Source organism: Streptomyces sp. NPDC098789, from assembly GCF_044759975.1.
GTDB lineage: Bacteria > Actinomycetota > Actinomycetes > Streptomycetales > Streptomycetaceae > Streptomyces.
This window is the reverse complement of the sequence record NZ_JBIWAJ010000003.1, coordinates 174,665-405,184: the sequence shown is the minus strand read 5'-3', so window position 1 is coordinate 405,184 and position 230,520 is coordinate 174,665. Positions and strand designations below refer to the sequence as shown.

Below are 230,520 nucleotides of genomic sequence, written 5' to 3'. Positions count from 1 at the left end.
CCGGGCCCCGCCCCCCCCCGGCGGGCGCCCGGCCGCGGCGGGGGCCGCCCGGGGGGGGGGGGGCGCCCCTGACTAACGGGCGAGGGCTGCGGCGGGCAGCGCGTCGCACAGGGCCGCGAAGGCCTCCTCGGCGGCGCCGTCGGCGAGGACCGTGCGGTCCCACACCATGCGGAGGTGGAGTTCGGGTCCCTGGGTGGCGGACACCGCGAACGGGGCGCGGACCTGCCGGCCGCCGATGTGCACCTCGCGGCCGGTGGCGCTGCCGAGCCGGAGCGGGGTCCGGTTGCGGGCGTCGTCCACGGTGAGCAGGCCGTCCAGCCGGCCGGACCAGGCGGAGCCGGCGGCGCGGGCCGCGCGCACCACCTCGTCGAAGGGGGTGTCGGCCCGGTCCAGGTCGTCCCACCAGTCGGTGGCGGTGACCTCCGGCGAGGCGCCGCCGCGGGTGTCGGCCGGGAAGACCACGGTGTTGAGGAAGCAGCCGATGACCTCGGCCGCGCCGGCCGGGCGGCCGCCCCACGGGTAGCCGAGGGGCGGGACCGGCCCCGTGCCGTACAGCGCGGTGGCCGCGGCCCGGCAGGCGTCGAGCAGGGCCGGGAAGGGCATCCCGCCGGCCGGGGAGGCGAGCCTGCGCTCGGCGGAGCCGCTGGGGAGCCCGGCGGACACGGGGCGGGTGCCGGGCAGCGGGGCCCGCTCGTGCGCCGTGCGCAGCCGTTCGCCCCAGTACGCCAGGGCGCGGGGGGAGGCGGCGCGGTCCTCGGCGTCGAGCTGGCGCAGGACGGCGTCCTTGTACCGCGCCAGCGCGTCGGCGGCCTCGGCGGGCGGTACGTCGGCGGCGCCGCGACGGTCGCGGTAGGCGTCGGAGAGCTCCTCGACGATGCGGGCGAGGGACTGACCGTCGCAGGCGGTGTGGTCCAGGACGACGGCGAGGACCTCCTCGGCCGCGCCCTCGTGGTCAGTGGCGCGGCCAGCGGCGCGGTCGGCGGTGTGGGCGAGGAACAGTCGTAGCGGTGGGCCCTGCGGGTCCCAGCCCGCCAGTGTCCGCCGCAGCGCGTCCTCGGCGCTCTCGCCGGGCGCGACGTCCACGTGGTCCAGCGGTACGCCGGCCGGCTCCGGCCGCAGTACGGGCGTCGCGCGCACGACGCACGGCCGGGAGCGCAGGACGGGGTGGCGGGCGGCCAGGTGGTCGGCGGCGGCGCGCAGCCGCGCCGGATCGACGGTGCCGCGCGGGAAGGCGAAGAACATCGGCACGATGTCCGCGCGGCCGGCGGGATCCAGGGAGCGGAAGAGCAGGAAGCGTCGCTGGGCCCCGGTGGCGGGCAGGAACGCTGCCGCCGGGTCACCCGCGCCGAGGCGCTGGTAACGGGCCAGATACTGGGCCGTGATGCTGGGGAGCACGTGATCCTCTCTCGGGAAGAAGCGGGTCAGCGGACGGGGGTGGTCGCGTCGTGGCCGGGCGCCGCGTCCTGCCGCTCGTCGTCATCGGGGTGGGCGACCTCGGGGAGTTCGCGCATCCGCCGCAGCGGGGAGAGCAGCAGCGGAACGGGCACGAGGAGGAAGCCGACGGCGCAGATCCACAGCGCGGCGCGGGCCCCGGACGCCTCGGCGACGGCGCCGCCCACGAGCGCACCGAGCGGCAGCGTGCCCCACATGAGGAAGCGCAGCGTGGCGTTCATCCGGCCCAACAGGCGCGGGGGACACAACGTTTGACGGAAACTCACCTGTGCGACGTTGTAGACCACGGCGCCGAAGAAGACCGCACCGGAGGCGACCGCGAAGAGCGCGGCGGCCGCGCCCTTGCCGGACAGCGGCCAGAGCAGCGCGAACGGCCCGGTGACCAGGCAGGACAGCCAGATGATGCGGGCCTGGCCGAAGCGGCGGGCGAGGCGGCCCGCGCACAGGGCGCCGGCGAGTCCGCCGACGGCCGAGGCCGAGAGCATCCCGCCGATCGCGGCGGGCGCCAGATCGAGCACCCGTACCAGGAAGACGGTCTGAGTCGCCATCAGCATGGCCGTGAAGAAGTTCCCGAGGCCGGTCGCCACCGCGATGATGCGCAGCAAGGGGTGGCCGAGAACGAAGCGCAGTCCTTCGCCCACCTCCTTGCGCAGCGATGCGCCGGGGACCGGTTCGGGCTTGCTCTCGGGGCGCCGGATGGCCAGAAGGAACAGGGCGGAGACGGCGTAGCCGATGGCGTCGGCCACGATGGCCAGGTGCGCCCCGACGAGCTGGACGAGCCCGCCGCCGAGCCCGGGCCCGGCCACCTGTGCCGAGGAACGCACCGTCTCCAGGGCCCCGTTGCCCGCCACCAGGTGCTCCCGCGGCAGCAGCTCGGGCAGGTAGCTCTGGTGGGCCACGTCGAAGAAGACGGTGGCGACGCCCACGACCAGGGCGACGACGTACAGCTGGGCCATGGTCAAGGCGTCCGCCACCGCGGCGAGCGGCACGCTGGCCATGGCCAGGGCGCGCACGACATCGGCGCGGATCATCAAGGAGAGCTTGCGCATCCGGTCGACCCAGGCCCCCGCGGGCAGCCCGATCAGGAGGAACGCGGCGGTCTCGGCCGCGGTGAGCAGTCCCACTTGTAAGGCGGGTGCCTTGAGTTCGAGCACGGCCACCAAGGGCAGGGCGACCAGCGTGACCTGGGCACCGACCTGCCCGGCCGCGGCTCCGGCTAACAGGAAGCGGAAATCGCGCATACGGAACAGACCGCCGGAAGCGGCCTGGGGCGAGGGGGACATATGCCAGACCATGACCGCAGGGCGATCAGGAGTCAAAACAAACAGGACACTTTCGGTCGTTCTTGTGCCATCACGGGAGCGGATCAAGAGAATCAGCGGCCAAGTGAGGGCAACGACCTCATGAATTGCAGGTCGAGAAGCCTGCTGGTGGAGGATTTGCGGCGGCGTGTGGGGGGTGTGTGGGGGTGTACCCGGGGGTCGCGGGTTCCTGGAGCCCCATGGATGCACTTATGTCCGATACTCACCGTCCCCACATGTTTAGAAGCAACCCCGAGCGCGCTGGGGCGTCGAGGGGCCGGCCCCCTCGCGCCACCGGCGGCCGGCGGTCAGCGTCCCAGTCGGGTGAGCTGGCCGTTCAGCTCCGCCATGAACCGCACCACGACGTGCAGTTCCTCGCTGCTGAAGGGGCTCCGGGCGGCGTCGGTGGCCCGGGCCAGCGGGCGGAAATACGCGCGCGCGGCGTCCCGGCCCGATTCGGCGTAGTGGAGGTGGACCACGCGCCGGTCGTCGGCCGCCCGGACCCGGCGGAGGTGGCCCGCCTTCTCCAGCCGGTCGAGGCAGGCCGTCACCGCTCCCGTGGTCAGGTCCATCCGCTGGGCGAGGCGGCCGGGGGTCATGGGGCCGCCGTCCTCGTCGTACTCCGCGTCGAGTACGGCGACGAGCGCCTGCACGTCGGTCAGGTGCAGGCCCTGCCTACGGGCGAACTCCTGGGCGAGTCGGTTGAGCTCCGCGTTCATCGTGCGCAGCAACACGGCGAAGGACTGCAACCCGATCGGGTCGTCGGGCGGAAGTACGGGTGGGGTGCTGTCGGCGCTACGCATGGCACCAGCATATGATCTCTCAACAATTGAGATACTTTATCGTTGAGTGACTGTTCAACAAGGGGAGAGAACACGATGACGCGCACACCGCGCTGGGCCCGCTGGCTGGTGCCCGTGGTGCTGCTGGTGATCTGGTTGGGCATCGGCGGGACGCTGGGTCCGTACGCCGGCAAGCTCGGCGAGGTCGCCACCAACGACCAGGCCGCCTTCCTGCCGCGGAACGCCGAGTCCACCAAGGTCATCGAGGCCCGCAAGGCCTTCGAGCGCTCGGGGTCGGTGCCCGCGATCGTCGTCTGGCAGCCGTCCGCGCCGGGCCCGGTCAGCGACGTCCAGCAGCAGGAGGCGACCCGGGCCGTCGCCGCCCTGGCCGGCCGGGAGGGCATCACCGCGGCGCCGTCACCGGCCCTGCGCTCCGAGGACGGCCGGGCCCTCCAGGCCGTCGTGCCCCTGGCCACCGACCTCGGCGACGCGCTGCCGGCTGCCTTGGACCGGATCCGTACGGCGGCCGCGGCGGTGCCGGGGCTCACCGTGCAGATCGCGGGGCCGGCGGCCACCCAGGCGGACCTCAAGGACGCCTTCGCCGGCATCGACGGGATCCTGCTGGGCGTGGCGCTCGGCGCGGTCCTGTTGATCCTGCTGCTGGTCTACCGCAGCCTCCTGCTGCCCCTCGTGATCATCAGCAGCGCCGTCTTCGCCCTCGGGCTGGCCTGCGCGATCGTCTACGCCCTGGCGGACCGGGGCGTCGTGCGGGTCGACGGGCAGGTCCAGGGCATCCTATCCATCCTGGTCATCGGCGCCGCGACCGACTACGCGCTGCTGCTGGCCGCCCGGTTCAGGGAGGAGCTCGCCGCCCGCGGCGACCGTACGGCCGCGGCCCTCGCCGCCGTACGCCGCTCCGCCGGCGCCATCACCGCCAGCGCCGCGACCGTGGCCCTCGCCCTGCTCGCGCTGCTGGCCAGCGACCTGACCAACAACAGGGCCCTGGGCCCCGTCGGTGCCGTCGGCATCGTCTGCTCCGTCCTGGCCACCCTGACGTTCCTGCCCGCGGTCCTGGCCCTCCTGGGGCGCACCGCCTTCTGGCCCGCCACGCCCCGGGCGGCCGACGCCACGGAGGAGGGCCACCGCATCTGGCGCCGCGTCGCGGCCGTCATCGACCGGGCGCCGCGCCGCATCTGGGTGTCCACGACCCTGCTCCTGCTGGTCCTCGCCGCCTTCGCGCCGACCCTGTCCTCGCACGGAGTGCCGCTGAACGAGACCTTCGTCAAGGAGGCCCCGTCCGTCTCCGCCCAGGAGTCCCTCGCTCGACACTTCCCCGGCGGCTCCGGCCAGCCCGCGGTGATCATCGCCGACGCCGCCGCGGCCGCGCGGGTGCAAGCGGTCGCCCGGGCGACCGAGGGCGTCGCGTCCGCCGCCCCCGTCACCGCCTCCGGGCGCCCCGGAGCGGAACCCACGGTGGTCGACGGCCGGATCCGCATCGACGCCACCCTGGCCGCGCCCGCGGACAGCGACGACGCGAAGCGGACGGTCGCCGCGCTGCGCACCCGCCTGCACGCCGTCCCCGGCGCCGACGCGCTCGTCGGCGGCTACACCGCCCAGCAGTACGACACCGAGCGGACCGCGGCCCGCGACCGCACCCTCATCGTCCCCGTCGTGCTCGCCGTCATCCTGCTGATCCTGATCCTGCTCCTGCGCTCCGTCCTGGTCCCCGTCCTGCTGGTGGCCACGGTGGCCCTGAACTTCCTGGCCACCCTCGGCGTGTCCGCGCTCGTCTTCCAGCACGTGCTCGGCTTCAGCGGTACGGACGCCTCCGTCCCGCTCTACGGATTCGTGTTCCTCGTCGCCCTCGGCGTCGACTACAACATCTTCCTGATGTCCCGCGTCCGCGAGGAGACCCTCACCCACGGTGTCCGCCAGGGCGTCCTGCGCGGCCTGACCACCACCGGCGGTGTCATCACCTCGGCGGGCGTCGTCCTCGCCGCCACCTTCGCCGCCCTGATGGTCATCCCCCTGGCCTTCCTCGTGCAGATCGCCTTCATCGTCGCCTTCGGGGTCCTCCTCGACACCCTGGTCGTCCGCTCCCTCCTCGTCCCCGCCCTCGTGCTCGACATCGGCCCCCGCAGCTGGTGGCCGAGCCGCCTGGCCCACGACGAAGCGAAGTAGCCGAACCCGTCCCGCCGGGCCCGCGCCGTCCTCTAGGCTCCGAGCACGGAGGGCGTCCCGCGAGGGCGCCGGAGGAGGGCGACATGCTGGATTGGGTGGCCGCGCTGGCCCTCGTAGGGGGCACGACCTTCACGCAGGCCATGGCCGGACAGGCGTGGCAGAGCACCAGGGACGCGCTGGCCCGGATCCTGGGGCGGGGAGACGCGGACCGCGAGGGGCGCGCGCGGGAACGCCTCGACGGGACCGCTGCCGAGGTCGTGCGGGCCGCCGAGGCGGGAGCTTCGGACGGGCCCGACGAGGCGGCCGTGCTCGCCCGGGTCGCCGGCCAGTGGGAGACCCGGCTGCAGGACTTCCTGGACGAGTACCCGGAAGCCCGCGGCGAGGTGGAGGCGCTGATCGCGCAGGTCCGGACCGAACTGCCGCAGGAGCGGGCCGCACACGTGACCCAGACCGTCTCCCGGAACAAGATCAAGGGCGACGCGTTCATCATCGGTTCGGCCGGCCGTGACATCTCCATCGGCCGCAGGCCCTGAGGAGGAGGGTGCGGATCCGCTTCCTGAGCGGGCCGCACCCGCCTTCCCGACCGGGCCGACCGCCGCGGCCCTTCCCGGGATCCACCAGGTCACTTCGGGCAACGTGGTCTCCGGAGACCTGATCGCGGTCGGCAACGTCGGACGGGACTTCGTCCTGCGGGTGCCGGAGCGAACCGTCCCCGCCCTGGACGGAATCCCGGCCCCCGCCCGGCTGTTCAGCGGACGCGGCGAGCAGCTCGAATCCCTCGCCGCGGCGTTGGACCCCGGGCTGGCGGGTGACCGTCCCGTCCACGTGATCACCGGCATGCCGGGCGTCGGCAAGACCGAACTCGCCCTTCAGGCCGCCCAGGACGCCCTGCGCCGCGAAGGCTGGTTCCCCGGCGGGGTGCTCTTCGTGGACCTCTTCGGCTACGACCCCGACCGCCGGATGACGCCCGAGCAGGCGCTGGCAGGTTTCCTGCGCGCTCTCGGCGTACCGGCCGAGCAGGTGCCCGCCGACGTGCAGGAACGCGCGCGCCTCTACGCGACGATGTTGCACGCCTACGCCGACGCCGGTCGTCGACTGCTGGTGGTCCTGGACAACGCGGACGCCGCCGAGGACGTACGCCTCCTGCGACCGTCCGACGGTGCGACCGCCGTGCTGATCACCTCCCGGCAGGCCCTGGCCGTCCCCGGCGCGCGCATCCACCGGCTGACGGAACTCCGACCGGAGGAGGGCGTCGCACTGATCGAGGACGGTCTGCGGGCCGCGAACGGCGCATCCGACACCCGGGTCGCGCAGGACCCGGAGTCCGCGGCGGACATCGTCCGTTCGTGCGGTGCGCTGCCGCTCGCCCTGCAGATCGTCACGGCGCTCCTCGCCGATCAGCCGGACCGTCCCCTGGAGACGATGGCGGGCGACCTCGCGGAAGCGCACGAGGGGCTGTTGGACGAGCTGGAGCGGGAGGAAGCGGCGGTCCGGGCGGCCTTCGACCTCTCCTACCGGCGTCTCCAGGACCAACAAGCCCTCCTTTTCCGGCTGCTCTCGATCAACCCCGGCCCCGACATCGCGACGGAGACCGCCGCGGCACTGCTCGACGTACGCGTGCCGGTGGCCCGCCGGACCCTGGAGGCGCTGCACCGGGCGCACCTGATCGAACAAGGCGCGGCGTACGGGAGATGGAGGATGCACGATCTGCTGCGGATCTACGCGTACGAGCGGAGCAGGGAGAGCGGGGCGGCGGACGGGCGCGCACTGGCGGGCGGTCGGTTGATCGCCTTCTACGCCGACCACGTCCGGGAAGCCGACGCCCGCATCGCCAGAGATGAACAGGGAGAAGGGCTCTTCCCCGACCGCGCCCGGGCCATCGCATGGCTGGAGGCCGAGCTGTCCAACACGGTGGCCCTCACCCTCGTGGCCACGCGAGACGAAGTGTGGGAGTTCGTCCTACCCGTGGCACTGAGGCTGTCGGGGTTCTTCGAGCTGCGCCGTCACTTCGACGAATGGATCCTGACCGCGCGGGCCGGACTGCTCGCGGCGAAGGGGCTCCCCGATGGCCGGGGCCTGCCCCCTGCGACGCTCAACCTGGGGCAGGCGTACACCGCTGCGCGCCGCCATGACGAGGCGCTGCCGGTGCTGCGGCTCGCGGCCGAACTGAACAGGGCGGCGGGCAACGAGGTGGGTGAGGCCAACGCCGCCAACGCCAGCGGCCTGATCATGATCGAGGAGAGGCGGCTGGACGAGGCGTACGAGCAGTTCTCGGTGGCGGCCGCCCTCTTCGGCCACCGCCACGAGATCAGTTCCGTGGCCGCGGTCGACGTCAACCGAGCGACATGTCTGGCGCGGATGGGGCGTGCGGCAGAGGGCCGGGAGATGCTCCACCGGGCGGTGGCGGTGTTCCGCGACGAGGGGAACGTGAGGATGGAGGCGGCGGCACTGATCAACCTGGCCGCCACCTCCATCGGCCAGGAGGAACAGGACGACGTGCCCGGGGCGAGCGGGGACGAGGTCGGCAGCTGTCGACGTGCCATCACGGTGTTCGAGGAGGCGGGAGACCTCCACAGCGCCGCGATCGCGACCGCGCACCTCGGGAGGTCGCTCAGGCGGGCCGGCGAGCACAAGGCCGCGGCCGAAGCGATGAGGAGCGCGGCTGAAGTCTTCCTCCGCTCCGGCGAACGAGTGCTGGCCGCGGAGGCGTTCGGTGAGATGGGCCTGTGCTTCGACGCCGCGAAGAAGTACCGCCGGGCGATGGAGGCCTACCGGCGGGCCGAGACCCTGTTCGCCGAGGCCGAAGCCCCCGACGGCCGCGGGCGGATGCTGACCCGGATCGGCCTCGCCTACGGCGAGATGCGTCGGCCCGAGGACGCCGTGCAGACGTTCCACGAGGCGGTCCGGGCGCACGCGGAGGCCGGGAACGCCCGGCGGGGAGCCGTCGCGTGGCTGGCGTTGGCGGAACAGCTGAGCAGCACGGGACGGCTCAGGGAGTCGGTTCGGGCCACCCACCAGGTGGCGACGCTCCTTCCCGCGGACGAAGGGGAGCTCGCGGGCACCGCGGCGAGCAGGTTCGCCGCGACGCTGCAGAAGGCCCGCGCGGCCCTCGACGGCCCTTCGCTCCACGCGGAGGCACTCGCGCTGTTCACGACGGGAGGAGCCGACGGCCTCCCGGAACCGACGGCCGTCCCCGCCGGACCCGGCGCGCAGCCCGATTTCACCGCCTACCGGGCCCGTACGCTGCTCAGCCTCGGCATGTTGCGACAGATGCGGGGCCAGCCGGCACCGGCCGAGGCGCACTACGAGGAGGCGGAGACGCTCTTCGACGCGCGGGGAGAGGATCACTTCGCCGCCGTGGCCGCGAACGACCTGGGCGTTTGCCTGGTCGGTCAGGGCCAGCACGAACGGGCGCTGATCGCCTGCGAGAGGGCCCTGCGCCGCTTCCGGGGGATCGCCGAACCGGAGGGTGAGGCGCAGGCGTTGGTGCACCTCGCCGCGGCCCTCGACGGGACCGGACGCCCCGCGGAGGCGGAGGCCGCGTTGAAAGAGTCGATCGGGATCTTCGAAGCCCTCCACGACGAGCGGGGCTTCTTCGCCATGAACAACCTGGGCGTCCTGTACGAGGAGCAGGGACGGGCGCGGGACGCCGAGCTCTGGTACGGCCGCTCCGCGCGCGGGAAGTGTGCGGCGGGAGCGGCGAACCTGCGACGCGTCACGAGGCCGGGGTGAGGCTCCACAGGCGGTGGTCCCAGCCGATGTCGCGGCAGGTGCGTACGGTGAGGCCCGCGCGGGCGGCGAGTTCCGCGTAGTCGGCCTCGCCGCGCACGCCCGAGCCGAAGGCCGCCTTGAGGCGCAGGTGGTGCAGCGCGGCCTCGGTGTCGGCCTCGATCCCCTCCGGCCCCTCCACCTGCTCCACCAGCAGCAGGGTGCCGCCCTGCGCGAGCGCCGCCGCGTTCTCGCGCAGGGCCAGCACCGCGTCGTCGTCGGGCAGTTGTTCCAGCAGGCGGCAGAGCAGCACGGTGCGGTCTCCGTCCGGGACCGCCCCGCCGCAGGGGACCAGCTCCACGCGCGGCAGGACGTCCGTCTCCAGGACCCGGTCCGCGACGGTGCGCAGCACCGACGGCAGTGCGGCGATCCGTACCCGCAGCTCGGGGAACGCCTTCACCAGCGCGTTCGCCACCGCGCCCGCGCCGCTGCCGGTCGCGGTCACCGAACCGGCGGCCGCCCAGTCCCAGCCCGTCCGGACCCCGGGTGCGATCCACGCCGCCTCGTCCTCCACGGCCTCACGCGCCGCCCCGCCCAGTCGCTCGTCGGCGGCGAGCGCCACCGCCAAGGGTGCGCCGGACGGGGTGCGGTACCCGGCCCGGCCGGTGCGCAGCGTCTCGTGCAGCCCGGACAGCGACAGGTCCAGGGCGGCCTGTGCGCCGCGCAGGTCGTACTCCTCCAAGGAGTGGTCGTCCTCGACGAGTTCCTCGCCGACCGGGGTCAACCGGTAGCCGTCCGGCCCCTCGGCCAGCACCTCCAGCTCCGTGAGGTAGGCCAGCAGCGCGGTCAGCGTCCGCAGGTCACTGCCCGTCCGCGAGGCCAACTCCCGTGCTACCCGCACCCCTTGCCAGACCAGGTCGACCAGGCCGATCGTCACCGCCGCGCGGATCGCCAGGCCGGGGGCCAGGTCGGTGAGCTCGTGCAGCCGATCGTGCGGGTCGGCCCCTTCCACGGCCGCTGCCACGGAGGCCGGCGCGGCGGCCGCGGGCAGGGCCGGCTCCGTACGCCGCCAGTAGCCGGTGACGTGGGTGTGCTCGCGCGGCACCCGGCGGTCCACGGCCAGGTGCCGGCGGATGCCCTTCAGAGTCAGCGCCTCGCCCGCCACCCAGGCGAAGACGTTGCCCGGCAGCCACTCCATGTCCCGCACCGCCCGCTCCAACAGGTCGGTGGTGCCCGCCGGGGCGCCGTCGCGCACCAGCCAGGTGATCTCCGCGTCCGCACGGGTCGCCAGCTCCTGGCGGTGGCTCTCCTCGCCCACCTCGACGAACACCCGGGCCCGGGTCCCGGCCGGCATCTCCGCCAGCCACCGGCCGATGGCGGGCAGGGCGGTCTCGTCGCCGATGACGAGCAGCCAGTCGGCCCCCTCGGGGTGGCGGTGCGACATCTTCGGCCCGGCGATCCACGTCACGTCGCCCGGTCGGGCGGACAGCGCCCACGAGGAGGCGACGCCGCCTTCGTGGTTGACGAAGTCGAAGTCGATCTCGCCGCGTTCGGGATCGTGGCGGACCGGTGTGTAGTCCTTCGTCAGCGGCCGGGCATCGGCGGGCCAGTCCAGGCTGGAGACGTTCTGCCCGGGCAGCACCGGCGCGGCCGCGCCCTCCTCGGCGAAGAAGAACTTCACGTGGTCGTCGAAGCCCTCGCTGCTCAGCGCGGGCAGTTCCAGGCCGTCCTTGCGGAAGGCGCCGAGCTGCGGCCCGCCGAGGGTGATCCGCCGCATGCCCGGTGTCACGTCGGCGACGCGCAGCACCGTGAGCTCGCGCAGCACGATCGGGAAGGTGACGACGGAACGGGGATTGCGGGTGGCCATGCGGGGCTCCTCGTACTGCGGGACGCGCGCGGTGCCGGGGCGGCCCGCGGAACGGAAGGGACGAATTGTCGGGGCGGTCGGGGCGGTCGGCGGTCGGCGGCCGGCCGGGCGCGCGAGGCGCCGGGCCCGCCACCGACTGTCGCGGCCGCTACTGGCCGGCGACGGCCTTCGCCAGCAGCGGAGTGAGCTGCTCGGTCGCCCAGGCCGCGTTCAGGGCATCCGGGTAGGCGATGGCGGAGGCCAGGTTGTTGGCGGAGGGCACGACCGCGAAGTGCTTGCCCTTGACCGCGTTCAGCGACTGGAAGAGCTTGTTGCCCTCCAGCTCCGCCGGACTGATCACACCGCGGTCGCCGAAGGGGTACGTGAGCAGGAGGACGTCCGCGTCGAGCTGGTCGAGGTTCTCCATGCTCACGCCGTTCTTGTCGGGCGCGTAGTTCTTCGCCCTGTCGGTCTTGACGAAGCCCAGCTTCTCGAACACGCCCGGGTCCTGCGCCGCGTAGGACATGAAGCTGATCTGCTCGGGGTGGACGACCGCGTACGTGTACCGCTTGCCCTTGAACTCGGGGTGCGCGGCGGCGGCGTCCGCGACGGCCTTGTCGTTGGCCGCGATGACCTCCTCGGCCTTGGCCTCCAGGCCCAGCGCCTGGGCGGCCCGGCGCAGCCGCTCCTGCCAGGTGAGCGTGTTGGCCTGGGCCTTGTCCGTGTAGGTGACGACGGGGGCGATCGGCGCGAGCTTCGCGTAGTCCTTGTCCATCTCCCAGGTGTTCATGCCGAGGATGACGTCGGGTGCCTCGGCGGCGATCGCCTCGTAGGCGGTGCCGTCGGTGTCGTCGTAGGTCTTGAGCTTGCCGGCGCGCAGGGCGTCGACGGCGCGCTGCTTGAACTGGGGGACGGGGGAGCCGTCCTCGACGTCCGGGGTGATGACGGGGACGATGCCGAGCGCGAGCGCGATCGAGGTGTCGCCGTCCGAGACGGTGGCGACCTTCATCGGCTTCTTCTTGACCTCGGCCGTGCCCCAGGCGTTCTTCTGGGTGACGGCCTTGAAGGAGGCGCCCGCTCCGGCGGCCCCGGCCTTGTCCGCGCCCTGGCCGTCGGAGCCTTCGCCGCAGGCGGCGAGCAGGGTCAGCGACAGCGCGGCGGCCGTGGCCGCGGCGGTGCGGCCGAGGCGGCGGGCGGTGGTGGAGCGCGTTCTGGCGTACGTGGACAAGGGGGTCTCTCCTATGCGGGGTTGCGGTGCCGACGGCCGAGCGGGAAGATCTGCGGCCGGTCGGATCGGGGATGGGGGACGACGAGGCAGTCCAGGCCGAACACGTCGGCGACGGTGCGCTCGGTGAGGACCTCGTGCGGGCTGCCCTGCCGCACGATCCGGCCGTCGCGCATGGCGACGATGGTCGAGGCGTACAGGGCGGCCTGGTTGAGGTCGTGGGAGACGAGGACGATGGTGCGTCCGGTGCGCTCGTTCAGGTCGGCGAGCAGGTCCATCACCTCGATCTGGTGCGCGATGTCGAGGTAGGTCGTGGGCTCGTCCAGCAGCAGCGTGGGGGTTTCCTGGGCGAGTGCCAGGGCGATCCACACGCGCTGTCGCTGGCCGCCCGAGAGCTGGTCCACCGGACGACCGATCAACTCGGCGGTGCCGGTGGCCTCCAGCGCCCCGGCGACGACGAGGTCTTCGGCAGGGTGGGCGCGCGCTCCGAACCGCTGGTGGGGGTGGCGTCCGCGGCGGACCAGGTCCCCCACGGTGATGCCCTCGGGTGCGAGGGGGGTCTGCGGCAGGATGCCGAGCCGGCGGGCCACCTCGCGGGTGGGCAGGGCGTGGATGTCGTGCCCGTCGAGCAGCACCGAGCCGGCCGACACCGGGAGCAGTCGGGCCAGCGACTTGAGCAGTGTCGACTTGCCGCAGGCGTTCGGGCCGACCAGCGCCGTGATCCGGCCCGGCTCGATCTCCAGCGACAGGCCGTCGACGACGGTCCGTCCCGCGTAGCCGGCGGTCACCGCGCGTGCGGCGAGGGCCGGTCGGAGCCCGTCGGCGGGCTCCGGACCGTCGGCGGGCGGACCGCCGGGTACCGGACGGTCCTGGACGGGATGGTTCACGAGGAGGCTCCTTGGCCACGGCGCAGGATCAGGACGACGAAGTAGGGGGCGCCGATCAGCGCCGTGACGGCGCCGGTGGGCACCGGGGAGATCAGCGGCCCGTACTGGGCCAGGACGTCGGCGCCGAGCACGATCGCCGAGCCGACCGCGGGGGCCAGGACGAGGGCCCGCTCGGTGCCGACGAGCCGGGCCGCGACGGGGCCGCTGACCAGCGAGACGAAGCCGATCGGGCCGGTGACGCTGGTGGCGAGCGCCGCGGCCGCGGCCCCGAGCAGCAGGGCCGCCGTACGGGTCGCCCCGACCCGGGTGCCGAGACCGGCGGCGAGCTCGTCGCCGAGGGACATCGACGCGAGGGCCCGGTGCACGGGTACGGCGCACAGTCCGCAGACGGCCAGGGCCGCGGCGAGGGTGCTCACGCCGTCCCAGGTGGCGCCGCTGACGCCGCCGACGAGCCAGCGCACGACCTGCCCGAGGCCCTGCTCGCCGGCCATGGTGAACAGGTAGTTGGTGTAGGCGGTGCACACGGCGGCCAGGCCGATGCCGATCACGACGAGGCGGTAGGTGTCCACCGTGCCGCCCTGCCGGCTCAGCGCGATCACGGCGCCGACCATCACGAACGCGCCGGCCAGCGCCGCCGCTTCGACCCCGAAGGGGACCGTGGGCGCCAGCAGCAGCACGGTCACGGCGCCGGCGCCGGCGCCCGCCGAGATGCCGACCACGTCCGGGGTGGCCAGGGGGTTGCGGACCAGCCGCTGGTAGAGCGCTCCGGCCAGGCCGAACAGGGCGCCGGCGAGCAGGGCCGTCAGGGCCCTGGGCAGCCGGATGCGGTGGATCACGTAGTCGGCGATGCCCGTCCGCAGACCGAAGGCGGCGGGCAGCACGTCCGCGGACGCGATGGAGCGCAGCCCGCCGAGCAGTACGGACGCCACCAGCAGGCCCACCACCAGCAGGGCGAGCACCGCCCAGGCGGTGGCGAGCCGCCGGGCGGCGGCCTTGCGGGCCGCGGCCAGCAGCGCGGCCGTGGCCGTGGCCGCCGTGGGGAGCGCCGACGTGGCGGCGGGCGGCGGGCCGGCCCGGGTCGGGGTCTGGGTCGGGGTCGGGGGGTTCTCGGGCACGTCGCTCACATCCGGACCAGGTCGCGGCGGCGGGCCAGCCACACGAAGAAGGGGGTACCGACGATGCCGGTCATCACGGAGACCTGGACCTCGCCGTGGTCGAGCGCCACGCGGCCCGCCGTGTCGGCGACGATCAGCAGGATCGCCCCGCAGGCCATCGACAGCGGGACCGACCAGCGGTGGTCGGATCCGACGAGCATCCGCGCGACGTGCGCGGCGACGAGCCCGACGAAGGCCACCGGCCCGACGGCGGCCGTGGCCGCGGCGCACAGCAGCACCGCGACCGCGGCGCCCGCCAGTTGGGCCCGTTCCACCCGGACGCCGAGCCCGCGCGCGGTGTCCTCGCCCAGCGCCAACACGTTCAGGGTGCGGCCGAGGGGCAGGGCGAGCAGCAGCCCGACGAGGGCGAAGGGGGCTATCTCGTCCAGGACCCCGGCGCGCCCGGCGAGCTGTCCCACCGACCAGAAGCGCAGCGAGGAGTAGACGACCTCGTCGCGCACGACCAGCAGGGTGACCACGGAGGAGAGCAGGGCCGCCACCGCCACCCCCGCCAGGACCAGGCCGAGCGTGCTGCTGCCGGCCCGGGTGCGGGTGCCGATCAGATAGACGGCCCCGGAGGTGAGGACGGACCCGGTGAGCGCGAGCCAGAAGAAACCGCCCGCGTCCTTCACGTCGAGGAACAGGATGCCGAGCACGACGCAGAGGGATGCGCCCTGTTCCACCCCCAGGATGCCCGGGTCGGACAGCGGATTGACCGTCAGCGCCTGCATCAGCAGCCCCGAGGCGCCGAGCGAGGCGCCCACGATCAGCCCGAGCAGGGTGCGCGGGATGCGCTCGGTCCACAGCACGTCGTGGTCGTAGCCGGAACCCCACGGATCGAAGAGGATCCGTACGACGGACGACGGCGGGATGTCGCGGGCGCCGATGCCGATGCCGGCGATCACGACCACCGTCAGGATCAGGCAGGCGAGCAGCACGGCCGGCGCGCCGCGCGTCGCACGGGTGCGTGCGAGGACGGCCGGAGGTGGTGCTTCCGCCGGCAGGACGGATGGATTCATGGGGGTCGGGGGGCTCCTCGCCTGGTCTCACTGGGTAGAACTTAGGTTAGCCTTACCAAAGTCGAGATCGTCCAATGGGGGAGTCAGGTCGATCGCACTGAGGGGTCAGATTTCGGCGCTGCCACGAACGGGAGGGATCGCATGACCACCATGACCTTGCGCACGGCCAACACCTCGGGGCGGACGACCGCGCCCCGGCTCCACACGCTCGCGGGCGCGGGCCGACGGACGGAACGCACCGCGCCCGAACCGGCGTTGGCGGGTGACGACGGCTTCACGGCCGTGGGGGGACATCCGCCGCACGTCCACGACTTCCACCAGTTCCTGTACGTGCCGCTCGGCCGGATCACCGTGTCCGCGCTCGGCCAGGAGTACGAACTGACCCCTTCGGTCGCCCTGTGGTTGCCGGCCGGCGTCGTGCACGGCGCGCGCTTCGATCCCGAATCGATCGTCGTCTCCGAGACGTTCGGCGCCGCCCTCTTCGACCCGCCCTACGAGGGCCCCACGCCGATCAACGTCACGGAAGCCCAACGCGCCCTGCTGCTGGGGCGGATGCGCAGCAGCGCCGCCGAGGAGGACGACCCGCAGGTCTTCGCCGCACTGTCCGCGGCCCACCCCGACAGCCTGCCGCTCCCGCAGCCGGTCACGCCCGCAGCCCGCACCGTGGCCGGCGGCCTGGCCCGTACGCCCGGCGACGCGCGCACGGCCACCGAATGGGCCGCCGCGCTGTACACCAGCTCCACCAGCCTGCGTCGGGCGTTCCGCGCGGAGACCGGCATGGCCTTCACCGAATGGCGCACCCGGCTCCGCCTGAACCACGCCCTGTACCTACTGGACCAGGGCCAGTCGGTCGGCGCCGTCGCCGCGCAGGTCGGCTTCGCCAGCACCAACGGCTTCATACTCGCCTTCCGCCGCCACTTCGGTCGGACCCCGGGCTCCTACGTCCGCCGCGAGGCGCCGCAGATCACCTGAGGCGCGTGCCCGCACGCACCGAGCGGGGCCCGGCCCCTCCCGTCGAGGGAGGGACCGGGCCCCGCCGCGTACCGGGTCCGGGTCAGGCGTGCCGGGTCCGGGTCCGGGTCGGTCGTCCGGGTCCGGGTCAGGCGGCCGCGGTCCGGCGCCGGCGCGCGGGGCTCATGATCCGGTCCACGGCCAGGGCGCCCGGACCGGTGAACACCATCAGCAGGAACGCCCAGCTGAACATCGCCGCCGATTCGCCGTTGTTCTGGAGGGGCCACAGGGCCGTGCCCTGGTGCACCGAGAAGTACGCGTACGCCATCGAACCCGAAGCGACGAACGCCGCGCTGCGGGTGCCGGCGCCCAGGCACACCAGGGTGCCGCACACCAGCTGGATCAGCGCCGCGTACCACCCCGGCCACGCGCCGATGGGCACGGTGGCGCCGCCGTGTCCGCCGCCCAGCACGCCGAAGAGGGAGGCGGCGCCGTGGCAGGCGAACAGCAGGCCGGTGACGATCCGGAACAGGCCCAGGGCGTAGGGCTGGAGGGACGAGATGCGATCGGTCATGGGGATCTCCTCGTAGGGGGACGGGAAGGAGCCGTCGGGCGGGGCCGCGCTCACCAGGCGGCGGCGACCTCGTCGACGGTGGTGACACGGGCGCACCGGCCGGCCGCGTACTCCAGGGCCATCCGGTGCTCGCGGGCGGAGAAGTCGGCGACCGCGTCGGCGACGACGAACGCCTGTATGTCCCGCATCCACGCGTCGGCGGCGGTCAGCAGCACGCCGATGTGGGCGTAGACGCCGACGACGACCAACTGGTCGCGGCCGAGCGCCGCCATGCGTTCCGCCAGGTCGGTGCGGACGAAGGCGCTGTACTTCCACTTGGTGAACACGCTGTCCGCGGACCGCGGTGCCACCGCGTCGGCGATGGCCTCCGCCACCGGGTCGGCGGGCAGCCCCGGCCCCCAGAAGTCCTGCTGCAGGCCGCGCTCGGCGGGGCTCTGGCCGCCGCGCTGCGCGCTCCACAGCACGGGCACCCCGGCCCGGTCCGCCTCGGCGCGCAGCCGGGCGACCGACCCCAGCAGCGCCGCGACGGTCGGGGAACCGTCGCCGTACGCGGACAGGAAGTGGTTCTGGAGGTCGTGGACGAGCAGCACCGACCGGGCCGGATCGGGCAGCCAGTCGACCCGGCCCGGCGGCAGGGAGTCCGCGGTCGGCAGCGGGTAGGGCTCGATGCGGGGCAGGCTCATGCGGTGCGGTCCGTTTCGCTGGGGGCGGTGCGCCCGGGTGTGGGGAAGGGCGTGGGTGTGGGGAGGGGGACGGACGAGGCCGGGGCGTCGGCGGCCGTCGCGCGCAGGTCCTTCTTGGAGACCTTGCCGACGCCCGTGGTGGGGAAGGCGGTGACGAACTCGACCCGGTCCGGGATCTTGTAGCCCGCCAGCCCCCGGCCGCGCAGGAAGGACTTCACGGCGGCCGGCCGCAGCGGGCCCGCGCCCTCGCGCAGGACCACGTACGCACAGGTCCGCTCACCGAGGTAGGCGTCCGGCTCGGCGACCACGTTCGCGTCGTGGACGGCCGGGTGGGCCAGGAGGTGGTTCTCCACCTCCTCGGCGGCGATCTTCTCGCCGCCGCGGTTGATCTGGTCCTTGGCCCGACCCTCCACCACCAGGTGCCCGCTCGGCAGTGCCCGCACGACGTCCCCCGTGCGGTAGAAGCCGTCCGCGGTGAACGACCGGGCGTCGTGCTCAGGGGCCCGCCAGTAGCCGCGGATCGTGTACGGACCCCGCGTGAGCAGGTGGCCCGTGGCGCCCGGGGCCACCTCACGGTCCTCGTCGTCGACGATGCGGATCTCGTCGTCGGGGGAGATCGGGCGGCCCTGGGTGCCGTTCACCCACTCCTCGGGATCGTCGAGGCGGGTGTAGTTGACCAGGCCCTCCGCCATGCCGAACACCTGCTGGAGGCGGCAGCCGAGCGCCGGACCGACCCGGCGCGCGGCCTCCGCGGAGAACTTGGCGCCGCCGACCAGCAGGACGTCCAGACTGCTCAGATCGTGCTCCGTCGACGCGGCCGCCTCGGTCCACAGCAGGGCCAGCGGCGGGACCAGCCCGGTGATCGTCACCCCTTCCCGCTCGATCAGCGCGAAGGCCGTCTCCGGCGCCGGCCGCGGGCACAGCACCACCCGGCCGCCCGCGTACAGGGCGCCGAGCGAGCCGGGGGAGGACAGCGGGAAGTTGTGGGCGGCGGGCAGCGCCACCAGGTACACGGAGTCCTCGCCCACCCCGCAGATCGGATTGGATGCCCGCACCGAGTAAACGTAGTCGTCGTGGGTGCGCGGAATCAGCTTGGGCACGCCCGTACTGCCCCCGGACAGCTGAAGGAACGCGACGTCCCCGGGGGACGGACCGGTTCCGCACCCCGCCGCCGGTCCGTCGGCCCCCGGATCCACGGCCCCCGGATCCACGGGCACGTCCGCGAGCGCGGTGAACGGTCCCGGGTCCGGGTCCGCGACGAACACGTGCCGCAGCCCGGGTGCCCCGGCGCGTACCGCGGCCGCCAGCTCCCGGTGGTCGAAGCCGGCCAGCAGGCCGGGCCCGACGTAGGCGACGGCGCCGGTGAAGGAGCAGAAGTAGCCGATCTCCGCCTGCCGGTGCGCGGGCAGCGCGAACACCGGCAGCGCCCCGATCCGGAAGAGGGCGAAGACCACCTCGAAGAACTCGGCGGTGTTGGGGAGCTGGACCACGACCTTGTCCCCGGGGGCGATCCCGCGGGCGGCGAACCCGGCGGCCATCCGGTCGGCCCGGGCGTCCAGCTCGCCGTACGTCCAGACCCGGCGGGCCCCGTCCGGGCCGTCCCCGGGGTCGACCAGGGCCACCCGGTCCGGATGGGCGGCGGCCCGCTCGCGCAGCATCCCGCCGAGGGTCTCACCGCGCCAGTGCCCGGCGGCCCGGTACCGCTCGGCGAACTCCCGCGGCCACGTGGGTGCGTCGACGGCGCTCACAGCGAAGCCCCCACGGCGCGCAGGAACGTACGGAACTTCGCGGCCGTCTCCGCGGTCTCCGCCGCCGCGTCCGAGGCGGCCACCACCCCGGCGCCCGCGTAGAGCCGCAGCCGGTCCTCGAAGGCCTCCGCGCAGCGCAGGGTGACCACCCACTCCCCGTCGCCGTCGGCGTCCTGCCAACCGACGACTCCGGTGAAGAACCCCCGGTCGAAGGGTTCCAGCGCGGCGATGGCGCGGCGCGCCTCGGCGGCCGGCGTGCCGCACACGGCGGGCGTCGGATGCAGGGCGCAGGCCACGTCCAGTGCCGTGGTCCGTGGGTCGACGAGCCGGCCGGTCACCGTGGTCGACAGGTGCCACATCGCGGCGGTGCGCACCAGCGTCGGCCGCTCCGGCACGTCCAACCCGGAACAGTACGGAGCCATCGCCGCGCGGACCCCGTCCACGACCACCGCGTGCTCGTACAGGTCCTTGGCCGACTCCAGCAGACCCGCCGCCCGGCGCACGTCCTCGGCCAGATCCGCGCTGCGCGGCACCGATCCGGCGAGCGGATTGGCGACCAACGCACCGCCGCGGCGGGAGACCAGCAGCTCCGGGCTGGCCCCCAGCAGGGTGCGGCCGGGGCCCGTCGGCAGCGCGAAGGCGTAGCCGGAGGGGTCGTGCCGCGCGAGCCGGCCCAGCAGCGCGGCCAGCTCGGGCTCCCGGCCGGCCCCGGCCAGCTCCAGGGTCCGCGCGAGGACGACCTTCTCCAGCTCCCCGGCGCCCATCCGGGCCACCGCCGCGGCGACGGCTCTCCCGTACGCCTCGGCGGAGGGCTCCTCGGTCACCGTCCAGCCCCCGCCGTCGGGTTCGCCCGGTGGGAGCCCCACCAAGGGGTCGCTGACGAGCGGCGGCCCGCTGCGCACGGTCCGCGGCACGACGAGCGCGGCGGGGCGGTCCGCATCGAAGGGGATCGCACCGATCACCAGGCGCCGCGCCCCGTCCTGCCGGGCCGCGGCGAGCACGGAGTCGACCCGTGCGGGCAACGGGCCCGCGCCGTGCGGGACGTCGAGGAGGACGCCTTCGGCGAGCAGGGTACGGGTGGGTGTGGACAGGAAGCGGTCCCCCGGCCGGTAGGCGTCGAGCAGCGCGGTGGCGGCGCCGACGGCGGGGTGCGGGACGGCTCCGCCGGGCGCGGCAGGGGCGACGGAGGCGGCGGGGACCGCCGGGTCGGGGGACAGCGGGGACAGGGGGGACGCGTGGGGCGCGGCGACCGGATGGACCGTCGGCACGGTGACTCCTCTGGACGGGGGCGGGACGGGGGGTGTTCGGGTCGGGTGGGGGTGTTTCGGGCGGGGGTGTTTCGGGCGGGAGGGGCCGATCAGCGCAGGGACGCACCACCGTCCACGTACAGCTGCTGCATCGTGATGTGCCGGGCCTCGTCCGAGACCAGGAAGCAGACGGCTTCGGCGACATCGGCCGGGTCGGCGATCCGGCCCAGCGGGATCGCGTGCCGGTAGCGCGCCGGATCCCCCTCCAACAGCTGGAGCGGCACCTCGTCGCCCTCCCACAGCGAGCGTTGCATCGCGGTGTCGGTGGCCCCGGGGGCGACCACGTTGCAGCGGACCCCGCTGCGCGCGTACTCCAGTCCCAGGCACTTGGTGAACATCACGGCGGCCGCCTTCGAAGCGGCGTAGGCGGCCATGCCGACGCGCGGTACGCCCGCCGCGTCGGAGGCGACGGTGACGATGCTGCCGCGCCCGCGCCCGGCCATCGACGGCGCGAGCTCCCGGGCGGTGTGGAACACCCCGGCGGCGTTCACCGCGAACAGCCGTGCCCAGGCGCCGTCTTCGGTCGTGGCCACCGGTCCGGTGTGCAGCACACCGGCCACGTTCACCAGGACGTCCACGGGCCCGAGGGCGGTGGTGGCCTCGGCCGCGGCGGCGCGCACCGCGTCCGGGTCGGCCACGTCCAGGGCCAGCGGCAGGAAGCGGTCGGTCCTCCCGGTGCGGCCGGTCAGCGACGCGGCGAGGTCGGCGACGGCCGCGCCGCGCAGGTCGGTGGCGGCCACCGAGGCCCCCCGGGCGTACAGGGCGCGGGCGACGGCCGCGCCGATGCCGCTGCCGGCGCCGGTCACGAACGCGATCCGGCCCGCGAGCCGCGGCTGCCCGTGGGCTGCGGCTTCAGGCATCTGGTCCTCCAAGTCACTTCGACATCAGGTGTGCGGGTGAGTACGGGGCTCCGGCCCCGGGCCCCCGGCGCGGGGACCCGGGGCGGGGACCCGGGGCGGGCCGATCAGCCGGCCGCCGGAGCGCGCCGGGCGCTTGCGCCCGTCCGCGCCGCCGCGTCGGACAACGCCCGGGCCACGAGCGGCCCGGTCACCGCCAGGGCGGCCGGGGACATCAGCTCGTCGTGACCGAGGTCCAGGACGTGCTCGTCCAGGCGTCCGTCCACGTAGGGCGGCCACACCAGGGCCGGTGCCTGGTCCTCGGGCGTGGTCCGGGCGGCGGTGAAGAACAGCACGTCGCCGCGGTAGCGCCGGCTCCGGCTGCGCGACAGCAGGCGTACGCAGTGCACGTTCACGGAGACGATCGCGTCGAGGAGGCGTTCGTCGAAGCCGGCGAGCAGCCCGCGGCTGTCGCGCACCGCGGCGATCCGCTCCTCCCGGTCCACGGGCGCGCCGTCCCCGCCCGCGTCCAGGCCGGCCACCGACAGCAGGAACCCGGACTCCTCCCGCTCCAACCGCTCCCGCCAGTCGGGGGCGTCCGCGTAGGACCAGTCCTCGACCTCCGGCGGACAGGCGTCCAGCAGACCCAGGAAGGCCACCTCCTCGCCGCGTTCCTGGAGTGCGGCGGCCAGGGTGTGGGCGACGGTCCCGCCGAAGGAATAGCCCAGGAAGTGGTACGGGCCCTGCGGCTGCACCGTGCGGATCCGCGCGAGGTACAGCTCGGCGAGCGCGGCCACGTCCGCGACGTCCGGCAGCTCTCCGGCCAGACCGGGCGACTGGAGCCCGTACACCGGCCGGTCCGCGTCCAGGTGGCGCAGCAGGCCCGCGTACTGCCAGGCGAAGCCCGACGCCGGGTGGAAGCAGAACAGCGGCGCCCCCGTGCCCCGTTCGCGTAGCGGCAGCAGCACCCGCAGCGCGTCGTCGCGCGAGTCCCCGGCGATCCGGGCCGCGAGGTCGGCGACGGTCGGCGCGGCCATCACCGCCCCCACCTGGACGCGTATGCCCAGCTCCGCATGGATCCGGCCGACCAGGCGCATCGCGAGCAGCGAATGCCCGCCCAGCGCGAAGAAGTTGTCCTCCACGCCGACCCGCTCCAGGCCCAGCAGTTCGGCGAACAGACCCGCCAGCAGCTCCTCGCGGGCGTCACCGGGCGCCCGGCCGCCGCCGTCGCCGAAGTCGGGCTCGGGCAGGGCCGCCCGGTCCGTCTTGCCGTTGACCGTCAACGGCAGCGCGGCCAGCTCGACGAAGGCCGCCGGGACCATGTGCTCGGGCAGCGCCCGCGCCAGCCGGGCCCGCAGCGCGGCCCGGTCGCCGCCGGCGGCCGTACCGGTGGCGGGCACCGTGTAGGCGACCAGGCGCTCGACGCCCGTCGCGCCGGTGTGCACGACCACCGCCGCGGCGGCCACCTCGTCCAGCCCGGTCACCACCGACTCGATCTCGCCCAGCTCGATGCGGAAGCCCCGGATCTTGACCTGGTCGTCGGCGCGCCCCAGGTAGTCCAGGCCGCCGTCGGCCCGCCACCGCACCAGGTCGCCCGTGCGGTACATCAGCGTGCCGGGCGCGCCGAACGGATCGGCGACGAACCGCTCCGCCGTCAGCGCGGGCCGGCCCAGGTAGCCGCGGGCCAGGCCCGCGCCGGCCAGGTACAGCTCGCCCGGCACGCCCTGCGGCACCGGTCTGAGGGCGCCGTCCGCCACGTAGGCGCGGGTGTTGTGGATGGGCCGGCCCACGCAGGACCGGGCGCTGTCCGCGACGTCGGCGCCCAGGGCGTTGATGGTGTACTCGGTCGGCCCGTACAGGTTGTAGGCCATGGTGCCCTCGGTGTCCGCCAGGAGCGTCCACAGGGAGTCCGGGACGGCCTCGCCGCCGAGCAGGAACAGCGCGGGCCGGTGGCGTCCGGTGTCCAGCAGCCCGGCGTCCACGAGCTGCTGACCGTAGGACGGGGTGACGTTGACGACGTCGATGCCGACGCGGTCGTAGTGCGCGGTCAGCGCCGCAGGGTCCAGCCGCAGTTCCTCGCCGATGACGTGCACCTCGTGCCCGTCGACCAGCCAGAAGAACTCCTCCCACGACATGTCGAAGGCGAAGGACACGGTGTGCGCCACCCGCATGCGGCGCCCACCGGCCAGCTTCACGGCCGGCTCGAAGATCCGCTCCCGGTGGTTGGCGAGCATGTTCGTCAGCCCCGAGTACGGCACCACCACGCCCTTGGGGCGGCCGGTGGACCCCGAGGTGTAGATCACGTACGCCGGGTGGCGGCCGTCGCGCCGCCCGGTCAGCTCCTCCTCGGCGAGCGGGGTGGCGGGTAGCGCCGCCAACTCGGCGACGACGGAGGCCGCGTCCAGTGCCAGCAGTGGCACCCCGGCCACCTCCGGGACCCGCCCGGCCACCGCGCCCGAGGTCACCAGGCACAGCGGCCCGGCGTCCTCGACCATCGCCGCCAGCCGGTCCACCGGGTGGTCCATGTCCAGCGGCAGGTACGCGGCCCCCGTCTTGAGCACGGCGAACAGCGCGACGACGAAGTCCGCCGAGCGGGGCAGCCCCAGGGCCACCACCCGCTCCGGCCCGGCGCCGCGGGCCCGCAGCGCCCGCGCCAACCGGTCGGCCCGGGCGTCGAGTTCGGCGTAGCTCAGCCGCTCGTCCTCGAAGACCAGCGCCGTCTCCCCGGGGGTCCGGGCGGCCTGTTCGGCGAACAGGTCGGCCACCGACACGTCGGGGAAGCGGTGCCCGGTGTCGTCGCCCAGCTCCAACAGGCCGAGCCGCTCGGGCTCCGAGAGGGTGTGCAGGCGGCCCGCCGGGGTCGAAGGGTCCGCGACGATCCCGCGCACCAGGAGGGCGAGCCGGTCCGCGAGGGCACGGGCCGTCGCGGCGTCGTACAGGTCCGGCCGGTAGGCGAGGGTCAGTTCCAGGGCCCGGCCCGGGGTGACCGCGAGGGTCAGCGGGTAGTGGGTTCCGTCGACGCTGTGCGTCCAGCCGATCTGGTGCTCGGAGACGGCCGCCTCGCGGGCGGAGTCGTCGAGCGGCGTGTTGCGGAACACGTACAGGGTGTCGAAGAGCTGCCCGATGCCGGAGGCCCGCTGGATGGGCCCCAACCCCGTGTAGTGGTGGGGCAGCAGATCGGCGTGTTCGGCCTGCACCCGCACCAGGAGGTCGCGCACCGGCTCCGCGGCGCGCAGCGTGACCCGGAACGGCAGCGTGTTCATGAACATGCCGATCATCCGGTCCACGCCCGGCAACCCCGCCGGACGCCCCGAGACCGTGGCCCCGAACACCACGTCGTCCCGGCCGGTCATCGAGGCCAACGCCATCGTCCAGGCCGTCGACAACACCGTGTTGAGGGTGATCCCGGCGCCCCGCGCGAACGCTCGCAGCCGGTCGCTGGCCGCCTCGTCCAACGACAGGTCGACCACCTCGGCCGTCACCGGGGGACGGGCCGGGTCGGCCTCCGCCACCAGCGTGCCGCCGTCCAGGCCTGCCAGATGGCCCCTCCAGGCGCGCAGCGCCTCGTCGGAGTCGACCGCGGCCAGCCAGCGCAGGTAGTCCCGGTAGGGAGCCGGGGGCCGCGGGCCGGTGCCGGACCCGCGGGCCGCCCCGTACAGCGCGAACAGCTCCTCGAAGAACAGCGACTCCGACCAGCCGTCGGTCAGGACGTGGTGCTGGGTCACGCACAGCACCGACCGGTCCGCGGCCATCCGCACCAGCGCCACCCGCACCAACGGCGGGGCCGCCAGGTCGAACCGGGTCGCCGCGTCCGCCAGCGAGAACTCCCGCAGCGCCGCTTCCTGCCCGGCCCGGTCCAGGTGCGACCAGTCCAGCTCCCGCCACGGCAGTTCCCACGCGGCCGGCACCACCTGCACCGGGTGCGCGAGCCCCTCGTGCCAGAATCCGGCACGCAGGTGCGGGTGGCGGTCCAGCAGCGCCTCGAAGGCCTCCCGCAGGGCGGACGCGTCCACCTCGTGCAGCAGCTCCACGAAGTTCTGCATCAGGTACACGTCCAGTGCCCGGTCGTCGTACTGGGCGTGGAAGTACAGGCCCTCCTGCAGCGGAGCCAGCGGCAGCACCTCCTCGACGGACGGGAACTCGGAGTCCAGCACGGCCCGTTCGGCGTCCGTGAGCTCCACCAGCGGGCCCGTGCCCGCCAGGAATCCGGCGCCGGACTCCGCCCCGGCCCCGGAACCGGCCGCGCCCGCGCGGACCGCCAGCCGGGCCGGGGTCCGCAGCTCGAACACGTCGCGCGGGGAGAGCAGCAGCCCCTCCTTGCGGGCCCGTGCCACCAGCCGGATCGAGACGATGCTGTCCCCGCCGAGCGCGAAGAAGTCGTCGTCCGCGCCGACCCGCTCCACCCCGAGCACCTCGGTGAAGACCGTGCACAGGGCCTCCTCGCGGGGCCCGTGCGGCGGGCGCGACGCGGCCCGGCCGGTGAGCACCGGCGCCGGCAGCGCCGCCCGGTCCAGCTTCCCGTTCACGGTCACCGGAAGGGCCGCCAGCGCCACGACGGCGGAGGGCACCAGGTACTCCGGCAGCCGCTCCGCCAGCAGTTCGCGGGCCAGGTCCGGATCGACACCGCCGGTCACGTAGCCCACCAGCCGCCGTACGCCCGGGGCGTCCTCGCGGACCACCACGGCCGCCGACGCCACTCCCTCCAGCGCGGCCAGCGCCGCCTCCGCCTCCGCGGGCTCCACGCGGTGCCCGCGGATCTTGACCTGGTCATCGGCGCGCCCGAGGAACTCCAACTCCCCGTCCGGACGCAGCCGCACCAGGTCGCCGGTGCGGTACATCCGGCCGCCGTCGTCGGCGGCGAACGGGTCGGCGACGAAGCGCTCCGCCGTCGTCGCGGGACGGCGCAGGTATCCGCGCGCCTCGCCGGCCCCCGCCAGGTACAGCTCGCCCGGCGTCCCCTCGGGCACCGGGCGCAGCGCGCCGTCCAGCACGTACGCCGCCGTGTTCCCGATCGGGCGCCCCACGATCGGCGTCGGCGACGCGGACAGGTCGGCCGCCAGCGCGTCCACCGTGTACTCGGTGGGCCCGTACAGGTTCACCGACATCACGCCCGGCGCGTCCCGCACCTGCCGCCACAGGGCGTCCGGGACGCCCTCGCCGCCGAGCAGCAGCAGCCCCGGCCGGTGCGCGTCCCGGTCCAGCAGGCCGCACTCCACCAGCGCCTGCGCGTGCGTCGGGGTCACGTCCAGCGCGTCGATCCGCTGCTCGCGCACGTAGCGCACCGTGAACTCGGCGTCGCGGCGCTCCGACTCGTCCAGGACGTGCAGCTCGTGCCCGAGCACCAGCCAGAACAACTGCTCCCACGAGGTGTCGAAGGAGAAGGAGGCCGTGTGCAGCGCCCGCAGCCGGCGCCCGCCGGCCGCGGCCGCCGCCGGCCCGAACACCTCCCGCGCGTGGTGGGCGTACAGCGCCGACAGGCCGCCGTGGGTCACCACGACCCCCTTCGGCACGCCCGTCGACCCCGACGTGTAGATCACGTAGGCCGGGTGGCCGGGCCGCGCCGGGCCCACCACCGGCCGGGCCCCGGCCCGGTCCGTGCCCGCCGGGTCCGCGGTGTCCGCGGTCTCCGCCGCGTCGAGCAGCACCCGCTCCGCGCCGGAGCCCTCGGCGGCCGGCAGCAGCGCCAGCCCCGCCGTGGTGGTCAGCACGCACACCGGACGGGCGTGTTCCAGCATCACCGCGAGGCGCTCCGCCGGGTGGTCCAGGTCGAGCGGCAGGTACGCGGCCCCCACCCGCAGCACCGCCAGGAGGGCCGCGACGGCGTCGACCGACCGGGGCACCGCCAGCGCCACCACGTCCTCGGGCCCGACCCCGCGCACCGCGAGCAGCGCCGCCAGCGCGTCCACGCGGGCGTCCAGCTCGCCGAAGGTCAGCCGCTCGGCCCCCGCGACGACCGCGCACGCCCGCGGCGTCGCGGCGGCCCGCTCCGCGAACCGGTCCGCCAGCGTCCCGGGCTCCGCCGGGCACTGCGGTCCGCGCAGCCCGGCCCGCACCGCCGCGGGCTCGTCCGCCGTGAGCAGGCAGAGCGCGCCCACCGGCAGCTCCGGGTCCCCGGCCAGCTGCTCCAGCACCGTGGCCAGCCGCCGCGCGAGCAGGGCCGCGGTCCGCGCGTCGAACAGGTCCGGCCGGTACTCGACGGCCAGCTCGGCCCGCTCGTCCAGGTTCACCGCCAACGTCAGCGGGTAGTGCGTGCCGTCGCGGGCCTCCACCCCGGCCACCCGCACCCCGTCGGACAGCGCCGGCCGGGCCGACGGGTCCACCGGGTAGTTCTCCACGACGACCAGCGTGTCGAACAGCTCGCCGCCGCCCGCCTGCTTCTGGATCAGCCGCAACCCCAGGTGGTGGTGGGCCAGCAGGGCGTTCTGCTCGTCCCGGAAACGCCGTACGAGCGCGCCCACGCCCTCCCACGGGCGGGCCGCGAGCCGCACGGGCACCGTGGTGATGAACAGCCCCACCATCGACTCGACCCCGGGCAGCTCCTCCGGCCGCCCCGACACCGTCAGCCCGAACACCACGTCGTCCCGCCCGGTCAGCGAGCCCAGCAGCAGCCCCCAGCCCACCTGCACCAGGGTGCTCGGCGTGGTGCCCAGCCGGCGCGCGGCCGCCGTCAGCCGGGCGGTCGCGTCGGCGGTCAGCTCCAGCCGGTGCACGCCGGGCCGCACCGCCGTGCGCCCCGCGTCCGCCGCGGCGACCAGCGTCGGCCCGTCCAGTGCGGTCAGCGCGCCGCGCCAGGCGCGCTCGGCGGCCGGCGCGTCCTGGGTCTTCAACCAGCGCAAGTAGTCGCGGTACGGCCGCACTTCGGCCAGCCCGGCCGGACCGCCCGGCCCGCCGTCGGCCTCGTACAGCGCCAGCAGGTCCCCGACGAGCAGCGGCATCGACCAGCCGTCCACCAGGATGTGGTGCACCGTCACCACCAACAGGTGGTCCTTCGGCCCGCGCCGGGCCAGCAACAACCGCAACAGCGGCGGCCGGTGCAGCTCGAACCGGCGGTTCAGCTCGGCGTGTTCCACCCGACGCACCGCCGAGGCGGACGGGTCGTCGGCCAGGTCCACCCGGTCCAGCGCGAAGGACACCCCGGCCGGTACGAACTGCACCGGTTGCGGCACCCCCTCGTGCCAGAATCCGGACCGCAGGTTGGGGTGGCGCTCCAGCAGGGCGGCGCCCGCCCGCTCCAGCCGCTCCGCGTCCACCGGACCGGTCAGCGAGACGGACACCTGCACCGTGTACACGTCCGGGGCGGCCCCGTCGTACAGCGAGTGGAACAGCATGCCCTGCTGCAAGGGGGACAGCGGGAGCACGTCCGCTATTCGAGCCTGGGTCACTGCTGGGCCCTCCACATGTCTTCGAGCATCGTGATCTGGTCCTGGTCGAGGTCGACCAGGTCGAGGTCCGAGGGGGTGTGCCCCCCGGTGGTGCCGTGCGCCGCCCAGGCGGCCAGCGCGTCGACGGCGGACAGGAACCCGTCCGCCAGTTCCTCCACGGCGTCCCGGGCCACGGCGTCGCCGGCCCAGGTGAACGTCGCGGTCAGCTCCGGCCCGTCGGGGCCGTCACCGATCCCGGTGGTGATCTCCACCGGGTGCGAGAGCGGGAGCAGCGGGTCCGGCCGGGCCGCGAGGGCGTCGCCCTCGGCCGCGGGGCCCCAGTCGGAGCCCGCCGTACCGGTCTGCCGCCCGAGGTAGTTCCACAGCACCTCGGGCGCCGCCGCCTCCCGGTCGAACAACCGGGCCGTCGCCGGGTTCGCGTACCGCAACAGGCCCGCGCCGATCCCGCCGTCCGGGACCTGCCGCAGCAGCTCCTTGACCTCCTTCAACGCGGCGCCCGGGTCGTCCCGCCCGGCGAGCACGCCCGCCGGGTCGTACGAGCGGGCCGTCACCCGGAGCGGGTGGATGGCCGTGAGCCAGCCCACCGTCCGGGTCAGGTCCGCGCCCGGCAGCAGTTCCTGCTCCCGGCCGTGGCCCTCCAGGTCCACCGTGAAGCCGTCACCGCCGGGCAGCCCGCGCCGGGCCGCCAGATCTCCGACGGCCAGTGCCAGCGCGGTCAACAGGGCGTCGCCGACGGTGCCGTGGAAGGCCGCCGGCACCTCGCGCAGCAGCGGAGCGGTGCGCTCGGCCGACGCCGTCACCGTGAGCGAGTCGGCCGTCGAGACCGTGTCGGTACGCGGGTCCAGCGCGCGGTCCGCCAGCAGTGGTCGGGCCGCTCGGGACGCGGCCAGCCAGTGCTCCAACTCGGTGGTCCGTCGCGGGTGTTGCGCTTCGGCCAACAGATGGGTCGTCCAGGTCCGCAGTGAGGTCGCCACCGGCTCCAGGGCCGGGGCCCGGCCCGCCTCCACCGACTCGTACGCGGCCCGCAGGTCCGGCAGCAGGATCTGCCAGGACACCTCGTCCACGACCAAGTGGTGTGCGGCCAACAGCAGTCGGCCCGTGGCGTGCGGACCGCGATCGAAGTGGACCGCCCGCAGGACCGCCCCGGACTCGGGATCGAGCATCCCCGACACCCGGCCCGATTCCGCCGCCAGCAGCTCCCGCAGCCGCGCTTCGTCGAGCCCGGTCGCGTCGACCGTCTCCAGCACCGTCGCGGCGCGCACCGCGCCGACCGGCCGGACCTCGGCGCTCCACACCCCGGGCCGGGACACCGTCAACGTCTGGCGCAGCCCGTCGTGGTGGTCCAGTACGGCCTGGAGCGCGGCCCGGAGCACCTCGCGGTCGGCGCCGGTCGGCAGCCGTACCAGCCGGGCCTGTGCGAACGAGGCGAACGATCCCCCGCGCCGCGCCAGCCACTGGGCCACCGGCGGCAGCGGCAGCGGGCCGGGCCCGCCGTCCGTGGTCCTCACCGTCCGGGCCGGGGCCGTGTCCCGTCGGGTGGCGACCGAGGCCAGCGCGGCCGGGGTGGGCTGCTGGAACACCTGCCGGGCCGAGATGGTCAGCCCGGCCTTGCGGGCCAGGCCCACCAGGCGGATGGAGACGATGCTGTCGCCCCCCAGCTCGAAGAAGTCGTCGTCCGGGCCGACCGCGGGCAGCCCCAACACCTCAGCGATCAGCGCCCGCAGCACGTCCACGGGCGATTCCGCCGGGCTCGCGGCCGGCGCATCCGCGTCCGGGACCGAGGTCGCCGCGAGGGCCGCGGGCGGCGGCGGGGGCGCGGGCAGGGCGGCGCGGTCGAGCTTCCCGTTGGGCGACAGCGGCAGTTCCTCCAGCGTCACGAACACCGCCGGGACCATGTACTCGGGCAGCCGGGCGGCAGCCAGGGCCCGCAGCTCCGCGGCGTCCACGGTGCGGCCCTCGGCGGGCACCACGTAGGCGACCAGACGACGGATCCCCGGGGTGTCTTCGCGGAGTTGGACGGTGGTGTGGGTGAGGTGGGGGTGGGTGGTGAGGGTGGTTTCGATTTCTGCGGGTTCGATGCGCAGGCCGCGGAGTTTGATCTGGTGGTCGGTGCGTCCGAGGTAGTGGAGGGTGCCGTCGGGTGTTTGGCGGACGAGGTCTCCGGTGCGGTACATGCGGGTGCCGGTGGGTCCGTGGGGGTCGGCGGTGAAGCGTTCGGCGGTGAGGTGGGGGCGGGTGTGGTAGCCGCGGGCGAGTTGGGTGCCGGCGAGGTAGAGCTCGCCGGGGGTGTTGGGGGGTACGAGGCCCAGATGGTGGTCCAGGACGTAGGTGCGGGTGTTCCACACCGGCGTCCCGATGGGTGCCGTGGGATGCGGCGCGCCGGGGCCGGTGGTCATGGCGGTGACGTCGACGGCCGCTTCGGTGGGCCCGTAGAGGTTGGCGAGCACCGCGCCCTGCGTGTTGTGCGCGTGGAAGCGGTCCACCAGGTCGGTGGTGAGGGCTTCGCCGCTGCATACGACGAGTCGGAGGGTGGGGGTGTTTTCGATGTGGTGGTCGGTGAGGTAGGCGTTGAGCATGGAGGGGACGAAGTGGCAGATGGTGATGGCTTGTTGGTGGATGAGGGTGGCGAGGTAGTCGGGTTCTTTGTGGCCGTCGGGTCGGGCGATGACGAGGGGGGTGCCTTGGGTGAGGGGCCAGAAGAGTTCCCAGACGGAGACGTCGAAGCCGGTGGGTGTTTTGTGCAGGACGCGGTCGTCGGGGGTGAGGGTGTAGGTGTGTTGCATCCATTGGATGCGGTTGACGATGGCTTCGTGTTCGATGAGGACGCCCTTGGGTCGTCCGGTGGAGCCGCTGGTGAAGATGAGGTAGGCGGGGTGGCGGGGGAGTAGGGGCGCGGTCCGCTCCGCGTCCACCACCGGGTCCCCGCTGAGTCCGTCCAGCTCCTGTGCCACCGCGGCCGAGTCCAGGACCACCGCCGCGACGTCCGGCCCGTCCGGCCCCTGCGGCAGCAGCCGCGCGCCGACCCCATCGGTCAGGGTGAGCACCGGACTTCCGGTGTCCAGGAGGTACGCGAGTCGGTCGGTGGGGAGGGTGAGGTCGAGGGGGAGGTAGGCGGCGCCGGCGCGGATGACGGCGTGCAGGGCGATGAGGAGTCGGGGGGAGCGGGGGAGGGCGATGGCGACGGTGGTTTCGGGGCCGATGCCCCGGCCGATGAGGAGGCGTGCGAGGCGGTTGACGGCCGCTTCGAAGGCGGGGCGGGTGGTTTCGGCGCCTTCGAAGACCAGGGCGGGGCCGTGGGCGTCGTGGGCTCCGGCTTCGACCAGGTCGGCGAGGGTCGTGGGGCCGTCGAGGGCGACGGTGGTGTCGTTGAAGCCGTGCAGGATCCGCTCGCGTTCGGCCCCGTCCAGGACCGGGATCGCCGACAGCCGCACCGAAGGATCCGCCGCCACCGCGCCCAGCAGCCGCACCAGCCGCCCGGCCAGCGTCACCACCGTGGACGCGTCGAAGAGGTCCGAGGCGAAGCGGATCCCGCCCGCGATGCCGGAGCCGGGCCGGAGCGTGCCGAAGGCCAGCTCCAGGTCCACCTTGGCCCCGCCGGTCTCCACCGGGAACTCCTGCGCGGGCACGCCGAAGAGCTCCGCGGCGGGCTCCTGCGGCGCCGAGTGGTACGTCACCATCGTCTGGAACAGCGGGTTCCGCGCACGCGACCGCTCCGGGCCCACCGCCTCGACCACGGCCTCCAGCGGGAGGTCGGCGTGGGCGAAGGCGGCCAGGGCGACGTCGCGGACCCGGGCGACGAGGTCGCCGAAGCCGGGGTCGCCGGACAGGTCCGCGCGCAGGACCAGCGTGTTCAGGAAGAACCCGACCAGGGCGTCGAGCTCCGCCCCGGACCGCCCGGACACCGGGCTGCCGAGCGGTACGTCCTCGCCCGCGCCCAACCGGTGCAACAGGGCGGCCACCGCCGCGTGCAGCACCATGAAGGGGGTGGCGCCGGCCGCCCGGGCCAGCCGCAGGAGTCCGTCCACCGTCTCGGCCGGCACCTCGAAGGCGACCACGTCACCCCGGTACGTCGGCACGGCCGGCCTCGGCCGGTCCGTCGGCAGGGCCACCTCGGCCGGCAGCCCCGCCAGGGCCCGCCGCCAGTACGCGGCCTGCGCCGCCGCCACCGACGCCGGGTCGGTGACGTCGCCCAGCAGTTCGCGCTGCCACAGCGCGTAGTCGGCGTACTGCACGGGCAGCTCCGCGAACCGCGGCGCCCCGCCCGCGGAGCGGGCCGCGTAGGCCCCCGCGAGATCGGCCAGCAGCGGGCCCGCCGACGCCTCGTCGGTGGCGATGTGGTGAAGCAGCACCAACAGCACGGCGTCGTCCGGCGCGGTGCGCAGCAGGGTGACCCGCAGCGGAACCTCCCGCTGGAGGTCGAAGACGTGCCCGCCGGCCGCGAGGGCCGCCGCGGCCACCCGGTCGGCGGTGACCTCCCGTACCTCCACCGGCGCCACGGCCGTACCGGCCGGCAGCACGCGCTGGTACGGCTCGCCCTCGTGCTCGGCGATCACCGTGCGCAGCGCCTCGTGCCGGTCCGTCAGGTCCGCGACCGCCGCCCGCAGCGCAACGGGGTCCACCGGGCCGCGCAACCGCACCGCCAGCGGCACGTTGTAGACCGTGCCTGCGCCGCGCACCGCGTCCCACAGCCACAGCCGGTGCTGCGCGTACGACAGCGGCGGCCGTGGCGCGCGCCGTGCGGGGGCCGTGGCCAGCTCCGGGCGCGGCACCCCGCCACCCGCCCCGGCGAGGTGGGCGGCGAGCCGGGCCGGGCTGCGCAGCTCGAAGACGTCGCGCACGGCGCAGTCGCCGCCCAGGGCCCGTGCCAGTCGGGCGGCCAGTCGGGCCGCCAGCAGCGAGTGTCCGCCGAGCGCGAAGAAGTCGTCGTCGGGGCCCACCGCCCCCCGCCCCAGGACGTCGGCGAAGACGCCGGCGGCGATCTCCTCGCGGGCATCGCGCGGGGCCCGCGCGGCGCCGGGCGCGGGCACGTCCGGCGCGGGCAGGGCGCCCCGGTCGAGCTTTCCGTTGGGCGACAGCGGCAGCTCGGCCAGGGTCACGAAGAAGCTCGGGACCATGTACTCGGGCAGCCGGTCCGCCGCCCAGGCCCGCAGCTCCGCCGGCTCCGGCGCCGCCCCGCCGGCGGCCGGCACCACGTACGCCACCAGGTGCTGTACTCCCGGGGTGTCTTCGCGGAGTTGGACGGTGGTGTGGGTGAGGTGGGGGTGGGTGGTGAGGGTGGTTTCGATTTCTGCGGGTTCGATGCGCAGGCCGCGGAGTTTGATCTGGTGGTCGGTGCGTCCGAGGTAGTGGAGGGTGCCGTCGGGTGTTTGGCGGACGAGGTCTCCGGTGCGGTACATGCGGGTGCCGGTGGGTCCGTGGGGGTCGGCGGTGAAGCGTTCGGCGGTGAGGTGGGGGCGGGTGTGGTAGCCGCGGGCGAGTTGGGTGCCGGCGAGGTAGAGCTCGCCGGGGGTGTTGGGGGGTACGAGGCCCAGGTGGTGGTCCAGGACGTAGGTGCGGGTGTTCCACACCGGCGTCCCGATGGGTGCCGTGGGATGCGGCGCGCCGGGGCCGGTGGTCATGGCGGTGACGTCGACGGCCGCTTCGGTGGGCCCGTAGAGGTTGGCGAGCACCGCGCCCTGCGTGTTGTGCGTGTGGAAGCGGTCCACCAGGTCGGTGGTGAGGGCTTCGCCGCTGCATACGACGAGTCGGAGGGTGGGGGTGTTTTCGATGTGGTGGTCGGTGAGGTAGGCGTTGAGCATGGAGGGGACGAAGTGGCAGATGGTGATGGCTTGTTGGTGGATGAGGGTGGCGAGGTAGTCGGGTTCTTTGTGGCCGTCGGGTCGGGCGATGACGAGGGGGGTGCCTTGGGTGAGGGGCCAGAAGAGTTCCCAGACGGAGACGTCGAAGCCGGTGGGTGTTTTGTGCAGGACGCGGTCGTCGGGGGTGAGGGTGTAGGTGTGTTGCATCCATTGGAGGCGGTTGACGATGGCTTCGTGTTCGATGAGGACGCCCTTGGGTCGTCCGGTGGAGCCGCTGGTGAAGATGAGGTAGGCGGGGTGGCGGGGGAGTAGGGGCGTGGTCCGCTCCGCGTCCGCGACCGGCCCGGCCGACAGCTCGGCCAGCTCGGCCGTGGTCCGCCCGTCGTCCAGCAGGAGGACGCTCATCGCCCCGGCCGCGGGGACGGCTGCCGCGGACACCCCGTCGGTCAGCACGCACACCGCCCCGGCGGTCCGCGTCATGTACGCGAGTCGGTCGGTGGGGAGGGTGAGGTCGAGGGGGAGGTAGGCGGCGCCGGCGCGGATGACGGCGTGCAGGGCGATGAGGAGTCGGGGGGAGCGGGGGAGGGCGATGGCGACGGTGGTTTCGGGGCCGATGCCGTGGTTGATGAGGAGGCGGGCGAGGCGGTTGACGGCCGCTTCGAAGGCGGGGCGGGTGGTTTCGGCGCCTTCGAAGACCAGGGCGGGGCCGTGGGCGTCGTGGGCTCCGGCTTCGACCAGGTCGGCGAGGGTCGTGGGGCCGTCGAGGGCGACGGTGGTGTCGTTGAAGCCGTGCAGGACCCGCTCGCGCTCGGCCTCCTGCATCAGGGGGATCGCCGACAGCCGCACGGAGGGGTCCGCGGCCACCGCGTCGAGGAGCTGGACCAGCCGTCCCGCGAGCGCCATCACCGTGGACTCGTCGAACAGGTCCACCGCGTAGCGGATCCCGCAGGTCATGCCGACCGGCCTGCGCCGGAAGAGCACCTCCAGGTCGAACTTGGCCGCGCCCGCGCCGACCTGCCGTTCGACGGCCGTGACCGCCGGGCCGAACAGGTCGGTCGCCGGCTCGGCCCCGCCCTCGTAGGCCACCATCGTCTGGAACACCGGGTGCCGCGACAGCGAGCGCTCCGGGGCCACCGCCTCGACCACCGCGTCGAAGGGCAGGTCGCCGTGGTCCAACGCCCCGGTCACCGCCCGCGAGGTCCGCGCCAGCAACTCCGTGAAGGCCGGGTCCCCGGACAGGTCGGCCCGCAGCACCAGGGTGTTCACGAAGAACCCGACCAGCGGCTCCAGCACCTGCGCCGAACGCCCCGACGCCGGGAAGCCCAGCGGTACGTCCTCGCCCGCGCCCAGCCGGTGCAGCAGCGCGGCCACCGCGGCGGACACGACGGCGAACGGGGTCGTTCCCGCCCCGGCCGCCAACGCCTCCAGCCCGGCCACGAGGTGCTCGGGCAGGCCCACCGTCACCGTCCGCCCGGCGTGCGACGGCACGGCCGGACGGGCCCGGTCCACGGGCAGCGCCGGCTCGGTCGGGGTCCCGGCGAGCGTCCGGCGCCAGTGCTCCGTCTGGAGCGCGGCCACCGACGCCGGGTCGGCGCCGTCCCCGAGCAGCTCGCGCTGCCACAGCGCGTAGTCGGCGTACTGGAGCGGCAGCGGGGCGAACTCCGGCGCCCGGCCCGCCGAGCGGGCCGCGTAGGCCAGCGCCAGATCGGTCAGGAACGGTCCCGTCGACCACTCGTCCGACGCGATGTGGTGGAACAGCACCAGCAGCGCGTGCCGCGACACCGACTCGGACAGCAGGGTCAGCCGGACCGGAAGCTCTCGCTCCAAGTCGAAGACGTAGCCGACCGCCGCGTCGAGGGCCTCCCCGGCCCGGCCCGGCTCCACCGGCTCCACCGAGAACGGCACCCGCACCGCGTCCGGCTCCAGCACCCGCTGGTACGGACCCCGCGCGTCCTCGCCGAACACGGTGCGCAGCGCCTCGTGCCGGGCCACCACGTCGGCGACCGCCGCCCGCAGGGCCGTCACGTCCACGGGCCCGTCCAGATCCAGGGCGAGCGGCACGTTGTAGGTGGCCGAGGGGCCCTCCAGCCGGTCCAGGAACCACAGCCGGGCCTGCGCGAGCGCCATCGGCAGCCGCTCCGGCCGGACGCCGGCCACCGGTTCGGGGCGCTCCGGTGCGGACCGCCCGGCCAGTCGCCGGGCCAGCCCGGCGACCGTGCGCGCCTCGAAGACGTCCCGCACCGAGCAGGACGTACCGGTCGACCGCAGTCGCGCGACGAGCCGGGTCGCCAGCAGCGAGTGCCCGCCGAGCCGGAAGAAGTCGTCCTCGGCGCCGACCGCGGCCAGCCCCAGCAGCTCCGCGAACACCGAAGCCACCCGCTCCTCGGCAGCGCCGCGCGGCGCCCGTGAGTCACCCGCCGCCCGGAGCCCCGGCGCCGGCAGCGCGGCCCGGTCCAGCTTCCCGTTGACGTTGACCGGCAGGGCCGCCAGCACCACCACGGCCGCGGGCACCAGGTGCTCGGGCAACCGCGCCGCCAGCTGCCGGCGCAGCTCCTCCGGCCCGGCCGACGCCGAGGCCGCGTAACCGACCAGCTCGGGCGTGCCCGGGGACCCCGGCAGGTCCTCGCGGACCAGCACCGCGGCCGCGGACACGCCGTCCAGGGCCGCGAGCGCGGCCTCCACCTCGCCGGGCTCCACCCGGAAGCCGCGGACCTTCACCTGGTCGTCGGTCCGGCCGAGGAACTCCAGCAGGCCGTCCGCCCGCCGGCGCGCCAGGTCGCCCGTCCGGTACATCCTGGTACCGGGAGCACCCAGCGGGTCGGCGACGAACCGCTGCGAGGTCAGCGCGGACCGGCCCAGGTAGCCGCGCGCGTTCTGCTCGCCGGCCAGGTACAGCTCCCCGGGAACGCCCGGCGGCACCGGTCGCAGCCCGCCGTCCAGGACGTACGCCCGCGCGTTGTCCAGCGGACGGCCCACCACCGGGGACGGGCAGTCGCCGACGCGGGCGACCAGCGCGTCCACCGTGAACTCCGTCGGCCCGTAGTAGTTGACGCTCTCCACGCCCGGCACCCGGCGCAGCTCCGCCCACAGGCCCGGGGGCACCGCCTCCCCGCCCAGCAGGAAGAGCGGCGGCCGCCAGTCGCCGGCCAACAGGCCGGCGTCCACCAGCCGGCGCCCGTACGAGGGAGTGACGTCCAGGGCGTCGATCCGGTGCTCGCGGACGTACGCCACGACCGCCTCGGCGTCCCGGCGGCCGTATTCGTCGAGCACGTGCAGCTCGTGCCCGGCGATCAGCCAGAGCAGCTGTTCCCAGGAGGAGTCGAAGGAGAACGACGCCGTGTGCAGCGCCCGCACCCGGCGCCCGAGCCGCTCCGCGACGGGCCCGTACAGCTCCCGTTCGTGGTCGCGGAAGAGCCGGGTCAGCCCGGCGTGCCGCAGGACCACGCCCTTGGGAACACCGGTGGAGCCGGAGGTGTAGATGACGTAGGCCGCGTGCTCCGGATGCACCGGCACCTGCGCCAGCGGCTCCACCGAAGCCAACCGCGCCACGATGTCCGCGTCGTCCAGCACCAGTGCCGGTACGCCCGGCAGGCGCCCGGCGGCGGCCCGCGTGGTCACCGCGCACACCGGAGCGGAGTCCTCCAGCATGAAGGCGATCCGCTCGGCGGGGTGGTCCAGGTCGAGCGGCAGGTACGCCGCGCCCGCCTTCAGTACGGCGAGCAGCGCGACCACGGAGTCCGCGCAGCGGGGCACGGCCAGCGCCACCACCGTGTCGGGTCCCGCGCCCGCCGCCGCGAGCAGCGCGGCCAACCGGCCCGCCCGCTCGTCGAGTTCGGCGAAGGACAGCCGCTCCTCGCCCGCCACCACGGCGCTCGCCCCCGGCGCGGCCCCGACGGAAGCGGCGAACACGGCCGTCACCGGCTGCGGGTCCACCGGCCGGTCCGTGGCGTTCCAGCGCTCCAGCGCGGCCCGCTCCTCCTCGTCCAGCAGCTCCCAGGCGGAGACCGGGCGCGAGGGGTCCGCGACGGCCTGGGCCAGGACGCGCAGCAGCCGGTCGGTGAAGGCGTCGGCGGTCCGGGCGTCGAACAGCGCCGTCGCGTAGAACACCTCCAGCTCCAGGCCGGCGCCGTGCGCCGTGTCGGAGAAGGTGATGTCGAGGTCGAACTTGGCGGCGCCGGGGTCGATCCGGTCCACGCGGGCGGGCAGCCCGAACAGGGTCCGCAGGTCCTGGGTGACCGTGCTGTGCGACACCATCGTCTGGAACAGCGGGTGGCGCACCGGCGAGCGCTCCGGGGCCACGGCCTCCACCACCGCGTCGAAGGGCAGGTCGGCGTGGTCCAGCGCGGTCAGGTCGGCGGCCCGCACCCGCTCCAGCAGCTCCGTGAACGCCGGATCGCCGGACAGGTCGGTGCGCAGCGCGAGGGTGTTGACGAAGAAGCCGACCAGCGGGTCCAGCGCGGCGTCGGAGCGGCCGGCGACGGGGGTCCCGAGGACCAGGTCGGTACCGGCGCCGAGCCGGTGGAGCAGCGCGGCCACCGCCGCGTGCACCACCATGAACACGCTCGTCCCGCTCTCCCGGGCCAGCGCGCGCACCGCCCCGGCCAGGGCGTCGGGGACCGGCCGGTACACCAGGGCGCCGGCGGCGGCCTCCGCGGCGGTGGCCGGGCGGCCCCGGTCCGCGGGCAGCGCCGGCTCCGGCGGGGCGCCGGCCAGCACCCGGCGCCAGTGGGCCGCCTGCACCCCGGCGGCCGACGCGGGCTCGCCGGGGTCGCCGAGGAACGCGCGCTGCCACAGCGCGTAGTCCGCGTACTGGAGCGGCAGCGCGGCGAACTCCGGTGCCCGGCCCGCGGCCCGGGCCGCGTACGCCCGCGCGAGGTCGCCGAGGAACGGCCCCATCGACCACTCGTCGGAGGCGATGTGGTGCAGCAGCACGACCAGGGCGTCCCCGCCCGCGGCGGACCGGACCAGGGTCACCCGCACCGGGGCGGCCGTCGTCAGGTCGAAGGCGTGCCCGAGCGCGTCCGTGACGGCGTCCGAGGCGCCCGCCGCGTCCGCGACGTCCACCGTCCGCAGCCGGACCCCGGCCTCCACGGCCGGGAGGACCCGCTGGGCGGGCACCCCGTCGTGCTCCTCGAACACGGTGCGCAGGGCCTCGTGCCGGGTCACCGTGTCGGCGAGCGCCGCGTCCAGGGCCCCGGCGTCGAGCCGGTCCTCGAAGCGCACGCAGAAGGGGATGTTGTAGGTGGTGGTCGGCCCGTCCAGCTGGTGCAGGAACCACAGCCGCTGCTGCGCGTACGACAGCGGCAGCACGGCCGGTCGTTCCAGCGCGGCGAAACCCGTGACAGGCACGACCGGGGCGACAGCGGCGCCGGTGCCGCCGGCGGAGCCCCGGTCGGCGCCGAGCCGGTCGGCCAGGGCCCGGGCGGTCCGGGCCTCGAAGACGTCGCGGATCGCGCAGTCCGTGCCCAGGGCCGCCCGCAGCCGTGCGGCCGCCCTGGAGGCGGGCAGCGAGTGGCCGCCGAAGGCGAAGAAGTCGTCCTCGGGGGAGAGGGCCGGGACCCCGAGCACCTCGGCCAGGACACCGGTGACGATCTCCTCGCGGGCACCGCGCGGAGCGCTCCCGCCACCGCTCGCACCGCCCGCGGCCGGGCCCGCGGCGGGAGCCGGCAGCGCCTTGCGGTCCACCTTGCCGTTCGGGGTCAGCGGGAAGGAGTCCAGGACGACCACCGCCGCCGGGACCATGTAGGCCGGCAGCTCCGCCGCCACGGCTCGCCGGAGCTCGGCCGGGTCGGGTGCGCCGCCGTCGACGGCGCGGCTCACGTAGCCGACCAGTGTCTGTCGGCCCGGCTCGTCCTCCCGGACCAGCACGACGGCCCGGCCGGTGCAGGCGGCCGCGGCGAGCGCCGCCTCCACCTCGCCCGGCTCGATCCGGTGCCCGCGCAGCTTCACCTGGTCGTCGCAGCGCCCGACGAACGTGAGGCGGCCCGCCGCGTCCCGGCGCACGAGGTCGCCCGTACGGTACATCCGGGTCCCCGCCGGCCCGAACGGGTCGGCGGTGAAGCGCTGCGAGGTCAGCGCGGGTCGTCCCAGGTACCCGCGGGCCAGCTGCCCGCCCGACAGGTACAGCTCACCGGTCCGGCCGGCCGGGACCGGCCGCAGCGCCGCGTCCAGCACCTGCGCCCGGGTGTTCCAGAAGGGGAGCCCGATGCCGGGGACACCGCGGTGATCGGCGTCCAGCTCGGCGGCGGTGGCCCACACGGTGGTCTCGGTGGGCCCGTAGACGTTGGTGACGGCGCGGGCGGTGCGCGCCAGCCGCTCGGCGAGCGCCGCGGGCAGCGCCTCGCCGCCTACCAGTACCCGGGTGCCGGCCAGGGCGGTGGGGCGGCCGTCCTCCAGGAGGGCGTGCCACAGCGAGGGCGTGGCCTGCATGACGGCGGGCCGGTGGGCGTCCACGAGAGCGGCCAGCGCGGCCGGTTCGCGGACGGTGTCCCGGTCGGCGAGGACGATCGTGGCCCCGGTCAGGAGCGGGATGTGGATCTCCAGCACGTGGATGTCGAAGGAGATCGTGGTCACCGCGACGAGCCGGTCGGCGGGTCGCAGTCCGAGCACCTCGCGCTGCATGCCCAGGAAGTTGGCGAGCGCCGCGTGCGGCACGACCACGCCCTTGGGGCGGCCGGTCGAGCCCGAGGTGTGGATGACGTAGGCGGGGTGCGAGCCGGTCAGCGCGGCGGTGCGGTCGGCGTCGGTGACCGCGGAGGCCGGCAGCGCGGCGAGTTCCGCGAGGGTGTCGGGGGCGTCGAGCACGACGGGACCCGGGCCGGGGCCGTCCGGTGCCCAGGGCGCCCGGGCGGCGCCGTCCAGGGTGGTCAGGACGCACACCGGGCGGGCGTCCTCGACCATGAACCGGAGCCGCTCCGGCGGGTATTCGAGGTCCAGCGGCAGGTAGCCGCCACCCGCCTTGAGCACGGCGAGGAGCGCCACCACGAGGTCGGCGGTGCGCGGCAGCGCGAGCCCGACGAAGGTCTCGGGACCGACGCCGCGGGAGATCAGCAGCCGGGCCAACCGGTCGGCGCGCGCGTGCAGTTCCCCATGGCTGAGGACGGTGGCCCCGGCGATCACGGCCGGGACGTCCGGGTGCCGGCGGGCGGCCTCCTCGAAGGCGGCCACGACCGGCCCGGCGGGCACCGGGCGTCCGGTGTCGTTGCCGGCGCCGACCACCCTCGCGAGCGCGGTCGGGTCCAGCAGGTCGGGGCGGCCCACCGGGACGTCCGCGCCCGCTTGCGCGCACGCGGTCAGGAAGCCGGCGAACTCGGCGGCGAGCGCGTCGACGGTCGCCCGGTCGTAGGCGCGGGGATGGGCGTCCAACTCCAGCCGGATGACGCCCCGCGCCTCGTCGTGGGTGACGCCGAGGGTCAGGTCGTCGACCGGCCCGGCGGCCACGTTGTGCACGGTGGCGGGCGCTCCGGCGAAGTCCGTTCCGTGGTCGAAGGCCTTGACGTTGAGCATCGGGCCGAAGGCGCCCGCCCCCTCGGGGCGGCCGGGCCCCAGCTCGCGCCGGACCTCCTCGCCGCGGTGGTGCTGGTGGCGGCGCAGCTCGCGCACCCCGGCGGCCACGTCGGCCACCAGCCGCCCGTACGGCAGGTCGGGCCGTACGGCCACGCGCAGCGGCAGCACGTTGACGACCATGGCGGGCACGCGCAGCGCCGCCGAGCCGAGCCGGGCCATCGCGGGCAGTGCCAGTACGACGTCACGGGAGCCGCCCGCCCGGTGCAGCCAGGCGGCGAAGGCGGCGGTCACCGCGTCGGCCCAGGTGCCGCGCGCCGAGCGGGCGACGGCCAGCAGCGCGGCGGTGGCCGGCGGTGCCAGCTCGACCGTCGCGCGCAGGAAGCCGGCGGTGGCCGGGTGGTTCGCGCCGGAGAGCGGGGCCGGGTCGGGCAGGTCGACCAGCCGTTCCCGCCAGTACGCCCGGTCGGCGGCGTGCCGCTCCGACGCGCGGTAGGCGGCCTCCTCCTCCAGTACGGACGCCAGGGCGGGGAAGGGGGCGGAGCCGGGCTCGCGGCCCTCGACCAGAGCGGTGTACACCTCGGCCGTGCGCCGGGTGACGAGCGAGAACCCGTAGGCGTCCAGGGCGAGGTGGTGGACGCGCTGGTACCAGAGCGTCCGGTCGGGGGCGACCCGGTGCAGGCTGAAGCAGTACAGCAGGTCGCGGGTCGGGTCGATCGCGGTGGCCATGTCCCGGTGCATCAGGGACAGCGCGGTGCCGTACGGGTCGTCCTGCCCGACGTGGTCGAGCACGGGCACGACGGGGCCGCCGGCCGGTCCGGGCCAGGTCTCCTGGTACGGCTCGCCGTCGGCGTCCTCGCCGAAGCGGGCGGTCAGCGCCTCGCACTCGGCGAGGGTCCGCCGCAGGGCGGCGGTGAACAGGCCCGGGTCCAGCGGGCCTTCGATCTCGACGTACTGGCCGACGTTGTAGACCGGGGACTGCGGGTCGAGCCGCTGGCCGTACCAGACGCCGGTCTGGGCCCCGGTGAGGGGCAGGCGCCGGGGGATGCGGTCGCTCATGGGTGGTGCTCCAGGGGTCGTCGTCGGCGGGACCGGGACGGCGGTCGGCCGGGGGTACGGGGCTGCGGGAGGGGGGTTCGGCCGCGGAGTCCGGCGGCGGAGTTCAGCCGCGGGGGGCGACCGGGGCGGGCGGCGCGGGCTCGATGGGGTCGGAGCCCGGCGGGGCGTCCTCGCGGGGCGCGGGCAGGGTGGCCCGGCGCAGTCCGGGCACGGCGACGGCTACGGCGACGGCGGCCACGGCACAGATCGCCCCGTTGACGACGGCGGCCCCGGCCGGGCTGAACCAGCGTGCGATCGCCGCCACTTCGGCGTCACCGACGATGTCGCCGCTGGTGCCCTGGGCCGTGATCACGCTGACGATCCGGCCGCGCATGTGGTCCGGGGTGTGGTGCTGGACCAGGGCGTATTCGAGGATCTCGTACACGGTGCCGGCGGCTCCGCCGACGGCCAACAGGGCGAAGGCGAGCACCGGATCGCTGCTCAGGCCGAAGCCGAGGGTCGCCAGGCCACCGGTGAACGCGGCGGTCAGCAGCCAGCGCCCGGGGCGTGCGGCGCGGCCGAGCCAGCCACTGGTCGCCGAGACGAGGACGGCGCCGACGGCGGGGGCGGTGTAGAGCAGGCCGAGCATCACCTCGGCGCCGCCGAAGCGGCGTTCGACCATTTCGGGGAAGAGCACGACGGGCACGTTGAACACGGCGGTCACCCCGCCCAGCAGCACGAGGCCGCCGACGACGCGGTCCCGCAGGGCGAAACGGAAGGCGGACAAGGTCGAGCGGGAGTCCTTGCGCCGGTGGGCGTTCCCGTCGCCGTCGCCGTCGCCGTCGTCATGGCCGTCGCCGTCCGGGTGGACGGCGGGCGGCAGCGGTCGCAGCCGCGTGACGAGCAGTGTGGTGACGCCGGTGGTGACGGCGGTGAACGCGAACACCGGTGCGGGTCCCCACAGGGCCAGCAGCACGCCGCCGAGGAACGGCGCGCAGATGGATCCGATCTCCCCGGTGAGGGAGATCAGGGCGCCCGCGGCGGGCAGCTGGTCCTCCCGGACCAGGGTGGGCGCGGCCGCCATCAGCGCGGTGATGCTGACGCCGGAGGCGAGGCCGTCCCAGGCGACGCAGAGGTGGATGGCCCACAGGGAGGGTTCCGGCAGGAAGGCGTTGACGGCCAGGCCCGCGAAGGCGAGCGCCGCCGCGCCGCGTGCCCGGATGATGAGCGTGCGGCGGTCGCTGCGGTCGGCCATCACCCCGCCCCACAGCGACCCCAGCAGCACGCTCACGCTCATGACCATGCTGACCACGGCCACCTGGAAGGTGGACCGGCTCATGCCCCACACCTGGGCGGACAGGGCGACGGTGGCCATGCCCAGGCCGAAGAGCGAGACCACGCGGGCGATGAAGACCGCACGGAAGTCGCGCGAGGCGCGCAGTGGTTCGATGTCGATGACGAGGTCGCGCAAGGGCACTGCGGGCTCCGTGGAGGTGCGGGGACGGATGGGTCGGACCGTTACGAGGGGCGGGACGGGGCGCGGTGGCGCCGGCCGGCCGGCCGGCGGGCCGGCGCCGGCGGGTGCGGTGCCCGCGCCGGCGCCGGGTCAGGCGGCCGAGGGGGCGAGCAAGTGCGCCCACTCGCGCAGGGTGGGCCGCTCGGCCAGGTCCACGAAGGCGATCTGCGCCCCCTCCGTGCGCCAGCGGGAGACGAGGGACATGAGCCGGATCGAGTCCAGCCCCTGGTCGAGCAGGCTTTCGTCGGGGTCGACCTCGTCGGGTTCGGTGCAGAGCATGTCCGCGACGTCGTGGACCAGCCGGTCGAGGCCGAACGGGCTGTCGGTGAAGGACGTGTCGGTCGGGGAGACGGTCATGGCAGGTGACTTCCTCTGTGGAGATCGAAGTGCCTCACCTGCTACCGAGGTAAGGCTAACCTAAGTTCGTGATTCAAGTTGCAGTCGAGCTCCCCGCGGTACCGGTCCGTCCGGCACGCCCGGGAGACGCACACGTGCTCTTCGCCCTGTCCCGGGGCTTCATGGCCTCCGGAGAGCTGCGCCCCAGGCCCGTCGGCCACTACCTCGCCCGCGCGGGCGAGTTCCTCCTCGCGCCGGACACGCCGGACGGTGGGGTCCCGGCCGGCTGCGTGGCCGTGCGGGACGAGGCCGAGGGCGCCGCCGTGCTCCACAACTTCTGCGTGGCGCGCGGCAGCCAGGGTCGGGGAGTCGGGTCGGCGCTGCTGCGGGCCGCGCTCGCGCGGGCCCGCAGGCTGGACGCCGACCGGGTGTTCACGGCGACCACGGGGCCCGCCGTGCTGTTCCTGCGCCACGGGTTCACCCCGACGGAGCCGGAACGGGCACCCGCGTCCTGGGCCGCGGCGCTGGACCCGGCCCGCGGTTCACGGGTCTACGTACGCATGCTGTGACGCTGCCCGGTGCGGTCCGGCGGACGCCCGCCGGACCGGACCGCGCGGGTCGGTACGGGGCTCAGCGCGCGGCCGCGTCGGCCGCGATCAGGCTCGCGGGGCGCATGTCCGTCCAGTGCTCCTCGGTGTAGTCGGCGCAGCCCTGCCGGCTGTCCTCGCCGTGCACGACGCGCCAGCCGTCCGGCACGGCCGCGAAGGCGGGCCACAGGGAGTGCTGGTTCTCGTCGTTGACGAGCACGAAGTAGCGGGCGTCGTCGTCCTCGAAGGGATTGGTGGCCATCGGGGTCTCCTTGGTGGGTCGGTCGGGATGGATCGGTGTCGGACGGCTCTGGGCACGACCGGCCGACGGCGGGGGCCGCGGGGCGGTCGTGCGGGTCTCGGGGGTCCGGCGCGCCGCGGAGCGTGCGCCGCGGCCCGTGCGGGGGCCGCGGCGCACGCTCCGCGCCGGCCCGTACGGGTTCCGCGCCGTCAGTGGGGCTGCCGGGCGAAGCGGGCGGCCAGCGCCGTCGCCGTCTCGGACAGGGCGAGCGCCTCGGCCGCGTCGAACAACGCGGCCGACCAGCGCCAGTCCACGTCCACGCGGTACCCGCCGTCCGGCGCCGCCCTGACCGTGGCCGTCACGTCCACGGGCCCGGTCAGCGGCGGCTCGTCGCCCAGGGCCCCGGGCGCGGGCCACTCCTCGGCCGGGGCCGGGCCCCAGCCGGGCTCCGCCTCGGGGTCGCTCAGGGCCGCGCGCCGGCGGTAGCCGACGCCGCGGCCGCGCGGGCCGGCCGCCAGCGCCGACGTCTGCGGGTTGAGGTGGCGCAGCTGCTCCTGACCCCGCCCGCCGTCGGGTACGGCGGCCAGGGCCCGGCGCACCGCCCCGGGGTCGTCGGGGTCCAGCGGCAGCCGTACGCCGTGCACCGTCGACAGCCGCCCGACCGTGGCCGGAGCCCCCTCGGGCCGGGGCAGCTCGAGCTCCACCGGCAACCGCGTCCCGTCGTGCAGCCGGGGCCGCCCCGCGGCGACCCGGGCCAGCGCGGTGAGCAGCGCCGTGTCCACGGGGTGCGGGCCGGCGGCCCCGGCGGCGGGCGCGGGGACGTCGAACCGGGTGCGCGTGCGGTGGCCGCCCTCGGCCGCGGGCCAGGCCCGGGGGGCGGGGGCACGGGACAGCTCCGTCCAGTACGGCAGCTCCGCCACCCGGTCCGGCGACTGCGCCCGGGCGGCCAGGGCGGCCGCCCAGTTCGTGAGGCCGCCCGGCGGGCCGAGGGCTTCGGGCCGGGCGCCGTCACCGGCGAACCACGCGTACAGCACGGGGAGTTCCGCGGTCAGCAGCTGCCAGGACACGTCGTCCACACAGAGCGCGTGGGCCGCGAGCAGCAGGCGGCCCGGTCCGTCGGCCCCGGCGTCCAACCAGACCGCCCGGAACACCGCACCCGTCGCGGGGTCCAGCGCCGCTCCGGCGGCCCGGGCGGCCCGGGCGAGCAGCTCCGTACGGGCGGCGGGCGCCAGCCCCGCGACCGGGTGGCGGCGCAGCACCGTCGCACCGGTGACTGCGGGCGCCGCGGCGGCGGGCCGCACCTGCTGGCTCCACACCCCGTGCGCCTGGTGCAGGGCCAGCCGCAGCGCCGGATGGCGGCGTCCCAGCGTGGCCAGCGCCCGCCGCAGCGGAGCCGTCCGCAGCCCCGCCGGGGTCCGCAGCAGTACGTGCTCCCGCGCCCGTTCGACCGGCCAGGGAGCCGAGCGCAGCCGGTGCGCGGCGGGCAGCAGGGTCAGTGGCCCCTGCTCCCGGTCCGCGGGCGGCGGCGGGGTCCGGGCGGGGTCCGAGGGCCACGGCCCGGTGCCGGCGGCGGGCGCACCGGGCGCCGTCGCCGAGCGGATCGGGTCGAGTTCGGGATCGGGATCGGGGCGCGCCGGGGCCGCGCGGACCTGCCCCGCGGGGGTCCCGGGCCGCCGGGCGAGTCCGGCCAGCAGTGCGGCGAACGCGGTGGCCTCGCACTCCAGTTCGGTCGGTCGGTACAGTGCGGGGTTGGCATCGAAGTCGAGGCGCAGCAGCCCCTCCGGGGAGCGGGAGGCGGCCACCGCGAGGTCGTCCACCGGCCCGGACGCCAGGCTGACGACCCGTCCGGGTACCCCCGCGAAGTCCAGCTCCGTCTCGAAGGGCCGCAAGTTCACCAGGGGGCCCGGCACCCGTCCGCCGGGGTGGTCCGGCCAGACCTCCCGGGCCACCTCGGAGCCGCGCACGCGCTGGTGGCGGCGGAGGAAAGAGGTCTCGACCGCGGCCCGGGCGAGGAGCGAGCGGAAGGTGTCGGCCGGACCGGCCGGGATCCGCACCGGCAGGATGTTCACGGCCGCCGCGGGCACCCGCAGGGTCCCGGGGGCCGTCCGGGCGGCCGCGTACACCGCGAGGACGGCCTCGGCCGCGCCCGTTCGCGAGGTGGTGTGCAGCGCGGTCACGGCGAGCACGGCCTCGCCCCAGGTGGCCCCCGCCTCCCGGGCCGCGGCCTCCACGGCCGCGGTGTCGGCCGGCCCGAGGAGCACGGTGCGGCGGACCGCCGTGTCGGCGGGCGGTGCGCTGCGCCCGCGCAGCGGCGGGGGCGGCTCGACCCCCGCCAGGTGCCGGGTCCAGGCGGCCAGGTCGGCGCGGCGCTCGGGCGAGGCCGCGTACGCGCTCTCGGCCGCGACGAGCGCGGTGACCGGGGCGAAGGGGGAGGGGCCGGCGGGCCGGCCGTGCACGGCCGCGGTGTAGTGCTCGGCGATGCGGTGGCCCAGCAGGGCCAGGCCGTGCCCGTCCACCGCGAGCTGGTGGAAGAACTGCACGAGCAGGTGGTGTTCGGGACCGGCCGCGACCAGCACGCTCCCGGCCAGGTCGGGGACGTCCCCGGGGGTCGGGGGGTCGGCCAGCAGGTCCAGCCGCGGCGGGCAGGCCAGTCGACCCCGGACCAGGTCGAGGGCGGCGGCCACCGGGTCGGCGGCTCCCGAGGTGTCGAGCAGGGCGGGGCGCCGGGGACCGCCCGGTTCCCGTACGGGCGACTGGCGCGGGCCGTCGTCGCCGCGGGTCAGCCGGAAGCGCAGCCAGGGCGCCTCGTCGAAGGACGCGGCCACGGCGTCGCGCAGGGCCTCGGTGTCGATCGGGCCGAACAGCTCCACGTACTGGCCGACGTGGTGGCCGGCGTACCCGGGCGCGGCGCTCTGCGCGGCCAGGAACTCCGACTGCGCGGCCGTCAGCGGTACGCCCTCGGTGAGGGCGGGGACGGTGGAGGTCGAGGCGCACGGTGCGGGGACGGAGGGTGCGGGGAGGGGGGAGGCGGTGGCGGACACGGGTCAGCTCCGAAGTCCCGAGGGGAGGGGGGCGTTGCCGGCGGAGGCCGGGGCCAGGAGGTCGCGCCGGGCCCGGACCGCGCGTTCGGTCCCGCTCGGCAGCAGGGAGGAGGTCGGTCCGTGCGTGTGCTCGGTGGCGGCTGTCGCGGCTGTCGCGAGCGCCGGGTCGGCAGGGCCGAAGCCGATGCCCACCAGATCCCGGACGGCGGGGGAGTCCTCCCCGGAGCCGGTGTACGTGTGTCGTGCGGACATGCCCATCCTTCCTCGGACCTACCTGAATGATTAGGTAAGGCTGGCCTAACGTCACTGATCATTGAGAGGGTGTCAAGTTGCCGCCGGACGGCCGTCGAGGGCGGGAATTCGCGCCACATCCGTCGCGGCGCGGGGCTCCCCGACGGCGTGCCGGATTCGGCGGCCATGGCCGCCCCGCGGCTGTCCGGAGGCTGCCCGGTGCGCCCGCGGCGGCTCCCGAGCGGCGGAAATCAGCCGCCGCGGCGCGGCGCGGGCTGCGCCCCGGGTCTGCGCGGTCGCGCGCGGGCGGACGGGGGCCCGGGTTCGGGCGGGCGGCCGAGCGGGTGGGTGAGCGGGTGGGAGTGGCCGGTACGCGTATGGCCGGAACGTTTTTTCAGGGCGTCCCGTTGGATGGGGTCGACCTCTTGCTTGGACGCCGCCGGGCGGGCGGGGCGCCCCGGACCACCCACGTGGCACACCAGCGCGTGACGCGCCGCCGCCACACGACGGCCGTGCGGCCGCTCACCGCGGCGCTCCGGACCGCGGGCCGCCGCTGTGCACCACGACCGGTCGCGGGCCCGTCCGGCGCGGTGACACCACGTCGGCGACGAAGGCGCGTTCGCGGGCGGTGGGCGAGGCGGGCGAGGGGGGCGAGGGGGGACGGCTCGTCATCGGCGTTCCGTTTCCTGGAGAAGGGATCAGGTGGTGCGGACCACGCCGCACCGGTGGCGGCCCGGCGCCGGGCGAGGCGGTGCTGTCACGGGCCGGCGTCGGTCAAGGCGTCCGCCGCGACGAACCTCTCGGAGTCATGCTCCCGGGTGTCGGCGGCGGGGGGAGGGGTTCCCCCGGACGTACGGGCGGCCAGCATCGCTCAAGTCGAGAGGTAAGGCTAACCTAAGTGTTGTGTCCCCGGGTGGGAGAGGAGCGGATCGTCCAGCGCCACGAGCCGGTAGCGGCCCCCGCCCGCCGGATCGGCCCCCGCCGCCGGATCCGGCGGCCCGGCCCGGCCGGCGCGCGCCTGCCGTACGGTCCGGGCACGTCGCTGCTGCGCCGCGACCAGGAGCGACTCCACGCCCGGGGCCGTGCGCCGCAGCCGGTTGAAGCGCCGGACGGACGAGCCGGCCAACCGGGCGGCCGCCGGCCACGACGCCCCGCGCCCGACGACGTCCAGCACCACCCGCAGGGCCGCGGGCGTCGCCTCACCGCCCGCGCCGTGCGCGGCAGCCAGCGCCCGGGCAGCCCCCCATGCCGCCGCGAAGGCGGGATCCTGCTCGGCCCACGCCCGCAGCATCCGCTCCGGAACGCCCGCGGCCATCGCCACCGCCGGCCCCGGTAGCCCCTGCGCGGCGGCCCGCAGGGCCTCCGCCATCCTGGCCACGGTGTCGTCCCGCTGGCTCGGCCGCAGGCCCCAGTGCCTCGCGCAGCTCGCGCTCCACGCCGTCCCGGTCGGCCAGCCGCTCCACGAGCTGCGCCGCCCGCTCGGCCCGTGCGGCCCGCCCGACGGGCCCTGCCGTCCCGGCCGGCGCACCGCGCTCGGCCACGTGCTCGTACACGGATGTCCCCGTTCGGTCAGATGTACCTGACATCGAAGAATCCGCCGCCGACGGCGCCCCTGTCCGCTCCCGGCGCCGCCGATCGACGACCCCGATCGGGTGGTTGTAGGAAATCGACCCCTCGGTTGTCCACCACGCCCCGCTTCGACCCGGTCGGGCCGGTCCCGTACGCCCGCACGCGCGGCCACCGTGCGGGCCGGGGCGGGCGTCCGTGTCCGCCGGCCGGGGTCGCCGGGAGGCGGTGGCCGACAGGTCCGGCTTTCATGGTGTCGAATCGACCACCGCCTCGACCACCGCCTCGACCATCGATCCCCGGAGGACCCGTGTCCCGCAGACGCCGTTGGACGGCCGGTGCCTGCACCGCAGCGATCACCGTCGGCCTGCTCGTCACCGGTGGCGCCCTCGCCCCGGCACGGCACGACGCCTCCGCGCGCGGAGGCGAGAACGAGATCGCGGTGGGCGCCTACCTCCACTACGGAACGCCCGGCGTCGACAGGATGCGGGCGCTCTCGCGCTGGCTCGGGGGGACCGAGCTGCGCGCCGGGCACACCTACCTGCCGGGCGACACCTGGGCCAACATCGAAGGGGCGCCCGATTCGCTGGAGAGCTGGGCGCGCTGGCGCCGGGAGAGGCCCGACCGACTGTTCGTCCTGAACGTGCCCATGCTCCAGAACAACGAGGGCGGGGTCCCGGACCGCCGGGTCGCCGAGCTGCTCCGCTCCGGCGCGCGGGGCGCGTACGACCAGCACTTCCGGCGGCTCGCCCAGCGGCTGGTCGGCCTCGGGGTGCCGGACACCGTGATCGTGCTCGGCTGGGAGATGAACGGCTTCAACTACACCCACCGGTGCCGCCCCGAACCGGCGAGCTGGAAGCAGTACTGGCGGCGCATCGTGGCCGCCATGCGTTCCGTGGAGGGCGAGCGGTTCCAATTCGACTTCGCCCCCAACCGCGGCATCGACGCCATCGCCTGGACCACGTGCTACCCGGGTGACGACGTGGTCGACATCATCGGCATGGACTCGTACGACCAGCCCCCCGGCAACACCTTCGAGGAACAGGTCACCCAGCCCTACGGACTCCAGCACCAGGTCGACTTCGCGCGGCAGCACGGCAAACCGATCTCGTACCCCGAGTGGGGGCTGTTCCGCCGCGGTGACAACCCGGCGTACATGCGGAACATGCTGGGCTGGATCGCCGACCACGAGCCGCTCTACCAGAGCATCACCGACTACTGCCCGCACGGCGTGTGGCAGTGCACCAAGAACCCGCGCTCCGCCCGGGTGTTCCAGGAGTTCCTGTCGACCCACCGGGGCCGGTCGCAGCGTTAGGTCGCAGCGTTAGGGGGTGTCCGACGGATGTGCGTGGCGTCGCGGCGGACATCCGTCAGGCGCCCCCCAGCGCAACGTCCTTGCCCGCCACCGCAGTTCGCGGACGGCGGAACGCACGGCGTCCCGCACGCTATCCTGGGCCGCGTCCGCCGGCCCCGCCGCCTCACCCGCCGCGAGGGCCGCGATGATCAGTGGCACCGGTTCCACGGCACCACCTTCTGCCATGCCCTGTGTGGTGAACGCAACCCTCCGCCCGCGCCCGCGGAGGCGCTTGAGTGCCACGTCAACGGGGAACGCGATGCGGTGCGGCGCCGTGCGACGCCGAAGGAGCACCGGGTGACCGGGGAGGGAGAAGTCGAGTGGAGAGCCTTCATTTCAGCAGCGGGGACCTGGAAGCCACGCAGGAGTTCCTGTCCTCGGCCTACACCCCCATGCGGATCGGTGGCCGCCCCGCGGACACCCGGGCGCGGATCTCCCGCACGGCCGCGGGTGGCCTGAGCGTGGACCGGCTGGCCTTCGGCTACACGATGGCCTACGACGCGGGTTGCCTGGGCAAGGTGTGCCTGGTGACGATGCACTCCGGGACGATCGCGGACACCACCGGTGGCCGCCACGAGGTGTTCGGACCGGGCGAGACCTTCCTGCTGGCCCCCCACGACCGGCCGTACGCGGGCCGGGTCCACGAAGCCCGGTACACGATCACGATGTTCGACCCCGCGCTGTTGGGCCGGGTCTCCTCCCTGCCCGGGGGCGACGAGGTGCGGATCACCGGCGCCCGGCCGGTCGACGCGGCCGCGAACCGCAGGCTGGGCGCCGCCGTCGCCTACCTGCGCGACCACGTCCTGGACGAGGTGTCCGCGTCCCCCGAAGGCGACCGGCTCCTCGTCTCCACCGCTGCCCAACACCTGGCGGCGACGGTCCTGGCGACGCTGCCGCACACCGCCTACGGCGCGGAGGAGAGACCGCGGGACACCCGCGACGCCGGGGGCGACACCCTGCGCCGCGCCGTCGAGTTCATCGAGGCCCACGCCCACCGCGACATCACCCTCGCGGACATCGCGGCGTCGATCCCCGTCACCCCGCGCGCGGTCCAGTACGCCTTCCGCGCTCACGCGGGCACGACGCCGCTCGGCCACCTGCGCCGCGTCCGGCTGGCCCGTGCGCACGCCGAACTGCTCGCCGCGGACCCCGCGGACGGCACGACCGTCTCCGGCGTCGCCGCCCGTTGGGGCTTCGCCCACCAGGGCCGGTTCGCCGCCGCCCATCGACGGGCGTACGGCGTGGCGCCGTCCGTGGCCCTCGGCACCCGGCGGGCCTGAACGGGTGCGTCAGGCCGACGGCGCGGACGGCTCCGCGCCGTCGGCCGCCGGCTCGCCGGGCTCGGCGACCTCGAAGAGGGTGTCGGCGCCCGTGATGCTCAACAGGCGCGACATCTGCGGGCCAGGACGGGACAGGGCCAGCGTCCGCCCGCTGGCGACGCACATCAGCCGTGCCTGGAGCAGGGCGTTGAGGCCGGTGGAGTCGCAGAAGGAGAGCCGGGCGAGGTCGATCACCACGCGTGCGGGCGCCCCGGCGCCGGTACAGACCTGAGGCAGGACCGCGCGCAGCGCGTCGACGTGGTCGAGGTCCAAATCACCGGTGACCGTGACGACCGTGACGTCGTGACGGGTGACGACGGTGACGCTCTGCGGAGCCGGGACGTCCATCGGGGTCACGCGACTCCTCGGGTCGGATGCGGGCAGCGACGACAGGCGGCCGTGGTCCCGATCGGCCCGGCTCCGCTCGCTGCCTGGGACCGACGGTAGGGCGCGGAAGGGCGATCCGTCAGCTCGGCAAACGAAGGCTCGGAGGGACCGGTGGCGGCCCCGTTCGTTTGGTGGACGGTCGACCGGCCGGGTTTCCGATCGGCCGCAGCGGGCAGCCGAGCGGCAATGGGGCGCGCGTCCCGGGTGAGGGAGTTGCAGTTCGTGAACACACACGTGTGGGCGTACCGGCAGAGCTCGGGCTACCGGCCGGGCATGGACCTGACCGGCTACGAGGTGGCGGCGACCGAGGGGCCCATCGGCGAGGTCGACGGGCACTCCGAGGCGATCGGATCCGCCTACCTGCTGGTCGACACCGGCCCGTGGACCCGCGCGAAGGACGTGCTGCTCCCGGTCCGCGCGATCACGAGGGTCGACGAGCAGACCCGACGCATCCTCGTCGACCTCACCAGGGCCGAGATCGAGGAAGCCCCCGACTTCGACCGGGACAAGCACTTCGGGAGCGCGGACTTCCGCTCCGAACTCAGCACGTACTACGGCTTCGGCGCGTCCCGCACGGGTCGCTCCGCCTGATCTCCGCCGCCCCCGCCCGCCCCGCCCGATCCGGCCGAGTGGATGCCCCCGGGACCGGCGGTCCCTCCCGCGCTGCTGCGAAGTCCGGCTGGATGGGGGAGGCTTGGGGCATGGGACGAGACCTCGCGAAGCCCGTGCACCGCGTGTTGGCGGCCTTGGTGACCGCCGTGCTGGCGTCGGGGGTATGGGCCGCCTGGCTGGGCTGGGACCAGCACCGCGACGTACACCCCGACGGCACGACGACCGGACCGTACGCGGCCTGGCAGGTCGTCGGGCTCGTACTGACCCTGCTGGCACCGGCGTACGCGATCGTCGCCCGCTACGGCGGCGCGGTCTACGTGCTCGGCACCACGGCGGGTCTGGGCGCTGCCGCGGGGTACGACTGGTCGGACGATTCCAGCGGTCTGTTCGTGATCGGCGTCGGGCTCGTCGTGGCGGGGAGCCTGGCCGGGACCGCCCTCGTGAGCACCGTGATCACCCCCATGACCCGGCGCGGGAGCCGGCGTCGGACGTGACCGTCAGGAGGGGCGAGAGGGCCGGGAAGCGGTGTCCCGGCGGGTCGCCGCCGCGTCCGTGACGTCCAGGAACACCTGGTCCAGCTCGGGCCAACGGCCGCTCACCTCGCGCCGGATCCGCACCATGGCGTTCTCCACGGTCTCGCTGTCGTAGCCCGGTGTCAGATCCACGCGCGCGGCCACCATGACCGAGCCGGGCGCCAGGCGCATCGTCAGCAGCGCGGGGACCGTGTCGATCTCCGGCTGCCGGTCCAGGAACGCGCGGACCTCCCGCTGGACCTCGGGGGTGGCCGCCTCGCCGATCAGCTGGACGCGGGCCGCCCGGCCGAGCACGTAGGCGACGTAACCGAGCAGCACGCCGATGAGGACGGAGGCGGTCGCCTCGTAGGCGATCTCACCGGTCACCATGTGGAGGGAGATGCCCGCGATCGCCAGGAGCACACCGGCACAGGCGGTGCCGTCCTCGGCCAGCACGGTCCGCAGGGCCGGATCGTGGCCCGCCCGGATCTCCGCCACCATGCCGCGCCCACCGGCCCGCGCCGCGCGCCGCACCTGGAACAGGGCCCGGCCGAGCGAGGCCCCCTCGGCGGCCAGGGCGAGGGCGAGCACGGCCAGCCCGATGACGTACCCCTCGCGCGGTGCGGAACCGCCCGAACGGAACGCCTCGACGCCCTGGAAGACCGAGAAGCAGCCGCCGGTGACGAAGATCCCGACGGCTGCGAGCAGCGACCAGAAGAACCGTTCCATGCCGTAGCCGAAGGGGTGGCGCGCGTCCGCGGGGCGGCGACTGCGCTTGAGGGAGGCCAGGAGGAACACCTCGTTGAGGCTGTCCGCGATCGAATGGGCCGCTTCCGACAGCAGTGCGGGGGAGCCGGTCACGACTCCCCCGACGGCCTTGGCGACGCAGATGACGAGGTTGGCGGCGAGCGCGACCCACACGGTCCTGCGCGTCTGTGCGTCCTGGCCGCCGCGGTCCCGCGCCGCCGGCGCCGTCATCCCCGTACGATCGCGCGCACGTTCTCGATGCTGCCGCAGTCGGCCGCGAGCTGCCGTTCGCGCTCGCGCAGGAACGCCTTCCCGAGCTCGGCCCGCCGCTCGGCGGGGACGTTCTCCCGGGCACCGTTGAGGATCGTGCGTTCCTCCTCGTCCAGGTGGTGCGAGACCGCCTTGGACAGGTCCTCCAGGCGCGCGTCCCAGGTGTCGGAGCCCTCCTCTTCCGAGACCTCCAGCAGCGCGAGGAGCGCCTCGTTGCCCTCGGCGTGCTCCTCGGCGCCGTGCTCCACCTCTTCGTCGTCGACGTTCTTGAACCGCTTCAGGGCGCCGTACACCTGCGCCTCCTCGGCCTCGCCGTGCGCGATGAGGAGCGCGGAGAAGGTGGCCAGGGCGCCCGCCCGATCCGCCTCGACGCTGCGCATCCGCCGGAAGAGGTCCTCCATCCTCCGGTGGTCCTTGAGGATCATGGCGACGACGTCCTGGTTCTCCTGCTCGTCCGCGGTCATGCCCGGATACCTCCTGCTCGCCGGAATTCGCTTCGTCCGGCGCCTGCTCGATGCCAGCCGGTCCAAACCCCGTGGCGGGCGACCGGATCGGTTTCGGTTTGTTCCCGGGCGACCGGGGCAGCCGCGTCGGAGACGGAAGAGAGCCCCCGGAACGGAGGCCAGAGATGTCGACCAATTCACTGATAGCCGTCATCGTCGTGGCAGCGGTCGTCGTGATCGCGCTCACGGCACTGTTGTGGACGTTGGCGAGACGACGCCACCTGAGGGAGAGGTTCGGGCCGGAGTACGAGCGCACCGTCACGGAACGGGGCGACAAGCGGTCCGCCGAGCGCGATCTGCGCGCCCGTGAGGAACGGCACGACCGACTGGACATCAAGGAGCTGTCGGACGGCCGCCGACACCAGTACGCGGACGAATGGAGCGGCGTGCAGCAGGAGTTCGTGGACCGGCCCGAAGGTTCCGTGGAGCGGGCCGACGAACTCGTGACCCGACTGATGGGCGAGCGCGGGTACCCCACCGAGGGGTTCGACGATCAGCTGCGGGACCTGTCGGTGGAGCACGGCCGCACGGTGGAGGAGTACCGGGCGGCCCACGCCGTCAAGGTGCGCAGCGGTGCGGGAAAGGCGACGACCGAGGAACTGCGCGGGGCGATGGTGCACTACCGCGCGCTGTTCGAGGAGCTGTTGTCCGACCAGAGGAGCCGGTGACGATGACGATGGACCATGAAGAACGACGGTCGGGGCGGACCTCCGGGCCCGTCCCGACGACGGAGGACCTCGCACGCGCGGCGCAGCAGCCCGCGGACCGGGACGCGGCCGTCTTCCCGGGCGAGGCCACGACCGCTCCGGGCCGGGCCGCGGCCCCGCCGGGCGGGGACACGGGCGGGCGGCGCGACCGCGACCAAGCGGGGCGGCCGCCGGCGGACCGGCCCGTCGGGGCCGTGTCCGAGGACGTCGGGTCCGCACCCGGGGCAGAGCGGCGCGAGAGCGTCGCCGGCGGCACGGAACCGCTGCTGGGCGTGACGGACGCGGAGCGCTACCGGACCAGGTGGACGGAGATCCAGGGCCGCTTCGTGGACGAGCCCCGGGAGGCGGTCAGGTCCGCCGACACCCTGGCGGCGGAGGTCATGCAGGCCTTCGCGGGCACGCTCGCCGATCACCGCGGCGGCCTGGAGAAGCAGTGGGACCGCGGTGAGGAGGTGGCCACGGAGGACCTGCGACAGGCGATGCGGGCCTACCGTTCGCTGGTCGACCGGCTGCTCGCCACCTGAGCCGCCGGACCGGGAGCGACACGACGGGGGACGGGCGTTCGCGCCCGTCCCCCGTCGTGTCGCGGCGTCCGGGCCCCGCGGCCCCGGGCTAGCGTGGGGCGATCGAGGGGCGGGGCGGACTGCAGGGTTGGAGCGAGCCGTGGCGGATCTGGACGCGTTCACCGACGCACTCGACTACCCGGTGTACGTGGTGACCGCGGCGGCCGGGGAGCGGACGGCCGGTTGCCTGGTGGGCTTCGCCTCCCAGTGCTCGATCGACCCGCCCCGCTTCATGGTGTGGCTCTCCAAGGCCAACCGCACGTACCGGATCGCCCGGCAGGCCTCCCACCTGGCGGTGCACACGCTGCGGGACGACCAGAAGCGGACCGCGGAACTCTTCGGGGGCCGGACGGGCGACGACATCGACAAGTTCGCGCACGTCGACTGGCACCGGCTGACCACGGACGGCGCGGACGCGCCGGTCCTCGACGACGTCCGGGCCTGGTTCCTCGGCCGGGTCGAAGCGCGGGTCGACGGCGGCGACCACGTCGGATTCCGCCTCGCGCCCGTCGCGGAGGGTCCCCCCGGCCCGGTGCGCCCGCCACTGCTGCTCTTCAGCGACGTAGCCGACCTCACCCCGGGACATCCGGCCTAGGGCGTGTTTCGAAAGTCCCTCCCCCAGCTACCGCTGGGAGGTGCCCCCGGGCTCGCGACGCCTGGCACCGCACCTCGCGGCGTTGTCGGAACGCCCGATTACGTCCAGTAGGCGGGCATTCCTCCGCCTTGCGCTGCACCGCACCGGACGCCGCGACCCAGCAAACCTTTCCGGCCACAGCACTAGGGGGTGGCCGAGAGCGGGGTGGCGATGTCCTCCAGGGAGCGGCCTTCGGCCGCGACCGCGTAGCGGACGGCCACCAGTCCCGCGGCCACCATGAGCCCCGCGCCGACGCAGAAGGCGAGCACCGCGTCGGACACGACCCCGCTGGCGGTCAGGCCGGCGAAGAGGAGCGGGCCCGAAATGCCGCCGGCCGCCGTGCCGATGGCGTAGAAGAAGGCGATGGCCATCGCCCGGGTTTCCATCGGGAAGATCTCGCTGACCGTCAGGTAGGCCGAACTGGCCCCGGCCGAGGCGAAGAAGAGCACGACGCACCAGCATGCGGTCATGGTCACGGCGGTGAGGCGGCCCGCGCCGAAGAGCCAGGCGGTGCCGAAGAGCAGCACCCCGGACAGGATGTACGTGCCGGCGATCATCGGCCGTCGCCCGACCGTGTCGAACATGCGCCCCAGCAGGAGCGGGCCGAGGAAGTTCAAGCACGCCACCACGGCGAAGTAGAAGCCGGTCACCCCACTGGAGACGTGGAAGAAGGTGACCAGGATGGAACCGAAGCCGAAGGTGATCGCGTTGTACAGGAAGGCCTGGCCCACGAAGAGGGACAGCCCGAGCACGGCGCGGCGCGGATACGAGCGGAAGACCGTCTTCGCGATCTCGCCGAAGCCGATGCTGTGGCGCTGCGTCATCGTGATGGCCCGCTCCGGCGCGGGCAGCTCGCGCCCCTGCTCCGCCTCCACCCGCCGTTCCACGTCCGCAACCAGCGCTTCCGCCTCCTCGGCCCGCCCGTGGATGATCATCCACCGCGGGCTCTCGGGCACGTGGCGCCGGACGAGCAGGATGACCAGGCCGAGCACCACCCCGAGCGCGAACGTCAGCCGCCAGCCCAGCCACTTCGGGAAGATCCCGGTGTCCAGGGCGAGGACCGAGAGCAGGGCGCCGGCGACCGCGCCGATCCAGAAGCTGCCGTTGATGATCAGGTCCACCCGGCCGCGGAACCTACTGGGGATGAGCTCGTCGATGGCCGAATTGATGGCCGCGTACTCGCCGCCGATGCCGAAGCCGGTGAGGAACCTGAAGAGGAAGAACCACCAGGCGGAGAAGGACACCGCCGTCAGCGCGGTCGCCGCCAGGTAGACACCGAGGGTGACCAGGAACAACCGCTTGCGCCCGTAGAGGTCGGTCAGACGGCCGAAGACCAGCGCGCCGGCGCAGGCTCCCGCGACGTAGAGGGCGGCTGCCATCCCGGTGACCTGGGCGTCCGTGATCGACAGTCCACTGCCGTCCTCCGAGATCCGGCTCGCGATGCTCCCCACGACGGTGACTTCTAGACCGTCCAGGATCCATACGGTGCCCAGCCCGATCACGATCATCCAGTGCCAGCGGGACCACGGCAGGCGGTCCAACCGGGCCGGTACTTCGGTGGTGACGGACACCGTCTTCGACTCGGTTCGCTCCGACATGTTCCCGCGTCTGCCCGGGCCGTCCCGGTGCAAACCGCCCGGCCGGGCGGGGCGGACCGGCGGACGTGCCTCGTCCGGTCGGCGGCAGCGGTGCCGGCGGTGGTGCCAGCAGCGGTGCCGCCGGCGGTGACGGCACCATCGCCCAGGGTGGGAGGATCGTCCAAAGCGGACGCGGTGGTGGGGGCGAAGGTGAACTCCGGGCCATCGGCTGATGGCCTGAAGGGGTCGTTGCGGAGCGCGCGGCTCCGCAACGACCCCCGATCGGCGACCTGTGCGATCTCCCCTAGTGCGGAACGACCGTGACGGTCTGTCGGGCTTTCACCGCGGGGCGCGGGGCCGGCACACGGGCCAAACTGGCGCTGATCATCGCCGCCGCACGACCCACGGCCCCGCCGAGCGGGGCGATCCGCTTGCCGTCCAGGGAGCTGGCGGCCACGGCCGCGACCACCTGGCCCGACGCCGAGAGGATCGGCGCGGCCACGCACGACAGCGGGCCCACGCACTGCCCGTACTGGAAGGCGAGACCCTCCTCGCGGGCCCGTGCGACCTCGCGCACCCACGTGGCCCGCGTCCACCCCTCGGGGTACCGCGTCACGGGAGTGGAGGCGGCCAGGACCAGCTCGGCCGCGCTCCCGGGCGGCAGCACGACGCCGGAGCGGAGCGGAAAGACATCGTCCACTTCGCCGCGTATGCTGCCGACGACGATGGTGTGGCCCGCCTCGGGCACCGACACGCTGAAGCTCAAACCACTTGCTGTGGAGGCGAGTTCACGCAGCGGTCGAGCCGCTGCCGCGCTGAGCGTGCGCGCGGGGTGCCATGCCTGCCCCAGTCGGAACGTCCTCGGGCCCAGACAGTACCGCCCTTCGCGGCTCTGTACCGCGCCGAGTGCGACCAACTGCCCGAGCAGGCGGTGGGCGGTGGCCTTCGGCAGTGCCGCGTCTGCCGCCAACCGGGTCAATCCCACCTCGTCGTCATGGGCGAGTACCTCCATCAATGCGAACGCGCCTTCGAGCACGCCACGGCCTTCTGTACTGGATCTAGCCATGAGAGGTTCCCCCGTCTCACGCTGGTCCCATCGATCGGATGGTTCCAGAATTCCCCGTTCGTCCCAGCTCAGGGGGTAGAGCGGTGTGTCCCTCCCCCGTCCGCCGGTCCGTTGAATGGACTAGATCATTGCCCGTGGTTCGAAATCGCGCCACTGTGTCATCAGCCAAGTGACGGACGTTACGACGCCCTCCGGGTGCCTTGACAACCGTCACGCCGGATCGAAACAAGGAGGATTCCTATGAGCGCCATCAAGACCAGCGCGAAGCAGTTCAAGTACGTCATGGGTGCCATGACGTCGGTGTTCTTCTCGTACTGCTCCGTCAGCTAACACACGGCACGCATGGGGGGTGGGGGCGGATTCCGCTCCCACCCCCTCGCTACATCCAAGGGAGCAAAGAGTGCTGGAGACCGGTGTCCGGCAGGTACGCGTGGCGCTGTCCATGGTGTTCGGCCGGCGGTTGAGCGTACGGGCCGTGGAGCGGCTGGTCGCCGACGCCCTCGCCACGCTCGAAGAGTTCGGCTCGTTGGGCGACGACGTGGACGAACTGGCCGACGGCCCGTTCGCCGACCCGGACGAGCGCAGGGACCTGCAGAACCGCGCGCTCCGGCGGACCGTGCGCAAACTCGCCAAGCGCTCGCCCTTCTACCGCGAGCGGCTCGCGGGAGTGGACCTCGACGCGCTGACCGTCGAGACGCTCACCAGCATCCCGGTGACCCGCAAGGCCGATCTGATCGAGCGCCCCGACGAATTCCTGTGCAGCCCGCCGTACTTGGCGACGCAGACGACCGGCACCACCGGCCGCCCCGTCCAGATCTGGCTGTCCCGCTACGAGATGGAACTCTGGCCCGCGCTGATCGCGCTGTCCCTCGTCCTGCGCGGCGAACTCGGCCCCGGCGACCGGATGCAGATCAACCTCAGCTCCCGCGCCACGGCCGCCGTGCAGGAGGACGTCGCGGTGTGCCGGCTCGCCAACGCCTCGTGCCACGTCGTGGGGCAGATACCGCCGGACGAGTCCGTCGAGCACCTGCTCGGCCAAGGCGGCGTCCAGCCCACCATCCTCACCGGCGCCCCGAGTTACCTGGGCCAGCTGGTGACCTCCGCACGCCGCAGCGGCTACGGCCCCGACGACTTCGGGCTGCGGGCGATCTACGGCGGCGGGGAAATGCTGTCGCGCAACCTGATGGACGCCCTGCGGGAGACCTTCGGGGCCAAGGTCGTCGGCGACGCCTTCGGCATGACCGAGCTGCTGCCCGTGGGCGGTCGCACCTGTAGCAAGCGCCACCTGCACATCGACCCCAACATGGGGTACGCGGAGGTGCTCGACCTGGACACGGGCGAGCCCGCCGCGCCCGGCCGGCTCGGCGCGCTGACCGTCACGCCGTACTACCCCTACCGGGAGTGCATGCCCGTCCTGCGCTACAACACCGGTGACGTGGTCCGCACCCTGGAGGGCGAGCCGGACTGCGAACTGTCGGTGGTCCCCGCGGTCTCCTACATCCTCGGCAAGGCCGGCCTGTTGCACCGCACCGACGACGGCATCGTGACCCCGCGCGACATCGTGGAGGCGCTCGACGGCACCCCCGGGCTGCCGTTCCCGCTGCGCCACCGGGCGAGCGTCGGGGACGACGGCCGGCTCCACGTGGAGGTCGCCGCCAAGGAGGTCACCGCCGTCGAAGTCGCCGAGCGGCTGCGGGAGCAGCACATCGACGCTGACGTCACGGTCCTGCCCTTGAGCGACGAAGAGGCCGCGCGGCGCTTCCCCCTCCGCTGCGACCTGACGGAGCACACCTTCACCCGGAGCCATGCATGAGCGTCTTCTTCCAGCTCGCGGTCACCTGCTTCCTGGCGCTCGCCGTGTGCGCCGGAGCGGTCTCCTACTTCCGCACCGTCCGCGCGGCGCGCCCGCCGGTCGGCGTCTTCAACGGCCGCGACATCTTCGTGATCATGGGCTTCGTCCTGGCCCTGCCGTACGTCTACCTGGCGCTGCCCGGCGGGGTCCTCCCGGTCGTGCTCGCCCTCGTCTTCGCGGGCGGACTGTCCGTCGGCTACCAACCCCTCATCGGCAACGGCCGCCTGCGCTGGGCACTGATCGCCGCCCTGATCGCGAGCGTGTACGTCTCCCACACGGCCTTCGGCGAGGCCGCGCCGCCCTACTGGGTGGCGAACAGCTGCGTCGTCGTCCTGGTCGTCGTATCCGCCACGAACCTCAACGTGCAGGGCGGCATGCGGCTGTCCAACGTCGCGTGGTTCCTCCTCGCCCTCACCGTGTACGACGCCTTCTTCGCCTGGGTCGTGCCGCTGACCGAGGAACTGGCCGACGCCGTCCAGGGCTATCCGTACGCCCCGGCCGCCGGTCTGCGCATCGGGGACGACCTGGGCGCCGTGGTGGGCATGGGCGACCTGCTCGCGTACGCCCTCTTCACCACCTGCGCCTACAAGGCGTACGGGAAGGTCGGGCTGCGCGTCGGGCTCGTGCTGGTCACCGTCTTCGGCGCCGTCGCGCCCGTGGTCGTGCTGAAGGTCATCACCGAGCTGCTCGGACACGAACCGGCGCTCATCCCGGCCCAGGTCGTCTTCGGGCCGGCGGCCTTCCTCGGCTACCGGTACCTGCGCCGCCGCGGCCCCGAGCGCCGCATGGCCGACGTGGTCCTGCCGCGCGATCGCGCGGCGGCCTCCCTGGCCACCGCGGGCTGACGGCGCGCTCCTCCCGCGGCGCCGTCAGTCGGCGGAGCCCGCGCGCAGCGCCGCGTCGACCGCGGCCTCGGCGTGCAGCCGGGCCGTGGGGAAGAGCGGTACGGGGCTGTCCGCGGGGCCGAGCAGGAGCTCGATCTCGGTGCACCCGAGGATCACCCCCTCGGCGCCCCGGGCGACCAGCTCGCCGACGACCCGCCGGTAGGCCGCCCGCGAGGCCTCGCGGACGACGCCCAGGCAGAGCTCCTCGTAGATCACCCGGTGTACGAGCGCACGCCCCCGCGGGTCGGGGACGAGGACGTCGAGCCCGCTCGCCGCGAGGCGGCCCCGGTAGAAGTCCTGCTCCATGGTGAAGGCGGTGCCCAGGAGCCCCACCCGGCTCAGCCCCGCGGCGCGGACGGCGTCCGCGGTGGCGTCCGCGATGTGGAGCAGCGGCACCGGGGTCGCGGCCGCGACGACGTCCGCGACCTTGTGCATGGTGTTGGTGCAGATGAGCAGCAGATCGGCGCCGGCCGCCGCCAGCGACCGGGCGGCGGCGGCGAGCGCCTCGCCGGCCTCGGCCCACCGTCCCTCGGCCTGGAAGCGTTCGATCTCCGCGAAGTCCACGGAGTGGAGCACGCAGCGCGCCGAGTGCAGGCCGCCGAGCCGCTCGCGCGTGCGCTCGTTGAGGATCCGGTAGTACTCGGCGGTCGACTCCCAGCTCATGCCCCCGATCAGCCCGATCGTCCTCATGCCCATGTCTGTGCCCATGCCCGTCCCCGTGCTCCTCGTGTGGCCACTGATGACACGAAGAGCATAAGTCAGGGTGTTGCTGTACCGGAAACCCATAAGGATCACTTTGATGATGGGTGGCCGGCTCGGCCCTGGAGGAGCGCCTCGACTTCGGTGGGTCCTGGCATCAGCCGCCGCTGCCCCGCCAGATGTTGTCGAAGGCCGCCTCCTCGACGGAGCGGCGCTGGCGTACGGCCGCCAGCTCCACCAACGCGTCGCTGACGGTGGCCAGTACGGTCGCCACGGCGTCGTCGTCCACCTCGGTCACGTCATCCACGTCGGTCACGTCGGTCAGGTCCGGCGCGTCCGCGGCCCGGACCCCGCGGGGCAGGACCCCGAGGGCTTGCGCGAGGGTCGCCAGGACGGGCTCGTCCGATGCCCAGCGCTCCGCGGCCCCGCTGCGCGCGGCCGAGTCGACCAGCTCCGCCTCGCCCGCCCGGAAGGAGAGCCCGCGGCGGCGCGGGCGGACGAGCTGCCCGTCCGCCTCCAACCGGGCCCGGTAGACCGCGGACAGGTCGCGCCCCCTGCGCCACAGCCAGTCGGCCACCGACTCGTGGGGCGCCTCGCGGACGATTGCTCCGGCGGCCTCGGTCAACAGCCGGTCGTTCGGCGCGGGTCGGTCGCCCGGCACGATGTGGTCACCGTCCAGCAGGACGGTCCCGGCGGCGAGGAGGTCGATCACCTCGGCCCCGGCGAGCGCGAGCGAGAGCTCGCCCTGTTCGAGCGGCCGGCCCGCCTCCATGTCCGTGGCGACGATCAGCAGGTCCCGAGGTGTCGTCATGAAGAGCCCCTTCCGGTGGTGGGCGGTCCTGCGTCGATTATGGATCGGCCGGGCCCCCGATCGCCGCCCGACAGCGCTGCGGTCGTGCTCCGTCCGCGATTCGTAAGGACTGTCACAGGGGCGTGCGATCGTGGGCGCCGTGAACGAACGGGTGGAGCGGGTGGACGAGCGGGATCGGATCCTGGCGGTCGTGGACCGCGAGGAGGCCGTGCGCCGGGGATGGCTGCACCGCATCGCGACGACGATCTGCCGCGATCGGCAGGGGCGGGTGCTGGTCCACCGGCGGCCCGAGGGCACGGCCCGGTTCCCCGGTCTCCACGACGTGATGTTCGGCGGGGCCGTGGCGGTCGGCGAGTCCTACGAGCAGGCGGCGACCCGGGAGTTGGCCGAGGAGCTGGGCATCCACGTGGCCGTGCGCCCCGTGTGCAGGTTCCTGTGCCGAGGGGCCATCAGCCCGTACTGGCTCGGTGTGCACGAAGCCGTGATCACGGGCGGGGTGACGCCCGATCCGGGCGAGGTCGCCTGGCACGCCTGGCTGACGGAGCCGGAGTTGCGCGAGGCGGTGCGGCAGTGGAGCTTCGTGCCGGACGGGCAGGAGGCGTACGGTCGTTACCTCGCGCAGCGGGGCCAGGGCCCGGCCCCCGGCGGGCCGGGGGCCGGTCAGTGATGGCCGTGGACGACGGCGTGGCCCTTGCCGCGGGCGATCATCCACTTGTTGACCGGCGTCGTGAGCAGGAAGGCGATGACGAAGCCGCCGAGCAGTGAGGTCCAGAACAGGGCCTCGTCCAGGTGGGCGTCCATGGCACCCGGGACCAGGGCGATGATCCCGTTGTCGACGAGTTCCATCACGACGATCGAGACGGTGTCGGCGGCCAGCGCGACCTTGAGCGCGCTCCGGACGCCCAGGCCGGCCCCGCGGATCGCGAACAGCGTGAGGGAGTAGCCGAAGACGAAGGCGAGGACGATCGCGAGCACCATGGTCGCCGCGTTGCCCCACCCGAGGGCGGTCCCGACGGCCATGCCGAGGATCTCGCCGATGGCGCACCCGGTGAGGCAGTGCAGCGTCGCCTTCGCGGCGGCTCCCCAGGTGACCTCGCCCGTACGGTGACCCGCGTGACCCGCGTGACCCGCGTGTGTGCCCTGCTCGTGTGTGCCTTGCTCGTGCGTGCCGTGGTCGTGAGTGCCGTGGTCCATGTCCGTCATCCCCGTCCGTTCGCGTCCCCTGTGGGGCCGCGCTCCCGCGGACCCACAGAGGGAACCGTATACCCCCCTGGGGTATTTCGCGAGGTGTTCGGCGGCCCGCCGCCGGCGTCCCCTCAGCCGAGGGTCGTCGCCAGCAGGGCCGCCGTTTCGGCGATCAGGGCGTCGTCGGCCGTGGCATCGGGCGCGTGCTTCGTCGTCAGCACGGTCATGACGACGGGCGGCCGGCCCGGGGGCCAGGCGATGCCCGCGTCGTTGTTGGTGCCGTACCTGCCGCCCCCGGTCTTCTCCGCGACGAGCCAGTCGGCGGGCAGGCCGGCCCGGAGCTTCGCGCCGCCCGTGGTGTTGGCCAGCAGCCAATCGGTGAGCCGCGTGCGGTCCGCCGGTGTGAGCGCCGTGCCGAGGGCGAGGCGCGCGTAGGTCCGCCCGAGGGCGAGGGGCGTGGAGGTGTCCGTCGTGCGCCACGGCTCGGCCGAGTTCAGGTCCGGCTCCCAGCGGTCGAGGCGGGTCGTCCGGTCTCCGACGGACCGGCAGAAGCGGGTGATCGCGTCCGGCCCGCCCAACGCGCGCAGGAGGAGGTTGGCGGCGGCGTTGTCGCTGTAGCGGATCGCGGCGGCACACAGTTCCTCGACGGTCAGGCCGCCGGCGAGGTTCTCGGGCCGGCCGGTGACCGGCGCGTACCCCGACGCGGTGACGTCCGCCTCCGTGTACCGGATGCGGTGGGCCAGGTACTCCCCGTCCCGGTCGAGGTCGCGCAGCACGGCCGCGACCGCCAGCGTCTTGAAGGTAGAGCAGAGCGGGAAGGCCTCGGTCGAGCGGTACCGGACGCTCCGCCCCGTCGCCGTGTCGTGGGCGAACACCCCCAGCCGGGCGGAGTACCGCCGTTCGAGGGCGGCCAGCCGCAGGTCGAGCGCGCCCTCGCCGTCGGGGGCGGCGGGGGCGGCGTACGCGCTGCCGCCCGCGACCGGGCCGACCGCCAGCGCGGCCCCGACGCCGGCGCCCCAGGTGAGGGCCGTCCGTCGGGAGGGGGCCGTGCCCGATGCGTTCGCCTTTTCCGTGGTGCTGGAGGTGCTGGAGGTGCTGGAGGTGCTCAAGGGTGTCCCATCCCGTGCGTCGGGGTCACTGGTACAAAGCGGTTGCTCTGGGAGCGCGCCCGGAGTGGCTCCGTGTGCCGCGTGGTGTCCGCCCCCTTGACTGGGGGCTTCCCGTACGCCGACGTTCCCCTACGAAAGGCATTTTCATGCGCTCCGTAGCCTCCGCACTGACCGCCCTCGCCGCCTTCGCCGTCGTCCTCGGCGGTGCCTCCGCCGCCAGCGCCGATGTGAACGTGATCGTCCCCGAGGGCAACTCGTACACGCTGGTCTTCGGCAACTGGACCCAGTTCGCGGCCGACGACGTCTTCAACGCCGGTCACAACAACACGGTCGGCTCCAACAACTGACCTGGCCTGATCCGGCCTGATCCAGCCGGATCAGACCCGGCCGCGGCCCGCGGGCTCGCCGTTCGACGGCGGGAACGCGGGCCGCGCCGGTTCCTGTGCCTGCGTCGAAGGCCGTACGGGCGGCGCGGGCAGCGGCGGGAGGGTCGGCTGGTACAGCCAGGCGGCGAGCAGGTGCTCCACCGGCTCGGTCGCGTAGCGGGCCGCATGGGCGGTGAATCCCGCGGTCGTGACCACGCCGTGACGGTGCGCGGTGGCCCAGTCGCGCAGCATCCGGAAGAACGGGCCGTCGCCCAGGGCGCAGCGGACGGCGTGCACGGCGAGGCCGCCGCGCTGGTAGAGACGGTCGTCGAACATCAGCTTGCGCCCGGGGTCGGCCAGCGTGAGGTCCTGCGGCTGCGCGGCCAGCAGCCGGTGCGCGGAAGCCGCCAGGTCGTGCGCGGTGCGGCCGCCGGAGCGCTCCGACCAGAGCCACTCCGCGTACTTCGCGAAGCCCTCGTTCAGCCAGATGTGCCGCCAGTCGGCGATGCTCACGCTGTTGCCGAACCACTGGTGCGCCAGCTCGTGGGCGACCAGGCGTTCCGAGCCGCGGGCGCCGTCCACGTGGTTGGCGCCGAAGAGGGAGAGCCCCTGGGCCTCCACCGGAACGTCCAGCTCCTCGTCGGCGACGACCACCACGTACTCGCCGAAGGGGTAGGGGCCGAAGAGCTCCTCGAACAGCCGCATCATCTCGGGCTGTCGGGCGAAGTCGCGGGAGAACCGGGTCAGCAGGTGCGCCGGCACGTGGGCGCTCTGCGGAACACCGCCGAGCCCCGGGTCCCCGAGCAGCACGGTCTGGTAGGTGCCGATCGCCAGCCCGACCAGATAGCTGGAGGTCGGCGCGGGCTGCTCGTACACCCAGGTCGTGGTGGAGGCCTTCGTCGTCCGGGTGAGCAGCCGCCCCACGGCCACCACGGTGTAGGGGGAGGGCACGTTGATCGAGATCTGGTAGGAGGCCTTGTCGGCGGGCCGGTCGTTGCAGGGGTACCAGGACGGCGCCCCGACCGGCTGGCTGGCCACCAGCGCGCCATCGGTCAGCTCCTCCCAGCCGATCCCGCCCCACGGGCTGCGGACCGGCTTGGGGTTGCCCACCCAGTGCACGTCCACGGTGAAGGCGGTGCCGGCGGGCAGCGGCTTGACGGGCCGCACCAGGAGTTTTCCGGCCCGGTGCACGGAGTGCGTCGGGCGGCCGTCGACCAGGACCCGCCCTATTTTGAACTCGGCCAGGTTCAGGTGGAACTCGGTGAGCGGAGCCCGGCCCGCGATCGCACTGATCCGGGCCGTCCCGGCGAGCCGGTTGGGGCGGGGGCGGTATTCCAGAGCCAGTTCGTACCGGTGCACGCGGTAACGGGGGTCTCCGTTGGCCGGAAAGTACGGGTCGGATGCCGTGGTCGTCTGGCCGCTCATTGACGTTTCCCGTTCCCTGCGCTGTGCCCGGGCCCTCTCAGGTCCGCCACGCCTCGATCGGATTGCCCAGCCAACGGGTGCCGGCGGGTACGGATTCACCGGCCATCACGAGCGAGGCGGGACCCAGTGTGCTGTGGGCGCCGATCGTGCTCCCGGGCAGGACGATGCCGCCCGGGCCCAGGGTGGCGCCCTCGTGGAGGACCACAGTATCCGTCCTCAAGATCCGGTCGTGGAAGAGGTGCGTCTGCAACACGCAGCCCCGGTTCACGCTGACCGCGTCGCCCAGCGCCACCAGGTCCGTCTCGGGCAGCCAGTAGCTCTCGCACCACACGCCCCGACCGATCCGCGCCCCGAGTCCGCGCAGCCACAGGGACAGCAGCGGCGTACCGGGCACCGACCCGGCCAGCCAGGGCACGGCGAGCACCTCGACGAAGGTGTCGGCCAGTTCGTTGCGCCACACGAAACCGCTCCACAGCGGGTGCTCGCCGGCCCGGTGGCGGCCCACCAGCAGCCACTTCGCCGCCACGCTCACCGTGCCCGCGGCCGCGCCCGCGGCGAGCAGCACCGCCCCGGACAGCAGCGCGGTGAGCCCGGTGCCCAGCGCGCCCGGGGCGCTCAGCGCGCACAACGCCGCCACGGTCAGCACGGCCAGCGCCGTCGAGCAGAAGACCGGCAGGAGGCGGCACAGCTCGACCAGGCCGCGCGCCCACAGCAACCGGGCGGGCGGTTCGTAGGTCCGGCTCTGGTCGGCGTCCGCGGTGGACCGCGGCAACCGGACCGGCGGCAGGCCCAGGTAGGAACTGCCCTTCTTGGCCTTCTTCGGGGTCGCCGACAGGACGCCGACCAGCCCGCCGTCCGGCACGGTGCGGCCGGGTGCGGTCATGCCGGAGTTCCCGAGGAACGCCCGGCGGCCGATCGCCGAGTGCCCGATCCTGATCCAGCCGCCGCCCAGTTCGTACGGGGCGGTCAGGGTGTCGTCGGCGAGGAACGCGCCTTCGCCCACGGTGGTCAGGCTCGGCAGCGCGAGCACGGTGGAGACCTCCGCGCCCCGGCCGATCTTCATGCCGAGCAGCCGCAGCCAGACCGGCGTGATGAGCCCCGCGTACAGAGGGAAGAGCGTCTCCCGGGACAGGTCCATCAGCTGGGTGATCGTCCAGGCCTGCCAGCCGACCCGGCTGTGCGTGGGGTGGACGCCCGTGCGCAGCCCCAGGCTGAGCAGCCGTACGGAGACCAGGAGCAGCAGTGCGTAGGCGCACCCGAAGGCCAGCGCCCCGGGGACCACGGCGAGCAGGGCCCCGCGCAGGGCCGCGGCGGCGCCCGCGTCGGCGGGCACGAACCGGCTCGCCACGAGCAGCGCGGGCAGGGCCGCCAGCACCGGCAGGGCCGTCAGGCAGAACCCGGACGCCCCGTAGGCGGCGCCCCAGCGGAGCGGGCGCGGCGGCCGGTTCCCGGGCCAGTTGTGCTTCGCCTTGCCGAGCTTGACGGCGGGCGCCCCGGCCCACCGCTGGCCGGTGGGGACCTGGCCGGCCACCGCGGAACCGGGGGCCACCTCGGCCCGCTTGCCGACCCGCGCGCCGGGGAAGAGGAGGCTGCGGGTGCCGACGACGGCGCCGGCGCCGACCTTCACCGGGCCGATTTCGAGCCGGTCCCCGTCCAGCCAGTGGCCGGCGAGGTCCACCTCGGCCTCGACGGCGCAGCCCCGACCGAGCTTGAGCATGCCGGTCACCGGGGGCAGCGCGTGCAGGTCCACGTCGGGACCGATCTTGGCGCCCAGCGCCCGTGCGTAGCGCACGAGCCAGGAACCGCTGAGCGAGGTCGCACCGGCGTACTCGGCCAGCCGCTCGGCCGTCCACAGCCGCAGGTGCACGCTGCCGCCGCGCGGGTAGTGCCCCGCCGTGACCCCGCGCAGCAGCAGCCGGGCGCCGCCCGCCGCGATCGCGAGCCGGCCGGGCGGGCTGAACAGCAGCACCGCGCCGGCGCCGACGAGCCACCAGGAGGCGGTGGGCGCCCACGGGTAGGACCCGAACAGGTGCAGGACGTTGCCCAGGGCCAGCAGCGCCACCGTCCAGCGCAGCCCGACCAGGGTGAAGAGGGGGAGCAGCAGCAGCGACTGCACCAGCTGGGACCGGAGCGGGACGGGTGCGACGACCCGGGCCGCGCCGTCGTCCCGTACCGACTTCTCCAGGCGCCGGGCCAGTTTGCGCAGGGTGGGCTGCTGATAGATGTCGAGGACGGCCGCGCGCGGGTAGCGGGTGCGCAGCCGGGTGGTGAGCTGGGCGGCGGCGAGGCTGTTGCCGCCGATCGCGAAGAAGTCGTCGGCGCCGCCGCTGACGGTCACGCCGAGGGTCTCGCTCCACTGCTCGGCGAGCCAGGCCTCGGTCCCGTACAGCTGTTCGGTGGGGCCGGTGGTCTCCAGGTCGGGCAGCGGCCAGGGCAGGGCGTCGCGGTCCACCTTCCCGGAGGTCCGGGTCGGCAGTTCGTCGACCGGTGCGAGCAGCGGCACGAGCGCGGCCGGCAGCTCGGCGCGCAGCCGCTCGACGGCCGAGGCGCGGTCCCAGCCCTCCTGGGTGACGAGGTACCCGACGAGCAGCTGGTTGCCGCTGCGGGCCGTGCGGACGGCCGCGGCCGCGCCGGCGACGCCGGGCAGGGCCTGGAGCGCGGAGTCCACCTCGCCCAGCTCGATCCGGCGCCCGCCGAGCTTGATCTGCTCGTCGCCGCGGCCGAGGAAGACCAGCCCCTCGGGTTCGGCCCGTACGAGGTCCCCGCTGCGGTAGGCGCGCTCCCAGCCGAGGGACTCCAGGGGCGCGTACTTCTCGGCGTCCTTCTGCGGGTCGAGGTAGCGCGCCAGGCCGACGCCGCCGATCACCAGCTGGCCGCTGCCGCCCATCGGGACGGGTTCGCCGGCCTCGTCGACCACCGCCAGCTCCCAGCCGTTCAGCGGGAGGCCGATCCGGATCGGCTCCGCTCCGGTGAGCAGCGAGGCGCAGGCGACGACGGTGGCCTCGGTGGGGCCGTAGGTGTTCCAGACCTCGCGCCCCTCGGTGACCAGGCGCTGGGTCAGCTCGGGCGGGCAGGCCTCGCCGCCGAAGATCAGCAGCCGGACCTCGTCGAGGGCCTCGGGCTCCCAGAGGGCGGCCAGCGTCGGCACGGTGGAGACCACGGTGATCTCCTGCTCCATCAGCCAGGGGCCGAGATCGGCGCCGCTGCGCACCTGGGAGCGCGGTACGGGCACGAGGCAGGCGCCGTAGCGCCAGGCCAGCCACATCTCCTCGCAGGAGGCGTCGAAGGCGACCGACAGCCCCGCCATCACCCGGTCGCCGGGCCCGATCGGCTCCTCGACGAGGAACAGCGCGGCCTCGGCGTCCACGAAGGCGGCGGCGCTGCGGTGGCTGACGGCCACGCCCTTGGGCTTGCCGGTGGAGCCGGAGGTGAAGATGATCCACGCGTCGTGCTCGGGGCCGGGGCGCGCGGCGTCGACCGGACCGCGCGCCGGGCCGGTGAGGTCGATCCGGTGCCCGGCGCCCAGCACGGCCCGGACCCCGGCCTCGCCGAAGACCAGCTCGGCCCGCTCGTCGGGGTCCTCCGCGTCGACCGGCACGTAGGCGGCGCCGGCCGCGAGCACGGCGAGGATCGCCACGTACAGCTCGTTGGTCCCCGACGGCACCCGTACGCCGACCCGGTCGCCCGGTCCCACCCCGGCGGCCGCCAGGGCGCGCCGGCGCCGCTCGACCTCGACGGCCAGCGCGCGGTAGGTCAGCCGCTGGGCGCCGTCGTCCAGGGCGGGCTCGTCCGGGTGCGCGCGGACGGTGGCCTCGAAGACGTCGATCAGGGTGCGGGTCGGGGCCGCGGGCCCCGCGGCGAAGAGCGCGGACTTGCCGCCGTCTCCCCGCTCCGGTGCTCCGTGCTCCGGGCTCCCGTCGACGAGCAGTGTCCGTTCACCGTTCTCGGGTGTGGCTGCCATCGGCCCTCGCGTCTCGGTCCCGGAAACGTCCGGGTCGCCGGTGGAGCCCAGGTTTGCCAGGGTTGTTCCGGTCCAGCACCAAACAGCCGGTCAGTCTACTGCCGCGCTCAGGGGTTCTCCCGCCGAACCCGTCCGTGCGGCGCAAAAGGGATCGCCCGGCGCTTGCGCGGCGGGCCCGGTTCAGGGGGCCGCACCCAGTGCAGGAGGGGGCCGGTCATGACGGTGGTGATCAGCGCCATGAAGACCATCACGGTGAACATCCTGGAGTCCAGCACCCGTAGCGACAGCCCCACGTTCAGGATGACGAGTTCGGTCAGACCGCGGGCATTGAGGAGGATGCCGAGGGTGGTCGACTCGCGCGTCGTCGCCCCGGTGAGCCGGGCGGCGCCGAACGCGCCCGCGAACTTGCCCGCGCACGCCACCGCGACCGCGGCCAGCAGCATGAGGGCGCCCTGCCAGCCGAGGCCGCCGAGGTCGGTCGAGAGCCCGGTCACGGTGAAGAAGGCGGGCAGCAGGAAGATGCTGGTCTGTTCGATGCGTTCCGGCACCTGCGGCGCGAGGGCGTCGACGTGCCGCCGGGGGACGACGGCGCCGAAGGCGAAGGCGCCGAACACCGCGTGCAGGCCCATCCCTTCGGTGGCCCACGCGCTCAGCAGCAGCCCGACGACGAGCGCCGCGTGGGTGACGGGGGCGCCGGCCCAGCGCCGCTCGGGCGCCAGCAGCCACCGCAGGCCGGGCCGGACGACGTAGAGCAGGGTGCAGACGAACGCCGCCGACTCGACGACCAGCCACCCCAGCGACCCCCAACCGGCGGCCTGCACGAGGGCGACCACCACGGCGAGGACGCACCAGGCGAGGAAGTCCTGGATCGCGGCGCAGGCCAGCGCCACCGCGCCGAGCCGGCTCTTGTTCAGGCCGCGCTCGTCGATGATCCGGGCCAGCACGGGAAACGCGGTGATGGACATCGCCACGCCGAGGAACAGGGCCGGCTCCAGCAGGCGGTCGCTCTCCAGCTCCGCCGTGATGAAGGTCGGTTCCAGTACGACGGCCAGGCCCATGCCCAACAGGAAGGGCAGCGTGACGGAGGACAGGGAGACGGCCGTCACCTGCTGGCCGGCGCCCCGCAGGTGGGACCGATCGAGCTGGTAACCGACCCCGAACATGAAGAGCACCAGGCCGAGTTGGGACAGCACCTGGAGGAAGGGGCGGACGTCGGCGGGGAAGAGCAGAGATGTGAGGTCGCCCGGGAGCAGCCCGAGGAGGCTGGGCCCCAGAGCGATTCCCGCGACGATCTCGCCGACCACGGCGGGCTGGCGGACCCACTGGGCGAGCCGGCCGAAGGCGTGGGCGACGGCGAGGACCACCGCCAGCCCGAGCAGCACGCCGCCGGTGACGGAAGCGGCCGTGGGGGCGGCGGCGTGCACGATCAGCGTGCCGCCGCCCGGAACGCCGGTGCCGGTGTTCATGGCTTCACCTCCCCAGAGCCGTGCCGGTTGACGGCGTTGAACAGTGCGGTGGCCGTCGCCACGGCCGGATCGGCGTCGATGCCCACGCCGTGCACGGTGTCCGAAGCGATGCCGACGCGAACGTAGACGACGGTGCGTCGACCGGCGGCGTCCTCCAGATCGTGCTGCACGACATCCTGAAGTTCCACCTGCCGGCCCGCACCGCGCAACGCCGCCACGAGCGCGCCGGCGACTGCGTCGCCGCTCGCGTCGAGGCTCCTTTCGTGTCCGCCGTTCTCGACCAGTGAGAGCGAGACCACGCTGCGGTCCGCTTCGCGGTGCTCCCGCAGCTCCTTCAGCAGCAGCCCCGGCCGGGACTCGACGTAGGCGCTCGTGAAGATCTCCCAGTCGGAGAAGTCGAGCTGCGGATCGATGCCGCGGCTGAACAGGTTCAGCGCCAGCGTGGCCAGGCACACGTTGCCCGTCCGCTCGCCGTTGCCGAACAGCGTGCCTTCGATCCGGTCCGCGCCGGCCATGAGCGCCAGTTCGGCGGAGGCCACGGCGGTTCCGCGGTCGTTGTGCGGATGGACGGACAGGATGAGCGAACCGCGGTTGTCCAGGTTGCGGTGCATCCATTCGACCTGATCGGCCAAGACGTTGGGCGCGAAATCCGGCTCGGTCACGTTGAACGTCTCGGGGGAGTACTCGAAACGCAGGTCGGAACCCCGCAGTCCGGCCGCGCGGACGGCCACGTGCTCGGCCCCGCGCAAGGTGAAGTCCCGCAGTTCGGAGGCCGACATGGAGAACACCACGTCACGCCACAGACACGCGGTCGCCAGGCACAGGTGCACCACCGCGCGCTTCGCCCCGCGAATCGCCTCGTACGTCCGGTCGATGAGGTCGGGGCGCGCGGGCGTGAACACCACGATGGTCACGTCGTCGGGACCTGGTCGTCGGCCTCCCCGTCACCGGGCGTACGGAGCCGTTGCTGCGGCGCGTCCCGACCATGCTGACCAATGTGGTCCCGCTCCGCTTCGAGATGGAGCCGGGGATCGCGTTCGCCGCGGTCGTCGCGCAGGCGGCGCAACGGCTGGAGGAAGCGGTGGAGCACCAGCGCTACCCCCAGGAGCGCCTGGTGCGCGAGCTGCCGGGTCCGGTGGGAGGGGCCGCCGGTCGGTTCGGGCCCGACATCAACATCATGTCCTTCAACTACCGACTGGGGTACGCGGGGCACCCGGCCGCGGTGCGCACCCTGTGCTCGGGTCCCGTCGACGACCTGACCGTCAACGTGTACGACCGGATGGACGGCCAGGGCCTGGACGTGGCCCTCGACGGGAACGCGGAGCTGTACGCGCCGGAGCGGCTGGCGGCCCACGTCGACGACTTCGTCGCCCTGCTGTCCCGCGTCACCCACCTGCTGGAGGCGCCCTCGATCACGTCCTGAAGGTCGTGTGCGCTGTCCTTCGCGCCCCTTCGTGCTCCCGCGCGCCGCCGCGGAGGGGCTGGGCGCGCGGGAGCGGCGCGGCGACCATGACGGCCGGTGCGGACTTCGAAGGGGGACGGATGAGACGTCGTTGGCTGGTGACGGGGTGTTCTTCGGGGCTCGGACGGGCGGTGGCCACGGCCGCTGCGCGGGCCGGGGACCAGGTGGCGGTGACGGCCCGCACGACCGCGTCCCTGGAGGACCTGGTCGGGTCCTGGCCGGACCGGATCACGCCGATCGCCCTGGAGCTGCGGGACGCGGACCAGTGCGAGGGGGCCGTGCGCACCGCCGCGGACCGCATGGGCGGGATCGACGTCCTGGTCAACAACGCCGGCAGCGGTCTCTTCGGCACGGTCGAGGAGGTCTGCGACGCGGAGCTGCGCGACCAGTTGGAGACCCTGCTCGTCGGTCCCTGGCGGCTCGCGCGCCAGGTGCTGCCGTTGATGCGGGCGCAGGGCCACGGCCACATCGTCAACGTCTCCTCGCTCGGCGGCCGCATGGCCTTCCCGGGCCTCGCCTCCTACGTCGCCGGGAAGTACGCGCTGGAGGGGATGAGCCAGGCGCTGGCCGCCGAGGTGGCCCCGTTCGGGGTGCGCGTGACGGTCGCCGAGCCCGGGGTCTTCGCCACCCGCTACGGATCGTCGCTCGCGGAGGCCGCGCACCGCCTGCCGGTCTACGCACAGGCCACCGGCGAGATGCTCGACGGCTTCCGGGGGATGGAGGACAACGAGGAGTACGGCAGGCCCGAGGACTTCGCCGATACGCTGCTCGCGCTCGTCGCCTCGGACCTGCCCACCCCCTTGCGCGTCCCCGTCGGGGAGGACGCCTACGCCTACCTGGAGGCGGCCGAGGAGGCGGCCCGCGCGGAGTTCGCCGCGGCCCGCGCGCTCGTACGACCGACGGGGACCCCGGCGGGGGCGGCGCCGGCGGCCGGCTGACCCCCGCCCGCCCGAACCGCCCCCGCCCGGGCCGTCAGTTCTGCCAACCCACCTTCGTGTAGTCGACGTCCGCGAGGCCGGTCGCGCCGAAGTTGGCGAGGCCCTTGCGGTCCGCCGTGATGTCGGGGCGCTGGTACAGCTCGATGGAGTGGCCGAGCTTGTAGATCTCGACGTCGGCCTCGTTGTAGAGCTTCAGCGCCGCCGCGCGGTCGGTGGTCTGACCGGCCTTCTTCAGGAGCTCGTCGATGCGGGGGCTGCCGACCGAACCGAAGTTCTGGAAGAGGTTGTTGCCCTGGGGCTGCTGGAAGACCGGGATCAGCTTGGAGGTGTAGGCCTCGTCGACGTTGCGGAAGCTGACGAGGTCGAAGTTCCCGGTGTTCACGAACTTGCTGAAGTAGTCGTTCGCCGGCACCTTCTTGATCTCGACCTTCACGCCGACAGCGCTCAACTGCTGCTGCACCAGCTGCGCCTGGTCCTGCTGCGAGGAGGAGCCGCCCGCGCTGAGCGTGTAGTCGAGCGTCAGCTCCTTGCCGTCCTTGGTGCGCGGCTTGCCCTGCCCCGCGTCCTTCCACCCGGCCTCGTCGAGGAGCTTGTTCGCCTTCGCCGGGTCGTAGGTGTCGAACTCGCTGGAGTTGTCCTGGTATCCCGCCTGGTTCGGCATGAAGAAGTGGTTGTTCAGCGGCTTCAACTCGAAGGAGAGGTCCTTGGCGAAGCTGGCGTTGATGCCCTTGCGGTCGATGGACGCCTGGAGGGCGTTGCGCACCTTGACGTCCTGGAGCGGGCCCCGCGCGGCGTTGAGGGTGATGTGCACCTCGTCCCAGCGCGCACCCCGGCGGATGTCCGCGGTGGGGTCCTTGACCAGCCGCTGGTAGTCCTCGGGCTGGAGCGCGGTGGCCTCGTCCAACTCCTTGTTGAGGAAGGCCTCGGTGCGCGCCGAGCGGTCCAGGACGCGGAAGACGATCGAATCCAACTTGGGCTTGTCGCCCCACCATTGAGGATCCGGGACCAGGGTGATGGTCTGTGCGGTCTTGTCGTACGTGCCGATCTTGAAGGCGCCCGCGGTGACCGGCGCCTTCTCCGTCCAGCCCTTGTTGAACTTCTCGGGGGTGTCGATCTGGTCGGCCGGGTAGAGCGGGTCGAAGAGCCGCGGCCAGTCCGCGTAGGGCGTGGCGAAGGTGACCTTCACCCCGTGTTCGTCGGCGCCCTGCTCGACCTTGGAGATCTGGTCGTAGCCGGAGGTGTCGGCGGCCTCGTACGCCTTGTCGGAGCCGTTCAGCGCCTTCCACAGCGCCTCGAAGTCCTTCCAGCCCAGCGACTTCCCGTCGGACCACCGCGCCTTCGGGTTGAGCTGGTACTCGACCACCTGCGGGGTGGTCGAGACGACCTTCGCCGAGGTCAGGAAGGCCGGGTTGGGCTGGCCGACGCCCTTGGCGTCCGCGTAGAAGAGGTGCGGCAGCACGGCCCGGTCGATCTCGGCCGCGTCGCCCTGCTGCCCGTCCACCTGGTTGACGTTGTACTGCGTGACCCACTGGTCGATGGCGATCTTCAGCGAGCCGCCCTGTTTGAGGGCGCTCACCGGCTGGGCGTTGATGTTCTGCCCGTCGACCGCGGGCGCCGGCTGCTTCGCGGCCGACGCGCCGTCGCCCGTGCCGGAGGAGTCGCAGGCGGACACCACCAGAGTGGCCGAAACTGCCGCGGCTATGGCGATGACCGTGGTTCTGCGCATCGGGACACTTCCTCCGGATCGTGGGCGGTCGGTTCGGGACCGCAGGACGGGCCGACCGTAGGAGATCTTGCGCTCCGGGGGGAGGCCTGCTGGAATCCCGATATGTTTTCTTAGCATGTCCGCAACAAACAGCGGTCAAGCTGTGTCAACAAGCCGACGAATTAGCCAGGTTGACCTGCCGCGGCCGTGATCCCCGGGTGCCTCCCGGGACTCGCGTTCTCCTGGCGATCCCTCGTGGATCACGACCACCTGCGGAGGTTCCCCACCCGTGGCCGCCTACCTGGCCAAGCGGCTCGGCTACTACGCCGTGCTGCTGCTCGCCGCCGTCTGCCTCTCGTACCTGCTGGCCTCCTACGCCCTCGACCCGCGGGCCTACTACGAGGGTCGCCAACCTCCGCTCTCGCCCGCGTCGGTGGACCACCACCTCACCGCCCTCGGCGTCAACGACCACACCCCGCTCGCCCCGCGCTTCGCCACCTGGGCCGGACACGCGGTGCGCGGAGACCTCGGCCGGACCATCGACGGGACCTCGGTGGGCGCCGAGTTCGGCCGGCGGATCGGGGTCAGCCTGCGCCTGCTGCTCTTCGGCACCATCGCCGGAACGGTGCTCGGGGTGCTCGCCGGTGCCTGGACGGCCGTGCGCCAGTACCGCCTGTCCGACCGCGCGATGACCCTCGCGTCCTTCGTGCTGCTGTCGACCCCCGTCTTCCTCCTCGCCGTTCTGCTGAAGATCGGCGCGATCTGGTTCAACGCGAAGACCGGCACCGAAGTCATCCGCTTCACCGGGGAGAAGACCCCCGGCGTCGACTCCGGCTTCTGGACGGTCCTGCGGGACCGCGGCGTCCACCTGCTGCTGCCCACCCTCTCCATCGGGCTCGCCACGATCGCCGGATACAGCCGCTACCAGCGCTCCACCATGCTGGACGTGCTCGGCTCGGACTACCTGCGCACCGCCGCGGCCAAGGGCCTCGGCCGCCGCACCGTGCTGCTCAAACACGGCCTGCGCACGGCCCTGATCCCCATGTCCACCTACTTCAGCTACGGCTTCCTGGCCCTCTTCACCGGCGCCACCTTCACCGAGACGATCTTCGGCTGGCACGGAATGGGCGAATGGTTCATCTCCTCCATCGGCAAGAACGACGTCAACTCGGTCGTCGCCGTCAACGTGTTCGCCGCCGTGACGGTGCTCCTGTCCGGCTTCCTCGCGGACGTGCTGCACGCCGCGCTCGACCCGCGCATCCGCACCGCCTGAACCAGGACCCAGGAGAAAGCCGACCATGACCGCCGTCATCGAGAGCAGCGCCCCGGGCGCTCGGCCCGCCACCCGTCCCGCCGGGCGGACCACCGTCGTACTGCGCCGGTTCCTGCGCAACCGCAGCGCGCTGGCCGGCGCCGCGGCCCTGCTGCTGCTCTTCCTGCTCGCCTTCGCCGGGCCGCTCGTCAGCCCGTGGGACTACAGCCACATCGACTACACCGCCCTGCGCTCCGGCCCCGGCCCCGACCACTGGTGGGGCACCAACCGGATCGGCCAGGACGTCTTCGCGCAGACCGTGCGCGGACTCCAGAAGTCCCTCGTCATCGGGCTGTTGGTGGCGCTGTTCTCGACGGTGCTCGCCTCCCTGGTCGGCGCCTGCGCCGGGTACTTCGGCGGCTGGACGGACCGGCTGCTGATGTTCTTCGTCGACCTGCTGCTCGTCTTCCCCTCGTTCCTGATCATCGCGATCATCTCGCCCCGGCTGCGCGGCGGCGGCTGGATCGCCTTCGTCGCGCTGCTCGCCGTGTTCGGCTGGATGATCACGGCGCGGGTGGTCCGGTCGATGACGCTCTCCCTGAAGGAGCGGGAGTTCGTCAAGGCGGCCGTGTACATGGGGGTCGGGCCGCTGCGGATCATCTGGCGGCACGTCCTGCCCAACATCGCCTCGTTCCTCATCATCGACGCCACGATCGCCGTCGGCGGGGCCGTGATGAGCGAAACCGCGCTCTCCTACTTCGGGTTCGGCGTGCAGGCCCCCGACGTCTCCCTCGGCACGCTGATCGCCGGCACCACCGGGGCGGCCGTCACCTACCCCTGGATGTTCTTCTTCGCCGCCGGCCTGCTGATCGCCTTCGTCCTCGCGGTGAACCTGGTGGGAGACGGGCTGCGGGACGCGCTCGACCCCACCACCACCACGCGCGCCGCGCGCCGGACACCCCGCAACGGATCCAAGGGAGGGGCGCGATGAGCTCCGCCGCACGCGCCGTGCTGAGCGTCACCGACCTGGAGGTCGACTTCGACGGCGTCCCCGCCGTGCGCGGCGTCAGCTTCTCCCTCGCGCGCGGTGAAGTCCTCGGCCTGGTGGGGGAGTCGGGCTCCGGCAAGTCCGCGACGGCCCTCGCGATGCTCGGCCTGCTCCCGGCCAACGCCGCCGTCCGGGGCTCGGTACGGCTGGACTCCACCGAGCTGGTCGGCGCCCCGGACGCCGCGCTCACGGCCGTACGCGGGCGCCGGATCGGGATGGTCTTCCAGGACCCGCTGTCGGCCTTCACGCCGGTGTACCGGATCGGGGACCAGATCGCCGAGGCGGTCCGCGCCCACCAGGACCTCTCGCGCGAGCGGGCCCGGGCCCGGGCGGTGGAACTCCTGGACCTCGTCGGGATCCCCGAACCCGCCCTGCGCGCACAGGCGTTCCCGCACGAGTTCTCCGGCGGGATGCGCCAACGGGCCATGATCGCGATGGCCATGGCCAACGACCCGGACGTCCTGCTCGCCGACGAGCCGACGACGGCCCTCGACGTCACCATCCAGGCCCAGGTCCTCGACGTGCTGCGCACGGCCCAGCGCGAGACCGGGGCCGCGCTCGTCCTGGTCAGCCACGACCTGGGCGTGATCGCCGGTACGGCGGACCGGGTGGCCGTGATGTACGCGGGGCGCATCGTCGAGACGGGGACGGCCGCCGAGGTGTTCGCGCGCCCCTCGATGCCCTACACGATGGGGCTGATCGGAGCGGTGCCCCGGCTCGACGGGGCCGGGGGCGCCCTCGTCCCCATCCCCGGGGCGCCGCCCGCGGCGGCGCGGGTGGGCGCGGGATGCGCCTTCGCGCCGCGCTGCCCGATGGCGGAGGAAGCCTGCACGCGGGACGTCCCGCGGCTCTCGGCCACGGACGGCGGGGGGCACCTCGCCGCCTGCGTCCGTGCCGGGGAGATCGCCGAGAAGGGGCTCGGGGTGCTCGACGTCTACCCGGTGCCCGAGGTGCCGCACGCCGAAGCCGAACGGGCCCTCGGTGAGACGGTGTTGAAGGTCACCGGGCTCGTCAAGACCTTCCCCGTGCTCAAGGGGGCCGCCTTCAAGAGGCGGATCGGGACCGTGTACGCCGTCGACGGGGTCGACCTCACCATCCGCGGCGGCGAAACGCTCGCGCTGGTGGGGGAGTCCGGGTCGGGCAAGTCCACCACCCTCTTCGAACTGCTCCACCTCGTACGGCCCGAGGGCGGCGACATCGAGCTCTTCGGGAAGTCGCCGGCCGGCTTGGGCAGGGCGCAGCGGCGCGCCCTGCGCGGCCAGGTCCAGATCGTCTTCCAGGACCCGATGGCCAGCCTCGACCCCCGCATGCCCGTCGGCGACATCATCGCCGAACCGCTGCGCGCCCAGGGGGTCGACCGGGCGGCCGCGGCCCGGCGGATCCCCGAGCTGCTCGACCAGGTGGGCCTGGACCGGTCCGCCGCGGAGCGCTTCCCGCACGAGTTCTCCGGCGGGCAGCGCCAGCGCATCGGGATCGCCAGGGCGCTCTCGGTGCGGCCGAAGCTGCTCGTGCTCGACGAGCCCGTCTCCGCGCTCGACGTGTCCGTCCAGGCAGGGGTGCTGAACCTGCTGAGCCGGCTCAAAGCGGAGCTCGGGCTCGCCTACCTCTTCGTCTCGCACGACCTGTCCGTCGTACGGCACATCGCCGACCGGGTCAGCGTCGTCTACCTCGGGCGGACGGTCGAGGCCGGGACCGTACGGGAGGTCTTCGAGCGCCCGCGCCACCCCTACACCCAGGCGCTCCTGTCCGCCGTGCCGCTGCCCGACCCGGAGCGGGAACGGGCGCGCCGGCGCGACCGGATCCTGCTGGCGGGCGACCCGCCGAGCCCCACCCGGCGCTACGAGGGGTGCCGGTTCCTGGGGCGCTGCCCCGTGTACGCGGGCCTGGCCCCGCAGCAGCGCGAACGGTGCGCCACGCAGGACCCGCGACCCACCTCCCACGCCGCCGACCACGTCGCTTCCTGCCACTTCCCGACCGTGCGGGAGGTGCTCTAGGGCGTGAATCGAAGGGCAGCCCGCCGCGGAGCCGGTCACGTCGCCTTCGTGTCCTCACCGGCAAGGAAGGGGCGCAGCAGGGCGAGCAGGGCGCGCGGTCGGTGCAGCGGGATGATGTGGCCGCAGCCCTCGATGACGTGTCCGGTGAGATCGTCGGCGATCGGGCGGAGCTGGCGTTCCAGCGCCGCACCGACGGGCCGGGCGCCCAGCGCCATCGTCGGCACCGTCAGGCGGGCCGTGGCGACCGCCCGCTCGATCCGTACCGCGCTCTCGGGCAGCGCCCGGTAGTACGCGAACGCGCGGCCCAGCGCCCCGCGGCCGGTGTACGCGCGGACGAAGGCGTCCCGGAGGGCGGGGCGCACGCCGTCGCCGAGCGTGCCGGTCCGCAGGAACCAGTCGACGTACGCGGCCTCGTGGCCCTCCAGCACGGTCTCGGCGAGGTCGGGCGCGGCGCAATGGAAGCCGAACCACCACGGAGGCCCGTCGGCGAGGAACTCCTCGGCGCCGGGCAGTCCGCCCAGAACGGACTCCATGACGACCAGGCGCCGGACGAGACCGGGGCGGCGCAGGGCGAGGAGGAAGGCCGGCGCGGTACCCGCGTCGATGCCCACCACCGCGGCCGAGGACACGCCGAGCGCGGTGAGGAGCGCCGCGGCGTCCTCGGCCAGGGTTCCCGCGTCGTACCCGGAGGCCGTCCCGCTGCTCGCGCCGAACCCGCGCAGGTCCGGTGCGATGACGCGGTAGCGGCCGGACAGGCCGGCCATGACGTCCGTCCACAGCTCCCAGGTGTGCGGGAAACCGTGCAGCAGCAGGACGGCCGGGCCCGACCCGGCGAGGGCGACGTTCAGTTCGACACCGTTGACGGGCACGCGCCGCAGCTCGGGCATGGAGAAGCTCCAGGTGGGGTGAGGAATGGTGACCACCTCACGCTAGGGAACTACCCTGGTCCCTCCAAGACGGCACTTTTCCTTCAGGTGGTGAGCCCCGAGTGACCACATCGAAGCCCGGTGAACCCGGCCGGCGGCCCGGTGCGCGGGGAGAGCGGGGCGATGTGCTGGATCCGCTCTGCCCGACCCGCCGGCTGCTCGACCGGATCGGCACCAAGTGGACGTCGATGGTGGTCAAGGTGCTGGCCGAGGATGCGCCGGACGAGCTCCGTTTCGCGGAACTGCGGCGCGGCATCCCCGGCATCTCACAGAAGATGCTGTCCGTCACCCTGCAGAGCCTCGTCCGCGACGGTCTGGTCGCGCGCCGCGTGGAACCCACCGTGCCACCCGCCGTCCACTACCGGCTCACCGCGCTCGGCCTGTCCCTCGAAGGGCCGCTCTCCGCCCTGCGGGTCTGGGCCGAGACGCACATGCCGGAGATCGACCGCAACAACCGGCTCGCCGACGGGTCAGGCCTTGAAGCGCCGGCACAGATGGAGGAACAGGTCCGGGTTGGCGATGTTCTGGAAGTCCGCGCTGTCCACGGTGGTGCGCTTCAGGGATCCGTTGAAGATCAGGGTGCCGCTGAAGGAGGAGATGTCGGTGATCTCCGACCAGGGAGCGGAGTGCTTGCGCCCGGACAGGCGCTGCCGGTCGACGTTGTAGGCGCCGAAGTCGACCGTCCCGCCGCTCTCGATGGTGGCGAGGGCCCCGGGCAGCTGGGCCCGCGTGACGGCCTGCATGATGTGCTCGCCCCACACGTTCGGCCACAGGAAGAGGGCGCCCTGCACCACCGAGGTGATGCCCAGTGACCGCTTGTCCTCCTTGAGGAACACGCGCAGGCCCGGGCCGATGTTCACGCCCGCGCCGTGCGGGTCCAGCAGGGTGTAACGGGCGTCCCAGGGGACGCCGTTGCGGGTGCTCGTGTACCGCAGCACCCGCACCGTGGCCCAGTCGTACGCGGCACGGAAGCCGTCGGGCCCCGTCACCACCGCGCCGTTCGCGTACAGGTAGAGCCTCGACGCGTTGTGCTTGGTGACCAGGCGGCTCCGCTTGCTCCGGAAGGTCCGGGCCCACGGCCCGAGGCGCCGTTCGGCCGCCAGGGCGTCGGCCGCGGCGGTCGGCTGTTCGTAGGTGTCCTGCTCGTCCATCGTTCGGTTTCCCCTCGCATCGTTCACGTGCCGCCGCTCCCGCGGCCGGCCGCTCCGATGCTGGTGTCCGTACCGGCCGGACGACAGGCCATGCGACCGGCCATCGGTGACCGGTCGCCGCGGGCCGGTCGATACGTCCGGTCGATACGGCCGGTCGACGTCCGATGGTTGGCGGCCGGTGGATACGCGCGGTGGATGCGTGCGGTGGATACGCGCGGTGGATACGCGCGGTGGTGACGTCCGGTCGTCACATGCCGTCGGTCGAGGGGGGCACGAACGTGGCCGGGGCGAAGTTCCGGTGCCGCTCCCGGTAGCTGCGGCCGAGGTGGTGTTGCAGCCGGAGGTGGCGGAACTGGTAGACGGAGCCGGCCTGACGCAGGACGCCCCGGCGGTAGGCGTCGTCCAGGAACGCGGCGGGGTTCCACGGGAGCCGCCCGGTCAGGGGGAGCCAACCGCGTGCGAGCACGAGCCACTGCCCCCAGGCGGTGAAGGCGAGCACGTAGGAGGCCGCGCCGCCCACGCCCCCGACCGCGCCGATGAACAGGCTGTCCCGAACGCCCCAGTTGAGCGGGCCCATCACGTTGCGGAGCAGATCGACGATCAGATGGCCGCCGAGGGCGATGGCGAGGGTGAAGGCCGGTGCGAGGACGAGGAACTGCCGGCAGGTCGTCGAGCGGTTCGAGGACAACAGGCCGATGGGGGTCGCCGCCGCGGTGACGTCCACGGGTGCTTCGAAGGCGGCCGTCAGCCCGAAGGCGAGGCCGGCCGACGAACCGAAGACCGAGGCGAGGACCAGCGTGTTGATCAGGGTGCCTCCCACGACGTCAGGGTCGGTGAGCGGCGTCCCCGCGACCAGCGCGCGCTGGACGGTGAGGGCGCAGGCGCATCCGACGCCCATGACGGTGCCGCCGATCAGCCCGTGGGCGAAGCGGGAGGCGAAGGTGCGCAGGGGGCTGCGGCCGAGATGGGGCCGCGCGGCGCGCAGGGTGAGCCGGACCCGGGACGGTTCGAAGGCCGCCCCGCCACCGGACCGGTCCGCCATCGCGTAGACGGCTCCGAACCCGATGCCCGCGGCGGGCCCCATGAGACCTCCCTGGAGCAGCAGTTCGCCGACGGAGAGCGAGGTGAGCAGGAAGCCGACCAGCCAGTCGGTCAAGGTGATGCTCAGCGCCGTGGCCAGGACGAAGGCCACGGTCCGCGTCGTGCGCGAGAGGGAGTCGCCGAGCTGCCACCAGGCGAGGTCCTGCCGCTCGCGGTCGAGCCGGACCAGGTGGTGGGCGAGGTGGCCGAGCCAGCCCGCCGCGCGCTCGGGGTCGGCGTACGCCGTACGGGGCTGCTCGCCGGCCGCGTCGCGCTCCGGCGCGCGGCGCCGGTAGACCGTGGGCACGAAACCCGCCAGCAGGTGCTCGTCCAGGCTCTTCACCGAGGGGAAGCGGGTGGCGTCCAGCAGCTCGGCGGGGTCGCGATCGGGCTTCTCGCTGTACAGGGTGCGGGCGAGGATGACCATGAGCGGGGTGGTCAGGACCTCGGCGAGGCGGACGTGCGCGGGATCCCGGCGGGTGCGCAGCGCGGTCAGTACGCCGTCCCACGGCGAGCCCGTCGCCCCGGTGCCGGTGCCTGGGCCTGGGCCTGGGCCGGTGCTCGTGCCGGGACCTGCCTCGGACGCGACGGCACCCGTGCTGCGGGTCGTGCGGGTGGTGCGTGGCAGGTAGTCGGCGAGATCGTCGGGGGTGAGGTCGGTGAGCTCGATGCCCGCGGCCCATACGAGAGGCGCGTTCGCCGCCCCGACGGCCTCGGCGTACTCGTCGCGCCGACTGGTGAGGACGAGCGGCGCGGCGGTCGCGTTGAGCGCGTCCAAGGCGTCCCGTCGCAGCCCTTCGGCTATCTCGTCGAAGCCGTCGAGGACCGGGAGGACGAGGTCGGCGTCGACCAGCGCCGCGGCCAGGGTCGCCCCCGCGTAGCCGCGGCGGGCCAGGTGGGGGTGGTCGCGCAGCAGCCGGCCGATCATCCAGTCCCGCAGCGCGGTGGTCGACGGATCCCAAGAGCCGACGCTGAAGACGACCGGTACGCGCGGCTGCGGGGCGGTGGTGCCCGGCGGCAGGTCCAGCAGGTCCAGCAGGTCCAGCAGGTCCAGGACGAGCCTGATCGTCAGGACGGACTTCCCGGAGCCGGCCCGACCGAGGACCACCAGCCGGCCGGAGGGGATCCTGCGGTAGACCTCCGCCGTGCCGCGCAGGTCGCCGTCCAGGTCCAGCGCGCGCGGGGTCCCGCCCGGGCCGAGGCGTTGGACGTTCGCCGCACTGTCGACCAGAGCGGCCGGCGCCGGCTTCCAGCGGACGGGCAGGGGGAAGGGATCGTGGACGCCGCGCTGCGCCTCCTCGTGGCGCCAGCGGCGCCGGACCTCCCTCGCCAACTCCCGCGCGGCGTCCGCGAGCGCGTCGGGCACGGCCGGCCGGCCGGATCGGGCGGGTGCGGGCAGGGCTACGGGGGCGGGTGCGGGTGCGGATCGGGCCTCGGCTTCGCCTCCCGCAGCTGCGGCGGGCGGGCCGGGCGGACCCGAGAGCGCGGTCGCCAGGCGCAGACGGTCGGCCTCTCGCAGGCCGAGCGCGTCCGCGAGCAGGTGCACCGTGCCCACCCGGTGGTTCGCGGACCGGCCGCTCTCCAGCCGGCGGATGGTGCGCACGCTGACCCCGGACCGTTCGGCCACCTGCTCCTGCGTGAGGTCCGCCGCGTCCCGCAGCCCGCGCAACAGCGCGCCGAGGTCCTCTGTCATCCCGCATCCCCCAAGACCGCCCGTACGAACGGCCGTGAGCCTACCCGTGGCCGCCGGTCACCGATGGCCGGGCGCGTGTCCTGTACGGGGTGGTGCGGCCGAGGTCAGCATCGGTGTCGGCGCCCCACACCGACGGAAGGCGAGGAGGCGACGTGGCCAAGCGCTACTGGTGCGCGGAGTGCGGCTTCAAGACCCCCTGGCTCGACGGGGCGGAGGGCCCGGGCCGGCAGATCGAGCACTACGCCCGCAAGCACCCGGGCACCTCCCCGGGCGGTCAGGTCGAGACCCGCGGACGGCGGCGGACGACCGGACGCCGTGCGGAGCGACATGCGGGACGCCGCGCGGGACGACATGCACCACTACGCGAAATGGGAGTTCCGGACATGAACGAGGTTTCGACACGGCCGGGGTCGGCCACCGCCGCCGGCGTCATGGGCATCGCCTTCGGCCTGGCCGCGGTGTGCGGCGCGGTGTACGTGCTGCTGCTCCTCGGGGACGGGAACGGCTTCGGGCTGTTCGGGCTGCCCGTCCTCGCCTTCGGCGCGGGAGTCCTGCGGGCCGGCGCCAAGGTGCTGACCGGGGTGTCCTACGCGGGCGACCGGCTCGGTCAGTTGGCCCTGGTGCCCGCGTCCCTGTCCGGCATCGCCATCGGCGCGATGGTCGCGTCGGCGGACTGGGACGGCGACGCGACTTTCGCCCAACTGGCCGGATTTATCGTCACCTTCCTCCTCGCGGTCGTCGTCATCACACTGTGCGAGCGGCCCGCGACGAAGCGCTACCTCGGTGAGGACTGACCCGGCCGTCCCCGTCGGGCCGACGCCCGACCTCGCGGTTGCGGGCCGCACGTCCACGCCATGAGCCGCTGGGACGACCGCCGTTGGGTCACTGACCTGTGCTCTCGGCGGACGGTCGCAGCGGGACCGGGGGGCCTCTGGTCCGCGAAATCCTCACGGGTCACACTCTTCCCATGAGCAGTCACGAGCCCGGCGGCCCCACCCCACCCCCTTACGGGCCCGATCTGGCGAACCCGTACGCCCAGCCCCAGCCTCAGCCCCAGCCCCAGCCCGGGCCGGGGCAGTTCGGCGGCCCGCCGCCGCCCGCGCCCGGCGCCGGGCGCCGCGGTCCCTTCGCGCGCGGTCCCGTGGCCCGCAGGCCCGTCGTGCTGGTCGCGGCGGTGGTGGCCGCCCTGTTGGTGATCGGCGGGGCGGTGTACGCGGTGGCCGGCAGAGGCCACGGTTCCACCCCCGGACCCGTCGCCGACGAGGCCACGTCGAAGGCCCCGACGGGTACCCCCACGGTCGACAAGGGGGACGGGAAGGGCCCGGGTGGAGGCCCGGAGCCCTACGACCCCAACGCCGGCATCCAGCCCGGGGAGGGGAAGGTCTGGCTGCGCGAGAACCAGACGCAGCTGGCGGGCTCGGGAGCCGAGCAGTTCGGCCCCTGGCGGGTCGGCGACGTCGTGGTCAAGGCGATGTACAAGGAGATCACCGGATACGCCGCGGGCGACGGCAAGGACGTGTGGAAGATCGCGCTGGAGACTCCGCTGTGCGGGGTGCCGCAGGCCCCGACGGCGGCCGGGAAGCTGGTCGTCGGCGTCCTGGAGAGCAACGAGGCGAAGGCGAACTGCACGCAACTCCAGCAGGTCGACCTGGTCACGGGCAAGCTCGGCTGGAAGGTGGCGGTGCCGCAGGAGAACGGCTTCGACACCTCCTCCAGCTTCGAGATGGCGATCAGCGGTGACACCGTCGCGGTCTCCCGGTCGGCCGTCGCGAGCGGATTCTCGGTCGCCGACGGCAGGAAGCTCTTCGGCACGCCGAAGACGGGCTGTTCCCCTTCGGGGTTCGCCGGGGGCGCTCGGCTGATCCGGCTGCGCAACTGCTTCGACCCGAAGCCCGCCGCCGTGATCGAGGAAGTCGACCCCGCGACGGGCGAGGCCAAGTGGAGCCACACCTACGAGCAGGGCTGGACGATCGGCCGCGTCCTGTCCGCGGACCCACTGGTCGTCGCCGCCCACAACTCCGACAAGAAGGTCTGGAGCATCACGGCGTTCACCGCGGACGGCAAGGTCCGGTCGCAGGGCGAAGCGAAGTTCGGGGTGAGCGGCCGCTGCAACGGCTTCGGATACGCCGAAGGACTACAGGACTGCCCGGGCGCCGTGGTCGACGCCGACACGCTCTACGTCGCCGGGGGCAAGGCCGGACCCACCCTCGGCCTCGACGAGACGACCGAGGTCATCGCCGTCGACCTGGCCACCGGGCAGGAGAAGTGGCACGCGGCCGCGCCGGACAAGGGGCGCTCCATGTGGCCGCTGGCCGTCGAGAACGGCAAGGTCATCGTGTACATCGCGGCCGGCGGGGGGCGTTCGGGCGCGATGGCGACGCTCGACCCGAACGGCGGCGCCCCGCAGGTGTTCCTCCAGAGCCCGGCGGCCGCGCGCGGCCCGGAATCCGTCTTCTACTCGCACGGGGTGCACCCGGCCTGGCTGGGCGGACGGCTCTTCCTGCTCAACGGCCGGGTGCAGGGCCCCGAGCCCGAGAAGGTGGACCACTCGATCCTGTCGTTCGGCAAGTAGCCCCGCGGAGCCCGGGCCCGGGCCCGGCCCAGGCCCGGGCCCGCCAACACCGGGACGAGCGGCTCCGGTTGTGGGCCGGGTCACGGGCGGGCGACGGGCCGGCCGCGGTGCCGGACCCGCTGTGGCCGGTGCGTCCCCGCGCGCCTATCGTTACCCGGCATGTGGCCAGGACAGCAGACGCCCGGGGGCGAGCAGGACCCGCCCGAGGAGTTCCACAACCCGTACCGGCAGCCGCCGGGTGCGCCGCTCCCCCCGGGCCCGGCCGCCCCGCCCCCGCCGGCCGCGCCGCCCACCGCGCCGCCCTCCGCCTACCCGGTGGGCGGCCCGTACGGCATGCCGCAGACACAGGCGCAGGCGCAGGCGCAGGGGCAGCCGTACCGACCGCCGTACCAGCCGCCGCGCCCCGCCAAGCGCTCCAGGACCGTCGTCATCGCCGTCTGCGCGGCGGCCGCCGTGGTGGTGGCCGCGGCCACGGTCACCGGTGTGGTCCTGCTGGGGGACGACGCCGGCCGGGGCGACGACCGGGCGATCGACGGCAAGGACGTCTCCCCGTCGGGTCCGTCCCCCGCCGCGCCGTCCGGCTCGGCCTCGGCCTCGGCCTCGACGTCGAGCACCGTGCCGCCGACGATCAAGGGCTGGAAGTCGGTCGTCAACCCCGAACACGGCACGGCCTTCGACGTCCCGGCCGACTGGGAGGTCGCGCCGCCCACCGTGTTCAGCGGGTACTCGGACGACGCGGACGGGGAGAAGATCCTCATCGGGCACACGGCGCCCGCCTTCTACAAGTCGAAGTGGTGCAGCCTCGACGGGGACGGCGACGGTCGGATCGACGACTACAAGCTGGCCGCCACCGGGACCAAGGGCGCCGCCGGCGCGAAGGACACCCGCGAGGTCGCCGAGAAGATGGCCCCGGTCTGGGTCTACGCCGCCTACACGCAGCCGGACAAGAGCGCGGTCAAGACCGACCAACCGGTGGAATACACCACCAAGTCGGGGGTCAAGGGCACCTACCTCACCTCGCACTCCGAGGGCGCCAAGAAGACCAACAAGTGTTCGGGCGACGGTCGGTCGATCGTCTTCGGCTTCAAGAACGCCAAGGGCGACTTCGTGGCCTGGGACTTCTACGGAAGGACCGGTGTCCCGGGCGCGATCGGCGACGAGCTGGTCATGCGCATCCTCAGCACGGTCCGACTGACGGCGGTGACCCCCGCGGATCCGTCCGCGACCCCGTGACCCGAACGCCTGTCGGTATCGGCGGGCTCCTCCCGGCGGCGTCGCGAGGGTCGGTATCCGGCCGTATCCGGCAGGCGGTGCGGGGCGGTCGGAGGTGAGCGGTCAGCACTGCGGCGTGCGGGGGCACTCAGGAGGCGCCCGTTTATGGCCACGCGCCCCCACGCGCCCCCGGAGGTGACGTTCCGGCAGGCCGGTCCCGGGGCAGCCGCAAGGTGCTGATTGGTCTTTGCCGCACCCGCTCGCATCGTCCCTGGAGAGTTCCGCATGACGAAGGTCCTCGTACTGCACAGCGTCAGCCTCGTCGGCTCGGCATTGGCCGCCCTCTTGAGATCCGAAGGCCAGTTCGACGTCACGTCGGTGGGGTGGAGGACGGCGGCCCGCCGGGCGCTGACCTTACGACCAGACGTGGCGGTGGTCGACGTCGACTGTCCGGGTGCCACGGCCGTGCTCGCCGGCGAGGGGCACACCGATCACCGGTTGTTGGACCCGCCGACCCCGCTGCTCGTCCTGGCCACGGCCGGGACGCCCGGCTCGCTCGGCCGGGCCTTCCAGGCGAAGGCCCGCGGGTACGTCGACAAGGACGGCTCGCCCGGGCAGCTCGTCCGGGCCGTGCGCAAGGTCGCCGCGGGCGAGCGGTTCATCGACGCCTCGCTCGCCTCGGCCTTCCTGGAGGCCGACCCGGTGCCGCTCAGCCCGCGCGAGCTGAGCGTCCTGGCCCGCGCCGCTGAAGGCGATTCGATCGCCGAGATCGCCAGGGCCCTGCACCTGGCCAGCGGCACCGTCCGCAACTACATGGCCGCCGTCACCCGCAAGACCGGCGCGCGCAACCGAATAGACGCGATACGCATCTCCCGCAGCGCCGGTTGGGTGTAGCGGGCCGTCGGACCGGGCGGCTCAGCGCGTCGAGGTGACCGCGCCGCCCGCGCTCCACATCCCCACGAGGTCCCGGTAGAGCGCCGAGCGTGCCGGCAGTTCCGCGTGCGTCCCGCACACCGCCCTGGTCCCGTCCAGGACCAGCACCCGGTCGGCGCGCGCGGCCGAGGAGATCCGGTGGGCCACCACCACCAGCGTGCCGGGCCGGGCCGCGAGGGCCCGCTCGGCACGCTCCTCGGTCTCCGCGTCGAGATGGCACGTGGCCTCGTCCAGCAGGAGCAGCGGGGCGGGGGAGAGGTGCGCGGCGGCGAGCGCCAGCAGCTGGCGCTCGCCCTGGGAGAGGCGGGCCGGATCGAGGGCCGCGTCCGGGCCGCCGAGCCGCCGCAGGAGCGGTTCCAGGCCCAGCGCGGCCACCACGGCCTCCACCCGCTCCGCGGGCACGTCCGCCGGGTGCGGGCACAGGTGGGTCAGGTTCTCGCGCACGGAGCCGGTGAACACGTACGCCTGTTGGGGCAGGAGCGTGCGCCGCAGGTCCGGGCCGTGCGTCGCCCCCGGTGTCCGGGCGGGCGCCCCGGCGACCAGGGCCGTGCCCGCGCCGGGCAGCAGCAGCCCCGCCAACAGGGCGGTGAGCGTGGACTTCCCGATCCCGCTGGGCCCCACGACCGCGAGGTGTTCGCCGGGCCGGACCGTCAGGTCGAGCCCGTCCAGCACGGGGTGCGCGCGGGGCCCGTAGGCGAAGCCGACGCCGCGGAGTTCCACGGCGGCCACCGGGGTCCGTGAGGTCGCGGCGCCGTGCCCGGCCCCGGGCTCCGCCGCGGCGTCGGGGCTCCCGAGGGGCGGGGCGGACGGTTCGGGGCCGCAGAAGCGGTCCAGCACCACCAGCAACCGGGTCCCCGCGGAACCGAGCGCGGCCATCAGGGTGTCGAGCGCGGGCAGCAGCGACTGCGTCAGGTAGGTCAGCGCGCCGGCCAGCGCGCCCGCCGTGAGCCCACCGCCGAGCAGCCAGGGCGTGGCCGCGAGGAGGGCGAGGACCGGCGCCCGGCCGGCCACCCCGAGGGCCAGCGTCCGTACGGCCCCCCAGCGCGCGAGCCGTCCGGTCAGCCGTTCCTGCGCGGCGATCAGCGGCTCCACGTCGGCGGCCGCGGCCCCGCCGCCCCCGCACGCCACGATGTCGCGCAGCCCGGCCGCCACCTCGCCCACCCGCGCGGCGAGGGCCTCGTCCGTGTCCAGGGCCTCCCGCTGCACGGCCGCCATGGGGCGCAGCGTGGCCAGGAAGACGGCCAGGCCCAGGAGCAGCGGGGGCACCACGACGACGAGCAGTACGGGCGCCAGCGCGGCCATGCCGAGCAGCGCGCCGACGGCGGTGAAGAGGAAGGAGCGGGCCGTCAGGACCAGTCCGGCGAAGGAGTCCCGGGCCATCTCGCTCTGCTGGGTCAGCCGGGACACCGCGCCCGTGCCCACGGCGCGCGCGGGATCCGCGACCGCGGCGCCCAGCGCGTGCCGCACGGCCCGGCGGACGAGCCCGTCCCGCAGGGGCTCGACGAGCTCCGCGAGGGCGAGGAACACCCCGCGCAGGGCGACCCCGCCGAGGAGCGCTCCGACCCCGGCCGCCGTCAGCCACAGGACACCCGTGTCGACCCGTCCGGCCAGGAACCCGTCGTCCAGGGCGCGGGCCACGCCGTACCCGCCGAGGAAGGTGTGGACCGATTCCAGCAGCGACCAGAGCGCCAGCGCGCCCAGGGGCCGCAGCCGGCCCCGCAGGAACCGCCGCCCCTCCCCGCCGACCCGCCGCCACGGCCCGGCACCGGCCGCGGCCTTCGGTACGGGCCGGGGGAGCGTCGGCCCGGAAGCAGCGGCCGGGCGGGCCGTCGTACGGTCCCGCGCCGCCGCCTCGGTGGCCGGGAGGGCCACGGCCACCGTCGCGGCCACGGGCGCCGCGACGGCCGGGGCCGCGCCGGCCGACGGTTCGCCGGTCGGCCGATGGGCATCCGGCGGCTCGCCGGTCGGCTGAGCGGCATCCGGCGGACAGCCCGTCGGCCGATCGGTGTCCGGTGGCGCGGCGAAGACCGCGCGGTAGTCCGGGTCCTGCCACAGGGTCGCGTGCGGGCCGGTGGCCCGGACCCGGCCGTCCTCCAGCCAGACGACCCGGTCGGCGCGGGCCGCCGCGGAGATGCGGTGGGCCACGACGAGCCGGGTGCCCGGGCGCACCCGCTCGGCCAGGGACCGTTCGACCTCGCGCGCGGTGAGCGTGTCCAGGCTGGAGGTGGCGTCGTCGAGCACGAGCAATCGACCCGCACGCAGGAACGCCCGCGCCAGGCCCAGACGTTGGACCTCGCCCCCGGACATCGGCGCGTCCGCGAGCAGCGTGTCGTACCCGTCGGGCAGGCGCCGCACGAACGGATCGGCCCCGGCCGCCCGCGCCGCGGCCCGCACCCCCGCCCGCCCGGGCGGCGGACCCGCCCCGAAGGCGATCGCCCCGGCGACGGTGCGCCCCGGCAGCGCGGGCCGGTCGAAGGCGTGTCCGACGTCGCGCCGCAGCGCCGACGCGGACAGCTCCTCCAGCGGTACCCCGTCGAGGAGCACCCGACCGGCGTCCGGGTCGGTCAGGCGCCCCGCCACCGCGGCGAGCAGCGTCTTGCCCGAACCGGAGCGCCCCACCACGGCGACCGTCGTTCCACCGGGCACGACGAGATCGACGCCGTCCAGCGCCGCGCGGCCCTCGCGCTCCACCCGGACCCCGCGCAGTTCCAGCGTGCCCGGCCCGTCCGGAGGCAACTCCCGTGTTCCGTACGTCATCGCGGGCAGGGCGAAGAGGGCGGCGGTGCGCCGCGCCGCCGCCCGGCCGCGCACCAGGGCCGCCAGCCGTCCGGTCACGGCGCCGACCCCGGCCGCGAGCCCGGCGTACCGGACGGCGGCGAGGAGGGCGCCCACGCCCAGCGCGCCCGCCGCGAGCCGCATCCCGCCCACGCCGAGGACCACGTACAGCAGCAGCGGCATCAGCGCCGAGGTGCGGGCGGTGGTCCCGCCGTACACCCGCCACATCCGCCGGCCCTCGACTCCCAGGGCGGGCAACTCCCTTAGGACCCGTTCCCGTTCGCGGGGAAGGGTGCCGGCCGCCGCGATGGTGCGGGCGCCGGCGAGGGCCTCGGCCAGCAGCCCCGCCATCGACAGCTGGACCTGCTGGTAACGACCCACGCTGGCGGCCGAATCACGGGCGAAGGAGCGCAACAGGACAGCCAGCAACGGCAGTCCGGCCACGAAGGCGAGGGCGGTCCACACGTCGATGACGAAGAGCGCGATCAGACCGCCCAGCGGCGGCAGCAAGGAGGCGACGGCGCCCGCCGCGGCCGCGGGCGCGGTCCCGGCCTCGGTGGCGTGCGCGGTCAGCCGCGCGGCGACGTCGCCGGGCGGGTGCCGGCCCGCGTGGTGCGGGGCGGTGCCCAGGAGCCGGGTCAGGCCGAGGCGGCGCAACCACGCGGTCGAGCGGCCGTTCACCCGGCCGGTCAGCCGCGTCACGGCGGCGTCCAGCAGCACTTCGGCGGTGATGACCACGGCGCACCACGCGGTCCAGGCGGGGCCGCCCGGGTCGCCGCGCAGCAACAGGTCGAGGGTGTGGCCGAGGACGGCCGGTTCGGCGAGGGCCGCACCGGCGGCGCCGAGCGAGCACGCGCCCACGGCCGCGGTGCGCCCCGCGCTGTCGCGGGCCGCCGCCACCAGGGCGCGGTCGCCGGCGCGGGCGAGCGCCGCCCCGTCGGACGGATCGGGCGAGGTCATCGGCAAGCTCCACGGCCTCCACAGGCAGCACCGGCGCCCACGGGCGGCATCGGCCCCACGGGTTCCGGGAACGGGCGTGGGCCCGGGCGGTGAACCGCCCGGGCCCAGAGGGGACCTGATCAGTGACAGGTCGTGATGCTCAGGCTGCTGTCCCCGCAGAGCAGCAGGCTGGCCCGGCTGCCGCCACCGCCGCCGCCGCCGTAGGTGGCCTCGGTGGCCTCTTCCGTGATGGTCTCCATCGACTGCAGGTCGAGAAGCGTCATGTCACAATCCTCTTCTTCGCTGGGTCTTCCTGATGGGTCACGGCCCCGCGGTGCGGGACCGGCTCTGGGACCGCCGCGGCGCGCCGCAGCGGTGGGAGGAACGGCAGCTGGGCGCGCCCGCCGGGCGCGGCGCTGCCGAGGGCGAGCAGTGCGCCGGCGGTGCCCGTGGACAGGTCCATGGACAGCCGCATCAACTGCTCGCCGGGGAAGGCCAGATGGCCCTGGTAGGGCACCGCGTGCCGGGCCAGGGCATCGATCTGGCGCGCGAGGTCGTCCGCGCGGGTGCCCGGTCCCGGGGTGCTGGTCCGCGCCAGGTACAGCACCATCCCGGCAGCGCCGCGGAACAACCCGGGCTGCGCGTAGAAGGTGGCCTGGGCGGCCCGTACGATCTCCAGCCGGGCCTGCTCGAAGCGCTGCTCGGAGCCGTGCCGCAGCCAGTCGTCCAGCACCATGCCGATGCCCACGCTGCCCGCGCCGAGGTAGGGCATCGTGCGCCATCCCTCGTCCACCTGCAGGGTGCCGAAGGCGCTCGTCACGCACCGGTCGAGATCGCGGTGCAGGGCGGCGCCCGCGCGCAGCAGGTACTCCTGCTCGCCGGTGCGTTCGTACAGGCGCAGGAACAGGAGGGCCGGGCCGGCGCCGCCGTACAGCAGGCCGGCGCGCCGCGGCGCGGCGCCGTCCCGGCAGAGCAGTTCGGCGCAGCGCAGGGCCGCCGCGTGCAGCTCGCCCTCGCCCGTCGTCGTGCCCAGCGCGTCCAGGGCCAGGCCCACGCCCGCGAGACCGCTGTGCAGGTCGGGGCCGATCTCCTGCCACGGCTGCTCCAGGAGCAGCCCGGCGAGGTGCAGCGCCCGCTCCCGGTGGCCGAGGCGGTCCAGGGTCCAGGCCGTGCCCGCGAGGCCGTCGTAGAAGCCGAGCGGCGTTCCGGAGCCGGGCTCCGCGGTCCGGGCCAGCAGCCACTCCTCGGCCTGCGGCCAGGGTTCGGCGCCGGTCTCGGCCAGGGCGTAGAGGACCCCGGCCGCTCCGTATCCGAAGCCCGTGCCACCGCCCTCGGTGCTGAACTGGGCGATGTCCCCGGGGAAGAAGCGGTCCTCCCGACCGGGCGTGGCCGAGGCGCGCAGGGCCGCGACCATCGAGTCCCGGGCGGCGGGCCAGTTCCCGGGCGCGACGGGCAGGTACGGTCCCGCCGGAGCCGGTATCCGACCCGAGTCGGAGGCGGGCCCCGTGGCGCCGTCCCCGTCCGGTCCGGACAGGATCTCCTGGACGGCTTCGTCCAGGAACCGCCGCGGCACGGGGAACTGCTCCGCGGCGATGGCCGCCAGGTGCGCCGCCTTCGCCCGGTCCAGGGCGAGCAGGCTCGTCAGCGGCAGGAACAGGGCGAGGCGCAGACAGGCGAGGGCGTAGCGGTCCACCGCGAACCCGCGGCGACCGGCCGGGGCGACGAACGCGGGGTTGGCGACGGTCTGCCGCAACCCTTCGTCGACGTGGGCGGCGGCCTCGAAGTCCAGCAGGGCGACGGACGGTCGGCCCTCGGCGTCCTCGGTGACCATGATGTTGAAGAGGTGCAGGTCGTTGAAGACCACCCCGCGGGCGTGCACCGCGGCCACCGCCGCGCTCACGCGCTCGTGGATCGCCAGCGCCCAGGTGGTGTAGGCGGCGAGCTCGGCCGGCGCGGGGTCGGCCTCGATCAAGGGGTGTCTACGGGCGAAGTAGGTGTTGAGCGGCTTGCCCTTCAGGTACTGGAGCACCAGGAAGTGGTGGTCGCCGACCGTGAAGGAGTCGAGGACGGACGGGACGCAGTCCAGCCCGGCGAGCCGCTCCAGCGCCGCCCGCTCCCGGTGCAGCCGCTTCACCGCGTCCGCGCCGTCGGCGGCGAGGCCCGCGTACGGCCGGGCCTCCTTCAGCACGACGGCCTCACCGGTGCGGGTGTCCCGGGCGGCGTAGACCCCACCGCCGTTGGAGAAGTGCAGGGCCCGCTCCACGGTGTACGGGAGATCGGCGAGGGTGACCGAGGAGCGCGCGTCGAGGTGCGGCTTCAGGAAGGGGGGCAGCTCGACCCACTCCGGCGGTTGGAACGCCGGCCCGCGGGCGTCGGGCACCAGGCGCCCGGCCGGGTCCTCGATCGCCGGGACCAGCTCGCCGTTCCCGTCGTAGCAGTGCCGCAGGGTGAAGCTGCCGTAGCGCAGGTGGACGGGGCCCGCGCCCCAGCGCAGGTCGCTCAGCACGTACGGCCCGGGCTCCCCGGCGAGCAGCCCGTCGAGGTCTTCGGCGATGCGGCGGCACTGCTCCTCGTCGGCGGGGTACACCGTGAGGAACTTGCCGCTGGCCGCGCGGTCGGCGTACTTGGCGTTGCGCAGGTGCAGCAGGTAGCGGCTCGGCACGAACTTGAAGGCGATGTCCCGGGCCAGGCAGTAGGAGCGGACCCGCTCCAGGACCGACTCGGCGTTGTCCAAGGTGGCCGACACGTGGATCTTCCAGCCCTGTGCGGGCAGTTCGGATCCGATCGGGCGCAGGGCGTACCAGTCTCCGTTGCGGTGGGAGCGCCACCCCTCGGGTACGGGGGCGAGCGCGGCCGGGTAGCTCTCCTCGGCGCGCCGGTGGGGCGCGTCGTAGAACCAGCGGTCTGCGTCGCAGAAGGCGGCGTACCCCTTGTTCACCCGTACTCCCTCGGTCGGTGGCCGGCTGCATCACCGTGTCATCCGGGCCGGGTGCCGCAACAGTCATGACTGTCACCGATGCGACGTGCAGTACGCACGCGTCACTTGGCCCACCGGCCGCGGCGGTGCCGATCCGCACGGTCCGCCGCGTAAGGCCTGGCCGCGGGAACGCGAACCGCAGGACGCCTTCGAACGGCGGTCCTTCCCTCGCGCGGGGCCGCTTCGCCGCCCTGCGGTCGAGCCGCGGACTTCGGTAGTGGCTATGCCGTGATCGACGCGGCCGATCCGGCGGCCTGTTCGAGTTTCGCGCGGTATGCGGCGCGGGCTTCCTCGTCGATCCGGGTCTCGTGTTCGGGCCGCATCCCGGTGCGGCCGTCGACGCCTTCGCGCAGGATGTCGGCGTGCCCGGCATGCCGGTTGGTCTCGCCGAGGACGTGGATCATGATGGCGAACAGGTTCGTGCCGTGGTGGGGCTCCGGCCACCAGGGCACGTGGCCGGGGGCGTCGAGGGCGAGCTCGTCGATCGTCGCGTCCGAGTGTTCCCAGATGCGCCGGTAGGCCTCGATGATCTGATCGCGCGTCTCGTCCTCGGTCGCCCACAGATCGCTGCCGTCGTGGTCCTGCCACCGGGGCAGTTGTTCCGGGGAAGGGCGGTCGAAGACCTCGCCGAAGTACCTGGCCTCGACGCCGGCCACGTGCTTGACCAGGCCGAGGAGGTTGGTCCCGGTCGCCGTCAAGGGCCGGCGGGCGTCGTATTCGGACAGGCCGTCGAGCTTCCAGAGCAGCGCCGTGCGGTCCCGCCGCAGTCTCGCGTGCAGGGTGTCCTTCGCGAATTCATCGATCATGCGGCACGAGCCTGCCATGGACCACCGGCGGCTTCAAAGGCAGCCCTTCGGGCGGCCGGTCCGGCCCGTGTGACACCGCGGCGCCGCGCGGCCCGTCTGCGGACCGTGGGGGAGACCGCAGACGGGGCGGTGCGGGGCGGGTCATAGGCTGTCGGTCCGGCGGATCCCTGCCCCGCCGACCCGCCTGCCGAAAGGACCACGTGATGAGCGACAAGGCCCGCAAGCTCTTCGACGCGCTCGATCTGAACAGCGACGGCGTCCTCACCCGTGTCGAGGTGATATCCGCCCTGCGGACCAAGGGCCCGACCCTGGCCGCCGCCGGTGTGCTGCCCTTCTGGGGAGTGAGCGACGTGGACGACTCCTCCGCCCTCTTCGACCGGGCCAATCTGGACGGCGACGACGTGCTGACCTTCGAGGAGTTCGAGCGCGAGGCCGACCGCCGCTTCGGCTGGTAGCCGCACCGGGCGGGGACCGGACGGACCGGCCCGGCCCGGACGGCCGACCCCGCCGGGTCAGCCGAGCCAGGGCCGCCAGACGTCCTCGTGGCGCTCCACCCACTTCTGCGCCGCCTGCTGAGGCGACAGCTTCTCCTCGGCGATCATCAGGGCCACCTCGTTCTGGTCCGCGACGCCCCAGTGGAACCTCTTCAGGAAGTCGGCCGCCGGCCCGCCCCCGTCCGCGAAGCGGGCGTTGAGGTACTTGCGCAGCGGCGTGTGCGGGTAGGCGCAGGCCACCTTCTCGGCGTCCGCGTCGCACCCCTGCGCGTACTCGGGCAGCTTGACCTCGGTCATCGGGACCCGGTCGAAGAGCCACTGGGGCTCGTACCAGTAGGTCAGGAAGGGCTTGCGCTCCTTCGCGAACTGCTTGATCTGGGTGATCTGGGCCGCCTCGGAGCCCGCGAAGACCACCTCCAGGTCGAGCCCGAGGTTGCGCACCAGCGCCTTGTCGTTCGTCACGTACGAGGGGGAGCCGTCCAGCAGTTGGCCCTTGCCCCGGCTCTCGGCCGTACGGAACTCGTCGGCGTACTTGTCGAGGTTCTTCCAGTCGGTGACGTCCGGGTGTTCCTGGGCGAAGTACGTCGGCACGAACCAGCCGATGTGGCCGGTGACCCCGAGGCCGCCGCCGTCGACGACGGTCTTCTTCCGCTCCACGTAGCGCGCCAGCTGTTCGGGGTGGCCCCAGTCCTCCAGGATCGCGTCGACCCGGCCCTGGCTCAGGGCGTCCCAGGCGGGCACCTCGTCCACCTGTACGGTGTCCACGCGGTAGCCGAGTTCGTGCTCCAACAGGTACCCCGCCACCGCGGTGTTGGCCTGCGCGCCGACCCAGGACTGGACCGACAGCGTGACCGTCTTCGCGCCGCCGGCGGCGGCGTACGGGGAGGTCTGGCGGGTCATGTCGGCCGCTCCGCAGCCCGTGAGCACGGCCAGGGCGGTCGCGGCGGCGAGCGCGACCGCGCTCCTGCGGCGGATCTTCGTCGGCTCAGGCATTCCCGGCCTCCTTCGTGGGCGCGGGCTGGGTGAGGCGGTCGAGCAGGATGCCGAGGCAGACGATCGCCGCGCCCGCCACGAGCCCGGTGGCCAGGTCGCCCTGGGCGAGGCCGAGGACCACGTCGTAGCCGAGGGCGCCGCCACCGACCAGCCCGCCGATGATCACGACGGCCAGGACCAGGACCACGGCCTGGTTGACGGCCAGCAGCAGGGCCGGCCGCGCGAGCGGTAGTTGGACCTGGCGCAGCTGCTGGGCGCCGGTGGCGCCGAGCGAGCGCGCCGACTCCAGTACCGCGGGGTCCACCTCGCGCAGGCCCTGCGTGGTGATGCGGACGACGGCGGGCAGCGCGTAGACGACGGCCGCGGCCGCCGCGGGAGCCCGGCCGACCCCGAACAGGGCGACGACCGGGATGAGGTACACGAACTGCGGCATCGTCTGGCAGACGTCCAGCACGGGCCGCAGCAGCCGCTCGGCGCGGGCGCTGCGGGCGGCGCCGATGGCGACCGCGAAGCCGAGTACGAGCGTCACCACGACGGCGGCGAGCACCTGCGAGAGGGTGTCCAGCGCCGGGTCCCACACGCCGAGCACCCCGATGGCGGCGAGGGCCAGTACGGCGCTCAGGGCGCTGCGCCAGGTGCCGACCAGCAGGCCCACGGCGCCCACCAGCAGCAGGAGCAGCCACCAGGGGGTCGACTGGAGCCCGCTGCGCAGGGGATCGAGGAGACCCCCGGTGAAGCCGGCGGCCCAGTCGGCGGTGCCGCCGACGACGGGGACCCCCGAGTAGAGGTGGCCGGTCATCCACGCGACGGCCCGGTTGACCGGATCCGCGAGCGGGACCGTCCAGGAACCGGGCCACTGCGCGGCGCCCAGCATCCGGCCCGCCACCGCCACGGCGACGGCCGCCAGCACGCACAGCAGCCCCCCGTACCAGCCGGCGAACACCCGCCGCAGGAAGTGCTGTTCGGCTGTCGGTCGAGCCGCGCCGAGCCGGGAGCCCGCCGCATCGGCCGTGCGGTCCAGTACGACGGCGAGCAGCACGATCGGGATGCCCGCGGCCAGCGCCGCGCCGACGTCGACGGAGGCCAGGGCCTGGTAGACCCGGTCACCGAGGCCGCCCGCGCCGATCACCGACGCGATGACGGCCATGGACAGGCCCGTCATGACGGCCTGGTTGACGCCCAGCATGATCTGCTCCCGGGCCAGCGGGAGCCGGGCGGTCAGCAGCCGCTGACGCCCCGTGGCGCCGAGCGAGGCGGCGGCCTCCAGGACCCCCGCGTCGGCCCCGCGCAGCCCGAGCGCGGTGAGGCGGGCCATGGGCGGGGCGGCGTAGACCACGGTGGCGAGCACGGCGGCGGGCACCCCGATGCCGAAGACGAGCACCATCGGCAGCAGGTAGGCGAAGGCCGGCAGGACCTGCATGGTGTCCAGTACGGGCCGCAGGGCGCGCTCCGTGCGGGGCGAGAGCCCGGCGGCGAGGCCGAGCAGACCACCGACGACGACGGCCGCGCCGACCGCCACGGCCATCAGGGCCAGCGTCTGCATCGTCGGCACCCACATGCCCAGCAGGCCGCACGCCGCGAACGCGGCCATCGAGGTCAGCGCGAGCCGGACCCCCGCGAGCCGCCAGGCGACCAGGCCGGCCAGCGCGGTCACCCCGGGCCATCCGGCGGCGAGCAGCACCAGGTAGACGGCGCGCACGGACACCACGACGGCATTGCTCACGTGCCCGAAGAAGTAGAGGAACAGCGGGTGGCTGTCGCGGTGGTCGATGATCCAGTCACCGGCCCGCCCCAGCGGCGCCGACAGGTCGACGGCCAGGGAACCGGGCCAACTGCCGCCGCCCGGGTACAGCACGCCGAGGGTGCCCAGGACGGCCGCGGCGACGGCGAGGGGCAGGACCTGGCGGCCGACGCGGAACCGGGCGGTGGAGCCGACCCCGCGCCCGCCCGCACCGGCGGCCGGATCCGCGGTGGAGCGGGTGTCGGGGTCGGTGCGGGCGCCTCGGCGGCGCGGATCGCGGGTGTCCGCGCGCGGCCCTTCGCGCACGGGTGTGGACGGGGAGCTCATCGGCGCCACCCCCGCGTCGCGGCCGGGAGCGGCACGGCGCGGCCACGGGGGCGCGCGGTGGAGTGGCGTCTCATGCGGCCACCTCCCCGGTCGCCGGGACGGGTAGCCCGGCGACGACGGCGAGCAGCGACGCGTCGTCGACGACGCCCAGGCAGCGGCCCCCGTCGACGACCCTGGCGGGGCCGCCGCTGCGGACCACCGCCTCGATGGCCAGGGCGACGGTGGTGGCGGGCGCGAGGGACACGCCCCGCTCCGCCTCCTCCGCCGTGGCGGGGCGCATGGCGCTGCGCACGGTGAGCACCTGCTCGCGCGGTACGTCGCGGACGAAGTCCCGCACGTAGTCGTCGGCGGGGGAGCCGACGATCTCCTCCGGAGTGCCCAGCTGCACGATCCGACCGTCGCGCATCAGGGCGATCCGGTCACCGAGGCGCAGCGCCTCGGACAGGTCGTGGGTGATGAAGACCATGGTGCGGCCCTCTTCCTGGTGCAGGCGGCCCACCTCCTCCTGCATCTCGCGGCGGATCAGCGGGTCGAGCGCGCTGAACGGCTCGTCGAACAGCAGGACTTCGGGATCGGCGGCCAGTGCGCGGGCGAGGCCGACGCGCTGTTGCTGACCACCGGAGAGCTCGTCGGGGCGGCGCTCCTCCAGGCCTTCGAGGCCGACCTTGACGGTCATCTCGGCGGCCTTGGCACGCCGTTCGGCGCGGCCGACCCCCTGGATCTCCAGGCCGTAGGCGATGTTGTCCAACACGGTGCGGTGCGGCAGCAGGCCGAAGTGCTGGAAGACCATGGCGGCGCGGTGGCGGCGCAGGTCCCGCAGCCGGGCCCGGTCCATCGCGAGGACGTCCTCGCCGTCGATGGCCAGGGAGCCCGCGGTGGGCTCGATCAGCCGGGTCAGGCAGCGCACGAGCGTGGACTTGCCGGAACCGGACAGGCCCATGACGACGAAGGACTCGCCCTTGTGGACGTCGAAGGTGACGTCCCGGACGGCCGCGGTGCAGCCGGTGCGCTCGCGCAACAGGGGCGCGGACAGCTCGGCGTGCTCCGAGCCGGGCACCCGGGCGGCCGCCGCCCGGGGGCCGAACACCTTCCAGAGGCCCCGCACGGAGAAGACGGGTGCGTCGGTGGTCATCGCGTCCGCGTTCGTCGGACCGGTGTGCATCGGGTCGGTGTTCATCAGGTCGGCGTTCATCGCGCACCCCCCACCAGCAGCTCGGCCGCCTTCTCGCCGACCATCAGCACGCCGATCATCGGGTTGACCGCCGGCATCGTCGGGAACACCGAGGCGTCGGCGATCCGGATGCCGTCCAGCCCCCGCACCCTCAGGTCCGGCCCCACCACGGCCCCGGGATCGTCCGCGGCCCCCATCCGGCAGGTGCCCGCCGGGTGGTAGACGGTGTGCGCGACGGAACGGGCGTACGCGCTCAGCTCCTCGTCACCGGTGACCTGCGGACCGGGACACACCTCGCGCGTGAGCCAGCCCGCCAGGGGCTGCGCCGCCGCGATCTCGCGGGCGATCCTGATGCCGTCGACGAGGGTGCGGGCGTCGTAGTCCTCCTCGTCCGTGAAGTACCGGAAGTCGAGGGCCGGTTTGACCTCGGGGTCCGCACTGGTGAGGTACAGCCGGCCGCGGCTGCGCGGTTTGGGGATGTTCGGGGTCAACGACACGCCGTGCGCCGGGCGTTCGTAGCCGATCCGCTCCGGATTGTCGGTGAAGGGGATCTGGTAGAAGTGGAACATCAGGTCCGGACCCGGGGACGCGGGATCGCGGCGCACGAACAGTCCGGCGTCGCTGTCCATCGCGGAGTTCTCCGGTATCGGGCCGTCCGTCTCCCACACGATCACCGACTCGGGGTGGTCGAGGAGGTTCTCGCCGACTCCGGGCAGGTCGTGCACGGGCGGGATGCCGAGCGCCGACAGCTGCTCGCGCGGGCCGATGCCGGAGTGCAGCAGAAGTCTCGGGGTGTCGACCGCGCCCGCGCACACGACCACCTCGCGGCGGGCGCGGATCAGCGACTCGGCGCCGTCCGCGGACCGTACGTGCACCCCGCGCGCCCGCGTCCCCTCCAGCTCCAGCCGGTGCGCCCAGGTCTCCAGCAGCAGGGTGAGGTGGGGCCGCTCGGCCATGACCGGGTGCAGGTAGGCCACCGACGCCGAGGAACGCTTGTTGTCCTCCGGGTGGTAGGCGAGGTCGAAGAAGCCGACGCCCTCGTGGAAGGGCTTGGCGTTGAACCCCTCGATCCGGGGCACGCCCAACGCCTGCTCGGCCGCCGCCACGAAGTCGCGTGCGACGGCGTTGCGGTCGGCCTCGCCGACGGGGACGATGTGGTTCAGCAGCCGGTCGAAGTAGGGGTCCATGGCGGCGGCGTGCCAGCCCTCGGCCCCCGCGTCCGACCATTCGTCCCAGTCCGACGGAAGCGGCTTGAAGGCGATCAGCGTGTTGTGCGAGGAGCACCCGCCGAGCACGCGGGCCCGGCTGTGCCGGATGTGCGAGTTGCCGCGCGGCTGCTCGGTGGTGGGGTAGTCGTAGTCGAGTTCGCCGCCGAGCAGCCCCATCCAGCGCCGCAGGGTGAGCACGTCGGGGCGGTCCACGTCGCTCGGCCCGCCCTCGATCACGGCGACCGTGACGTCGGGGTCCTCGGTCAGCCGGGAGGCGATCACCGAACCGGCGGTGCCGCCGCCCACGATGACGTAGTCGAACTCCCGAACGGTGTCGGGGGAGGGCTGCGCCGGGGTGGTCCCCGGGTGTGACTGCGCCGTCATGCGGAGGTCTCCTCTCGGCCCGCGAACCAGCGGACGGGACGGGGTGCGAGGTTCTGGTAGACGTGCTTGGTCTCGCGGTACTCGGCCAGGCCCGAGGGCCCGAGCTCGCGCCCGATCCCGGACTTGCCGAAGCCGCCCCACTCGGCCTGCGGCAGATAGGGGTGGAAGTCGTTGATCCAGACCGTGCCGTGGCGCAGCCGGCCCGCCACGCGGCGGGCGCGACCCTGGTCGGCGGTCCACACCGCGCCCGCCAGCCCGTACTCGGTGTCGTTGGCGAGGGTCACCGCCTCGTCCTCGGTGAGGAAGGTCTCCACCGTCAGCACCGGTCCGAAGACCTCCTCGCGCACGACGCGCATCCGGCGGTCGCAGCGGTCCAGGACGGTCGGGCGGTAGAAGTAGCCCGGGCCCGGCGGGCGTTCGCCGCCCGCGCGCAGCACGGCGCCCGCGGCGAGCGCGGAGGCGACGTACGACTCGGTGCGCTCGCGCTGGGCGGCGGACACCAGCGGGCCGCACTCGACGCCCGGGTCGGTGCCCCGGCCGAGTCGGATCCGCTCGGCGCGCCGGGAGAGTTCGGCCACGAACCGGTCGCGCACCGACGCCTCGACGATCAGCCGGGAGCCGGCCGAACAGACCTGGCCGCTGTGCATGAAGGCGGCGTTGAGGGCCTGGTCGACGGCCGTGTCGAAGCCGGCCGCGGTCGCGCACGCGTCGGCGAAGACGACGTTGGGGTTCTTGCCGCCCAGTTCGAGGGCGAGCTTCTTCACCGTGTCGACCGCCGCGTGCGCGACCTTCCTACCGCTGTCGAGACCGCCGGTGAAGGAGACGAGGTCGACGTCGGGGTGGGCGGCGAGCCGGGCGCCGACGGGGTCGCCCGCGCCGGTCACCAGATTGGCGACGCCGGCCGGCAGCCCGGCCTCCACCAGCAGCTCGATCAGGACGACCGTGCTCAGCGGGGTCAGCTCGCTCGGCTTGATCACGAAGGTGTTGCCCGCGGCGAGCGCCGGGGCCACCTTCCAACTCGCCTGGAGCAGCGGGTAGTTCCAGGGGGTGATCAGGGCGCACACGCCCACCGGTTCGTGCACGACCACGCTGTGGATCTCCGGCGATCCGGCGTCCACGACCCGCCCGCCGCCCTCGCCGAGGACGAGATCGGCGAAGTACCGGAAGGCGTCGCTGACGCAGTCCACGTCCGTGCGGCCCTCCGCGAGGGTCTTGCCCGCGTCCAGGCTCTCCAGGAGCGCGATCCGCTCCCGCTCTCGCTGGAGCAGGTCGGCCGTGCGCCTGAGCAGCGCCGCGCGCTCGGCCACCGGGGTCCGCGGCCACGGGCCGTGGTCGAAGGCGGCGCGCGCCGCGCCGACGGCGTCGTCCGCGTCCGCGACGGCGCCCTCGGCGACCACCGCGAGGACACTGCCGTCGGCGGGATCGAGGACCTCCCGCGTGGCGCCCGTCGAGGACGGCCGCCACCTTCCGGCGGTGTGGATGCTCTGCTGCTCGGACACGACGCGCTGTACCTCCGGATATCGCACCGCGGCCTGCCCGCGGTGTCGGTGCGGTGCGGCTCGTGTGCCCCGGCTTTCGCCACTCATGTCCCCCACGTCACGGGAAGTGACCGGTGTCACGTGCGGGTGACCGGCCCGAGAGCTTCGGGAAGGGGTGTTTCCGCCACCGGGAACTGTGGACGAACCGGGCGTAACCTGGTCGGACCGCCGTATCCGCACGGGAGTCATGGAGGCGGCGCATGACCGACCCGTTCGGCTTCCTCAGGACGCCGCGACGCTCCGTACCGGCGCGCCCCGCCGATGAGCGGCTCGGCGACTGGTGCGAGGTCCACGCGGGGCAGATCTCGCTGCCCCTGGTGTCCGAGCAGGCGAACCGCTGCATGGACTGCGGCATCCCCTTCTGCCACGCGGGCTGCCCGCTGGGGAACCTCATCCCCGAGTGGAACGCCTACGCCGCCCACGGCGACTGGCGGGCCGCCTCGGACCGGCTGCACGCGACGAACAACTTCCCCGAGTTCACCGGCCGGCTCTGCCCGGCGCCCTGCGAGGACGCCTGCGTCCTGACGATCAACGCCGATCCGGTGACCATCAAGAACGTCGAGCAGGCCATCGCCGACCAGGCCTGGGCACACGGGTACACCGCCCCCGCGCCGCCCGCCCGCCCCAGCGGCAAGTCCGTCGCCGTCATCGGCTCCGGCCCCGCCGGTCTGGCCGCCGCCCAGCAGCTCCACCGCGCCGGGCACGACGTCGTGGTCTTCGAACGGGCCGACCGGATCGGCGGACTGCTCCGCTACGGCATACCGGCCTTCAAGATGGAGAAGTCGCACCTCGACCGCCGCGTCCAGCAGCTGCGGGACGAGGGGACCGTCTTCCGCACGGACGCGGACGTCGGCGGCCGGATCGACGCGGCCGGGCTCCGGGCCACCCACGACGCGGTGATCGTCGCGGTGGGCGCGACGGAGCGCCGGGAACTGGCGGTGCCCGGCCGCGGGCTACGGGGCATCCACCAGGCGATGGACTACCTGACCGGAGCCAACCGCGTCGCGCAGGGCGACATCGCGGCGCCCGGCGTGAACGCCGAGGGACGCCACGTGGTGATCGTCGGGGGCGGTGACACCGGCTCCGACTGCCTCGGCACCGCGCTGCGCCAAGGCGCCCGCTCGGTGGTCCAGCTCGACATCAACCCGGAACCGGGCCCCGGCCGCTCCGCCGACCAGCCCTGGCCGCTGTACCCGAAGGTCTACCGGATCTCCCACGCCCACGAGGAGGCGCGCAGCCGCGACGGCGCCGACCCGCGGGCGTTCGCCAGCGCGACCGTGCACTTCGAGGGCGACGCCGAGGGGCGGGTGCGCGCCCTGCACCTGACCGCGGTGGAACCGGCGGAGCGGCGCTCCCTCCCCGGCACCGAGCGGGTGATCGAAGCCGGGCTGGTGCTGCTGGCCCTGGGGTTCACGGGCCCCGAGCGGGCCTGCCCCCTGGGCGAACAGCTCGGCCTCACCCGCGACGAGCGGGGCAACTTCGCCCGGTCCGCGGACTTCGCGGCGCTCGGGCCGCCGGGGCGGCCCCCGGAGGGGGTGTTCGTCGCGGGCGACGCCGGGCGGGGCCAGTCACTGGTGGTGTGGGCGATCGCGGAGGGCCGCTCCGTGGCGGCCGCCGCCGACCGCTACCTGACCGGCCGCACCGCCCTGCACGCCCCCGTCCGGGCCCAGGACGGGCCGCTGCTCCGGCCGCCCGACGGACGTGCCTGGTGACCGTGGGGCCTGGGTGGGGGTCGGGGCCTTAGCCGGGGGCCGGGGCCGGGCCTTAGCCGGGGGTCGGGGCCGGGGCCGGGGCCGGGGCCGGGCAGGAGTGTCTCCTCGGCTCGCGGCTGCGGGGTGGTCGGAGGAGGGGCGCGGTGGGGACCGCTCGTCCTTGCGGGGACACTCCTGCCCGGCCCCGACCCCGGCCCTACTGGGCCGGGGTCGGGGGGCCTACGGGGCTGCGGCGATTGCGTTCTGTACGTGGTGCAGGCTCGGGGTGGCGAGTACCTCGTGGAGTTGTTGGAAGACCTGGCGTGCTGCGATGGCGTTCCAGTCCGCGGGCAGTAGCTCGGGGGGCAGGCCGGGGTCCAGGTAGGGCAGGCGGCGCCAGGCCGTGAGCATCGGCACGTAGTGGCGGAACGCCTCGGCCGGGTCGATCTCGCGCTGCCCGGCCAGGCGCGCGGCGACCGGCGCGTACGCCCCGGTGAACTCCGCGTACTGCCCCTGGATCGCGGGGAAGTCCCACCAGGAGCTGACCGCCCCGGGCAGGTCGCTGAAGGCCGCGTAGTCGGCCGCCGCGAAGAGGTGGACGTACTCGCTCAGCCCGAGCCGGACCAGCACGGCCCGCGCGTCCTCCAGCACCCGGCCCGGCGCCAGCCACACGCCGGAAGCGATGTTGCCGAAGCCGAGCCAGGTCAGCCGGGTGCGCAGTTGGTAGCGGTGGGAGCGCTCGGACTCCGGTACGGAGAACACCGCCAGGGCCCAGCCGTCCGCCAGGTCCGCCGGCTCCAGGCTGGCGAAGATGCGGCGGTCGCCCGCGTCGAAGACCGGGTGCACGGCCGGGCTGAGCCGGTACCCGGTGGCGCCGCGCCGCTCCGGTTCCAGGACGCCCTTCTTCTTGAGCCGCGAGATCGCCGAGCGGACGGCCTGGCTCTCCACGTCCAGCTCCGACATGAGGGTGATCAGGTCGGCGATGGAGATCCAGCCGCCGATGCCGCGCAGAAACGCCCCGTAGACCGTGTTGATCAACGAGCTGGGCCTGAGGGGGCTGTCCGACATGATCGCCTTCCGTTGGATGCGGTGGCGATCTTACCGAGCGTCCTGGACCCGGCGCGGGGCCCTGCGGGCTCAGGCCGACGATGCTCCCCGGACCAGCGGCGCCTCGGCGTACGCACCCGACAGCAGGTGCCCGGCCCCGGGCGCGACGGCGGGCAGATCGAGGGCCCGCAGCAGCTGGTGGGCCGTACAGACGGCCGCGGAGACGACCGGCTTGCCCAGGATCTGCTCCGCCTCCTCGATGGCCCCGAGCGAGGGCATCTGCACGCAGGCGGAGAGGACCACCGCGTCCGCGTCGCCGTGGTCGAGGGCGCGCGCCAGTTCGGGCAGCCGGGCCGGGTCGTGCGCGGCCACGTCGAGGTTGTTCGGTATCTCCAGCGCCCGGTAGTCCAGGACCTCGATCCCCTCGTGGGTGAGGTAGTCGACGACGGTCCGGGTGAGGGGGCGCATGTACGGGGCGAGCAGCGCCACCTTGCGCGCGCCCATGGTGTGCAGGCCCTGCACCAGGGCCCCGGCGCTGGTCACCACGGGCGCGGGCGCCCCGTTCTCCACGGTCCGCGCGTGCAGCCGCTGCTCCGCCTCGCGGTGGTAGCCCAGGCCCATGCTCATGATGGCGACCAGACAGGCGTAGCCGAGTACGTCGACGTGCGCGTCGGACAGCTCGACGGCGCAGCGGTCGGAGTCGGCGTCCATGGCCCTGAGCTGCTCCGGCGTCACGTGCGTCATCCGCATGCGGCTGGAGTGGAAGGTGAAGCGCTCCGGCGCGACGCGCTGCCGGGCGCGCAGGATGGCCGGCACCTCCGTCTCCATCGTGACGTTCGAACTCGGCACGATCTGGCCGATGCGGTAGGTGGGCGGGTGCGGCATGCGGGCTCCTCGGTTCGGTAGGGCGGCGGGCGCCGCGGGCGTGCGCGGCAGGGAGGTCAACGGGCGTCCACGACGGGGTTGGTGAGGGTGCCGATGCGCTCGACGGTGGCCTCGACGGTGTCGCCCGGCACCAGGAACTCGGGCGGGACCATGCCGGCCCCGACGCCCGAGGGGGAGCCGGTGGCGATCACGTCGCCCGGCTCCAGGGTCACGCCGGAGCTGATGTCGGCGATCAGGCGGGCGATCGGGAACAGCATGTGGCGGGTGTTGGACTTCTGCTTGGTGACGCCGTTGACGCGCAGGTCGAGGTCCAGCGCCATCGGGTCGGGGATCTCGTCGGCCGTGACCACGACGGGCCCGAAGGGGGCGTAGGAGTCCTGGCCCTTGGAGAAGAACCACTGGCCCGAGCGGCGCTGGTCGCGGGCGCTGATGTCGTTCACGATGCTGTACCCGAAGACGTGCTCGTACGCCTCCTCCTCGCTCACCCGGAAGGCGGTGCGGCCGATGACCACGGCGAGTTCGCACTCCCAGTCCAACTGGGCGGTCAGGTCGCCGTTGTGCAGCACCGGGGCTCCGGGCCCGGTGACGGCGGTGGCGGGCTTGCTGAACAGGACCGGACGCGGCGGGAGTTCCTTGTCCGTGTCCAGGCTGCGGCTGGATTCCGCCACGTGCTCCACGTAGTTGAGTCCGACCCCGATGATCTTTCCGGGCCGGTGCGGGGCGCACAGCCGGACGTCTTCGAGCCGGTGGACGGCGTGGCCGGGCAGCGCACCGGCCAGCAGGGCGCGGACGGAGTCCAGGGCGGCGGGCCCGGCCTGGACGAGCGAGAGCAGGTCCGGCGGGATCCGGACGCCCGCGTGCGAGGCCAGGGCGGCGAGGTCGTGCACGAGGCCGTCGCGCTCCGCGCCCAGGCGCGGCGCGGGGTCGACGGGCCCGCCGGCGGGGGACCCGGTGGTGAAGGTCAGCAGTCGCATGGTGTCTCCGGGAGTCGGGGGAGAGGAAAGGGGCGGGAGGGGGAGGGGCGGCGTGCGCGGTCAGGAGGGCGGCTGGTGGCCGCCGTTGTCGGCGTAGGCCTCTTCGCGGTGGAATCCGAGCGAGCGCATGACCGGGAAGTCGTTGAAGGAGAAGAGGCACGCGTCCTCGGCCGGGTCGAGGTTGTGGTGCTCGTGCCAGGCCCAGGACGGCACGCAGAAGACGTCGCCCTCCTGCCACGCGAAGCGCTGCCCGGCGATCACCGAGACGCCGCGCCCCTTCGCCACCGTGTAGATCACCGATCCGGTGTGGCGGTGGGCCAGCGTGGCCTGGCCCGGCCGCAGCAGCTGCATGTGCGCGCCCATGGTGGGCATCACGGATCCGCCGGTGACCGGGTTGGTGTACTCCGCGATGATCCCGTCGTAGGGGGACCCCTCGGTGGCCCGGGCCAGGCCGAGCAGCGCCTCGTACGTCGCCTCCCACGGGTAGGCGAGCAGCGGGGAGTAGGGCCGGGTCCAGCGCTCGACGCCGTGCGGGAGCAGGTTCGCCGCGTACGTCAGGACGGAGGAGTTGATCACCTTCCCGGGCTTCTGGTACAGCTCGGGGTGGACCTCGTAGAAACCGGCGTCGAGGGCGTTGACCAGCGGGATGTCCAGCCCGTCCTGCCAGATGACCGGGGCGTCGTCCGCGTCGTTGCCGTGCTCGTGCCAGGTGCCGTTCGGGGTGATCGCGAAGTCGCGCGGCCCGACCTTCAGCTTCTGCCCGTCGACGATCGTCCACGCGCCGGTGCCCTCGTGGACGAAGCGCAGCGCGGCGGCCTGGTGGCGGTGGGCCGTCATGGCCTCGCCGGGGCCCATGATCTGCAGGCCCGTGTAGAGCAGCCCGGCCGCCGCACTGACGTCCTTGCGGCCGGGGTTGACCAGCATGACCACGCGGCGGCCCGCGTCGTCCGCCTTGACCAGGGCGAGCGCCTTGTGGACGAGCGGGCGCAGCTCCTCGTAACGCCAGAGCACGGGAACGGACTTGGGCTGCGGGTACCAGGGTTCGATGTCATTGGCGACGGTCCACAGCGCACCCGCCTCGCGCGCCGCGAGCTCGGCGTAGTAGGCGGTGAGTTCGGGGGTGTCGAGGACCCGTGCGCGGCCGAGCGCGGTGTCGTCCTGTTCGGGGGTCATGCGTCCTCCTCGGGAAGGGCGGTCGTCCGGGGACCGGAAAGGGGTGCGGTGGAGGGGGTGGAGCGGGTGGTGGTGGGCGTGGTGAAGGGGGCGGTGAAGGTCACGGGCGTGCGGGGCCGGTTGTCGACTTCGAGGTGGAAGACGTCGAAGCGGTTGTAGTGACCGGTGATGTCGTGCATCTGCTTGGGCTGGATGCACCGGCACAGGTCGATCTCCGCGTAGACGATGCCCTCGTCGTCCACCAACGGCGGCGTGACCGGTCGGCCGTCGGGGCCGAAGATGCCGGACAGCGCGCTGCGCGGGCGGCCGAACAGGGCCCGCAGCTCCTCGTCGTCCCCCGCGAGGAGGTCGATGATCTCCGGGGAGACCGTGGAGCAGGCCACGACGGAGAAGACCTTGCCCTCGAAGCTGTGGGCGGCCGTCCGCACGGCGATGGCGTCGGCCATGTCGTAGTCGGCGGGCGCCACGGGCAGGGCGATGTAGCAGGAGGCGTGGACGAGCTCGCCCTGCGCGAGGAGGGCGAAGCGGGCCAGTGTGTTGGTGTTCTCGCCGCAGGCGAGGGCGCCGAGCGGGCCCGCCGGTGTCCGGTGGACGCGCAGTGAGCTGCCGTCGCCCCCGGTCCAGGTGAGCTTCTCGGCCCAGGTCGGCACCAACTTGCGGTGGATCCCGAGGAGTTCACCGTCCGGTCCGATGGTCAGCAGGGTGTTGTACAGGACGCCGAGGCTGTTCGGGCCGCGCTCGTTGATCCCGATGACCAGGACGACGCCGTACTGGCGGGCCGCCGCGCGCAGGGTGTCGACGTGGGGGCCGGGGACGTCCACGGAGGCCCGGTACAGGCGCTCGAACCAGGGCGAGCCCTGCACCGGGTTCATGGTCCAGTTCCAGTACGGGTATCCGGGGACGAACACCTCGGGGAAGACGACGAGCGTGGCGCCGTTCCCGGCGGCCTCGGCGATCAGGGCGACCGCCTTGTCGACGGTGGCGCCGGGGTCGAGGTAGACCGGGGACGCCTGGACGGCGGCCGCCGTGAAGCGGGGCAGGTCGTACGGGGGCGGGGCGTACGGGGGTGGGGTCTCCACGGGATCTCCTGGCGGTCAGCAGGCGGTCAGCAGGCGGTCAGCAGGCGGGCGCGGGGACGCGGGGGCGCCAGCGCTGGTGCACCGGCGCGGCGTCCTGCCGCAGCAGTTCGAGGCGGGGCGGCACCCGGTCGGTACGGGCCGCGGGCGGGCGGCCGCTGCCGGCGGCCCAGGACCGGGCCCAGGGCGCCGCGGACCCGCGGTAGCCCTGGGCCGCGGCCGCGTGCAAGGTCCACAGCGGGTCGTGGAGCTGGGCGCGGCCGAGGGCGCACAGGTCGGCCCGGCCGGCCAGGATCACCGAGTTCACGTCGTCGTACGTGGAGATCGCGCCGACGGCGATGGTCGCCAGCCCGGTGGCGTTGCGGATCAGGTCGGCGTACGGCGTCTGGTAGCTGCGGCCGTAGCGGGGTCGTTCGTGGGCCACGACCTCACCGGTCGAGACGTCGATCCCGTCCGCGCCCGCCGCCCCGAGGGCCCGGGCGATCTCCACGGCCCCGGCCTCGTCGAGGCCGCCCGCCGCCCAGTCGGTCGCCGAGATCCGCACCAGCAGCGCCTTCCCGATGGGCCACACCGCCCGTACCGCGCCCAGCACTTCGAGCGGGAAGCGCAGCCGCCCGGCCGGACCCGCGCCGTACTCGTCGGTGCGCCGGTTGGTCAGCGGCGACAGGAAACCGGACATCAAGTGGCCGTGGCCGTACTGGAGTTCCAGGGCGTCGAAGCCGGCCCGGTCGGCGCGCTCGGCCGCCCGCACGAAGTCCCGCACGATCAGGTCCATGTCCGCCCGGGTCGCCTCGCGCGGCAACGGGGCGTGCTCGTCCCAGGCCAGCGCGGACGCCGCCAGCGGTGAGCCGTCGGCGGCGCGACGGCCGGCGTGGGTGAGCTGGATGCCCAGGCAGGCGTCCGACTGGCCGTGGACGAAGCCGGTGATCCGCCGCCAGGCGGCCTCCTGTTCGTCGGTCCACAGCCCGGGGCAGCCAGCGTCGGTGCGGCCCGCGGAGCTCACCGCGGTCATCCCGGCCAGCACCAGGGCCGGTCCGCCGAGGGCCTGGGTGGCGAGGTGGACCAGGTCGAAGTCGCCCGGCACCCCGTCGCGGGCGGTGGACAGTGCGACGGGCGCCGCCACGATCCGGTTGCGCAACCGCAGACCGCCCAGCGCGAAGGGCCGGAACATCGGCGGCACCGGGACGGAGGCGTTGACGGCGGTGGTGAAGCCCTCGTCCCGCGCGCGCAGGCCGTCGTAGGTGACGCGCCGGCTGCGGGTCAGCAGGTTGAAGGCGAACTGGTGCGGATCCTGGTCGGTGTACCGGTCGAGGTGCTCGAACCATTCGAGGCTGGCCTGGGCCGCCCGCTGGGTGGACTCCACGACGGGCCTGCGCTCCTCCTCATACGCGGCCAACGCGCTCGGCACGTCCGGGTGTTCGTGCAGGCAGGCGGCCAGGGCGAGCGCGTCCTCCATGGCGAGCTTGGTGCCCGAGCCGATCGAGAAGTGCGCGGTGTGCGCGGCGTCCCCGAGCAGCACCGTGTTGCCGTGCCGCCAGGTGCGGTTGCGCACGGTGGTGAAGCGCAGCCACTTGGAGTTGTTGGGCAGCAGCCGGTGCCCGTCCAGGTGGGCGGCGAGGATCTCCTCGCAGCGGCGGATGCCCTCCTCGTCGCTCGCGCCCGGCGGCAGGTCGAGGCCCTCGGAGCGGTCGAAACCACCGCACCGCCACGCCGCCTCGTCCATCTCGACGATGAAGGTGGAGCGGGTGTCGTCGTACGGGTAGGCGTGCACCTGGAGGGTGCCGAAGTCCCGCTCCTCGACGATGAAGGTGAAGGCCTCGAAGACCTTGTCGGTACCGAGCCACATGTAGCGGCCGGAGCGCTCGTCGAGGTCGGGGGCGAAGGTGTCGGCGTAGGCGGCGCGGGTGGCCGAACGCACGCCGTCACAGGCGACCACCAGGTCGTATTCGGCCGCCAGCCGCTCCGGCGGCGGGGCCACGGTGCGGTAGCGGACGTCGACCTCCAGGGCGGCGCACCGGTCCTGGAGGATGCCCAGCAGCCGGCGGCGGCCCAGGGCGGCGAAGCCGTGGCCGCCGGAGGTGAGGGTCGTGCCGCGGTGACGGACGTCGATGTCGCTCCAGCGGGCGAATTCGGCGGACATCGCGGCGTGCACGACCGGGTCGGCCTGCGCGATGCCGTCGAGGGTCTCGTCGGAGAAGACGACCCCGAAACCGAAGGTGTCGTCGGGGGAGCCCCGCTCCCAGACGGTGATCTCCCACTGGGGGGACAACTGCTTGGCCAGGGCGGCGAAGTACAGGCCGCCGGGCCCGCCTCCGATGACTGCTACGCGCACGGGGCGCCTCCTCGGGTGTTCTCGAACAGTTCGGGGGCCTGCGGGCCCGCCGTGGTGAGGACCTCGCGGACCTCGGCCGGCCAGGGGGTGGACCCGGTGGCCCGGGCGGCGGAGTGGGCGATGACCATGCGGCCGCTCGCGGCCCGCGCACCCTCCTCCCCGTGGACGGTGAAGGCGTAGTGCAGGGAGCTGTTGCCCACCTCGGTGACGCGCAGCTCGGTCCGCACGGCCTCGCCGAACCAGAGCCGGGCCCGGTAGTCGGCCTCGAAGCGGACCCGGGGCGTGCTCCCGAACAGGTGGGACAGGCCCAGGCGCCGCAGCAGCACCGCCTCGGCCGCCTCGACCCAGCGCACGACGGTGGAGTGGTGGTAGTGACCGGCGGCGTCGGTGTCGGGCCACTCGACGCGACGCTCGATGACGACGCTGGGCAGGTTCGGGGGCGCGGGATCGGCCGACTCCCGTGCCATGAGCCTGAGGTGGCCGCGCCGGAGCTTGCCGGTCTCGGTGCGCGGGAGTTCGTCGACGAACTCCACGGCGCGCGGGTACTTGAAGGGGGCGATGGTCGCCTTGACGTGGTCCTGGAGTTCCCGGGCGGTGGCGTCGCCGGCCACGACTCCGTCGCGCAGGACCACGTACGCCTTGACGAGCATGCCGCGGCGCTCGTCGGGGACCCCGACCACACCGCAGTCGGCGACGTACGGATGGTCGGCGAGGGCCTTCTCGACCTCGGGCCCGGCGATGTTGTAACCGGAGGAGACGATCATGTCGTCGCTGCGGGCGACGTACCAGAAGTAGCCGTCGGCGTCGCGGGTGTAGGTGTCACCGGTGATGTTCCAGCCGCCGCGGACGTAGGTGGACTGGCGCGGGTCGTCGAGGTAGCGGCAGCCGGTGGGGCCGGTGACGGCGAGCAGGCCGGGCTGCCCGTCGGGGACGGGGTCGCCGTTCTCGTCGACCACGGCCGCGCGGTAGCCGGGGACGGGCTTGCCCGTCGATCCGGGGCGGATGTCCTCGTCGGCGGCCGAGATGAACACGTGCAGCATCTCGGTGGCGCCGATGCCGTCGATGATGCGCAGCCCGGTGGCGGCGCGGAACTCCTCCCACACGGCGGCGGGCAGCGGCTCACCGGCGGACACGCAGCGGCGCAGGCCCGCCAGACGGTCGGCCGCGCCGTCGGTGAGGATCGCGCGGTAGGCGGTCGGCGCGGTGAACAGCACGCTGACCCCGTGCTCGGCGACGAGATCGGCCAGCTGCCCGGGCGTCGCCCGCTCGATCAGCAGGGTCGAGGCCCCGACCCGCATCGGGAAGACCACCAGCCCGCCGAGGCCGAAGGTGAACGCGAGGGGCGGCGTGCCGGTGAACACGTCCTCGGGCTCGGGGCGCAGGACGTGCCGGGAGAACGTGTCCGCGTTGGCGAGGACATCGCGGTGGAAGTGCAGGGTGGCCTTCGGCCGCCCGGTCGTACCGGAGGTGAAGGCGATCAGCGCGACGTCGTCCGCGGCCGTCCGCACGGAGTCGAAGCCGCCGTCCTTGGCGGCGCACCGGGCCGTGAGGTCGTCGTCGCCGGAGCCGCCGTACGCGATCACCCGGAGGGCGGCGGGATCGGCGGCCGATCGGAGTTCTTCGAGGTGGCGGTGGTCGCAGAGGGCGATCGCGGGCCGGCTGATCCCGCACAGCTCGGTGAGTTCGGCGGCGCGCAGCAGCGGCACGGTGGTGACGGCCACCCCGCCCGCCTTGAGGACACCGAACCAGGCGGCGACGAGCCACGGATTGTTGGGCCCGCGGAGCAGGACGCGGTTGCCGGGCAGCAGGCCCAGGTCCTCGGTGAGCACCTGGGCGACCTGGTTGGCGCGGCGCAGCAGGTCGCCGTACGTCCAACGCTCGGTCGGGGTCAGCAGGCAGGGGCGGTCGGGGCCCCAGCGCTCGACGGCTTCGTCGAGCAGGGCGTGGGCGCAGTTGAGCCGGTCCGGATAGCTCAACTCCGGGAGGTCGAAGTGGAGTCGGGGCCAGAGGGCGGCGGGTGGCAGCCGGTCGCGACAGAAGGAATCGGCATGTGCCGAGGGGGAGAGCTCCATGGGGCGGCACCTCAATCAGGGAGCAGCGGGGGAGATGGGGCAAGTATCTCGATATTTTGGCGATCGTCAATTGTTCGCGATATCTCGATGTCGTGAACGCCTCGCCGCGGCCGCCGTCACCGCCCCCGGTCGACCTCAGACGGCTGACGTGCGGGCCGGCGTGCGGGCCCGTACACGGGCGGGTACGCGGACCTTGGCGCGGCTGCCGAACTCGCCTGCCGTGAAGGTGAGTTCGCCGCCCGCCTCGGCAGCCATCAGCTGGATGATCAGCAGGCCCCGCCCCGTCTCCGCGTCCGGATCCGTCGTGGTGCGCGGCAGGGGCGGTCGGTGCGGTGCGGGTGCCCCGTCGGTGACCTCCAGGTGGAGCCAGCCCGCGCGCAGGGTCACCCCGACCCGCATGCGGCGCGTGGCGGCGGCGTGCAGGACGACGTTGCCGGTGAGCTCGCTGACCGCCAGCAGCAGGACGTCCGCGATCTCGGCGGTGACCGGCCAGTCGTCGAGCACGGCCCGGACGCGCGACCTGATCAGCGGTACCACCGCCGCGGTCGGCTCGACGGCCCAGCGGGCGAAGGCGCGCGCATGGCGGGTCGCGGCTGCGGTCGCGCTCGCGCTCGCGCTCGCGCTCGCGCTCGCGGTCATGGTCCCGGTCGTGGAGGGGAGCGGGGAGGGGGAGGTGGCGGCCGGCATGGGGTGCTCCCTGGAGGGGAAGGCGACGCCGCCCGCGCTGCGGCTCGTGTAACGGGTGAGGAAGTCACTCGGCCCGAGGGCTTGTGGTCAGCGGAAATGCGTCGCTAGAGTCGTGATTACACGTGTAACACGTTAAGCCTCCCGGGTGCCCTGCGCAAGCAATTCGGACATACGTTACGAACCCTTGCCCGTACCGAGGCCGCGCAGAATTGGAAGGGCCGCAATGACGCAAGCTCCGCCCGCAGCCGACATGCCCGACATGACCTGGCCGCCCCCGCCCTACCAGGCGCCCGTCCCGCCCGTCACGGACGAGCACGGGATCCGCCGCCACGACGGGATCACCTACGCCACCACGCCCGGATACCGCCCCCGACTGCTCGACGTCCAGGTGCCGGCGGGCGAGGGCCCCTTCCCGGCGGTCGTCTGGATCCACGGCGGCGGCTGGATGGACGGCGACCGGCGCTACCCGCCGCCGACCGTGCCGGCCGCCCTGCTGCACGGATCGGTGCTGGGAGCCGGGCTCGCGCTGGTCTCCATCGACTACCGGCACAGCCTGGAGGCCCCCTTCCCGGCCCAACTGCACGACGTGAAGGCGGCGATCCGCTACGTCCGCAAGTTCGCCGGAATCCTCGGCATCGACCCCGACCGGATCGGCGTCTGGGGCGAATCCGCTGGCGGCCACCTGGCCGCGCTCGCGGGCCTCGTCGGCCCGCACAGCGCGGACGGCGAGGCCCTGGAGGGCGCGCACGGCGTGGGATCCGGGGACACCGCGGTCCGTGCCGTCGTCGACTGGTACGGCATCTCCGACCTGGTCTCCCTGTCGGCGCACCCGATGCCGGAGCTGCCGGCGGCGCCCGGGGTCGAATTCCCCGACCCGTACGTCGCCCTGCTCGGCGCGCCCGTCGCCGAGCGCCCGGATCTGGCGCGTGCCGCCAGCCCCGTCACGCACGTCACCGAGGGCTCCGACCCGCCGCCGTTCCTGCTCGTCCACGGCCGGCAGGACGGGCTGGTCCCCTACAGCCAGAGCGAGTTGCTCGCCGAGGCCCTGACGCAGGTGGGGGGCGAGGTCGTCCTGGAGCCCGTCGAAGACGCCGACCACATCTTCCTGGGCTCGCCGGACGTCCCCCAGATCGTCGCGGACAGCGTGGCGTTCCTGGCCCGCCACCTGGGCGCGGGCGCCTGAGCGGGTCGTCACCACCCAGCCACCCCGCAGTAGGGGCGCGGCCCGGAGCGGCCGCGCCCCCGCGCGAGCGCCACAGCTCGGACGAGCCACGAGCCACGAGCCATGAGCAACGAGCAACGCACGAGCGACGAACAACCAGCTGAGAACGACGAACAAGGCAGCCATGTCCAAGAACCCGGTCACCCGTCAGTCCCGTACCACCGGCACAGCCACCACCCCCGACCCCGAGCCCCCGCGGAGACCCGCCCGGCGCCGTCCCGGCGTCCTGATCGCGGGACTCCTGATGCTGGGCCTACCCGTGGGGCTCGGCCTCGTCGTCCGGCAGGATCCGGCGGCCCCGCCCTTCCAGCGCGCGGACGACCGCTGGCTGTCCTGGATGGGCGGCCCGCACGAGGGCCCGTACGCCTGGGTCGCGGCGGCCCTGAACTGGTTCGGCGGCCCGGCCGGCGTCGTCGTACCGCTCGCCCTGCTCGTCCTCCTGCTCGTGCGCGCACGGTGGGTGTCGGCGGGCTTCTTCCTCGGTGCCTACCTCTTCGGCAACATGGTCGTCGTCCAGGGACTCAAGTACCTGGTGGACCGGCCGCGCCCGACCGATCCCCTGGTCCGCGTCGACCACGGCTCCTTCCCGTCCGGTCACGCTGCGGGGGCCGCACTGCTGGTCGTCCTCGTCGGCGCGCTGCTGGTGCCCGCCGCGCGGCGCCGGGGCTGGTGGGCCGGGGGAGCACTCTTCACCCTGACCATGATGTGGAGCCGTACGTGGCTGCACGCGCACTGGATCAGCGACACCTTCGCGGGCGCGGCCGCCGGGGCGGGGGCCGGCCTGTTGGCCTGGTGGCTGTGCGCACCCGCGCTCGGGCGCGAGGCCGCCCGCGTCCGGGACCGCCGGGGGGCGGCCACGGGCGCGCGCGAACCGCTGCCCGCGCCCGAGCCCGTACCGGCAACCCGCTGATCCGCAGCGGCTGTTACGACGTCCGGCGGTGCACCAGTACCGCCGTCGTCCGCGGTATCGGAGCCGTCGTCCCCGTCGTGATCAGCTCGTGAACGGCGTCCGCGACCCGCGCCGGCGAGACGAGGTCCAGTCGGATCGACGTCAGCGGGGGCTGCTGGAGCGAGGAGAGGACCAGGTCGTCGGAGCCCACGACCGCCACGTCGTCCGGTACGACGATCCCCTCGGCCCGCAGCGCGTGCAGCAGCAGCGCGGCGTACTCGTCGTTGTAGGCGAACACGGCGTCCAGCGCGAGGTCGGCCCAGCGCCGGGCGAGGGCGGTCGCGGACTCGCGGGTGTAGGACAGCTCGACCGGCGTCACGGTGGCCATGTGCCGGGCCGCGACGGACTCGGCGCCCGCCAGCCGAGGTGCGGCGAGCGTGCCGAGGCCGCGCTCCTGCGGCATGACCACGCCGATGCGGGTCCGGCCGCGGGCGATCAGGTGCTCGGCGGCGGTGGCACCGATGAGGGCGTGGTCGAAGCCGATGGTGTGCACGCCGGGCACGGGGTGGGAGGCGAAGGCGAGCATCCCGCGCACTCCCGCGCGGTGCAGCAGGTCGGCGGCCTGCGCGGTCAGCCGGTCGCCGTCGATGGCGATGACGGCGGCCGGGCGCAGCTCGGCCCAGGCGCGGGCGGCGTCGAGGGGATCGGTGAAGCGCCCCGCGTGCAGGACGGCGGTGTAACCGTGCCGGTCGAGCTCGCTGTGCAGGTCGTCGACCCAGTCGCTGACCAGGCGGCCGACGGCCGAGATCGACGCGGGCATCAGGACGAGGTTGCTGCGTCCGGCGCGCAGCGAGCGGGCCGCGGCGTGCGGTACGTAGCCGAGCTGTCGGGCGGCGTCCAGGACGCGTGCCCGGGTGGCCGCGCTCACGCGGTGGCCCTGGGTGTCGTTGAGTACGAAGGAGACGGTGGCGCGCGACACCCCGGCGAGCCGGGCCACGTCGGCGCTGGTCAGGGAGGCCGGGGCGGGAAGGTCTTTGGCCATGGCGTCCCTCGACGCTCCTTTTGATCGATCCGGTGGTCTCCCTTCGAAGGTTACACGAGTTAGATCACCGGAGCGGGGGCCCGCCCGGACGTGCGCCGTCCGGGCGGGCCCCCGCTCGCGTGCCGGGACGCCCGGATGCCCGGATGCCGGCATGTCGGCCCGACCCCGGGCAGCCCGCGCGCCCCGTTACGACGCGATCCCGCGCCCCGTCACGACGTGAGCCTGCGCCCCGTCACGACGTGAGCCTGCGCAGTGCGCCCTCGTGCAGCCGCCGGGAGTCCCCGGCGAGATCGTCGAGGGCGGTGACGACCGAGTCGAAGCGCATCGTCGTGCGGGTGTCCGCCCCGTACGGGCTCCAGTGCGGCATGTCGGGGTGGTTCGGGTCGCCGGTGCGGGCGAAGGCGATCCACGCCCGGTGCATCGTGTGCGCGAGTCCGTCGCGCACGGCCGGAGCCAGCCCGGCCACGAAGGGGGCGTTCGCCCACTGGTCGAAGTTGTCGAAGGCGAAGGGCAGTTCGAGGCAGTGCGCGGCGCCGAGCCGGCCCTCGTAGGCGGGGGAGGGGAAGTCGAACTGGTAGGCCCACACCGGACGTCCCGCCGCGGCGCGCGCCTCGGCGAGCCGCACGGCGGGCATCCGGAACAGCTCGTCGGTGATGAGGTCCATCAGGACGTCGGCGGGACGGGACCCGGGTCGGGTGCGCTCGTACGCCGCGTACACGTCGGGGGCGGCCCCGGCGCCGAAGGTCTCCGCGATCCTGGCGGTCACCCGCTCGCGGTCGGCGTCCGCGTGGCCCGGGTCGAGGGCGAACCCGAAGTTGGCCTCCTCGCGCGTCCAGCCGATCAGTACCTCGATCCCGGCCGCCGCCCCGTGCAGCAGGGCGTCGGCCGGGTGGCGGTGGAGGGTGACCCCGTCGATCACGGGCAGGAACGGCGTGGGCCAGTACCCCCAGCGCGCCGTCCGCGCGAAGAGCCCGCCCGCGGCGGCGATCAGGGCCGGCCACTCCTGCGAGCGCAACTCGGCGAGGCTCTTGGCCCCGGCGAGTTCCAGATAGGCGGCGGTGCGTTCCAGGGAACCCTCGGGCGAGGGGAAGTCGAGCCCGAAGGGCGGGCTCATCAGGATGACCCGCCGGATCAGGTCCGCGGCTCCCGGGGCTCCGGCGAGTGCGGCGGTGGAGACCGCGCCGCCCGACTGGCCCGCGACGGTGATGGAGTCCGGGTCGCCGCCGAAGGAGGCGATGTTCTCGTGCACCCAGCGCAGCGCGGCGAGCTGATCGCCGAGCCAGTGGTTGCCGCCGGCCGGTCGTGCGGCGTGACCGGCGCCGTCGGTGTCGGCGGCGCCGTCTCCGTCCCCGTACCCCTCCTCGTCCTCGGGGGTGGGGTGCAGGTAACCCAGCGGCCCGATGCGGTAGTTGATGCCGACCACGACGAGGTCCCCGTCGCGGGCGAAGGTGGCGCCGGAGTAGGTGGGCAGGGACCCGGAACCGGAGACGAAACCGCCCCCGTGGATCCAGACGAGCACCGGCCTGCGCGCGTCGTCGACCCCGGGCGTCCAGACGTTGAGGGTGAGGCAGTCCTCGTCGAAGGGTGGTTCGCCGTGTCCGCCGAGGACCGGGTCGCCGCCCTCGCGGTACATCTGCGGAGCGCTGGGGCCGTCCGCGGTGGCGTCCCGGGTGCCGCTCCACCCGGGGTGCGGTCGGGCGGGCCGCCAGCGCAGTGCGCCGACGGGGGAGGCCGCGTAGGGCACGGCCCGGAAGACGGTGAGTCCGTCCTCGACCGCGCCGCGCAGCCTCCCGGCAGGCAGGTCCACCACCGTCTCGTCCGGGCCTGGGATGTGAGCCATGAGCCGATCCTTCCTGGGCCGCGCGCCGGGCGCGCGCCGACCCGTCGAGAGTATGGCGGAAAATCAACGATCGTCAATCATTCGCGATATGCATGTCGGGCGGAGCGGTGCGCGGTGCTCACGTCCAGAGGGTGTCGGCCGCCGTCCGTTCCGCCTCCGTGGCCAGCAGCCGGGAGAACGCCCGCCACAGGAGCAGGCACGCCCCCGCCCCCACGAGGGCGCCGGCGAGGGTGTCGCTCGCCCACTGGGCATGCAGCCAGGTGCGGCTCCACATCATCGCCACCGCGTACCCGGCGCCGAACAGCCACCACCAGCGACGCGCGCGCGGCGGAACCGCCACCACCGCGACCGCGACGACCAGGGCGACCGCGCTGAAGACCTGACCGGACGGGTACGAGCCGTCGTTCACCAGGACCCAGGTGTGCGGGGGGCGGGGCCGGTCGGCGAGGTCCTTGAGGGGGAGTACGACGGCGACGTTGGCCAGGACGTTCGTGGCGAGGACGAAGAGCGCCGAGCGCCAACGCCCGTACACGCAGAGGCAGCCGGTCAACATCAGCGGCAGGATCAGCCCCAGTGGCCCGCCGAGCCGGTCGAGCGCGAGGGCGAACTCCGTGGCGGCGCCCGCGGACGAGCCCCCGGCGGAACGGGCCCAGGCGTCGTCGAGGCCCTGGAAGAAGGGGCGTTCGTCCACCCGCAGGAGCCATCCGGCCAGCAGGGGGACGAGGAGCAGCGACGCGCCCGCGACGAGGGCGCGCCGGGGCGGCTCCGCGGGCAGGTGGTGGCGGGGCGGCCGGGCGGGAGCGGGGGTGAGGGAGGGCGGCGGCGACGCGGGGACGGCGGGGCGCGGCATGGCGGGGCCTTTCGGGGTCGACTCGCGGGGGCGGGGCGGGCGGCAGTGCGGGGGCGCTCGGTGAGCGGGCGAGCGGACGCGCGGCGTCGGGCGCCGGCCGGTCGCGGCGGGCCGCGGGAGGGTCGGCGGGGGGTCGCGGATGACCCGCGGGAGGCTCGGCGAGGGGTCGCGGAGGAGCCGCGGGAGGTGAGGGCCGGGTGCGCCGGGAGGGGGCGTGGCGGGCGAGCGGGGAGGAGGAGGCGGCAGCGGAGGCGGGGGAGCGGAAGAGGCCGGTCCGGGTCCGGCCTGGGCCGGGGCGTCGCGCTGCGGCACGGAGTATTGCGGATGCGTGACCGCCACCACAAGGGCAAGAGGGTTTTAGGACGCGACCGGCCTGGTCAGTGGCCGTGATCGGCCAGTTACACGTGTCCCTGGTGGCGTTCGGTCGAGGGTCACGATCTGTGCATCGCCCGGCGCCAGGTCTTGGCGAGGCCCCGGATGGAGTGCTACACAGTGTCCAGACGCCGGAAGTGACACGTGTAACAACAACGCGTTAACCCTGCCGCGTCGAGCACCCCGAGCGCGTCGCACCACGGCATGTGAACCAGCACATCGACCACGTCGACCCCATGACACGTCGACCCATGACACGTCGACCACATGACACGTCGACCATGTCGAGCGCGCCGCACCATCCCGCACCCACGCTCGCGGAGTCCGCACCTCCGCAACCCCGCGCACCTCGTATCCCCGCGCACCCCGGCGGCACGCCGCGCCACCCGACGCGCGCTCCGCACGCTCCACACCACCTCCCCGCTCCGTCCCCCGAGGAGTCGTCATGGTCACGAACGAGCTGATCGATCCGCCCGTACCGGCGGATCACGAACCGCCCCACAGACGGGGGCTCCTTCTCCTCCTGCTGGTCGCCAACTCCGCGATGATGGCGGTCTACATGGGCGTCGGCTCCATCCTGCTCCCCACCCAGATCGCCGCGATCGCCGGCGATGACAAGGTCGCCGTCCTGGGCCTCGTCGGCGGCGTCAGCGCGATCTTCGCGACCGCCTTCAACCCGATCGCCGGCGCCCTCTCCGACCGCAGCGGCCGCCGCAGCCCCTGGATCCTGGGCGGCGCCCTCGGCTCGCTCGCGGGCCTGGCCTTCCTCGGCAGCGTCACCACCGCGCTGCTCGTGGGCATCGGTTGGTGCCTGATCCAGGCGACCATGAACGTCTACCAGGCCGCCGTCACCGCGATCGTCCCCGACCGGATCGCGGTCGCCCGGCGCGGCACCGCCTCCGCGGTGGTGGGGCTGGGCCTGCCCATCGGCGGCACGGTCGGCGTACTGATCGCCTCCCAGGCGGCGGACCACCTGCGCACCGGGTACCTCGTCTTCGGCGGGGTGATCGCCGCGGCCGCGATGCTGCTCACCGCCTTCTGCCGGGACCTGCCGCGCACCACGAGCCCGGCCGCGCCCGCGGCCGACGCTCCGCCCGCACCCAAGGGGGCGCAGGTGAAGGCGTTCCTCTCCGCGCTCGGCCACCACGACTTCCGCTGGGCCTTCATCGGCCGGGCCCTGATGGTCCTCGGCTACTTCTCGGTCGTCGGCTACCAGCTGTACATCCTGGACGATCACATCGCGCTGCCCGACGGATTGACCCCGCCCGACGCGATGGCCGTGCTCACCCCCGTCTCCATGGTCGCCATGGCCGTTTCCACGGTGGTCGGGGGGATGCTCTCCGACCGCTGGAACCGCCGCAAGGTGTTCGTCGGGGTGTCGGCGGCCCTCGCGGGGCTGGTGATGGTCGTCCCCGTCGTCAGCCCGACCTGGACCGGCATGCTCGTCTTCAGCGCGCTCAACGGGCTCGCCTTCGGTTGCTTCATGGCCGTCGACACCGCGCTCGTCACCCTGGTCCTGCCGCGGGCCGAGGACGCCGCCCGGGACATGGGCGTCCTGAACATCGCGAACGCCGGGCCGCAGATCATCGCCCCGTTCGTCGCCTCCGCCGTGGTCACCGCACTCGGCGGGTACACCCCGCTGTTCCTGGTCGGCGGCGCCCTCTCGCTGATCGGCGCCCTCGCGATCCTCCCGATCCGCAGCGTGCGCTGACCCGCGGGCAGCCGCCCCTCACCTCCCTCTCTCCCTCCTCCATTCCCGCAACTCCGCCTCTTTCAAGGAGCGTTCCGTGCAACGCAAGCGTGTTCTGCCGCTGGCCACCCTGCTGCTCTGCGCACCCGCCCTCGCCGGTACGGTGCCCGCCGCCGCATCACCGGCCGTACCGGCAGCCGGGCCCGCGCGCCCGCTGCGGATCCTGCTCACCAATGACGACGGCTACAACGCCCCGGGCATCCGCCTGGCGTTCGCGCGGCTGACCGCCGCCGGACACGACGTCACCATCGTCGCGCCGCTCACCAACCAGAGCGGGGCCGGCACGAAGGGCTCGAACGCCCCGGCCATCACGGTGCGCCACCCCGAGCCGAAGGTGTGGGCCGTCGACGGATCCCCCGGCGACTCGGTGACCTTCGGCCTCTCCGAGGTCTTCGAGGGCAAGGCCCCCGACCTCGTCGTGTCCGGCACCAACTACGGCCCGAACGTGGCGGCCCTCGCCACCCACTCCGGTACGGTCGGCGGCGCCGTCGCCGGGCTGGAGGCCGGCATACCCGCCATCGCCCTGAGCACCGGTGGCGTCGCGGCCCCCGACCCCGTGACCACGATCAACGCGATGGGCCCGACGCTCGACTTCGCGGTCAAACTGATCGACCGGCTGCGCGCGCGGGCCGGCTCCGGCCGGCTGCTGCCCGAGGGCGTCGGCCTCAACGTCAACCACCCCGTCATCGGCGCCGACGGCAAGGGCACGCCCGCCGCGGTGGCGACCACCTTCCAGGACCCGCAGCCGGTGTTGAAGTCCGACTTCACCGATGCGGGCGACGGCACCTGGAAGGTCGGCGTGAAGGTGGACCTGCGCACCCCGGCCCGCGGCGGCGACGTCGAAGCCGTGAGCGCCGGGAGGATCGCGATCAGCCCGATCAACGCCGACTGGAACACCGGCCCCCTCGACCTCGCCGTCGCCCGGGCCCTGCTGGCCGGACTGCGCCCGTAGCCCCTGCCGGGCCACCCACCACCCGTCCGGTGGGGCGCGGGGAGCGACCCGCGCCCCACCGGACGGCCTCGAACCCAGGAGCACGGATGCCACGCCCCGCGACCGGTTCCACCCGGTCCACCCGGACCGGTACCCCAAGACCCTTACCCCGTACGGCTCGGATGCTGAGCGTCCTCGCCGCCCTCGCCGCGCTGCTCGCCCCCGCGGTCCCGGCCGCCGCCGCACCGCGCGATCCGGCCCGCCCCGTGGTCGCCGTCGCCCAGGGCGCACTGCGCGGCCGGGTGCACGACGGCGCGCAGGAGTTCCTCGGCGTGCCCTACGCCGGAGCGCCGGTCGGCGACTTCCGGCTGCGCGCCCCCGTGGAGCCGCGCCCCTGGCGCGGGGTGCGCGAGGCCGACCGACAGGCACCCGCCTGCCTCCAGTTCTCCCCGTTCGGCCTGCGGGATCCGCTGGCCGTGAGCGAGGACTGCCTCTACCTCGACGTGTACCGGCCGCAGGGAGCCCGGGCGGGGGAGCGGCTGCCGGTGATCCTCTGGATGCACGGGGGCGCGTACAGCCAGGGCACCGGGGCGCAGTTCGGCGGCCGCACGATGGCCGCGCTCACGAACAGCGTGGTCATCAGCATCAACTACCGCCTCGGGCAGCTCGGTTATCTGGGCCTGCCCGAGCTGGCCGGGGAGGATCCGCGGCGCTCCGGTTCCTTCGGCCTGATGGACCAGATCGAGGCGCTGCACTGGATCCGCCGGAACGCCGCGGCGTTCGGCGGGAACCCGGGCAACGTGACGGTCTCGGGCCAGTCGGCGGGCAGCGGTTCCGTGTGCGCGCTGCTGGCCGCCCCCGCCGCGGCCGGACTGTTCCACCGGGCCGTGCTGCAGAGCGGGCCGTGCACGCTGCTCCGCACGCCGGACGCGGCGCGCGCCGCCGCCGAGGCGCGGGCCTTCGCCGCGCGGGCGGGCTGCGCCGATCCCGGGGCGGTCGTCGCCTGTCTGCGGGCCGCCACGGGCCCGGCGCTGGTGGACGCGGCCCGTACGCTGCCCACCTCGGGCCCGGCGTCGGGCGACGGGCTGCTCCCGCGGGACCCGGCCGCCGCGATCGCCGCCGGGGCCTGGAACAAGGTCCCGGTGCTGATCGGCAGCACCCGCTCGGAGGCCCGCTTCTTCGTGGCGCTGACGCAGCCCCGGCTCACGGAGCAGGAATACGCGCGGCAGGTGCTGGACACCTACGGCGCGGCGGGACCGGAGGTACTGGCCCGCTACCCGGTGGCGGCCCACGGATCCCCGTACCTGGCGCTGTCGGCGCTGATGACGGACTCGACCTTCGCCTGTCAGACGGCGCGGACCACCGGCCTGTTCGCTCGTCAGGTACCCACCTACGCCTACGAGTTCGACGACCCAGACTCCCCGACCCTGGCGGGCGCCCAGGTGCCGGGACTGGACGAGTCGAACGCGCACAGCGCCGAGCTGGCCTACCTGTACGACTTCACCATGGGGGACCGGCCGCTGACCGCGGTCCAGAACGCCCTGGCGACCCGGATGAAGCGGTACTGGGGCGCCTTCGCGCGCTACGGGACCCCCGCGGTGCGGGGCCAGACGCCGTGGCCGGCGGCCGGCCCCAACGGCGCGGTGCTGACGCTCGGTCCGGCCGGGAGTCGGCCGGACCAGGGCTTCGCGACGGAGCACCGGTGCGCCTTCTGGCGGACCCAGCCCGACCGGCCGCTCTGACGGGTTCGCACCGGATACCGGCAAGGGGTGCCGGCCGGATCTCCGCGACGTGGCGGAGACCCGGCCGACACCCCTTGGGGCCGTCGACCGGATCAGTCTCCCAGCGCGCGGCGGAGGCCGGACCGGTCGGTGCCCAGTTTGGTGTAGGCCGCGCAGAGCAGCTCGGAGACCGACTGCGCGTCCATCTTCAACTCCGCGGCGATCGCCGTGTTGTCCAGTCCGTGCGCGGCGTGCCGGGCCGCCGCGCTCTCCGCGACGGTCAGGTTCTCCTGCTCGGCGGTGTGCAGCCGGCGCGGCCGCAGACCCGCCGACGCGAGCTGCGTACGGGCCCGGGCCGCGAGCCCGTCGGCCCCGCACGCCACGGCGGTCTCCATGCCCCGGTAGAGCTGCTGGGCCGCGTGGTGGCGGCTGCCGATCGTGTGCAGGGCGGTGCCGTGGTCGACCAGCGCGTACGCGAGTTCGCAGGCCGCGGGGACTGTTCGAGGTGGTCCACCGAGTCCTGGAGCAGCGCGGCCGCCCGGGCGGGATCGACGGTGGTCGCCGCGGCCACCCGCAGCGCGTGGCCGATCATGCTGGAGGTCCCGAAGGCGCGTGCGCGCGAGAGTGCCTCGGACGCGGTCGCCCGCGCCTGCTCGGGCTTGCGGGCGACCTGCCCCAGCGCCAGGTCGAGCTGCCAGGGACTCCACGAGGGATTGCGCGCTCCGCGCAGGTCGAGGCGCCGGCCCGCCGAGACGAGGTGGTGCTCGCCCTCCTCGATCCTGCCCCTGGCCAGCAGGAGCTTGCCCCACACGGCCTGCGGGTCCGGATAGACGACCGCGGGTGGCCAGCCGTCCGCCAGCTTGTAGGCGTCGGCGACCCGCTGGGCCTCGGCGGTGTTCCCCCGGGCCAGCAGGGTCTCGATCAGGGTGCCGATCGCGTACCACTGCGCCGGGATCCCCTGGCCGACGCGATCGGCGATCTGCAGGCCGTTGCGCACGAAGTCCTCGGCCTCGGCGAGCCGCCCGCGCCGGTAGCGGACGTAGCCGAGCAGCGTGTAGACGAACGACAGGTGCGCCCCGCGCCAGCCCTTCGCCTCGAACTCGACGATGCCGGTGTTGAAGAGCTCCTCGGCGCGGCCGGGCTGGTCGCAGTACATCAAGGTGAGCGCCACGACGGCCGGTACCTCGAAACCGAAGTCCTGGTCGGTCCAGCTCAGACCGCCGTCGAGGGCCTGCTCGGCGTAGTCCAGGGCGATCGTGGCCGGCTCGCCGCGCAGGACGGCGTCCCAGGCCCGAAGTCCCAGGATGTGCCGCTCGGGCAGCCCGCGGCCGGTGAGTCGCTTGGCGAACTGGGCGAGGAGCCGGGAGCGGGCGGGCGAGTTCTCCTCGTCGACCCGGACCGAGTTCCACTTGAACTGCTCCGCCTGCATGCGCAACCGGGTGCGCGAGCTGGTGGCCCGCCGGGCCTCCTCCGCGAGGAGCGCGGCCGCCTCGGCCAGCTGACCGGTGTGGCCGAGCGCCTGGGCGAGCCGGTAGGTGATCGCCTCGCGCAGGCCCTGCTCGGTCCTGGGCTCCTCCAGCGCGGCTCTGAGCTGGTTGATCGTGGTGCCGGGATCGTGCAGGAGGTTCGCGGAACCGAGTTCGAAGAGCACCTCGGCCCGGTCCTCCACCTCCGGAGGTTCGCGCAGCGCCCGGGCCAGGTACCGGCGTGCGGCGTCGGGAGCGCCCGCGGAGAAGCTGTCGCGCGCGGCCTGCCGCAACTGCTGCACCACCCAGGGGTCGCCCTCGGGGTGCATCTCCAGCAGGTGACGGGCGGCGGCAGCGGCGCCGTGGCCGTCGTCGACCAGCGCCGTCGCGGCCATGCCGTGCATGGCGACGCGCACACCGGGCGGGATCGAGCGGTAGACGGCGGTGGCGATGAGCGGGTGGAAGAACTCCACCACCTGCTTGCGCCGCACGCTCGTCAGCACGGTCAGGATGCGCGCGTCGCGCAGTTGGGCGATGGCCTCGGCGGCCTGCGCCTCGCCGAGCGCGGCGACGCCACCCACGATGTCGGTCGGGACGGCGGTGCCCAGAACGGCGGCGGCCCAGGCGAGCCGCACGGTGGACGGCCCGAGCTGTTCCAGGCGTTCGATGAGGCCGCTGCCCTTGACGGCGGAGGCCAGGTCGCGCAGTTGCGGGATGCTGTCCTGGTGCGGTTTGAGCCCGCGGTCGCGGCCCTTCATGGCCAACTCGACGACCTCGAAGGGGTTTCCGCCCGTGATCGCCCAGCACTCGCGGCAGAACACGTCGTCCGCGTCCTCACCGAGGGCGTCGCGGACGATGCGGGCCACCGCGCTCGTGGTGAGGGGCGCCAGCTCGTGCGGACGTGATCCCTGGCGCCCCATGAGGGCGCGTAAAGCCGCGGCGTCGGCCGGGATCTCGTCCGGTCGGCAGGCCACCATGATCAGCATGGCCAGTTCTTCCGCCCGGGCCGTGAAGGCGGTCAGCCAGGCCAGTGACTCGGCGTCCGCCCAGTGCGCGTCGTCGACGATCAGCACGACGGGGGCGCTGCGCACCGCTAAATGCGTGACGACCCAGTCCAGGCCGTCGCGCACGCCCTGCGGGTCGGGAGCCGTCGGCCCCTTCGGCGCGGCGGTGAGCCCGAGGGCCGGGGCGACGATGCTGTACCAGTTGCCGAGCGCCTCGCGCCGTTCGTCCTCGCTCATGGCGGCGAACGTCGGCTGGATGAGCTGGCGCATCACGTGGAACGGCACCTGCCGCTCCTGCTCGCCGCCGCGTGCGAAGAGCACCGTGCAGGAGCGCTCGGAGGCCAGCCGCCGGGCCTCCGTCAGCAGGGTGGTCTTCCCTATGCCGGCCGACCCGGCGAAGGTCAGGACGCCTCCGCGACGGGCGGCCGGGCCCAGCCCCTGCCCCGAGGATCCGCACAACTCGTCCACCGCGCGGTGGATCGCCAAGACTTCGGATTCCCGTTCGAGCAGGGGCTTGGCCGCCCCTCCTCGTGGCTCCGTGACATGTGACACTCGTGCCCCCTCCAGCGCGTGCGCCCGAGTGTACGTGCCAAGGGGTGAGTTGTTCCTGGTTAAGCACATTCTTGCGGTATCTCGCCACCCGTACGAGAACAACCGTGTACCCTCCGCGGTCGCCGGGCCCGCTGCCGCACGGGCCGCGGCGTCAGCGTCGCGCCGCGGGGATCATGGGCAGTTCGCTGGGCTGCGGGATCCCCGCGGGGACCTCGCGGACGGTGACTCCCGGCGCGGGGACCAGGCGCCACCGGGACGCCACGCTCGCCACCGCGGTCAGGATCTCCGCCACCGCGAACGAATCGCCGATGCACTTGTGCTGGCCCGCCCCGAAGGGGAGGTACCGGTGGGCGCGCGGCCGTTCACCGGTGTCCTCGTGCCAGCGGTCGGGGTCGAAGCGCGCGGCGTCGCGGAACAGCGCGGGGTCCCGGTGCAACGCGTGCGGACTGTAGGCGAGTTCGGCCCCCTCGGGGATGGCGACGCCGCCCAGGGTGAGCGGGACGAGCGCACGCCGGGTGAAGAGCAGGGGCGAGTGCAGGCGCAGCGTCTCCTGGAAGACGCTGTGCGCGTAGGTCAGCTTGGGCAGGTCCTCGGGGCGGACGGGGCGGTTGCCCACGACCGCGTCGACCTCGGCGTGCAGGCGCTTCTCCACCTCGGGGTGCCGGCCGAGTTCGTGGAAGATCCAGGACAGGGTGGTCGCCGAGGTCTCCGTGCCCGCGAACATGATGGCGATCACCTCGTCCCGCACCTGCTCGGCGCTCATCCCCTCGCCCGTCTCCGTGTCCACGCTGGAGAGCAGCAGGGACAGGAGGTCCTCCCGGTCGCCGGGCTCGTCGCCGTAGCGCGCGATGACCTCGTCGATGATCCGGCGCAGGCGCGCGGCCGCGCCGTCGAACCTCCGGTTGTACGGAATGGGAACCCCGTCGAGGAACTTGGGCATGACCGCGCGGACGAGCATGCCCTCCAGGACGATGGGCAGCGAGCGGTGCACCTCCGCGACGGCGGGGCGACTCATCTCGCCCGAGAAGATCATCTCCGCGACCGAGGAGAGGGCGTAGCGGCGGGCCTCGGTGACCATCGAGACCTCCCGGCCCGCGGTCCACGAGGTGGCCATCTCCTCGGCCTGACGGCACATCACCTGCGCGTAGTCGGCGATGTGGTTGCGGTGGAAGGCGGGCTGCATCATCCGGCGCTGTTTGCGGTGGAACTCCCCGTCGGTCGTCACGATGCCGTTGCCGAACATCGGGCGGAGCCGGTCGAAGATCCGGCCGCGCCCGAACTGCTGGGCCTGTTGGACCAGTACGGCATGGACGTGATCGGGGTTGGTGAGCACGTGGACGGGCCAGGTGCCGATGTCGATCCGGACGATGTCGCCGTGGTGCCGTAAGGACTCGAAGAAGGCGATCGGCTCCCGCCACAGCTGGAGCGCGTGGCCGAGGAGCGGCAACCTCCCCGGAACCACGGGTGCTTGGGATGCGGGGCCGTTGTGTGCGATCTGTGTCATGGGCCCACTCCCTGTCATGCCACGGAAACCAGGTCCGGGCGGGTGTACGCAGACTCCATCCCGGCCGCGAACCGTTCGTCGCTGTACCGCGTGCACTCGTAACGCTGCCACAGATCCGCGCCGATCATCCAGTCCTCGTAGCTGCGCACGTACCGGTCGACCGCGGCGCGGACGGACGGATCGGTGGCGCCGTCGGCGTCCATGACCTGGAACAGCCGCCGCTCCGCGACCAGGTACTCCTCGATGCGGGCCTGGATGCGGCCCTCCACCAGCTGGACGGCGGCCGGCAGCGAGCAGCCCTCACGGGCCGCGATGAGGGAGACGAGGTTGTTGTTGTCCCCGCAGGCGTGTTCCTTGGGCAGGGAGAAGACGTCGTTGCCCCAGGAGATGACGTCCAGGGCGCTGGCGGTGAGGTCCTGGAACTCGGGCAGGTCGTGGACGTGTTGGGGCAGGTCGATGCCCAGACCGGCCTCGACCATGTCCATCATCGGGAGGATCTGCGAACTGTGACGGCGCATCAGGATGTAGTCCTGGACCGAAGGGTGGCCGCCGGTGCGGCGGTTTCCGGCCTCCTGGTCCAACGAGTGCAGCATGAGCGGCACATGGGAGCGGTAGCGCGCCGCGTTCCCCTCGCCCATCCCGGCGACGATGCGGTCGCACAGATCGATGAAGCCGTTCACCAGTGGATTGCCGAGGGCCGCCGCCGTGTCGCTGCGTCCGGTCTCCAGGTGTTCGGTGATCGCATCGGTGACGGGCCGCCAGGCCCCCAGTTCACCCGTCCTGATGAGGTGGTCGTGCTGGTCGTCGAGGACGAAGGACCATGCCATCCACTCGGCGAGCAGGACGACCCGCTCGTACGGGACCTCACCGCTGACCCTTCCTGCGAGGTGGCCGAAGCCGATGCCCGCGAACTGCTCCACCGCGTTGCTGACCAACTCGTGCTGCACGGCCCAGGCCGTGGCCTCGGCATTCGCCCGGGCGGCCTGCGGATGCTTGGAGTTACCGAACGGAAGGTGAAAGTCGGGAACAGAGAATGAGTCGAGCTGGGTCATTGATCCCCCACGGAAAGTCGGATTCGCCAATACCCGCTCAATGTACGATCACGATTGCGGTCACGACGCTGCACACCCCCCTACTCCTGCGCCGCCAGTGACGACAGCTCACTGCAACCAGCAGGGTAGGGACCGGTCATGGACTGACCTGATCCCGCCATGTGCGACCACATCCGGCCACCCAAAGAGTAATTAACTCTCAGGGCGGAGCGCACTGTCAATGTGGGACGAGGGGGTACCTGGAATTCATTTCGCGGTTGTCGAAAGCATAATCACCGCGAATATGCACACAGCACGCGCGGTGTCGCGCACGTGCTCGACCAGGGACGGCCGAGGGGGAGACGTCCGGTGGCCGAAGATCGACGTCCTGCGGTCAGGCCCGGGGGGTGGGTGTCGCGGTGGGCGCGGGCGCGGCCGGGGGTGTGGCCGGGGGTGTGCCCGTGGGCGTCGATGCGGCGCCGGAGGGTGCGTCGGTCGTGGGGGGCGTGGGGGTGGCCGAGGGGTCCGGGAGGCAGGTGACCTCGTCGCGCGGAGTGTAATGGGTCCGGTACGTCTCGCGCTTGACCTCCTGCCCACCGCGTACGAAGACGCGGTCGACCGCCACATCGAAGCCCTCGGCCGGGGTCTGCGCCTCGCAGTCGGGGCCGGTGGCCGTGCGCTTGGCCGGGGGTGTGACGTGGGTGCGCGGGCCCCGGGTCGCGCGTATCTCGTCGTACCGCGGAGTGCCGCGGAGGGCGATGGTCACCGAGGTGTCGGTGGAGGTGGCGCGGATCCGGACCGGGTGGCCGGAATCGTTTCTCCAGCGCAGGTCGAGGGTGCCCCACGCGACGGTGGCCTCGCGGCCCTCCGGGTAGCGCTCGATGTAGAACGAGTGGGCCCCGTGCTCGACCGGCGCCAGGCCCGCGAAGAACATCGCGTTGTACATCGTGGTCGCGACGGCGGAGACGCCGCCGCCGGGCGCCTTCACGTAACGGCCGTCGTTGATCATGATTCCGTCGACGAAACCGTTCTGCTCGGTCCGCTCGCCGACCGCTCCGTTGAAGCTCCACGTCTCGCCGGGGCGGACGACGGCCCCGTCGATCAGGGCCACGGCCCGCGCGATGTTGTGGGTGCGGTAGGGCGCGCTGGGGAAGTCGACGGTGAAGGAGGAGAGCTGGCGCACGGCCTGGGCGGGGGCCGCGGCGGTGCCGGCCGCCGGACCCGCGGGGCGCTCGGCCGCGGTGGCGGAACCGGGGAGCAGGGCGGTCAGGGCGAGCGCGGCAGCCGCGCCCGCGGTGGTCAGGGCTATCCGCCTGGAGTCCGTCCGGCCGTGTGCGCGTCGCATCTCTCTCCCAGTGGTTCTGGACGTGTCGGTACAGCCCCAGCGTGATCTAATTTCTGGCAAATAGGGCAAAGTGTGCAGATTCTCACGATGGCGGGCGGATCCGTCCGTCGCCACGACCGCGGGCGCGGGAGGAAGGCCACTCGGGTCGAATTGGCCCTGTGTGGCGTACGGAGAGGTGCCACATGATGGCACGATCCGCTCTTTGGCCCTCGGAAAGGTTCCACAGTGTCCAGCGCAGCACCCCGATCCCCGGGCCGCCTCCCCCGTCGGCTGCTCCAGCTCTACGTCGGGCTCGCCCTCTACGGCGCCAGCTCGGCGTTCCTGGTCCGGGCGGGCCTCGGACTGGATCCCTGGGACGTCTTCCACCAGGGCATAGCGCAGCGCACCGGGTGGACCATCGGCACGGTGTCCGTGGTCGTCGGCGCGCTCGTCCTGTTGTTGTGGGTGCCGCTGCGGCAGCGCCCGGGGCTGGGTACGGTGTCCAACGTCTTCGCGGTCGGCCTGTCCATGGACGGCACGCTGGCGGTGCTCCCGGACGTGCGCGGCGCCGTGGCGCAGGGCGCGCTGCTGGCGGCGGGCATCGTCCTCAACGGCGTCGCCACCGGCCTCTACATCGCCGCCCGGTTCGGTCCGGGCCCCCGTGACGGCCTGATGACCGGCCTGCACCGCCGCACCGGCAGGTCGCTGCGGCTGGTGCGGACCGCGATCGAGGTCACCGTCCTCGCGGCCGGATTCCTGCTCGGCGGCACCGTCGGCATCGGCACCGTCGCCTACGCGCTGGCCATCGGCCCGCTCTCCCAGGTCTTCCTCCGCGTCTTCGCCCTCCCCGCCCCGGCGCCCCGCCCGGACGAGGCCCCGGAGCGGCCGTCCCCCGGCGCGGAGCACCCCCCGTCGAAGGCGCCGCGCCGTTCCCCGCAGCCGGAGCGCACGCCGTAGTGCCGTCCACCGGTCCGGCTACGCCACCGAGCGGATCCGGCGGACCAGTACCGACCCCACCAGGGCCAGCGCGCCCGCGAGGGCGTACAGGGCCGTGTACCCGCCGAGGTGGGTGACCACCGGGGCCGCGATCACCGGGGCCAGGACCTGCGGCATCGCGTTGGCGATGTTGATGACGCCCAGGTCGCGGCCCCGGTCCCGCGCCGTCGGCAGGACGTCCGTGAGCAGGGCGAAGTCCACCGAGGTGTACACGCCGAAGCCGATCCCGAGGATGAGCGAGGCGACGACCGCGCCCGTCCAGGTCTGCCACACGGCGAGCAGCAGGGTGGCCGCGGAGATGACCAGCCCCGACCGGATCACGTACGGCTTGCGGCGCCCGCTGCGGTCCGACCGGGCACCGCTGATCACCACCGTCGCGAGCATGGTGAGCGCATTGAGCGCGGTGAGGACGAGCACCCCGGTGTCCGCGTCGTCGGCGTAGTGCACGGCGTCGGTCAGGTAGTAGAGCAGGTACATCGTGCTGATCGAGTACGACAGGTTCATCAGGAACCGGGTGAGCCAGGCCCACGCGAAGTCCGGGTGGCGGCGCGGGTCGATCCAGAAGCCGGTGAGGAAGGCCCGCCAGCGGAACGCGGGCCGGGCGGCGGGCGGGAGCGCGGTGTCGCGCCGCATGAGTACGTAGGGCAGGGCCGCGACCACCGAGAAGGTCGCGCAGGCCAGGTACCCGGCGCCGGTGCCGCCCGCGACGGTGGCCAGCGCCGTGCCGACCAGGATGCCGACGACCTGGGAGACGCCGAGCCAGCCGCCGACCAGTCCGCGCCGCCGCCGCGGCACCTGGTCGGGTACGGCCGCGGTCAGGGCGGCGAACGAGGCGTTGAGGGCGAGTTGGACCAGGCACCAGCCCGCGATGACGGCCGGCACGCTCCGCGCGAGGGCGAGGACGGCCAGCCCGGCGGCGCCGCCCGCCGTCCCGGCGACCACCCAGGGGACGCGCCGCCCCACGCGCGCCGTCGTCCGGTCGGACAGCGCCCCGAAGACCGGGTTGGCCACCATCGACACGGCCGCGCCCAGGCCCGTCACCAGGGCGAGCGTGGCGGCCTTGTGGTCGGGCGCGAGCTGCTGCGCCTGCCGCGCCAGCAGCAGTTGCAGCGGGCCGAACCAGCCCACCCAGACACCGAGGTTGGCGAGGGAGAGGGCCGCCACCCACCGCCCGTCCGCCGCGTCCTTCGTGGCTCCGTCCTCCGTGGCGGGCCGCCCGACGCTCACCGGCCGCGCCTGATCAGATCGCGGTACCAGGCGTAGGACTCCTTGGGCGTGCGCCGCATGGTCTCGTAGTCGACGTGGACGAGCCCGAACCGCTGCCGGTACCCCTCGGCCCACTCGAAGTTGTCGAGGATCGACCAGATGAAGTAGCCGCGCACGTCGGCCCCTTCGGCCATCGCGCGGTGCAGGGCCCGCAGGTGCCCGTCGTGGTAGGCGATCCGGCGCGCGTCCTCGATCCGGCCCGTCACGGGGTCGGGCCCGTCTCCGTACGAGCAGCCGTTCTCGGTGACGTACAGCGGCGGCAGCCGGTCTCCGTAGCGCTCGCGCATGACGCCGATGAGTTCGTGCAGCCCCTCCGGGACCACCGGCCAGTCGAAGTCGGTCCGCTCGCGCCCCTCGATGGGGTGGATGGCGAAGGGCAGGTCCGACGGGATCTCGATGCCGCCGAAGTCCCCCGCCCCGGAGGCGGGTCGGGGAGCGCCGACGAGCATCGGGTTGTAGTAGTTGATCCCGTACCAGTCCAGCGGCGCCGAGATCGTCTTCAGGTCCTCCGCGACCGGCCCGGGGAGCAGGTCGGCCAGGCCGTCCGGGTAGGCGCCGGTCAGGATCGGGTCCGCGAAGAGCCGGTTGGTGAGGGTGTCGTACAGCTCGGCCGCGGCGCGGTCGGCCTCGTCGTCGCCGGCCGTCCAGACGGGGCTGTGCGAGGCGGCGATGCCGATCCCGCGGGCGCCCGCGGCGCGCAGGGCCTGTACGCCGAGGCCGTGGGCCAGGAGTTGGTGGTGGGCCACGGGCAGCGCGTCGAAGACGAGTTGCCTGCCGGGGGCGTGCTCGCCGAGTCCGTAGCCGAGGAGCGTGACCTCGGCGGGTTCGTTGATGGTGATCCACAGCGGGACGCGGTCGGCGAGCCGTCCGGCGACCACCGAGGCGTACGCGGCGAACCGCTCGGCGGTGTCGCGGTCGAGCCAGCCGCCCCGCTCCTCCAGGGCGAGGGGGGTGTCCCAGTGGAAGAGGGTCGGTGCCGGGGTGATCCCCGCGGCGCACAGCTCGTCGACGAGCCGGTCGTAGAAGTCCAGCCCCTTGCGGTTGACCTCGCCCCCGCCCTCGGGCAGGACGCGGGACCAGGACACCGAGAACCGGTAGGCACCGACGCCGAGTTCGGCCATCAGCGCCACGTCCTCGCGGTAGCGCCGGTAGTGGTCGGTGGCCACGTCCGCGTGCGAACCGTCCTTGATGCGGCCCGCTTCCCGGGTGAAGGCGTCCCAGGAGGAGGGGCCCCGGCCGTCGGCCGTGAGCGAGCCCTCGATCTGGAAGGCGGAGGCGGAGACGCCCCAGAGGAACCCGGCCGGGAACTCGGGTACGGACGCGGTCATGCGGACTCGCTTCGCTCGGGGGAGGGGCTGCGCGGGGCGCGCTCGCTGACGGAACTCTCGGGTCCCGGGGCCCGGCCTGTCAATGGAAAGTGAACAATCCTCAAGTTTCTGTGGCGGGGTGTTCACCGCGTGCGGGCGCGCGCCGCAAGATGCGAGTACAGGGCGGGTGTACCCGCGCCGCGGGAGGGCAGACGGCACGGGAGAGCACGAGCGAAGAGGGACGGGTGCGAGGGCTGTGATGGTTGTGAGCGAGCGTGTGGTGCGTACGACCGGGCCGGTGACCCCGTCGGATGCGGCCGACGCCCGCGCCCGCGTGGCCGCCCTGCTGGACGGCGGACCCGACGCGGGCGGACCGGTGGTGAGCGGGGCGGCCCGGGCCGATGCCCTGCTGGTGACGTCCGAGCTGGTCACCAACGCCTTCCGGCACGGCGGCGGCCTCGCCGGCTTCGAAGCCGTGGTCGACAGCGACGCCCTGGAGATCACCGTCACCGACCGTAGCTGCGAACTCCCGCACAGTGCGGCCGGGCGCCCGATCCGGCCCGGCGCACCCGGCGGCGGCGCGATCGAGGGGGGCTTCGGGTGGCCGCTGGTCCGGCTCCTCGCGGACCGGGTGTCGGTGGCCCCGCTGCCGACGGGCGGCAAGACCGTCCGGGTCCGGCTGCGGTTGCGCTGACGGACCGGGGGGAGCGCAGGCCCGTGTACGGGGCCGGATCAGTCCAGGGGGCGGGCCCGCACCGGTGACGTGGTGTCCTGGTGGCCGCCCGTGGCGAGGATCCGCACCTCGCCCTGATCGCTGATCTCCGCGCGCAGGATTCCGGACTCGTCGGCGTACACGGGGCTGCCTCCGGGGCCCGTCTGCGCGGTGCGCGACACCACGACGGTGTCCTCGCCGGGCTCCGCGGACCCGGCGCTCCTGAACACCAGCTCGTACCGGTTCACCGTTCCATTGTGGATTGCGTGCGGGGCGGCCGCCAGGCGGGCCCGGCCCCCGGGCACATGGACCGGGGAGTCCGGGGCACAAGGGTCCGCACAGTGTCCAGTGCCGAGGGAAGGACCCCGTGATGTCGCACGTCGAAGAACACGTCGAGGTGAACGTCCCGCTGCGGACGGCCTACAACCAGTGGACCCAGTTCGAGGAGTTCCCCGCCTTCATGGAGGGGGTCGAGCGGGTGGAGCAGCGCGGCGACACCCTCACGCACTGGGTGACGAACGTCAACGGCGTGGAGCGCGAGTTCGACGCCCGGATCACCGAGCAGCTCCCGGACCGGCGCGTCGCGTGGATGAGCGTGAGCGGCGAGGCCCGGCAGGCCGGGTTGGTCACCTTCCAGCCGGTCGACGCCACCACCACCCGGATAGAACTCCACCTGAACTGGGCCCCCGACGGCCTCGCCGAGAGCGCCGCGGACAAGCTCGGCTTCGTCAAACGCCAGGTCAGCGGTGACCTCAAACGGTTCAAGCTGTTCATCGAAGCCCGCGGGGTGGAGACCGGCGGCTGGCGCGGCGAGGTGTGAGCCCGGTGAGCGCGGACGTCGCGAAGGAGGGGGTCCGGACCGCGTCCAGGGGCGGTACGGGCCGGGCGGTCACCGCGCGCTGCGGACTGGCGGCGCGCGGAGTGCTGTACGTACTGACCGGACTGCTGGCCGTACGGGTCGCCTTCGGCGAGCCCGTCGGCGAGGCGGACCGGCAGGGCGCCCTGGAGACCCTGGCCGGGCAGCCGTTCGGCGGCGTCCTGGTGTGGGCGGTCGGGATCGGGCTCGTGGGCATGGTGCTGTGGCGCGCCTCGGAGGCGGCGTTCGGCGCGGCCGGGCCGCGCGGCGACCGGACCGGGAAGCGACTGGCCTCGGCGGCCCGCGCCGCCTTCTACACGGGCGCCGCGTTCTCCGTACTGTCCTTCGCCGCCGGGTCCGGTGGCGGCGGCTCCGGCGACGACCAGTCGCGCGACATGACCGCGCGGGCGCTGCAACTGCCCGCCGGGCAATGGCTGGTGGGCGCGGCCGGGCTCGGGATCGCCGCCGCGGGCATCGGCATCGCCGTGCGGGCGGCCCGGCGCCGCTTCCGCGACCACCTGCGCATGGGCGGCGCGTCGGCGGGCTGGCGGCGGGCCGTCGAGTTCCTCGGGGTGAGCGGCGGGGTCTGCCGCGGCGCGGTCTTCGCCGTCGCGGGCGGCTTCGTCTGCCACGCCGCCCTGCGCTACGACCCCGGCCGCGCCAAGGGCGTCGACGACACGCTGCGCTCCTTCACCGCCACCCCGGCCGGCCCCTGGCTGCTCGTGGCGGTCGCCGTCGGCCTCATGCTGTTCGGGGTGTTCTCCTGGGCGATGGCCCGCTGGCGCGAGGTCTGACGTCGGCTCCGCGCCGCCCGGGCCGCGGCGCGGGGGTCAGCTCACGCGTACGCCGATGAGGCAGGTGTCGTCGTCCGTGTCGGAGCGGCTGTCGGTGAGCAGCCGGTCCAGCAGCCCGTCGAGGTCGGCCGCCCGGCCGGACGCGGTGCGCATCAGATGGCCGAGGGAGTCCTGCACCGAGGAGTCGCGGCGCTCCACCAGCCCGTCGGTGTACATCAGCAGGGTGTCCCCCCGCGCCAACTGCACCTCCCGCTCGGCGTACTCGGCTTCCGGGAGCGCGCCGAGCAACAGCCCCTCGATGAGCGGGAAGGACCGGGCTCCGTCCCCGCGCAACAGGACCGGCGGCAGGTGGCCGGCCCGCGCCCAGCGCAGGATCCGGGTGCGCGGGTCGAAGAGGCCGCACACGGCCGTGGCCGTCACCCGTTCCGTCAGGTGGTGGGTGACGGTGTTGAGCCAGGACAGGAGCTGCGCGGGTCCGGCGCCCGTGACGGCGAGCCCGCGCAGCGCGTTGCGCAGCACCACCATCGCGGTCGCCGCCCCGATGCCGTGCCCCGCGATGTCGCCGACGGACAACAGGACCAGCCCCGACGGCAGGACCACCGTGTCGTACCAGTCCCCGCCCACCAGGGACTCGGACGCGGCGGGCCGGTAGCGCACGGCGACCCGCAGCCCTGGCGCCTCGACGACCGGCGGGGTCGGCGGCATGATGGCGTGCTGGAGCTGGAGGGCGAGCCGGCTGCGCTCGGCCGACTCGGCGGCGGTGTGGGCGAGTTGGTCGCGCGTCGCGGCCAGCGCGACCTCGGTCCAGTGCTGGGCGGAGATGTCCTGGTAGGCGCCCCGCACGGCGTACAAGCGGCGGTCGACGTCCAGGACCGGTTCGGCGATGACCCGGATGTGCCGGGTGATCCCGTCCGGCCGCCGCAGCCGGAAGTCGACCGAGGCGGGCCGCCGGTAGTGGAGCAGCGCCCGCAGGAAGCGGCCCAGACCGGCCGAGTCGTCGGGGTGGGCGCGGTGCGGCAGGTCCCGGAGCGGGACGGGGTCCGCGGCGGGCGGGAGCCCGTGCAGGGCGAAGAGCTGCGCGTTCCAGGTGATCTCGCCCGAGGTCAGGTTCTCCTCGAAGCCGCCGATCCGGCCCAGCCGCTGCGCGTGCTGGAGCAGGCCGGCGAGCCGGGCCGTCTCGTCCTCCACCCGCCAGATGAGCAGGAGCGCCACCCCGTGCCGGCTGATGCTGATGTCGGCGACCGAGGTGAGGGGGACCTGGTCGACGAGCGCGGTGAGGTGCATGCGCTGGGCGCGGAAGGGCTCGCCGGTGGCGTGCACGTGCTCGATGGCGTCGAACAGGCCGCTGTCGCCCGCGGCCATCGGATACGCCTCCAGGAGCAGGGAGCCGCCGACCTCGCCGCGCGGGCGGCCCGCCGGGTCGACGAACTTGCCGCTGACGTGGTGGATGCGGAAGTCGTCCAGGCGCCCGGCGGGGTCGAGCACCGGAGTGAGGACCACGGCCGGGTCGTGGAGCCCCTCGGCGAGGTCGATCAGCTCCCTGACGTCCGCGGGCGTGCCCTGCGGGGGTCCGCTGCCGGGCGCGGGCCCCGCGTCCATGGTGTGCGCGCACAGCTCGGCGAGGGTCTCGATCTGCCGCTCGACCGGCGGCGGTTGCGGCGCCAGCGGCTGCGGCCAACACACTTCGAGCACGCCGTGGACGCGACCGCCGGTCCCGGCCGGTACGGCCATCCGCCCCCCGCTCGGCCACTGGAGGCGGCCGATCGAGGGCGGGCCGTCCTCGTCGGGCCCGGCCAGGGTCACCAGGGCGCGCTCGTCCAGGGCGAGCCGGGCGACCGTCCGGACCCCCGGCGGTACGTGCCGCCAGCGCGCGGCCTCCCCGGCGGCGAAACCGGCGTGCCCCGCGAGGCCGAGCGAGCCGTCCGGCGCCGCCGTCCACACGGCGACGGCCACGGCCCCGAGCGGGGTGAGCGCGTGGGTCAGCAGGGACTGGGCGACCGCCTGCGTGTCCCCGGCGGCGGCCAGTGCGCCGCTCTCGGCCGTGCGCAGCCGTACCTCGGCGCCCGGGTCGGCGGGGAGGGAGCCCGGCGCGCCGATCCGTTCCAGGAACTCGGCGGCGACGTCGCCGACGTGGTCGCGGGCCGCCTGGTTCACGATGTCGGCGGCCAGTTCCAGCGGGGAGAGGCCGGATTGGCGGCACAGCTCGTCCAGTTGCCGGGCCGCGGTCGCGGGGGTGCAGTGCAGGCGCCCGATGAGGACGCCCTTGGCCAGCTCGATCAGCGCCCGGCCGTCGGCCGCCGCGTGCGCCGCCCGTACCTCTTCCCGCAGCCGCTCGACGGTCGCGACGAGCCGTCCCAGGGCCGGCGGGGGCTGCCCGGAGGAGGGCGTCATGCCAGCATCCAGCGCCGTACGCGGCCGATCAGGTCGTCGGCGTCGACCGGCTTGGTGACGTAGTCGCTCGCCCCCGACGCGAGGCTCTTCTCGCGGTCGCCGGGCATCGCTTTGGCGGTCACCGCGATGATGGGCAGGTCGGCGTACCGGGGCATGCGCCGGATCTCCGCGGTCGCGGCGTATCCGTCCAGCTCCGGCATCATCACGTCCATCAGGATCAGGTCGACCTCGGGGTGGGCGACGAGGGTCTCGATGCCCTTGCGGCCGTCCTCCGCGTGGAGGACCCGGACACCGTGCAGTTCGAGGATCCCGCTCAGCGCGAAGAGGTTGCGCGCGTCGTCGTCCACGACGAGCACCGTGCGTCCCGCGAGTCCCTCCCCGCCCCGGCGGCCGGAGCGCGGCCGGATCTCCCGCACCGGTGCGGGCGGCCGTACGTAGCGCGGTGCGTCCGCGGTCGCGGCCGACAGGTGTACGGCGATGCGTCCGCGGAGCTCGTCCAGACCGGACAGCACCTCAAGGTCCGAGGAGGCGGCGCGCGTGCGCAGCTCCCGTTCCCGGTCGGGGTCCAGCGCGCCGTTGTCGTGGGCCAGGACCGGCAGGGAGGCCGGCGCCGCGTCCGCGTCCAGCGCGTCGAGGAAGCGGTCCGCCTCGCCGCCGGGGAGGTCGAGGTCCAGGACCACGCAGTGGAAGGGTCCGGCCGCCAGGGCCGCTGCCGCCTCCGTGGAGTTCGCGGCCTGTACGACCTGTACGCCGTGCCCGCCGTCCACGACCTGCACGCCGTCCACGACCTGTGCGCCGTCCACGACCTGTGCGGCGACCGGGTCCCCGCCCGCTCCGCGGGCCGGGGCGACCTCGCGGGTGGCGCTCTCGGCGACGAGGGCGAGCAGGCCGTTCGGGCGCTCCTCGATGACCAGGATCCGGCGCGGCGGACGCGGCGCGGCGCGCTGCGGATCGGGTCGCCGGGCCGGCAGCGCGGCGGGCAGCGGGAAGGCCCGGTCGTCGAAGGGCCCGCGCCCGCCCGCCGCCGGGTCCGGCTGGTCCTCGTAGTCGGGCCGGGTGACGGGCAGGTAGAGCGTGAAGGTGCTGCCCTGGCCGGGGGTGCTCTGCGCGGTCACCGATCCGCCGAGGAGCTGGGCGATCTCGCGGCTGATGGACAGCCCGAGGCCGGTTCCGCCGTACTTGCGGCTGGTCGTGCCGTCGGCCTGCTGGAAGGCGCCGAACACCGAGCCCAGTTGCTGCGGCGGAATGCCGATCCCGGTGTCGCGGACCCGGAAGGCCACCATCGCCCCCTGGCGGGGGAGACCCGCGGGGAGCGAGACGTCGGGGGCGCGCTCGACGTGCAGCGCGACGCTGCCGCGCTCGGTGAACTTGACCGCGTTGGAGAGCAGGTTGCGCAGCACCTGGCGCAGCCGCGAGTCGTCCGTGAGCAGGTCGGCGGGTGCCTCGACGTCCGTGGTGACCGTGAAGCCGAGGCCCTTCTGCGTGGTCATCGGGCGGAAGGTGGCCTCTACGTACTCCAGCAACTGCGGCAACTGCACCCGCTCGGGGTGGACGTCCATCTTGCCCGCCTCGACCTTCGACAGGTCGAGGATGTCGTTGATCAGCTGGAGCAGGTCGGATCCGGCGGAGTGGATGATGCCCGCGTACTCGACCTGCTTCGGAGTGAGGTTGCGGTGCGGGTTCTGCGCGAGGAGTTGGGCGAGGATCAGCAGGCTGTTGAGCGGGGTGCGCAGTTCGTGGCTCATGTTCGCCAGGAACTCGGACTTGTAGGTCGAGGCGAGGGACAACTGCTGCGCGCGGTCCTCCAATTCCTGGCGCGCCTGCTCGATCTCCAGGTTCTTCGCCTCGATGTCGCGGTTCTGGCTGGCGAGCAGCGCCGCCTTCTCCTCCAGCTCCGCGTTCGAGCGCTGCAACTCGTCCTGCTGGACCTGGAGTTCCGTCGAGCGGGCCTGTAGCTCGCCGGTGAGGCGCTGGGATTCGTCGAGGAGTTCGTCGGTGCGGGCATTGGCGACGATGGTGTTGACGTTGACGCCGATGGTCTCCATCAACTGGCCCAGGAAGTCCCGGTGCACGGGGGTGAAGGCGCCGAAGGAGGCCAGTTCGATCACGCCGAGGACCTGGTCCTCCACCACGATCGGCATCACGATCAGGCTGCCGGGCGTGGTGTGTCCGAGCCCCGAGGAGATGAAATAGGTCCCGGGCACCTGGTCGGCGGCGATGGTCCGGCGGCTGCGCGCCGCCTGCCCGACGAGGGACTCGCCGAGGGCGAACCGGGCGCCCTCCACCATGGAGGCGGGGCGCCCGTACGAGCCCACCAGGGTGAGCACGGTGGTGTCCGCATGGTCCTCGGCGAGGTAGAACGCGCCGTACTGCGCCGCGACGAGCGGGGTCAGCTCGTCCATCACGAGCGCGGCGACGACCGCGAGGTCGCGGTGGCCCTGCATGAGCCCCGACAGGCGGGCCAGGTTGGACTTGAGCCAGTCCTGCTCCTGGTTGGCCCGCGTGGTCTCGCGCAGCGAGCCGACCATGGAGTTGATGTTGTCCTTGAGCTCGGCGACCTCGCCGGAGGCGTCCACCGTGATCGAGCGGGTCAGGTCGCCCTCGGCGACCGCGCTCGCGACCTCGGCGATGGCCCGGACCTGCCGGGTCAGGTTCCCGGCCAGCTCGTTGACGTTCTCCGTCAGTCGCTTCCAGGTGCCGGAGACGCCTTCGACCTCGGCCTGGCCGCCGAGCCGCCCCTGACTGCCCACCTCGCGCGCGACCCGGGTGACCTCGGCCGCGAAGGAGGACAGCTGGTCGACCATCGTGTTGATCGTCGTCTTCAGCTCCAGGATCTCGCCCCGGGCGTCGACGTCGATCTTCTTCGACAGGTCGCCGTTGGCGACGGCCGTCGTGACCAGGGCGATGTTGCGGACCTGGCCCGTGAGGTTGTTCGCCATGGAATTGACGTTGTCGGTGAGGTTCTTCCAGGTGCCCGCCACGTGCGGGACGCGCGCCTGGCCGCCGAGGATCCCCTCGGTGCCGACCTCCCGGGCCACCCGCGTGACCTCGTCCGCGTAGGCGGAGAGCTGGTCGACCATCGTGTTGATGGTCTCCTTCAGCTCCAGGATCTCGCCGCGCGCCGTCACCGTGATCTTCCGCGAGAGGTCGCCCTCGGCCACGGCGGTCGCCACCTGGGCGATGTTGCGCACCTGTGCGGTGAGGTTTCCGGCCATGAAGTTGACCGAATCCGTGAGGTCCCGCCAGACGCCGCCCACGCCCGGCACATCGGCCTGACCACCCAGCGTGCCCTCGGTGCCGACCTCCCGCGCCACCCGCGTGACCTCGGAGGTGAACAGCGACAGCTGGTCGACCATCCCGTTGAAGACCGTCGCGATCTCACCGAGCAGCCCCTCGGCCTCCTGCGGGAGCCGGGTGCGGAAGTCTCCGTCGCGCACGGCCGTCAGTCCGGCCAGCAGCCGGCGCAGTTCGGCCTCGCCGATCGCGCCCGGCACCACCGCATCGCCGCTCCCGGACCCCGGGGCAGGGGGCTCAGCCATCCGTCAACCTCACTCTAGTGACGACCGTCATCGCGTGGAACGCCCGCCTGTGGCCGCCCGATCCCGGATGGTGGAGGACGGCGGACGGGGGTGATCACTGCGCACACGCCACGGTACGACAGCCCGCCGGCGTGCATGGCGGGCGGGTCGCGGGGTACCCGGACCGGTACGGCGCCTCCCGCCCAGTCTCCCGATCAGGCCGGCGCGGCGAGCGCGTCCCGGACGTCCGCGTGGAGGGAGAGCACCGTGTCCGCGCCGGTCAGCTGGAACAACCGGGTCAGCTGGTCGCCGGGAGCGGCCACGCGCAGCGTGGTGGTCCGGTGCAGGCGCAGCAGCATGTTGAGGAACGAGGAGTCCCCGAAGGTGATGGCCGCCGCGTCCAGGACCACCACCGGATGGGCCCCGGCCGCCTCGGTCAGGGCGTCCTCCAAGGGCGCCAGGGTGTCCTGGTCCAACTCGCCGCGCGCCTCGACCACCCAGCCGGGACCGGCGGGGTAGCTCTTGGCGACCACTCCCGCGTCGTGTGCTTCCGTCTCCCGCACCGTGTCCGCCTCCCCGTGGTCGTGTGCGTGGTTTCCGAGAGTGCGAGTATGCCTGCTCCGCGCATCGAGAGCGACGGCCCGGGTGCCGATCGACGCACATCCGGAATTTCTCGGGCCGCATGTGTGTAAGGGCCCGGAATGTGGGCACGAGCGGTTGCGCAGCCATTCGCCACAGGGAGGAACGGCCACATGTCCCGGACGGAAACACTGGTAAGCCGCGATCTTGAGGCGGGAGCAACGAGTACGAACGCAGGGCCGCTTGCGGGAGAGTCCGTCATGGACCTGCCGCAGGTCGACAACGCGCGTGAGGTCGCGCCCGCCGACGCGCGGGAGATGTCACGGGTGTTCCTGGTCCGGCTGCGCTCCCTGGAGGAAGGGACGCGCGAGTACCAGTACGTCCGCAACACGCTGATCGAGATGAACGTCTCACTCGTGCACTTCGCCGCGCGGCGCTTCCGCTCGCGCGCCGCGGGTGCGGGCGGGGTGGACATGGAGGACATCCTCCAGGTGGGGACGATCGGGCTGATCAAGGCCATCGACCGGTACGACCCGGCGCGCGAGGTGGAGTTCTCCACCCTCGCCCTCCCGTACATCACGGGCGAGATCAAGCGGTACTTCCGTGACACCACCTGGGCGGTGCACGTCCCGCGCCGCCTCCAGGAACTGCGGACCGAACTCGCCCAGAGCCAGGAGGCCCTCAACAACCTCCTCGGCCGGGCGCCCACGGTCCGGGAACTCGCCGAGCACCTCGACCTCTCCGAGGAGGAGATCATCGAGGGCCTGGTGGCCGCCAACGGCTACACCAGCGGCTCCCTGGACACCACCGCCGACTCCGACGAGCAGGCCCCCGCGGGCCGCAGAACGCGGCCGCTGGCCGAGAGCGTCGGAGAGGCCGACGCGGCCATGGAGCTGTTCGAGGACTTCCACACCCTCGCGCCGCTGCTGGAGGAGCTCTCCGAGCGGGACCGCCGCATCCTCCAGATGCGCTTCGGACAGGAGCTGACGCAGGCCGAGATCGGCGCCGAGCTGGGCATTTCCCAGATGCAGGTGTCCCGACTGCTGACCCGCACGCTGGCGCGGCTGCGGACCGGCATGCTCACCGCGTAGGGTCGGCGCGCAGCCGGGTCCGGGCCGCCCGCCGCTGCGCCCGTCATACTCACTGCGACGAGTGAACGAGCGGACGAGCCGCCGGGGCCGATGAGGGCCACGGCCGTCCTGGAAGCGCGCCGCGCAGAAGGGTGCAGCATGAGCCACCGCACCACCGCTGCGCGCGCGCACCCCGGTACCTTCGCCCACTCGGCCCTCTTCTACCGGAACCCGCGGGAGTACGTGACGGGGGTGCGCGGCTTCGTACGGGACGCGCTGCGCGCCGCCGAGCCGGTCCTCGTCGCCGTCCCCGGCCCGCACCTGGCGGCGCTCCGCCAGGCTCTCGCGGCGGACGGGGCCGGAGCGGCGGAGGGCATCGAATTCGTGGACATGGCACGACTGGGCCGCAACCCCGGCCGCATCCTGGCCGCCCTGCACGAGTTCGCCGACCGGCATCCGGGCCGCTCCGCCCGGATCGTCGGCGAACCGATCTGGCCCGGGCGATCCCCGGCCGAGGTCCGCGAGGCGACCCGGCACGAGGCGCTCATCAACACCGCCTTCGCGGGGCGCGCCGCCGGCATCCTCTGCCCGTACGACACGACCGGACTCCCGGCGGCGGTCGTCGCCGACGCCCGGCGCACGCACCCCACGCTGATCGAAGCCGGCCGCTCCGCGGACAGCCCCGCCTACGCGGACGCCACGACGGTCTGCGCCGACTGCGACACCCCGCTGCCCGAGCCCGCCACCGCGGCCCCGGTGCTGGAGTACGCCGCGGGCCAGCTCGCCCGGGTACGGGAACACGCCCAGGCCTGGGTGCGCGGCAGCGCCCTCGACCCGGCCCGCCGGGACGACCTCGTCCTGGCCGTCAGCGAAGCGGCCGCCAATTCCCTCGCCCACGGCGGTGGCAGCGGCACCTTGCGGCTGTGGGCCGCGGGGACCGGCGCGGTGGTGGCGGAGGTGCACGACGACGGGCGGCTGACGGACCCGCTGGCCGGGCGCCGCCGTCCGCCCGTGGCCTCCGGCGACGGCGGCCGCGGACTGTGGATGATCCACCAGCTCTGCGACCTGGTGGAGGTCAGGGCCCTGGAGACGGGTCTCACCCTGCGCCTGCACATGGTGACCGGATGAGCTCGGCGACGACGTACAACCAAGTCGTGGCTCGGTCGGTCCAAGAAGGCAGCGGTTTGTCATCATTGAGGATCAACCATCGAGGATCAGTGCCAACGGGGGGCAGGTGAGGTCACAGTGACGGCCATCGGATCGGATGCCGGCGATCCACTGCGCGCGCGATCGCCGGTCATGGGGCAGCGGCGCCGCCTCGCCCTGCGCGGTGTCCGAGGACACGTGGCGAAGGGCCGCGACTTCACCCGCGAAGCCATCCGGGACTGGGGCTGGCCGTCCAACCAGACCAGCGAGGACGCCCTGCTCGTCGTGTCGGAGCTGCTGACCAACGCGAGCCTGCACGCGGGCGGGTGCGACGAGCTCGTCCTGACCTACGGCACGGCCCTGCGCATCGAGGTCCTCGACGGCGAGACGGAGCTGCCCGCCCCACGGGTCACACCGCGCGGCACCCCCGGAGGCCACGGGCTCGCCATCGTCCAACGGCTCTCCGACCGCTGGGGCGCCGACGCGCACGCGAGCGGCAAGGTCGTCTGGGCGGAGATCGAAGGCTCCCGACTGACCACGGGCGGCCCCACCCCCGTTCGTGCCCGGCCGGGTCCGAACGGCCCAACCGTGCAGTAGGAGCCCTCCGTACGGGGAACCGATGGGTGCCGGCAGTCCGCTCGGGCGGCCGGGGCAACAGCGGATTCCGTACGGAGAGAGGTGCACCCCATGAACCACACGGAACGCACGGCGCACACGGCACACGCGGTCGGCGCGGGGGTACGGGGATGAGCCCCAACGCCACCCACCTGCCCAAACCGGGCGTCAAGACCGCCCGCGACCTGATGACACCGGGCGCGCACTGCGTCGGCCACGACGAGCCGGTGCTCCGGGCGGCCCACCAGATGGCCGAGCTGGGAGTGGGAGCCCTGCCGATCCGGGACGGCGGCGACCGCATCATCGGCATGATCACCGACCGCGACATCGTCGTCCGCGTGCTCGTGCCCGGGAAGGACCCCGCCACGACCCCCGCGGGTGAACTCGCCGGGGGCGCGGTCACGGTCGGTCCCGACGACGACGCCGAGAAGATCCTGCGGACGATGGCCGCGCACAAGGTCCGCCGGCTCCCCGTCCTCGACGGCCACCGCCTCGTGGGCATGGTCGCCCAGGCCGACATCGCCCGCGCCCTGCCCCACCCGGAGGTCGGCGCCCTGCTGGGCGCCCTCTCCAGCGACTGACTCCCCGCACATCCGTCAGACACCCCCTAGCCGTATTGGCCCGCCGGGTGCTCCGGGGCGTCCCCCAGGAGCGCCCGGCCGAGGGGCGTCAGTGCGTGCCGGACGGCGGATCCGGCACGCTCCGTCGTCAGCAGGCCCGCCGCGCGCAGCACGCCCGCGTGGTGACTGGCCGTCGCGGGGGAGGTCCGGATGCGGCGGGCGAGTTCGCTCGTGCCGGCCGGGGTCGACGCGGCCCGTAAGGTGCGCGCCCGGGTGGCGCCCAGCAGCGCGGCGAGCGCGCCGCCCGGCTCGGCGCCGGCGTCGCCCGCCGCCCACACGGCCCGGTAGTCGGCGAGGTCACGGGCGACCGGGTACCGCAGCACGAGCGGTTGCCCCGGATCGGCGTTGTCGAGCAGCACGAGGGGGCCGGGCCAGAAGAACGTGGGCACGAGGAGCAGGCCGCGCCCGTCGAGCCGCAGGTCCGCGTCGGTCGCGCACGGCACCTGGAGCACGGGCGAGGTCCAGCGGATCTCCGGATGCAGCGTGCCGAGCAGCCCGTCCACACCGGAGTCAGCCGTGAGCAGCGCCCGGCGGGTGCGGTCGTCGTGCGCGGCGGCCAGGAGCTGGGCCCAGTACGGTGCCACCGCCACCGCGTGGTAGTCCTCCAGCGCCCGCCGGACGAGATCGCCCCACTCGGGCGACCCTTGGTGGAGGGCGTGGATCCAGCCCGGCGCGCCCGGCCGGAGCAGGGCGGTGGCCCGGAGGTCCGCCGCCCACTGACGGCGGGGCAACGACCACGTGTGGTCGAGGCCCTCGACGAGCGTGTGGGCGCCGGCGTGGGTGAACACCTCGGGGACGTATTCCCCCGCGTGCGCCGGGGCGAGCTCGAACAGGGGCCGCATGGACGGCCGCAGGCCCCGTCGGGTGCGCTCGCGCCATCCGGCCAGGGCGACCCCGGCGGACCCCGGGTCCTGGAGCACGGGCAGGCTGAGGACCGTCTCGGCGAGCGGGTCGGGAGAGCGGGCCGTGCGCACGCGAGCCAGGTCGTCGGCGGTGAAGTGGATCCGCAGCACCGTCGTTCCTCCAGGGGCCTCGGGGCGTGCGCAGCACGGTAGTCGGCGCGTCCGCGTGAGACGGCCCGGGCCGCCGACCCGGCCCGCGATCTGGCCGGTATCCGGTGCGGGGGCCGGGCCGATGTCCGGATTCGGGATGCGTCGAAAGGGCTTGGGCCCGTTCGGCGGGTCCCCTGACACTGGTGGAGCGGCCGACGCCGGGGTGTCTCAGGGGGGACCACGGCGTCGGCCGCCGCAGCACCGGGACGAGGCGGGTCAGTCGCCCGCGTCGGGGGGCACGGGGGGCGCGGGGCGGACGGGTCGCGCGGGAAGGACGGCGTGGGCGCCGCGGCCCGTCGCGTCGACGTGGACGACGTGGGGCCCCACCCGGACCGTCATCGTCCCGCCGGTGGTCCAGCAGCCTTCGGGGCCGTCGGCTCCGGGCAGCGGGGTCCACACCTCCAGGAAGGTCGAACCGTCGGGGTTGGTACCGGTCTCGACCATGCCGGCGCCGTCGGCGCGCAGGGCGCCGACGTCGACGCCGGGCTCGCCGACCTCGTGGTGGAAGGTAACCCGTTCCCCGTCGTAGGAGGTGCGCCCGGCGAAACCGCGGCTGTCGGCGTACAGGGCGCCGCTCTGGAGCCACACGACGTGCTCGGTCTCCAGCAGCGGGCCGCCGTCACGGCTGATGCCGGCGCGCAGCCACGCGCCGCGGGTGGGTGCGTCCATGCCCCCAGGGTGCCAGAGCCCCCGGTCACGGCGCGGGCGGGGCGTTCAGTGCGCGCCCCAGCCGCCGTCCAGGGGGAGGGAGGCGCCGGTGAGGTACCCGGTGTGCGGTCCGCACAGCCAGAGCACGGCCGCCGCGACCTCCTCCGGCTCGATCAGGCGTTTGATCGCCGAGCGGGTCAACAGCACGTCCGACACCACGTCCGCGGGACTGATCCCGTGCGCGGCGGCCTGGGCCCGGATCTGGTCCTCGACCAGCGGGGTGCGGACGTACCCGGGGTTGACGCAGTTGCTGGTCACGCCGTACGGCGCCGCCTCGATGGCGGTGACCTTGTTCAATCCCTCCAGGCCGTGCTTGGCGGCGACGTACGCGCACTTGTAGGCGCTGGCCCGCAGTCCGTGGACGCTGGAGACGTTGACCACCCGGCCCCAGCCGCGCGCGTACATGTGCGGCAGGGTGCGGCGCAGCAGCAGGAACGGCGCGGTCACCATCACCTGCTGGATCAGGGTGAACCGCTCGGGCGGGAACTCGGTGAGCGGCGCCACGTGCTGGAGCCCGGCGTTGTTCACCAGGACGTCCACGGCCGTGGGCAGCGATTCGATGGCGGCCGGGTCGGACAGGTCCGCGGTGTGCGCGTGCCCGCCCACCGCGGCGGCCGTGGCCGCGGCCGACTCCCCGTCGATGTCCACCACGTGCACCGTGGCACCGGCGGCGGCCAGGGCGATGGCGCAGGCCCGCCCGATGCCGCTGCCCGCGCCCGTCACCAGGGCGACCCGCCCGGTCAGGGCGGCTCCGTCGGAGGGGGCCGCGGCGGCCGCGGGGGTCGCGGGCCGGGTCACCGGGGGAGGAGGAAAGGTCGTCATGGCGCGCAACAGTAGGCACCGCCGACGACGGCCGACATGGCGCTCACCGCCACACTGCGGTGGCCTGCCATGGTGGTCGTCACCACTCGTCCTGCCCGCTCCACCCCGCGCCGACCCCCGCCGGGGACCCCTCGCCCCGGCCGTGCCCGGCCGTGCCGCCGCCGAAGGACTCCGGGGCCGTGGCGTACGGCAGCCCGGTCACCGGCCGGCCGCCGAGGAAGCGGGCCATCAGGTCGGCGAAGTCCGCGCCGCGCTCCAGCGGCGCCAGGTGGTCGGTCTCCAGCACGGTCAGGAACTGCGCGTCGGGCAGGACGGATGCCACCCGGCGGCCCATGTCGGGGGTGGTGAGCGTGTCGTGCTCGCCGGTGACGACCAGCGCGGGCACCGCCGGGCAGGGCTCGGGACGGTACCACTCGTGCCGGAGCAACCGCCGGTTGTGCTCGGCCGACTTGCGCAGGGAATCGGGGCTCTGCCCGGCGATCTGCTGGTAGACGAGGCGGGCGATCGCCGCGTGCTTGCGCACGGTGCCGGTGCCGGGGGGCGACATGAAGTGGTTGGTGAGCTCGCGGGCGATGTCCAGGGTGTCACCGCGCGCGATCATGCGGTCCCAGCGTTCCATGGCCGCCGCGTACCCGTCAGGGACGGCCGTCGTCATCCCGCTGAGCAGCAGCCGCTCGACGTACGCCGGGTAGTGCTGGGCGAAGCGCAGCGCGATCGCCCCGCCGAAGCAGGTGCCGAACAGGCCGATCCGCTCCAGCCCCAGCGCGTCCACCATGTGCCGGGTGGCGGCGGCGAGGTGGTCGACCCCGTAGCGGGCCGGGAGGAAGTCGGCGCCGCCGTAGCCGGGCAGGTCGACGGTGACCACGGGAGCGTCCTGGACGAGCCGCTTCTCGTGCCGGGTCCAGGAAGTCCGGTTCTGCTCGGAGCCGCCGAGGATGAGGACCGGCGTGCCCGTGCCGCCCGCCCGGGCGATCCGGCAGACGTAGGTGAGCCCGTCGAAGACCAGTTCCCGCTCCTCCACTCTCGCGGCCGCGGAGTCCGGGCCGCCGCCCTGAGCGGGGACGGGCAGGGGGACGGCCGGGTCCCGGTGCGTGAACGATCCCTGGCCCTGGACCGTGGCGGAACTCGGCATGAAAGTCATTGATCGCTCCAAGAGGCGCCGGAAGGACAAAGCGCGCTGTACAACCCTCCCCGGCGGCGAAAGGTGTCGGCGCCGGCCGCACGGGTGCGCCACCCGGCCGATGACTCGGACGGGTGGCGCGGGGAGGGGGAGCGGGAGCGGGGTCAGGACGCGGGGGCGTCCTCCGTCTCCGGGATGGTGACCAGCCAGCGGGAGTCCTGGCGCGGGCGCAGGTAGAGCGCCCAGTAGAGGGTGGCGACCCCGGTGATCCCGCCCGTCCAGAGGAGGTACTGGGTCTCCTGCTGGGTCAGGATGTAGGCGAGTACGAGGATCAGCGCGACCGGCACCGCGGGCCACAGCGGCATCCGCCAGGCGGCCACCGTGCGGTGCGCGCCGCGGCGGCTGTACAGCGCGGCCACCGCCACCAGCAGGTACATGCCCGTCACCGAGACGCCGGTCACGCCGTAGAGCGTGTCCAGGTTCACGAAGCACAGGGCCGCGCCGGGGACGCCGACGACCAGGGTGGCGACCCAGGGGGAGCCGGTGCGGCCCAGCCGGGACAGGGCGTTGTTGACGGGCTCGGGCCACGCCTTGTCGCGGGCGGAGGCGAAGAGCACCCGCGAGTTCTGGATGACCATCACGATGCCCGCGTTGACGATGGCGAGGGCGACGCAGAGGCTGACGAAGGTGCCGACGGCCGAGTTGGACCAGGCGGTGACCATCCCGCCGATATCTCCGCTGGTCAGGGCCGCGAGGTCGGGGGCGCCGACGGTGATGGCGATGACCGGGACGAGGATGACGGCGGTGGAGATGGCCAGGGTGGCCAGCACGGTGCGGGCGACGTTGCGCCGCGGGTTCTCCAGCTCCTCCGACAGGTAGACGGCGGTCGAGAACCCCTGGGTGATGAACAGGGCGATGGCGAGGCCGGAGACCACCATCATCGCGGTCACCGTGGAGGTGGAGGCACCGCTCTCACCGGCCACCGAGCCGTGGACCAGGGCCGAGGCGCCGCGCTCGCTGTGGGCGAAGCCGAGGACGGCGACCAGGGCGGCGGCCACGACCTCCAGCACCAGGAAGATGCCGGTGATCCAGGCGTTGGCGCGCAGGTCCAGCAGACCGGCGAGGGTGGCGAGCAGCATGACCGCGCCGCCCGCGACGGGGGCCGGGATGTGGACGATGGGCGCCAGGTAGTCGGCCGTACCCATGGCGATCACGGGTGGCACGATCATCACGACCAGCAGGGACAGGACGAAGACCAACCATCCCGCGAGCCGACCCGCGAGCGTCGACACGATGGCGTACTCGCCGCCCGCGCTCGGGATCAGCGTGCCCAGCTCGGAGTAGCAGAACGCGACGCCGATGCACAGCAGCGAGCCGATGGCGATGGTGAGGGCGGCGTAGGTGCCGAGGCTCGAGAACAGGTCGGGCACGACCACGAAGAGGGTCGAAGCCGGCGTCACGCACGAGAGGGTGAGCAGGGTCCCGCCCACCACGCCGATGGAGCGCTTCAGCTTCTGGGGGACGGGGCCGGTCGCGGGGGCGAGCGCCTGAGGAGCGCTGATCGTGTCGGACATCAGTGCGGGTTCCGATCGGCAGATGCGGGGTGATGAGTGCGGGAGCGGTATCGCCTCCGAGGCGGCTGGTGATCAAGTGGTTCCGTTGTGCTCCCGAGCCGCTATGCAATCTCCGCGAGATCCGCTGGTCAATAGCTGTTTACCTGCGGAATCCATCGTTCCGACGCGCCGGTGGTGTCCGTTTCGACGTTAAGACCGCGTGAATACTGCTCTCCGGGGGATGCGGGAACCGCAGCTCGCCCCGCAGAATATTTCCCCCGGCTTTGCCGATCGGGCCCCTGTGGCCCCTCGGGCCCCTCCGACGCCGTACGCCGACGCCGCCCGGCCACACCGTCGGGACCGCCTCAGAGCGACTCCGGGCGCATCCCGCGGCGCTCGTCCTCGGTCAGCCCGCCCCACACCCCGAAGGACTCGTGGGCGCGCAGCGCGTGTTCCAGGCACATGAGCCGCACCGGACAGGCCGCGCACACCCGCTTGGCCGCCTCGTCCCGGTCCTCCCGTTCGTCGCCGCGCTCACCGGCGGGATGGAAGAAGCGGTTGGGGTCGAGGCCGCGACAGGCCGCGTCGGCCTGCCACTCCCAGCGGTGGAGCGCTTGTCCGGGCAGCAGTGTCAGGTCGGGCACGACAGTTCCCCTCTCGTCGGTCCTTTCGGGTTCTGAACGCGTCTGACCACTCGAAGGGGCTTGAAACGTCCCGCGCGTGACGGGCCGTGAGGGGACGTACCCGATACTCGGGGGCGCAAGGACCAGCGGGCCGCGAGTCCGTGCCGGGGACGGCGCGGAAGGGGAGACACGATGGAGGCACGGGCGAACCGCTCGTTCCCGGCGCGGCCGGCCCGGCGGGCCCGGCTGCGGAACCCGGCGGCCGCGGTCGCCCTCTGCCTCGCCTGCCTCGCCACGGCGGCTCCGGTGGTGACCGCCGCTGCCGCGGGCCCCTTGGAGGCGGCCCCGCCGCCCGCGCGCTCCCTCGCCGCGGCCCCCCGGTGGCCCACGGGCCCCGAGTGGACCGAGGGCCCCGACCGTGCGGCCCTCGCCCGGGACCTCGACGCCGTGCGCGACGCGGGCATGTACGGGGCGTACGCCTCCGTCCGCGACGGAGCCGTCGGATGGGACGGCGCCACCGGGGTGGCCGACCTCGACACGGGCCGCCCCACCCGGCCCGGCATGGAACACCGCGTCGGCAGCGTCACCAAATCCTTCACCGCGGTCGCCGTCCTCCAGCAGAGCGCGGCGGGCCGGATCGGGCTGGACGCGCCGATCGGCGACTACCTCCCCGACCTGGTCCCGGGCGAACGCGGCCGGCGGATCACCGTCCGCATGCTGATGAACCACACCAGCGGCATCGCCGACTACGTCCCGCGGGCCTTCCCCTCCCTGGCCGGCGGCTCCGCCGCGAGCCTGGACGAGTTCCGCCACCGCACGCTGCTACCGGCCACGCTGATCGGCTGGGGCCTGGACGCACCGCAGGTCTTCGCGCCCGGCACCGACTGGTCGTACTCCAACACCAACTACGTCCTGCTCGGCGAGCTGCTGCGCGAGGTCACCGGCCGCGATCCCGAAGAGGTCATCACCCGGGACGTCATCCGCCGGGCCGGGCTGCGCCACACCTACTTCCCGGGGACGGACCCGCTCATCGCCGGCCCGCACGCCAAGCTGTACGAGAGCTTCCACGGTTTGATCGACCCGCCCCGCGACTACAGCGAGTACGACATGACCATGGCCGGCACGGCCGGGGCGCTGATCTCCACCCCGCGGGACCTCAACACCTTCTACCGGGCCCTGCTCCGGGGCGGCCTGCTGCCCGCCGCCCAGCTCCGCGAGATGCGCACGACCCACCCGGTCACGGACGACGCCGGCCGCGTCATCGCCGGGTACGGCCTCGGCATCTACACCGTCGACACCCCGTGCGGACCGGCCTGGGGCCACGACGGTTCGGTCTGGGGCGCGGGCACCACCGCCCTGTCCAGCGCGGACGGCGGCCGACAGTTCGCCGTCGGCTTCAACCTCAGCAAGTACCAGTTGAACGACGCCGAGGGCCGGCCGGTCCCGCACCCCGTGGACGCGGCACTCGACCGGCTCCAGACCCGGGCCCTGTGCGGTACGGGCGCACCCGCGCCCGCACCGCTCCCGTTCGCGCCCCCGCAGACCGACCCGCTGGAGGCTCCGCTGGTCCCGCCGTCGCTGTCCGCGGCGACCGGTCAGCGCTTGCGGTAGTCCCGCGCGTCCGCCGCGGCGGCCAGCACCGCGTCCACGTCCCCGCCGATCGCGGAGGTCAGGGTGATGGCCACCGCTCCCTCCAGGAACGGCGCGTCCACGATCCGGGTACCGGCGGGCAGCCCCGCCTCCTCGTCGCCGATCAGGGACTGCACCGTGAGCACCGCGCTGCCCATGTCGCACAGCACGGCCACGCCCCGACCCTCGTCCACGGCGCGGACGGCCTCGCGGATCAGCGCCGCGCTGGTGCCGATCCCGCCGTCCCGGGTGCCGCCCGCCAGGGCGAGCGGGCCGGGCTCGGCCGAGCCGAGCAGGGCCCGGGTCAGCTCGGCCACCGACTCGGCGACCGCCTTGCTGTGGGAGACCAGGACGACGCCGACCCGGCCGGTCGTGACGCCGGCCCGGGCCCGGCGGCCCTCCCCGGCGACGGGCTCCTCGGCGACGGGCTCCCGCGCCGCGTCCGTTCCGATCTGGCTCACGATGTCGCCGGCGGCGCCGTCGACGGCCGTCCGCAGCGCCTCCATGAGCAGCGCCACCGAATTGGCGCCCGCGTCCTGGTGTCCGACACTGCGCTCGCCCAGGTAGCTGGCCCGCCCCTTGCGGGCCTGCAACCCGGCCGTGACGTCGGCCCCCGCGCGCGCCGCCTTCGAGGCCTCGTCCAGGGCCTCGCGCAGCGGGCGTCCCGCCTCGGCGGCGTCGGCCAGGGCGAGGACCGCCGGAGCCAGCGCGTCCACCATCGTCGCGTCGCCGACCTCGGCGCCGCCGAGCTTCTGGACCGACCGCAGACCGGCGCCGAGCGCGGCGCCCAGCTCCCCGGCGGTCGGCCGCTCGGTGTCGCCCAGCACCTTGCCGGTGCGCCGCAGCGCGGTGCCGAAGAGCGGACCGGAGGCGCCGCCCACCGTGTTGGTCAGCGTGGACCCGGCCAGGGTCAGCAGGGCGCCCGGGGTGCGCGGGCGGGTCTCGGTCACGGCAGCGGTGACCGCGCCGAAGCCGCGGACGAGGTTGGCGCCGTGGTCGCCGTCGCCGATGACCGCGTCCAGCTCGGTGAGCCGCTCGGCGTCGCGGCGTACCAGACGGGTGGTCTCGGCGAGCCAGCGCTGGAAGCAGGCGGCGTCGAGAACGGGTGCTTCCGGCTGCATGGTCGTCATGCGTGTCACTCCTGGCGGCGAAGGGTGGTGGAGGTGGGGGAGGTGGTGGAGGCGGGGGCGGAGGGCTCGGGGTGGGTGCGCGGCGCGGTCGGGATTCAGCAACCCCAGCGCAGGGACGGGGTGTTCACCGGCGCGTCCCACAGCCGCAGCAGCTCGGCGTCGGCGCGGCACAGGGTGAGGGTGCACCCGGCCATGTCCAGGCTGGTGACGTAGTTGCCCACCAGGGAGCGGGCCACGGTGACGCCCCGCTCCGCCAGGACGCGCCCGACCTCGGCGCGCATCACGTACAGCTCGACCGGCGGGGTCCCGCCGAGCCCGTTGACCAGCAGGATGACCGGCTCGTCGGAGCACTGCGGGAGGTCTTCGAGGATCGCGTCGAGCATGGCCGCGGCCGTGTCGGCGGCGCTCATCAACGGGCGCCGCTCGCGCCCCGGTTCACCGTGGATGCCGATGCCCAGCTCGATCTCGTCCGCACCCAGCGCGAAGTTGGGGCTGCCCTTGGCCGGGGTGGTGCAGGAGGACAGGGCGACCCCGTAACTGCGCGAGCGCTCGCCCACCTTGCGGGCCACCGCCGCCACCTCGGCCAGCGGCGCGCCCTCTTCGGCGAGGGCGCCGGCGATCTTCTCCACGAACAGGGTGGCGCCGGTGCCCCGGCGGCCGGGACCGGCCGCGTCCGCGGCCACGGCGACGTCGTCGGCGACGACGACCTGCACGACCTCGATGCCCTCGTCCTCACAGTCCTCGGCGGCCATCGTGAAGTTGAGGATGTCCCCGGTGTAGTTCTTCACGACGTGCAGCACGCCCGCGCCGGAGTCGGCCACGGCGGTGGCGCGGGCGATCGCGTCCGGCACCGGCGAGGTGAAGACCGGCCCGGCGACCGCCGCGGACAGCATGCCGCGACCCACGAACCCGGCGTGCAGCGGCTCGTGCCCGCTGCCGCCGCCGGAGAGCACCGCGACCTTCCCGCCGGCGGTCCCGCCGGCCCGCGTGACGATCCCCGCGCCCGCGTCGACGTCGAGCTCCGGGTGGGCCGCGGCCATTCCCCGCAGGGCGTCCTGGACCACGGTTTCCGGGGAATTGATCAGCTTCTTCACTGCGGGCCTCTCCTGATGGCTTTCGGTGCGCTTCATTGCGCCTCGATGCGTTAACGCTTTAATGCGGAAAGAAAATGCAACTCATGTAGAGATGGCTCCATCGGCCCCTTGACCAGGCCGGTTACTAGGAACCCTACGTCGCTGACGCGGCAGCCGGGGTGGGGTACTTGGTCCCTTGTTTACCTGCGGAAAGGCCCGCCCGGGGCTCTCCGGTGCGTGATAGGCATGAATAAGGCGCCAATTGAGTCGCCTGAAATTCAGGAGGATTTCCGTGAAGACCGTCGGTACGCGCATGCTCATCAGCCCGCCGAAGTACGTCCAGGGCGCGGGGGCGATGAACGACCTGGGAGAGCACGTCGCCCACCTCGGCGGCAATGCCGTGGTCCTCGCCGACAAGGGGGTCTGGGGCTTCGTCGACGCGGCCGTCACCGACTCGCTCGCCGCCGCCGGGGTCCGCCTGACCAAGGAGGTCTTCGGCGGACTCTGCACGCAGCGGGAGATCGACCGGGTCGCCGAGGCCGCCCGGGCCGCCGGCGCGGACGTGGTCATCGGCATCGGCGGCGGCACCGCCATCGACACCGCCAAGGCCGTCGGCCACGCCCTCGGCGACATCGCCGTCGTCAGCGCCCCCACGGTGGCCTCCACCGACGCCCCGACCAGCGCACTCGCCGTGATCTACACCGAGGGCGGCGCGTTCGAGCGGTACTCCTTCTTCCGCCGCAACCCCAACCTGGTCCTGGTCGACACCGCGCTCGTCGCGAACGCGCCCAGCCGCTTCATCGTCTCCGGCATGGGCGACGCCCTCGCCACCTGGTACGAGGCCCGCGTCTGCGTCGCCGCGGAGCGCACCGCGATGGCGGGCGGCCTCGCCACGGCCGCCTCCCTGAGCCTGGCCCGGCTCTGCTGGGAGACCCTCATGGAGTACGGCCACCAGGCCCGCCTGGCCGCCGAGGCACACGTGGTCACCCCGGCCCTGGAGAAGGTCACCGAGGCCAACACGCTGCTCTCCGGCCTCGGCTTCGAATCCTGCGGCCTCGCCGCCGCCCACGGCATCCACAACGGTCTGACCGTCTCCCACCGCACCCACGGCATGATGCACGGCGAGAAGGTCAACCTCGGCACCCTCGCCCAGCTGGTCATGGAGGGCGCGCCCACCGAGGAGCTCGACACCTACCTGCGGTTCAGCCGCAGCGTCGGCCTGCCGACCACGCTCGCGGAGCTGGGCCTGGTCGACCCGGACCGCGAGGAACTCCTCGCCATCGGCCGCGCGGCCACCGCCGAGGGCGAGACCACGCACAACATGCCGTTCGCGGTCACCCCGGACATGGTCGCCGACGCGCTGCTGGCCGGGGACGCGTACGCCCGCGCCACCGCCGGCAAGCACTGCTGAGCACGGGGCGGGCGCGGTTCACCCCTGCCGCCGGCCGCCCGGGGTCCGGGCGGCCAGCAGCAGCGCGATGTCGTCCGGGCGGTCGGTGGCCTGCCCGGCCTCGCTGATCAACAGGTCCGCCGTCTCGGTCAGGGGACCCGGCCCGGCGGCGGCCAGCGCCGCCCGCAGCCGCTCCACCCCGACGTCGATGTCCGTACCCGGCTCCTCCACCAGCCCGTCCGTGTACAGGGCGAGCACCGCGCCGATCTCCAGGGTGAGTTCGGTGACCGGGTACGCGGCCCGCGGGTCGATGCCCAGCACCACCCCGCCCGGCAGGTCCAGCACCTCGGCCCGGCCGTCGGGGCGGCGCAACAGCGGCTGGGGGTGCCCCGCCCGCACGGCGCGGGCCCGGCCCGAAGCCGGGTCGAGCAGGACGTAGCAACAACTGGCGAACTGCCCCGGATCCAGGCCGATCAACAGCCTGTTGGTGCCGCTCACCACCTCCTGCGGGCTGCTCCCGCTCAGCGCGAAGGCCCGTACGGCGCTGCGCAGTTGCCCCATGGTCGCGGCGGCCGCCACCCCGTGTCCCTGGACGTCCCCGATCACCAGCGCCAGCAGTCCGGGCTCCGTCTCGATGACGTCGTACCAGTCCCCGCCGACGTCCATGCCCTGGGTGCCCGCCAGATAGCGGGCCACCGTGTCCACCTGGTCCAGCACCGGAAGTCGGGCCGGGAGCAGTGCCGACTGGAGGCCGCGGGCGAGGGCGGCCTCGGTGTCGTAGCGCTGCGCCCGCTCCAGGGCCTGCGCGATCAGCCCGGCCAGCGCGGTCAGCACGGTGCGCTCCTCCGGGCTGAAGCCCCGGGGGGCGTCGAAGCCCAGGATGCACGAGCCCACCGGGCGGCCGGAGGCGATCAGGGGCAGGAAGGCCCGGGCGCCGACGTCGGTGTCCATCGGGATCCCCGGGTAGGCCGCGGCCAGGTGCTGCATCGACTCGAAGAAGATCGGCCGCCCCGACGTCAGGGTCTCCACCCCCGGCAGCCGCACGTCCAGCGCCACCCCGTCGAACCGATTGAGGAAGCCGGTGGGGAAGCCCGTCTCCCACGCCAGGTGCAGATGGCGCTCGTTGAGCAGGTAGATCGCCAACTGGCGGCCGCCGAAGGCCGGCAACAGCTCCTCGGTCACCACGGCCGACACCTGACGGGCGGTCACCGCCTCCGTCAGCGCGATGGCCATGGCCACCGGCCGGTACACGGCCGTCGCCCGGTCCGCGGGCGAACCGAGCCCGGCGCCCGGCCGCGTCACCGAGCCGGGTGCGTACGCGGGTGGCCCGGAGGCCGCGAGTAGCACGCTGACCCCGTCCGCCCCGGAATACAGGTCCACCGAGATCCACTCCCCGCCCGGATGGCGGGCCAGGAACCCCAAGGGCTCCCCGGACATGTACACGGCCCGGAAGTGGTCCTCCTGCGCGGGCTGGCCCAACCAGGGCAACGCCTCCCACAGGACGCGCCCCCGCAGCCCGGCCGCCTCCGGTCCCAGCAGCGCGTCCGCCCCGGCACTGGCGAACCCCACCCGGCCGTGCCGGTCCAGGGACAGCAGCGCCTGCGGCATCCGGTCGACCGCCTGTTCGGCGTCGGCCGCGGGACCGGGCGGATCCACGCACAGCGGGTCGCCGTCCCACACCACCGGCGCGCCCGCGGCGGTCAGCCGCGCCAACTCCCGCGCCAGCGCCGCGGCCGCCCCGCGCAGCCGCTCCCGGTCCGCGGGGCCGACGGGCGTGCCGGGGCTCGCCGTACGCAGCACCATCAGCACCCCGTACCGCTCGCGCCCGGCGGTCACCGGCTCGTAGAGCGAGCCGAAGGCGAACGGCAGCCCGGCCATGAGCTGCGGGAACAACCGCATCGTCGACTCCGCGTCGGGCAGGTGCACGGCGTGCCCGGAGCGGTAAGCCTCGGCCACCGGGTACGGGCGGTTCACCTGCATCCGCCACCAGGGACGGAACAAGGGCCCCGGCAGGCCCGACAGCACGGCGAGCCGCAGCAGACCCTCCGTTCCGGAGCGCAGGTACACCCCGCCCGCGTAGCCGCCGAGCGCCCGGGCCGCGTCCGCCGCGGCCCGCACGAGTGCCCGGCCCGTCTCGTCCGGGGCGGGCCCGCGGCTGTCCGGTCTGGCCGTCACACAGACAGGATGCGCCCGCACCGGCGGCCGATGCATCCCGGGGGCGCGCGCCGTTCTACGCGCCTGAGCGCGCGCCGGGGCGCACACCGCCCCGGTAGCCCGTCACCACGGCCACCGTCACTGCCAGCAGCACCACGGCCACCGTCCGCAGCGCCGTCCCCATGGCGTCGGTGAAGGCGGCGGCCTGCGCCGCGTCCTGCGGAATCCCGTGGAAGCGCGAGGCCAGCACCGTCCCCACCACCGCCACCCCGAGCGCGGCGCCGATCTCCCGCGCCGCCGTGTTCAGCCCGGACCCCAGCCCGGCCTGGTGCACCGGGAGTTCGGCGACCACCGTCAGGGTCAGCGCGGGCGCGCACAGACCGGCGCCGACGGAGAGGACCAGCAGGTAGCAGGCGTACACCGGGTACGGAGTGCCCGCGTCCACCGTCGACACCAGCAGCAGGCCCACCCCGATCAGGGCCAGCCCCGCCCCGGCGGGCAGCCGCGGGCCGGTCCGCTGCTGGAGCCGGGCGCCCAGCCGGGGCACCAGCACCATGCCCACGGTGACCGGCACGATCGCCAGGCCCGTCAGGGCGGGGGAGAAGCCCTTGGCGTACTGGAGGTACTGCGCGTTGACGAAGAACAGGGCGAAGAGCCCGAAGAAGGCCGCCCCGATCCCGAGGGCGCCGGCCCGCAAGCGCCGCGAGGCGAAGACCCGCGGGTCCAGCAGCGGCCGTGCGACGCGCAGCGCGTAACCGGTGAAGACCGCCAGCAGTGCGGCCCCCGCCCCGAAGGCGCACAGCACCGGCGCCGACGCCCAGCCGAAGGCGGGACCCTCGATGATCCCGTAGACCACCGCGAACAGCGTCCCCGCCAGCAGCAGCGCGCCCAGCGGGTCCACCGCCGCGTCGGCCCGCGCCGGGGTGCGCGGGACCGTAAGGGCCACCACGAGCGCGAGCAGGACGCCGAGCGGCACCACCGCCCAGAACAGGGCGCGCCAGGTCAGGAACTCGCCCACCAGCCCGCCGCCCACGTTGCCCGCCAGCCCGCCGAGGCCCGCGGACAGGGTCCAGGTGGCCAGCGCCTGGCCGCGCCGCTCCGGCGCGCTCAGGTGGATCAGCACGGACATGGTGGCGGGCATGATCAGCGCCGCTCCCGCCCCGCACAGCCCGCGCCCCGCGATCAGCACGGCGGGGGAGTCGGCCAGCGCGCTGAGCGCGCCGCCCGCCGCGAACAGGCCGAGCCCCGCGAGCAGGGCGCCCTTGCGGCCGTACCGGTCGCCGAGGGCCCCGGCGGGGATCAGCAGCGCGGCGAAGACGATGACGTACGCGTCGACCGCCCACAGGAGTTGCCCGGGCGCGGGGTGCAGCGACGACGCGGCGAGCTGCGGGATCAGCAGGTTGACGGCCGCGACCATCGCCTGTGCGACGAGGACGCAGGCGCACAGCACGAGCACCACGGCCCGCGGCGGACCCGACGGGGCGGCCGCGGCCGTCGGCGGGGCGGGCAGGGAGGGCCCGGGGCGGTTCTGGGCAGGGCGGAGCACGGCTCCTCCTCGGAGCTGGAAGGGGTGATCTGGATGCCCTCACCGTAGGGTTGGCGTGACCTGCTTTCCAGTGCAAGTTATGCAAGGAATGAATGCGTGTGACGCAATCCGGGCTGGACCTCAACCTGCTCGTGGCCCTCGACGTGCTGCTGGAGGAGTCGAGCGTCTCCCGCGCGGCCGCCCGGCTGCACCTGTCCGAACCCGCCATGAGCCGCACCCTCGGCCGGATCCGCAAGGCCCTCGGCGACCCCGTCCTCGTCCGCGCCGGACGGTCCATGGTGCCCACCCCGCACGCCCTCGCCGTGCACGGCGAGGTGCGCGCCGTCGTCGAGCGGGCCCGCTCCCTCTTCCTCTCGGGCGGGCGGATCGACCTGGCCACGCTCCAGCGCACCTTCAGCGTCATCGCGAACGACGCCTACGTGGCCACCTGGGCGGCCACGCTCTTCGACCGGGTGGCCCGCGAGGCCCCCGGCGTGCGGCTGCGGTTCCTGCCGGAGAGCCACGCGGACCTGGCCGCCCTGCGCGAAGGCGTCGCCGACCTGGAACTCGGCGTCGTGGACACCCGATCGCCCGAGGTGCACGTGGAACACCTCGCCGACGAGCAGGTGTTGGGCGTAGTGCGCCCCGGGCACCCGCTGCTGCGCGGCCGGGTCACCGCCCGGCGGTTCGCCGCGGCCGAACACCTGATCGCCTCCCGGCGCGGCCGCCTGGAGGGGCCGGTGGACGCCGCGCTCGCCGAACTGGGCCTGACCCGGAAGGTGGTGGGCAGCGTCGGGACCTTCCCCGCCTCCCTGTTCGTACTGCGCCGCAGCGACCTCGTCGGGCTGATCACCCACCAGGCCGGTCCGCTGGCCGACGCGCTGGGGCTGGAGACCTTCCCGATCCCGCTCGACCTGCCCACCATGCCCTTCGGGATGGCCTGGCACCCGCGGCACGACGCCGACCCGGCCCACGCCTGGCTGCGCTCCTGTGCCCGCGAGCTCACCCGGGCCCCCGACGGGCCGCCCGTTCCGCCCTCCTGAGCTGCGAACTCGCGCGGGTCGAGGGCAGGATGACACAGTGAAACCATGCGCGTACTGATGGTGACAGCGGGTTCCTGGGGCGACGTCGCCCCGTACACCGGACTCGGGACGCGGCTGCGCGCCGCCGGCCACGAGGTGGTCCTCGCCACCCACGGCCGCTTCGAGGGCGCCGTCACCGCGCTCGGCCTGGGATTTCGGCCGCTGCCCGTCGACCCCCGGGTGGAACTCGCCTCGCCCGTGGGCCAGCGGCTGACCCGCTCGGTCAGCACCCCCCTCGCCATGGCCCGGGTCGTGCGACTGGCCCGTGAGTTCATCCCGCCCCTGACCGACGGGGTCGCCGCCGCGGTCCGCGCCGGCGCGGACGTCGTCCTCGCCTCCACCCTCACCGAACCGCTGTGCGCCACCCTCGCCGAGGGGTACGGGCTGCCGTGCGTCGGCGCCCACCTGCTGCCCGTCACCCCCAGCCGGGCCATCCCGCCGCTCGTCGCCGGCGGCCGCTCGATGGGCCCGTACGGCAACAAGCTGACCGGACGGGCCATCTGGGCCTGCGGCGACCGGGCCTTCGCCCCCGGAGTGCGCGCGCTGCGCCGCGAACTCGGCCTGCCGCCACGCCGGTTCAGCGGCCCCCTCGGCATGGACCCGGACCGGCTGATCCACCACGGATTCAGTCCGCTCGTCCTGCCGCGCCCCGCGGACTGGCCCGCCGGACACCACGTCGGCGGGTACTGGTGGCCCGAACGGCCCCCCGGCTGGCAGCCGCAGCAGCGGCTCCTCGACTTCCTCGACGCGGGCCCGCCCCCCGTCTTCGCCGGCTTCGGCAGCCTCGTCGCGCAGGACGCGGAACGCCTGGGCGCGCTACTGGCCGCCGCCCTGCGCAAGGCGAAGGTGCGCGGGATCGTCCAGGCGGGCTGGAGCGGGCTGAGCGCCGAGGGGGACGACCTGATCGCCGTTCCCGAGGTCCCGCACGACTGGCTCTTCCCGCGGACGGCCGCGGTGATCCACCACGCGGGCGCGGGCACCTCCGCGGCCGGGCTGCGCGCGGGGGTGCCCGCCGTCCCCGTGCCCGTCCAGCTCGACCAGCCGTTCTGGGCCGCCCGGCTGCACGCCCTCGGCGTGGCCGCCCGCCCGGTCCGCTACCAGCGGCTCACCGTCGACCGGCTGGCCGCCGCGGTCCGCGAGGCCACCACCGACCCGGGCATGCGCGCGCGGGCCCGCCGCCTCTCGGCCGCACTGGCCCGGGAGGACGGCGCCGCTCCGCTGCTCAAGACCCTCGCGGAACTGGGCTGAGCGACCGAAAGGACGAGCCGGACCGGCCGGCGACGGGCTGAAAGTCCCGTGTGATCAGGGACTTTGCGCGCCTTCCGGTCCGGTCGGAGCTGCTTAGGCTTACCTAAGTGGAATCGGTCAGCGAAGAATCAGCGAAGAAGGTGTACTGGTGCCGTCGCTCAACGACAGCCGTCCCGGGACGACCGTGAGGATCAGCGGGATCGACCCCGGCCACCGCGGCGGCAGCCGCAGACGGCTCCTGGAGTTCGGCTTCGTACCGGGCGCCGAGGTCACCGTCATCGCCCGCGGCGCGACCGGCGGACTGCTCGTCGGCCTCGGCGCCACCCGGGTGGCGCTCGACTCCCGGACCGCCGACCGGCTGCGGTGGGCCCGATGAGCTGCCACGCGCCCGGCGCGCGCAGCACCCCCGGGGCGGGCACCGCCCTCGTGGACAACGGCGACGACGGCGACGGCTCGCAGGGCGCCGCCGCCCCGCTCGTCGCCCTCGCGGGCAACCCGAACGTCGGCAAGTCGACGCTCTTCAACGCCCTCACCGGAGCCCACCAAAGGGTGGGCAACTGGCCCGGCAAGACCGTCGCGGTGGCCCAGGGCGACTGGCGCGGCGCCCTCCCCGCCGGCCGCCGGCTGCGCGTGGCCGACCTGCCCGGCTCCTACAGCCTGTTGCCCGACTCCCCGGACGAGGAGCTCGTCCGGGACGTCCTGAGCGCGCCCCCGGGAGTCCGGCCCGCCGTCGTCGTCTTCGCCCTGGACGCGGCCAACCCGGCCCGCAACCTCTACCTCCTCTCGCAGGTCCTGGACACCGGCATCCCCGTCGTCGTCGCGCTCACCATGACCGACGTCGCCGCCCGGCGCGGGAGCGCGCCCGATCCCCACGCGCTCTCCCGCGAACTGGCCCTGCCCGTGGTCGTCGTCGAGGGCCGCACCGGCAGCGGGCTGGACCTGCTCGCCGACGCCGTCACCGACGCCCTGCGCGCCCCGGCCGCGGCCACGGCGACCGACCCCGGCTGGGCGGCCGGCTCACCCGTGGAAGCCGAGCTCGCCCCGCTCGTCCGGGCCGCCGAAGCCGTCCACCACCCCTACCCGGCGCGCTGGTTGGCCGTGAACCTGCTCTGCGCGGAGGAACCCCCCGCCGCGCCCGAGCCGCTCACCGCCCTGGCCCGCGCGGCCGCGGCCCGCCTCACCGCCGCGGGCGCGCGCGGCGACGTACCCGCCGACACCGACACCGACACCGACACCGACACCGACACCGACAGCGACACCGTCTCCGACGCCGAGGGGGAAGCGGACGTCGATGCCGAGCTGCTGATCGCCGAGGCCCGCTACGCCTGGGCGCACCGGGTCATCGCCCGGGCCACGCCCACCGGCGCCCGGCCCCGCCCCACGCTGACCGACCGGGTCGACCGGCTGCTGCTGTCCCGCTCCTTCGGCATCCCGTTCTTCCTCGCCGTCATGTGGGGCGTCTTCGAAGCCACCACCACCCTCGCCAAACCCCTCCAGGACGGCCTCGGCGACTTCGTCTCCGGTCCGGTCAGCAGCGGGGCGACCGGGCTCCTGGAAGCCGCCTCGGCCCCCGACTGGCTCACCGGCCTGCTGGTGGACGGCCTGATCAACGGCGTCGGGCAACTGCTCACCTTCGTGCCGCTGATGATCATCATGTTCGCGCTGCTGGCGCTGCTGGAGGACTCCGGCTACTTCGCCCGCGCCGCCTTCGTCGCCGACCGCCTGATGCGCACCCTGCGGCTGCCCGGCCGCGCCTTCCTCCCGCTCGTCGTCGGCTTCGGCTGCAACGTGCCCGCCTTCGCGAGCACCCGGATCCTCAGCCGGCGCTCGCACCGGCTCCTGGTCGGCATGCTCATCCCGTACATGAGCTGCACCGCCCGGCTCGCCGTCTACGTGATGATCGCGGGCATCTTCTTCGGCTCGAACTCCGGCACCGTCGTCTTCTTCCTCTACGTCGGATCCGTCCTGCTCGTCGTCGGCATGGGGCTGCTGCTGCGCCCGCTCCTCTTCAAGGACATGCGCGAGGAGCCGCTCGTCCTGGAACTGCCCCCGTACCGGCTCCCCACCCTGCGCGTCACCGGCGCCCAGGTGTGGCAGAAGCTCGCCGCCTTCCTGCGCACCGCGGGCGGGATCATCGTGGCCACCGCCGCGGCCGTCTGGCTCCTGATGGCCGTCCCCGCCGGCGCGGGCGCCGCCGCCGACGGCTCCGGTGCGCCCGCGGGCTTCGCGAACGTCGCCGTCGAGCAGAGCGTCTTCGGCCGGGTCACCGAGGCCGTCGCGCCGGCCCTGGCCCCGGCGGGCTTCGGCGACTGGCACGCCACGGCCGCCCTCGGCACCGGGCTCATCGCCAAGGAGGGCGTGATCTCCACCCTCGCCCAGACCTACTCGGCGGAGGAGGACGGCGGGCCCGTGCTCCGGAACAGCCTGCGCGCGACCTTCGCGCAGTCCTCCGGTGGGCACCCGGAAGCCGCCGCGCTCGCCTTCCTCGTCTTCGTCCTCGCCTACACGCCCTGCATGGCCACCCTCGCGGCGCAGCGCGCCGAGATCGGCACCCGGCTCACCCTGATCGGCTTCGGCCTCCAACTGGCCGCCGCCTGGCTGCTCGCCACCGGGGTCTTCCAGCTCGCGAGGCTGGTGTGGTGACCGGCGCGCAGGACGGGGGCCGGGGCGGGGCCACCGGGCCCGGGATGCTGCGCCGACTGCTGCGGGAGGTCGAGGAGGCCGCCCCGGGGGAGGGGCTCGCGCGGATCGCCGCCCGGCTCGACATCAGCACGGCCGAGGCGGCGGGCCTCGCGGACTACTGGGTCCGCAAGGGCCGGCTGAAGCGGGAGGAGATCGGCGCCCCGGACTGCTCCGGCTGCTTCTTCGCCAGCCGCGGTTGCACCACGTGCCCGGACGACCCGGGCGCCACGGCGCGCCCGGTGCTGGTCGCGCTGAGCCCCGTACGCCCCGGGGGCCCCGTACGCCCCGCGGGCCCCGCACGCCCCCGATAGGCCTACCGTTTCCCTCGTCCGGGGGACGGGGCACCGGCCCGACCGGCCCCGCCGCCCCGCACGGGGCACGATACGGATCATGCGGAAGCAGTACGACACCATCGGCGCGCGCTACGCCGAGTCCAAGACCACGGCCGCCTTCTCGGCCGCCGACACCTGCACCCTGCTGGGCGCGCTCGACGCGCTCGGCGGGGTGCACGGGCTCGACGCCCTCGACCTCGCCTGCGGATACGGCTACAACACGCGACTGCTCGCCCGCGGCGGCGCCCGGCGGACCGTCGGCGTCGACATCTCCGAACGGATGATCGCGCTCGCCCGGGCGGAGGCCCACGAGCCGGTGGCCGCGGCCACCGGGGCACGGATCGAGTACATGGTGGGCGACGCCGCCGCGATGCCCCAGCTCGGCCCCTTCGACCTGGCCACCGCCGTCCACCTGTTCAACTACGCTCCCGACCGGAGCGCCCTCCACGCGATGTTCCGCTCGATCCGGACCAACCTGCGCCCCGGTGGGCGACTGCTGGCCATCGTGCCCAACCCCGGCGCCTTCCCGCACCAGGACTGGTCGCCGTACGGCGTCAGGATCCTGGACCGGGACCCGTCCGGGGACGCGCCGCTGCTGCGCGCCCAGTTCCTCACCGATCCGCCCGTGCCCTTCGAGTTCCGCGAATGGGCCCACGCCGACTTCGCCGAGGCGGCCGTCGAGGCGGGCTTCGCCACGGTCGCCTGGCAGCCCGCCCGCACCCCGCCCCCGGACGCGGACCGCGACGAGGCGTTCTGGGCGGCGTACCGGGCCCGCCCGATCAGCTCGCTCATGACCTGCGCGGCCTGACCGGCTCCCGTACGGCCGCTCAGCCGAGGGACGGGGCCGGGGCGGGGTCGGGGTCGGGGTCGGGGTCGGGGTCGCTCGCGGAGCGGACCAGCCGGACGATCTCCGCGCGCGCCGCGCGCCCCTCCGGGACCGGGAGCAGCGGGTAGACGTGCGGCAGCCCCGACAGCTCGTGGTAGTCCACCTCGACGCCCTCGGCCCGCGCCCGGCGCACCAGCTCCCGGCTGTCGGTGACCAGGACGTCCCGCGAGCCCGTGAACACCGTCAGCGGCGCCAACCCGGCGAAGGAGCCGCGCAGCGGGCTCACCCGGGGGTCGTCGGTGGCCAGCGTCCCCGCGTACAGCCGCCCCGCCTCCACCAGCCCCGGCCGCGCGAGCATCGGATCGGCCGCCTCCAGCGCGCCCTGCTCGGGATGGGTCATCGTCACGTCCAGCCAGGGGGAGACCAGCACGATCCGGGAGGGCTGCGCGCCGGTCCGGTCGCGGAGCCGCTGCGCGGCCGCGAGCGCCAGCCCCGCGCCCGCGGAGTCCCCGATCAGCACGGTGCCACCGGCCCCGCCGCTCGCGATCAGCCCGCTCAGCAGGTCCGCGGCCACCGGGACCGTCCGGTCGGCGGTCCCGCGCGGCGCCAGGATGTAGGCGGGTACGACGCAGCGCGCCCCGGCCTCGCTCACCAGGGTCCGCACCAGCGCCCAGTGCGGCCGGACCAACTCGCCGACGTAGCCGCCGCCGTGCACGTAGAGCACGCGGGCGGCGGGCTCCGTGTCCCGCGGCGCGACCTCGTACACCGGCCATGCCCCGACGAAGGTGCGCGAGACCTCGGCGACCTTGCCCAACCAGCGCGGCGGCAGGTGCGACGCGGGCCTGCGGGCCGACTCGGCCACGCGCGCCCGCACCGCCTCGGCACTCGCGAACCTCTTCCGCCGCCCCGCCGCGATCAGCGCGGCCGACAGCGCGCGACTGCGCAGACTCGGCACCCGCCGCCACCTCCCTGTTCCCCGTCGTGCCCCGGCCCCGTCACGGGAGGAGCATAGGCGTGAAGCTGGGCTGTCGACCCGCTTAAGAAATCCTCGATGGACTGATCGTTACCGGGTCGGCAGATTGGTGTCCGTCGATGCGCCGCACCCGTCCCAGGGGTCGCTGCGCCCCCTCCGCATGCCTGGAGCCACCCCATGAAGGCACTCGTCAAGCACAAGGCCGAGCCCGGACTGTGGCTCATGGACGTGCCCGAGCCCGAGTACGGGTCCGGAGACGTGTTGATCAAGGTGCTGCGCACCGGCATCTGCGGCACGGACCTGCACATCCGTTCGTGGGACGGCTGGGCCCAGGGCGCGGTCAAGACCCCGCTGATCCTCGGCCACGAGTTCGTCGGCGAGGTCGCCGCGGTCGGCGCGGACGTCCAGGACATCGAGATCGGTGCGCTGGTCAGCGGCGAGGGCCACCTGGTGTGCGGCAAGTGCCGCAACTGCCTCGCCGGCCGCCGCCACCTGTGCCGCAGCACGATCGGGCTCGGTGTCGGGCGCGACGGCGCCTTCGCCGAGTACGTGGTCCTGCCCGCGCAGAACGTGTGGGTGCACCGCACCGAGGTCGACCTGGACGTGGCGGCGATCTTCGACCCGTTCGGCAACGCCGTCCACACGGCCCTGTCCTTCCCGCTCGTCGGCGAGGACGTGCTGATCACCGGTGCGGGCCCCATCGGCATCATGGCGGCGGCCGTCGCGCGGCACGCCGGTGCGCGCAGCGTGACGATCACCGACGTCAGCCCCGAGCGGTTGGAGATCGCCCGCAAGGCGGGCGCCACGCTCGCGCTCGACGTCCGCGACGCCACGATCGCCGACGCCCAGGAGCAGCTCGGGCTGCGCGAGGGCTTCGACATCGGCCTGGAGATGTCGGGCCGTCCCGAGGCCATGCGCGACATGATCGACAACATGACCCACGGCGGCCGGATCGCGATGCTGGGCCTGCCCGCGCAGGAGTTCCCGGTGGACTGGGCGAAGGTGGTCACCTCGATGATCACCATCAAGGGCATCTACGGCCGCGAGATGTTCGAGACCTGGTACGCGATGACGGTGCTGCTGGAGGGCGGGCTCGACCTGACCCCGGTCATCACCGGCCGCTACTCGCACCGCGACTTCGGCGCCGCCTTCGACGAGGCCGCCACCGCCCGCAGTGGCAAGATCATCCTGGACTGGACGGCGTAACCGTCCGGCCCGCTCGATCTCGCACCACCCCCCCGGCGCTCCCTCCGGCGCGCCGCACCGAACCATCTCCCTCCGGCCGGGCCCCGCACCACCCTCCCCCTCCGCGGGGCCCGGCCCCCTCCGTCCGCCGCCGCTCCAGTGGAAAGAGAGCACCATGTTCGATTCCGTACGTGACGACCTGCGCACCACCCTCGACGAGATCCGCGCCGCCGGGCTGCACAAGCCCGAGCGCGTCATCGGCACCCCGCAGAACGCGTCCGTCGGCGTCACCTCCGGCGGCGTGGCGGGTGCCTCGGGCGAGGTGCTGAACTTCTGCGCCAACAACTACCTCGGCCTGGCCGACCACCCCGAGGTGGTCGCCGCCGCGAAGGACGCGCTGGACCGCTGGGGCTACGGCATGGCCTCCGTCCGCTTCATCTGCGGCACGCAGGAGGTGCACAAGGAACTGGAGGCCCGGCTCTCCTCGTTCCTCGGCCAGGAGGACACGATCCTCTACTCCTCCTGCTTCGACGCCAACGGCGGCGTCTTCGAAACCCTGCTCGGCGCCGAGGACGCGGTGATCTCCGACGCGCTCAACCACGCCTCGATCATCGACGGCATCCGCCTCTCCAAGGCCCGCCGCCTCCGCTACGCCAACCGCGACCTCGCGGAGCTGGAGACCCGGCTCAAGGAGTCCCAGGACGCGCGCCGCCGCCTGATCGTCACCGACGGCGTCTTCTCCATGGACGGGTACGTCGCCCCGCTCGCCGAGATCTGCGACCTGGCCGAGCGCTACGACGCCATGGTCATGGTCGACGACTCGCACGCCGTCGGCTTCGTCGGCCCCGGCGGCCGCGGCACGCCCGAACTGCACGGGGTCATGGACCGCGTCGACATCATCACCGGCACCCTCGGCAAGGCCCTCGGCGGCGCCTCCGGCGGTTACGTCGCCGCCCGAGCCGAGATCGTCGCCCTGCTGCGCCAGCGCTCGCGCCCGTACCTCTTCTCCAACTCCCTCGCCCCGGTCATCGCCGCCGCCTCGCTCAAGGTCCTCGACCTGCTCGAATCGGCCGGCGACCTGCGCGAGCAGCTCGCGGCCAACACCTCGCTCTTCCGTACGAAGATGACCGAGGCGGGCTTCGAGATCCTGCCCGGCGACCACGCCATCGCCCCCGTCATGATCGGCGACGCGGCGGTGGCGGCCCGGATGGCGGAGCTGCTGCTGGAGCGCGGCGTGTACGTGATCGGCTTCTCGTACCCCGTCGTTCCGATGGGCGCCGCCCGGATCCGCGTCCAGCTCTCGGCCGCCCACTCGACGGCCGACGTGGAGCGCGCCGTGGCCGCCTTCATCGACGCCCGCGCGGCGCTCGGCTCCTCCGCGGGCTGACATCATGGAGGGGTGATCGACCCCCGCCGGCTGCGCATCCTGCGGGCCGTGGCGGACCACCGTACGGTGACCGCCGCGGCCGCAGCCCTGTACCTGACCCCCTCCGCCGTGTCCCAGCAGCTCGCGGCGCTGGAACAGGAGAGCGGGCACGTACTGCTCACGCGCAGCGGTCGGGGCGTACGGCTCACCGCCGCCGGGGAGATCCTCGTCGCTCACGCCCACGAGGTCCAGGCCCAGCTGGAGCGCGCCGAGGCCGAGCTGGCGGCCTACGCGGGCGGCGTCGCGGGCGAGGTCACGGTGGCCGCCTTCGCCACCGGCATCACCGAAGTCCTCGCCCCGGCCATCGCCCGGCTCGCCCTGGACCACCCCGGCATCCGACTGCGGGTCCGGGACGCGGAGGGCGACCAGAGCCTGCCGCTCCTGCTCGACGGCGAGGCGGACGTGGCGCTCGCCGTGGAGTACCGCGGCGGTCCGGGCGCCGACGACACCCGGCTGTCGGTCCTCCCGCTGTACGCGGAACCCTTCGATGCGGTGCTTCCCGCGGGGCATCCCCTCGCGGCGCTCCCCGAGGTGTCCCTGGCCGGTCTCTCCGACACGGACTGGGTGGGCCAGTACCCCGGCAACCCGTGCCACGACGTGACCCTGCTGGCCTGCGAACTGGCCGGCTTCCAGCCCCGGTTCAGGCACTCCTCCGACGACTTCCGGGCCGTGATCGCACTGGTCGGCGCGGGCGCGGGCGTCGCCCTGGTGCCGCGCTCGGCGCTGCGGGGCACCGACCTCAAGGAGGTCCAGGTCCGCCCGGTGGAGGGCCCGGCGGCCACCCGTCGTGTCTTCGCGGCCACCCGCAGGGGTGGCGAGACCCACCCCCTGATCGCCCCGGTCCTGGCCGGCCTGGCCCGCGAGGCGGGGCGGCTCCCGGCGCACTGACGCCCCGGTCATCGCCGCCGCCTCAGGCGGCGGCGGGAACAGGTGCCGCGGCGGGGTACGGGCTGATCATGGTGTCGAAGTAGCCGTTCGGGGACTCCTCCAGGTAGGTCGACAGGTCCTCCAGGAAGGCGCGCAGCGGCGGTGTCGCGTTGTGCCGGTCCAGGTCTTCCTGCGAGCGCCAGACCTCGTACAGGAAGAAGCGGCCGTCCTCGTGCTCGTGGAGGTGGTACTGCAGGTTGCCGGGCTCCTGCCGGGTGGGTTCCACCAAGGAGGAGAGGATGCGCCGGACTTCGTCCGCGCGGTCCGGCCTGGGGCGCAGGAAACCGTAGAGGGCCAGGGGGCGTTCGGCGTTCGTGCTCGTGCTCGTGTTGTTCATGATCCGCACGCTAAGATCTCACATCAATGTGAGATTCAAGGGGCTGTGAGGAGCACCACATGAAGATCGGTGAGCTCGCCGCCGCAACGGGCACCTCCGTCCGGCTGTTGCGCTACTACGAGGAGCAGGGCCTCCTGGAGTCCCGGCGCCTCGGCACCGGCCACCGCCGCTACGACAGCGACGCCGCGGCCGTGGTGCGGCGCATCCGCGCGCTCCTGGACGCCGGCCTGCCGACCCGGGTCATCCGCGACCTCCAGCCGTGCATCCGACAGGACGGCACGGTCGCCGGATGCAAGTTGGAGACCCTCCAGGAACACCTCGACGGCCTGGACGCCAGGATCTCCGCGCTGTCGGAGACCCGCGCGTCCCTGGCCGGCCTCGTCTCCGACACCCGGGCCCGCGAACAGGTCGGCGGATAGGTCCGCGTGGGGGCGCCCCGGGGTGGGGGGCCGTTGTCAGTGGTGGCCCGTAGCGTCGTCGGCATGGGAACGGTGACGTTCGTCGACGAGACGACATCAGGGGACAGGGGCGCGGCCTTCGGGCTAGTGCTGTGACCGCGCCGAGGAGCGGCTCACGGCGCGCGAGTTGATCCGGCGACGGGTCTTCCAGGAGGTGGCGGAGTTCAACGCGCGCTCGCAGTCGCAGCCGCAGGTCTTCCAGGGCCTCGTGCGACCGCACGACACGGAGCGCGTGTTGAACGGGTACGCGCTGTGCACCCCGCGCCCCATCGACCCGCAGGCCCAGACGGAGCGCGCGCTGGCCGCGTTCGCGGGGAACGGCTTCCTGGTGCTCGTCGGGGACCGGCAGGTCACGGACCCGGACGAGGAGATGGAGCTGCCGCTCGGCGTCGAGGTCACCTTCCTGAAGCTCGTGCCGCTGGTGGGTGGCTGACCGTGGACATGCTGAGCAAGCTGGGCAGGATAGAGGGCCACGCGGCCGCGCTGGAGATCGGTCCGCTCGCGTACGAGGCGCTGCAGGTGGCGACGGCCCGTTCGGCTCACAGCTGGCAGGTGTGGGGCCGGATCGTCGACGTCCTGGAGGGCCTCGATACCACGGTGCGTGCTGCCGTCGCGGGGGAGATGGGGCGGTTGTATGCCAAGTTCACCTCACCCGAGCGCATGGAGATGAGGGTGTTGCAGTTGCTCCAGGTCGTGGGCGCGGAGCTGCCCGGGGATCCGCTCGCGGCCGAGCGGACCATTGAGCTGGAGAAGCTCGGCACCCAGGTGTCCACCTGGGGGACCGGCGAGGTGTTCGTCGCGGAGCACGAACGGGCCGCGGGCCGGGCGTTGTCGGCGCCGGTCGTGGCGTACCTGCGCCGCAGCGCCCTGGAGACGTACGGCCGACCGGAGACGGCGGCCCTGGCGAAGGAGCTGACCGAACCCGTGCTGAACGTGGGCGAGGCGTGGGCCGAGCGGGCCGTCGCGGAGGGCGCCGAGGAGCCCTGGCGGGCCCTGCTCCTGCACGCCACGACCGCGACGTCGGCCAAGCCCACCGCCAAGTGGGACGCGGCCGCGCGCACCCTCCTCGCACCGCTCGGCGCCGACGCCGTGCGCGTGGCGGTGCTCGGCTGGCTCGCGCTCGTCGGCCGCCCCCGCACCTTCGCGTTCACCGGCGTGCGGTACGGACACGACGTGAACCTCGCCTTCGACCCGTACAACGCCAACGCCCTGCGCGGCCTCGCCTGGATCCTGGCCCTGCTGCCCGCCCACCCGGACACGGCCCGCGCGCTCGGCGTGCTCGTCGAGACCTCCCTGAAGAGGTCCCCGGCCTCGGGCCGGTGAACCCCAAGGTCGCCAACGCCGGGGTCACGGCCCTCGCCCGCATCGACGGCGGGGCGGCGCTCGCCGAGCTGGCGCGGCTCGCCACCCGCACCACCTACAAGGGCACGCTCAAACTGCTCAACACCGCCCTCGACCAGCGGGCGCGGGCCCTCGGCCTCGGCCGGGAGGAGGTCGAAGAGCTGGCCGTGCCCGCCTACGGCCTGACCGAGGTCGGCCGCGGCGGGGTGGAGCTCGGCGAGGTCACCGCCCTGCTGGAGGTCCAGGGCGTCAAGGCCGTCCTGCGCTGGCGCTCCGCGACGGGCAAGGAGGTCAAGTCCGTCCCCGCCGCGGTCCGGCGCGACCACCCCGAGGAGCTGAAGGAGCTGGGGGCCGCCGTCAAGGACATCGACAAGATGCTCGGCGCCCAGGTCGAACGGCTGGACCGGCAGTTCCTCGCCCGGCGCACGTGGTCCTACGACGCCTGGCGCGAGCGCTACCTCGACCACCCCCTCGTCGGCAGCCTCGCCCGCCGCCTGCTGTGGACGGTCGACGGCACCCCGGTCGGATTCGCCGACGGCGCCCTGCGCACCCTCGCCGACGCCCCGGTCGAGCGCGGCGAGGAGGTCACCCTCTGGCACCCCGTCGGCCGCGAGAGCGCCGAGGTGGTCGCATGGCGGGACTGGCTGGAGCGGCACGCCGTCACCCAGCCGTTCAAACAGGCCCACCGCGAGGTGTACCTGCTGACCGACGCCGAGCGGGCGACGGGCACGTACTCGAACCGGTTCGCGGCTCACATCGTCCGCCAGCACCAGTTCCACTCCCTCGCCGCGGTCCGCGGGTGGCGCAACAAGCTGCGGATGTGCGTCGACGACACGGCGCCGCCCGCCACCCGCGAACTCCCGCAGTGGGGCCTGCGCGCCGAGTACTGGATCGAGGGCGAGGGGGAGGAGTGGGGCGTCGACGCCACCGAGTCGGGCAGTTACCTGCGCCTGCGCACCGACCAGGTGCGCTTCTACCCGATCGGCGCACCGGAGAACGCGGCGCACTGCTACGCCGGCGGGTACACCATGCGGCTGCGCGACGGCGCGGAGCCGGTCGAGCCGCTCCCGCTCACCGGGATACCGCCGCTCGTCCTGTCCGAAGTCCTGCGGGACGTGGACCTGTTCGTCGGCGTGGCCAGTGTCGGCAGCGATCCGACGTGGCAGGACGGCGGGCCCGACGGGCGGTTCCGCGAGTACTGGACGGTGTACGGCTTCGGCGAGCTGAACCAGAGCGCCGAGACGCGCCGCGTCCTCCTGGCGCGCCTGGTGCCGCGGCTCGCGATCGCCGAGCGGTGCCGGATCGAGGGCCGGTTCCTGCACGTCACGGGCGACCTGCGGACCTACAAGATCCATCTCGGCTCGGGCAACATCCTGATGACGCCGAACGACGAGTACCTCTGCATCGTCCCCAAGTCGTCCGCGGGCACCGCCGTCCAGACCGGCTACGTGCCCTTCGAGGGCGACCGCACCCTGGCCGTGGTGCTCAGCAAGGCGCTGATGCTCGCCCGGGACACCGAGATCACCGACCCGACGATCGTCAGCCAGATCCGCCGGGCCCGCGACTGAGCGGCCGGGGGCCCCGCGCCGGCCCGGTCATCCCCCTCACACGCGGATGACCTCCACCCCCGCCTCCTCGAAGGCCCGGGCGCCCGGGTCGGTCAGGCCCGTGTCCGTCACCAGGACGTGCACCGACGAGGCCGGGCAGATGCGGGCGAAGGCGCGGACGCCCAGCTTGCTGGAGTCCGCCGCGATCACCACGCGGCGGGAGCGGTCGCACAGCAGGCGGTTGACCGCGGCCTCGTCCTCATGGCGGGTGGCGGCCCCGTCCAGCGGGTCGAAGCCGTCCACGCCGAGGACCGCCGTGTCCACGGTGAGTTGGCCGAGGACGCCCTGGGCCAAGGGGCCGGTCAGCTCGTAGGACTGCGGGCGCGCCACGCCCCCGGTGAGCACCGTCTTGAACTGCGGCCGGATCACCAGCTCGCCCGCGATGTTGAGGGCGTTCGTCACCACGGTCAGTGCGGGCGCCCCGCCGGTCCCCGAGCTCAGGTCCGCCCGGCCGGCGAGGGCGCGGGCGACCTCGGTGGTCGTCGTGCCACCCGTCAGTCCGACCACCTCGCCCGGAGCGATCAGCGCGGCCACCGCCTCGCTGATCCGGCGCTTCTCCGCCGCGCGCCGCGTGGTGCGGTAGCGCAGGGGGAGCTCGTAGGACACGCCGTGCAGCACCGCCCCGCCGCGCGTGCGCACCAGCAACTGCTGCTGGGCCAGCTCGTCGAAGTCGCGCCGGATGGTGGCGGCGGAGACGCCGAGGGCCTCGGCGGCGGGTTCGACCTCCAGGCGGCCGCGTTCCACCAGTAGATCCAGCAACGTTTGCCAGCGCACCTCCCGGGACATGGACCCCACGGCGGCGTACCCCCTTGTGTGCGTTCGTGTTCGTTCGTGCGTGTTCACGTCTGTGCGTTCGGGCTATCCGTCGACATTAACTCAGGCCACCACCCCGCCGATGCTTGAAGTTGCGCGAAACCACCGGCTATCTTGCAGAAAAATGCATCACACGCACTCCATTGCACAGGGAGCCGACATGAGCCATGTCGCGTACGAGCTGACGACGCAACCCGACTGCTGGGAACGGGCCGCCGAGATGGCCCCGGCGCAGCGGGCGGTCCTCCCGCAACCGGGGGAGCGCACCGCGATCGTCGGGTGCGGGACCTCGTACTACATGGCGCAGGCCGCGGCCGCGCTGCGCGAGGAGTCGGGTGCGGGGGAGACCGACGCCTTCCCCGCCTCCGAGTTCCCGCGCCACCGGCGCTACGACCGGGTCGTCGCCCTCACCCGCTCCGGCACCACCACCGAGGTGCTGGACCTGCTCGCGCAGCTGCGCGACGCGGGGATCGCCACCACCGCCGTCATCGGCGACCCCGACACGCCCGTGATGACCCTCGCCGACGACCTGGTCGTGCTGGACTTCGCCGACGAGCGCTCGGTCGTGCAGACCCGCTTCGCGACCACGGCGCTCACCCTGCTCCGCGCCCACGTCGGCCTGCACAGCCCGTCGGTGGTGGCCGACGCGCGCGCCGCGCTCGCCGAACCGCTGCCCGAACAACTGGCGGGCCGGGGCCAGTTCACCTTCCTGGGTCGGGGCTGGAGCGTCGGGCTCGCCCATGAGGCCGCCCTCAAGATGCGCGAGGCCGCGCTGTCCTGGTCCGAGTCCTACCCGGCGATGGAGTACCGGCACGGCCCCATCAGCATCAGCGGTCCCGGCACCGTCACCTGGGCCCTGGACGAGGCCCCGGACGGCCTGGCCGACCAGGTCCGCGACACCGGGGCGCAGTGGGTGGAGGCCCGGCACGACCCGCTGGCCGAGCTGGTGCGGGTGCACCGCCTGGCGATCGCGGTGGCCGCGCACCAGGAGTTGGACCCCGACCGGCCGCGCAACCTCACCCGCTCGGTGATCCTCAGCAGCGAAGAGGAGGTCGTCCGATGAGCCTCGTGCCGGCGGGCGACCTCGTCCGGGAGGCGGCCGCCACCGGTCGGGCCGTGGCCGCCTTCAACATCATCACCCTCGAACACGCCGAGGCCGTCGTCGCCGGGGCCGAACAGGTCGGCGCGCCGGTCATCATCCAGCTCAGCGAGAACGCGGTCCGCTTCCGGGACGGCCGGTTGCTGCCCATCGCCCGCGCCGCGGTGGCCTGCGCCGAGGCCGCCGGGGTGCCGGTCGGCCTGCACCTGGACCACGTCAAGAGCGTCGACCTGCTGCGCCGGGCCGTCGACGCCGGCTTCGGTTCGGTCATGTACGACGCCGCGCACCTGCCGTACGGGGAGAACCTGGAGGCCACCCGCTCGGCCGCCGACTGGGCGCACGCCAACGGCCTGTGGATCGAGGCCGAGTTGGGCGAGGTCGGCGGGAAGAACGGCGCCGCCCCGCTGGACCCGCACGCGCCGGGCGCGCGGACGGACCCGGACGAGGCCCGGCGCTTCGTCGCGGACTCGGGCGTGGACGCGCTCGCCGTCGCGATCGGCAGCAGCCACGCGATGACCTCGCGGACAGCCTCCCTGGACCACGCGCTGCTCGCCCGGCTGGCCAAGACGGTGGAGGTGCCGCTGGTCCTGCACGGCTCCTCCGGGCTGCCGGACGCGGAACTGGCGGCGGCGGTGCTGGGCGGGATCCGCAAGGTCAACATCGGCACCGCCCTGAACGTGGCGATGACCGAGGCCATCCGCACCCACCTGACCAAGGCCGACCCCCGCCCGTACCTGACGGCGGCCCGCACGGCGATGACGGCCACCACGGCGGCCATGATCACGGCGCTGGACGCCTCCCGCTGACCGCACGGCGCAGGCCCTTCCGGATTCTTGGAACACGTTCTACTCTACGCCCGCCAGCGACGGACGGACCGTGAGACTCCCGGAGGGGCCGTGCACCTCGAATACACGCCTGACCAGCAGCAGTTGCGCACCGAGCTGCGCGCCTACTTCGCGGAGCTGGTCCCGGAGGACGTCTACGGGCGCTACCAGGACGCCGCCGCGCAGAAGCGCTTCTACCGCGAGACGATCCGCAGGCTCGGCGCCGACGGCTGGCTCGGCGTCGGCTGGCCGAAGGAGTACGGCGGGCGCGGGATGTCGCCCATGGACCAGTTCATCTTCTTCGACGAGGCCGCGCAGGCCGTGGTCCCGCTGCCGCTGATGGCCCTCAACACCGTGGGGCCGACCATCATGCAGTTCGGCACGGACGAGCAGAAGGCCTACTTCCTCCCCAAGATCCTGGCCGGGGAGATCGACTTCGCCATCGGCTACAGCGAACCGGACGCGGGCACCGACCTCGCGGCCCTCAAGTGCAAGGCCGTCCGCGAGGGCGACGAGGAGAGCGGCACCTACGTCGTCAACGGGCAGAAGATCTGGACGACCAACGGCGACACCGCCGACTGGGTCTGGCTCGCCGTGCGCACCGACCCCGACGCCCCGGCCCACAAGGGCATCACCATGCTCCTGGTCCCCACCGCCGATCCGGGGTACTCCTGCACCCTGATCAACACCCTCGCCTCGCACGACACCACCGCGAGCTACTACGAGGACATCAGGGTCCCCGCGAACCGCCGGGTCGGCCAGGAGAACAAGGGCTGGCGCCTGATCACGAACCAGCTCAACCACGAGCGCGTCACCCTCGCCGCGCACGGCACGATGGCCATCCGCGCCCTGCACGACGTACAGCGCTGGGCCGCCGACACCAAGCTCGCCGACGGCCGCCGGGTCATCGACCTCGGCTGGGTGCGGGGCCGCCTCGCCCGGACGCACGCCCGGCTCGATGCGATGAAGCTGCTCAACTGGCAGATGGTCAACGCCGTCCAGAGCGGCACCCTCACCCCGCAGGACGCCTCCGCCGTCAAGGTCTACGGCTCCGAGGCGCGCCGGGACGCGTACGCCTGGCTGATGGAGATCGTGGGCGCGGCGGGCGCCCTCAAGGACGGCTCGACGGGCGCGGTCCTGCACGGCGAACTGGAACGCGGCTACCGCAGCGCGGTCATCTTCACCTTCGGCGGCGGCAACAACGAGATCCAGCGCGAGATCATCTCCTGGATCGGCCTGGGCATGCCCCGGGTCCGCCGCTGAGCGCCCGGGACCACAGGTCTCCCGCGCCCACAAGTGCCGGGGGAGCCCGGCGTCGGTCATGCCGATGAGTTCACGGTTCGAGAACGGTCTACCCAGCGACACGACCGTTCTCGACAGGAGTGCCATGTCCACCATCCAGCCAGTGATCATCACCGCCCACCAGGAGGTTCTGGTCGGCTTCTACACGACCTTGTTCGGCGCCGAGGAGATCTTCCGGGTCCCGGAGGAGGGTCCGACCTTCTACCTCGGCCTGCGCATCGGCGACACCGACCTCGGACTGGTGACCAAGGCGGACCCGGGGACCGGGGCGGCGCCCCGGATCCTGCTCAGCATCGCCGTCGACGACGTCGACGAGGTGCTCGGCCGGGTGACGGCGCTGGGCGGCTCGGTCCACGGCGGCCCCACCGACATGCCGTGGGGCCTGCGGGTCGCCCACATCCAGGATCCCGACGGCAACGCGGTGAACCTCACCCAGCCGATCCCGGCCCGGTGACGGTGTCGAGGATCGCGTCAGCCCGCCCGGACTCCGACCGCCAGCGTCAGTTCGAGGACCCGGTGCGGCGACCCGAGGTCCGGGAACAGCTCCCGCAGCTGTGACATCCGGTAGCGGACGGTCTGGGGATGGACGAACAGCGCCGCCGCCACCTCGTCCCGCCTGCCCTGGTACAGCAGCCACGCCCGCAACGTCTCCTCCAGCCGCCGCGCGGTCGCCGCGGACAGGGTCCGCAGCGGTGCGAGGGCCCGGGCGCGCAGGTCGGCGAAGGCGTCCGCGTCGGCGCTCAGCACCAGCTCGGGCAGGTGGTCCTCGGTGTCGCGGATGTCGCCGGAGAGGGAGCGCGCGCGTACGGCTCGGGCGTACGAGGCGGACGCGCGCGTCCACGGCCGGGCCGGGCCGACCACGGCGGTGCGGTCGGGCAGCTGCCTCAGCAGACGTGCCCGGTCGGCATCGGGGACGAGCAGCACGCCGGAGGCGTCCGGCAGATCGTCCAGGACGAGGGTGCCCGGGTCGAGCGTGCGGTAGGCGGGCCGGGCCTGGGCGGCCGGCAGGAGGACCGCGGTCAGCGAGACCGGCGGCTGCCACCCGGCCCGCCCCGCGGCCGCGAGGAGCGCGTCCGGGCTCGCGCCGGCGAGCAGGTCGCGGGCCAGTTCTTCCAGGTGGCGCTCGTGGGCCCGGCCCCGGGCGGCCAGTTCGTCGGCGTGGCCCGCGGCGCTCGCGGCGGAGAGCTCGTCGATGTAGGCGAAGGTCAGCTCGGCGAACTTCGCGACCTCGGCGGCGGGCAGACCCGCGGGCACGGCACCTGCGGCCAGACCTCGCCAGGCCACGCGGGCGCCGACCCGGTAGGCGCTGAGCAGGGCGTCCATCGAACGGCCGTCGCGGACCTCGCCGCGCCCCAGCTCGTAGGCCGCTTCGCCGGCGTCGCCGCCCGTGGCGTTCCCGCTCGCGAGGTCCAGGTAGAGGCCCAGGGCGGTGCGGACGGCTCGGCGGATGGTGGCGCCCATCCGGCCGGAAAGGGCGTTGGCATAGGGAGGGACCTCGTCGATGATCGCCTGGACGACCTCGTCGGCGGTGGTCCTCAGCGCGGCCCGAATCGCGGCGACCGTCGTCTCGTCCAGGACCAGCTCGCTGGCCCTCCGGGTTGCATGGCTCACGTTTTTGTTCCCTGCGAACAATTCAACCGATCAGATTCACGTCCTACGGACAGGACTTTACCCCCTCAAGCACACCAAGCTGGGGCCATGACGAGTGCAGCCCTCCGCAGTAGGGCCTGGAAACTGCTGGAGATGGTCACGACGCCGCTGCTGCCGTCGGACTACCTCGACCTGGTCAGCCCGCTGCGTGCGGGCGGCGACCTGCGGGGGCGCATCGAAGCCGTGCACCCCGAGACGGATGACGCCGCGACCGTCGTGATCAAGCCGGGACAGGGCTGGCGCGGCCACACGGCCGGTCAGTACGTGCGGATCGGGGTCGACGTCGACGGGGTGCGCCTGTGGCGCGCCTACTCGCTCACCTCGCCGACGGACCGCCGGGACGGCCGGATCACGATCACCGTGAAGGCGATCCCGGACGGCAAGGTCAGCAACCACCTGGTCCGCAGGGCGCAGCCCGGCACGCTGATCCAGCTCGACCAGGCGACGGGCGACTTCGTGCTGCCGGAGGCCGAGCCCGCCAAGGTGCTCTACCTGACGGCCGGCAGCGGCATCACGCCGGTGATGGGCATGCTGCGCGACGCCGAGTTCGACGACGTCGTCATGGTCCACTCCGCGCCGCGGCCGCAGGACGTGATCTTCCGCAAGGACCTGCACGGCCTGGTCGCGGACGAGAAGCTGCGGCTCACCGAGGTGCACACCGACACGGACGGCACGCTCGACATCGCCCGTCTCGGCGAACTGGTGCCCGACTGGGCCGAGCGCGAGACCTGGGCCTGCGGGCCCGCGGGCCTGCTCGACGCCGCCGAGGAGCACTGGAGCGCGCACGGCGTCCCGGAGCGGCTGCACACCGAACGCTTCCGCCCCACCGTCGTCGTCGCCGGCGACGGTGGCGAGGTCACCTTCGCCACCACCGGCACGACCGTCGACGCGGACGGCGCCACCCCGCTGCTGGACGTCGGCGAGGAGGCCGGCGTGCTCATGCCGTCCGGCTGCCGCATGGGCATCTGCTTCGGCTGTGTCACGCCGCTCACGGCGGGCGCCGTCCGCGACCTGCGCACCGGCGAGATCACCGAGGCCGGGCCGGGCGTCCTCATCCAGACCTGCGTGTCCGCCGCGGCGGGCCCTTGCGACATCGAACGGTAGGAGCACCTTGACCGCCATCGACCCCACCGCCCACCTGACCGCGGAGCAGATCGAGGAGCTCGGCCGCGAGCTGGACGCGATCCGCGACGAGGTGATCGCCAGCCGTGGTGAGAAGGACGCCGCCTACATCCGCAAGGTGATCTCGGCGCAGCGCAAGCTCGAACTGGCCAGCAGGGGCATCCTGCTGTTCTCGATCTTCCCGCCCGCCTGGCTGATCGGCACCGCCGGCCTGTCCGTGGCGAAGATCATGGAGAACATGGAGATCGGCCACAACGTCCTGCACGGCCAGTGGGACTGGATGCGGGACCCGAAGATCCACTCCACCACCTGGGACTGGGACCACGTCTCGCCGGCCGAGCAGTGGAAGCACTCGCACAACGAGCTGCACCACACGTACACCAACGTGATCGGCAAGGACAACGACCTCGGCTACGGCATCATGCGCGTCGACGAGGACCAGAAGTGGCACCCGTTCCACCTCGGCCAGCCGCTGTGGAACTTCCTCAACGCCTGTTTCTTCGAGTACGGCATCGCCGCCTACGACCTGGAACTCGGCAGGAACCTGAGCAAGCACCGCCGCAGGAAGCCGGAGTTCCGCGCGCGGGCCAGGGCCGTGGGTCGCAAGATCCGCAAGCAGGTGCTCAAGGACTACGTGATCCACCCGCTCCTTTCGGGCCCGTCGTTCCTCACCACGCTCGCCGCGACGTTCACCGCGAACCTGGTCCGCAACATCTGGACCCACTCGGTCATCATGTGCGGGCACTTCCCCGAGGGCGTCCAGGTCTTCGAGCGCCGGTCGATCAACGGCGAGACGCGCGGCCAGTGGTACCTGCGCCAGATGATGGGCTCGGCGAACATCAGCGGCAGCAAGGCCATGCACTTCATGACCGGCAACCTGTCGCACCAGATCGAGCACCACCTGTTCCCGGACCTGCCGAGCAACCGGTACGCCGAGGTCGCGGTGAAGGTGCGCGCCCTGTTCGACAAGTACGAGCTGCAGTACGTCACCGGCCCGCTGCCCAAGCAGGTGTACTCCGCCTGGCACAGGGTCTTCCGCCTCTCCCTGCCGAACAAGAAGCCCAAGGTCACGACCCCGGACCGCGAACAGGAACTCGTCGCGGCCTGACTCCCGGCACGGGCGAGCGGCCCCACCGGCTCGGCAGCGCGCTCGTCCGGGCCGTCGTCATCGTGGCTGATCACCGTCGACACCCGGCGCGCCGACCGCCGGGTGTCGACGGCGTAATTCTGTCCAAAGCCGGGACGGTCGGGCGGTAGGGGTCTAGCGTTTCCCTCTCGGAGATCGAGGGGTGAAGATGCAGGTGACGGCATTGCGCAAAGGGGAGAACGTCGGGCTGTCGACGGCGTCGGTGGTGCTGGCGGTGTCGGTGCACGGCTTGGCTGCGGACGTCTCGGCGCTGTTGCTCGGAGCGGACGGCAGGGTCCGGAGCGACGACGACTTGGTCTTCTACAACCACCCGTCCCAGGACGGGGTCTCGGTCGCCGGTTCCGTGGTCACGGCCGACCTCTTACGCGTGCCGGCCGGTGTGGATCGGCTGGTGGTCGTGGTGAGTGCCGATCCGCTGCAGCCGGGTGCGGTCTTCACCCGCGCACCGCATCTGTCCATCGCCCAGACGGGCTCGCCGGCCCGGTCGTTCACGGCGCCGGACTTCACGTCCGGGGAGACCGTCGTGGTACTGGCGGAGCTCTACCGGCGCGGTGGTGATTGGAAGATCCGGGCAGTGGGGCAGGGCTACGCCTCCGGCCTGGCCGGTCTCGCGACCGACTACGGGGTCGATGTGGAAGCCGAGCCCGACGTGGCCCCTGCGCCACGTCCGGCCCCGGCCCGCTCGCACCCCGTCCCCGCGGGCCCCGCGGTGGGTCTGTCGAAGGTCGAGCGGCTGGCCCCCGCACTGCTGTCTCCGGCGCGCCAGGCCAACAAGGCCCTCGTCGACCAGCGCATCGCCAACCGGCGGGCGGCGGTGTACCTGATCCTGGATCACGACCTGCACATGGAGGAGTTGTACGACTCCTTCGCCGTGCAGGCCTTCGCCGAGCGGGTCCTGGCACTGTCGGCCACCCTCGATGACGACGGCACCGTGCCCGTGGTCTTCTCCAGCGGACAGGAGCCCTTCCTGGAGGAGATCCGGCTGGACAACTACCGCGGCCGCATCGGCCAGTTGCACACCCAGGTCGACTGGGGGTGGGGCAACGTCGCCGAGGCCATGCGGCGTGCGGTGGGGCACTACCAGGAATCCGGCGCCGTCGACCCCGCCTTCATCGTGACCCAGGTCGGTGACGAACCCTGGGACAAGGCCGAAGTGCGCTCCCTGCTGCAGAACACCGCACCGCTCGGCGTCTTCTGGTTGTTCGTCGGTTTCGGCCGCGGCAAGCTCGCGTTCTACAAGAACCTCAACGCCTCCACCTCCGCCACCTTCACCAACGTCGCCTTCTACGACGCGAGCAAGAACCCGGGATCGGTGCCCGACGAGCGGTTCTACGCCGGCCTCGTCGACGCCTTCGCCGCCTGGCTGCGGCATTGAGGCGTCGGCCGGGCCGGACGGCCCGCCCCGCTCAGGCTCGGTGGCGGCGTCTGGCGGATACCGGGAGGCCCTGGCGGGGGCGGATCGTGATTCTTGCCAGGGACTCGACCGTGAAGCCGGGGACGGGCTCGAACTCCCAGTGGCGGCCCAGGGTGGCCAGCGCCATGACGCCCTCCATCCGCGAGAAGGTGTTGCCTATGCACTGCCTCGGACCGCCGCCGAAGGGGAGGTAGGCCAGCCGGGGGCGGCCGGGCCGTACCGCGTGACCGGTGAGCTCGTCCGCCGTATCGGCGGACGGCGGGGACCCGATCCAGCGCTGCGGGGCGAAGCGCTCCGGCTGCGGCCACCACCGGGGATCGCGGTGGACGACCCACGGGACGATCGCGACGAAGGCGTCCTTGGGCACGCGGCGGCCGCAGACCTCGAAGTCGGTCAGGGCGCGCCGGGCCACGCCCAGGATCGGGGGGTAGAGGCGCATCGCCTCGGAGAGGACCGCGTCGGTCCAGACGAGGCGGGGCAGGTCCTCGACCGTGGGCAGCCGGTCGCCGAGCACCTCGTCGATCTCCGCGTGCATCCGCTCCCGGGCCACGGGGTCGGCGCCGAGCAGGTGGTAGGCCCAGGCGAGGGCGCTGGCCGTGGTCTCGTGGCCGGCCATGAGCAGGGTGATCGCCTCGTCCCGCACCTGGAGGTCGTCCATCGGCTCCCCGGTGTCGGCGTCGCGCGCCGCGAGCAGCAGGGAGAGCAGGTCGGAGCCCTGCCCGTCGCCCCGCCTGCGCTCCGCGACGAGCCGGTCGACGATGGCGTAGAGGCTGGCCCGGCCCTCGTAGAAGCGTGTGTTGCCGGGCAGCGGCAGCTTCGCCAGATGGCGGGCGAAGGGCAGGGAATCCCAGCGCAGCGGACCCTCGTGGCGCGGGACGGCGGTGCGGATGGTGCGGGCCACGTCGCTGTCGAGGGAGACGTCGAAGAGCGTGCGGGCCACGATGGCCAGGGTCAGCTCGGTCATCTCGACCTGCATGTCGAGCCGGTCCCCGTCCTGCCAACCGGACTGGATGTCGTCGGAGAGCTCGGCGAAGGCGCGACCGTAGCCGGAGATGCGTTCGTGATGGAACATTGGCTGGATCAGCCTGCGCTGCTTGCGGTGGAAGGTCCCGTCGCTGGTGACCAGGCCGTTGCCGAGGATCACTTCGAGCGGGGCGGCCCACGTGCCGCGCCCGGCGCTCATGACGTCCTTCGCGAAGTTGCGGTGCGAGGTGACCAGGACCTCGTGGGCCGCCTCCGGGTCGCTGATCATGTACATATCGCGCCAGCCGAGCGGAATGCGCACGACCGGGCCGTAGCGGTCGCGCAGCCCGCCGACGTAGTCCAGCGGATGGCCGGACATCGCGAGCAGGGAGCGGATCCGGCCGCCGGGGCCGGGGGCCGTGGTGGCGGTGGCCGCGGGGGCGGTGGAGAGCTGGGTCATCGAGGTGCCTTCCTGAGCTCCATGGACACGGTCACGGGCGGGGTCACTCCCTGACGAAGCGCTGGAGGGCGAGCGAGACGTTCTGCCCGCCGAAGGCGAAGGAATTGGAGAGGGCCGCCCGGACCTCCTGCGGACGGGCGGTGTTCGGCACGTAGTCGAGGTCGCACTCGGGGTCGGGCGCGTCCTGGTTGATGGTGGGCGGGATGATCCCGCGGTCGATGGCCAGGGCGCAGAAGGCCGTCTCGGTCGCGCCGGCCGCGCCCAGCAGGTGACCGGTCATCGACTTGGTCGAGCTGACGGCCAGCTTCCCGCTGTGCGTGCCGAAGGCGGCTCTGATCGCCTTCGTCTCGGCGGCGTCGGAGAAGGTGGTCGAGGTGCCGTGCGCGTTGATGTGGTCGATCTCGTCGGGCGACAGGTCGGCCTCGCGCAGCGCGGCGAGCATGGCGCGGGCGGCGCTCTGCCCGCTGGGATCGGGGGCGGTGACGTGGTAGGCGTCGCTGGTCTGGCCGTAGCCGCAGATCTCGGCGTAGACGTACGCGCCCCGCGCCCCGGCCGACTCGGCGGTCTCCAGGAGCATCATGGTGGCGCCCTCCCCCATGACGAAGCCGTCCCGGTCCGCGGTGAAGGGGCGGGAGGCGCGCCGGGGCTCGTCGTTGCGGCGGGACAGTGCGCGCAGGTTGGCGAAGCCCGCGATCAGGGGCGAGGCGATGCAGGCCTCGGAGCCGCCCGCGAGCGCGGCCCCGGCGTAGCCGTCGCGGACCAGCCGGTAGGCCTGTCCGATCGCGTCGGCGGAGGAGGCGCAGGCGGTGACCGGCGCGGCGCCGGGGCCGCGGAAGCCGAAGTGCTGGGAGACGGAGCCCGCGCCCATGTTCACGATGGAGCTGGGCACGAAGTACGGGGAGACCGACCACGGCTCCGCCGCGTCCTTGAGCACCCCCGCCCTCATGGTGGCGGCGCCGCCGATGGCGCTGCCGATCACGGTGGCCGCGCCGTCCCGGTCGATGCCGTCCAGACCCGCCCGCTCCACGGCGAGTTCGGCCGCGACGAGCGCGAAGTGGCAGAACCGGTCGAGGCGCCTGACCTCCAGGCGGGTCAGCCACGCCGTCGGGTCGAAGTCCGCCACCTCGGCGGCGATCCGCACCGGCAGCCGGTCGGCGTCGAAGCCCCGGATCGGTCCCACGCCGGATGCTCCGGCGAGCAGCCGCGTCCAGACCGTCTCGGTGCCGATGCCGAGCGGGTTGACCATGCCGATGCCGGTCACCACCACCCGGTGGCGACCGGCGGCGGTGCTCATCCGGACTCACCCGGTTCGGCGAGCCCGAAAAGGGCCTCCATCCGCATCGCGAGCTGCACGTCGCCCCGGATGTGCAGCCGGCCACCCAGCAGCAGGTCCATGCCCTGGACCGAGGCGGAGGCCATCTCCACGAAGCCGACCGCGTCCAGGGCGAGGGTGACCGCGGGCTCGCCCGAGATGCCCGTCTCGCGCACGTCACAGGTGTCCCCGGCCAGTACGAGGTCGTAGGCGACCGTGTCGGCCGGCGACCTCGACACCTCCCAACGGGCGGTCTGCGCGGGGCCCGTGAGGCCCCCGGTGTACCGCTCGGGCATCCGCTCGAAGGCCGAGCGCAGTACGTCCCCGCCCTCGGGCGTGGCCAGCCAGGCCGCCAGCTCCTGGCGCGGCAGCCCGGCGAGGACGGCGCGGATGTCGGCGAGGTCGCCGGATCGCAGCCCCGCGAGCAGCTCCGGGGGGAAGGTGGGTTCGGCCGTCATGACGACTCCTCCGCTCCTGCGGGCACCCGCCCGCTGTCGACTGTTCGGTCGGCCGCCTGCCGGAGTTCCTGCCGTGGTGCGATGCCGGGCAACCGGGCGAGGACGTGGCCGTCGGGCCGTACGAGGACCGCTTCCGGCCCCTCCAGTGCGTAGACGTCGGCGAACGCTCCCGTGACGTCGCGCAGGTGGGGCCCGTCCGCGGCGATCACGGCGGCCGTCAGGGGCAGGCCCAGGAAGGTCGCGGCCTCCTGCGCCACGTCCTGCCACACGGCCCCCTCCGCCCCCGTGAGCAGGGAGAATCCGGATCGGTTCAGGTCGGTCGTGGAGATCCGCTCGCCGGCCCGGTCGAGCCAGGCGTGCGGAGCCCGGTGGCCGGCCCGGGCGGTCGGCCGGTAGGTCACGATGTCCTGGACCACCGGCTCGCCGGGGCCCGGCGCGTAGGTGAAGCCCAACGCCTGCCCCTCGAAGTCGAAGTGCGGCCGGTGCTGTTCGATGTTCCGGGCGAACTCCGCCTGCTCCACGTCGGATTGGAGCAGTGCCCGCTTCTGGAGGGCGTTGCTCTCGCTGTGCCGGGCATTGAACTCGGCGACCGGGCGCCGTTCGCGCTCGTAGGAGTCGAGCAGGGCATCGGGGGCGCCGCCGTGCAGCACCGCGGCCAGCTTCCAGGCGAGGTTGTGGGCGTCCTGGATGCCGGTGTTCATGCCGAAGCCCCCGGTGGGCGGGAAGGTGTGGGCGGCGTCCCCCGCGGCGAGCACCCGGCCGTCGGCGCTGCGCCAGGAGTCGAGACCGGTGGAGCCCATCACCCAGTTCCGTACGGAGTGGACGCGCAGCCCCTCGACCGACGTGCCGATGGCGGCCTCGATCAGCTTCAGGTGATCGACCTCTTCCTCGAAGTAGGTGTGTTCCTCCTCGGGGGTGAGGGCGGGTATCTCCAGGAGCCATTCGCCGCGCACGGGGTCCACGGTGATCAGGACGCCCCGCACGAGGGAACCCATCACCCAGTACAGGGCGCTCTCGCGGCCGGCGGTCCAGGGCGAGAGGTCGGCGCTGAAGTGGATGTCGAGGAGCCGGCCGAGCGGTGTGGCCGCGGTGCGCCGCAGGCCGACCGTCTCGCGCAGCGGGCCGTGCAGGCCCTCGGCCAGGACGGCGTAGCGGGCCTCGACGACGAGGGGACGCTCGCCCGCGGCCGTCACCCTGACGCCGGAGGGGGTACGGGTCAGCTCCTCGGCCCTGACGCCGCGGATCACCCGAGCGTTCGCGGGGAGCCGCTCGACGAGCAGTGCTTCCACCCGGTTCTGCGAGCAGATGACGGGCAGGACCGGGCTGATGGCCGCGCGCCGCATCAGGGACTCGGCCGATTCGATGACGTCCAGGGCGGCGAGTTCGGTACCGGCGAGCTCGGTGCACCAGGTGATGCGCGCCGTGTTCGGCAGGGGCACGCCGACGCGGCGGACCTCGGCGTCGACGCCCAGGTACCTGAGCAGCTCCATGGTGCGCGAGTTGATGACGGTGGCGCGCGGGTGACCGGAGGGCGTGGGGCGCTGCTCCAGTACGACGGTGCGCACGCCGAGTCCGGCGAGGAAGTGCGCCGCGGCGAGGCCGGTGGGCCCACCGCCGACCACCACGACGTCGGCCTCCAGCTGCTCCGCCGTCCGCGGGGGTCGGGGTACGGCCGCGTTCATCGTCGTACCTCCGTGAGGGCGGCGACGACCGGCGCCAGGCGCCGGGCCACCGCGGCGTCGAAGCCGGCCTTGAACAGGACGCGGGCGACGACGACCGCGGGCAGTCCGGCCAGGACGGCGCCGATCAGCCAGAGCACGAACACCCCGGTGAACGCCTTGCGCGGGAGGTCACCCCGCCGGTCGGCGGCGCGGATGATCCGGCCCCAGACCCGGAAGACACTTCCGGCCAGGAGGTCGGCCGCGGCCAAGGGAGGGTTCACGGGGGCCGCGTCATGCGCGGCGAGCACGGCGCGCACCCGCTCGGCCAAGGCCTCCTCCGAGGTGCCGCCGGAAGCGGCCCCGTCCTGTTCCGCCGCGAATTCCCGCTGCGCGGGCGAGAGTTCGGCGAGGCGCTCGCCGAGGAACGCCAGCCGCTCCAGCTCGTCCGCGCCGACACCGGCGCGCGGGAAGCCCCAGGACGCCTCCCGCTTACCGGCGAGCAGCCAGCGCAGCGTGGTGACGAAGGTGACCCCGGCGGAGGCGGTGTCCACGGAGGCGATCGTGCCCACGTAGCGGCCGCCCGCGCCCTCGATCAGCTGCCGCACCTCGACGGCGGCGGAGTACCACATGTTCCGGCAGGCCACGAGGCCGACGACACCGCGCCCGTCGAACGCCTTCGGCTCCGCGCCGACGAAGGCCCGCATGGGCAGCGCCGGAGCCAGGTACCAGACGGGGAAGGCGAAGACGACCAGGTCCGTGTCGTCATCGTCGGCCACCGGCGGCCGGGCGGTGATCCCGGGTGCCGCGTCGGGGTCGACGGAGGCGGGGAAGACGCCGAAGAAGCGGCGTACGGGCCAGGGGAAGGGAAAGGGTTCGCGTGGCCTGATCTCGACCTTGCGAATGTCCCAACCCGCTTTTTCCAGCGGGTCGGTGACGGCGGAGACGGATTCCAGGAGCTGACCGGTCTGCGAGTACCAGTAGACGGTCACCCGGGGCCGTGGGGGCACCACCTCAGACCTCCCCGCCGGAAACGGCCGTCAGGTGCGCGAAGGACACCGCGAACCGCCCGGATTCGGGAACCATCAAAAGGAGCTTGTCGCCGGCGGAAATCATTCCCTCGGCGAGCATTTCCTCCAGGATCACGTAGATGCTCGCTGAACCGATGTTTCCGACCCGCGTCAGATTGCTGTACCACTTCTCGACGGAGGGACCCCGGAGCTTCTTCTTCTCGATCTCCTTGAGCACCATGGACTTCATGCGCTCGCTGGAGTAGTGCGCGGGGAACCAGGCCAGCTCGTCCGGGTCGAAACGGCCCTCGTCGAGCAGCCGCTGGTACTCCTTGACCCCGAGCCGCACGAGGTGCGGCAGCAGGCCCAGGTCCTGGCGCAGCGCCAGCGCGCCGTCGACGGCCGCCTCGGCCGCGGAGGGGTAGTCCAGCCAGCTCCGCTTCCCCGAGTTGTCGGCCGCGCCCATGTACATGCAGGTGCGCTCGGTGTTGGCGTAGGAGGTGAGCGAGATCCAGTCGATCCGCAGGCTGATCCCTTCGGACGCCGGGCGGTCCTGCACCAGCGCGGCTCCGGCGCCGTCCGAGAGCATGTAGCGCAGGAACGCGATCTCCATGGCGATGGCGCCGTCGTCCGAGACCGGCCGGACGTCGGTGAACCGGTCGCTCTTCATGAGCCGCGAGATCAGTTCGGACGCACAGGCGACCGCGTTCTTCTTCTCCCCGGCCACCACCTGGAGGTAGGCGTTCTTGAGTGCCATCATCCCGGAGCTGCAGATCCCGTGGGTGCTGACGATCTCGCAGGGCGGGCTGCCCAGCTCGCCGTGGACGCCGCTGGCGAAGCCGGGCGCGATGAGGTCCGGGAGACCGGTGGCCGCGGCGATGAGGTCGATGTCGTCGAGGGTGATGTTCGAGCGCTCCACCGCCCGGCGGATGGCGCCGACCGCCAGATCGGTGTTGGAGAACAGGGTCTGCTGCTGCTTGTCGATGGCGTAGTGCCGCGTCTTGATCCCGCAGTTGTCGAGGGTCTGCTCGCGCAGCCCCGAACTCGCGCGGCCCACGCTGCCGATGTACTCCTCGACCTCGTCGTTGGGCACCGGTTCGCCGGGCAGGAAGCTTCCCATGGCGGTGATGTAGGCAGGCATTGCGGTGTCTCCCCGTGATCTAGGCGGTTGCTTTGATTTCGATCTTGGAGACGGCGAGGTCCAGGATGTCGCCGACGGTGCGTATGCCACCGATGCGCTCGTCGTCCATCGATATGCCGTAGGCGCCCTGAAGGCTTTGCGTCATGGCGATGAGATCGAGCGAGTCGATGCCGATGTCGTAGTACAGATCGGATTCCGCCGAGATTTCCTCCGGGTCGGCATCGCACTTGGCCACGAGGAATCCCGTGATATCTGCGTAGAGATCTGTCCTCAGAGACATGTTCACCTCCCGTGCCTCACCCCCTGTGCGGCACGGGATTCACTCTGACCCACGCCACGGGACGGGACAAGGCCGGATTTCCGGGGGGAGATCGACTTCGACCGAACCTCGAACGTGCTCAAGCCGGTGGCCGAGCCTCCGCTACCGGGCGGAAGTCGGGGGCAATTGAAATCGGCCCGAACCCGGGGTCGAATATCCGAAAAGTCGACGGGACCTCGCTGTTTTCGGACACGCCCGCACGGTCGGATCCACGGTCGAATTCGCGGCCGTCCGGCAGGAGCGGCCGGGGGGAGGGGCCCGAGGTGGGCGGCGCGGGCCGCTGTGCGACCGGAGCGGATCCGAGGGGATTGGTCCAGACCTATTGACGGCCGATTCCAGCCCTCCTACGATCCGGTCGGCACAGCCCCACATGTCCACCTCACCCAGAGCCGGGCGTCACGCCCCCACGCGCCGGTCCATGACCACGTCGCCCGGCGGGAAGGGAGCACCGCGTGTTCCGTCGCAAGCCGCGCACCTCACGCCCGTCCGTCGACCCCCACCCCCGGACGGACCCCGGCCGGCACCGCACCACCGCCTCCAGGAGGACCCTCGCCGGGGTCAGCGCGATCGCCGTCGTCGCCGCCGGACTGGCCGCGGCCGGATCCGTCACCGCCGGCGCCGCCACCCCCAACCTGGTCGCCAACTCCGGTTTCGAGAGCGGGTTGTCCGACTGGACCTGTTCCGGCGGCTCCGGCGCGGCGGTCAGCAGCCCGGTCCACTCCGGTACCTCCGCGCTCAAGGCGACCCCCGCCGGCTCGGACAACGCCCAGTGCACCCAGACCATCAGCGTGCAGCCCAACTCCCAGTACACGCTGAGCGCCTTCGTCCAGGGCAGCTACGTCTACCTCGGCGCCACCGGCACCGGAATCACCGGCACCACGTCCACCTGGACGCCCAACAGCCCGTCCTACGGACAGCTCAGCGTCACCTTCGCCACCGGGGCCAACACCACCTCGGTGACCGTCTACCTGCACGGTTGGTACGGGCAGCCCGCCTACTACGCGGACGACGTGGCCCTCGCGGGCCCCGGCGGCACCAACCCCACCCCGACCGCCACCGCGCCCACCACGGTCCCGCCGACCACCGCGCCCCCGACCACGGCCCCACCGACCACCGCCCCGCCCACGACCGCGCCCCCCACGACCGCCCCGCCGACCACGCCACCGCCGGGTGACACCTGCCCCACGAAGCCCAAGCCGTCGGGCAAGGTCCTGCAGGGCTACTGGGAGAACTGGGACGGCGCCTCCAACGGGGTCCATCCCGGCATGGGCTGGGTCCCCATCACGGACAGTCGGATCGCCGCGCACGGCTACAACGTCATCAACGCCGCCTTCCCGGTGATCCTCTCGGACGGCACCGTGCTGTGGCAGGACGGCATGGACGCCGGCGTCAAGGTCTCCACCCCCGCCGAGATGTGCCAGGCCAAGGCGGCCGGGGCGACACTCCTGATGTCGATCGGCGGCGCCGCGGCCGGCATCGACCTGAGCTCCAGCACCGTCGCCGACAAGTTCGTGGCGACCGTCGTCCCGATCCTGAAGAAGTACAACTTCGACGGCATAGACATCGACATCGAGACCGGCCTGTCCGGGAGCGGCAACATCAACACCCTGTCCGCCTCACAGTCCAACCTGATCCGCATCATCGACGGCGTCCTCGCGCAGATGCCGGCCGGCTTCGGCCTCACCATGGCCCCCGAAACCGCCTACGTCACCGGCGGCAGCGTCACCTACGGCTCGATCTGGGGCTCGTACCTGCCGATCATCAAGAAGTACGTCGACAACGGCCGCCTGTGGTGGTTGAACATGCAGTACTACAACGGCAGCATGTACGGCTGCTCCGCCGACTCCTACCAGGCGGGCACCGTCCAGGGCTTCACCGCGCAGACCACCTGCCTCAACAACGGCCTGACCATCCAGGGCACCACCATCAAGGTGCCCTACGACAAGCAGGTGCCCGGTCTGCCCGCCCAGCCCGGCGCCGGCGGCGGCTACATGGCGCCGAGCCTGGTCAGCCAGTCGTGGAACGCCTTCGGCGGTTCGCTGAAGGGGCTCATGACCTGGTCGATCAACTGGGACGGCTCGAAGGGCTGGAGCTTCGGCGACAACGTCAAGTCCCTCCAGAACCGCTGACCCGCCCGCTGAGCGCCCGCTGATCGTCAGCACCGGATGTCCTGACATCCTGTGAGGTATGGCGACACTCAACGGAAAGCCCGTGTCCACCGATGACCTGCTGCCCCTGGCCCTGGTCAACGTCGGTCACTTCACGTCCATGCGCGTCGACGACGGCGCCGTGCGCGGGCTGGAGCTGCACATGGCGCGGCTCGCGAAGGACTGCGAGGTCGTGTGGGGCGCCGACCTGGACACCGGGCGCGTGCGCGCCTTCGTCCGGGAGGCGCTGCACGGGCGGTCGCAGCCCTGCGTCGTCCGGGTGACCGTCTACGACCCGGCGGTCGACATGGGGCACCTCGCGGCGCCGGGTGACCCGCGGGTCCTGGTCACCGTGCGCGGAGCCGGCGCGTTGCGCGCGCCGGCTCCGCTGCGCGCCAAGAGCGTGCGGTACGAGCGGGAGCTGCCCGAGGTGAAGCACGTCGGCCTCTTCGGGGCCCTGCACACCCGGCGCGGCGCCCAGCTCGCCGGCTTCGACGACGCCCTGTTCGTCGGACGCGACGGGCTCGTCAGCGAAGGCGGCACCTGGAACGTCGGATTCGTCGACGCCGACGGCGGCGTCGTGTGGCCGCAGGCCCCGGTGCTGCCCGGAGTCACCAAGGCGCTGCTCCAGCAGCGCGCCGCGCACCGGGTCGCCCCCGTGACCCTGGAGGAGGCGAAGGGCATGGCGGCGGCCTTCGCGACGAACACGAGCATCGGCGTCCGGGCGCTCGCCGCGATCGACGACACCGCACTGCTCGCCGAGCACCCCGTACTGGACCGGCTCCGCGAGGCCTACCTGTCCGTTCCCGGCGAGCGGCCGTAGGCAGCGGCGCCCGGCGGCACGGGGGACCTCGGTCGAGGACCCGTGCCGCCGGGAGCTTCGCTCTCGTGCGGGCCGGTGATCCGCCCGCGTCTCACGCCATGCGGGCGCCCAAGGTGCGCACCACCTGGGTCAGGACCTTCTCGCGCCAGTTCTCCTCGGACTCGGGGTACTTCCCGACGCCGTCCGCGGTCGAGGAACCGCTCACCTCGAACTCGAAGGGGCCCTGGTGGCAGATCATCGTGACGGAAATGCCCTGGGTGTAGCAGCCCGCCGTACCAAGCGAGTTCCCCAGGTCCCGGAACTTCTTGGTGTCCTGGCCGGCCCGCTTCGCCTCGTTGTCGCGGTCCTCGGCGTAGGCGTTCGCCACGAGCGCGGGATCGGCGACGGTCTTGAAGACGATGCGGACGCTGCTGTTGTGCTTGCCCTTGTACTTGGCCGGCAGCCCGAACTCGGTCTTGCAGCCACCCGCCGGTACGTCGCCCGTGGTGCCCGGATCCGACTTCGCGAGCGGGTTGAAGTTGATGACGGTCACCTTGATCGGCGTCCGCTGGAAGTCCTTGGCCTGCGGCAGGATCGCGCGGACCTCCTCGTCGCCGAGCACCTCGCACGCGTTGGGCCACTGGGCCAGCGGCACCGAACCCCCCTCGGTGGGACGTGCCTCCAGCTTCGCACCCGAGGGCTTCGCGGACTCGATCTTCAACGCCGGTGGCTCGCTGCTGCAGCCGGCCAGTACGGCCGCCGCGGACGCGACCGCCGCGACGGCCAGGACGCTGCGCCTCGGTTTCGTGGTGGGCACGGTCAACTCCCCTATGTGGACACGGGGGATCCCCCCTCTTCCGGGCCCATTGTGGACGTGCGCGCCCGATCCCTCCCACCGAAGCCGCCACGCGCCTTGTGATCTTCCCGACAGCGGGGCCGCAGTCCGCGAGTCGGGCGGCGGCGTACCGGTCAGCCGTGGACGAACTCCGGCGGGCGCTTGTCCACGAACGCCGTCATGCCCTCCTTCTGGTCGGCGGTGGCGAACACGGCGTGGAAGAGGCGGCGTTCGAAGCGGATGCCTTCGGTGAGGGTGGTCTCGAAGGCGCGGTTCACGGCCTCCTTCGCCATCATCGCCACGGGCTTGGACATGCCCGCGACCGTCTCGGCCACCGCGAGGGCCTCGGCGAGCAGTGCGTCGGCGGGGACGATGCGGGAGACCAGCCCGGCCCGCTCCGCCTCGACGGCGTCCATCGTCCGCCCGGTCAGACACAGCTCCATGGCCTTGGCCTTGCCGACGGCACGGGTGAGCCGTTGGGAGCCGCCGATGCCCGGGATGACGCCCAGCTTGATCTCCGGCTGGCCGAAGACGGCGGTGTCGGCGGCGAGCAGGACGTCGCAGAGCATGGCGAGCTCGCAGCCGCCGCCCAGGGCGTAGCCGGACACGGCCGCGACGGTGGGGGTCCGGAGCTGGCCGAGCCGGTCCCAGGCCGTGAACCAGTCGGAGAGGTACATGTCCATGTAGCTCCGCGGGCGCATCTCCTTGATGTCGGCCCCGGCGGCGAAGGCCTTCGCCGAGCCCGTCAGGACGATGCAGCCGACCTCGGGGTCCCGGTCGAGGGCCTCGGTGGCCGCGACCACCTCGGTCATGACCCGGAGGTTCAGGGCGTTCAGGGCCTTGGGCCGGTTCAGGGTGACCAGCGCGACCCGGCCCTTGCGCTCGACCAGGATGGTCTCGTACGTCTGCGTCACGGGGCGGTCGTTCCGTTCTGCTCGGTGTCGGTGTCGGTGTCGGTGTGGGTGTGGCTGTGGGTGTCGGGGCCGGCTCGGAGGCCGGCTTCGGCCGCGGGGCGCAGGGTCCGTACGATCGCCGAGAAGTCCAGCTCGCGCCCCTCGCCCGCGGCGAAGTCGGCGTACAGCTCGGCGGCCTTGAGGCCCAGGGGCGCGTCCACGTTCCCGGCCCGCAGGGCGTTCGCCGCCAGCCCCAGGTCCTTGGCCATCAGGGGAGCCGCGAACCCGGGCCGATAGTCCCGGTTGGCGGGGCTGCCCGGTACGGGCCCGGGCACGGGGCAGTTGACGGTGAGCGCCCAGCACTGACCCGACGCCGTGGAGGCGACGTCGTACAGCGCCTGGTGCTCCAGGCCGAGGCGCTCGGCCAGGACGAACGCCTCGCTGACGGCGATCATGGAGATGCCGAGGATCATGTTGTTGCAGATCTTCGCCGCCTGCCCGGCGCCCGGCGCGCCGCAGTGCACGGTCTTCTTGCCCATGACGGCCAGCAGCGGCTCGGCCCGGGCGAACTCCTCGCCGCCGCCGCCCGCCATGAAGGTGAGGGTCGCGGCCTCGGCACCCGCCACCCCGCCGGAGACCGGCGCGTCCAGCGCCCGGTGACCGGCCGCGACGGCCGCCGCGTGCGCGGCCCGGGCATCGGCGACGTCGATCGTGGAGCAGTCGACGAACAGGGTGTCGGGCCGGGCCGCCGCGAGGAGGCCCTCCTCCTGGTAGAGGGAGAGGACGTGGCGGCCCGCGGGGAGCATCGTGATGACGACGTCCGCCTCGGCCGCGGCCCGGACCGCCGAGGGCGCGGCTTCCACCCCCGCGGCCGCCGCGGCGGCCAGGGCCTCGGGCGCCAGGTCGAAACCGATGACCCGGTGTCCCGCCCGGACCAGCTGGGCGGCCATCGGCCCGCCCATGTGCCCGAGCCCGATGAACGCTACGGTCGTGCTCACCACGGCACCTCCTGGGGAGAGTCGGTCACGGCGAGGCGCAGTTCGCGCTCGCCGAGCGGGGCGAAGAACCGGGCCACATCGGCCGCACCGACCTCGGCGAGCGAGGCCGGGCTCCAGTGCGGCGCGCGGTCCTTGTCGATCACCTGAGCGCGAATGCCCTCCACCAGATCGGGGCAGGTCAGAGCCGCGCAGGAGACCCGGTACTCCTGTTCCAGGACCCGTTCCAGCGGGCCCAACGTGCGGGCGCGGCGCAGTGCGGCCAGGGTCACCTTCAGCGCCGTGGGCGACTTCGTCAGGAGCAGGTCGGCGGCCTCCTTCGCGGCCGGTGCGCCGCTGGCGCGGAGCCGGTCCAGGATCTCCTCCACGGTGTCCGCCGCGTAGCAGTGGTCGATCCACTCCCGCTGGGCGCGGAGCCCGCCGCCGGGCGCGGGCACGACGTACCGCTCCAGCACCTCGTGCACGTCGGCGTGGGCGAGGTCCGCGGACAGCTGCGGCAGCAGCGCCGCGGGTACGAAGTGGTCGGCGAGGCCGCACAGCAGGGCGTCGGCGGCGTCCACCGGCGTGCCCGTGAGGGCGAGGTGCGTGCCCAGCTCGCCGGGCGCCAGCGTCAGGAGGTAGGTGCCCCCGACGTCGGGGACGAAGCCGATGCCGGTCTCGGGCATGGCCACGCGGGAGCGTTCGGTGACGATCCGGACGCTGCCGTGGGCGGAGATCCCGACGCCGCCGCCCATCACGATGCCGTCCATCAGGGCGACGTACGGCTTGGGGTAGCGGGCGATCCGGGCGTTGAGCCGGTACTCGTCGCGCCAGAAGTCCGCCGAGGCGGTGGAGCCGCTGCGGGCGTCCGCGTGGATGGAGCGGATGTCGCCGCCCGCGCACAGGCCGCGCTCACCGGCGCCGCGCAGGACGACGGTCCCGACGGCCGGATCGTGCTCCCACGCGGTCAGTGCCGCGTCGATGCGCAGGGCCATGGCGTGGGTGAGCGCGTTGAGCGCCCGGGGGCGGTTCAAGGTCACGTACCCGGCCCGTCCCTCGGTGTGCAGGAGGACGTGGTCGGCGCCTTCGGCGGCGGTGGGGCTCATCGCAGGGCCTCCGTGAGCCCGCGGGCGACGATGATGCGCATGACCTCGTTCGTTCCTTCCAGGATCTGGTGCACCCGCAGGTCGCGGAGGATCTTCTCGATGCCGTACTCGCTGAGGTAGCCGTACCCGCCGTGCAATTGCAGGGCCCGGTCGACGACGGAGTAGCCGGTGTCGGTGGCGAACCGCTTGGCCATCGCGCACAGTTGCGGGGCCAACGGATCGCCCTGGTCCAGCGAGGCGGCGGCCTGGCGGACCAGCGCGCGGGCCGCGGCCAGCTCGGTGGCCATGTCGGCGAGCCGGAACTGCAGCGCCTGCGCGTCCAACAGCCGTGCTCCGAAGGCCTCGCGGTCGGCCAGGTACGCCAGGCTGCGGTCCAGTGCGCTCTGCGCACCGCCCAGCGAGCAGGCGGCGATGCCCAGGCGGCCGCCGTTCAGGCCGTTCATGGCGATGCGGAAACCGTCGCCCTCGGCGCCCAGCCGTCGGTCGGCGGGAACGCGGACGGCGTCGAGGACCACCTGCCGGGTGGGCTGGGCGTTCCAGCCCATCTTGCGCTCGTTGGGGCCGAAGGAGACGCCGGGGTCGTCGCGTTCGACCACGAAGGCGGAGATCCCGCCCGATCCTTCACCACCGGTGCGCGCCATGACGATGTACACCTCGGCCGCGCCGGCTCCCGAGATGAACTGCTTGACCCCGCTCAGGACGTAGTCGTCGCCCACCCGTTCGGCCCGGGTGCGCAGCGCGGCCGCGTCCGACCCGGCGCCCGGCTCGGTCAGGCAGTAGCTGCCGAGGGACCGGGCCGAGCACAGCGCGGGGAGCCACCGGTCGCGCTGGGCGGCGTCGCCGTAGCGGTCGATCATCCAGGCGACCATGTTGTGGATGGACAGGTACCCGGCGATGGAGGGGCACCCGGTGGCGAGGGCCTCGAAGACGAGGACGCCGTCGGCGCGGTTCAGCCCCGAACCGCCGTGCTCCTCACGGACGTACACGCCGCCGAGTCCGAGGTCGGCCGCCTTGCGGAGCACGTCCACCGGGAAGTGCTTGTCCTGGTCCCAGCCGACGGCGTACGGACCGAGCTGCTCCTGTGCGAAGTCGAGCGTGACCTCGGCCAGGGCGAGCTGATCGGGGGTCAGTGTGGTGGTCACCGGCTCAGCCCATCGTCGGGATGGTGAAGCTCGCGCCCTCCTTGGCCCCGGAGGGCCAGCGCGAGGTGACGGTCTTGGTACGGGTGTAGAAGCGGATCGAGTCGGGGCCGTGCTGGTTGAGGTCTCCGAAGCCGGACCGCTTCCAGCCGCCGAAGGTGTGGTAGGCGACGGGGACCGGGATGGGCACGTTGACGCCGACCATGCCCGCACCGACGCGGCGGGTGAAGTCGCGGGCGGTGTCGCCGTCGCGGGTGAAGATCGCGACGCCGTTGCCGTACGGGTGCTCGGTGGGCAGCCGCAGCGCCTCCTCGTAGTCCGCCGCGCGGGCCACGCACAGCACCGGACCGAAGATCTCCTCGCGGTAGATCCGCATGCGCGGGGTGACGCGGTCGAAGAGGGTGGCCCCCGCGAAGAAGCCGTTCTCGTGCCCGGGCAGGGTGAACCCGCGCCCGTCGACGACGAGTTCGGCGCCCTCGTTGACCCCGATGTCGACGTAGCGCCGGACCCGGTCCAGCGCGTCCCGGCTGACCAGCGGGCCGAAGTCGGCGGTGGCGTCGTCGGAGCGGCCGATCCGCAGGGTGGCGATGCGCTCCTTGAGGCGGGCGACCAGCGCGTCGGCGGTCTCCTCGCCGACGGGGACGGCGACGGCGATGGCCATGCAGCGCTCGCCGGCCGAGCCGTAGCCCGCCCCGATCAGGGCGTCGACGACCTGGTCGAGATCGGCGTCCGGCATCACGATCATGTGGTTCTTGGCGCCGCCGAAGCACTGGGCGCGCTTGCCGTGGGCGGCGGCGGTGGCATAGATGTGCGCGGCGATCGGGGTGGAGCCGACGAAGCCGAGCGCCTGTACCCGGGGGTCCGTCAGCAGCGTGTCGACCGCCTCCTTGCCGCCGTTGACCACGTTGAACACGCCGGGCGGCAGCCCCGCTTCGAGGAACAGCTCGGCCAGCCGCAGGGGTACGGAGGGGTCCCGCTCGGAGGGCTTGAGGATGAAGGCGTTGCCGCAGGCGAGCGCGGGGGCGGCCTTCCACAGCGGGATCATCGCGGGGAAGTTGAAGGGGGTGATGCCCGCGACGACGCCGAGCGGTGAGCGCAGGGAGTGCACGTCGATGCCGGTTCCGGCGTTGTCGGTGAACTCGCCCTTGAGGAGGTGGGGGATGCCCGCGGCGAACTCGACGACCTCCAGGCCGCGTTGGATGTCGCCGTGGGCGTCGGCGACGGTCTTGCCGTGTTCGGCCGACAACAGTCGCGCCAGCGACTCCCTTTCGCCTTCGATGAGTTGCAGGAAGCGCAGCAGGACACGGGCCCGGCGCTGCGGGTTCCACTCGCCCCACTCGCGCTGCGCCGCCTCGGCGTCGGTGATGGCGGCCTCGGTGTCGGCGCGTCCGGCGAGCGGGACCCGGGCCTGGACGGCGCCGGTGTTGGGGTCGTGGACGTCGGCGAAGAGGCCGGACGTGCCGGTGGTGTGCTTTCCGCCGATGAAATGGGTGAGTTCGCGGACCATGGGAGCCTGCTCTCGTCAGGTGAGGATCCGGGGACGGCACGGCGCACCGGCAACCGGACCCGGGTCGGGTCCGTCGCGTGGGGTGCCGTGGGACAGGGCTGCCGGAGGCGGCCGATGAGCTAGAGCGCGGGGGTCGCCGCTCGCTCCGCCGGATCACCAGGGTCGTGGGTACGGACCGGTGCCATGCGTGTCTGCTCCATCCTCGTGGACAACACGGAACGTTCCGCGGCCGGTAACCTGACTCCCGGATCACCGCGTGCCGTCCGCCTCACCGACGTGAAGCCGTCAGTGGCGTGTGGAGGGCAGCACACTCCCCGGTCACAGTGGCGGGACCGTGCCGGATTCACACCGGCTTCCCTGCACCGCGGACCTTGTGCCACGAACATATAGTTGGACGTCCTAGTAAGTCCACCCCCACCTTCGCCATCCCCACCGGCACGGCCGGCCCGGATGGCCGGCGCGGCTCAACCGTCCTCGGCGACGACCGGATAGGGCACGAAGGTGCTGCTGTTCTCGTCGACCGCGAGCGTGCGACCGAGCGGGGGAGCGGCGCGCTGGGGGCATTCGAGGCGTTCGCAGAGGCGACAGCCCATGCCGATCGGCGTGGCGGCCGAGGCGTTGGCGAGGTCGAGCCCGTCGGAGTAGACCAGGCGGGAGGCGTGCCGGATCTCGCACCCGAGGCCGATCGCGAAGGTCTTGCCGGGCTCGCCCCAACCGCCGCGGTGCCGGGTGACGGCCCGGGCGGTCCACAGGTGGCGCGCGCCGTCGGGCATGGCGGCGATCTGGACGTGGATGCGGCCGGGGGCGGCGAAGGCCTCGTAGACGTTCCACAGCGGGCAGGTGCCGCCCGCCCGGGAGAAGTGGAATCCGGTGGCGGACTGCCGCTTGGACATGTTCCCGGCCCGGTCGACGCGGACGAAGGAGAACGGCACGCCCCGCAGGCGCGGCCGCTGGAGTGTGCTGAGGCGGTGGCAGACCGTCTCGTAGCCCAGACCGAAGCGGACGGTGAGCTTCTCGATGTCGTAGCGCTCCTCCTCGGCCGCCGCGTGGAAGGCCCCGTACGGGAGCACCAGCGCCGCGGCGAAGTAGTTCGCGATGCCGATCCGGGCCAGTGACCAGGCGGCCGAGCCCTCGTCGAAGTCCTCCGAGGCGAGGGCGGACAGGCCCGCTCCGTGTTCGAGGAGCGCGAGTTGGGTGGCCATCCGGAACGCCTGTTGACCGGGGAGCAGCCGCGGCGACAGGTGCAGGGTCCGCCGCGCGGGGTCGTAGCGGTGCAGCCGGTCGGCGTCCGGGGCCAGGCGCACGCCGTGCCGTTCGGCCAGCCGGTCCGCGAGGGCGGGCAGCACGCCGCCGGGGCGGATGCCGATCGCGCCCGCCAGCTCCTCGGCCGCGAGATCGGTGTCGTGGAGGTAGTTCTGGCGGCGGTAGAAGAACTCGCGGATCTCCTCGTGCGGCGGCCGGGGTCCGCCGACGGTCCCCCCGGCCCTGCCGTCGGCGGCGTCCGAGAGCCGCTCCGTCAGGGCGACGTTGCGCCGCCCCAGGTCGAGCAGGACCCCTGCGACGGCCGGCAACCGCTGGACCAGCTCGGCCAGTTCGGAAGCGGAGACCCGGGCGGCCGTGATGTCGTCGGCCAGTGCCTCGCGCAGGTCCGCGACCGTGCGCGCGCCGTCCCGCTCCGCGAAGAAGCCGGGATCGACGCCGAACGCCTCCGTGAGCCGGAGCAGCACGGGCACCGTGAGCGGGCGCGAGTCGTGCTCCATCTGGTTCAGGTAGCTGGGGGAGATCTCCAGTCGGCGCGCCAGCTCGGCCTGGCTGAGCCGCCGCTCCTCGCGCAGCCGCCGCAGCCGCGCCCCCGCATAGGTCTTGCCCATCGTGCCCCCCGTACCGCCTACCAGTGAGTAGGAAAGTGAGTGTAGGCGCGGCGGCGGACCGTGCACCCTTCGCAATCTTGGCAATCGCGGCGAAGAAGATGCGCAGAACGTGGCATGCGGCCACGGTTGATGGCACTCGGTGCCACTGCCAGAGTCGGACTGCGGCCAGGAAGCCCGCAGAAGCGTCCGGCGGGCGCCGAGGGCGGATCGCGCACCACGGTGTGCAGGGTGCACCGAGTGTCACCCGGTGACTCGTCGATGTCTCATTCGCACATTTCACATGTCCACTTTTTGACGTGACTCAGGGGAGACGGCCATGGCCACGCAGCAGGCTCAGGCTCAGGACCGGAATCAGGCTCAGGCCCAGGCGGGAACGACGACGGCGGCGGCCCGGGAACTGGAGCAGCGGTGGGTGAGCGACCCCCGCTGGGCCGGCATCGAGCGGACCTACTCCGCCGAGGACGTCGTCCGCCTCTCCGGCAGCGTCCGCGAGGAGCACACCCTGGCCCGGCGCGGCGCCGAGCGGCTGTGGCGCCAGCTGCACGAGCAGGACTACATCCACGCCCTGGGCGCCCTCACCGGCGGCCAGGCCGTCCAGCAGGTGCGGGCGGGACTCCAGGCGATCTACCTGTCCGGCTGGCAGGTCGCGGCCGACGCCAACCAGGCCGGCCACACCTACCCCGACCAGAGCCTGTACCCGGTCAACTCGGTTCCGCAGGTGGTCCGTCGGATCAACAACGCCCTGCTGCGCGCCGACCAGATCGCGACCGCCGAGGGCGGTACGGACACCACCGACTGGCTGGCCCCGATCGTGGCGGACGCCGAAGCCGGCTTCGGCGGCCCCCTCAACGCCTTCGAGCTGACCAAGGCCATGATCGCGGCGGGCGCGGCGGGCATCCACTACGAGGACCAGCTGGCCTCCGAGAAGAAGTGCGGCCACCTCGGCGGCAAGGTGCTCGTCCCCACCGCCCAGCACGTCCGCACCTTGAACGCGGCCCGCCTGGCCGCCGACATCGCGGACACCCCGACCCTGATCATCGCCCGTACCGACGCCCTCGCCGCCACCCTGTTGACCAGCGACGTCGACGAGCGCGACGCCGAGTTCTGCACGGGCGAGCGCACCGCCGAGGGCTTCTACCACGTCCGGGGCGGGATGGCCCCGGTCATCGCCCGCGGCCTCGCCTACGCCCCGTACGCGGACCTGATCTGGGTGGAGACGGGCACCCCGGACCTGGCGCAGGCCCGCGAGTTCGCCGAGGCGATCCACGCGCGGTACCCGGACCAGATGCTGGCCTACAACTGCTCGCCGTCCTTCAACTGGAAGGCGGCGCTGGACGACGACCAGATCGCCAAGTTCCAGCGGGAACTGGGCGCGATGGGCTACCGCTTCCAGTTCATCACCCTGGCCGGCTTCCACTCGCTCAACCACGGCATGTTCGACCTCGCCCGCGGCTACGCCGAGCACGGCATGACCGCGTACGTCGACCTCCAGGAGCGCGAGTTCGCCGCCCAGGCGCAGGGGTTCACCGCCGTCAAGCACCAGCGCGAGGTCGGCACGGGCTACTTCGACCTGGTCTCCACCGCCGTCAACCCGACCTCCTCGACCACCGCGCTCGCGGGCTCCACGGAGGAAGAGCAGTTCCACTAGGCCCCGCACCGCAGCGCTCGGTCCACACCGCACCGCCCCCGGGGCCCCGCACCGGAGCCCCGGGCCCCCTCTTCCTCCGCTCCGCTTCCCTCCTAGAGGAGACCCGTATGTCCGTCCCCGCGATCACGCGCCGCGTCGAGGTCCTCGCGGCTCCGGGCGAGCGCCACGACGAGATCCTGACGCCCGAGGCGCTCGACTTCCTGGCCCGGCTCGACGAGGCCTTCGCGGACCGGCGGCTCAGGCTCTTCAAGGAGCGCGAGCGCCGCTCGGCCAACCTGGCAGCCGGCACCCCGCTGGACTTCTCCCGCGCCACCTCGGCCGTCCGCGCCGACCCCGACTGGCGGGTCGCGCCCCCCGCGCCCGGTCTGACCGACCGGCGGGTGGAGATCACCGGCCCGCCCGAGCGGCGCATGACGGTGCACGCCCTCAACTCCGGCGCCCAGGTGTGGATGGCCGACTTCGAGGACGCCACCTCGCCCACCTGGGACAACGTCATCGGCGGGCAGCTGAACCTGCTCGACGCCATCGAGCGCCGCATCGACTTCACCACCCCGGAGGGCAAGGAGTACCGCCTCGGCGCGGACCTGGCGACCATCGTGGTGCGCCCCCGCGGCTGGCACCTCACCGAGGAGCACCTGGAGATCGACGGCCGCCCCGTCCCGGCCTCCCTGGTCGACTTCGGCCTGTACTTCTTCCACTGCGCCCAGCGGCAGATCGACGCCGGGCACGGCCCGTACTTCTACCTTCCCAAGCTGGAGAACCGCAACGAAGCACGGCTGTGGAACGACGTGTTCGTGCTGGCCCAGGAACTGCTCGGGATCCCCCGCGGCACGGTCCGCGCCACCGTGCTCATCGAGACCGTCACCGCGGCGTTCGAGATGGAGGAGATCCTCTACGAGCTGCGCGAGCACAGCTCCGGGCTCAACGCGGGCCGTTGGGACTACCTCTTCAGCATCATCAAGACCTTCGGCCACCGCACCGACTTCCAACTGCCCGACCGGGCCAAGGTCACCATGACCGCCCCCTTCATGCGTGCCTACGCCGAACTCCTCGTCCGCACCTGCCACCGGCGCGGCGCCCACGCCATCGGCGGCATGTCCGCACACGTCCCCGGGAAGGACGCGGCCGCGAACGAGGCGGCGCTCGCCAAGGTCCGGCTCGACAAGGAGCGCGAGGCCGAGGACGGGTTCGACGGCTCCTGGGTCGCCCACCCCGCCCTGGTGCCCGTCTGCCGCACGGTCTTCGACGCCGTGCTCGCCGACCGGCCGCACCAGCTCGACCGTACGCGTGAGGACGTCCGGGTCACCGCGGCCGACCTGCTGTCGGTCCGGCGGGTCGCGGGCCCGCCCACGGCCGAAGGCATCCGTGCCAACGTCGCCGTCGCCCTCCGGTACTTCGACGCGTGGCTGCGCGGCAGCGGCGCCGTCGCCCTGTACGGGCTGATGGAGGACGCGGCGACCGCGGAGATCGCGCGGGTCCAGCTCTGGCAGTGGCTGCGCCACGGCACGGCCGACCGCGCGGGCGTGCGGGAGATCCTCGACGCGCAGTGCGCCGCGCTCGCGAAGGAGGATCCGGACGCCCGGGTCGCCGAGGCGCGCGCCGTCCTCGAGCGGACGGCGCTCCAGCGGGACCTACCGGCCTTCTTCACCCCCGACGCGTACGCCCGCCACCTCGTCCGCCGTCCGGAGGCCCGCGCATGAGCGCCGCCAGTGACAGCAGCGCCACAGCCACAGCCACAGCCGCCACCGGCGCGGGCGCGGCGATCCGCAGGGTCGGCGTCGTCGGCGGCGGCCAGATGGGCGCGGGCATCGCCGAGGTCTGTGCCCGTGCGGGCCTCGACACCGTGGTGTGCGAGACCGACGCCGCGGCCGCCCTGGCCGCCCGCGAACGCGTGGCCGTCTCCCTCGAACGCGCCGTCCAGCGCGGCAAACTGGACCGGCTCACCGCCGAGGACGCCCTGGCCCGGCTCGTCTTCTCCGGCAGCCTGGACGACCTCGCCGACCGGCAGCTCGTGATCGAGGCGGTGGTGGAGGACGCGGCCGTGAAGACCGAGACCTTCGCCACCCTCGACAAGATCGTCGAGGACCCGGGGGCGGTCCTGGCCACCAACACCTCCGCCATCCCCGTCATGCGACTGGCCATGGCCACCGGCCGCGCCGACCGCGTCGTGGGCCTGCACTTCTTCAACCCGGTGCCCGTCCTGCCCCTCGTGGAGATCGTGTCCTCGCTGCACACCACCCGCGAGACCGTGGAGACGGTGGAGGCGTTCGCCCGCGACGCGCTCGGCAAGACGGCCGTCCGCTCGCAGGACCGGGCCGGCTTCGTCGTCAACGCGCTCCTCGTCCCCTACCTGCTCTCGGCCATTCGGATGGCCGAATCGGGCTTCGCCACCGCCGCGGACGTCGACGCGGCCATGGAGCTGGGATGCGCCCACCCCATGGGCCCCCTGAAGCTCGCCGACCTCATCGGCCTGGACACCGTCGCGGCCATCGCGGAGTCCCTCTACGCCGAGTTCAAGGAGCCGCTCCACGCCCCGCCACCGCTGCTCCGGCGCATGGTCCAGGCGGGTCTGCTGGGCCGCAAGAGCGGCCGCGGGTTCCATACCTACGACCGGGGCTGACGAGGGACCCGGTGGTACGGCTCCCGGGTTGAGGGACCCGGGAGGCACGGAGCAGGAGCGCGCGGTGGCCCGGTGAGCCACCGCGCGCTCCCTGCGCGTCGGCCGCGGGGTGTCTCATCTCACCGTCCGGGATGTGGTCAACATCCGCCCGACCGGGCCGCGTCGACCTAAGCTGACCCCCAGCAGCTGGTTCGCCCCGTCCGCCAGGCGGGATGCGTCGTAAGAGGGAACCCGGTGGGAATCCGGGACTGCCCCGCAGCGGTGAGCGGGAACGACCGCCGTCATACGCACTGGACCCGTACGGGTCTGGGAAGCGACGGCCACTAGGTGCCCGCCGGGAGACCGGCAGGCGCGCCCGCAAGTCCGAAGACCTGCCCGTTGCCCGCGCACGCACGGTCGTGCGCGGATTTCCTGGTGACCTCGTGGGCGGGTCGGTCGGGGGCGCCCCGGACCTGTTCCGGGGGAACGACGGACGGTCGCAGCCGGTGCCTCGCGCACGGCGGTGCGACGGGCCGTCCGCTCTGCCACCCCTTCGCGCCTCGCGTCCGTCACCGGGACTCATGGAGACGTACTCGCGAAGGAGAGTTCCGTGACACCCGAGAACACCACCCGTTCCACCACCGCCCGTTCCGCCACCTCCGCGGCCGCGCCGGACCCGGCCGTACGGGCCACCGTCCACGGCTACCCCCGGCAGGGGCAGAACCGGGAACTGAAGAAGGCCGTCGAGGGCTACTGGAAGGGCCGGGTCGAGGCCGACGCCCTCCGGGCGACCGCCGCGACCCTGCGCCGGACCCACTGGCAGCAGCTGGCCGAAGCGGGCATCGGCGAGGTGCCCACCGGTGACTTCTCGTACTACGACCACGTCCTCGACACCAGCGTCATGGTCGGCGCCGTCCCGCCCCGCCACCGCGCCGCCGTCGAAGCGGACCCGCTGGACGGCTACTTCGCCATGGCCCGCGGCACCCAGGACGTGGCGCCGCTGGAGATGACCAAGTGGTTCGACACCAACTACCACTACCTGGTCCCTGAGCTGGGCCCCGACACCGAGTTCACCGCCGACTCCGCCAAGCAGGTCGCCGAGCTGAAGGAGGCCCTGGCGCTCGGGCTGAACGCCCGCCCGGTGCTGGTCGGACCGGTCACCTATCTCCTGCTGGCCAAGCCCGCCCCGGGCGTGCCCGAGGACTTCCAGCCGATCACCCTGCTCGACCGGCTGCTGCCCGTCTACGCCGAGGTGCTCGCCGACCTGCGCGCGGCGGGCGCCCAGTGGGTCCAGCTCGACGAGCCGGCCCTGGTCCAGGACCGCACCCCGGCCGAGTTGGGCGCGGCCGCCCGCACCTACCGCGAACTGGGCGGGCTGGCCGAACGCCCCAAGCTGCTCGTCGCCTCGTACTTCGACCGGCTCGGCGAGGCGCTGGCGGTCCTGGCCAAGGCACCCGTCGACGGTCTCGCCCTCGACTTCACCGACCGGGCCGCCGGCAACCTCGCCGACCTGGCCGCTGTCGGCGGCCTGCCCGGGAAGCGCCTGGTCGCGGGCGTGGTCAACGGCCGCAACGTCTGGATCAACGACCACGAGGCCTCCCTCGCCACGCTCGGCACCCTGCTCGGTCTCGCGGGCAGCGTCGACGTCTCCTCCTCCTGCTCCCTCCTGCACGTTCCGCTGGACGTCACCGCCGAGCGCGACGTCGACCCCCAGGTGCGGCGCTGGCTGGCCTTCGCCCGGCAGAAGACCGCCGAGATCACCGTCCTGGCCCGCGGCCTCGCGCAGGGCACGGACTCCATCGCCGCCGAACTCGCCGCGAACCGCGCCGACCTCGCCTCCCGGGCGCACTCGCCGATCACCCACGACCCGGCCGTGCGCGCCCGCACCGCGGCGGTCACCGACGCCGACGGGCGCCGCTCCCAGCCCTACGCGCAGCGGGCCGCGGCCCAGCGGACCCACCTCGGCCTGCCCCTGCTGCCCACGACGACCATCGGCTCCTTCCCGCAGACCACCGAACTGCGCACCGCCCGCGCCGACCTGCGCGCCGGACGGCTCGACGAGGCCGGCTACGAACGCCGCATCGAGGCCGAGATCCGCGAGGTGATCGCCTTCCAGGAGAAGACCGGCATCGACGTCCTCGTGCACGGCGAACCCGAACGCAACGACATGGTCCAGTACTTCGCCGAGCAGCTGACCGGCTACCTGGCCACCCAGCACGGCTGGGTCCAGTCCTACGGCACCCGCTACGTCCGGCCGCCGGTCCTGGCCGGGGACATCTCCCGCCCCGATCCGATGACCGTGCGCTGGACCACGTACGCGCAGGCGCAGACGGCGAAGCCGGTCAAGGGCATGCTGACCGGCCCGGTCACCATGCTCGCCTGGTCCTTCGTCCGGGACGACCAGCCCCTCGGTGACACGGCCCGACAGGTCGCGCTCGCCCTGCGCGACGAGGTGAACGACCTGGAGACGGCGGGCACCTCCGTCATCCAGGTCGACGAGCCGGCCCTGCGCGAGACCCTCCCGCTGCGCGCCGCCGACCACGCCGAGTACCTGGCCTGGGCCACCGAGTCCTTCCGGCTCAGCACCAGCGGTGTCCGGCCGGACACCCAGATCCACACCCACATGTGCTACGCCGAGTTCGGCGACATCGTCGCGGCCATCGAGGACCTCGACGCCGATGTGATCAGCCTGGAGGCCGCCCGTTCGCACATGCAGGTCGCCGACGAACTCGCCGGCGCGGGCTACCCGCGCGAGGTCGGCCCCGGCGTCTGGGACATCCACTCGCCGCGCGTCCCCTCCGCCGACGAGGCCGTGACGCTGCTGCGCAAGGGGCTGGGGGCCATTCCGGCCGAGCGGCTGTGGGTCAACCCCGACTGCGGGCTGAAGACCCGCGGCTGGACCGAGACGAAGGCGTCCCTGGAACACCTCGTCGAGGCCGCGCACCGGGTGCGGGCGCAGCTGATCACGGGCTGAGCGTGCGGCCGGACGGGGACGGTCCGAGCGGACCGTCCCCGTCCGGTGCCGGACGCACCGCCCGGTCGGTACGCTCGGTCCCGGGCGACGGGAGGCCACCGATGGGCGCAGCGCCGTACGGACGGAAGAACGTGCACGGAGACGGTGACGGCGAGCGCGGCGCGGCGCGCCGCGCGCGGCCGGACGGGCTCCGGGACGCGGACCGCGCGGGAGCCGATCCGGGGCTGTACGGGCCGGGATCCGTGACCTGGCAGTGCCACGGCGACCCGATCATGTGGATCGCCGGGGTCCGGGCCCTGTACCTCCAGGCCCTCCACCCGCGGGCCGTCCGCGGCGTCATGGCCAACTCCGACTTCCGCCAGGACGCCTGGGGGCGGCTGCTGCGCACCGCCGACTTCGTCGGCACGATCACCTACGGCACCACCGAGGCCGCCGAGGCGGCCGGAGCCCGGGTCCGCAGGATCCACCGGATGCTGTCCGCGGCCGACCCCGCCACCGGCGACCGCTTCCCCGTCGACGACCCCGAACTCCTGCTGTGGGTGCACTGCGCGCAGATCGATTCCTTCCTGCACACCCTGCGCCGCTCCGGCGTCCCCCTCACCGCCGCGCAGGCCGACCGGTACGTCGACGAGAACCGCACCAACGCCCGCCTCGTCGGCCTCGATCCCGCCACGGTGCCGGCCACCACCGCGGACCTGGCCGCGTACTTCGACGAGGTCCGCCCCCGCCTCGCGGCCGGAGCCGACGCCCGCGCCGTCGACGACTTCCTGCGCAGCCCGCCCATTCACCCGCTCCTCGTGCCTGGCCGAAACCTGCTGTGGCGACCGCTCGCCGGACTGGCCTACGGGTCCCTCCCGGCGTACGCGCACCAGCTGTACGGGCGCCCCGCTCCCGCCCCACGCAGCGTCACCCGACGCTTGCGCCTCACCGGCCTCGTGCTGCGCAGCATTCCCGCAGGTCTGCGCTGGCAGCTGCCGCCAGGTCACATCTTGAGAGCGATGCGCCGCATGGGCCCCGGGAGCCGCCCCTCGACGCACGCACTGCGCACTTCAGCGGCCATACTGGACCGGCCGGGGAGGGTGGCGCACGACAACGGGGGCGGCAGTAGGACATGGCTGAGTCCAGACTGATCCAGGGCCGGTACAGGTCGCTCGATCTGATCGGTCGCGGTGGCATGGGTGAGGTGTGGCGCGCCCGCGACGAGTCGCTGGGGCGACATGTCGCAGTAAAGTGCCTCAAACCGCTCGGGGCGGAGCAGGACGCCCACTTCACGCAGGTGCTGCGCGAGCGCTTCCGGCGCGAGGCGCGCGTCGCCGCCTCGCTCCAGCACCGGGGCGTCACCGTCGTCCACGACTTCGGGGACGACAGTGCCACCGGCGGGCCCCTCTACCTCGTCATGGAGCTGCTCGAAGGGAGCAATCTCAGCCAGCTCCTGGAGGAGAACGACGCCCGCCCGCTGGCCGTCGACGACGTCGTCGACATCGCGGAACAGCTCGCCGCCGCCCTCGGCTACACCCACGACCAGGGCGTCGTCCACCGCGACCTCAAGCCCGCCAACATCATGCGGCTCACCGACGGCACCGTGAAGATCTGCGACTTCGGCATCGCCCGGCTCGCCGCCGACATCGGTTTCACCGCCAAACTCACCGGCGGCGGCATGGCCATGGGCACGCCGCACTACATGTCGCCCGAGCAGATCGCCGGCGGCGAGGTCGACCACCGCAGCGACCTCTACTCCCTCGGCTGCGTCCTGTACGAGATCGCCACCGGCGCCCCGCCCTTCGACCTCGGCGACTCCTGGTCCGTCCTGGTCGGGCACCGGGACACCGCTCCCGTGCCCCCGCGCCAACACCGCCCGGAGCTCCCCGCCCACTTCGAGCAGGTGGTCCTGGACCTGCTGGCCAAGCGCCCCGAGGACCGGCCCGCCGACGCCCGCGGGCTGCACCGGCGGCTCGTCGAGGCCCGCCGCGGCAGCGCCGCCGCGCCCGCGGCGAGCGACGCGCTGCCCGCGTGGGCGCGCGGCATGACCGCCGGCCGCAAGGCGGGCCTGGAGGCCCGCCCGGCGAGCGGCGCGTGGGCGGTGCTGACCGGTTCGTGGACGGCCGCACGCCCCGCCGCGCCCGTCCGGGAACCCTCCGAGGCGCTCTCGACCCGCGAGTCCGCCCCCCAGCCGCTCCCGGTACCCGTCCCGCAGCCGGAGCCCGCGCCGGCCGCCGCGGACCCCGCCGATGAACCGGCCCACGAACCGGCCCACGATCGCGGAGCCGTAGCCGGAGCCGCCGGCCAGGGCGCGCCCCTGCGGGGCGCCGTACGTCCGCCCGCGGCCTCGGACCCGCGGCTCACGGCCGCCTACGGCCGGCCGAGCCCCCGCCCGCTGGGACCCGACCACCCCGAGACCCTCGCCGCGGTCTCCGCGCACGCCTTCGCCCTCAGCCGGGCCGGGCGCCCGGCCGACGCCCTGGCCGCGCACACCGAGGTCGCCGAGGGCCGGGCCCGCACCCTCGGCCCCGACCACGCCGACACCCTCGCCGCGCGCCAGGAGACGGCGTACGTCCTGGGCCAGCTCGGGCGCCACCAGCAGGCGCACGAGGTCTACCTCGCGGTGCTCGCCGCCCGCGAGCGGACCATCGGCGCGGACCACCCGGACACCCTGCGCTGCCGCCACAACCTGGCCTTCAGCCTGAGCCGGCTCGGTCGGCTCGCCGACGCGCACCGCACCGCCGAGGACGTGGCCACCGCGCGGGCCCGGGTGCTCGGCCCGGACCACGAGGACACCCTGCTCACCCGCTACGAGGTCGGCTACGCCCTCGGACAGCTCGGCCGCTGGCAGGAGGCGCTCGCCGCCTACCGCGAGGTCGCCGCGGCCCGCGAGCGGACCCTGGGCCGCGACCACCCCGACACGCTGGCGGCCCGTTACGAGGTCGGCATCGGCCTCGGGCGGCTCGGCCGCACCCCCGAGGCGCTGGACCTCTTCCGCTCGCTCGCGCGCGACCGCACCCGCGGTTACGGGGCCGCCGACCCCGAGACCCTGCGCGCCCGCCACGTCGTCGGCGTCAACCTCGGCCGCCTCGGGCGCTGGGCCGAGGCGGTCGCCGAAGCCCGTCAGGTGGCCGCGCTGCGGGCCCGGACGCTCGGCCCCGACCACCCCGACACGCTGGTCAGCCGCCGCGAGGTCGCGGTGGGCCTGGGACGGCTCGGCCGCTGGGACGAGGCGCTGCCCGTGTACCAGGAGGTGGCCGGGGCCCGCGAACGCGTGCTCGGCGCCGACCACCCGGACACGGTCGCGGCGCACGCGGACGAGGCCCACTGCCTGGAGCGGCTCGGGCAGGTGTGCTACCAAGAGCCATGACCAAGGAGCAGCGGTTCCAGGGCGTGTACGACGCGGTGATCGTGGGCGGTGGGCACAACGGCCTGGTGGCCGCCGCCTACCTGGCGCGCGCGGGGCGATCGGTCCTCGTCCTGGAACGGCTCGGCCACACCGGTGGCGCGGCCGTCTCCACCCGCCCCTTCGCGGGTGTCGATGCCCGGCTGTCGCGGTACTCGTACCTGGTGTCGCTGCTGCCGGACAAGATCGTGCGGGAGCTGGGGCTGGAGTTCGCCGTCCGCAAGCGCACGGTGTCCTCGTACACCCCCACCGAGCGCGCCGGCCGCCCGGGCGGACTCCTCGTCGGCGGCGGGGAGGACCGGACCCGGGAGTCCTTCGCCCGACTCACCGGCTCGGACCGGGAGTACGAGAACTGGCGGGCCTTCTACGCGACGACCGCCCGCCTCGCCCGCAAGGTCTTCCCCACCCTCACCGAACCGCTGCCGACCCGGGCGGCGCTGCGTGACCGGATCGACGACGAGAGCGCCTGGCGGATGCTGTTCGAGGAACCGCTGGGACGCGCGGTCGAGGACCGGTTCGCCGACGACCTGGTGCGGGGCGTGGTGCTCACGGACGGTCTGATCGGCACCTTCGCCGACGCCCACGATCCCTCGCTCGTCCAGAACCGCTGCTTCCTCTACCACGTGATCGGCGGCGGCACGGGCGACTGGGACGTGCCGGTCGGCGGCATGGGCGCGCTGACCGACGCGCTGGCGGACGCCGCGCGCGCCGCCGGCGCGCGGATCGTCACCGGGCACGAGGCGGTGCGCATCGACGTCGACCCCGGTTCCGGTACGGAGCCGAGCGGGCCCGTGGAGGTCACGTACCGGACCGACCGCGGCGAAGGCCGGGTCGGTGCCCGCAAGGTGCTGGTCAACGCCTCCCCGCAGGACCTGGCCCGGCTGCTCGGCGAGGCCGCGCCGGACGCCCCCGAGGGCGCGCAGCTCAAGGTCAACATGCTGCTGCGCAGGCTGCCCCGGTTGCGCGACTCCTCGGTGGACCCGCGGGAGGCCTTCGCCGGCACCTTCCACATCGCGGAGGGCTACGAGCAGCTGGCGCGCGCCCACCGGGAGGCGGCCGCCGGAGAACTGCCCTCCGCACCGCCTTCGGAGATCTACTGCCACTCGCTGACCGACGCCTCGATCCTCGGCGCGGACCTGGCGCGGCGCGGCTACCAGACGCTCACCCTGTTCGGACTGCACGCCCCGGCCCGGCTGTTCGGGAAGGACAACGCCGGCGCCCGGGAGGTCCTGCTCGCCGCGACGCTGGCCCAGTTGGACGCGCACCTGGCCGAACCGCTCGCGGACTGCCTGGCCGTCGACGCCGACGGCCGCCCCTGCATCGAGGCGAAGACCCCGCTCGACCTGGAACGCGAACTGCGCCTGCCCGGCGGGCACATCTTCCACCGGGACCTGTCCTGGCCCTTCGCGGAGCCGGGTGCCGGGCGTTGGGGCGTGGAGACCCGGCACCCCGACGTGCTCCTGTGCGGGGCGGGCGCGGCCCGCGGCGGCGGGGTCAGCGGGGTGCCGGGACACAATGCGGCGATGGCGGTCCTGGGCCGCTGACCCGGCCCGTCGCGTTACGCGCCGACCGGCTCGATCACGACGATCGGGATCTCGCGGTCGGTCTTGGTCTGGTAGTCGTCGTAGGCGGGCCAGTGCCCGACCATCAGGGGCCAGGCCTCGGCGCGCTCCGCGGGGTCGGCGGTGCGGGCCGTGCCCTGGAGGACCTCGGGACCGACCTGGATGCGGACCTCGGGGTGCTCGGAGAGGTTCCGGTACCAGAGCGGGTGCTCGGGGGCGCCGCCCTTGGAGGCGACGATGAAGTACCGCCCGTCCTTCTCGCCGTAGATGAGCGGGGTCCGGACGGGATTGCCGCTCTTGCGCCCGAGGGTGGTCAGGAGCAGGGTCTGGGTGCCGTTCCAGAGCCGTCCTTCGGCTCCACCGGACCCGACGTACTGCTTGACGTGGTCCAGTTGCCAACCGGGCTTGGGGTCGGTCGGGTGGTCCCAGTCGATGTCGGTCATGTGCGGTCCGCCTCCAGGTGTCGAAGTTGCCGGTGTTGAACCCTCAACGATCAATAACATTCAGGGATGCGGCGTTATGCCCCGGCCCTTCGGCCGGAACGCCTGCGTCCTCGGACGGGCACCGGGCACAATTCCTGGGGGTCCGTCAGGGCACGCCCGCACCACCACACTTCCGGGAGCCGTCGGTGTCCTCGCAGGAGTCGCAAGAGATCCTCATCACGATCACCCCGCAGCAGGCCGTGCACGGGGTGATCATCCCCGCGCCCCGGGGCCTGGGCAACGCCCGGCTCCGGATACCGCCGAGCCGGGACGGCGACCTCGTACGGGCCCGGATCGGCGAGACCGAGGTGTTGCTGCGCATCAAGGTGACCCCCGTCCCGGGGCCGGGCCCGGACGCGTGGCCGGGGATTCCCGCACCGGCGCGCCGTTCGGGGGCGCGGGGCTGGCTGGTGCTGACCGGCATGATCGCCGCCGTGGTCATCGGGCTGGTGGTGGCGGACAGCGGTGACGACGGCGAGGACACCGCGTCGTCCTCCCCGACCTCGACCCCCACCGGTACGTACGCCCCCGAGCCCGCGCCCTCCTACTCCGCCTGGACGCCCACCGCGGCCCCGCCGCCGGTGGACACCCCGGTGGGCACCGCCCCCGCCCCGGTCTTCCCGACCCCCGAGGCGGCGCCGACCCCCTTCGGCCGGGGCACCTGCCTCAACGGCAAGCTCCCGGACTCCACGACCGCGCAGCGCGTGGACAACGTGCGCGAAGTGCCCTGTTCGGCGTCGGACGCCCACTACAAGGTGATCGAGAGCTTCCCGGGCACCTCCGACATGACGCGCTGCAAGGCCAACCCCAAGACCGAGTACGGCTTCTCCTACACCTACTCCCGCGGGGCGATCACCCTCAACCAGTACGTCTACTGCCTCGTCGGCATCGGTTCCTACGCGCGCGGCTGAGCGGGCAGCCGCACGGCTCCCCGCCCGTCGGCCCCCGCCCCGCGGCCCCGCCCCTCCCCGGCGCCTCAGTCCGAGGAGCGGGTCCAGCCCGTGGCCACGAGCCGGGCCGCGTCGTCCGGGCGGTCCTCGGCGAAGAGCGGGCGCGCGCGTTCGGACACGCGGATGACGTCGACGTACACCCCGCGCCCGACGTAGCGCCCGGTGGCCTCGTGGCGCAGGCGCAGGTGGACCTCACGACCGGCCCAGTCGGCGAGGGGGGCCTCCAGGCGGTGCCAGATGCGGCCCGACCAGCCCGTGACCGTGCCGTGCGGCCACTGCTCGGGGCTGCCTCCCGTGGCGCGCACCGTGCTGAACGGCACCGGCTGCCAGGGGCCGTCCGGGCCGGGCGACGCCTCGACGAAGAAGCCACCGCCGCCGGGGACCGTGTCCCACCACACCGCGCACCGCAGCCGCGCCTGCGTCGTGGCGGGCGTGAGCGGGGGCAGGACGAGCGTGCCCGAGGCGGCGGGGGTGGTCCCGGAGAACCACGCGGGGCCGCCGTGCCGGGTGCGGACCGGGACCGCCCGGGCGAAGGCGTTGCCGACCGCCACCCGGGGCGCGCTGCCCGCCCGCCAGGTCCGTACGGGGTGCACCGAGTTGCCCAGCAGGATCAGGAACGAGTCCGTGGAGGGGTCCAGGACCAGCGAGGTGCCGGTGAAACCGGTGTGCCCGGCGGAGTGGGGCGTGGCCATGGCGCCCATGTACCAGTGCTGGTAGAGCTCGAAGCCGAGGCCGTGGTCGTCGCCCGGGAAGGCGGTGTTGAAGTCGGTGAAGAGCAGCTCGACGGAGGCGGGGCGCAGGATCCGCTTCCCGGCGTACGCGCCGCCGTCGAGCAGGGTGCGGGCGAGGACGGCCAGGTCCCAGGCGGTGCCGAAGACCCCCGCGTGCCCGGCCACCCCGCCGAGCGCGTGGGCGTTCTCGTCGTGCACCTCGCCCCACACCAGCCCCCGGTCCAGCCCCGACCAGGGCGGGCGCTGGACCTCGGTGGCGGCGGTCACCCGGCGCCACGAGAGCGGGGGGTTGAACCGCGTGCGGTGCATCCCGAGCGGAATGGTGATCTCGTCGCGGAGCAGGACGTCCAGGGTGCGACTGGTGATCCGTTCCAGGAGCAGTTGCAGCGCGATCAGGTTCAGGTCCGAGTACCGGTACACGGTTCCGGGCGTGTCCTGCGGCCGCACCGACCACAGCAGCCTCAGCTGCCCCGCCCGCGTGGGCTCCTGGTAGAACGGCGCCCACGACCGCAGCCCCGACGTGTGGGTCAGCAGCTGGCGGACCGTGATCGCCTCCTTGCCGCCGCCGGTGAACTCCGGCAGATAGCGCACCGCGGGGGCTTCGAGCTCCAGCCGTCCCCGCTCCATCTGCTGCACGGCCAGCACCGAGGTGAACAGCTTGCTCAGCGAGGCCAGGTCGAAGACCGTGTCCTCGCTCATCGCGATCCGTTCCGCGGCGGGGAACTCCAGGGCCCGGTCGGTCCGGCCGTCGTAGTCCGCGTACCGGACCGCGTCGCCCATCGCCCGGTGCAGGGCCACGGTCCGACCGCGCCCGGCGAGCACCACGGCCCCCGCGTAGTAGGGGTGTTCGGGGGAGGGGCCGAGGAAGCGCCCGGCCTCGTCCGCCGTCGCCTCCAGGTGCCGCTCCAGCAGTCCCGCCTGGCGGGCGGACCCGTACCGCAGGCGCAGCCCTTGCAGGGCCCGCCGCTCCACCGGGTTCCCGCCCGCGCCGGAGCCCGTGCCCGAGCCCGCCCCCGCGCCGTCCGCACCCCGGATGCCCCGACCGGCCGCCCCGGCCGGGCCCCCGGGCAGCGCCGCGTGCACGAGCAGCACCCCGCCCAGCGCGAGCAGGCGCGCCCCGAGCCGCCTGCGGGTCAGCCCGTCGGCCGGCCCGCCGCGCCGACTCCCGTCCACCGCAGCGGACTTCGGGGCCTGCGCGGACGGCGGGAGCTCCGTGGGCGGCCGGCCCGCCGAGGCCCGTCCGCCGCCCGGCCCGTCCTCCCCGCCCCCGACGACCCCCGTGTCCTGGCTCATGACCGGCCCTCCTGTCCGCTGTCCTGCGCGCCCCCCAGTATCTGCCCGCGCACCCCACCGACCCCGTCACGACCGGCCCGCAAAGAATCTGACACAGCATCAGAAAATCTCTTCCCTCGCGCCGCGCCCTGCGGCATCCTGCCGCCCATGGAGACGGAGCTGAGCAAGAAACTCGGAGTCGAACACGCCATCTTCGGCTTCACGCCCTTCCCGGCGGTCGCCGCGGCCATCACCCGGGCCGGCGGCCTCGGCGTCCTCGGCGCGGTCCGCTACACCGCCGCGGACGACCTCAAGCGTGACCTCGACTGGATGCAGGAGCACACCGACGGCAAGCCCTACGGCCTCGACGTCGTCATGCCCGCCAAGAAGGCCGTGGACGGGATCTCCGAGGCCGACATCGAGGCGATGATCCCCGCCGGGCACCGGGAGTTCGTCCGCGAGACCCTCGCCAAGCACCAGGTCCCCGAACTCGCCGACGGCGAGGCCTCCGGCTGGCGGATCACCGGCTGGATGGAACAGGTCGCCCGCAACCAGCTCGACGTGGCCTTCGAGTACCCGATCAAGCTCCTCGCCAACGCCCTCGGTTCCCCGCCCGCCGACGTCATCCGGCGCGCCCACGACCACGGGGTCCTCGTCGCCGCCCTCGCCGGGACCGCCACGCACGCCCGCCGCCACGCCGAGGCGGGCATCGACATCGTCGTCGCCCAGGGCTACGAGGCCGGCGGCCACACCGGCGACATCGCCACCATGGTCCTCGTGCCCGAGATCGTCGAGGCCGTCGCCCCGCTCCCGGTCCTCGCCGCGGGCGGCATCGGCAGCGGCGAACAGATCGCCGCCGGACTCGCCCTCGGCGCGCAGGGGGCCTGGCTCGGATCGCTCTGGCTCACCACCACCGAGGCGGACCTGCACTCCCGCGCGCTCACCGAGAAGCTGCTCGCCGCCGGCTCCGTCGACACCGTCCGCTCCCGCGCCCTGACCGGCAAACCCGCCCGCCAACTGCGCACCGAGTGGACCGACGCCTGGGACGACCCGGCCGGTCCCGGCGCGCTCCCCATGCCGCTCCAGGGCCTGCTCGTCGCCGAAGCGGTCTCCCGCATCCAGAAGTACGAGGTCCAGCCACTGCTGGGCACCCCCGTCGGTCAGATCGTCGGCCGGATGAACAGCGAGCGCAGCGTCCAGGCCGTCTTCGACGACCTCACCCGTGGCTTCGAACGCGCCATCGACCGCATCACCCGCATCGCGGGCCGGTCCGGGCCGGTCCGCAAGGAGGAGCTCCCGTCATGACCCCGCCCCCCAGCACCCCCGCCGCCGCCCAGGGCCCCAACGGCTTCTGGGCCCAGGCGAGCGCCGAACCCGACCGCGTCGTGCTCGTCACCCCCGAGGGCGAGGAGTGGACGGCCGCGCGCCTGCACGCCGACGTCAACCGGCTGGTCCACGGCCTGCGCGCGGCCGGTCTGGAGCGCGGTGACGTCTTCGCCGTGGTCCTGCCCAACGGGGTCGAGTTCTTCACCGCCTACCTCGCCGCCTCCCAGGCCGGCTTCTACCTCGTTCCGGTCAACCACCACCTGGTCGGCCCCGAGATCGCCTGGATCGTCTCCGACTCCGGCGCCAAGGTGCTCATCGCCCACGAGCGCTTCGCCGAGGCCGCCACCGGCGCGGCCGACGAGGCGGGGCTGCCCGCGAGCCACCGCTACGCCGTCGGAGCCGTCGACGGCTTCCGCCCGTACGCCGAACTCCTCGACGGGCGGAGCGACGCGCCACCCGCCGACCGGACCCTCGGCTGGGTCATGAACTACACCTCCGGCACGACCGGCCGCCCGCGCGGCATCCGCCGCCCACTGCCCGGCAAGCTCCCGGAGGAGACCTACCTCGGCGGGTTCCTCGGCATCTTCGGCATCCGCCCCTTCGACGGCAACGTCCACCTGGTCTGCTCGCCGCTCTACCACACGGCCGTGCTCCAATTCGCGGGCGCCTCCCTGCACATCGGCCACCCGCTGGTGCTCATGGACAAGTGGACGCCCGCCGAGATGCTGCGGCTGATCGACGCGCACGGCGCCACGCACACCCACATGGTGCCCACCCAGTTCCACCGCCTGCTCGCGCTCCCGCAGGAGGTCAAGGACGGCTACGACGTCACCTCGATGCGCCACGCCATCCACGGCGCCGCGCCCTGCCCCGACCACGTCAAGCGGGCGATGATCGAGTGGTGGGGGAGCTGCGTGGAGGAGTACTACGCGGCCAGCGAGGGCGGCGGCGCCTTCGCCACCGCGGAGGACTGGCTGAAGAAGCCCGGTACGGTCGGCAAGGCCTGGCCCATCAGCGAGCTGGCGGTCTTCGACGACGACGGCAACCGGCTGCCCGCCGGGGAACTCGGCACCGTCTACATGAAGATGAGCACCGGCGGCTTCAGCTACCACAAGGACGAGGGCAAGACGCGGAAGAACCGGATCGGGGACTTCTTCACCGTCGGCGACCTCGGCCTGATGGACGAGGAGGGCTACCTCTTCCTCCGCGACCGCAAGATCGACATGATCATCTCGGGCGGGGTCAACATCTACCCGGCCGAGATCGAGTCCGCCCTGCTCACCCACCCGGCCGTCGCCGACGCCGCCGCCTTCGGCATCCCGAGCGGGGACTGGGGCGAGGAGGTCAAGGCGGTCATCGAAGCCGCGGAGGGCCACGAGCCGGGCGAGGCACTGGCCGCCGAGATCCTGGCGCACTGCGAGCAGCAGTTGGCCGGCTTCAAACGGCCCAGGACGGTGGACTTCATCGAGACCATGCCCCGCGACCCCAACGGCAAGCTCTACAAGCGGCGGCTGCGCGATCCCTACTGGGAGGGGCGCGAGCGCGCCGTGTGAGGGGCGACGCGCGCGCCGGTTGCCCGAAAGGCCCTGACATTTTGTGAGATGTTCCACGTCAGGGCCCCGGCGGCGCGCCTTGCGCCGCACCGCGGCGACAGTTCTGGCAGCGTGGCCGTATGAGTACGGCAACCCGCACGTCCCCCCTGACCGACTGGACCCTGGTGGTCCCCGTGGTGGCGCTCGTCGCGCTCGCCCTCAGCTGGGGGCGCGACCTGCCCTCGTTCGCGGTGGCGCTCGTCGCCCTGTGCCTCGGGGGCGCGGTCCTGGCCGCCGTCCACCACGCCGAGGTGGTGGCGCACCGGGTCGGCGAGCCCTTCGGCTCCCTCGTCCTCGCCGTCGCCGTCACCGTCATCGAAGTGGCCCTCATCGTCACGCTGATGGCCGACGGCGGGGAGGGGACGTCCTCCCTCGCGCGCGACACCGTCTTCGCCGCGGTCATGATCACCTGCAACGGCATCGTCGGCCTCTCGCTGCTGGTCGGCGCCCTGCGCAACCGGGTCGCCGTCTTCAACGCCGAGGGCTCCGGCGCGGCGCTCGCCACCGTCGCCACCCTCGCCGTCCTCAGCCTGGTCATCCCGACCTTCACCACGAGCAAGCCGGGCCCCGAGTTCTCCACCGCGCAGCTCGCCTTCGCCGCCGTCGCCTCACTGGCCCTCTACGGACTGTTCATCGCGGTCCAGACGGTCCGTCACCGCGACTACTTCCTGCCCGTGGACACCGCTGCGAAGAAGCGCCGCGAGGCGGCCGGGGAGGAAGAGGACCACGCGGAGCCGCCGACCGCCCGGGCCGCGATGATCAGCGTCGGCCTGCTGCTGGTCGCCCTCGTCGCCGTCGTCGGCAACGCCAAGGCCGTCTCGCCCACCATCGAGTCGGGCGTCGCGAACGCGGGCCTGCCCCACGCCGTCGTCGGTGTGATCATCGCGCTGCTCGTGCTCGCGCCCGAAACCCTCGCCGCCGTCCGCGCGGCCCGCCGCGACCGCGTCCAGACCAGCCTCAACCTCGCCTACGGCTCCGCCATCGCGAGCATCGGCCTGACCATCCCCTCCATCGCCCTCGCCTCGGTCTGGCTCACCGGACCGCTGCTGCTGGGACTCGGCCCGATCCACATGGTGCTGCTCGCCCTCACCGTCGTGGTCAGCGCCCTGACCATCGTGCCGGGCCGCGCGACCCTGCTCCAGGGCGGGGTGCACCTGGTCCTGTTGGCCTCCTATCTGTTCCTGGCGGTCAGTCCCTGACGCGCGCCCCGGTGGTGGGGGGGGCGCCCCCCCCCGCGCGCCGCCCCCCCCCCCCCCCCCCCCCCCCCCCCCCCCCCCCCCCCCCCCCCCCCCCCCCCCCCCCCCC

Annotated in this window: 173 protein-coding genes, 6 pseudogenes and 2 riboswitches; of the genes and pseudogenes, 76 read left to right on the top strand and 103 right to left on the bottom strand. The window is 73.8% G+C overall.

Features of this window, described 5'->3' with window-relative positions; all coding sequences use genetic code 11:
* Positions 1 to 72 precede the first annotated feature (72 nt).
* From ACIQWR_RS09200 to ACIQWR_RS09190, 3 genes are all read right to left on the bottom strand, one after another.
* Complete coding sequence (locus ACIQWR_RS09200) at positions 73 to 1,395, bottom strand: non-ribosomal peptide synthetase (RefSeq protein ID WP_404006098.1); 1,323 nt, start codon at positions 1,393 to 1,395, stop codon at positions 73 to 75.
* A gap of 26 nt (positions 1,396 to 1,421) precedes the next feature.
* The gene (locus ACIQWR_RS09195) at positions 1,422 to 2,735 is read right to left on the bottom strand and encodes an MFS transporter (protein WP_404006097.1); all 1,314 of its coding nucleotides are present in this window, start codon (positions 2,733 to 2,735) and stop codon (positions 1,422 to 1,424) included.
* 326 nt (positions 2,736 to 3,061) lie between these two features.
* Positions 3,062 to 3,556: a MarR family winged helix-turn-helix transcriptional regulator gene (locus ACIQWR_RS09190; protein ID WP_404006096.1), complete on the bottom strand. Its 495-nt coding sequence runs from the start codon at positions 3,554 to 3,556 to the stop codon at positions 3,062 to 3,064.
* 75 nt (positions 3,557 to 3,631) lie between these two features.
* Between ACIQWR_RS09190 and ACIQWR_RS09185 the strand changes: the two genes are divergently transcribed.
* From ACIQWR_RS09185 to ACIQWR_RS09175, 3 genes are all read left to right on the top strand, one after another.
* Complete coding sequence (locus ACIQWR_RS09185; RefSeq protein ID WP_404006095.1) at positions 3,632 to 5,716, top strand: MMPL family transporter; 2,085 nt, start codon at positions 3,632 to 3,634, stop codon at positions 5,714 to 5,716.
* Positions 5,717 to 5,799: 83 nt separating this feature from the next.
* Positions 5,800 to 6,249, top strand: coding sequence for a hypothetical protein (locus ACIQWR_RS09180; RefSeq protein WP_404006094.1), 450 nt, complete (start codon positions 5,800 to 5,802; stop codon positions 6,247 to 6,249).
* Positions 6,221 to 9,448, top strand: coding sequence for a tetratricopeptide repeat protein (locus ACIQWR_RS09175; protein ID WP_404006093.1), 3,228 nt, complete (start codon positions 6,221 to 6,223; stop codon positions 9,446 to 9,448). Before ACIQWR_RS09180 ends, ACIQWR_RS09175 begins: the two co-directional genes overlap by 29 nt.
* Here ACIQWR_RS09175 and ACIQWR_RS09170 read toward each other — a convergent pair.
* The 5 genes from ACIQWR_RS09170 to ACIQWR_RS09150 all read right to left on the bottom strand — a co-directional run bounded on the left by ACIQWR_RS09170 (position 9,432) and on the right by ACIQWR_RS09150 (position 15,555).
* A complete protein-coding gene (locus ACIQWR_RS09170) occupies positions 9,432 to 11,291 on the bottom strand; it encodes an SIP domain-containing protein (protein WP_404006092.1) in 1,860 nt (619 codons plus the stop codon). The genes ACIQWR_RS09175 and ACIQWR_RS09170 overlap by 17 nt on opposite strands.
* A 148-nt stretch (positions 11,292 to 11,439) precedes the next feature.
* Positions 11,440 to 12,498 carry an ABC transporter substrate-binding protein gene (locus tag ACIQWR_RS09165; RefSeq protein WP_404006091.1) on the bottom strand — a complete coding sequence of 353 codons (1,059 nt, stop codon included), beginning with the start codon at positions 12,496 to 12,498 and terminating at the stop codon, positions 11,440 to 11,442.
* Between the two features lie 11 nt (positions 12,499 to 12,509).
* On the bottom strand, positions 12,510 to 13,283 hold the full coding sequence (locus tag ACIQWR_RS09160) for an ABC transporter ATP-binding protein (protein WP_404006418.1): 774 nt from the start codon (positions 13,281 to 13,283) through the stop codon (positions 12,510 to 12,512).
* Between the two features lie 95 nt (positions 13,284 to 13,378).
* Positions 13,379 to 14,497, bottom strand: coding sequence for a FecCD family ABC transporter permease (locus ACIQWR_RS09155; RefSeq protein ID WP_404006090.1), 1,119 nt, complete (start codon positions 14,495 to 14,497; stop codon positions 13,379 to 13,381).
* 5 nt (positions 14,498 to 14,502) lie between these two features.
* Positions 14,503 to 15,555 (bottom strand): FecCD family ABC transporter permease, encoded by a 1,053-nt coding sequence (locus ACIQWR_RS09150; protein WP_404006089.1) that lies wholly within the window; start codon positions 15,553 to 15,555, stop codon positions 14,503 to 14,505.
* Positions 15,556 to 15,696: 141 nt separating this feature from the next.
* On the opposite strand from ACIQWR_RS09150, the gene ACIQWR_RS09145 reads away from it, so the two are divergent.
* A complete protein-coding gene (locus ACIQWR_RS09145) occupies positions 15,697 to 16,527 on the top strand; it encodes an AraC family transcriptional regulator (RefSeq protein ID WP_404006088.1) in 831 nt (276 codons plus the stop codon).
* 127 nt (positions 16,528 to 16,654) lie between these two features.
* Here the strand turns inward: ACIQWR_RS09145 and ACIQWR_RS09140 are convergent, their stop codons facing one another.
* From ACIQWR_RS09140 to ACIQWR_RS09100, 9 genes are all read right to left on the bottom strand, one after another.
* Entirely contained in the window at positions 16,655 to 17,080 is a 426-nt protein-coding gene (locus tag ACIQWR_RS09140) for a DoxX family protein (protein WP_404006087.1), read from the bottom strand.
* A 50-nt stretch (positions 17,081 to 17,130) separates the two neighbouring features.
* A complete protein-coding gene (locus ACIQWR_RS09135) occupies positions 17,131 to 17,763 on the bottom strand; it encodes an isochorismatase family protein (RefSeq protein WP_404006086.1) in 633 nt (210 codons plus the stop codon).
* Complete coding sequence (locus ACIQWR_RS09130; RefSeq protein ID WP_404006085.1) at positions 17,760 to 19,511, bottom strand: (2,3-dihydroxybenzoyl)adenylate synthase; 1,752 nt, start codon at positions 19,509 to 19,511, stop codon at positions 17,760 to 17,762. The genes ACIQWR_RS09135 and ACIQWR_RS09130 overlap by 4 nt, the downstream gene beginning before the upstream one ends.
* A complete protein-coding gene (locus ACIQWR_RS09125; RefSeq protein WP_404006416.1) occupies positions 19,508 to 20,728 on the bottom strand; it encodes an isochorismate synthase in 1,221 nt (406 codons plus the stop codon). Before ACIQWR_RS09125 ends, ACIQWR_RS09130 begins: the two co-directional genes overlap by 4 nt.
* Positions 20,729 to 20,868: 140 nt before the next feature.
* Complete coding sequence (locus ACIQWR_RS09120; protein ID WP_404006084.1) at positions 20,869 to 21,678, bottom strand: 2,3-dihydro-2,3-dihydroxybenzoate dehydrogenase; 810 nt, start codon at positions 21,676 to 21,678, stop codon at positions 20,869 to 20,871.
* Between the two features lie 104 nt (positions 21,679 to 21,782).
* Entirely contained in the window at positions 21,783 to 29,036 is a 7,254-nt protein-coding gene (locus ACIQWR_RS09115; protein WP_404006083.1) for an amino acid adenylation domain-containing protein, read from the bottom strand.
* On the bottom strand, positions 29,033 to 43,396 hold the full coding sequence (locus ACIQWR_RS09110) for an amino acid adenylation domain-containing protein (protein WP_404006082.1): 14,364 nt from the start codon (positions 43,394 to 43,396) through the stop codon (positions 29,033 to 29,035). Before ACIQWR_RS09110 ends, ACIQWR_RS09115 begins: the two co-directional genes overlap by 4 nt.
* A gap of 103 nt (positions 43,397 to 43,499) precedes the next feature.
* Complete coding sequence (entS, locus tag ACIQWR_RS09105) at positions 43,500 to 44,852, bottom strand: enterobactin transporter EntS (RefSeq protein ID WP_404006081.1); 1,353 nt, start codon at positions 44,850 to 44,852, stop codon at positions 43,500 to 43,502.
* A gap of 129 nt (positions 44,853 to 44,981) precedes the next feature.
* Complete coding sequence (locus ACIQWR_RS09100; protein ID WP_404006080.1) at positions 44,982 to 45,248, bottom strand: phosphopantetheine-binding protein; 267 nt, start codon at positions 45,246 to 45,248, stop codon at positions 44,982 to 44,984.
* Between the two features lie 68 nt (positions 45,249 to 45,316).
* On the opposite strand from ACIQWR_RS09100, the gene ACIQWR_RS09095 reads away from it, so the two are divergent.
* Positions 45,317 to 45,796: a GNAT family N-acetyltransferase gene (locus ACIQWR_RS09095; protein ID WP_404006079.1), complete on the top strand. Its 480-nt coding sequence runs from the start codon at positions 45,317 to 45,319 to the stop codon at positions 45,794 to 45,796.
* Positions 45,797 to 45,857: 61 nt separating this feature from the next.
* Here ACIQWR_RS09095 and ACIQWR_RS09090 read toward each other — a convergent pair whose 3' ends face one another.
* The 5 genes from ACIQWR_RS09090 to ACIQWR_RS09070 form a co-directional block, all read right to left on the bottom strand.
* Positions 45,858 to 46,076 carry an MbtH family protein gene (locus ACIQWR_RS09090; RefSeq protein ID WP_404006078.1) on the bottom strand — a complete coding sequence of 73 codons (219 nt, stop codon included), beginning with the start codon at positions 46,074 to 46,076 and terminating at the stop codon, positions 45,858 to 45,860.
* Positions 46,077 to 46,264: 188 nt separating this feature from the next.
* The gene (locus ACIQWR_RS09085; RefSeq protein WP_404006077.1) at positions 46,265 to 49,096 is read right to left on the bottom strand and encodes a condensation domain-containing protein; all 2,832 of its coding nucleotides are present in this window, start codon (positions 49,094 to 49,096) and stop codon (positions 46,265 to 46,267) included.
* A gap of 3 nt (positions 49,097 to 49,099) precedes the next feature.
* Positions 49,100 to 49,348, bottom strand: a complete 249-nt coding sequence (locus ACIQWR_RS09080) for a hypothetical protein (RefSeq protein ID WP_404006076.1) — start codon at positions 49,346 to 49,348, stop codon at positions 49,100 to 49,102.
* A 501-nt stretch (positions 49,349 to 49,849) separates the two neighbouring features.
* On the bottom strand, positions 49,850 to 49,999 hold the full coding sequence (locus ACIQWR_RS09075) for a hypothetical protein (protein WP_404006075.1): 150 nt from the start codon (positions 49,997 to 49,999) through the stop codon (positions 49,850 to 49,852).
* Between the two features lie 217 nt (positions 50,000 to 50,216).
* Entirely contained in the window at positions 50,217 to 50,696 is a 480-nt protein-coding gene (locus ACIQWR_RS09070) for a hypothetical protein (RefSeq protein WP_404006074.1), read from the bottom strand.
* A gap of 507 nt (positions 50,697 to 51,203) precedes the next feature.
* Between ACIQWR_RS09070 and ACIQWR_RS09065 the strand changes: the two genes are divergently transcribed.
* Both ACIQWR_RS09065 and ACIQWR_RS09060 read left to right on the top strand, forming a co-directional pair.
* Entirely contained in the window at positions 51,204 to 52,208 is a 1,005-nt protein-coding gene (locus ACIQWR_RS09065; protein ID WP_404006073.1) for a glycoside hydrolase family 26 protein, read from the top strand.
* A gap of 359 nt (positions 52,209 to 52,567) precedes the next feature.
* Positions 52,568 to 53,527, top strand: coding sequence for an AraC family transcriptional regulator (locus tag ACIQWR_RS09060; RefSeq protein ID WP_404006072.1), 960 nt, complete (start codon positions 52,568 to 52,570; stop codon positions 53,525 to 53,527).
* Positions 53,528 to 53,536: 9 nt separating this feature from the next.
* On the opposite strand, the gene ACIQWR_RS09055 is transcribed toward ACIQWR_RS09060, so the two are convergent.
* A complete protein-coding gene (locus ACIQWR_RS09055; protein WP_404006415.1) occupies positions 53,537 to 53,914 on the bottom strand; it encodes an STAS domain-containing protein in 378 nt (125 codons plus the stop codon).
* A 261-nt stretch (positions 53,915 to 54,175) separates the two neighbouring features.
* Here ACIQWR_RS09055 and ACIQWR_RS09050 point away from each other — a divergent pair, with 261 nt between their 5' ends.
* Positions 54,176 to 54,544, top strand: coding sequence for a PRC-barrel domain-containing protein (locus ACIQWR_RS09050; protein WP_404006071.1), 369 nt, complete (start codon positions 54,176 to 54,178; stop codon positions 54,542 to 54,544).
* A gap of 110 nt (positions 54,545 to 54,654) precedes the next feature.
* Positions 54,655 to 55,059, top strand: coding sequence for a hypothetical protein (locus ACIQWR_RS09045; RefSeq protein WP_404006070.1), 405 nt, complete (start codon positions 54,655 to 54,657; stop codon positions 55,057 to 55,059).
* 3 nt (positions 55,060 to 55,062) lie between these two features.
* Here the strand turns inward: ACIQWR_RS09045 and ACIQWR_RS09040 are convergent, their stop codons facing one another.
* Together ACIQWR_RS09040 and ACIQWR_RS09035 are read right to left on the bottom strand one after the other, a co-directional pair.
* Positions 55,063 to 56,055 (bottom strand): cation diffusion facilitator family transporter, encoded by a 993-nt coding sequence (locus tag ACIQWR_RS09040; RefSeq protein ID WP_404006069.1) that lies wholly within the window; start codon positions 56,053 to 56,055, stop codon positions 55,063 to 55,065.
* Positions 56,052 to 56,558: a hemerythrin domain-containing protein gene (locus tag ACIQWR_RS09035; RefSeq protein WP_404006068.1), complete on the bottom strand. Its 507-nt coding sequence runs from the start codon at positions 56,556 to 56,558 to the stop codon at positions 56,052 to 56,054. Before ACIQWR_RS09035 ends, ACIQWR_RS09040 begins: the two co-directional genes overlap by 4 nt.
* Before the next feature lie 164 nt (positions 56,559 to 56,722).
* On the opposite strand from ACIQWR_RS09035, the gene ACIQWR_RS09030 reads away from it, so the two are divergent.
* The 3 genes from ACIQWR_RS09030 (at position 56,723) to ACIQWR_RS09020 (ending at position 58,462) form a co-directional block, all read left to right on the top strand.
* Complete coding sequence (locus ACIQWR_RS09030) at positions 56,723 to 57,265, top strand: hypothetical protein (RefSeq protein ID WP_404006067.1); 543 nt, start codon at positions 56,723 to 56,725, stop codon at positions 57,263 to 57,265.
* A gap of 2 nt (positions 57,266 to 57,267) precedes the next feature.
* Positions 57,268 to 57,828, top strand: coding sequence for a hypothetical protein (locus tag ACIQWR_RS09025; protein ID WP_404006066.1), 561 nt, complete (start codon positions 57,268 to 57,270; stop codon positions 57,826 to 57,828).
* Between the two features lie 139 nt (positions 57,829 to 57,967).
* Positions 57,968 to 58,462: a flavin reductase family protein gene (locus ACIQWR_RS09020; protein ID WP_404006065.1), complete on the top strand. Its 495-nt coding sequence runs from the start codon at positions 57,968 to 57,970 to the stop codon at positions 58,460 to 58,462.
* 182 nt (positions 58,463 to 58,644) lie between these two features.
* Here the strand turns inward: ACIQWR_RS09020 and ACIQWR_RS09015 are convergent, their stop codons facing one another.
* Positions 58,645 to 60,099 (bottom strand): MFS transporter, encoded by a 1,455-nt coding sequence (locus ACIQWR_RS09015; protein WP_404006064.1) that lies wholly within the window; start codon positions 60,097 to 60,099, stop codon positions 58,645 to 58,647.
* 283 nt (positions 60,100 to 60,382) lie between these two features.
* Positions 60,383 to 61,144, bottom strand: coding sequence for an IclR family transcriptional regulator (locus ACIQWR_RS09010; protein ID WP_404006063.1), 762 nt, complete (start codon positions 61,142 to 61,144; stop codon positions 60,383 to 60,385).
* Between the two features lie 400 nt (positions 61,145 to 61,544).
* On the opposite strand from ACIQWR_RS09010, the gene ACIQWR_RS09005 reads away from it, so the two are divergent.
* Both ACIQWR_RS09005 and ACIQWR_RS09000 read left to right on the top strand, forming a co-directional pair.
* Positions 61,545 to 62,957, top strand: coding sequence for a phenylacetate--CoA ligase family protein (locus tag ACIQWR_RS09005; RefSeq protein ID WP_404006062.1), 1,413 nt, complete (start codon positions 61,545 to 61,547; stop codon positions 62,955 to 62,957).
* A complete protein-coding gene (locus ACIQWR_RS09000) occupies positions 62,954 to 63,841 on the top strand; it encodes a hypothetical protein (protein ID WP_404006061.1) in 888 nt (295 codons plus the stop codon). Before ACIQWR_RS09005 ends, ACIQWR_RS09000 begins: the two co-directional genes overlap by 4 nt.
* Positions 63,842 to 63,865: 24 nt before the next feature.
* Here the strand turns inward: ACIQWR_RS09000 and ACIQWR_RS08995 are convergent, their stop codons facing one another.
* Positions 63,866 to 64,570: an aspartate/glutamate racemase family protein gene (locus ACIQWR_RS08995; RefSeq protein ID WP_404006413.1), complete on the bottom strand. Its 705-nt coding sequence runs from the start codon at positions 64,568 to 64,570 to the stop codon at positions 63,866 to 63,868.
* A gap of 166 nt (positions 64,571 to 64,736) precedes the next feature.
* A complete protein-coding gene (locus ACIQWR_RS08990) occupies positions 64,737 to 65,390 on the bottom strand; it encodes a GPP34 family phosphoprotein (RefSeq protein WP_404006060.1) in 654 nt (217 codons plus the stop codon).
* 139 nt (positions 65,391 to 65,529) lie between these two features.
* Between ACIQWR_RS08990 and ACIQWR_RS08985 the strand changes: the two genes are divergently transcribed.
* Positions 65,530 to 66,057, top strand: coding sequence for an NUDIX hydrolase (locus ACIQWR_RS08985; protein WP_404006059.1), 528 nt, complete (start codon positions 65,530 to 65,532; stop codon positions 66,055 to 66,057).
* Here ACIQWR_RS08985 and ACIQWR_RS08980 read toward each other — a convergent pair.
* Both ACIQWR_RS08980 and bla read right to left on the bottom strand, forming a co-directional pair.
* Complete coding sequence (locus ACIQWR_RS08980; protein WP_404006058.1) at positions 66,051 to 66,584, bottom strand: DUF4396 domain-containing protein; 534 nt, start codon at positions 66,582 to 66,584, stop codon at positions 66,051 to 66,053. The genes ACIQWR_RS08985 and ACIQWR_RS08980 overlap by 7 nt on opposite strands.
* Before the next feature lie 122 nt (positions 66,585 to 66,706).
* Positions 66,707 to 67,570: a class A beta-lactamase gene (gene bla / locus ACIQWR_RS08975; RefSeq protein ID WP_404006411.1), complete on the bottom strand. Its 864-nt coding sequence runs from the start codon at positions 67,568 to 67,570 to the stop codon at positions 66,707 to 66,709.
* A 260-nt stretch (positions 67,571 to 67,830) separates the two neighbouring features.
* On the opposite strand from bla, the gene ACIQWR_RS08970 reads away from it, so the two are divergent.
* On the top strand, positions 67,831 to 68,031 hold the full coding sequence (locus tag ACIQWR_RS08970; protein ID WP_404006057.1) for a chaplin: 201 nt from the start codon (positions 67,831 to 67,833) through the stop codon (positions 68,029 to 68,031).
* A gap of 30 nt (positions 68,032 to 68,061) precedes the next feature.
* Here the strand turns inward: ACIQWR_RS08970 and ACIQWR_RS08965 are convergent, their stop codons facing one another.
* The 5 genes and pseudogenes from ACIQWR_RS08965 to ACIQWR_RS08945 all read right to left on the bottom strand — a co-directional run.
* Positions 68,062 to 69,474, bottom strand: a complete 1,413-nt coding sequence (locus ACIQWR_RS08965) for a M1 family metallopeptidase (protein WP_404006056.1) — start codon at positions 69,472 to 69,474, stop codon at positions 68,062 to 68,064.
* Positions 69,475 to 69,511: 37 nt separating this feature from the next.
* Positions 69,512 to 73,435: a Pls/PosA family non-ribosomal peptide synthetase gene (locus tag ACIQWR_RS08960; RefSeq protein ID WP_404006055.1), complete on the bottom strand. Its 3,924-nt coding sequence runs from the start codon at positions 73,433 to 73,435 to the stop codon at positions 69,512 to 69,514.
* Positions 73,436 to 73,542: 107 nt separating this feature from the next.
* Positions 73,543 to 74,901, bottom strand: coding sequence for a cation:proton antiporter (locus ACIQWR_RS08955; RefSeq protein ID WP_404006054.1), 1,359 nt, complete (start codon positions 74,899 to 74,901; stop codon positions 73,543 to 73,545).
* Positions 74,898 to 75,275: pseudogene (locus tag ACIQWR_RS08950) on the bottom strand (alpha-isopropylmalate synthase regulatory domain-containing protein); the annotation flags it as partial. The gene ACIQWR_RS08955 and the pseudogene ACIQWR_RS08950, both read right to left, overlap by 4 nt.
* A 12-nt stretch (positions 75,276 to 75,287) precedes the next feature.
* Positions 75,288 to 75,824: pseudogene (locus ACIQWR_RS08945) on the bottom strand (2-isopropylmalate synthase); the annotation flags it as partial.
* A gap of 41 nt (positions 75,825 to 75,865) precedes the next feature.
* Here ACIQWR_RS08945 and ACIQWR_RS08940 point away from each other — a divergent pair.
* On the top strand, positions 75,866 to 76,324 hold the full coding sequence (locus tag ACIQWR_RS08940; RefSeq protein WP_404006053.1) for a condensation domain-containing protein: 459 nt from the start codon (positions 75,866 to 75,868) through the stop codon (positions 76,322 to 76,324).
* 119 nt (positions 76,325 to 76,443) lie between these two features.
* Positions 76,444 to 77,301, top strand: a complete 858-nt coding sequence (locus ACIQWR_RS08935; protein ID WP_404006052.1) for an SDR family oxidoreductase — start codon at positions 76,444 to 76,446, stop codon at positions 77,299 to 77,301.
* A 34-nt stretch (positions 77,302 to 77,335) separates the two neighbouring features.
* Here the strand turns inward: ACIQWR_RS08935 and ACIQWR_RS08930 are convergent, their stop codons facing one another.
* On the bottom strand, positions 77,336 to 79,027 hold the full coding sequence (locus tag ACIQWR_RS08930; protein WP_404006051.1) for an ABC transporter family substrate-binding protein: 1,692 nt from the start codon (positions 79,025 to 79,027) through the stop codon (positions 77,336 to 77,338).
* Positions 79,028 to 79,295: 268 nt separating this feature from the next.
* Between ACIQWR_RS08930 and ACIQWR_RS08925 the strand changes: the two genes are divergently transcribed.
* From ACIQWR_RS08925 to ACIQWR_RS08915, 3 genes are read left to right on the top strand one after another with little or no spacing between them, the layout of a single operon-like run.
* A complete protein-coding gene (locus ACIQWR_RS08925) occupies positions 79,296 to 80,279 on the top strand; it encodes an ABC transporter permease (RefSeq protein WP_404006050.1) in 984 nt (327 codons plus the stop codon).
* A gap of 25 nt (positions 80,280 to 80,304) precedes the next feature.
* Positions 80,305 to 81,249, top strand: a complete 945-nt coding sequence (locus ACIQWR_RS08920; RefSeq protein WP_404006049.1) for an ABC transporter permease — start codon at positions 80,305 to 80,307, stop codon at positions 81,247 to 81,249.
* On the top strand, positions 81,246 to 83,300 hold the full coding sequence (locus tag ACIQWR_RS08915; RefSeq protein WP_404006048.1) for a dipeptide ABC transporter ATP-binding protein: 2,055 nt from the start codon (positions 81,246 to 81,248) through the stop codon (positions 83,298 to 83,300). The genes ACIQWR_RS08920 and ACIQWR_RS08915 overlap by 4 nt, the downstream gene beginning before the upstream one ends.
* 35 nt (positions 83,301 to 83,335) lie before the next feature.
* Here ACIQWR_RS08915 and ACIQWR_RS08910 read toward each other — a convergent pair whose 3' ends face one another.
* Entirely contained in the window at positions 83,336 to 84,187 is an 852-nt protein-coding gene (locus ACIQWR_RS08910) for an alpha/beta fold hydrolase (RefSeq protein WP_404006410.1), read from the bottom strand.
* 101 nt (positions 84,188 to 84,288) lie between these two features.
* Between ACIQWR_RS08910 and ACIQWR_RS08905 the strand changes: the two are divergent.
* Positions 84,289 to 84,699, top strand: a pseudogene (locus ACIQWR_RS08905) (winged helix-turn-helix transcriptional regulator); the annotation flags it as partial.
* On the opposite strand, the gene ACIQWR_RS08900 reads toward ACIQWR_RS08905, so the two are convergent.
* On the bottom strand, positions 84,697 to 84,969 hold the full coding sequence (locus ACIQWR_RS08900; RefSeq protein WP_404006408.1) for a DUF6585 family protein: 273 nt from the start codon (positions 84,967 to 84,969) through the stop codon (positions 84,697 to 84,699). The pseudogene ACIQWR_RS08905 and the gene ACIQWR_RS08900 sit on opposite strands and share 3 nt — an antisense overlap.
* A 655-nt stretch (positions 84,970 to 85,624) precedes the next feature.
* Positions 85,625 to 88,150 (bottom strand): helix-turn-helix domain-containing protein, encoded by a 2,526-nt coding sequence (locus ACIQWR_RS08895; protein WP_404006047.1) that lies wholly within the window; start codon positions 88,148 to 88,150, stop codon positions 85,625 to 85,627.
* A gap of 152 nt (positions 88,151 to 88,302) precedes the next feature.
* Here ACIQWR_RS08895 and ACIQWR_RS08890 point away from each other — a divergent pair, with 152 nt between their 5' ends.
* From ACIQWR_RS08890 to ACIQWR_RS08875, 4 genes are all read left to right on the top strand, one after another.
* Positions 88,303 to 88,944 carry a hypothetical protein gene (locus ACIQWR_RS08890; protein WP_404006046.1) on the top strand — a complete coding sequence of 214 codons (642 nt, stop codon included), beginning with the start codon at positions 88,303 to 88,305 and terminating at the stop codon, positions 88,942 to 88,944.
* A 173-nt stretch (positions 88,945 to 89,117) separates the two neighbouring features.
* Positions 89,118 to 90,722 (top strand): PQQ-binding-like beta-propeller repeat protein, encoded by a 1,605-nt coding sequence (locus ACIQWR_RS08885; protein WP_404006045.1) that lies wholly within the window; start codon positions 89,118 to 89,120, stop codon positions 90,720 to 90,722.
* A gap of 159 nt (positions 90,723 to 90,881) precedes the next feature.
* Positions 90,882 to 91,955 carry a hypothetical protein gene (locus ACIQWR_RS08880; RefSeq protein WP_404006044.1) on the top strand — a complete coding sequence of 358 codons (1,074 nt, stop codon included), beginning with the start codon at positions 90,882 to 90,884 and terminating at the stop codon, positions 91,953 to 91,955.
* Positions 91,956 to 92,219: 264 nt separating this feature from the next.
* Positions 92,220 to 92,828, top strand: a complete 609-nt coding sequence (locus ACIQWR_RS08875; RefSeq protein WP_404006043.1) for a DNA-binding response regulator — start codon at positions 92,220 to 92,222, stop codon at positions 92,826 to 92,828.
* A 21-nt stretch (positions 92,829 to 92,849) separates the two neighbouring features.
* On the opposite strand, the gene ACIQWR_RS08870 is transcribed toward ACIQWR_RS08875, so the two are convergent.
* The 4 genes from ACIQWR_RS08870 to ACIQWR_RS08855 all read right to left on the bottom strand — a co-directional run bounded on the left by ACIQWR_RS08870 (position 92,850) and on the right by ACIQWR_RS08855 (position 100,364).
* A complete protein-coding gene (locus tag ACIQWR_RS08870) occupies positions 92,850 to 96,602 on the bottom strand; it encodes an ATP-binding cassette domain-containing protein (RefSeq protein WP_404006042.1) in 3,753 nt (1,250 codons plus the stop codon).
* Positions 96,603 to 96,721: 119 nt separating this feature from the next.
* Positions 96,722 to 96,865, bottom strand: coding sequence for a SapB/AmfS family lanthipeptide (locus ACIQWR_RS08865; RefSeq protein ID WP_385773487.1), 144 nt, complete (start codon positions 96,863 to 96,865; stop codon positions 96,722 to 96,724).
* Positions 96,862 to 99,519 (bottom strand): class III lanthionine synthetase LanKC, encoded by a 2,658-nt coding sequence (gene lanKC, locus ACIQWR_RS08860; protein WP_404006041.1) that lies wholly within the window; start codon positions 99,517 to 99,519, stop codon positions 96,862 to 96,864. Before lanKC ends, ACIQWR_RS08865 begins: the two co-directional genes overlap by 4 nt.
* Positions 99,520 to 99,779: 260 nt before the next feature.
* Positions 99,780 to 100,364 (bottom strand): DinB family protein, encoded by a 585-nt coding sequence (locus ACIQWR_RS08855; protein ID WP_404006040.1) that lies wholly within the window; start codon positions 100,362 to 100,364, stop codon positions 99,780 to 99,782.
* A gap of 203 nt (positions 100,365 to 100,567) precedes the next feature.
* Between ACIQWR_RS08855 and ACIQWR_RS08850 the strand changes: the two genes are divergently transcribed.
* Positions 100,568 to 100,819: an EF-hand domain-containing protein gene (locus ACIQWR_RS08850; RefSeq protein WP_404006039.1), complete on the top strand. Its 252-nt coding sequence runs from the start codon at positions 100,568 to 100,570 to the stop codon at positions 100,817 to 100,819.
* Positions 100,820 to 100,876: 57 nt separating this feature from the next.
* On the opposite strand, the gene ACIQWR_RS08845 is transcribed toward ACIQWR_RS08850, so the two are convergent.
* The 5 genes from ACIQWR_RS08845 to ACIQWR_RS08825 form a co-directional block, all read right to left on the bottom strand.
* On the bottom strand, positions 100,877 to 101,851 hold the full coding sequence (locus ACIQWR_RS08845; protein ID WP_404006038.1) for an ABC transporter substrate-binding protein: 975 nt from the start codon (positions 101,849 to 101,851) through the stop codon (positions 100,877 to 100,879).
* Positions 101,844 to 103,919, bottom strand: a complete 2,076-nt coding sequence (locus ACIQWR_RS08840; protein ID WP_404006037.1) for an ABC transporter permease subunit — start codon at positions 103,917 to 103,919, stop codon at positions 101,844 to 101,846. The genes ACIQWR_RS08845 and ACIQWR_RS08840 overlap by 8 nt, the downstream gene beginning before the upstream one ends.
* Before the next feature lie 70 nt (positions 103,920 to 103,989).
* The gene (locus tag ACIQWR_RS08835; protein WP_404006407.1) at positions 103,990 to 105,096 is read right to left on the bottom strand and encodes a glycine betaine/L-proline ABC transporter ATP-binding protein; all 1,107 of its coding nucleotides are present in this window, start codon (positions 105,094 to 105,096) and stop codon (positions 103,990 to 103,992) included.
* Between the two features lie 11 nt (positions 105,097 to 105,107).
* Positions 105,108 to 106,682, bottom strand: a complete 1,575-nt coding sequence (locus ACIQWR_RS08830) for a GMC family oxidoreductase (RefSeq protein WP_404006036.1) — start codon at positions 106,680 to 106,682, stop codon at positions 105,108 to 105,110.
* Positions 106,679 to 108,181 carry an aldehyde dehydrogenase family protein gene (locus ACIQWR_RS08825; RefSeq protein ID WP_404006035.1) on the bottom strand — a complete coding sequence of 501 codons (1,503 nt, stop codon included), beginning with the start codon at positions 108,179 to 108,181 and terminating at the stop codon, positions 106,679 to 106,681. The genes ACIQWR_RS08830 and ACIQWR_RS08825 overlap by 4 nt, the downstream gene beginning before the upstream one ends.
* A gap of 239 nt (positions 108,182 to 108,420) precedes the next feature.
* Here ACIQWR_RS08825 and ACIQWR_RS08820 point away from each other — a divergent pair, with 239 nt between their 5' ends.
* The gene (locus ACIQWR_RS08820; RefSeq protein WP_404006034.1) at positions 108,421 to 109,932 is read left to right on the top strand and encodes a glutamate synthase subunit beta; all 1,512 of its coding nucleotides are present in this window, start codon (positions 108,421 to 108,423) and stop codon (positions 109,930 to 109,932) included.
* Between the two features lie 219 nt (positions 109,933 to 110,151).
* Here ACIQWR_RS08820 and ACIQWR_RS08815 read toward each other — a convergent pair whose 3' ends face one another.
* The 9 genes and pseudogenes from ACIQWR_RS08815 to ACIQWR_RS08775 form a co-directional block, all read right to left on the bottom strand.
* Entirely contained in the window at positions 110,152 to 110,979 is an 828-nt protein-coding gene (locus tag ACIQWR_RS08815) for a PaaX family transcriptional regulator C-terminal domain-containing protein (RefSeq protein ID WP_404006033.1), read from the bottom strand.
* Between the two features lie 69 nt (positions 110,980 to 111,048).
* Positions 111,049 to 111,843: an Asp/Glu racemase gene (locus ACIQWR_RS08810; RefSeq protein ID WP_404006032.1), complete on the bottom strand. Its 795-nt coding sequence runs from the start codon at positions 111,841 to 111,843 to the stop codon at positions 111,049 to 111,051.
* A gap of 56 nt (positions 111,844 to 111,899) precedes the next feature.
* Entirely contained in the window at positions 111,900 to 112,817 is a 918-nt protein-coding gene (locus ACIQWR_RS08805) for a fumarylacetoacetate hydrolase family protein (RefSeq protein WP_404006031.1), read from the bottom strand.
* 60 nt (positions 112,818 to 112,877) lie between these two features.
* A complete protein-coding gene (locus ACIQWR_RS08800; protein WP_404006030.1) occupies positions 112,878 to 113,990 on the bottom strand; it encodes a cupin domain-containing protein in 1,113 nt (370 codons plus the stop codon).
* Entirely contained in the window at positions 113,987 to 115,069 is a 1,083-nt protein-coding gene (locus ACIQWR_RS08795) for a carbon-nitrogen hydrolase family protein (protein ID WP_404006029.1), read from the bottom strand. The genes ACIQWR_RS08800 and ACIQWR_RS08795 overlap by 4 nt, the downstream gene beginning before the upstream one ends.
* A gap of 37 nt (positions 115,070 to 115,106) precedes the next feature.
* Positions 115,107 to 117,398, bottom strand: a complete 2,292-nt coding sequence (locus tag ACIQWR_RS08790; RefSeq protein ID WP_404006028.1) for an FAD-dependent monooxygenase — start codon at positions 117,396 to 117,398, stop codon at positions 115,107 to 115,109.
* A pseudogene (locus ACIQWR_RS08785) lies at positions 117,389 to 117,742 on the bottom strand (acyl-CoA thioesterase); the annotation flags it as partial. The gene ACIQWR_RS08790 and the pseudogene ACIQWR_RS08785, both read right to left, overlap by 10 nt.
* Before the next feature lie 93 nt (positions 117,743 to 117,835).
* A pseudogene (locus tag ACIQWR_RS08780) lies at positions 117,836 to 119,470 on the bottom strand (AMP-binding protein); the annotation flags it as partial.
* A gap of 135 nt (positions 119,471 to 119,605) precedes the next feature.
* On the bottom strand, positions 119,606 to 120,157 hold the full coding sequence (locus ACIQWR_RS08775; protein ID WP_404006027.1) for an ATP-binding protein: 552 nt from the start codon (positions 120,155 to 120,157) through the stop codon (positions 119,606 to 119,608).
* Positions 120,158 to 120,380: 223 nt separating this feature from the next.
* Between ACIQWR_RS08775 and ACIQWR_RS08770 the strand changes: the two genes are divergently transcribed.
* Positions 120,381 to 121,340, top strand: a complete 960-nt coding sequence (locus tag ACIQWR_RS08770) for an alpha/beta hydrolase fold domain-containing protein (RefSeq protein WP_404006026.1) — start codon at positions 120,381 to 120,383, stop codon at positions 121,338 to 121,340.
* Positions 121,341 to 121,503: 163 nt separating this feature from the next.
* A complete protein-coding gene (locus ACIQWR_RS08765) occupies positions 121,504 to 122,289 on the top strand; it encodes a phosphatase PAP2 family protein (RefSeq protein WP_404006025.1) in 786 nt (261 codons plus the stop codon).
* A 13-nt stretch (positions 122,290 to 122,302) separates the two neighbouring features.
* On the opposite strand, the gene ACIQWR_RS08760 is transcribed toward ACIQWR_RS08765, so the two are convergent.
* The 3 genes from ACIQWR_RS08760 to ACIQWR_RS08750 all read right to left on the bottom strand — a co-directional run bounded on the left by ACIQWR_RS08760 (position 122,303) and on the right by ACIQWR_RS08750 (position 126,000).
* Complete coding sequence (locus ACIQWR_RS08760) at positions 122,303 to 123,310, bottom strand: LacI family DNA-binding transcriptional regulator (protein ID WP_404006024.1); 1,008 nt, start codon at positions 123,308 to 123,310, stop codon at positions 122,303 to 122,305.
* Between the two features lie 232 nt (positions 123,311 to 123,542).
* Positions 123,543 to 125,150 carry a carboxylesterase/lipase family protein gene (locus tag ACIQWR_RS08755; protein WP_404006023.1) on the bottom strand — a complete coding sequence of 536 codons (1,608 nt, stop codon included), beginning with the start codon at positions 125,148 to 125,150 and terminating at the stop codon, positions 123,543 to 123,545.
* A 118-nt stretch (positions 125,151 to 125,268) separates the two neighbouring features.
* Positions 125,269 to 126,000, bottom strand: coding sequence for a phosphatase PAP2 family protein (locus ACIQWR_RS08750; protein ID WP_404006022.1), 732 nt, complete (start codon positions 125,998 to 126,000; stop codon positions 125,269 to 125,271).
* A gap of 817 nt (positions 126,001 to 126,817) precedes the next feature.
* Between ACIQWR_RS08750 and ACIQWR_RS08745 the strand changes: the two genes are divergently transcribed.
* The 3 genes from ACIQWR_RS08745 to ACIQWR_RS08735 all read left to right on the top strand — a co-directional run bounded on the left by ACIQWR_RS08745 (position 126,818) and on the right by ACIQWR_RS08735 (position 130,795).
* Positions 126,818 to 128,083, top strand: coding sequence for an MFS transporter (locus tag ACIQWR_RS08745; RefSeq protein WP_404006021.1), 1,266 nt, complete (start codon positions 126,818 to 126,820; stop codon positions 128,081 to 128,083).
* A gap of 76 nt (positions 128,084 to 128,159) precedes the next feature.
* On the top strand, positions 128,160 to 129,074 hold the full coding sequence (gene surE, locus ACIQWR_RS08740; protein ID WP_404006020.1) for a 5'/3'-nucleotidase SurE: 915 nt from the start codon (positions 128,160 to 128,162) through the stop codon (positions 129,072 to 129,074).
* Positions 129,075 to 129,235: 161 nt separating this feature from the next.
* Positions 129,236 to 130,795, top strand: coding sequence for a carboxylesterase/lipase family protein (locus ACIQWR_RS08735; protein ID WP_404006019.1), 1,560 nt, complete (start codon positions 129,236 to 129,238; stop codon positions 130,793 to 130,795).
* A gap of 92 nt (positions 130,796 to 130,887) precedes the next feature.
* Here the strand turns inward: ACIQWR_RS08735 and ACIQWR_RS08730 are convergent, their stop codons facing one another.
* The 5 genes from ACIQWR_RS08730 to ACIQWR_RS08710 all read right to left on the bottom strand — a co-directional run bounded on the left by ACIQWR_RS08730 (position 130,888) and on the right by ACIQWR_RS08710 (position 137,676).
* Positions 130,888 to 131,157: a hypothetical protein gene (locus ACIQWR_RS08730; protein WP_404006018.1), complete on the bottom strand. Its 270-nt coding sequence runs from the start codon at positions 131,155 to 131,157 to the stop codon at positions 130,888 to 130,890.
* The gene (locus ACIQWR_RS08725; protein WP_404006017.1) at positions 131,055 to 133,730 is read right to left on the bottom strand and encodes an ATP-binding protein; all 2,676 of its coding nucleotides are present in this window, start codon (positions 133,728 to 133,730) and stop codon (positions 131,055 to 131,057) included. The genes ACIQWR_RS08730 and ACIQWR_RS08725 overlap by 103 nt, the downstream gene beginning before the upstream one ends.
* 217 nt (positions 133,731 to 133,947) lie before the next feature.
* Complete coding sequence (locus ACIQWR_RS08720) at positions 133,948 to 135,300, bottom strand: cytochrome P450 (RefSeq protein WP_404006016.1); 1,353 nt, start codon at positions 135,298 to 135,300, stop codon at positions 133,948 to 133,950.
* Between the two features lie 14 nt (positions 135,301 to 135,314).
* Positions 135,315 to 136,247: a terpene synthase family protein gene (locus tag ACIQWR_RS08715; protein ID WP_404006015.1), complete on the bottom strand. Its 933-nt coding sequence runs from the start codon at positions 136,245 to 136,247 to the stop codon at positions 135,315 to 135,317.
* Positions 136,248 to 136,725: 478 nt separating this feature from the next.
* On the bottom strand, positions 136,726 to 137,676 hold the full coding sequence (locus ACIQWR_RS08710; RefSeq protein ID WP_404006014.1) for a VanW family protein: 951 nt from the start codon (positions 137,674 to 137,676) through the stop codon (positions 136,726 to 136,728).
* Positions 137,677 to 137,901: 225 nt separating this feature from the next.
* Here ACIQWR_RS08710 and ACIQWR_RS08705 point away from each other — a divergent pair, with 225 nt between their 5' ends.
* On the top strand, positions 137,902 to 138,612 hold the full coding sequence (locus ACIQWR_RS08705; protein WP_404006013.1) for a YitT family protein: 711 nt from the start codon (positions 137,902 to 137,904) through the stop codon (positions 138,610 to 138,612).
* An 18-nt stretch (positions 138,613 to 138,630) separates the two neighbouring features.
* Here ACIQWR_RS08705 and ACIQWR_RS08700 read toward each other — a convergent pair whose 3' ends face one another.
* Positions 138,631 to 139,878, bottom strand: a complete 1,248-nt coding sequence (locus ACIQWR_RS08700) for an MFS transporter (protein WP_404006012.1) — start codon at positions 139,876 to 139,878, stop codon at positions 138,631 to 138,633.
* A complete protein-coding gene (locus ACIQWR_RS08695; protein WP_404006011.1) occupies positions 139,875 to 141,245 on the bottom strand; it encodes a GH1 family beta-glucosidase in 1,371 nt (456 codons plus the stop codon). Before ACIQWR_RS08695 ends, ACIQWR_RS08700 begins: the two co-directional genes overlap by 4 nt.
* Before the next feature lie 277 nt (positions 141,246 to 141,522).
* On the opposite strand from ACIQWR_RS08695, the gene ACIQWR_RS08690 reads away from it, so the two are divergent.
* Positions 141,523 to 141,918, top strand: coding sequence for an ATP-binding protein (locus ACIQWR_RS08690; protein ID WP_404006010.1), 396 nt, complete (start codon positions 141,523 to 141,525; stop codon positions 141,916 to 141,918).
* Positions 141,919 to 141,956: 38 nt separating this feature from the next.
* Here the strand turns inward: ACIQWR_RS08690 and ACIQWR_RS08685 are convergent, their stop codons facing one another.
* Positions 141,957 to 142,184 (bottom strand): DUF6296 family protein, encoded by a 228-nt coding sequence (locus tag ACIQWR_RS08685; protein WP_404006009.1) that lies wholly within the window; start codon positions 142,182 to 142,184, stop codon positions 141,957 to 141,959.
* A gap of 122 nt (positions 142,185 to 142,306) precedes the next feature.
* Between ACIQWR_RS08685 and ACIQWR_RS08680 the strand changes: the two genes are divergently transcribed.
* Positions 142,307 to 142,756, top strand: a complete 450-nt coding sequence (locus tag ACIQWR_RS08680; RefSeq protein ID WP_399258089.1) for an SRPBCC family protein — start codon at positions 142,307 to 142,309, stop codon at positions 142,754 to 142,756.
* A gap of 5 nt (positions 142,757 to 142,761) precedes the next feature.
* Positions 142,762 to 143,586 carry a DUF1206 domain-containing protein gene (locus tag ACIQWR_RS08675; protein WP_404006008.1) on the top strand — a complete coding sequence of 275 codons (825 nt, stop codon included), beginning with the start codon at positions 142,762 to 142,764 and terminating at the stop codon, positions 143,584 to 143,586.
* Between the two features lie 36 nt (positions 143,587 to 143,622).
* Here the strand turns inward: ACIQWR_RS08675 and ACIQWR_RS08670 are convergent, their stop codons facing one another.
* The 3 genes from ACIQWR_RS08670 to ACIQWR_RS08660 form a co-directional block, all read right to left on the bottom strand.
* Positions 143,623 to 145,977, bottom strand: coding sequence for a SpoIIE family protein phosphatase (locus tag ACIQWR_RS08670; RefSeq protein WP_404006007.1), 2,355 nt, complete (start codon positions 145,975 to 145,977; stop codon positions 143,623 to 143,625).
* A complete protein-coding gene (locus ACIQWR_RS08665) occupies positions 145,974 to 149,516 on the bottom strand; it encodes a HAMP domain-containing protein (RefSeq protein WP_404006006.1) in 3,543 nt (1,180 codons plus the stop codon). The genes ACIQWR_RS08670 and ACIQWR_RS08665 overlap by 4 nt, the downstream gene beginning before the upstream one ends.
* A gap of 194 nt (positions 149,517 to 149,710) precedes the next feature.
* Positions 149,711 to 150,058: an STAS domain-containing protein gene (locus ACIQWR_RS08660; RefSeq protein ID WP_404006005.1), complete on the bottom strand. Its 348-nt coding sequence runs from the start codon at positions 150,056 to 150,058 to the stop codon at positions 149,711 to 149,713.
* Positions 150,059 to 150,247: 189 nt separating this feature from the next.
* Between ACIQWR_RS08660 and ACIQWR_RS08655 the strand changes: the two genes are divergently transcribed.
* From ACIQWR_RS08655 to ACIQWR_RS08640, 4 genes are all read left to right on the top strand, one after another.
* Complete coding sequence (locus tag ACIQWR_RS08655; RefSeq protein WP_404006004.1) at positions 150,248 to 151,165, top strand: SigB/SigF/SigG family RNA polymerase sigma factor; 918 nt, start codon at positions 150,248 to 150,250, stop codon at positions 151,163 to 151,165.
* A 138-nt stretch (positions 151,166 to 151,303) separates the two neighbouring features.
* Entirely contained in the window at positions 151,304 to 152,272 is a 969-nt protein-coding gene (locus ACIQWR_RS08650) for an anti-sigma factor RsbA family regulatory protein (RefSeq protein WP_404006003.1), read from the top strand.
* A 117-nt stretch (positions 152,273 to 152,389) separates the two neighbouring features.
* Positions 152,390 to 152,887, top strand: a complete 498-nt coding sequence (locus ACIQWR_RS08645; RefSeq protein ID WP_404006002.1) for an ATP-binding protein — start codon at positions 152,390 to 152,392, stop codon at positions 152,885 to 152,887.
* Between the two features lie 149 nt (positions 152,888 to 153,036).
* The gene (locus tag ACIQWR_RS08640) at positions 153,037 to 153,486 is read left to right on the top strand and encodes a CBS domain-containing protein (RefSeq protein ID WP_385773410.1); all 450 of its coding nucleotides are present in this window, start codon (positions 153,037 to 153,039) and stop codon (positions 153,484 to 153,486) included.
* A gap of 26 nt (positions 153,487 to 153,512) precedes the next feature.
* Here the strand turns inward: ACIQWR_RS08640 and ACIQWR_RS08635 are convergent, their stop codons facing one another.
* From ACIQWR_RS08635 to ACIQWR_RS08610, 6 genes are all read right to left on the bottom strand, one after another.
* Positions 153,513 to 154,538, bottom strand: a complete 1,026-nt coding sequence (locus tag ACIQWR_RS08635; RefSeq protein ID WP_404006001.1) for an ArsR/SmtB family transcription factor — start codon at positions 154,536 to 154,538, stop codon at positions 153,513 to 153,515.
* Positions 154,539 to 154,793: 255 nt separating this feature from the next.
* Positions 154,794 to 155,246 carry a hypothetical protein gene (locus ACIQWR_RS08630; RefSeq protein ID WP_404006000.1) on the bottom strand — a complete coding sequence of 151 codons (453 nt, stop codon included), beginning with the start codon at positions 155,244 to 155,246 and terminating at the stop codon, positions 154,794 to 154,796.
* Positions 155,247 to 155,291: 45 nt separating this feature from the next.
* Positions 155,292 to 156,107: a 3-hydroxybutyrate dehydrogenase gene (locus ACIQWR_RS08625; RefSeq protein ID WP_404005999.1), complete on the bottom strand. Its 816-nt coding sequence runs from the start codon at positions 156,105 to 156,107 to the stop codon at positions 155,292 to 155,294.
* Positions 156,108 to 156,186: 79 nt separating this feature from the next.
* On the bottom strand, positions 156,187 to 157,239 hold the full coding sequence (locus ACIQWR_RS08620) for an alpha/beta fold hydrolase (RefSeq protein ID WP_404005998.1): 1,053 nt from the start codon (positions 157,237 to 157,239) through the stop codon (positions 156,187 to 156,189).
* Positions 157,240 to 157,391: 152 nt separating this feature from the next.
* Positions 157,392 to 158,801 (bottom strand): APC family permease, encoded by a 1,410-nt coding sequence (locus tag ACIQWR_RS08615; protein WP_399258058.1) that lies wholly within the window; start codon positions 158,799 to 158,801, stop codon positions 157,392 to 157,394.
* Positions 158,802 to 159,145: 344 nt separating this feature from the next.
* Entirely contained in the window at positions 159,146 to 159,424 is a 279-nt protein-coding gene (locus ACIQWR_RS08610) for a WhiB family transcriptional regulator (RefSeq protein WP_404005997.1), read from the bottom strand.
* A 171-nt stretch (positions 159,425 to 159,595) separates the two neighbouring features.
* Between ACIQWR_RS08610 and ACIQWR_RS08605 the strand changes: the two genes are divergently transcribed.
* Complete coding sequence (locus ACIQWR_RS08605) at positions 159,596 to 161,014, top strand: serine hydrolase domain-containing protein (RefSeq protein ID WP_404005996.1); 1,419 nt, start codon at positions 159,596 to 159,598, stop codon at positions 161,012 to 161,014.
* On the opposite strand, the gene ACIQWR_RS08600 is transcribed toward ACIQWR_RS08605, so the two are convergent.
* The 3 genes and pseudogenes from ACIQWR_RS08600 to dhaK form a co-directional block, all read right to left on the bottom strand.
* Positions 160,999 to 161,349, bottom strand: coding sequence for a PTS-dependent dihydroxyacetone kinase phosphotransferase subunit DhaM (locus ACIQWR_RS08600; protein ID WP_404006405.1), 351 nt, complete (start codon positions 161,347 to 161,349; stop codon positions 160,999 to 161,001). The genes ACIQWR_RS08605 and ACIQWR_RS08600 overlap by 16 nt on opposite strands.
* 153 nt (positions 161,350 to 161,502) lie before the next feature.
* Positions 161,503 to 162,153: pseudogene (gene dhaL, locus ACIQWR_RS08595) on the bottom strand (dihydroxyacetone kinase subunit DhaL); the annotation flags it as partial.
* A 104-nt stretch (positions 162,154 to 162,257) separates the two neighbouring features.
* Complete coding sequence (dhaK, locus tag ACIQWR_RS08590) at positions 162,258 to 163,256, bottom strand: dihydroxyacetone kinase subunit DhaK (RefSeq protein ID WP_404005995.1); 999 nt, start codon at positions 163,254 to 163,256, stop codon at positions 162,258 to 162,260.
* A gap of 271 nt (positions 163,257 to 163,527) precedes the next feature.
* On the opposite strand from dhaK, the gene ACIQWR_RS08585 reads away from it, so the two are divergent.
* Entirely contained in the window at positions 163,528 to 164,646 is a 1,119-nt protein-coding gene (locus ACIQWR_RS08585) for a glycerol dehydrogenase (RefSeq protein WP_404005994.1), read from the top strand.
* A gap of 18 nt (positions 164,647 to 164,664) precedes the next feature.
* Here the strand turns inward: ACIQWR_RS08585 and ACIQWR_RS08580 are convergent, their stop codons facing one another.
* Both ACIQWR_RS08580 and ACIQWR_RS08575 read right to left on the bottom strand, forming a co-directional pair.
* Complete coding sequence (locus ACIQWR_RS08580; protein ID WP_404005993.1) at positions 164,665 to 166,836, bottom strand: SpoIIE family protein phosphatase; 2,172 nt, start codon at positions 166,834 to 166,836, stop codon at positions 164,665 to 164,667.
* A gap of 19 nt (positions 166,837 to 166,855) precedes the next feature.
* The gene (locus tag ACIQWR_RS08575; RefSeq protein ID WP_404006403.1) at positions 166,856 to 168,289 is read right to left on the bottom strand and encodes an MFS transporter; all 1,434 of its coding nucleotides are present in this window, start codon (positions 168,287 to 168,289) and stop codon (positions 166,856 to 166,858) included.
* 128 nt (positions 168,290 to 168,417) lie between these two features.
* Between ACIQWR_RS08575 and ACIQWR_RS08570 the strand changes: the two genes are divergently transcribed.
* The 6 genes from ACIQWR_RS08570 (at position 168,418) to ACIQWR_RS08545 (ending at position 174,456) form a co-directional block, all read left to right on the top strand.
* A complete protein-coding gene (locus ACIQWR_RS08570) occupies positions 168,418 to 169,347 on the top strand; it encodes a LysR family transcriptional regulator (RefSeq protein WP_404005992.1) in 930 nt (309 codons plus the stop codon).
* Positions 169,348 to 169,392: 45 nt separating this feature from the next.
* Positions 169,393 to 170,634, top strand: coding sequence for a glycosyltransferase (locus ACIQWR_RS08565; protein ID WP_404005991.1), 1,242 nt, complete (start codon positions 169,393 to 169,395; stop codon positions 170,632 to 170,634).
* 148 nt (positions 170,635 to 170,782) lie between these two features.
* Positions 170,783 to 171,010 carry a ferrous iron transport protein A gene (locus ACIQWR_RS08560; protein WP_404005990.1) on the top strand — a complete coding sequence of 76 codons (228 nt, stop codon included), beginning with the start codon at positions 170,783 to 170,785 and terminating at the stop codon, positions 171,008 to 171,010.
* A complete protein-coding gene (feoB, locus tag ACIQWR_RS08555) occupies positions 171,007 to 173,277 on the top strand; it encodes a ferrous iron transport protein B (protein WP_404005989.1) in 2,271 nt (756 codons plus the stop codon). The genes ACIQWR_RS08560 and feoB overlap by 4 nt, the downstream gene beginning before the upstream one ends.
* Positions 173,274 to 173,627, top strand: a complete 354-nt coding sequence (locus tag ACIQWR_RS08550) for a FeoC-like transcriptional regulator (protein WP_404005988.1) — start codon at positions 173,274 to 173,276, stop codon at positions 173,625 to 173,627. The genes feoB and ACIQWR_RS08550 overlap by 4 nt, the downstream gene beginning before the upstream one ends.
* A gap of 79 nt (positions 173,628 to 173,706) precedes the next feature.
* The gene (locus tag ACIQWR_RS08545; RefSeq protein WP_404005987.1) at positions 173,707 to 174,456 is read left to right on the top strand and encodes a class I SAM-dependent methyltransferase; all 750 of its coding nucleotides are present in this window, start codon (positions 173,707 to 173,709) and stop codon (positions 174,454 to 174,456) included.
* Between the two features lie 19 nt (positions 174,457 to 174,475).
* Here ACIQWR_RS08545 and ACIQWR_RS08540 read toward each other — a convergent pair whose 3' ends face one another.
* Positions 174,476 to 175,429, bottom strand: coding sequence for an alpha/beta hydrolase fold domain-containing protein (locus tag ACIQWR_RS08540; protein ID WP_404005986.1), 954 nt, complete (start codon positions 175,427 to 175,429; stop codon positions 174,476 to 174,478).
* A 195-nt stretch (positions 175,430 to 175,624) separates the two neighbouring features.
* Between ACIQWR_RS08540 and tdh the strand changes: the two genes are divergently transcribed.
* The 3 genes from tdh to ACIQWR_RS08525 all read left to right on the top strand — a co-directional run bounded on the left by tdh (position 175,625) and on the right by ACIQWR_RS08525 (position 178,946).
* Positions 175,625 to 176,653, top strand: coding sequence for an L-threonine 3-dehydrogenase (gene tdh, locus ACIQWR_RS08535; RefSeq protein WP_404005985.1), 1,029 nt, complete (start codon positions 175,625 to 175,627; stop codon positions 176,651 to 176,653).
* Between the two features lie 154 nt (positions 176,654 to 176,807).
* Positions 176,808 to 178,019 carry a glycine C-acetyltransferase gene (locus ACIQWR_RS08530; RefSeq protein ID WP_404005984.1) on the top strand — a complete coding sequence of 404 codons (1,212 nt, stop codon included), beginning with the start codon at positions 176,808 to 176,810 and terminating at the stop codon, positions 178,017 to 178,019.
* A 12-nt stretch (positions 178,020 to 178,031) separates the two neighbouring features.
* Positions 178,032 to 178,946, top strand: coding sequence for a LysR substrate-binding domain-containing protein (locus tag ACIQWR_RS08525; RefSeq protein WP_404005983.1), 915 nt, complete (start codon positions 178,032 to 178,034; stop codon positions 178,944 to 178,946).
* A 22-nt stretch (positions 178,947 to 178,968) separates the two neighbouring features.
* On the opposite strand, the gene ACIQWR_RS08520 is transcribed toward ACIQWR_RS08525, so the two are convergent.
* Complete coding sequence (locus ACIQWR_RS08520) at positions 178,969 to 179,322, bottom strand: putative quinol monooxygenase (RefSeq protein ID WP_404005982.1); 354 nt, start codon at positions 179,320 to 179,322, stop codon at positions 178,969 to 178,971.
* Positions 179,323 to 179,381: 59 nt separating this feature from the next.
* On the opposite strand from ACIQWR_RS08520, the gene ACIQWR_RS08515 reads away from it, so the two are divergent.
* The 4 genes from ACIQWR_RS08515 (at position 179,382) to ACIQWR_RS08500 (ending at position 182,689) form a co-directional block, all read left to right on the top strand.
* Positions 179,382 to 179,741: a MerR family transcriptional regulator gene (locus ACIQWR_RS08515; protein WP_404005981.1), complete on the top strand. Its 360-nt coding sequence runs from the start codon at positions 179,382 to 179,384 to the stop codon at positions 179,739 to 179,741.
* 166 nt (positions 179,742 to 179,907) lie between these two features.
* Positions 179,908 to 180,213, top strand: a complete 306-nt coding sequence (locus ACIQWR_RS08510; RefSeq protein ID WP_404005980.1) for a hypothetical protein — start codon at positions 179,908 to 179,910, stop codon at positions 180,211 to 180,213.
* 2 nt (positions 180,214 to 180,215) lie between these two features.
* Positions 180,216 to 181,103 carry a hypothetical protein gene (locus ACIQWR_RS08505; protein WP_404005979.1) on the top strand — a complete coding sequence of 296 codons (888 nt, stop codon included), beginning with the start codon at positions 180,216 to 180,218 and terminating at the stop codon, positions 181,101 to 181,103.
* Positions 181,100 to 182,689 (top strand): DUF4132 domain-containing protein, encoded by a 1,590-nt coding sequence (locus ACIQWR_RS08500; RefSeq protein ID WP_404005978.1) that lies wholly within the window; start codon positions 181,100 to 181,102, stop codon positions 182,687 to 182,689. Before ACIQWR_RS08505 ends, ACIQWR_RS08500 begins: the two co-directional genes overlap by 4 nt.
* Before the next feature lie 36 nt (positions 182,690 to 182,725).
* On the opposite strand, the gene ACIQWR_RS08495 is transcribed toward ACIQWR_RS08500, so the two are convergent.
* Complete coding sequence (locus tag ACIQWR_RS08495) at positions 182,726 to 183,514, bottom strand: DeoR/GlpR family DNA-binding transcription regulator (RefSeq protein ID WP_404006401.1); 789 nt, start codon at positions 183,512 to 183,514, stop codon at positions 182,726 to 182,728.
* A gap of 187 nt (positions 183,515 to 183,701) precedes the next feature.
* Here ACIQWR_RS08495 and ACIQWR_RS08490 point away from each other — a divergent pair, with 187 nt between their 5' ends.
* The 4 genes from ACIQWR_RS08490 (at position 183,702) to ACIQWR_RS08475 (ending at position 187,220) form a co-directional block, all read left to right on the top strand.
* A complete protein-coding gene (locus ACIQWR_RS08490) occupies positions 183,702 to 184,604 on the top strand; it encodes an SIS domain-containing protein (RefSeq protein WP_354381026.1) in 903 nt (300 codons plus the stop codon).
* A complete protein-coding gene (locus tag ACIQWR_RS08485; protein WP_404005977.1) occupies positions 184,601 to 185,446 on the top strand; it encodes a ketose-bisphosphate aldolase in 846 nt (281 codons plus the stop codon). Before ACIQWR_RS08490 ends, ACIQWR_RS08485 begins: the two co-directional genes overlap by 4 nt.
* Positions 185,447 to 185,536: 90 nt before the next feature.
* Entirely contained in the window at positions 185,537 to 186,727 is a 1,191-nt protein-coding gene (locus ACIQWR_RS08480; RefSeq protein WP_404005976.1) for an acyl-CoA dehydrogenase family protein, read from the top strand.
* Positions 186,728 to 186,851: 124 nt separating this feature from the next.
* Positions 186,852 to 187,220, top strand: a complete 369-nt coding sequence (locus tag ACIQWR_RS08475; protein ID WP_404005975.1) for a VOC family protein — start codon at positions 186,852 to 186,854, stop codon at positions 187,218 to 187,220.
* A 17-nt stretch (positions 187,221 to 187,237) separates the two neighbouring features.
* On the opposite strand, the gene ACIQWR_RS08470 is transcribed toward ACIQWR_RS08475, so the two are convergent.
* Positions 187,238 to 188,377: a PucR family transcriptional regulator gene (locus tag ACIQWR_RS08470; RefSeq protein WP_404005974.1), complete on the bottom strand. Its 1,140-nt coding sequence runs from the start codon at positions 188,375 to 188,377 to the stop codon at positions 187,238 to 187,240.
* An 87-nt stretch (positions 188,378 to 188,464) separates the two neighbouring features.
* Between ACIQWR_RS08470 and ACIQWR_RS08465 the strand changes: the two genes are divergently transcribed.
* The 3 genes from ACIQWR_RS08465 (at position 188,465) to ACIQWR_RS08455 (ending at position 192,060) form a co-directional block, all read left to right on the top strand.
* Positions 188,465 to 189,520: a ferredoxin reductase gene (locus ACIQWR_RS08465; RefSeq protein WP_404005973.1), complete on the top strand. Its 1,056-nt coding sequence runs from the start codon at positions 188,465 to 188,467 to the stop codon at positions 189,518 to 189,520.
* 7 nt (positions 189,521 to 189,527) lie between these two features.
* A complete protein-coding gene (locus ACIQWR_RS08460) occupies positions 189,528 to 190,646 on the top strand; it encodes a fatty acid desaturase family protein (protein WP_404005972.1) in 1,119 nt (372 codons plus the stop codon).
* A gap of 187 nt (positions 190,647 to 190,833) precedes the next feature.
* Positions 190,834 to 192,060, top strand: a complete 1,227-nt coding sequence (locus tag ACIQWR_RS08455; protein WP_404006400.1) for a VWA domain-containing protein — start codon at positions 190,834 to 190,836, stop codon at positions 192,058 to 192,060.
* A 31-nt stretch (positions 192,061 to 192,091) separates the two neighbouring features.
* Here the strand turns inward: ACIQWR_RS08455 and ACIQWR_RS08450 are convergent, their stop codons facing one another.
* The 7 genes from ACIQWR_RS08450 to ACIQWR_RS08420 are packed head-to-tail and all read right to left on the bottom strand — an operon-like array spanning position 192,092 to position 199,381.
* Positions 192,092 to 193,522: a cytochrome P450 gene (locus tag ACIQWR_RS08450; protein ID WP_404005971.1), complete on the bottom strand. Its 1,431-nt coding sequence runs from the start codon at positions 193,520 to 193,522 to the stop codon at positions 192,092 to 192,094.
* 43 nt (positions 193,523 to 193,565) lie between these two features.
* Entirely contained in the window at positions 193,566 to 194,816 is a 1,251-nt protein-coding gene (gene fabF / locus ACIQWR_RS08445; protein ID WP_404005970.1) for a beta-ketoacyl-ACP synthase II, read from the bottom strand.
* Entirely contained in the window at positions 194,813 to 195,292 is a 480-nt protein-coding gene (locus tag ACIQWR_RS08440; RefSeq protein WP_404005969.1) for an SCP2 sterol-binding domain-containing protein, read from the bottom strand. Before ACIQWR_RS08440 ends, fabF begins: the two co-directional genes overlap by 4 nt.
* Positions 195,289 to 196,974: an FAD-dependent oxidoreductase gene (locus ACIQWR_RS08435; protein ID WP_404005968.1), complete on the bottom strand. Its 1,686-nt coding sequence runs from the start codon at positions 196,972 to 196,974 to the stop codon at positions 195,289 to 195,291. Before ACIQWR_RS08435 ends, ACIQWR_RS08440 begins: the two co-directional genes overlap by 4 nt.
* Positions 196,971 to 197,960, bottom strand: a complete 990-nt coding sequence (locus tag ACIQWR_RS08430; RefSeq protein ID WP_404005967.1) for a hypothetical protein — start codon at positions 197,958 to 197,960, stop codon at positions 196,971 to 196,973. Before ACIQWR_RS08430 ends, ACIQWR_RS08435 begins: the two co-directional genes overlap by 4 nt.
* Before the next feature lie 4 nt (positions 197,961 to 197,964).
* On the bottom strand, positions 197,965 to 199,101 hold the full coding sequence (locus ACIQWR_RS08425; RefSeq protein ID WP_404005966.1) for a 3-oxoacyl-[acyl-carrier-protein] synthase III C-terminal domain-containing protein: 1,137 nt from the start codon (positions 199,099 to 199,101) through the stop codon (positions 197,965 to 197,967).
* A gap of 19 nt (positions 199,102 to 199,120) precedes the next feature.
* Positions 199,121 to 199,381, bottom strand: a complete 261-nt coding sequence (locus tag ACIQWR_RS08420; RefSeq protein WP_404005965.1) for an acyl carrier protein — start codon at positions 199,379 to 199,381, stop codon at positions 199,121 to 199,123.
* A gap of 491 nt (positions 199,382 to 199,872) precedes the next feature.
* Between ACIQWR_RS08420 and ACIQWR_RS08415 the strand changes: the two genes are divergently transcribed.
* Entirely contained in the window at positions 199,873 to 201,549 is a 1,677-nt protein-coding gene (locus ACIQWR_RS08415; RefSeq protein ID WP_404005964.1) for a carbohydrate binding domain-containing protein, read from the top strand.
* Between the two features lie 58 nt (positions 201,550 to 201,607).
* A complete protein-coding gene (locus ACIQWR_RS08410) occupies positions 201,608 to 202,390 on the top strand; it encodes an aminotransferase class IV family protein (RefSeq protein ID WP_404005963.1) in 783 nt (260 codons plus the stop codon).
* Between the two features lie 91 nt (positions 202,391 to 202,481).
* Here ACIQWR_RS08410 and ACIQWR_RS08405 read toward each other — a convergent pair whose 3' ends face one another.
* From ACIQWR_RS08405 to ACIQWR_RS08375, 7 genes are all read right to left on the bottom strand, one after another.
* Complete coding sequence (locus ACIQWR_RS08405) at positions 202,482 to 203,186, bottom strand: hypothetical protein (RefSeq protein ID WP_404005962.1); 705 nt, start codon at positions 203,184 to 203,186, stop codon at positions 202,482 to 202,484.
* A 152-nt stretch (positions 203,187 to 203,338) separates the two neighbouring features.
* Complete coding sequence (locus tag ACIQWR_RS08400; RefSeq protein WP_404005961.1) at positions 203,339 to 204,118, bottom strand: enoyl-CoA hydratase; 780 nt, start codon at positions 204,116 to 204,118, stop codon at positions 203,339 to 203,341.
* Entirely contained in the window at positions 204,115 to 205,095 is a 981-nt protein-coding gene (gene mmsB, locus ACIQWR_RS08395; RefSeq protein ID WP_404005960.1) for a 3-hydroxyisobutyrate dehydrogenase, read from the bottom strand. Before mmsB ends, ACIQWR_RS08400 begins: the two co-directional genes overlap by 4 nt.
* A complete protein-coding gene (locus tag ACIQWR_RS08390) occupies positions 205,092 to 206,177 on the bottom strand; it encodes an enoyl-CoA hydratase/isomerase family protein (RefSeq protein ID WP_404005959.1) in 1,086 nt (361 codons plus the stop codon). The genes mmsB and ACIQWR_RS08390 overlap by 4 nt, the downstream gene beginning before the upstream one ends.
* Positions 206,174 to 207,319 carry an acyl-CoA dehydrogenase family protein gene (locus ACIQWR_RS08385; RefSeq protein ID WP_404005958.1) on the bottom strand — a complete coding sequence of 382 codons (1,146 nt, stop codon included), beginning with the start codon at positions 207,317 to 207,319 and terminating at the stop codon, positions 206,174 to 206,176. Before ACIQWR_RS08385 ends, ACIQWR_RS08390 begins: the two co-directional genes overlap by 4 nt.
* A 4-nt stretch (positions 207,320 to 207,323) precedes the next feature.
* On the bottom strand, positions 207,324 to 208,823 hold the full coding sequence (locus ACIQWR_RS08380; RefSeq protein WP_404005957.1) for a CoA-acylating methylmalonate-semialdehyde dehydrogenase: 1,500 nt from the start codon (positions 208,821 to 208,823) through the stop codon (positions 207,324 to 207,326).
* A gap of 209 nt (positions 208,824 to 209,032) precedes the next feature.
* A riboswitch (cobalamin riboswitch) is annotated at positions 209,033 to 209,219 on the bottom strand.
* A gap of 68 nt (positions 209,220 to 209,287) precedes the next feature.
* The gene (locus ACIQWR_RS08375; RefSeq protein WP_404005956.1) at positions 209,288 to 210,694 is read right to left on the bottom strand and encodes a short-chain fatty acyl-CoA regulator family protein; all 1,407 of its coding nucleotides are present in this window, start codon (positions 210,692 to 210,694) and stop codon (positions 209,288 to 209,290) included.
* Between the two features lie 316 nt (positions 210,695 to 211,010).
* On the opposite strand from ACIQWR_RS08375, the gene aceA reads away from it, so the two are divergent.
* The 7 genes from aceA to ACIQWR_RS08340 all read left to right on the top strand — a co-directional run bounded on the left by aceA (position 211,011) and on the right by ACIQWR_RS08340 (position 222,844).
* Positions 211,011 to 212,342 (top strand): isocitrate lyase, encoded by a 1,332-nt coding sequence (gene aceA / locus ACIQWR_RS08370; protein WP_404005955.1) that lies wholly within the window; start codon positions 211,011 to 211,013, stop codon positions 212,340 to 212,342.
* Between the two features lie 107 nt (positions 212,343 to 212,449).
* Complete coding sequence (gene aceB / locus ACIQWR_RS08365) at positions 212,450 to 214,042, top strand: malate synthase A (protein WP_404005954.1); 1,593 nt, start codon at positions 212,450 to 212,452, stop codon at positions 214,040 to 214,042.
* Positions 214,039 to 214,962 carry a 3-hydroxybutyryl-CoA dehydrogenase gene (locus ACIQWR_RS08360; RefSeq protein WP_404005953.1) on the top strand — a complete coding sequence of 308 codons (924 nt, stop codon included), beginning with the start codon at positions 214,039 to 214,041 and terminating at the stop codon, positions 214,960 to 214,962. The genes aceB and ACIQWR_RS08360 overlap by 4 nt, the downstream gene beginning before the upstream one ends.
* A gap of 220 nt (positions 214,963 to 215,182) precedes the next feature.
* Positions 215,183 to 215,335: riboswitch (cobalamin riboswitch) on the top strand.
* 216 nt (positions 215,336 to 215,551) lie between these two features.
* Positions 215,552 to 217,915 (top strand): 5-methyltetrahydropteroyltriglutamate--homocysteine S-methyltransferase, encoded by a 2,364-nt coding sequence (gene metE / locus ACIQWR_RS08355; RefSeq protein WP_404005952.1) that lies wholly within the window; start codon positions 215,552 to 215,554, stop codon positions 217,913 to 217,915.
* A 101-nt stretch (positions 217,916 to 218,016) separates the two neighbouring features.
* Positions 218,017 to 219,045 carry an oxygenase MpaB family protein gene (locus ACIQWR_RS08350; RefSeq protein WP_404005951.1) on the top strand — a complete coding sequence of 343 codons (1,029 nt, stop codon included), beginning with the start codon at positions 218,017 to 218,019 and terminating at the stop codon, positions 219,043 to 219,045.
* The gene (locus tag ACIQWR_RS08345) at positions 219,027 to 221,264 is read left to right on the top strand and encodes a tetratricopeptide repeat protein (RefSeq protein ID WP_404005950.1); all 2,238 of its coding nucleotides are present in this window, start codon (positions 219,027 to 219,029) and stop codon (positions 221,262 to 221,264) included. Before ACIQWR_RS08350 ends, ACIQWR_RS08345 begins: the two co-directional genes overlap by 19 nt.
* Entirely contained in the window at positions 221,261 to 222,844 is a 1,584-nt protein-coding gene (locus ACIQWR_RS08340) for a phytoene desaturase family protein (RefSeq protein WP_404005949.1), read from the top strand. Before ACIQWR_RS08345 ends, ACIQWR_RS08340 begins: the two co-directional genes overlap by 4 nt.
* A 14-nt stretch (positions 222,845 to 222,858) precedes the next feature.
* Here the strand turns inward: ACIQWR_RS08340 and ACIQWR_RS08335 are convergent, their stop codons facing one another.
* On the bottom strand, positions 222,859 to 223,305 hold the full coding sequence (locus ACIQWR_RS08335; RefSeq protein ID WP_399257970.1) for a nitroreductase family deazaflavin-dependent oxidoreductase: 447 nt from the start codon (positions 223,303 to 223,305) through the stop codon (positions 222,859 to 222,861).
* A 185-nt stretch (positions 223,306 to 223,490) separates the two neighbouring features.
* Between ACIQWR_RS08335 and ACIQWR_RS08330 the strand changes: the two genes are divergently transcribed.
* Positions 223,491 to 224,255, top strand: coding sequence for a hypothetical protein (locus ACIQWR_RS08330; protein ID WP_404005948.1), 765 nt, complete (start codon positions 223,491 to 223,493; stop codon positions 224,253 to 224,255).
* Positions 224,256 to 224,320: 65 nt separating this feature from the next.
* Here the strand turns inward: ACIQWR_RS08330 and ACIQWR_RS08325 are convergent, their stop codons facing one another.
* On the bottom strand, positions 224,321 to 226,318 hold the full coding sequence (locus ACIQWR_RS08325; RefSeq protein ID WP_404005947.1) for a serine hydrolase: 1,998 nt from the start codon (positions 226,316 to 226,318) through the stop codon (positions 224,321 to 224,323).
* 147 nt (positions 226,319 to 226,465) lie between these two features.
* Between ACIQWR_RS08325 and ACIQWR_RS08320 the strand changes: the two genes are divergently transcribed.
* The 3 genes from ACIQWR_RS08320 to ACIQWR_RS08310 all read left to right on the top strand — a co-directional run bounded on the left by ACIQWR_RS08320 (position 226,466) and on the right by ACIQWR_RS08310 (position 230,414).
* Positions 226,466 to 227,602 carry a nitronate monooxygenase gene (locus tag ACIQWR_RS08320; protein ID WP_404005946.1) on the top strand — a complete coding sequence of 379 codons (1,137 nt, stop codon included), beginning with the start codon at positions 226,466 to 226,468 and terminating at the stop codon, positions 227,600 to 227,602.
* Positions 227,599 to 229,176 (top strand): acyl-CoA synthetase, encoded by a 1,578-nt coding sequence (locus ACIQWR_RS08315; RefSeq protein ID WP_404005945.1) that lies wholly within the window; start codon positions 227,599 to 227,601, stop codon positions 229,174 to 229,176. Before ACIQWR_RS08320 ends, ACIQWR_RS08315 begins: the two co-directional genes overlap by 4 nt.
* A gap of 119 nt (positions 229,177 to 229,295) precedes the next feature.
* Positions 229,296 to 230,414, top strand: a complete 1,119-nt coding sequence (locus tag ACIQWR_RS08310; RefSeq protein WP_404005944.1) for a calcium:proton antiporter — start codon at positions 229,296 to 229,298, stop codon at positions 230,412 to 230,414.
* Positions 230,415 to 230,520: the final 106 nt, after the last annotated feature.

Coding starts and splice junctions, on each gene's coding strand:
- ACIQWR_RS09195 (WP_404006097.1), bottom strand. CDS start 2,735: ATGTCCCCCTCGCCCCAGGCCGCTTCCGGCGGTCTGTTCCGTATGCGC.
- ACIQWR_RS09190 (WP_404006096.1), bottom strand. CDS start 3,556: ATGCGTAGCGCCGACAGCACCCCACCCGTACTTCCGCCCGACGACCCG.
- ACIQWR_RS09185 (WP_404006095.1), top strand. CDS start 3,632: ATGACGCGCACACCGCGCTGGGCCCGCTGGCTGGTGCCCGTGGTGCTG.
- ACIQWR_RS09180 (WP_404006094.1), top strand. CDS start 5,800: ATGCTGGATTGGGTGGCCGCGCTGGCCCTCGTAGGGGGCACGACCTTC.
- ACIQWR_RS09170 (WP_404006092.1), bottom strand. CDS start 11,291: ATGGCCACCCGCAATCCCCGTTCCGTCGTCACCTTCCCGATCGTGCTG.
- ACIQWR_RS09150 (WP_404006089.1), bottom strand. CDS start 15,555: ATGAATCCATCCGTCCTGCCGGCGGAAGCACCACCTCCGGCCGTCCTC.
- ACIQWR_RS09145 (WP_404006088.1), top strand. CDS start 15,697: ATGACCACCATGACCTTGCGCACGGCCAACACCTCGGGGCGGACGACC.
- ACIQWR_RS09140 (WP_404006087.1), bottom strand. CDS start 17,080: ATGACCGATCGCATCTCGTCCCTCCAGCCCTACGCCCTGGGCCTGTTC.
- ACIQWR_RS09135 (WP_404006086.1), bottom strand. CDS start 17,763: ATGAGCCTGCCCCGCATCGAGCCCTACCCGCTGCCGACCGCGGACTCC.
- ACIQWR_RS09120 (WP_404006084.1), bottom strand. CDS start 21,678: ATGCCTGAAGCCGCAGCCCACGGGCAGCCGCGGCTCGCGGGCCGGATC.
- ACIQWR_RS09110 (WP_404006082.1), bottom strand. CDS start 43,396: ATGAGCGACCGCATCCCCCGGCGCCTGCCCCTCACCGGGGCCCAGACC.
- ACIQWR_RS09100 (WP_404006080.1), bottom strand. CDS start 45,248: ATGACCGTCTCCCCGACCGACACGTCCTTCACCGACAGCCCGTTCGGC.
- ACIQWR_RS09090 (WP_404006078.1), bottom strand. CDS start 46,076: ATGGCCACCAATCCCTTCGAGGACGACGACGCCCGCTACTTCGTGCTC.
- ACIQWR_RS09080 (WP_404006076.1), bottom strand. CDS start 49,348: ATGTCCGCACGACACACGTACACCGGCTCCGGGGAGGACTCCCCCGCC.
- ACIQWR_RS09075 (WP_404006075.1), bottom strand. CDS start 49,999: ATGACGAGCCGTCCCCCCTCGCCCCCCTCGCCCGCCTCGCCCACCGCC.
- ACIQWR_RS09070 (WP_404006074.1), bottom strand. CDS start 50,696: ATGGCGGAGGCCCTGCGGGCCGCCGCGCAGGGGCTACCGGGGCCGGCG.
- ACIQWR_RS09055 (WP_404006415.1), bottom strand. CDS start 53,914: ATGGACGTCCCGGCTCCGCAGAGCGTCACCGTCGTCACCCGTCACGAC.
- ACIQWR_RS09045 (WP_404006070.1), top strand. CDS start 54,655: ATGGGACGAGACCTCGCGAAGCCCGTGCACCGCGTGTTGGCGGCCTTG.
- ACIQWR_RS09040 (WP_404006069.1), bottom strand. CDS start 56,055: ATGACGGCGCCGGCGGCGCGGGACCGCGGCGGCCAGGACGCACAGACG.
- ACIQWR_RS09035 (WP_404006068.1), bottom strand. CDS start 56,558: ATGACCGCGGACGAGCAGGAGAACCAGGACGTCGTCGCCATGATCCTC.
- ACIQWR_RS09030 (WP_404006067.1), top strand. CDS start 56,723: ATGTCGACCAATTCACTGATAGCCGTCATCGTCGTGGCAGCGGTCGTC.
- ACIQWR_RS09025 (WP_404006066.1), top strand. CDS start 57,268: ATGACGATGGACCATGAAGAACGACGGTCGGGGCGGACCTCCGGGCCC.
- ACIQWR_RS09015 (WP_404006064.1), bottom strand. CDS start 60,099: ATGTCGGAGCGAACCGAGTCGAAGACGGTGTCCGTCACCACCGAAGTA.
- ACIQWR_RS09010 (WP_404006063.1), bottom strand. CDS start 61,144: ATGGCTAGATCCAGTACAGAAGGCCGTGGCGTGCTCGAAGGCGCGTTC.
- ACIQWR_RS09000 (WP_404006061.1), top strand. CDS start 62,954: ATGAGCGTCTTCTTCCAGCTCGCGGTCACCTGCTTCCTGGCGCTCGCC.
- ACIQWR_RS08995 (WP_404006413.1), bottom strand. CDS start 64,570: ATGAGGACGATCGGGCTGATCGGGGGCATGAGCTGGGAGTCGACCGCC.
- ACIQWR_RS08990 (WP_404006060.1), bottom strand. CDS start 65,390: ATGACGACACCTCGGGACCTGCTGATCGTCGCCACGGACATGGAGGCG.
- ACIQWR_RS08980 (WP_404006058.1), bottom strand. CDS start 66,584: ATGGACCACGGCACTCACGACCACGGCACGCACGAGCAAGGCACACAC.
- ACIQWR_RS08970 (WP_404006057.1), top strand. CDS start 67,831: ATGCGCTCCGTAGCCTCCGCACTGACCGCCCTCGCCGCCTTCGCCGTC.
- ACIQWR_RS08965 (WP_404006056.1), bottom strand. CDS start 69,474: ATGAGCGGCCAGACGACCACGGCATCCGACCCGTACTTTCCGGCCAAC.
- ACIQWR_RS08960 (WP_404006055.1), bottom strand. CDS start 73,435: ATGGCAGCCACACCCGAGAACGGTGAACGGACACTGCTCGTCGACGGG.
- ACIQWR_RS08955 (WP_404006054.1), bottom strand. CDS start 74,901: ATGAACACCGGCACCGGCGTTCCGGGCGGCGGCACGCTGATCGTGCAC.
- ACIQWR_RS08935 (WP_404006052.1), top strand. CDS start 76,444: ATGAGACGTCGTTGGCTGGTGACGGGGTGTTCTTCGGGGCTCGGACGG.
- ACIQWR_RS08930 (WP_404006051.1), bottom strand. CDS start 79,027: ATGCGCAGAACCACGGTCATCGCCATAGCCGCGGCAGTTTCGGCCACT.
- ACIQWR_RS08920 (WP_404006049.1), top strand. CDS start 80,305: ATGACCGCCGTCATCGAGAGCAGCGCCCCGGGCGCTCGGCCCGCCACC.
- ACIQWR_RS08915 (WP_404006048.1), top strand. CDS start 81,246: ATGAGCTCCGCCGCACGCGCCGTGCTGAGCGTCACCGACCTGGAGGTC.
- ACIQWR_RS08910 (WP_404006410.1), bottom strand. CDS start 84,187: ATGCCCGAGCTGCGGCGCGTGCCCGTCAACGGTGTCGAACTGAACGTC.
- ACIQWR_RS08900 (WP_404006408.1), bottom strand. CDS start 84,969: ATGCAGGCCGTCACGCGGGCCCAGCTGCCCGGGGCCCTCGCCACCATC.
- ACIQWR_RS08895 (WP_404006047.1), bottom strand. CDS start 88,150: ATGACAGAGGACCTCGGCGCGCTGTTGCGCGGGCTGCGGGACGCGGCG.
- ACIQWR_RS08885 (WP_404006045.1), top strand. CDS start 89,118: ATGAGCAGTCACGAGCCCGGCGGCCCCACCCCACCCCCTTACGGGCCC.
- ACIQWR_RS08880 (WP_404006044.1), top strand. CDS start 90,882: ATGTGGCCAGGACAGCAGACGCCCGGGGGCGAGCAGGACCCGCCCGAG.
- ACIQWR_RS08875 (WP_404006043.1), top strand. CDS start 92,220: ATGACGAAGGTCCTCGTACTGCACAGCGTCAGCCTCGTCGGCTCGGCA.
- ACIQWR_RS08870 (WP_404006042.1), bottom strand. CDS start 96,602: ATGACCTCGCCCGATCCGTCCGACGGGGCGGCGCTCGCCCGCGCCGGC.
- ACIQWR_RS08865 (WP_385773487.1), bottom strand. CDS start 96,865: ATGACGCTTCTCGACCTGCAGTCGATGGAGACCATCACGGAAGAGGCC.
- ACIQWR_RS08855 (WP_404006040.1), bottom strand. CDS start 100,364: ATGATCGATGAATTCGCGAAGGACACCCTGCACGCGAGACTGCGGCGG.
- ACIQWR_RS08850 (WP_404006039.1), top strand. CDS start 100,568: ATGAGCGACAAGGCCCGCAAGCTCTTCGACGCGCTCGATCTGAACAGC.
- ACIQWR_RS08845 (WP_404006038.1), bottom strand. CDS start 101,851: ATGCCTGAGCCGACGAAGATCCGCCGCAGGAGCGCGGTCGCGCTCGCC.
- ACIQWR_RS08840 (WP_404006037.1), bottom strand. CDS start 103,919: ATGAGCTCCCCGTCCACACCCGTGCGCGAAGGGCCGCGCGCGGACACC.
- ACIQWR_RS08835 (WP_404006407.1), bottom strand. CDS start 105,096: ATGAACACCGACCCGATGCACACCGGTCCGACGAACGCGGACGCGATG.
- ACIQWR_RS08830 (WP_404006036.1), bottom strand. CDS start 106,682: ATGACGGCGCAGTCACACCCGGGGACCACCCCGGCGCAGCCCTCCCCC.
- ACIQWR_RS08820 (WP_404006034.1), top strand. CDS start 108,421: ATGACCGACCCGTTCGGCTTCCTCAGGACGCCGCGACGCTCCGTACCG.
- ACIQWR_RS08815 (WP_404006033.1), bottom strand. CDS start 110,979: ATGTCGGACAGCCCCCTCAGGCCCAGCTCGTTGATCAACACGGTCTAC.
- ACIQWR_RS08810 (WP_404006032.1), bottom strand. CDS start 111,843: ATGCCGCACCCGCCCACCTACCGCATCGGCCAGATCGTGCCGAGTTCG.
- ACIQWR_RS08805 (WP_404006031.1), bottom strand. CDS start 112,817: ATGCGACTGCTGACCTTCACCACCGGGTCCCCCGCCGGCGGGCCCGTC.
- ACIQWR_RS08800 (WP_404006030.1), bottom strand. CDS start 113,990: ATGACCCCCGAACAGGACGACACCGCGCTCGGCCGCGCACGGGTCCTC.
- ACIQWR_RS08775 (WP_404006027.1), bottom strand. CDS start 120,157: ATGCCGGCCGCCACCTCCCCCTCCCCGCTCCCCTCCACGACCGGGACC.
- ACIQWR_RS08770 (WP_404006026.1), top strand. CDS start 120,381: ATGACGCAAGCTCCGCCCGCAGCCGACATGCCCGACATGACCTGGCCG.
- ACIQWR_RS08765 (WP_404006025.1), top strand. CDS start 121,504: ATGTCCAAGAACCCGGTCACCCGTCAGTCCCGTACCACCGGCACAGCC.
- ACIQWR_RS08760 (WP_404006024.1), bottom strand. CDS start 123,310: ATGGCCAAAGACCTTCCCGCCCCGGCCTCCCTGACCAGCGCCGACGTG.
- ACIQWR_RS08755 (WP_404006023.1), bottom strand. CDS start 125,150: ATGGCTCACATCCCAGGCCCGGACGAGACGGTGGTGGACCTGCCTGCC.
- ACIQWR_RS08750 (WP_404006022.1), bottom strand. CDS start 126,000: ATGCCGCGCCCCGCCGTCCCCGCGTCGCCGCCGCCCTCCCTCACCCCC.
- ACIQWR_RS08745 (WP_404006021.1), top strand. CDS start 126,818: ATGGTCACGAACGAGCTGATCGATCCGCCCGTACCGGCGGATCACGAA.
- ACIQWR_RS08735 (WP_404006019.1), top strand. CDS start 129,236: ATGCTGAGCGTCCTCGCCGCCCTCGCCGCGCTGCTCGCCCCCGCGGTC.
- ACIQWR_RS08720 (WP_404006016.1), bottom strand. CDS start 135,300: ATGACACAGATCGCACACAACGGCCCCGCATCCCAAGCACCCGTGGTT.
- ACIQWR_RS08710 (WP_404006014.1), bottom strand. CDS start 137,676: ATGCGACGCGCACACGGCCGGACGGACTCCAGGCGGATAGCCCTGACC.
- ACIQWR_RS08695 (WP_404006011.1), bottom strand. CDS start 141,245: ATGACCGCGTCCGTACCCGAGTTCCCGGCCGGGTTCCTCTGGGGCGTC.
- ACIQWR_RS08680 (WP_399258089.1), top strand. CDS start 142,307: ATGTCGCACGTCGAAGAACACGTCGAGGTGAACGTCCCGCTGCGGACG.
- ACIQWR_RS08670 (WP_404006007.1), bottom strand. CDS start 145,977: ATGACGCCCTCCTCCGGGCAGCCCCCGCCGGCCCTGGGACGGCTCGTC.
- ACIQWR_RS08665 (WP_404006006.1), bottom strand. CDS start 149,516: ATGGCTGAGCCCCCTGCCCCGGGGTCCGGGAGCGGCGATGCGGTGGTG.
- ACIQWR_RS08655 (WP_404006004.1), top strand. CDS start 150,248: ATGTCCCGGACGGAAACACTGGTAAGCCGCGATCTTGAGGCGGGAGCA.
- ACIQWR_RS08650 (WP_404006003.1), top strand. CDS start 151,304: ATGAGCCACCGCACCACCGCTGCGCGCGCGCACCCCGGTACCTTCGCC.
- ACIQWR_RS08640 (WP_385773410.1), top strand. CDS start 153,037: ATGAGCCCCAACGCCACCCACCTGCCCAAACCGGGCGTCAAGACCGCC.
- ACIQWR_RS08630 (WP_404006000.1), bottom strand. CDS start 155,246: ATGGACGCACCCACCCGCGGCGCGTGGCTGCGCGCCGGCATCAGCCGT.
- ACIQWR_RS08625 (WP_404005999.1), bottom strand. CDS start 156,107: ATGACGACCTTTCCTCCTCCCCCGGTGACCCGGCCCGCGACCCCCGCG.
- ACIQWR_RS08620 (WP_404005998.1), bottom strand. CDS start 157,239: ATGCCGAGTTCCGCCACGGTCCAGGGCCAGGGATCGTTCACGCACCGG.
- ACIQWR_RS08615 (WP_399258058.1), bottom strand. CDS start 158,801: ATGTCCGACACGATCAGCGCTCCTCAGGCGCTCGCCCCCGCGACCGGC.
- ACIQWR_RS08605 (WP_404005996.1), top strand. CDS start 159,596: ATGGAGGCACGGGCGAACCGCTCGTTCCCGGCGCGGCCGGCCCGGCGG.
- ACIQWR_RS08580 (WP_404005993.1), bottom strand. CDS start 166,836: ATGCATCGGCCGCCGGTGCGGGCGCATCCTGTCTGTGTGACGGCCAGA.
- ACIQWR_RS08570 (WP_404005992.1), top strand. CDS start 168,418: ATGCGTGTGACGCAATCCGGGCTGGACCTCAACCTGCTCGTGGCCCTC.
- ACIQWR_RS08565 (WP_404005991.1), top strand. CDS start 169,393: ATGCGCGTACTGATGGTGACAGCGGGTTCCTGGGGCGACGTCGCCCCG.
- feoB (WP_404005989.1), top strand. CDS start 171,007: ATGAGCTGCCACGCGCCCGGCGCGCGCAGCACCCCCGGGGCGGGCACC.
- ACIQWR_RS08545 (WP_404005987.1), top strand. CDS start 173,707: ATGCGGAAGCAGTACGACACCATCGGCGCGCGCTACGCCGAGTCCAAG.
- tdh (WP_404005985.1), top strand. CDS start 175,625: ATGAAGGCACTCGTCAAGCACAAGGCCGAGCCCGGACTGTGGCTCATG.
- ACIQWR_RS08530 (WP_404005984.1), top strand. CDS start 176,808: ATGTTCGATTCCGTACGTGACGACCTGCGCACCACCCTCGACGAGATC.
- ACIQWR_RS08520 (WP_404005982.1), bottom strand. CDS start 179,322: ATGAACAACACGAGCACGAGCACGAACGCCGAACGCCCCCTGGCCCTC.
- ACIQWR_RS08515 (WP_404005981.1), top strand. CDS start 179,382: ATGAAGATCGGTGAGCTCGCCGCCGCAACGGGCACCTCCGTCCGGCTG.
- ACIQWR_RS08495 (WP_404006401.1), bottom strand. CDS start 183,514: ATGTCCCGGGAGGTGCGCTGGCAAACGTTGCTGGATCTACTGGTGGAA.
- ACIQWR_RS08490 (WP_354381026.1), top strand. CDS start 183,702: ATGAGCCATGTCGCGTACGAGCTGACGACGCAACCCGACTGCTGGGAA.
- ACIQWR_RS08485 (WP_404005977.1), top strand. CDS start 184,601: ATGAGCCTCGTGCCGGCGGGCGACCTCGTCCGGGAGGCGGCCGCCACC.
- ACIQWR_RS08475 (WP_404005975.1), top strand. CDS start 186,852: ATGTCCACCATCCAGCCAGTGATCATCACCGCCCACCAGGAGGTTCTG.
- ACIQWR_RS08465 (WP_404005973.1), top strand. CDS start 188,465: ATGACGAGTGCAGCCCTCCGCAGTAGGGCCTGGAAACTGCTGGAGATG.
- ACIQWR_RS08455 (WP_404006400.1), top strand. CDS start 190,834: ATGCAGGTGACGGCATTGCGCAAAGGGGAGAACGTCGGGCTGTCGACG.
- ACIQWR_RS08450 (WP_404005971.1), bottom strand. CDS start 193,522: ATGACCCAGCTCTCCACCGCCCCCGCGGCCACCGCCACCACGGCCCCC.
- fabF (WP_404005970.1), bottom strand. CDS start 194,816: ATGAGCACCGCCGCCGGTCGCCACCGGGTGGTGGTGACCGGCATCGGC.
- ACIQWR_RS08440 (WP_404005969.1), bottom strand. CDS start 195,292: ATGACGGCCGAACCCACCTTCCCCCCGGAGCTGCTCGCGGGGCTGCGA.
- ACIQWR_RS08435 (WP_404005968.1), bottom strand. CDS start 196,974: ATGAACGCGGCCGTACCCCGACCCCCGCGGACGGCGGAGCAGCTGGAG.
- ACIQWR_RS08425 (WP_404005966.1), bottom strand. CDS start 199,101: ATGCCTGCCTACATCACCGCCATGGGAAGCTTCCTGCCCGGCGAACCG.
- ACIQWR_RS08420 (WP_404005965.1), bottom strand. CDS start 199,381: ATGTCTCTGAGGACAGATCTCTACGCAGATATCACGGGATTCCTCGTG.
- ACIQWR_RS08410 (WP_404005963.1), top strand. CDS start 201,608: ATGGCGACACTCAACGGAAAGCCCGTGTCCACCGATGACCTGCTGCCC.
- ACIQWR_RS08390 (WP_404005959.1), bottom strand. CDS start 206,177: ATGAGCCCCACCGCCGCCGAAGGCGCCGACCACGTCCTCCTGCACACC.
- ACIQWR_RS08380 (WP_404005957.1), bottom strand. CDS start 208,823: ATGGTCCGCGAACTCACCCATTTCATCGGCGGAAAGCACACCACCGGC.
- ACIQWR_RS08375 (WP_404005956.1), bottom strand. CDS start 210,694: ATGGGCAAGACCTATGCGGGGGCGCGGCTGCGGCGGCTGCGCGAGGAG.
- aceA (WP_404005955.1), top strand. CDS start 211,011: ATGGCCACGCAGCAGGCTCAGGCTCAGGACCGGAATCAGGCTCAGGCC.
- aceB (WP_404005954.1), top strand. CDS start 212,450: ATGTCCGTCCCCGCGATCACGCGCCGCGTCGAGGTCCTCGCGGCTCCG.
- ACIQWR_RS08360 (WP_404005953.1), top strand. CDS start 214,039: ATGAGCGCCGCCAGTGACAGCAGCGCCACAGCCACAGCCACAGCCGCC.
- ACIQWR_RS08350 (WP_404005951.1), top strand. CDS start 218,017: ATGGGCGCAGCGCCGTACGGACGGAAGAACGTGCACGGAGACGGTGAC.
- ACIQWR_RS08345 (WP_404005950.1), top strand. CDS start 219,027: ATGGCTGAGTCCAGACTGATCCAGGGCCGGTACAGGTCGCTCGATCTG.
- ACIQWR_RS08340 (WP_404005949.1), top strand. CDS start 221,261: ATGACCAAGGAGCAGCGGTTCCAGGGCGTGTACGACGCGGTGATCGTG.
- ACIQWR_RS08335 (WP_399257970.1), bottom strand. CDS start 223,305: ATGACCGACATCGACTGGGACCACCCGACCGACCCCAAGCCCGGTTGG.
- ACIQWR_RS08325 (WP_404005947.1), bottom strand. CDS start 226,318: ATGAGCCAGGACACGGGGGTCGTCGGGGGCGGGGAGGACGGGCCGGGC.
- ACIQWR_RS08320 (WP_404005946.1), top strand. CDS start 226,466: ATGGAGACGGAGCTGAGCAAGAAACTCGGAGTCGAACACGCCATCTTC.
- ACIQWR_RS08315 (WP_404005945.1), top strand. CDS start 227,599: ATGACCCCGCCCCCCAGCACCCCCGCCGCCGCCCAGGGCCCCAACGGC.
- ACIQWR_RS08310 (WP_404005944.1), top strand. CDS start 229,296: ATGAGTACGGCAACCCGCACGTCCCCCCTGACCGACTGGACCCTGGTG.